General features: G+C 39.3%; 173 protein-coding genes, 6 tRNA genes, 1 other RNA gene and 1 pseudogene. 61 read left to right on the top strand and 120 right to left on the bottom strand.

Annotation, left to right across the window (positions count from 1 at the left end):
• The 4 genes from QT16_RS00005 to QT16_RS00020 form a co-directional block, all read right to left on the bottom strand.
• Positions 1–652, bottom strand: a 652-nt coding sequence (locus QT16_RS00005; RefSeq protein WP_338109678.1) for an IS4 family transposase, incomplete at its 3' end; no start/stop codon positions are given.
• 263 nt (positions 653–915) lie between these two features.
• Positions 916–1,821, bottom strand: a complete 906-nt coding sequence (locus QT16_RS00010) for a peptidylprolyl isomerase (RefSeq protein WP_039484214.1) — start codon at positions 1,819–1,821, stop codon at positions 916–918.
• A 32-nt stretch (positions 1,822–1,853) separates the two neighbouring features.
• Positions 1,854–5,543 carry an autotransporter assembly complex protein TamB gene (gene tamB, locus QT16_RS00015; protein WP_039484222.1) on the bottom strand — a complete coding sequence of 1,230 codons (3,690 nt, stop codon included), beginning with the start codon at positions 5,541–5,543 and terminating at the stop codon, positions 1,854–1,856.
• Complete coding sequence (locus tag QT16_RS00020; protein ID WP_039484224.1) at positions 5,543–7,270, bottom strand: autotransporter assembly complex protein TamA; 1,728 nt, start codon at positions 7,268–7,270, stop codon at positions 5,543–5,545. The genes tamB and QT16_RS00020 overlap by 1 nt, the downstream gene beginning before the upstream one ends.
• Before the next feature lie 214 nt (positions 7,271–7,484).
• Here QT16_RS00020 and QT16_RS00025 point away from each other — a divergent pair, with 214 nt between their 5' ends.
• The gene (locus QT16_RS00025) at positions 7,485–7,820 is read left to right on the top strand and encodes a ribonuclease E inhibitor RraB (RefSeq protein WP_002958248.1); all 336 of its coding nucleotides are present in this window, start codon (positions 7,485–7,487) and stop codon (positions 7,818–7,820) included.
• Between the two features lie 44 nt (positions 7,821–7,864).
• Here QT16_RS00025 and radD read toward each other — a convergent pair whose 3' ends face one another.
• From radD to QT16_RS00060, 7 genes are all read right to left on the bottom strand, one after another.
• A complete protein-coding gene (gene radD, locus QT16_RS00030; RefSeq protein WP_039484227.1) occupies positions 7,865–9,616 on the bottom strand; it encodes a DNA repair helicase RadD in 1,752 nt (583 codons plus the stop codon).
• Between the two features lie 124 nt (positions 9,617–9,740).
• Positions 9,741–10,043, bottom strand: coding sequence for an H-NS histone family protein (locus QT16_RS00035; RefSeq protein WP_002958250.1), 303 nt, complete (start codon positions 10,041–10,043; stop codon positions 9,741–9,743).
• A gap of 474 nt (positions 10,044–10,517) precedes the next feature.
• Positions 10,518–12,476 (bottom strand): TonB-dependent receptor, encoded by a 1,959-nt coding sequence (locus QT16_RS00040; RefSeq protein WP_238719402.1) that lies wholly within the window; start codon positions 12,474–12,476, stop codon positions 10,518–10,520.
• 661 nt (positions 12,477–13,137) lie between these two features.
• The gene (locus QT16_RS00045; protein ID WP_039484232.1) at positions 13,138–16,023 is read right to left on the bottom strand and encodes a TonB-dependent receptor plug domain-containing protein; all 2,886 of its coding nucleotides are present in this window, start codon (positions 16,021–16,023) and stop codon (positions 13,138–13,140) included.
• A 534-nt stretch (positions 16,024–16,557) separates the two neighbouring features.
• Entirely contained in the window at positions 16,558–17,478 is a 921-nt protein-coding gene (locus tag QT16_RS00050) for a class I SAM-dependent methyltransferase (RefSeq protein ID WP_039484235.1), read from the bottom strand.
• A 63-nt stretch (positions 17,479–17,541) separates the two neighbouring features.
• Positions 17,542–20,142 (bottom strand): TonB-dependent receptor, encoded by a 2,601-nt coding sequence (locus tag QT16_RS00055; RefSeq protein ID WP_039484238.1) that lies wholly within the window; start codon positions 20,140–20,142, stop codon positions 17,542–17,544.
• Between the two features lie 246 nt (positions 20,143–20,388).
• Complete coding sequence (locus tag QT16_RS00060; protein ID WP_039484243.1) at positions 20,389–22,731, bottom strand: DNA polymerase II; 2,343 nt, start codon at positions 22,729–22,731, stop codon at positions 20,389–20,391.
• Positions 22,732–22,922: 191 nt separating this feature from the next.
• On the opposite strand from QT16_RS00060, the gene dinG reads away from it, so the two are divergent.
• From dinG to QT16_RS20475, 6 genes are read left to right on the top strand one after another with little or no spacing between them, the layout of a single operon-like run.
• A complete protein-coding gene (gene dinG / locus QT16_RS00065; protein ID WP_039484246.1) occupies positions 22,923–24,998 on the top strand; it encodes an ATP-dependent DNA helicase DinG in 2,076 nt (691 codons plus the stop codon).
• Positions 24,998–25,774, top strand: a complete 777-nt coding sequence (locus tag QT16_RS00070; protein ID WP_002958254.1) for a sulfite exporter TauE/SafE family protein — start codon at positions 24,998–25,000, stop codon at positions 25,772–25,774. The genes dinG and QT16_RS00070 overlap by 1 nt, the downstream gene beginning before the upstream one ends.
• A gap of 1 nt (position 25,775) precedes the next feature.
• Positions 25,776–26,384 (top strand): primosomal replication protein, encoded by a 609-nt coding sequence (locus tag QT16_RS00075; RefSeq protein ID WP_002958255.1) that lies wholly within the window; start codon positions 25,776–25,778, stop codon positions 26,382–26,384.
• Positions 26,385–26,397: 13 nt separating this feature from the next.
• Positions 26,398–27,291, top strand: coding sequence for a histone deacetylase family protein (locus QT16_RS00080; protein WP_039484250.1), 894 nt, complete (start codon positions 26,398–26,400; stop codon positions 27,289–27,291).
• Between the two features lie 51 nt (positions 27,292–27,342).
• On the top strand, positions 27,343–27,624 hold the full coding sequence (locus tag QT16_RS00085) for a late competence development ComFB family protein (RefSeq protein ID WP_039484255.1): 282 nt from the start codon (positions 27,343–27,345) through the stop codon (positions 27,622–27,624).
• A complete protein-coding gene (locus QT16_RS20475; protein WP_076914928.1) occupies positions 27,608–27,760 on the top strand; it encodes a DUF2496 domain-containing protein in 153 nt (50 codons plus the stop codon). Before QT16_RS00085 ends, QT16_RS20475 begins: the two co-directional genes overlap by 17 nt.
• A 2-nt stretch (positions 27,761–27,762) precedes the next feature.
• Here the strand turns inward: QT16_RS20475 and QT16_RS00090 are convergent, their stop codons facing one another.
• The gene (locus QT16_RS00090; RefSeq protein ID WP_039484259.1) at positions 27,763–28,287 is read right to left on the bottom strand and encodes an SEL1-like repeat protein; all 525 of its coding nucleotides are present in this window, start codon (positions 28,285–28,287) and stop codon (positions 27,763–27,765) included.
• 103 nt (positions 28,288–28,390) lie between these two features.
• Here QT16_RS00090 and QT16_RS00095 point away from each other — a divergent pair, with 103 nt between their 5' ends.
• Positions 28,391–29,254 (top strand): DMT family transporter, encoded by an 864-nt coding sequence (locus QT16_RS00095; RefSeq protein WP_039484263.1) that lies wholly within the window; start codon positions 28,391–28,393, stop codon positions 29,252–29,254.
• Positions 29,255–29,305: 51 nt separating this feature from the next.
• Here QT16_RS00095 and QT16_RS00100 read toward each other — a convergent pair whose 3' ends face one another.
• The 3 genes from QT16_RS00100 to QT16_RS00110 are packed head-to-tail and all read right to left on the bottom strand — an operon-like array spanning position 29,306 to position 31,072.
• On the bottom strand, positions 29,306–29,818 hold the full coding sequence (locus QT16_RS00100) for a CC0125/CC1285 family lipoprotein (RefSeq protein WP_039484266.1): 513 nt from the start codon (positions 29,816–29,818) through the stop codon (positions 29,306–29,308).
• A 25-nt stretch (positions 29,819–29,843) separates the two neighbouring features.
• The gene (locus QT16_RS00105) at positions 29,844–30,584 is read right to left on the bottom strand and encodes an anti-sigma factor (RefSeq protein WP_039484268.1); all 741 of its coding nucleotides are present in this window, start codon (positions 30,582–30,584) and stop codon (positions 29,844–29,846) included.
• Positions 30,581–31,072 (bottom strand): RNA polymerase sigma factor, encoded by a 492-nt coding sequence (locus QT16_RS00110; protein WP_039484271.1) that lies wholly within the window; start codon positions 31,070–31,072, stop codon positions 30,581–30,583. The genes QT16_RS00105 and QT16_RS00110 overlap by 4 nt, the downstream gene beginning before the upstream one ends.
• 140 nt (positions 31,073–31,212) lie before the next feature.
• On the opposite strand from QT16_RS00110, the gene QT16_RS00115 reads away from it, so the two are divergent.
• The gene (locus tag QT16_RS00115) at positions 31,213–32,559 is read left to right on the top strand and encodes a S8 family serine peptidase (protein ID WP_039484275.1); all 1,347 of its coding nucleotides are present in this window, start codon (positions 31,213–31,215) and stop codon (positions 32,557–32,559) included.
• On the opposite strand, the gene QT16_RS00120 is transcribed toward QT16_RS00115, so the two are convergent.
• The 3 genes from QT16_RS00120 to QT16_RS00130 form a co-directional block, all read right to left on the bottom strand.
• Positions 32,543–33,496 (bottom strand): surface lipoprotein assembly modifier, encoded by a 954-nt coding sequence (locus tag QT16_RS00120; protein ID WP_039484278.1) that lies wholly within the window; start codon positions 33,494–33,496, stop codon positions 32,543–32,545. The genes QT16_RS00115 and QT16_RS00120 overlap by 17 nt on opposite strands.
• 62 nt (positions 33,497–33,558) lie before the next feature.
• Positions 33,559–34,434, bottom strand: a complete 876-nt coding sequence (locus tag QT16_RS00125; protein WP_039484280.1) for a hypothetical protein — start codon at positions 34,432–34,434, stop codon at positions 33,559–33,561.
• A 135-nt stretch (positions 34,435–34,569) separates the two neighbouring features.
• Positions 34,570–36,771 carry an exonuclease domain-containing protein gene (locus QT16_RS00130; protein WP_039484282.1) on the bottom strand — a complete coding sequence of 734 codons (2,202 nt, stop codon included), beginning with the start codon at positions 36,769–36,771 and terminating at the stop codon, positions 34,570–34,572.
• 89 nt (positions 36,772–36,860) lie between these two features.
• Between QT16_RS00130 and QT16_RS00135 the strand changes: the two genes are divergently transcribed.
• Entirely contained in the window at positions 36,861–37,355 is a 495-nt protein-coding gene (locus tag QT16_RS00135; RefSeq protein ID WP_039484285.1) for a phosphatase domain-containing putative toxin, read from the top strand.
• 455 nt (positions 37,356–37,810) lie between these two features.
• Here the strand turns inward: QT16_RS00135 and QT16_RS00145 are convergent, their stop codons facing one another.
• Entirely contained in the window at positions 37,811–38,332 is a 522-nt protein-coding gene (locus QT16_RS00145; RefSeq protein WP_039484290.1) for a hypothetical protein, read from the bottom strand.
• Positions 38,333–38,662: 330 nt separating this feature from the next.
• Here QT16_RS00145 and QT16_RS00150 point away from each other — a divergent pair, with 330 nt between their 5' ends.
• From QT16_RS00150 to QT16_RS00170, 5 genes are all read left to right on the top strand, one after another.
• Complete coding sequence (locus tag QT16_RS00150) at positions 38,663–40,087, top strand: sugar porter family MFS transporter (RefSeq protein WP_039484294.1); 1,425 nt, start codon at positions 38,663–38,665, stop codon at positions 40,085–40,087.
• A 380-nt stretch (positions 40,088–40,467) separates the two neighbouring features.
• Positions 40,468–41,727 carry an OmpP1/FadL family transporter gene (locus tag QT16_RS00155; RefSeq protein WP_039484298.1) on the top strand — a complete coding sequence of 420 codons (1,260 nt, stop codon included), beginning with the start codon at positions 40,468–40,470 and terminating at the stop codon, positions 41,725–41,727.
• Positions 41,728–41,729: 2 nt separating this feature from the next.
• Positions 41,730–42,143 (top strand): YeeE/YedE family protein, encoded by a 414-nt coding sequence (locus QT16_RS20480; RefSeq protein WP_082007390.1) that lies wholly within the window; start codon positions 41,730–41,732, stop codon positions 42,141–42,143.
• A gap of 3 nt (positions 42,144–42,146) precedes the next feature.
• The gene (locus tag QT16_RS00165; RefSeq protein WP_002958285.1) at positions 42,147–42,548 is read left to right on the top strand and encodes a DUF6691 family protein; all 402 of its coding nucleotides are present in this window, start codon (positions 42,147–42,149) and stop codon (positions 42,546–42,548) included.
• Between the two features lie 97 nt (positions 42,549–42,645).
• A complete protein-coding gene (locus QT16_RS00170) occupies positions 42,646–43,740 on the top strand; it encodes a mechanosensitive ion channel family protein (RefSeq protein WP_002958286.1) in 1,095 nt (364 codons plus the stop codon).
• Positions 43,741–43,772: 32 nt separating this feature from the next.
• Here QT16_RS00170 and QT16_RS00175 read toward each other — a convergent pair whose 3' ends face one another.
• The 5 genes from QT16_RS00175 to QT16_RS00195 form a co-directional block, all read right to left on the bottom strand.
• A complete protein-coding gene (locus tag QT16_RS00175; RefSeq protein WP_039484307.1) occupies positions 43,773–45,908 on the bottom strand; it encodes a TonB-dependent siderophore receptor in 2,136 nt (711 codons plus the stop codon).
• Between the two features lie 220 nt (positions 45,909–46,128).
• Positions 46,129–46,440, bottom strand: a complete 312-nt coding sequence (locus QT16_RS00180) for an EthD family reductase (RefSeq protein WP_002958288.1) — start codon at positions 46,438–46,440, stop codon at positions 46,129–46,131.
• A 587-nt stretch (positions 46,441–47,027) separates the two neighbouring features.
• Positions 47,028–48,554 carry a succinyl-CoA:acetate CoA-transferase ScpC gene (scpC, locus tag QT16_RS00185; protein ID WP_039484311.1) on the bottom strand — a complete coding sequence of 509 codons (1,527 nt, stop codon included), beginning with the start codon at positions 48,552–48,554 and terminating at the stop codon, positions 47,028–47,030.
• 312 nt (positions 48,555–48,866) lie between these two features.
• An RNA gene (gene ffs, locus QT16_RS20490) (signal recognition particle sRNA small type) lies at positions 48,867–48,963 on the bottom strand.
• 139 nt (positions 48,964–49,102) lie between these two features.
• Positions 49,103–49,978 (bottom strand): DUF3014 domain-containing protein, encoded by an 876-nt coding sequence (locus QT16_RS00195; protein ID WP_039484317.1) that lies wholly within the window; start codon positions 49,976–49,978, stop codon positions 49,103–49,105.
• Between the two features lie 239 nt (positions 49,979–50,217).
• Here QT16_RS00195 and QT16_RS00200 point away from each other — a divergent pair, with 239 nt between their 5' ends.
• Positions 50,218–51,363 carry a patatin-like phospholipase family protein gene (locus QT16_RS00200; protein ID WP_039484320.1) on the top strand — a complete coding sequence of 382 codons (1,146 nt, stop codon included), beginning with the start codon at positions 50,218–50,220 and terminating at the stop codon, positions 51,361–51,363.
• A gap of 15 nt (positions 51,364–51,378) precedes the next feature.
• Here QT16_RS00200 and QT16_RS00205 read toward each other — a convergent pair whose 3' ends face one another.
• Positions 51,379–53,352, bottom strand: a complete 1,974-nt coding sequence (locus QT16_RS00205; RefSeq protein ID WP_039484323.1) for a monovalent cation:proton antiporter family protein — start codon at positions 53,350–53,352, stop codon at positions 51,379–51,381.
• 133 nt (positions 53,353–53,485) lie between these two features.
• On the opposite strand from QT16_RS00205, the gene QT16_RS00210 reads away from it, so the two are divergent.
• On the top strand, positions 53,486–54,382 hold the full coding sequence (locus QT16_RS00210; protein ID WP_002958294.1) for a GGDEF domain-containing protein: 897 nt from the start codon (positions 53,486–53,488) through the stop codon (positions 54,380–54,382).
• Between the two features lie 30 nt (positions 54,383–54,412).
• Here the strand turns inward: QT16_RS00210 and QT16_RS00215 are convergent, their stop codons facing one another.
• From QT16_RS00215 to lpxB, 6 genes are all read right to left on the bottom strand, one after another.
• Positions 54,413–54,766, bottom strand: coding sequence for a hypothetical protein (locus tag QT16_RS00215; RefSeq protein ID WP_039484326.1), 354 nt, complete (start codon positions 54,764–54,766; stop codon positions 54,413–54,415).
• Positions 54,767–56,071, bottom strand: coding sequence for a tRNA lysidine(34) synthetase TilS (gene tilS / locus QT16_RS00220; protein ID WP_039484330.1), 1,305 nt, complete (start codon positions 56,069–56,071; stop codon positions 54,767–54,769). It lies immediately after the preceding gene.
• Between the two features lie 82 nt (positions 56,072–56,153).
• Positions 56,154–57,110, bottom strand: coding sequence for an acetyl-CoA carboxylase carboxyl transferase subunit alpha (gene accA, locus QT16_RS00225; RefSeq protein WP_002958297.1), 957 nt, complete (start codon positions 57,108–57,110; stop codon positions 56,154–56,156).
• 16 nt (positions 57,111–57,126) lie between these two features.
• Positions 57,127–60,618: a DNA polymerase III subunit alpha gene (gene dnaE, locus QT16_RS00230; RefSeq protein WP_039484336.1), complete on the bottom strand. Its 3,492-nt coding sequence runs from the start codon at positions 60,616–60,618 to the stop codon at positions 57,127–57,129.
• 2 nt (positions 60,619–60,620) lie between these two features.
• A complete protein-coding gene (rnhB, locus tag QT16_RS00235) occupies positions 60,621–61,223 on the bottom strand; it encodes a ribonuclease HII (RefSeq protein ID WP_039484339.1) in 603 nt (200 codons plus the stop codon).
• On the bottom strand, positions 61,213–62,370 hold the full coding sequence (gene lpxB / locus QT16_RS00240; protein ID WP_039484341.1) for a lipid-A-disaccharide synthase: 1,158 nt from the start codon (positions 62,368–62,370) through the stop codon (positions 61,213–61,215). The genes rnhB and lpxB overlap by 11 nt, the downstream gene beginning before the upstream one ends.
• A gap of 301 nt (positions 62,371–62,671) precedes the next feature.
• Between lpxB and QT16_RS00245 the strand changes: the two genes are divergently transcribed.
• From QT16_RS00245 to cydC, 5 genes are read left to right on the top strand one after another with little or no spacing between them, the layout of a single operon-like run.
• The gene (locus QT16_RS00245; protein WP_002958301.1) at positions 62,672–64,255 is read left to right on the top strand and encodes a cytochrome ubiquinol oxidase subunit I; all 1,584 of its coding nucleotides are present in this window, start codon (positions 62,672–62,674) and stop codon (positions 64,253–64,255) included.
• Entirely contained in the window at positions 64,252–65,391 is a 1,140-nt protein-coding gene (gene cydB, locus QT16_RS00250) for a cytochrome d ubiquinol oxidase subunit II (RefSeq protein ID WP_039484345.1), read from the top strand. Before QT16_RS00245 ends, cydB begins: the two co-directional genes overlap by 4 nt.
• Positions 65,392–65,403: 12 nt before the next feature.
• On the top strand, positions 65,404–65,568 hold the full coding sequence (cydX, locus tag QT16_RS00255; RefSeq protein ID WP_002958303.1) for a cytochrome bd-I oxidase subunit CydX: 165 nt from the start codon (positions 65,404–65,406) through the stop codon (positions 65,566–65,568).
• Positions 65,558–67,351 (top strand): thiol reductant ABC exporter subunit CydD, encoded by a 1,794-nt coding sequence (cydD, locus tag QT16_RS00260; RefSeq protein WP_039484351.1) that lies wholly within the window; start codon positions 65,558–65,560, stop codon positions 67,349–67,351. The genes cydX and cydD overlap by 11 nt, the downstream gene beginning before the upstream one ends.
• Positions 67,344–69,089, top strand: coding sequence for a thiol reductant ABC exporter subunit CydC (cydC, locus tag QT16_RS00265; RefSeq protein WP_039484354.1), 1,746 nt, complete (start codon positions 67,344–67,346; stop codon positions 69,087–69,089). The genes cydD and cydC overlap by 8 nt, the downstream gene beginning before the upstream one ends.
• Here the strand turns inward: cydC and QT16_RS00270 are convergent.
• From QT16_RS00270 to rpsB, 14 genes are all read right to left on the bottom strand, one after another.
• Entirely contained in the window at positions 69,072–69,464 is a 393-nt protein-coding gene (locus QT16_RS00270) for a septal ring lytic transglycosylase RlpA family protein (RefSeq protein ID WP_039484357.1), read from the bottom strand. The two genes, cydC and QT16_RS00270, sit on opposite strands and share 18 nt — an antisense overlap.
• 148 nt (positions 69,465–69,612) lie before the next feature.
• Positions 69,613–70,383, bottom strand: a complete 771-nt coding sequence (gene lpxA, locus QT16_RS00275) for an acyl-ACP--UDP-N-acetylglucosamine O-acyltransferase (protein WP_039484358.1) — start codon at positions 70,381–70,383, stop codon at positions 69,613–69,615.
• A gap of 2 nt (positions 70,384–70,385) precedes the next feature.
• Positions 70,386–70,838, bottom strand: coding sequence for a 3-hydroxyacyl-ACP dehydratase FabZ (gene fabZ / locus QT16_RS00280; RefSeq protein ID WP_002958310.1), 453 nt, complete (start codon positions 70,836–70,838; stop codon positions 70,386–70,388).
• 26 nt (positions 70,839–70,864) lie between these two features.
• A complete protein-coding gene (lpxD, locus tag QT16_RS00285; protein ID WP_039484361.1) occupies positions 70,865–71,887 on the bottom strand; it encodes a UDP-3-O-(3-hydroxymyristoyl)glucosamine N-acyltransferase in 1,023 nt (340 codons plus the stop codon).
• A 7-nt stretch (positions 71,888–71,894) separates the two neighbouring features.
• The gene (locus QT16_RS00290; protein ID WP_002958312.1) at positions 71,895–72,413 is read right to left on the bottom strand and encodes an OmpH/Skp family outer membrane protein; all 519 of its coding nucleotides are present in this window, start codon (positions 72,411–72,413) and stop codon (positions 71,895–71,897) included.
• Positions 72,414–72,424: 11 nt separating this feature from the next.
• Positions 72,425–74,896 carry an outer membrane protein assembly factor BamA gene (gene bamA, locus QT16_RS00295; protein WP_024596248.1) on the bottom strand — a complete coding sequence of 824 codons (2,472 nt, stop codon included), beginning with the start codon at positions 74,894–74,896 and terminating at the stop codon, positions 72,425–72,427.
• Positions 74,897–74,996: 100 nt separating this feature from the next.
• The gene (gene rseP / locus QT16_RS00300; protein ID WP_002958314.1) at positions 74,997–76,349 is read right to left on the bottom strand and encodes a sigma E protease regulator RseP; all 1,353 of its coding nucleotides are present in this window, start codon (positions 76,347–76,349) and stop codon (positions 74,997–74,999) included.
• A 1-nt stretch (position 76,350) separates the two neighbouring features.
• Positions 76,351–77,556, bottom strand: a complete 1,206-nt coding sequence (gene ispC, locus QT16_RS00305) for a 1-deoxy-D-xylulose-5-phosphate reductoisomerase (RefSeq protein WP_039484370.1) — start codon at positions 77,554–77,556, stop codon at positions 76,351–76,353.
• A complete protein-coding gene (locus tag QT16_RS00310; protein WP_039484373.1) occupies positions 77,553–78,419 on the bottom strand; it encodes a phosphatidate cytidylyltransferase in 867 nt (288 codons plus the stop codon). Before QT16_RS00310 ends, ispC begins: the two co-directional genes overlap by 4 nt.
• A 19-nt stretch (positions 78,420–78,438) precedes the next feature.
• The gene (gene uppS, locus QT16_RS00315) at positions 78,439–79,218 is read right to left on the bottom strand and encodes an undecaprenyl pyrophosphate synthase (RefSeq protein ID WP_024596497.1); all 780 of its coding nucleotides are present in this window, start codon (positions 79,216–79,218) and stop codon (positions 78,439–78,441) included.
• Positions 79,219–79,460: 242 nt separating this feature from the next.
• Positions 79,461–79,982, bottom strand: a complete 522-nt coding sequence (gene frr, locus QT16_RS00320) for a ribosome recycling factor (RefSeq protein ID WP_206013162.1) — start codon at positions 79,980–79,982, stop codon at positions 79,461–79,463.
• 49 nt (positions 79,983–80,031) lie between these two features.
• Positions 80,032–80,781 carry a UMP kinase gene (gene pyrH, locus QT16_RS00325; RefSeq protein ID WP_024596498.1) on the bottom strand — a complete coding sequence of 250 codons (750 nt, stop codon included), beginning with the start codon at positions 80,779–80,781 and terminating at the stop codon, positions 80,032–80,034.
• A 158-nt stretch (positions 80,782–80,939) separates the two neighbouring features.
• The gene (gene tsf / locus QT16_RS00330; protein WP_002958320.1) at positions 80,940–81,791 is read right to left on the bottom strand and encodes a translation elongation factor Ts; all 852 of its coding nucleotides are present in this window, start codon (positions 81,789–81,791) and stop codon (positions 80,940–80,942) included.
• Between the two features lie 104 nt (positions 81,792–81,895).
• Positions 81,896–82,624: a 30S ribosomal protein S2 gene (gene rpsB, locus QT16_RS00335; RefSeq protein WP_002958321.1), complete on the bottom strand. Its 729-nt coding sequence runs from the start codon at positions 82,622–82,624 to the stop codon at positions 81,896–81,898.
• Positions 82,625–82,895: 271 nt separating this feature from the next.
• Here rpsB and map point away from each other — a divergent pair, with 271 nt between their 5' ends.
• The 3 genes from map to dapD are packed head-to-tail and all read left to right on the top strand — an operon-like array spanning position 82,896 to position 87,167.
• Positions 82,896–83,681 (top strand): type I methionyl aminopeptidase, encoded by a 786-nt coding sequence (gene map / locus QT16_RS00340; protein WP_002958322.1) that lies wholly within the window; start codon positions 82,896–82,898, stop codon positions 83,679–83,681.
• Between the two features lie 30 nt (positions 83,682–83,711).
• Positions 83,712–86,330: a [protein-PII] uridylyltransferase gene (gene glnD / locus QT16_RS00345; protein ID WP_002958323.1), complete on the top strand. Its 2,619-nt coding sequence runs from the start codon at positions 83,712–83,714 to the stop codon at positions 86,328–86,330.
• Between the two features lie 9 nt (positions 86,331–86,339).
• Complete coding sequence (gene dapD, locus QT16_RS00350) at positions 86,340–87,167, top strand: 2,3,4,5-tetrahydropyridine-2,6-dicarboxylate N-succinyltransferase (RefSeq protein ID WP_039484379.1); 828 nt, start codon at positions 86,340–86,342, stop codon at positions 87,165–87,167.
• A 112-nt stretch (positions 87,168–87,279) separates the two neighbouring features.
• Here the strand turns inward: dapD and QT16_RS00355 are convergent, their stop codons facing one another.
• Positions 87,280–88,278, bottom strand: a complete 999-nt coding sequence (locus QT16_RS00355; RefSeq protein ID WP_039484381.1) for a DUF2971 domain-containing protein — start codon at positions 88,276–88,278, stop codon at positions 87,280–87,282.
• Positions 88,279–88,439: 161 nt separating this feature from the next.
• On the opposite strand from QT16_RS00355, the gene QT16_RS00360 reads away from it, so the two are divergent.
• A complete protein-coding gene (locus tag QT16_RS00360) occupies positions 88,440–90,470 on the top strand; it encodes a BCCT family transporter (RefSeq protein ID WP_039484383.1) in 2,031 nt (676 codons plus the stop codon).
• An 83-nt stretch (positions 90,471–90,553) separates the two neighbouring features.
• Here QT16_RS00360 and QT16_RS00365 read toward each other — a convergent pair whose 3' ends face one another.
• The 8 genes from QT16_RS00365 to pspA all read right to left on the bottom strand — a co-directional run bounded on the left by QT16_RS00365 (position 90,554) and on the right by pspA (position 97,170).
• On the bottom strand, positions 90,554–90,898 hold the full coding sequence (locus tag QT16_RS00365) for a 4a-hydroxytetrahydrobiopterin dehydratase (protein ID WP_002958326.1): 345 nt from the start codon (positions 90,896–90,898) through the stop codon (positions 90,554–90,556).
• A gap of 37 nt (positions 90,899–90,935) precedes the next feature.
• Positions 90,936–91,733, bottom strand: coding sequence for a phenylalanine 4-monooxygenase (gene phhA / locus QT16_RS00370; protein ID WP_010553750.1), 798 nt, complete (start codon positions 91,731–91,733; stop codon positions 90,936–90,938).
• Positions 91,734–91,970: 237 nt separating this feature from the next.
• Positions 91,971–93,152, bottom strand: coding sequence for a methionine gamma-lyase (gene megL / locus QT16_RS00375; RefSeq protein ID WP_039485972.1), 1,182 nt, complete (start codon positions 93,150–93,152; stop codon positions 91,971–91,973).
• Positions 93,153–93,302: 150 nt separating this feature from the next.
• On the bottom strand, positions 93,303–94,328 hold the full coding sequence (locus QT16_RS00380) for a TIGR01620 family protein (protein ID WP_007580966.1): 1,026 nt from the start codon (positions 94,326–94,328) through the stop codon (positions 93,303–93,305).
• On the bottom strand, positions 94,325–95,743 hold the full coding sequence (locus QT16_RS00385) for a YcjX family GTP-binding protein (RefSeq protein ID WP_039484396.1): 1,419 nt from the start codon (positions 95,741–95,743) through the stop codon (positions 94,325–94,327). The genes QT16_RS00380 and QT16_RS00385 overlap by 4 nt, the downstream gene beginning before the upstream one ends.
• Positions 95,744–95,806: 63 nt before the next feature.
• Entirely contained in the window at positions 95,807–96,208 is a 402-nt protein-coding gene (gene pspC, locus QT16_RS00390; RefSeq protein ID WP_024596503.1) for an envelope stress response membrane protein PspC, read from the bottom strand.
• Positions 96,205–96,438 (bottom strand): envelope stress response membrane protein PspB, encoded by a 234-nt coding sequence (gene pspB / locus QT16_RS00395; protein ID WP_024596504.1) that lies wholly within the window; start codon positions 96,436–96,438, stop codon positions 96,205–96,207. The genes pspC and pspB overlap by 4 nt, the downstream gene beginning before the upstream one ends.
• 72 nt (positions 96,439–96,510) lie before the next feature.
• Positions 96,511–97,170 carry a phage shock protein PspA gene (gene pspA / locus QT16_RS00400; RefSeq protein ID WP_007376832.1) on the bottom strand — a complete coding sequence of 220 codons (660 nt, stop codon included), beginning with the start codon at positions 97,168–97,170 and terminating at the stop codon, positions 96,511–96,513.
• 186 nt (positions 97,171–97,356) lie between these two features.
• Here pspA and pspF point away from each other — a divergent pair, with 186 nt between their 5' ends.
• From pspF to QT16_RS00435, 7 genes are all read left to right on the top strand, one after another.
• The gene (gene pspF / locus QT16_RS00405) at positions 97,357–98,421 is read left to right on the top strand and encodes a phage shock protein operon transcriptional activator (protein ID WP_039484403.1); all 1,065 of its coding nucleotides are present in this window, start codon (positions 97,357–97,359) and stop codon (positions 98,419–98,421) included.
• 15 nt (positions 98,422–98,436) lie between these two features.
• Entirely contained in the window at positions 98,437–100,044 is a 1,608-nt protein-coding gene (locus tag QT16_RS00410; RefSeq protein WP_024596506.1) for an ABC transporter substrate-binding protein, read from the top strand.
• Complete coding sequence (locus QT16_RS00415; RefSeq protein ID WP_039484405.1) at positions 100,044–101,078, top strand: ABC transporter permease; 1,035 nt, start codon at positions 100,044–100,046, stop codon at positions 101,076–101,078. Before QT16_RS00410 ends, QT16_RS00415 begins: the two co-directional genes overlap by 1 nt.
• A complete protein-coding gene (locus tag QT16_RS00420; protein ID WP_002958337.1) occupies positions 101,065–101,958 on the top strand; it encodes an ABC transporter permease subunit in 894 nt (297 codons plus the stop codon). The genes QT16_RS00415 and QT16_RS00420 overlap by 14 nt, the downstream gene beginning before the upstream one ends.
• A complete protein-coding gene (locus QT16_RS00425) occupies positions 101,959–102,951 on the top strand; it encodes a peptide ABC transporter ATP-binding protein (protein WP_039484409.1) in 993 nt (330 codons plus the stop codon).
• Positions 102,951–103,712 carry an ATP-binding cassette domain-containing protein gene (locus QT16_RS00430; RefSeq protein WP_039484412.1) on the top strand — a complete coding sequence of 254 codons (762 nt, stop codon included), beginning with the start codon at positions 102,951–102,953 and terminating at the stop codon, positions 103,710–103,712. Before QT16_RS00425 ends, QT16_RS00430 begins: the two co-directional genes overlap by 1 nt.
• 88 nt (positions 103,713–103,800) lie before the next feature.
• On the top strand, positions 103,801–104,286 hold the full coding sequence (locus QT16_RS00435; protein ID WP_039484415.1) for a VOC family protein: 486 nt from the start codon (positions 103,801–103,803) through the stop codon (positions 104,284–104,286).
• A 67-nt stretch (positions 104,287–104,353) separates the two neighbouring features.
• Here QT16_RS00435 and QT16_RS00440 read toward each other — a convergent pair whose 3' ends face one another.
• The 11 genes from QT16_RS00440 to QT16_RS00490 all read right to left on the bottom strand — a co-directional run bounded on the left by QT16_RS00440 (position 104,354) and on the right by QT16_RS00490 (position 113,854).
• Complete coding sequence (locus QT16_RS00440; RefSeq protein WP_039484418.1) at positions 104,354–106,255, bottom strand: SurA N-terminal domain-containing protein; 1,902 nt, start codon at positions 106,253–106,255, stop codon at positions 104,354–104,356.
• 171 nt (positions 106,256–106,426) lie between these two features.
• On the bottom strand, positions 106,427–106,723 hold the full coding sequence (locus tag QT16_RS00445) for an HU family DNA-binding protein (RefSeq protein ID WP_290173982.1): 297 nt from the start codon (positions 106,721–106,723) through the stop codon (positions 106,427–106,429).
• A 177-nt stretch (positions 106,724–106,900) separates the two neighbouring features.
• Positions 106,901–109,270, bottom strand: coding sequence for an endopeptidase La (gene lon / locus QT16_RS00450; protein ID WP_039484422.1), 2,370 nt, complete (start codon positions 109,268–109,270; stop codon positions 106,901–106,903).
• Between the two features lie 151 nt (positions 109,271–109,421).
• Complete coding sequence (clpX, locus tag QT16_RS00455) at positions 109,422–110,705, bottom strand: ATP-dependent protease ATP-binding subunit ClpX (protein ID WP_039484425.1); 1,284 nt, start codon at positions 110,703–110,705, stop codon at positions 109,422–109,424.
• A gap of 135 nt (positions 110,706–110,840) precedes the next feature.
• Complete coding sequence (gene clpP / locus QT16_RS00460; protein ID WP_002958346.1) at positions 110,841–111,458, bottom strand: ATP-dependent Clp endopeptidase proteolytic subunit ClpP; 618 nt, start codon at positions 111,456–111,458, stop codon at positions 110,841–110,843.
• Between the two features lie 164 nt (positions 111,459–111,622).
• Complete coding sequence (gene tig, locus QT16_RS00465) at positions 111,623–112,927, bottom strand: trigger factor (RefSeq protein WP_039484428.1); 1,305 nt, start codon at positions 112,925–112,927, stop codon at positions 111,623–111,625.
• A gap of 378 nt (positions 112,928–113,305) precedes the next feature.
• Positions 113,306–113,382: transfer RNA gene (locus QT16_RS00470), tRNA-Pro, on the bottom strand.
• A gap of 70 nt (positions 113,383–113,452) precedes the next feature.
• A tRNA-Pro gene (locus tag QT16_RS00475) sits at positions 113,453–113,529 on the bottom strand.
• Positions 113,530–113,543: 14 nt separating this feature from the next.
• Positions 113,544–113,619 (bottom strand) — tRNA-His (locus tag QT16_RS00480).
• 23 nt (positions 113,620–113,642) lie between these two features.
• Positions 113,643–113,719 (bottom strand) — tRNA-Arg (locus QT16_RS00485).
• Positions 113,720–113,777: 58 nt separating this feature from the next.
• Positions 113,778–113,854, bottom strand: a tRNA-Pro gene (locus tag QT16_RS00490).
• Between the two features lie 353 nt (positions 113,855–114,207).
• Here QT16_RS00490 and folD point away from each other — a divergent pair.
• The gene (gene folD / locus QT16_RS00495; protein WP_002958348.1) at positions 114,208–115,062 is read left to right on the top strand and encodes a bifunctional methylenetetrahydrofolate dehydrogenase/methenyltetrahydrofolate cyclohydrolase FolD; all 855 of its coding nucleotides are present in this window, start codon (positions 114,208–114,210) and stop codon (positions 115,060–115,062) included.
• A 73-nt stretch (positions 115,063–115,135) separates the two neighbouring features.
• Here the strand turns inward: folD and cysS are convergent, their stop codons facing one another.
• Entirely contained in the window at positions 115,136–116,515 is a 1,380-nt protein-coding gene (gene cysS / locus QT16_RS00500) for a cysteine--tRNA ligase (protein ID WP_039484435.1), read from the bottom strand.
• Positions 116,516–116,670: 155 nt separating this feature from the next.
• On the opposite strand from cysS, the gene QT16_RS00505 reads away from it, so the two are divergent.
• From QT16_RS00505 to QT16_RS00515, 3 genes are all read left to right on the top strand, one after another.
• A complete protein-coding gene (locus QT16_RS00505; protein WP_002958350.1) occupies positions 116,671–117,162 on the top strand; it encodes a peptidylprolyl isomerase in 492 nt (163 codons plus the stop codon).
• Positions 117,163–117,251: 89 nt separating this feature from the next.
• A complete protein-coding gene (locus tag QT16_RS00510) occupies positions 117,252–117,989 on the top strand; it encodes a UDP-2,3-diacylglucosamine diphosphatase (RefSeq protein ID WP_039484437.1) in 738 nt (245 codons plus the stop codon).
• A 54-nt stretch (positions 117,990–118,043) separates the two neighbouring features.
• Positions 118,044–118,829, top strand: coding sequence for a transporter substrate-binding domain-containing protein (locus QT16_RS00515; RefSeq protein ID WP_039484440.1), 786 nt, complete (start codon positions 118,044–118,046; stop codon positions 118,827–118,829).
• 2 nt (positions 118,830–118,831) lie between these two features.
• Here the strand turns inward: QT16_RS00515 and miaE are convergent, their stop codons facing one another.
• Positions 118,832–119,593 carry a tRNA isopentenyl-2-thiomethyl-A-37 hydroxylase MiaE gene (miaE, locus tag QT16_RS00520; RefSeq protein WP_039484442.1) on the bottom strand — a complete coding sequence of 254 codons (762 nt, stop codon included), beginning with the start codon at positions 119,591–119,593 and terminating at the stop codon, positions 118,832–118,834.
• Between the two features lie 205 nt (positions 119,594–119,798).
• Here miaE and QT16_RS00525 point away from each other — a divergent pair, with 205 nt between their 5' ends.
• On the top strand, positions 119,799–120,398 hold the full coding sequence (locus tag QT16_RS00525) for a Yip1 family protein (protein ID WP_002958354.1): 600 nt from the start codon (positions 119,799–119,801) through the stop codon (positions 120,396–120,398).
• 114 nt (positions 120,399–120,512) lie between these two features.
• Here QT16_RS00525 and purF read toward each other — a convergent pair whose 3' ends face one another.
• The 10 genes from purF to QT16_RS00575 all read right to left on the bottom strand — a co-directional run bounded on the left by purF (position 120,513) and on the right by QT16_RS00575 (position 136,110).
• Complete coding sequence (gene purF, locus QT16_RS00530) at positions 120,513–122,039, bottom strand: amidophosphoribosyltransferase (protein WP_024596369.1); 1,527 nt, start codon at positions 122,037–122,039, stop codon at positions 120,513–120,515.
• Between the two features lie 18 nt (positions 122,040–122,057).
• Positions 122,058–122,552: a CvpA family protein gene (locus QT16_RS00535; RefSeq protein ID WP_002958356.1), complete on the bottom strand. Its 495-nt coding sequence runs from the start codon at positions 122,550–122,552 to the stop codon at positions 122,058–122,060.
• A gap of 194 nt (positions 122,553–122,746) precedes the next feature.
• Positions 122,747–123,388, bottom strand: coding sequence for an SPOR domain-containing protein (locus tag QT16_RS00540; RefSeq protein WP_002958357.1), 642 nt, complete (start codon positions 123,386–123,388; stop codon positions 122,747–122,749).
• Positions 123,389–123,399: 11 nt separating this feature from the next.
• Positions 123,400–124,665: a bifunctional tetrahydrofolate synthase/dihydrofolate synthase gene (folC, locus tag QT16_RS00545; protein ID WP_039484450.1), complete on the bottom strand. Its 1,266-nt coding sequence runs from the start codon at positions 124,663–124,665 to the stop codon at positions 123,400–123,402.
• 25 nt (positions 124,666–124,690) lie between these two features.
• Positions 124,691–125,566, bottom strand: a complete 876-nt coding sequence (gene accD, locus QT16_RS00550) for an acetyl-CoA carboxylase, carboxyltransferase subunit beta (protein ID WP_007376856.1) — start codon at positions 125,564–125,566, stop codon at positions 124,691–124,693.
• Between the two features lie 155 nt (positions 125,567–125,721).
• Positions 125,722–126,516: a tRNA pseudouridine(38-40) synthase TruA gene (gene truA / locus QT16_RS00555; protein WP_002958360.1), complete on the bottom strand. Its 795-nt coding sequence runs from the start codon at positions 126,514–126,516 to the stop codon at positions 125,722–125,724.
• Between the two features lie 279 nt (positions 126,517–126,795).
• Entirely contained in the window at positions 126,796–131,091 is a 4,296-nt protein-coding gene (locus QT16_RS00560) for a FimV/HubP family polar landmark protein (RefSeq protein ID WP_039484457.1), read from the bottom strand.
• Positions 131,092–131,445: 354 nt separating this feature from the next.
• The gene (locus QT16_RS00565; RefSeq protein WP_002962779.1) at positions 131,446–132,462 is read right to left on the bottom strand and encodes an aspartate-semialdehyde dehydrogenase; all 1,017 of its coding nucleotides are present in this window, start codon (positions 132,460–132,462) and stop codon (positions 131,446–131,448) included.
• 48 nt (positions 132,463–132,510) lie between these two features.
• Positions 132,511–133,632, bottom strand: coding sequence for a 4-phosphoerythronate dehydrogenase (locus tag QT16_RS00570; RefSeq protein WP_039484462.1), 1,122 nt, complete (start codon positions 133,630–133,632; stop codon positions 132,511–132,513).
• Between the two features lie 255 nt (positions 133,633–133,887).
• A complete protein-coding gene (locus QT16_RS00575; RefSeq protein ID WP_039484465.1) occupies positions 133,888–136,110 on the bottom strand; it encodes a TonB-dependent receptor in 2,223 nt (740 codons plus the stop codon).
• A gap of 409 nt (positions 136,111–136,519) precedes the next feature.
• Here QT16_RS00575 and QT16_RS00580 point away from each other — a divergent pair, with 409 nt between their 5' ends.
• The 3 genes from QT16_RS00580 (at position 136,520) to QT16_RS00590 (ending at position 139,001) form a co-directional block, all read left to right on the top strand.
• Entirely contained in the window at positions 136,520–137,110 is a 591-nt protein-coding gene (locus QT16_RS00580; protein ID WP_039484468.1) for a LuxR C-terminal-related transcriptional regulator, read from the top strand.
• A 322-nt stretch (positions 137,111–137,432) separates the two neighbouring features.
• Positions 137,433–138,581, top strand: a complete 1,149-nt coding sequence (locus tag QT16_RS00585; RefSeq protein WP_039484471.1) for a porin — start codon at positions 137,433–137,435, stop codon at positions 138,579–138,581.
• 12 nt (positions 138,582–138,593) lie between these two features.
• Positions 138,594–139,001 carry a type 2 periplasmic-binding domain-containing protein gene (locus QT16_RS00590; RefSeq protein WP_039484474.1) on the top strand — a complete coding sequence of 136 codons (408 nt, stop codon included), beginning with the start codon at positions 138,594–138,596 and terminating at the stop codon, positions 138,999–139,001.
• Positions 139,002–139,228: 227 nt separating this feature from the next.
• Here QT16_RS00590 and QT16_RS00595 read toward each other — a convergent pair whose 3' ends face one another.
• From QT16_RS00595 to rlmE, 8 genes are all read right to left on the bottom strand, one after another.
• Complete coding sequence (locus QT16_RS00595; protein ID WP_039484478.1) at positions 139,229–140,854, bottom strand: methyl-accepting chemotaxis protein; 1,626 nt, start codon at positions 140,852–140,854, stop codon at positions 139,229–139,231.
• A 209-nt stretch (positions 140,855–141,063) separates the two neighbouring features.
• A tRNA-Leu gene (locus tag QT16_RS00600) sits at positions 141,064–141,148 on the bottom strand.
• An 80-nt stretch (positions 141,149–141,228) separates the two neighbouring features.
• Positions 141,229–141,582, bottom strand: coding sequence for a preprotein translocase subunit SecG (gene secG / locus QT16_RS00605; RefSeq protein ID WP_002962769.1), 354 nt, complete (start codon positions 141,580–141,582; stop codon positions 141,229–141,231).
• Position 141,583: 1 nt separating this feature from the next.
• Complete coding sequence (gene tpiA / locus QT16_RS00610; RefSeq protein WP_039484482.1) at positions 141,584–142,333, bottom strand: triose-phosphate isomerase; 750 nt, start codon at positions 142,331–142,333, stop codon at positions 141,584–141,586.
• A gap of 71 nt (positions 142,334–142,404) precedes the next feature.
• Positions 142,405–143,754, bottom strand: a complete 1,350-nt coding sequence (gene glmM, locus QT16_RS00615) for a phosphoglucosamine mutase (protein ID WP_039484485.1) — start codon at positions 143,752–143,754, stop codon at positions 142,405–142,407.
• Complete coding sequence (folP, locus tag QT16_RS00620; RefSeq protein ID WP_039484489.1) at positions 143,754–144,599, bottom strand: dihydropteroate synthase; 846 nt, start codon at positions 144,597–144,599, stop codon at positions 143,754–143,756. Before folP ends, glmM begins: the two co-directional genes overlap by 1 nt.
• 79 nt (positions 144,600–144,678) lie before the next feature.
• Entirely contained in the window at positions 144,679–146,631 is a 1,953-nt protein-coding gene (ftsH, locus tag QT16_RS00625; RefSeq protein WP_182672334.1) for an ATP-dependent zinc metalloprotease FtsH, read from the bottom strand.
• A 57-nt stretch (positions 146,632–146,688) separates the two neighbouring features.
• Positions 146,689–147,318: a 23S rRNA (uridine(2552)-2'-O)-methyltransferase RlmE gene (rlmE, locus tag QT16_RS00630; protein ID WP_002963155.1), complete on the bottom strand. Its 630-nt coding sequence runs from the start codon at positions 147,316–147,318 to the stop codon at positions 146,689–146,691.
• Between the two features lie 88 nt (positions 147,319–147,406).
• Between rlmE and yhbY the strand changes: the two genes are divergently transcribed.
• Complete coding sequence (gene yhbY, locus QT16_RS00635; protein WP_002963153.1) at positions 147,407–147,703, top strand: ribosome assembly RNA-binding protein YhbY; 297 nt, start codon at positions 147,407–147,409, stop codon at positions 147,701–147,703.
• A gap of 82 nt (positions 147,704–147,785) precedes the next feature.
• Here the strand turns inward: yhbY and QT16_RS00640 are convergent, their stop codons facing one another.
• On the bottom strand, positions 147,786–148,286 hold the full coding sequence (locus QT16_RS00640; RefSeq protein WP_002963152.1) for a SixA phosphatase family protein: 501 nt from the start codon (positions 148,284–148,286) through the stop codon (positions 147,786–147,788).
• Entirely contained in the window at positions 148,283–149,437 is a 1,155-nt protein-coding gene (locus QT16_RS00645) for a serine hydrolase domain-containing protein (protein WP_039484498.1), read from the bottom strand. Before QT16_RS00645 ends, QT16_RS00640 begins: the two co-directional genes overlap by 4 nt.
• A gap of 112 nt (positions 149,438–149,549) precedes the next feature.
• Between QT16_RS00645 and QT16_RS20830 the strand changes: the two genes are divergently transcribed.
• From QT16_RS20830 to QT16_RS00675, 6 genes are all read left to right on the top strand, one after another.
• Positions 149,550–150,353, top strand: a complete 804-nt coding sequence (locus QT16_RS20830) for a hypothetical protein (protein WP_002963149.1) — start codon at positions 149,550–149,552, stop codon at positions 150,351–150,353.
• 403 nt (positions 150,354–150,756) lie between these two features.
• Entirely contained in the window at positions 150,757–151,614 is an 858-nt protein-coding gene (locus tag QT16_RS00655) for a MipA/OmpV family protein (protein WP_039484502.1), read from the top strand.
• Positions 151,604–151,987: a DUF3019 domain-containing protein gene (locus QT16_RS00660; RefSeq protein WP_024597091.1), complete on the top strand. Its 384-nt coding sequence runs from the start codon at positions 151,604–151,606 to the stop codon at positions 151,985–151,987. Before QT16_RS00655 ends, QT16_RS00660 begins: the two co-directional genes overlap by 11 nt.
• 24 nt (positions 151,988–152,011) lie before the next feature.
• Positions 152,012–152,716: a response regulator gene (locus QT16_RS00665; RefSeq protein ID WP_039484510.1), complete on the top strand. Its 705-nt coding sequence runs from the start codon at positions 152,012–152,014 to the stop codon at positions 152,714–152,716.
• A 19-nt stretch (positions 152,717–152,735) separates the two neighbouring features.
• Positions 152,736–154,028: a sensor histidine kinase gene (locus QT16_RS00670; protein WP_004335747.1), complete on the top strand. Its 1,293-nt coding sequence runs from the start codon at positions 152,736–152,738 to the stop codon at positions 154,026–154,028.
• Positions 154,029–154,232: 204 nt separating this feature from the next.
• Positions 154,233–155,588 (top strand): sodium-dependent transporter, encoded by a 1,356-nt coding sequence (locus QT16_RS00675; protein WP_039484518.1) that lies wholly within the window; start codon positions 154,233–154,235, stop codon positions 155,586–155,588.
• 78 nt (positions 155,589–155,666) lie between these two features.
• On the opposite strand, the gene QT16_RS00680 is transcribed toward QT16_RS00675, so the two are convergent.
• Together QT16_RS00680 and QT16_RS00685 are read right to left on the bottom strand one after the other, a co-directional pair.
• The gene (locus tag QT16_RS00680; protein ID WP_039484520.1) at positions 155,667–156,116 is read right to left on the bottom strand and encodes a GNAT family N-acetyltransferase; all 450 of its coding nucleotides are present in this window, start codon (positions 156,114–156,116) and stop codon (positions 155,667–155,669) included.
• Positions 156,117–156,185: 69 nt separating this feature from the next.
• Entirely contained in the window at positions 156,186–156,929 is a 744-nt protein-coding gene (locus QT16_RS00685; protein WP_004335740.1) for a sporulation protein, read from the bottom strand.
• 266 nt (positions 156,930–157,195) lie between these two features.
• On the opposite strand from QT16_RS00685, the gene QT16_RS00690 reads away from it, so the two are divergent.
• Both QT16_RS00690 and QT16_RS00695 read left to right on the top strand, forming a co-directional pair.
• Positions 157,196–158,770, top strand: coding sequence for a cation:proton antiporter domain-containing protein (locus tag QT16_RS00690; protein ID WP_004335737.1), 1,575 nt, complete (start codon positions 157,196–157,198; stop codon positions 158,768–158,770).
• A 350-nt stretch (positions 158,771–159,120) separates the two neighbouring features.
• Positions 159,121–159,342: a DUF3820 family protein gene (locus tag QT16_RS00695; protein WP_024606183.1), complete on the top strand. Its 222-nt coding sequence runs from the start codon at positions 159,121–159,123 to the stop codon at positions 159,340–159,342.
• Between the two features lie 91 nt (positions 159,343–159,433).
• Here the strand turns inward: QT16_RS00695 and QT16_RS00700 are convergent, their stop codons facing one another.
• From QT16_RS00700 to ilvY, 6 genes are all read right to left on the bottom strand, one after another.
• On the bottom strand, positions 159,434–160,681 hold the full coding sequence (locus QT16_RS00700; protein WP_039484527.1) for an ATP-binding protein: 1,248 nt from the start codon (positions 160,679–160,681) through the stop codon (positions 159,434–159,436).
• A 25-nt stretch (positions 160,682–160,706) separates the two neighbouring features.
• Positions 160,707–161,399: a response regulator gene (locus QT16_RS00705; RefSeq protein WP_004335729.1), complete on the bottom strand. Its 693-nt coding sequence runs from the start codon at positions 161,397–161,399 to the stop codon at positions 160,707–160,709.
• 14 nt (positions 161,400–161,413) lie between these two features.
• Positions 161,414–161,794: a DUF3019 domain-containing protein gene (locus QT16_RS00710; protein WP_200886953.1), complete on the bottom strand. Its 381-nt coding sequence runs from the start codon at positions 161,792–161,794 to the stop codon at positions 161,414–161,416.
• A 1-nt stretch (position 161,795) separates the two neighbouring features.
• Positions 161,796–162,608, bottom strand: coding sequence for a MipA/OmpV family protein (locus tag QT16_RS00715; RefSeq protein ID WP_039484530.1), 813 nt, complete (start codon positions 162,606–162,608; stop codon positions 161,796–161,798).
• Between the two features lie 401 nt (positions 162,609–163,009).
• Positions 163,010–164,056, bottom strand: coding sequence for a GGDEF domain-containing protein (locus QT16_RS00720; RefSeq protein WP_175413886.1), 1,047 nt, complete (start codon positions 164,054–164,056; stop codon positions 163,010–163,012).
• A gap of 116 nt (positions 164,057–164,172) precedes the next feature.
• The gene (gene ilvY / locus QT16_RS00725; RefSeq protein ID WP_004335717.1) at positions 164,173–165,078 is read right to left on the bottom strand and encodes an HTH-type transcriptional activator IlvY; all 906 of its coding nucleotides are present in this window, start codon (positions 165,076–165,078) and stop codon (positions 164,173–164,175) included.
• A 138-nt stretch (positions 165,079–165,216) separates the two neighbouring features.
• On the opposite strand from ilvY, the gene ilvC reads away from it, so the two are divergent.
• Together ilvC and QT16_RS00735 are read left to right on the top strand one after the other, a co-directional pair.
• Positions 165,217–166,689, top strand: coding sequence for a ketol-acid reductoisomerase (gene ilvC / locus QT16_RS00730; RefSeq protein WP_004335714.1), 1,473 nt, complete (start codon positions 165,217–165,219; stop codon positions 166,687–166,689).
• Positions 166,690–166,881: 192 nt separating this feature from the next.
• Positions 166,882–168,801, top strand: a complete 1,920-nt coding sequence (locus tag QT16_RS00735; RefSeq protein WP_039484534.1) for a methyl-accepting chemotaxis protein — start codon at positions 166,882–166,884, stop codon at positions 168,799–168,801.
• Positions 168,802–168,895: 94 nt separating this feature from the next.
• Here the strand turns inward: QT16_RS00735 and QT16_RS00740 are convergent, their stop codons facing one another.
• Entirely contained in the window at positions 168,896–169,225 is a 330-nt protein-coding gene (locus tag QT16_RS00740) for a GIY-YIG nuclease family protein (protein WP_004335709.1), read from the bottom strand.
• A 107-nt stretch (positions 169,226–169,332) separates the two neighbouring features.
• Here QT16_RS00740 and QT16_RS00745 point away from each other — a divergent pair, with 107 nt between their 5' ends.
• Positions 169,333–169,692 carry an outer membrane protein assembly factor BamE gene (locus QT16_RS00745; RefSeq protein WP_004335706.1) on the top strand — a complete coding sequence of 120 codons (360 nt, stop codon included), beginning with the start codon at positions 169,333–169,335 and terminating at the stop codon, positions 169,690–169,692.
• A gap of 132 nt (positions 169,693–169,824) precedes the next feature.
• On the opposite strand, the gene QT16_RS00750 is transcribed toward QT16_RS00745, so the two are convergent.
• Both QT16_RS00750 and QT16_RS00755 read right to left on the bottom strand, forming a co-directional pair.
• Positions 169,825–170,148, bottom strand: a complete 324-nt coding sequence (locus QT16_RS00750; RefSeq protein WP_004335703.1) for an RnfH family protein — start codon at positions 170,146–170,148, stop codon at positions 169,825–169,827.
• Positions 170,145–170,585, bottom strand: coding sequence for a type II toxin-antitoxin system RatA family toxin (locus QT16_RS00755; RefSeq protein ID WP_004335701.1), 441 nt, complete (start codon positions 170,583–170,585; stop codon positions 170,145–170,147). Before QT16_RS00755 ends, QT16_RS00750 begins: the two co-directional genes overlap by 4 nt.
• 147 nt (positions 170,586–170,732) lie before the next feature.
• On the opposite strand from QT16_RS00755, the gene smpB reads away from it, so the two are divergent.
• Complete coding sequence (smpB, locus tag QT16_RS00760) at positions 170,733–171,212, top strand: SsrA-binding protein SmpB (protein ID WP_004335699.1); 480 nt, start codon at positions 170,733–170,735, stop codon at positions 171,210–171,212.
• A gap of 429 nt (positions 171,213–171,641) precedes the next feature.
• A complete protein-coding gene (locus QT16_RS00765) occupies positions 171,642–174,233 on the top strand; it encodes a TonB-dependent receptor (protein WP_039484540.1) in 2,592 nt (863 codons plus the stop codon).
• 88 nt (positions 174,234–174,321) lie between these two features.
• On the opposite strand, the gene QT16_RS00770 is transcribed toward QT16_RS00765, so the two are convergent.
• Both QT16_RS00770 and fadR read right to left on the bottom strand, forming a co-directional pair.
• Positions 174,322–174,927 carry a peroxiredoxin gene (locus QT16_RS00770; protein ID WP_039484542.1) on the bottom strand — a complete coding sequence of 202 codons (606 nt, stop codon included), beginning with the start codon at positions 174,925–174,927 and terminating at the stop codon, positions 174,322–174,324.
• A gap of 367 nt (positions 174,928–175,294) precedes the next feature.
• Complete coding sequence (fadR, locus tag QT16_RS00775) at positions 175,295–176,008, bottom strand: fatty acid metabolism transcriptional regulator FadR (RefSeq protein WP_004335692.1); 714 nt, start codon at positions 176,006–176,008, stop codon at positions 175,295–175,297.
• 530 nt (positions 176,009–176,538) lie between these two features.
• Here fadR and dsbB point away from each other — a divergent pair.
• Positions 176,539–177,057 (top strand): disulfide bond formation protein DsbB, encoded by a 519-nt coding sequence (dsbB, locus tag QT16_RS00780; protein WP_039484545.1) that lies wholly within the window; start codon positions 176,539–176,541, stop codon positions 177,055–177,057.
• Between the two features lies 1 nt (position 177,058).
• Positions 177,059–177,361 carry a DUF6170 family protein gene (locus QT16_RS00785; protein ID WP_039484549.1) on the top strand — a complete coding sequence of 101 codons (303 nt, stop codon included), beginning with the start codon at positions 177,059–177,061 and terminating at the stop codon, positions 177,359–177,361.
• 24 nt (positions 177,362–177,385) lie between these two features.
• On the opposite strand, the gene QT16_RS00790 is transcribed toward QT16_RS00785, so the two are convergent.
• The gene (locus tag QT16_RS00790) at positions 177,386–177,682 is read right to left on the bottom strand and encodes a ComEA family DNA-binding protein (RefSeq protein WP_039484552.1); all 297 of its coding nucleotides are present in this window, start codon (positions 177,680–177,682) and stop codon (positions 177,386–177,388) included.
• Between the two features lie 314 nt (positions 177,683–177,996).
• Here QT16_RS00790 and QT16_RS00795 point away from each other — a divergent pair, with 314 nt between their 5' ends.
• Positions 177,997–178,314 carry a YebG family protein gene (locus QT16_RS00795; RefSeq protein ID WP_004335683.1) on the top strand — a complete coding sequence of 106 codons (318 nt, stop codon included), beginning with the start codon at positions 177,997–177,999 and terminating at the stop codon, positions 178,312–178,314.
• Positions 178,315–178,588: 274 nt separating this feature from the next.
• Here QT16_RS00795 and putP read toward each other — a convergent pair.
• A pseudogene (gene putP, locus QT16_RS00800) lies at positions 178,589–180,060 on the bottom strand (sodium/proline symporter PutP).
• Between the two features lie 331 nt (positions 180,061–180,391).
• Here putP and QT16_RS00805 point away from each other — a divergent pair.
• Entirely contained in the window at positions 180,392–181,618 is a 1,227-nt protein-coding gene (locus QT16_RS00805) for an EAL and HDOD domain-containing protein (RefSeq protein ID WP_039484555.1), read from the top strand.
• A 147-nt stretch (positions 181,619–181,765) separates the two neighbouring features.
• Here QT16_RS00805 and QT16_RS00810 read toward each other — a convergent pair whose 3' ends face one another.
• From QT16_RS00810 to ccmA, 10 genes are read right to left on the bottom strand one after another with little or no spacing between them, the layout of a single operon-like run.
• A complete protein-coding gene (locus QT16_RS00810; protein WP_039484557.1) occupies positions 181,766–182,497 on the bottom strand; it encodes an MlaA family lipoprotein in 732 nt (243 codons plus the stop codon).
• 9 nt (positions 182,498–182,506) lie between these two features.
• Complete coding sequence (ccmI, locus tag QT16_RS00815) at positions 182,507–183,760, bottom strand: c-type cytochrome biogenesis protein CcmI (protein ID WP_039484560.1); 1,254 nt, start codon at positions 183,758–183,760, stop codon at positions 182,507–182,509.
• Positions 183,761–184,222 carry a cytochrome c-type biogenesis protein gene (locus QT16_RS00820; RefSeq protein WP_002959280.1) on the bottom strand — a complete coding sequence of 154 codons (462 nt, stop codon included), beginning with the start codon at positions 184,220–184,222 and terminating at the stop codon, positions 183,761–183,763. It lies immediately after the preceding gene.
• Positions 184,222–184,791 (bottom strand): redoxin family protein, encoded by a 570-nt coding sequence (locus QT16_RS00825; protein WP_002959281.1) that lies wholly within the window; start codon positions 184,789–184,791, stop codon positions 184,222–184,224. Before QT16_RS00825 ends, QT16_RS00820 begins: the two co-directional genes overlap by 1 nt.
• A complete protein-coding gene (locus QT16_RS00830; protein ID WP_039484567.1) occupies positions 184,788–186,758 on the bottom strand; it encodes a heme lyase CcmF/NrfE family subunit in 1,971 nt (656 codons plus the stop codon). The genes QT16_RS00825 and QT16_RS00830 overlap by 4 nt, the downstream gene beginning before the upstream one ends.
• A 2-nt stretch (positions 186,759–186,760) precedes the next feature.
• Positions 186,761–187,240, bottom strand: a complete 480-nt coding sequence (gene ccmE / locus QT16_RS00835; RefSeq protein WP_002959283.1) for a cytochrome c maturation protein CcmE — start codon at positions 187,238–187,240, stop codon at positions 186,761–186,763.
• Positions 187,237–187,440, bottom strand: a complete 204-nt coding sequence (ccmD, locus tag QT16_RS00840; protein ID WP_002959284.1) for a heme exporter protein CcmD — start codon at positions 187,438–187,440, stop codon at positions 187,237–187,239. The genes ccmE and ccmD overlap by 4 nt, the downstream gene beginning before the upstream one ends.
• Before the next feature lie 2 nt (positions 187,441–187,442).
• Positions 187,443–188,180, bottom strand: coding sequence for a heme ABC transporter permease (locus QT16_RS00845; RefSeq protein WP_002959285.1), 738 nt, complete (start codon positions 188,178–188,180; stop codon positions 187,443–187,445).
• Positions 188,180–188,866, bottom strand: coding sequence for a heme exporter protein CcmB (ccmB, locus tag QT16_RS00850; protein WP_002959286.1), 687 nt, complete (start codon positions 188,864–188,866; stop codon positions 188,180–188,182). Before ccmB ends, QT16_RS00845 begins: the two co-directional genes overlap by 1 nt.
• Positions 188,866–189,486 (bottom strand): cytochrome c biogenesis heme-transporting ATPase CcmA, encoded by a 621-nt coding sequence (ccmA, locus tag QT16_RS00855; RefSeq protein WP_152609331.1) that lies wholly within the window; start codon positions 189,484–189,486, stop codon positions 188,866–188,868. The genes ccmB and ccmA overlap by 1 nt, the downstream gene beginning before the upstream one ends.
• A gap of 103 nt (positions 189,487–189,589) precedes the next feature.
• Here ccmA and fliK point away from each other — a divergent pair, with 103 nt between their 5' ends.
• On the top strand, positions 189,590–192,043 hold the full coding sequence (gene fliK, locus QT16_RS00860; RefSeq protein ID WP_039484574.1) for a flagellar hook-length control protein FliK: 2,454 nt from the start codon (positions 189,590–189,592) through the stop codon (positions 192,041–192,043).
• Between the two features lie 2 nt (positions 192,044–192,045).
• Entirely contained in the window at positions 192,046–192,354 is a 309-nt protein-coding gene (locus QT16_RS00865) for an EscU/YscU/HrcU family type III secretion system export apparatus switch protein (RefSeq protein ID WP_007377933.1), read from the top strand.
• A 29-nt stretch (positions 192,355–192,383) separates the two neighbouring features.
• Here QT16_RS00865 and QT16_RS00870 read toward each other — a convergent pair whose 3' ends face one another.
• The 8 genes from QT16_RS00870 to QT16_RS00905 all read right to left on the bottom strand — a co-directional run.
• Positions 192,384–192,785 (bottom strand): DUF2802 domain-containing protein, encoded by a 402-nt coding sequence (locus QT16_RS00870; RefSeq protein ID WP_024595394.1) that lies wholly within the window; start codon positions 192,783–192,785, stop codon positions 192,384–192,386.
• A gap of 17 nt (positions 192,786–192,802) precedes the next feature.
• Positions 192,803–193,300, bottom strand: a complete 498-nt coding sequence (locus QT16_RS00875) for a chemotaxis protein CheW (protein ID WP_002959294.1) — start codon at positions 193,298–193,300, stop codon at positions 192,803–192,805.
• Between the two features lie 24 nt (positions 193,301–193,324).
• The gene (locus QT16_RS00880) at positions 193,325–194,116 is read right to left on the bottom strand and encodes a chemotaxis protein CheW (protein WP_039484585.1); all 792 of its coding nucleotides are present in this window, start codon (positions 194,114–194,116) and stop codon (positions 193,325–193,327) included.
• A 3-nt stretch (positions 194,117–194,119) separates the two neighbouring features.
• On the bottom strand, positions 194,120–194,890 hold the full coding sequence (locus QT16_RS00885) for a ParA family protein (RefSeq protein WP_002959298.1): 771 nt from the start codon (positions 194,888–194,890) through the stop codon (positions 194,120–194,122).
• Between the two features lie 12 nt (positions 194,891–194,902).
• On the bottom strand, positions 194,903–195,862 hold the full coding sequence (locus QT16_RS00890; protein WP_039484587.1) for a flagellar motor protein MotB: 960 nt from the start codon (positions 195,860–195,862) through the stop codon (positions 194,903–194,905).
• Position 195,863: 1 nt separating this feature from the next.
• Positions 195,864–196,628: a flagellar motor protein gene (locus tag QT16_RS00895; protein WP_002959300.1), complete on the bottom strand. Its 765-nt coding sequence runs from the start codon at positions 196,626–196,628 to the stop codon at positions 195,864–195,866.
• Positions 196,621–197,784, bottom strand: a complete 1,164-nt coding sequence (locus QT16_RS00900) for a protein-glutamate methylesterase/protein-glutamine glutaminase (protein ID WP_039484590.1) — start codon at positions 197,782–197,784, stop codon at positions 196,621–196,623. Before QT16_RS00900 ends, QT16_RS00895 begins: the two co-directional genes overlap by 8 nt.
• Before the next feature lie 58 nt (positions 197,785–197,842).
• A partial coding sequence (locus tag QT16_RS00905; protein WP_200886954.1) for a chemotaxis protein CheA occupies positions 197,843–198,435 on the bottom strand: 593 nt, incomplete at its 5' end.

Here is a 198,435-nt window from a genome sequence, read left to right on the forward strand (position 1 = left end):
GGTTTAACAGGCCTAAAGAATAATATCCTTTATCAAACATAGTCAGTGAATTATCTGGTGTACGTTCAATTAAACGCTCAGCTAATTTCATCTCGTTGGTTTTATAGTTATCAAACTCGCTACTGAGAAGTTGATGGCTGGTCAATTCCATATGACAGACCATGCGTATTTGAGGAAAGGCTGTATCACCGTATTGGTTGCTACCTGAAGAGAAGGCTTTACGATTATCAGGCGTGTCGGCTGTTCGCCACACAACACCGTCAACAGCTAATAGGTTCAAACCATTCCATGTTTCGAATGACTGTTGCTTATACATTGATTGAGCAGATTTATTGAAAACGTGTTTAACGGAATCATTACCTAACCTTTGTCTCGCCTGTACCATCGCACTTGGAGCAACGAGTTGGTTCTTGCCAGGTAACATGATATCTAGCTTATTAGCGATATTCCAAACTGATTCTTTTCGAAACAATGCCATGCCAATAACTGACCACAAAACGGCTTCAAGCGGTAATCTTCGCTTACGAACGGTTGCAATCCCTGCTTGTTGAAAACCTTGTTCAATGATTTCAGGGTCAAGAATTTCTGATAATTTTTCAAAGGTATGGTATCGGCTGCTTTCTTCAAGTGTTGCTTGCAGTGCTTGTTCTATATTCACAAAAAAATCCGTAGTTAGTTTCCTAACTACGGATTTTGCATGATCGTTTGGATCGGTCAACCGGTCATTTTCTTAACTGATCGGCATTAGCCAAGGCTCCTTTTTTCATTCTTTAATTAATACCAATTCCATTAAGTATGTGCTCTAAATTTTACGCAGAAAAAATAATTCAGTTCTAGGCGTAAATTGATGTAAATGGTTGTTCCCTTTGCGAAATTTACAACAAAGAAATGGGTTGTTTTAGCAAGTAAAATAGATCAGCTATTTATTGGAATTGGTATAACTTCGCGCTTAGTGGGTATGGGCATACCACACACATCAACGTAGTTATGTGCTTTAACAAACCATGGCTCAACACGGTTTTTACGAGCGCTGATTAAGTTTTTAAACACCGATGAGTTTGTTTTCATCACTTTAAATATACTTTTATCGCTTTGTACATCGCCAAGTACTTGTATATTTGTAATTGGGTTAAATGCATTTCCTTCAGTTGGTATGCGCGCTAAACGGTTAAAATGCTCTATACCTTCTAGCACTCGACCAAACACCGTAATATTTTTATCAAGGTAGCGCGGGCCTTGCCCTATTGTTACAAAAAACTCCGTACTCGCACTATTTTTATCGTTGTCGCGCGCCATTGCAAACACGCCACTACAATGCACTTGCCATGTTTGCGTATGGGCTGAATTTTGAGCTACTGCAAAGCCGTTTAAAAAGCCTGTAACTGGTGCATATCCGTCGCCATTTAGCTCAGTAATTAAAAGTGGTTTGTTTGTTGTTAAATAAAACTCAGCAGGGACTGTTTTATCTGCCGTTTTAATTAACTTTTTACCCAAGCTGTCGCCACCTTGCGCTACAAAACCCTCAACAAACCGATAAACGCTGGTATTTTTATAAAACCCTTCTCGTGCTAACTTTTTAATATTTTGAACGTGCTTTGGTGCAAGCTGTTCATTAAGTTCAATATACGCATCGCCCGTTGGCAGCGTTATCTTTAAAATATTTTGGGCGTTCACTACTCGCCAGTCATTATCTGTTGCACTAGCAATTACCTCACTCGCGCTCAATAAAGGTAGCTCTTGTTTAGCAACATCATCACCTAGTTGTTGAGCACAACCGCTCAATAAAACACTAAGCAGAGCTGGCAATATAATTTTTTTCATCGCTTATATCCTTATAATTATTATAGCTTTGGTTATTCCCAGTCAAACTTATATAGCACATCAACATTTTGATATAGGCCGCTCGTTATTTCTATGTATAACTGTGAAAGTAACTGATAACGCACAGCCACTTCACTGAGCGAATCAAATACACCCACGCTATATTTAACTTGTAAGCTGGGTGCTACGTAACCAGATATTTCTACTTTGGTGCTATCACCACTACCTGATGAGCTTAAACTTACATCTGACAACCCAAAGGTTTCACCTACCTTAGAAACAACCCCTTCGCTGCGGCTAACCCCTTGAGAAAGTAATAACTGTGTAAGCATAGCATCGCTTGACGAACTTTCTCCATCGCCTAAAGGTTGGCCATTAAGTAAATATGCGAGTGCTTGTGCTTGATCCATCGCAGGCTCAGAAAATATTTTAAGTGTTGGTTGTTCAACATTACCTGTGAGCGTAACCCCTGCAATCACACCATTTGCAGTCGTATCTGGGTTACGTATTGCTTTAATATTTAAAAATGGTTGTTCAATTGAACCGCTAAAACCTACTTGCCCGGTGCTGATTATTAAATCTTGCCCAAAGGCTAAGTAAGTACCTTCAATTAAGTTAAGCTCACCTGTGGCTATAATTGGCGCACCTTGACTCATTTTTATCGCTAAATCACCCGCAACTTTTGATTCCAAGCCAAACGATTCTACTTTTACATCGTTTTTAACAATCACTTTTAAATCTATGTCGTAATCAAACGGAACTGTTTCTGTGGCCTCGGTTTTTTGATCAACAATAATTTCATCATCGCTAACTTGCACCGCCCCCTCAGGAAGCTCTTCAATCATTATACGACCGTAAGGCACAATTACCTCACCAGCAAGCTTGAGTGCATTATTAGCCAAGCCTATTTTTAAATCCGGCGATACTTTAAAAGTAACCCCTTGCTGCGCGCGTACATAAAACTGCTCGCCAACTACCGCAACATTTACAGCAGGTTGCGCACCTTGCCAATCAACGTCACCGGTGAGATTTATTTTACCGCCCTGATTGTCGTTTAAGTTGCCTTTTATTGTGGCTGTTGTTTTATCAAACAATACGTTTATATTTGATTTTTGCAGCGCTATAGGTAATTGCTCGCCCTCTAAACTAATATCGCTCACATTAAGCTCGCCATTTAATAAAGGATCTTTTAACGTACCAGCTAACGCGACTTTTCCGCTAATATCACCTTTTAACTGCTCGAGGGTTTCAAGAAATGGTTGTAAGTCTGAAAGGAGTATTTTATCAATATTAATAGTGCCGTTAAGCGCTTGCGTATTTTGTATGTCGTCAATATCAATTTGTGTGTTTATTTTACCAAGCACACTTGATTCTAAATTAGCTTCAAGCTTGCCAACTTGAGAGTCCGAAAATGCACTAACAGTTAGAGTTTCGATTGGTAATTTAAAACGATCTTCTTCCGAGGTAAGCACCGCTTCTAAGTCACTAGAATCGATATTTGCGCGTAATGTTTTAAGCGCACCGCTTTGCCAATTAAGTGCAACATCGCCCGCTATATTACCGCGAGTACGAATGCTATTAGGTAAAAAGTGCTTAAGCTCCTCAAGAGCTAAATTGCTTAGTTTAGCATTTAGCTGACCGAGGTTTTTTGACTGCGCTAAGGTGTCTATGCACAATTTACTTTGCTCAGATGCCCAACAATGTGCACTTACATCAAAGTCGCCACTTTGCGTATTAACCATAATGGCAATATTTTTAGTATTACTAAAACTAAGCTTTTTATCGCTGAGCGTTACATTACTAAGCTCGCCATTCCAAGTGGTATTATTAATTTTGCCATTAACTTCAAGCTCTACACTGCCTTGCTCGGCATCTACAGATGCCGTAAGTTGATGATCTGTTTTGTCGCCGCTAATATCAATTTTAACGCTATTAATTTGCTGTTCGGCCACAAGCGCCGAACCAACACTTACCGAAACATCGGTTTGCCAATCGGCTGCGGTATCTAACTGCCCTTTTACTGATAATTTATTAATGTTTATTTCATCAAAAATAAAGCGATCGAGTATTAGTGCTAAATCAACAGAAGGCGTTAACCTCTCCCCTCTCACTTTTAAATTTGCGTTGCCGTCGGCAGTAAATGGAATATTAGCTTTTTCATCACTTTTTAGTGTTACTTTGCCGTCAACCTGCCAAGTGTCATCAACTTGCCCGCTTAGTGCTAATTTATTGGTGCCGCTACTTAAATAAAAACTATCAATATTAGCTTTTAACGTGTTGTCGAGCTTAAAGTTTGAGGCAAATTCTAGTGGCACGTCGTTAAGTAATCCGTTTAACTTTGTATTATTCATTTGTAGCTGCCACTTGTCGTCAGCAGCATTAAACGAGCCTTTAAACTGTCCCGAAATATCACTGGTTGCGGCATCAGTTAAGTACTGCGCTTTTAAGTTAGCAAGCGTGCCATTAAAGTTAGCCTGTATGCCTTTTTGCCAATCAACATTGGCTTTTATAGTTGCACTGCTTTCGTTCGCTTTAATGCTTAGCGCTTGTAAAGTTGCTTTGGTGAGACTGCCTTTTAATTGGGTATTTAAGTCAACAGCTGGGTACGCGCCTAATTGGCTATTCCCCTGTAGGCTCAGCTGATAATCGTCGGCATTACCTTGTGCATTGAGGCTTACATTTCGCACTTTAAGCTCATTACTTTGTGCATCAATAAGCCACTGTTTAATTTTGCCATTTAACTCAAACGGATAGTTTTTTTGCTTTAAATTTGCCGTTGCCGTTAAACTAAGCGGATATTGTCCCTGCGTTTCTAAATTTAGGTTTAGGTTTGATAAGTCTCCATTCAACTGCAAATTAGCTTGGTGCTCATCACTTTGTAAAACAACATCCCCTTTTACGGGCAAATTTCCTGCAAGCTCAGCGTTAAGATGCGTATTAAGCTGCCACTGCTCATACTTTGCTGAGAATGACTCTAAATTAATAACCGCATCTTCCACACTTAATTGCAGCGAGATGTTTTCAATAACATGCTGGGCTTCGTTTTGCTCAATCGTAATGTTAGCAATTTCAAAGTCTTCAACAACTAAATCAAGTGGCGAAGTAAATTCTATATTAGGCAATGCGGGTAGGTGCGTTAAAGGCGCTTGAGTATTTTGCGCCGTTTGTGTTTTCGCATCTTGTTCTTGCTCTTTTAAAGCAACAAGTATGGTGGGAATATTCAGACTTTTAACCGTCAGCTTTGAACCCTCTGCTTTTGCTGAGAGTTTAAAGTTATTAACGCTTACGTTTGCACTTGGGTGCTCTAGAGTAAATTTATTGATCGCAATGTTTTTTACAGCAATATTAAAAGGTAAGCTGATTTTTTCAAGCGGCTCTGCAGCGGCTTCTTCTTGTGACTCTGCAGTTTTTGGTAATGTTAAATTTATAGATTTAGCACTTAAGTTATCTATACAAATTCCATCGCACTGCCACCAAAACAAATCAATTTTCAATTGTTGTGCATTAAAATCCAATCCGTTGCTAGTAAAGCGCACATTAAAGGCATCATTATAAATAAAACGGCCATCTTTAATTTCGATATGTAGTCCATCTACCGCTTTGTTTGCACTATAAGCAATAAATTGATTACCGGGTGCGGTAAATAACAAACAAAATAGTGCGACAACTAACGTGACAAAAATAGCACTTACGGCGGCTGTTATCTTTTTTAATACTGACATTAAATTTCTGGCCCTATGGTAATACTTAAACGTGTGCTTTTACTTTCTTTTGTTAATCCCCAAGCGTGGTCTATACGCACTGGGCCAACGGGTGTTAAATAGCGAAAACCAAAACCAGCACCTACTTCAAAATCATCAGAAAAATCATTCGTCGCAGTACCACCGTCAACAAATAAAGCTGCGCGCCAGTTTTGAGCAAACTGATAGTTGTACTCTATTGTACTGGTTAGTAAGTATTTACCACCGATGAGATCGCCATCATCATTTTCCGGCGATATTGATTGGTACGCAAAACCACGAACACTTTGATCGCCACCTGCGTAAAAACGCAGTGAGTAAGGTACGTTTTCAATATCATCAACAAGCATTGCACCAACATTTGCTTTTAAAAACACTAAATGCTTATCTAAGTATGTACGTAACCACGCATGTTGCATTTGCACCCTAATCAGATTAGTACTCGAAAGCACATCATCTAAACCAAACTCAGCAGATATAAGCCACTGCTCTCCCCAGTATGGAGTCGTGCCGCCTTTTGATTTTTTGCGGGCGTAGCTAATGCCCGGCATTAACATTTCGGTGCTTTCTTCCTCTTCATCACCGATGCGGTAGGTTTCTTGGTCGCGGCGTAAAAATGCTGTACGCACCCACTTATTTTCGGTTAACCATTGGCGCTGAATTTGCCCCGTGAGTATTTCACTGTAGGTATCGTTTGTTAGTTCATCCTCTAATTTATATCCAGCAGAAAAACGCCATAAATCATCATTCGGATCATCAACTGGAATGGTATAAGCCATGGAAATATCTTGCTGCTTTTGCGCCACATTTAAATTAGTTTCGAGATAATGGCCGTCTTCTGTGATCCACGGTTTACTCCATTTAAAACGCACTTTGGGCCCTAAGTCAGTACTAAAACCGCCGCCAATTTCATAGCTATTTGCAGGCTTGTGCAACACATCTACCTTAATAGGGACTTGGCTATTTTTACGCGCAGCAATATCGGCGTAAACGCGCACGCTTGCAAAATAAGGGGTGCTTGATAAATCCAAATTATAGTCAGCAATATGTGTTGATTTATAAGGTTGACCCTGAGTAAAAGGCGCAAGCGAGCGTATGTATTTTTCAGCAGGCGTATTACTAGCTATTTTTATATCACCAAACTGATATCTAACCCCAGTATCAATTACAAAAGTAATAACAGCACTATTTTTATTAAGTGACACTTCTAATTTGCGCGCTGGCCACTTTGCATCAAAATAGCCAAGCTCCAATAGCATAGATTCTATTTTTTTATGAGCAGAGTCATATCTACCATGATTTAAAACATCACCTTGTTTTAAGTTGGTATTTTTAATTAATGCCTGTAATTGAGTATCATTTTGGCCATCGCCGTTTAGCGTAATATTAATTGCTTCTATGCGAGTTGCAGGACCTCGCTCAACTTTAACAATTAACTCGCTATCGTCTTTATCATAAATAACCTCGACGGTCGGGCTATAATAACCAAGTGCTTTAATGCTATTTTGTACTTGCTTTTGGGCATAACGACGAAGTGTACGGGTTGGTTTTTCACCAATTAATTGCTTGAGATAAAGGGCTACGTTATTTTCTAAATCACCACTTAACCCTTTAATTTCGTAATCTTCTATGACTTTTTCTGCCGCATAGCTATTTGTCGCAATTAAAGCGCTCACAACACATATGCAACGTAAAAACTTAATAAACAAGTAAATATCCTTACTTTTAATATCTTACATAAAACTGGCTGATTACGCGCATATTAGCATAGCCATAATGAGCAACACATTAACTTAATGACAATCTAACGCGTAAATTTAACTTTGAATAAGTATCAGCATAATTAAAATTAGTACGCGTTAAGACAATATTTTAGTTACAATAGTGCCTACGAATAAAAAATTAATTTTAAATGAGTTTTTAATGCAATTCCCTGATGATGATAACGGCCAACTTTTAGCCGAAATAGCCGCTGCTGGCATTGATTTAAATAAAATGCACCAAGTCGATTTTTTTATTTTATTTGAACAAGAAGCCGATGCTGAAAAATTTGCTAAAGAAATAGTCTCTGATGCATTAGTTCAAAAGGCTGAGCTTGAAAAATGTAAAGACACTGGCGTTTGGGAAGTAATCACTCAAGTACAAATGGTGCCAGAGCACACCCTTTTAGGCCAAGCTGAGCAATACATTGAAAGCATTGCTAATAGCTTTAATGGATATGGTGACGGCTGGGGATTAATGGACGGTGACGAAGCTTAATTGCCTTTTAATTGTATTAGTCCAATGTACTCTATCAGTTAAGCTTAACGGCTTAACTGATTTGCCTTCCTAAAATTGCCTTTATAGTCAAATAGCTTATCAGCCACTTTCCAGCCATACTTTTTGCTTTTTCGTGCAATAACAAAATCTGGTGGTACTAATTCAAATTGTGCGCTTACTACTTGCGCTGCAGTTTTAAAATTAATAGGTGTTTGTCCAAGTCCTACTCGTAGACCAAATTGCTTATTAAATATAAATTGCCCGCCTTTATTTGCGAGGTTATACACCTCATCGCAACTTGCGCCATCTTCATCAAAATACGTTACTTTAATAAGTTCATCTTTAATTTGAGTTACCGATAACCCACTACATCGAAGCACAAGTGCGTCTTTTAAGTTTAATGCGTTGCGTAACTTATCATCAGGGTCGGCCATTACCGCGCCGCAATCATGGCATTTACGTGCAGCAATATCATTTTGGGCGCCGCACTGCTCACATTCTTTAAACCTAAAACGATAATCGCACTGCTCTTTATGCCCATCATCATCTTCTAACAGGCCTTGGCAACGCCTGCCAAAGTGCTCTATTACTTTGCCAGTGGAGTCTGTTTTACCCCAAAATATATTCGCAAACCCACAGCCTGGGCAAAGTACCTGCACAGGTTCATTATCACTATCGCCTTTTTTATCACCTACTTCTGGGTGAAATAAATTAAAACCATTGCCAGCATAATCTATTACTAAGCAATCCGTTTTCAATTCAGATAACCTTAAACCTCGCCCCACAATTTGTTGATATAAACTAACCGATTCTGTAGGTCTTAAAATAGCTATAAAGTCGACATGTGGCGCATCAAAGCCGGTTGTTAGTACCGATATATTAACTAGATACTTTAATTGCTTAGCTTTAAATTGCTTAATGATTTTATCGCGCTCAGTGTTTGGCGTATCACCTGTGATTAGTGCACTTTGATGAGCTGGTAGGTAGCTTAATATTTCCTGGGCATGCATTACCGTGGCGGCAAAAACCATAACCCCTTCGCGCTCTTCACTGTATTGAATTACTTGCTGTAATATAGCCTGCGTTGCGCGCTCACTGTTTTTTAAAAGCGCATTCATGTCATCAGTCGCATATTGCCCAAATGCATTGCTATCTAAGGACGAAAAATCATAATGGCTAATTGCTGCATCAACTTCGTTAGGCGGCGTTAAATAATTATGTTTGATCATATACCTGAGCGGCAATTCAAAAATACAACTTTTAAACGGACTTTCTTGAGTACCCTTAACAAAACCATGATAATGGTGGTGGTATATCCACCCCATTCCTAACCGATAAGGTGTTGCTGTTAAACCCAATACTTTTAACTGAGGGTTATACTCTTTTAAACTGTTTATTACTTTACCGTACTGACTTTTTTGATCCCCATTTACCCTATGGCATTCATCAATAATAAGTAATGAATAATGCTCATTTAATTTATTTAAATTACGAGAAAGTGATTGCACACTGGCAAAGGTTACTTGATGGTTTAATGATTTTTCTTTTAAGCCTGCTGAAAATATACTCGCCTCTAAACCAAAACTTTTATATTTTTGCGAATTTTGCTCTACCAGCTCTTTTACATGAGCAAGCACTAATATTTTTTGCTTAGCTATACGCGCAAGTTCAGCAATAACCAAACTCTTACCTGCGCCGGTTGGTAGTACAATAACGACAGGATCATTACTCTTTCTAAAGTGTAAAACGGTGCGCTCTACGGCTTCTTGTTGGTAAGGTCTTAGTTTATAGCTCATGGGAAAACAAATAGATTTTAATAAGGGGATTTTAGCAAATTACTGCTATGACATTTAGACTTTAATTATATTTTATTGAGAGGTAAACAAAAAAGAGAAGCCGAAGCTTCTCTTATATTTAGCTTTAAGCTAAAAACTTTTCAAGCTCAACACCTTCAAACGCTTTAGGACGACGGCCACGGCCAGTCCATTCAATAGTCTCACCATTAAGTTCCATGCGGTACTTAGGCTTAACTTTAGTGCGCTTGTCTGATGCTCCATCTTGTAAATCTTCTAGCGTAAGTCCTTTTTCTTTTAAAAGATCCAAAACTTCCTGTTTCGCTTTTTGCTGCTGGGTATATTTTGAAATTGCATCATTGATAAGCTGTTGAGCTTTTTCAAGCTCTGTTAATGATGCTGTTTTAATAAAAGATCGGACTTCTTTCATCTATATCTCGCTAAATTGTGTGATTGGAATTATTTAAATATTCTTTTTTAGTATAAGGGTATTTTACGAAGAAAACTATTCACCTAAAAATAAAGAGTAAAAGAAACCTATCTTTGTATAAAATCTAGCTAATTAAACTTTTTATAAGCCCATAAATGAAATAGCTTCTATATAGCTTCATTTAATTACAACATGCTTCACCCAAGTAAGTACTGTAAATTTATTTCCCCAGCCTTATTTCCGAAAAGTAATTTCCTTTACAGGCTATAATTAGCTGTATTATTGAAGTGTAGGTATCTAGGTTAAAATATCACTAACGGCTTTAGAAGGGATCCTAAAGGGTCCTAGGTATAGCACAATATGGCCTGTAGAGTATTATTCAGTAACAGGCATAAAAAATGCCACTTGATTTTATACAAGTAGCATTATTAAAGTATTAACGGGCTTTTTGAGCCTTCAATTTAGTACTTAGAGTTAAAAGCTCTGAGTATAACGGAAGTACAATAAGCGGCCAATATCAAAACCACCATAATAAGAATAAGCAGAACTAGGACCTGAATACATTAAAGGACCCTGCTTATCAAATACATTGTTTGCACCAACTGATAATGTTGATTCCCACGGTGTATTATAACTCACTTGTAGGTCATTAAACGTAGTTGAACCAACCTTGTTCTTCGGTGTAACAGCGCCATTAGTCCACTCACGTTGGAAATCTGGATTACTACATCTGTCGTCAAAGTAACAATCTTCACGCATTGATGAGAAATAACGTATACCCCAGTTAGCACTAAAGTCACCATATGACCAATTCAGCCCTACACTTGAACGAACTCTGAATACATCTTCATGCCCAACATCTGACTCTACTTTAGCACTTGCCTCATTTGATGATTTTGAATCATACTTAAGTAAATAAGTACTGTCCATTGTAGTTCTAAAATCACCAAATTCAGTTTCAAATGCATAAGCTAAAGCAAGGTCAATACCTGATGTTTCAGTAAAACCTGCATTACGGGTACCATAAGTTAAATCATTTACAATAGAGTTGTTTGCATCACGTGAGAACATAGCACAACGTGACTCGTCTCCACCAATGTAACAATCTTTTAAAATATCATTAGGAGTGTCAGACACAACAGTGTCAGTAATCTTAATACTCCACCAATCAAGAATGATATCTAAGTTTTCAATGTAGCTTGGGTTGTATACAAAACCAATTGTTTTACTAACTGATTCTTCTGGTTGTAAGAACTCATTTGAACCACTATTAAACGGAACAGGTGTTTGAGAGGCTGGCCCCGTAGAAGGAACAAACCCTTGTTGTAATTGACGGTAATCTGCAGGAACGTCTTGTAAACAACGAGCGGAACCTGCAGCAGTACCATAAACAGAATCGCACGGATCTATAAACCCTGTGGTAAACGTTTGAGAGCTACCACCGTATAAATCATTTATTGTAGAAGCACGGAAGCCTTCTGACCAAGTACTACGAACTAATAAATCATCAACTGGTCGCCATTCGATACCCACTTTACTATTTGTTGTATCACCAAAAGTACTGTAGTCAGAATAACGAGTTGCCAAGTTAATGCTTAGCGACTTTGCGCCTACAACATCTGACAGTATTGGAATATTTAATTCACCATATGCTTCGGTTACATCGTATTCACCACCTGTTGGGCCTGAAGCAAGCGTTGTACTTTCGCCTAATTGAGCAAGAGCATCAGGAGTATACTGCCCTGTTTCTTCGCGGTGTTCAGCACCTAAAGCGAAAGTTAAACCACCTGCAGGTAACTCAGTAATTAAACCACTAATGTTAGCAAAATACATTGTTGTTTTAGTTTCACCGCGATAGTTAAGAGTTGGGTACAAAAAGGCTTGTACATTAGGATCCGCTAATGAATTTTCTACCGAACCAGCGCCAAAGCCTGCTAATGGGTTCCAAGCTGTACATTCTGCAGTTGAGATAGGGCTCGCTTCAGTGCCACATTGTACTTGACCTGATGAATTTAAAAACGATGGACCTGTCGCGGCTTCAATTGCTGGCTTATAAAAATCACCATTACTAACTTGAAGCGATGAACTTTTACTATAAACTCCGCCTATATCCCAATCGAAATAACGATCAGCTATTTCAAATGAACCTTCAAGAGCAGCGGTAAAACGTAAAGTATCTTGGTTACTATCTGTTACACGAGGAACTTCCCAACCACGGCGAGTAAATGAAACATCTTCACCAACAGGGTTAAAATGGCTATCTCCACTAAGTACAATACCATCAGCAGCTGACTGGTACGGGTAACCTGCAATTTGTCTAGTGGCTTCACGTTCACTGTAACCAATATCACTACTAAAGTTAATATCATCGGTTAGTGCGTAGTTTGAACTAATGTAAATAGAGCGCGCGCTAATAGGAGTTTCTAAATGCATTTGTTGTTGTGCAACACTTGAACCGTTTTCATATGTCTGAGGCTCGAAATCATCAATAGAAGAAGCATCACCAGGACGCTTGGTAAGTGACGCAAGCTTAATACTTAAACGAAGAAATGAAAGAGTTGCAGTTGTTATGCGTAATGTAATGTGATGCTGATAGCTTTAAAAGTCAAAGATATTAAAGCACCACCATATTCATCAGGTGAGAATATAATAAATTTAGAATAGGCTTTTAAAGGATACGAAGACGTTGTTAACTTAGCTTTGAAGCACGTAACCACTTTATCAATACAGTAATTGCCGTATCAGATATTATCAAGGATGAGGGCTGTACTACCCAAGAATATATCCAATCACCACATTTTCAGCTTAAGTAATGAAAAATAATCTTTCGTTGGTATTCATTATGTTTTTAAACTTCTGAAGAACCGCTAAGCAAATCCAACGATTTCCAGTCTAAAGATACGTAATATCAAATAGATGTAAAAATTTCGCCTAGTTATAGCGAAATTTATTTCTCGTTAAATAGACCCCATATAAGCCGGTTGATATAAACACCTTTCAGGACGAGACACAGAAAACATAAAAAAAGCCTACTGAAATTTCAGTAGGCTTTGATATTAAACAATTTCGTTTATAAACTTATTCACTAAAGATATTAGAAACGTAAGTTTAGTCCTAAGTTGAAACGTCTGCCGTATACGTCGAAAAACTCACCATCATCGTATGTGCCAGGATTTCTAGGAGGTGTAATATCAAATAAGTTTGAAACACCTAATCTTACTTCAAGCATTTCGCTAACAGTATAACGACCGTTTATTGACCATTCTGTATAAGAAGGAACATCATTATAGTTGTTATTTTCAGCAGTCCACTCTCTGTCTAATACTGTTGAATGGCGGTATTTACCAATCATACCTACGTATAAATCATCGTAAGTATAGCCTACCGTTAGGTTACCCTGCCAACGAGGGTATCTTACTTCACCAACTGTAGGTGTTGGTTCATAGCCTTCGCTAGAAACATCTGTATTAAACTCTCTATGCTCAAGGTAACTTGCTAGTAAACGGAAGTTAAATGAACCGTAGCTCGTTTCATACTTGTATGTACCTTCTAAATCAACACCTTTAAGAGAGTAAGATGCTAAGTTATATGGCCCATTACGAACCTCAGAAATATCAAGAGTCGTAGGATCACGGTCAACTAAATCACAAGCACTATTATCTAAACTAGACGCTTCGTAACAATCATCAATAACACGCTGTGCACCTAAAGAGTTAATTGCATCTTCAACGTCAAAACTCCAATAATCTGCAATTAACGTGATATTTTCAGTTGGCGTATAAATTACACCAAATAATGTATCGTCAGACGTTTCTTCTTGAAGGTTTGCATTACCTGAATTCACACTTGGTGGAGTAACACTACGCCAATCATCAGATGGTCTCCAATCTCCAACTGTAGTACCTGGATTTGGAATACCAGCAGCTTGACAGTTAGCAATTAAGTTTGCTTTTTTGCTATCACTCGCTGTAGATATATTAGTTTGGTCACATGGATCGCCATAAGTCGCGAATGACTGAGTACCAGCAGAGTAAAGTTGAGATAATGATGGAGCACGAACCGACTTAGACTTTGTACCACGGAAACGAAGCTCATCGTTCATTGCATAGTTAAAGCCTACCTTCCAAGCTACATTATCGCCCACTGAAGAGTAATCCATGTAACGAGCGGCTAACTCAAGGCTTAATGAATCAACAAATGGTGCATCCACTAATAATGGAACTGACATTTCAACACCAATTTCATCAACTGTAAATTCACCATCCCATGCTTTTACAAAGTTACCAAACACTAGATTATTCTGCATTGCTGCACCAGGTTCATTAGAACCAGTTTCTTTACGATGCTCAGCACTTAAAGCAAAAGAAACACCACCTGCAGGCATATCAAAAGCATACCCTGAAATAACACCACCAATAACTTGCTGCTGTTTAACTTTAGAAATTGATGCTGAGGTGGTAACGTAATCTAAAGCTTCTTGAGATGCACCATTAAGGCCGAACAGGCTCAATGCCTGACAACCATCTAACGCACCAACTAAAGAACCATCTGAATCACGGTCTGCACAACGAATTGCTCCGTCAATTTCTACCGCGTCAATAGCCTTGTTAAAGTTCTCAGTAAGGAATTCACCGTTCCATGTAGTGTCGTTTTTATTGCGACCGTAACTAAAATATACTTCGTAATTGAACTCTTCTAGTAGTAACCCTTGGAAAGAAAGAGTTGTATTAAGTGTTGTACGATCATCTTCATAGGTACGATTACCAAACCCCGAAGCTAGCTTATAAATTGTAACTGAATCTCTACCAGCTTCATCAAGTTGTGCTTTAGCAGCTGGGTCTAAAAATGCATTATCTGAACGAATCGATTCAGCAAGGAAAATTGGGCTACTTTCTGCATAAGCACTTGCTTTTGAGAAAGAAACTTCAAAATTCATTGAATGATCGTCAGCGTAATTATTTACAATGTTTGTAAAAACATTGAAACGATTAAGTGGTGTTGCAAGATCTTGATGTTCAATAAATTTGTAACCATTAGAGAAGCCGTCACCAAAATATCTAAGTTGATTATTCGGCGCAGGTCTTGTTACACCACCAACTATAACTGGACTAAACTCACCATTATCACCAAATACAACATGGCCATCAGGTAAGAATGCATCACCTGCGCGATCGTAATAGCCTAGTGTTTGCAAACCGGCAAACTCACCTGTAGCTAAAATATTCTGTGGAATTCCATCTGTGTCAGAAACATTATCAGGGTTTAACATCCCAGAAACTGGGTTACGAAGAAAGTCACGGTCCTGAGCTTCAAGCTGTTCTGTTTCTGAGTAAGATAAGCTCGTAATAAAACTTATTTTATCGCTTTCACCACCAAACGTGAATGAAAAAGACTCTTCTTCACCACCACTTTGTTCTGTAATAGATTTTTTGTAGTTGAAGTCCATAGTATCTTGAGACTTTTTCAAAATAATATTAACTACACCCGCAATTGCATCTGAACCATATACTGCTGACGCGCCGCCATGAACAATATCCATACGCTCAATCATTTCAGTCGGAATGCCGTTTAAATCTACCGCTGGATTATCTACAGAAGCACCTACGTATCGACGACCGTTTACAAGTACTAAAGTACGGCCTTCTCCAAGCTGACGAAGATCTGTAGTATTTATACCCGCACCAAAAATAGTGTTAGTCGTTGTTGTAGGTGCAGAGCCTACGCCTGATGAAGGCAGCTTTTGTAACAAATCTGAGATGTTTGTGATGCCGGCATTAGATAGCTCTTCGCCAGTAATTGTAGTTACTGGAGTAGGTGAAACCTCTGAAAAACGCTTAATACGTGAGCCTGTAACTTCTATACGTTCTACTTTTTCAACGCCTTCTTCTGCCGCAATTGAATTTGCAGCGAAAACAGCCGTTGATGCTGTACCAAAAGCAATCGCTAAGCGAACTGCCTTTGAAACTTTATTATTTAACATATGATTCTCCCTAGAATACTATTTCTAATTATTTTATTTATTTCAAAATGTTCTGCAATTAATCGCAGTAACTATTTCGGTTTGAATAGTAGTCCTAACTCAACCAAAAGGTCAACACTTGGCTAACCAAATAAACATCTTTATTTACAACATGTTGCGTTAACAAAATTAGGTATTGCTGCCATTTCTGCATTAACCTTTAATTTTTAAAATCGGGATAATTAGCAGGTAGTGCTCAAAAACGAAATAAAACACCAACAGTCATAGATAGGTAAATGTTAATAACGTGCCAGATAAAGTAGTATCAATCTGCTCAATTAGGTCGTCTATTTTGAAAACTTTAACGCAGCTAGCGCGTATTTAACTGCTCAGATTGATTAAATACGATTGCGGTATGGTATGGTATAAGTTACATTCAACTTAATTTACCAAATAAAGAAGTAGATATTGGTTGATTACAATGTCACGATACCAAAGTTGGTATCGTTCAATGCATTGCCTTAAAAGATGTATAGAAGTGGGGAAAATAAACCATTACTTATTTATTGTTACTTTCCAAGAAAATAACGCCTTATCTACATAAAACCTCTCAGTTTTAATACCCTTACTTTTGATTTGAGTAGCTTGTATTTTATTTTTTATCTCTTGTTCTTCAAATGCAACTGATAGCTGATCATCTAGTCTATCAATTTGTTTATTGACTGCATTTTTTAACTCAATCAGAGCAATTACACTCTCCTTCGTTAAGCTAATCATTAGTTTAGAAATTTGTGACATTATGTCCATAAACCAGACTTGCTCCCCGTCATTATGTACCTCAAGAGACTGTATTTTTTGTATAATTTGTTTATTACGTTTATTAAAAGATAAATCTTCTCCACTAAGTTTTAAACTGATAATCGTAGCTAAGTCATCAAATATTTTCTCAGTTAAAAACCAACTTAAAATCTTTTTACCTCCTCGACAGTCATTAGTAATAACTGAATCAGGGTGATGCATCATTAAAATGATTTCCCCATTATCCTTTAGTACTCGCATTGCCTCTGGTAAAGATTCGCTCCACTTTGAATACTCAAAACCAAATTGACTAACAAGTAAATCAAATGAATTACTTGGATATGGCAGCAACTCTAGTGGAGTATTAAATTTAAATTCAACTTTATTTATTGCTTCATTTATTTCATCGGCACTACTAATAATTTTAGCTTTTTTAATATTTGCTAAATCACATCCGCTGACTTTTCCCTTAATATTATTGCGAGTTAAAATGCTTTGTATCCACAATGCTAAAGCACCTTTCCCTGTCCCTAAGTCAAGATAGCTCTTATTTTCTTTTTTATCTTTGACTACACTTTCCCAAAATATTAATACCTCTTCAGGGTATCCTAACGGACTGTTTGAATCACCAAAACTAGATAAAGCTTTCGTAAGGTCCCAGTAATGATCCCAGTGCATTTTATTTTCTCCAAAAAAAAGAGCGACTCAAGAGTCACTCTTTATAATATCTAAACTAAAAACTTAGAAAGACTGTTTAAAGTTTAAGTACATTGTACGACCGAAACCTGAGTATAGGTCGAAGTTGTAGTCACGACCGCCAGAAGCGAAAAGTGGTGGCTGTTTACCGAATGCATTTTGTGCACCGAAGCTCACTTTACCGTTCCAAGGTGTGTTGTATGCAATTTGTAAATCATGCGTTACCCATGAAGGGATATGACCTTCACACTCACCATCTGCAGTGATGTCTTCACACTGGCTATCGATAAGGTTTAGATTCCAAGTAAAGTCAAAATCAGAAACAGAGTAAACGTTAGATAGGTTTAAACGCATTTGCGGTACACCTGGATCATCAACGAAGTTACGACCGCCATCTGTGCTGTAATCTACAATGTGAGATAGGTTGAAGTTAGTTCTTAAAGTACCAGCATCACCAAATTCAAACATTGAGTTAGCTTTAAAGTCGATACCTGAAGTTTCTAAGCTACCATCGTTACCAAAACCACGTACTAACTGAGTAATCGCACCGTTTGGTGAACGAGATACAGTAAACGCATCTGGCACAGAGTCACCACGTAAACGTGCATCAATGATCGATTGAGCAGAGAAAGCACGGATTCGGTTAGTGATTTCAATGTTGTAGTAATCAAGTTCTACAGAAATTGCGTCTGTTACTTGGTAAACAACACCAAGTGAGTACTGGTCAGATTGCTCTGAACCTAACCCTGGGTTAGCAATAACTAGAGCATTGATTTGTGAAGAACAATCTGCAGCTTCACCAATTGCCAAACATGTAGCTTCATCAGAAACTGAATCAGCTGATTCAGAAGGCTGTTGAGTTAAGTCTGGTAATGAAGGAGCGCGGAAACCTTTACCCCATGACGCACGAAGTACTAAATCATCAATTGGGTTGTAGCGAGCTGATACTTTAGGTGAGAAGTCTGAACCGTAATCAGAATAATCATCGTAACGACCAGCAAAGTTAAGTTCAAACTCTTCAGAAACAGGAACTAATGCTTCAAAGAATAAGCCACGTACAGAGCGATCACCGCCGGCACTGCTACCAGAAGAACCACCTACTTGACCTGCAGCAGAAAGTGAATCATAGATGTCAGCGTAATCTTCTGAACGATATTCAAAACCTACGAATGCTTGAATTGCACCAGCATCTGTTTCCATGATGTCAAACGCAGCATTTGCGTAAAACTCTTCTTGGTTAAACTTACCTGTACGTGAAGTAGTTACCGTCATCGCGCCTCTAACGTCTTCAGAAGCACCAAACGGGTCATTTAGCATGTAAGTACCGTCATTAATGTACTGACGTGCAATGCTACGAAGAATATAACCTTCTCCAACATTGTGGCTTTCGTTAATAGTTTTACGAACACCCGCTTCTACAGAAACCTCACCAAACATACCCTTAGCGCCAAAACCAATGTCTTTAAGCTCGGTAGAAAGGTTGTTGTCACGGTTACCTAGAGCAGCAAAACGATGCCAATAATCTAAACCTTGTTGCTCTAAACCAAGTGATGCGTCATAAATTGGGCTGTTAGGGTTAGTAGGGTTGTTAGGACTATCTGCCCCAATAAACACTGTATCACTTGATGCATCATAAGCAGTTGTGTCTAAGCCAGGTGCATAACGACCAAACGATTTAGTTTGAGCAATGTTTATATCAGTAAAAATGCTCCAATCGTCATTTATTTCATATGTGGCTTTAACAAAAGCAGAACGGTTTTTAATTGACGCTTCATCAGCAGATACAGCTGAGAAGTTGAAGCCACAACGGTCGCCTATGCGGTAAAAGTTTTCGTTACCCACGCCTTCACACGTTGCTTCTGGAGAAAAGAAGTCGAAGTTACTAGCTCTTTCGCCTGTTTCAGGATCTGTAGAAAATGTAGTAAAGTTATTTGAATATACCGAACCACCTGGGCTAGACCAAGGGAAGTCACGAGCATAAACAATGTCACGACCACTCCAAGATGCACCAGCAATTACAGACGCATTATCAGAAGAAGCACCGAAAAGTACAGACCCATTTTCACGGTCGCCGCCTTCATGCTCGATACGGCCAGAACCTAAAGTAACTTCTGCACCATTAAAATCTTTACGTAAAATTACGTTAATTACACCGCCAATAGCGTCTGAACCGTAAAGTGCAGAAGCACCGTCTGTAAGGATTTCAACTCGCTCAACTGCTGCCATTGGGATTGAGTTCAAATCTTGGCTTGAACCAGTAAGAGTAGACTTTGGTAAACGACGACCATCGACTAAAACTAAAGAACGGTCAGCACCTAAACCACGTAAACTAACAGTAGTAGCACCTTGAGCAGAGCTACCAGACTGAGGACGGAACGAACCCAGACTGTTAAATGTAGTGTTACGTAATAAATCAGCTACTGAAGTTTCACCGCTTAATTCGATTGCAGCACGGTCGATAACTGTAACTGGTAAGTCTCCAGCCATGTCAACACGTTTAATGCGTGAGCCAGTTACTTCAATTCGTTCTACTTTTTCTACGCTATCTTCTTCTGCAGCAAACGTATTTGCCGAAAATGCAGCAGTAGATACTGCACCAAATGCAATCGCTAAGCGAACTGCCTTTGAAACTTGATTATTTAACATTTGATTCTCCCTAGTGTTACAACTTTATAGAAGCAACTATTATTTAATTATTTTTTATTATCACATGCTATTAACAGTGACTAAAACAAATAGTAAACAAAAAAAGCTAAAAAGCCAACCTTTGTTAATCAAATATTAACCACCAAGAGGTTTTTTAATGATATTTTTAGTGAAATCGGGGCTATCGTACGATTTATAAGCATAAAAGTGGATTATTTAATCAAAAACATCCAATTAAGAAACTAATTAGAATAATAAAAACTGATTCTTCTTCAAATCATTTACATTTTGATTAATTATCGGCTCTACCATATCCAAAAGCGGTACAATCTGTTTTTCTACATAAATTGCATAGTCATAGCTATGAAGGTCTTGATACAGCTCAACTCCAGCGATTGTGTAAACAAATGTAACAAATTCACCTCTATTGACCGTAAATTCGCTATTTTTTTTCTGGTGTTTTTTAACTGCTTGAACATGAGGGGGGATATTTTTCTTATAATCGATTAAGTTTTGACCTAGTCTCTTCTTAAAAACGAGTAAATGATCAAAATCACCTTGGTATAACTTTGTTATATAGTCTTTAACAAGGTCATTTATGCTCAAGTTTCCATCAAAAAGACTAGTAAATAGTTCGAACTGGAACTGTTGAGCAAGTTTAGTCCAATCACTTCTTACTGTTTCTAATCCTTTAAATACTAATTTTGACTCGTTTGGTTTAATTAATTTACCGACATAGCGCTTTTTAGAGCCAACTAGCTTCCCCCTTATGGTTGGCAAAAAGAAAGGGCTATAAAGAGATTCAAATTCTATTTCTAAATGACTTGTTAAGTTGTGCGTTTGTTTAATCTCGTTAACCCAATCTGTAGTTATCTTTTTAGCTAAAAACACGCCAATCTCATTACACTCGTCGTGAGTTAAATCATCGTCCAGCTTAATAAATGTAGAATCGGTATCACCATAAATAACGCTATAGCCAAGCTCTTCTATCCATTTTTTAGTTTGTAGCATTATTTCGTGCCCTCTTAATGTAATAGAGCTGGATAACCTGGGATCGTAAAACCTGCATCCTTTTGAGCCTAAAACACCATATAAGCTATTCATTATTATTTTAATTGCTTGAGAAAGCATTTGATCTTGATTGTCTTTGGCAAGCTGTCTTTGTGAGGCTAAGCTTTTAATTAATAAAGGTAAGTGATGTTTATCGCGCGAGAATAGGGCTTCATTAAAACCCTGCACACTCTGGTTCGGATTTTTTAAACCTTCTATCAGTCCGAGTGGATCAATATAGAAAGTTTGCATAATACTGGGATACAAGCTTTTAAAGTCTAAAACAATGACATTTTTATAAAGCCCAGGAATAGACTCCATTACATAACCGCCAGGACTTTCGAATGTAAGCCCATGATCGCCCATATTAGGAGCAACATAACCGCTGCGATGCAGCATTGGTAAATACATATTGATAAAAGCAGCGACAGAGCCGCCCTTTTTTTCAAGCTCTAATCCTGTGAGCTTTGTTCTTATAATAGAAAAATCGAGTAGCTTTAATTTATCAAAAATTTTATTTACCAAAATACAGTCTTGTCGATTATATTTTGCTAAAGAAAGCTTATCTTCATTAAATTGCCTAATAATTTCCTGCAGACTATTAGCCGTGTCGATTAATTTGGACTCACCCAACACTTGATTTGAAACATTAGCTAAAGAAAAACTCTCAAAGCTATATGTAGCATTTTTTAAAGTGTCTATTCCATCAACCACACATCGCCCAGGGATCGATACTCGAGTAAAGTGTCCTTTGCGAACATATAAAGGTTGATCTCCCCTACCCAGTAATAACTTAATGCCTAGTGCTTCAGCTCTTTCATGAATAACCGAAAAATCGAACTCAATTATATTCCACCCAATTATGACATCAGGATCGCTAAGCTTAATAAAATGCTCTACCCCCCTTAACAGCTCAGCCTCATCTACACACCAAATAATATCAAACTCTAGGTTTTCAGTTTCCCTATCTGGCTCGCCAATCATTAAAACACAATCTAAATTGCAGCCCACAAGTCCAACAGAAAACAAAACGCCACTTTCGTTACATTCAATGTCTAACGAGAGCTTATTAAGAGCTGGGGAATACTCATCATTTGCTTTTAATTTTGCCTCTGTTACTAATGTATAACCATTTTGATAAAAAACATTACCCGTTATCCAAGCTCCTCCTTTTATAAAGCGCTCCATTAAATAACGCTCTATTGGTCGAATGTCTTCTTCAGATAATACAACTCCACGTTGCTTTAAAGCTTTAGCGGCAGAATAAAAATGTTTTAGTGAGTTGAAATAACAAGCCGACATATCTTCTTGCTGAAAGTTTTTTAACTCAAGACTTTTAATATTAAAGATAAGTGATTCAGCTGCTAATATTTCATGCGCTATTTCAGCATCTTTACTTTTGATAAAAAACAGCGCATTTTCGTTAACTGATGTTGTTTTTATAGGCCCTTTATCACTGCAAAACCACGCTTCGTAGCATATGCCGCTTGCAGTATCATACGCATGAGAAGAAACAATAAAACCGTCTGTTAAGTACACTATTACTAAACCTTATATATATATGTAAGTTTTTACTTAATTCAAAATGCTTTAAAGCCATACATCCAACCTAAATAAACACTCAGATACTTTATTTGCTAAATTAATCTCATCACTTCTTGTAGTTACACTCTTATAACTCTAAAATCCATAGCACTGTAATTATATACATACTTTAGGTAAATCATCCCATGCTTTCTGACTCACTAAAAAAAACAATTAGGCAAGTACACCAGCATGTGGCTAGTAACCTAAAAGATTATCGCCCTCGTAGCAGTCAAAATTACCTTGTAGCCGAAATAGCAAAAACACTTGCTGGCGAATACCATAAAAAGCAGCGCATTTGCGTAATTGAAGCAGGCACTGGTACCGGTAAGTCTCTTGCCTATTGTTTAGGCGCGTTGCCTCTTGCCTTAGCACAAAAAAAGAAGCTAGTTATTTCTACCGCAACCGTTGCACTGCAAGAACAATTAATAGCAAAAGAGCTCCCATTTTTTAAAAAGCATTCAGGCCTCGACTTTAAATTTGATTTGGTAAAAGGTCGCCATCGTTATATTTGCGCTCACAAATTACATAATGCTGTAAACGGCGATAGCCAAACACAAATGGACTTTATGCCAACGCTTACTTCACCATTGAGCGCAATGGAAACCAAGTGTTTGAATGAGCTATATAACGCCTATGTGAATAAAAAATGGCAAGGCGATAGAGACAGCTGGGCCGATACTGTACCCGATAGAGTGTGGAACTTAATAGCGTGCGATAAACATTCGTGTCAGCGCCAAATGAAAGCCCATCAAACGTGTCCGTTTCAGCTTGCTCGTAATCAATTGATGCAAATGGATGTACTGGTAATTAATCACTCTTTATTACTTGCTGATTTAGACCTAGGCGGCGGTAAAATTTTACCCGAGCCCGACAACACCATTTATGTAATTGATGAAGCGCACCATTTAGCACATATAACACGCGACTTTTCATCAGCTGCAGCCACAATTAAAGGCACAATAGAATGGCTTGATAAGCTCACCAAGTTTAGCGGGAAAATGGCGAAGGTTTTAGTAGGGCAAAGAGCCATTGGCCAAAACTTTAAACTTTGCGACAGTATTAACGACGCAAATAAAGACTTAAAAGTAGTTCGCGATATTCTTGATAATGCCGACTTTGAATACTCAAAAGACGATACTTATCGCTTTGAGCACGGTGAAATTCCACAATCGCTGCACAGTAAAGCAAAAGACATAAGCGAAGCCACGCAAGATGCGCTGCGCTGTTTAAACAAAATGCACGACACCCTTACCCAAGATGTAAGCGACGGCGACATAAAACCTTACGTTGCCGACCCAATACTAGGCGAAAGCGGTCAATACATAAACCGCTTAGAGCAACTAAACAAACTATGGTTTAGTTACGCAAAAAAAGGCGAAGGTGCTCCCCATGCACGGTGGATAAAACGTCTTGAATATAAAAGCCATCACGATCACTTATTAAGCGACTGCCCTATCGAGGTCGGTTATTACTTAAAAGATAAATTGTGGCGAGAATGCGCGGGCGCTGTTTTGTGCTCTGCTACATTAAGTGCACTGGGCTCGTTTGATCACTTTGCTTACGAAACAGGGCTTGCTAAAGAAGAAGGCGTTAAATTTATTAAAGTACCTTCTCCTTTTGATTACCCAAAACAAGCCACTTTACGTATTCCGGTATCTAAAGTAGAACCTACCGATAAAGACTTTAGTGATCACCTAGCTAAAACTTTACCAGAGTACCTAAATGATAAAAAAGCGAACCTTGTACTATTCGCTTCTTACTGGCAAATGGACCACGTAACAAAGTTTCTTAGAACAAAAGGTTTTAACTTATTAGTACAAGGTGAGATGTCGCGAGAAGCATTGCTTAAATTACACACTAAAAATGTAGACGAAGGCAAAGGCAGTATTTTATTTGGAACACAAAGCCTTTCGGAAGGTCTTGATTTACCTGGTAAATATCTAGAGAACTTAATAATCACTAAAATTCCGTTTGCTGTACCTACTTCGCCGATAGAAGAAGCGCAAGCAGAATTTGTACAAAGCAAAGGTGGTAACCCGTTTTTAACGATTACCGTGCCAGACGCCGCAAAGAAATTGGTACAAAGCTGTGGTAGACTGCTGCGAAAAGAGAGTGATGAAGGCTGTATTACTATTCTCGATAGACGCTTAGTTACTAAGCGATACGGTAAAGCCATGCTCGACACCCTACCACCTTTTAAAAGACAAATAGATTATTAATGTTTGAACTCGCACTCGATCCAACAACCTGGGCTGTTTTATGTGCTGTTGCACTTGCCGCAGGTTTTATAGACGCTATCGCCGGTGGCGGTGGCATGTTAACTGTACCCGCTTTATTAACTGCTGGCTTACCTCCACATTTAACATTAGGCACCAATAAATTAGCGGCTAGCTTTGGCTCGTTAACGGCAAGCTATACATACTATAAAAAGAACTTATTTAGTCCTAAGTTTTGGGCAGCCTCTATAATTGCTACCGCAATAGGTGCATTGATAGGTACTGTTATTGTTGATCATTTAAGTATCGATTTTTTAAACAAACTACTCCCGATTATTATTATTTTAGTTGCTGGCTATAGCTTATTTGGTAATTTAAGCACCACCGAAGGCGATGAACTTCCTAAACTAAACAAAGCGATGAAAATAAAACAATGGCTACAAGGTTTAGCATTAGGCTTTTTTGATGGTTTAGCAGGCCCAGGTACGGGTACATTTTGGACTGCTTCTAATGGCATGCTTTACAAAATGAACCTGCTACTCAACTGTGGTTTAGCGCGTTCAATGAACTTTGTGTCTAACTTTATATCTTTAATTACCTTTGTTGCACTCGGCCATGTAAACTTTTTACTTGGCATAACAATGGGCTTTTTTATTATGCTAGGCGCATGGTTTGGGGCGCATTCAGCAATACGTTTTGGTAGCAAATTTATTCGCCCAGTATTTAATACTATGGTTATACTTTTAGCATTAAAACTAATTTACGAGGCTTACTTTTAATATGCATTCAATGGCTTTAGATAAACTACGTCAACAAGTTGCAACGCTAAAACAACAAGCTGAGCAATTTGATAAAGCTAAACTTTTTTCTAAAAATCGTTACATGCAAGCACAACCTAGCTTGTTTGACCGCGCAGTTTTTAGTACCAAAAGCATGAACCTAGTCGATTACGTGATAGAAATAGAAGATGAAGTTTCAAGGTTACCGCCAAGCGAGCATCGCCATGCTTATACCTACGCGCTTGAACGTATTGCAGCTCAAATACAAGCTGTATTCAATGTTATTAAATCTACCCCTATTTGGGTTAAAGAAAACAAAAGCCATTATAAACCACGCCCTAAGCAAACCGTTTATAAGCAAGCTGTGCAAAAAATAATGCAATCATCCCATGAGCTTTACGACGAATTAAAACAAAACCATGAGTTTGAACGCCGTTTAGTGCTCATGATTGAAGAGCGAAAAATGCAAATGGATAAAGCCTCACCTGCTAAAGCACAAAAGCTTAACCTTGAAATATTAAGCACACACGCTCGATTAGGCCGCTGCAGAAAAGCAATTTCTGCCACCGAAGATAAAATTCAACAAGTAGAAAAACAGCAGCTGCGTTAAGGCGCACTTTACTATGCAGCTTTATTATCATCCATTGTATTCAGACCTTATACTCCCAGAACGTCATCGATTCCCTATTCAAAAGTACAAGTTACTTAAAACCGAAATAGAAAACCTAGGTGTTTCGGCTATTCACTTTCAAGAGCCTAAGAAAGCAACGCCTGCTCAGCTTTCGTTGTGCCATAATCAAACTTATATAAATAACTTTTTAAACGGCACGCTTAGCAATAAAGCCATAAAAAAAATGGGCTTTCCTTATTCAAATGAATTGGTAGAGCGCACATTACTATCAGTTGGGGCAAGCATCCAAAGTAGTGAACACGCGCTAAAACATGGTTTTTCGGCTAATTTAAGTGGTGGCTATCATCATGCATACAGTGATTACGGTAGCGGTTTTTGTATTTTTAACGATCTAGCTATTGCAGCAGCACATTTAATAAATACAGAGCAAGCCGACACTGTTTTAATTTTTGATTGCGACGTACACCAAGGCGATGGCACAGCACAAATCACTCAAAACCATGACCAAATTATTACCTGCTCAATTCATTGTGAACAAAATTTTCCTCGTAATAAGCAAGAGTCTACTTACGATTTTGCATTGCCCGCTAAAACAACCGACGCTGAGTACCTCGCTACATTAGAGCAAGCACTCGATTTTTGCGTGCGCATTCATAACCCCGATATTATTTTGTATAATGCAGGGGCTGATATATACACAAAAGACGAGTTAGGCTTGTTTGATGTATCACTAGATGGCGTATATAAACGCGACTTTTTTACTCTCAACTTTTGTAAGCAACACCAAATCCCACTAATGTGCGGGCTAGGCGGAGGTTATCAGCGTAATTTGAGTTCACTAATTAATGTCCATAAACAACTATTTAAAGCCGCTATCGATTTATAGCAAGCCATAGTATAGACTCAGTTAAACGGATTATTTTAAAGCGGTGGGAATATGCGATTACACGAAGATATACACAATTTTTACGAAAAAATTGTGGTCGAGGAAGTTATCAAACTTAAACTTGATGAAAAATATGATGAAGATGTAATGGCTGACTTTTGTTGTACGGTACTAAATCAGCTCCCGCCACGATATATTCGCTACGATGTAGATATGGCGTTTTATTTACCGCAATCAGAACGCATACATATGGAACAACGTGTACAAACCGCAATAAACGTTGCCATTAGCCAAATATCAAAAAAGAAAGAGTTAAATGACAAGTCCACTTGATCAAGCCCCTACACATATGAAACTTGCAGTAGATTTAATTATGATACTAGAGCAACACGATGTTGCTCCAGAAGAAGTACTTAAAGCACTTGAAATAGTTAAAAGCGACTTTGAAAAGAAGCTAGAAAAGTCATAACTCTATTCTATTATTTGTATGTCGTGCTCGGTAACGCTACCTTCGTGCTTAGTGCAATCAATTTTAACTTCACCAAATGTACGCCTAGGCGAAGTTGAACGACGACAGGTCATATTTTGTGCCTTAACGCCAAATTGCGTTATGTACAATGCTACTGTTTCGTCTATTTGTCGTTTTTGCTGCGTAGTCGCTGCACTGTAAAATGCATCGTATTGCGCAGACCAATTTTCGACCCCCGCTTCCTTTGCAACACCTAGCCACCCCATCCCTAGTTTAGTAGATTGCTCCAAGTATTGGCCTTTTAAAAACATGAATGCCAACGTGTATTGTGCACTTTTATAGCCAAGTGCTGCCGGCTCTTTTAAATCATAAAAAGCTTGCTCGTAGAGCCCCTTTTTATACGCTTTAATACCATTGTATTCTTTTTTCTTCATTGTATTGTCGCTGTATAGGCTAACGGGGGTGGACCCACACCCACCTAATAAACCTACAGCCAAAATTGCTGCAACCGATATACATTTAGCCATAACTAGTCCTTTATTATTTTTTATATGCGAGTACCGAATCTGGCTTACACTCTTTGCAAAGCCTGCTATTGTGTAATCCTGTTTGTATAATTAAAATACTATCATGAGCTTAGCAAGTTTACTTCGGTTATTTTTTCTGGCTGCAATTTGGGGCGCGTCATTTTTATTTATGCGAATGGCAGCTAACAGCTTAGGCCCAGCGGTGTTAATAGAATTTAGAGTTGGCTTTGCCGCTCTCACCCTCTTTATTGTGGCGCTGTACTTAAAACGCCGCTTGGCGTTTACTGAGCACACAAAACACTTTTTTATTATAGGCGCGTTTAATTCTGCTCTGCCGTTTTTATTTTTTGCTTACGCAGCCCAAACTATCAGCGCATCTACACTCTCAATTTTAAATTCTACAACTCCAATATGGGGTGTCGTCGTTGGAATTTTATGGACAAAAACAAAGCCCAATAAAAGTATGGTGATTGGTTTACTGCTGGGTTTAATTGGCGTAGCTATTTTGGTTGGGCAAAATCATTTTGTGTTAAATAGCCAATCAATTTTGGCCATAGTAGCGGCATTAAGCGCATCACTTTGCTATGCCATTGCATCGCATTACACTAAAAACGCGCCTAAACTGCCCCCATTCGATAACGCCCATGGCTCAATGTGGGCTTCAAGCTTTATGGTATTGCCTCTTATCTTATTTATGCCAATGCGTGAAGTTCCAAGCACCAACGTTATGCTTGGTGTACTCGTATTAGGAGTAATGTGTACCGCACTTGCTTATATTTTATTTTTTAAATTAATCGAAGATATAGGCCCTACCTCGGCGTTAACAGTCACGTTTTTAATTCCGCTATTTGGCATTTTTTGGGGGCATTTAATTTTAGATGAGCAAATTGGGCCAAATACGTTACTCGGCGCATTATTTGTTATTGTGGGCACTATGCTGGTTACTGGTTTTTTACCACGAAAATAGCACTTAGCTAAAACAAGCTAAGTGCTTATATCAAGCGCTTTTACCAAACGCTTACTTTTGCGCCTTTTTGCTTAAATTTTCAATTAAGTCTTGGGCGCTAAAACTGTTGTCGCTTGGTTTAATGCCTTTGCCCATTTTAATATCAATCAATGTGTGCACTTCTTTGCGTTTATCATTGTTGCTCACTTGTACGCCTACGCTGCTTGTCGGACGTACGCGTGTTTCGCAGGTTAATAAACCGCAGCTTCGCTCATATTGCTGGCTTTGTGATGCACTAATAGATGACGCGGGCGCTTGCGATTTAGACTCAACAAAGGTTTCTTTGTTGGTGACAACAAACCAATCGTAGCCTTGTGCTTGGGTAAGCTCAGCCGCGCGTAATAATGCATAGTCACCGGCATCGGCTACATTATTTGATACGCTTTTAAACTCGACGCGGTATTGATCGTCGCTAATTTTTTGCTCGCTATAACCTTGTGAGCCATTATTAGCTGGGCGGTAATCGGGTTTAGATGCACAACCCGCCATAAGTAAAATACTGATAATTAAAATAGATGTTTTCATAGTTCACCTCGTTTTATACACATTATTATTTGTTTAACTGCCACTTTGCGCTAATTGCTTGCTGCTCTTGCACTCTATCTAGTGGTGCGCCGCTGATCATGCTATCTATAACAGCATCTAATTCACTGTTATTAGACGCCGTTTGATATTGCGCGCCATTGTTACTTTGCTGCGTGGCTGTTTGCGCTTTAATTTGCCAACCGCTTTGTGTTTTACAAGCAATGCTTGTTTGCGTTGTATTATTTGAGCTTAGTGCATACTGCCTACAAAGCTCACCTTGCTGATTTTTAAAACTTAGCTGCGCGCTAAATAGTGAGCCATCACTTTGCTCAAACACACCACTACTTAGCTGCGTATTAAGGGCCGAGGCTGTATTACTGGCTACTAAATTTTGCGACTCATTGGGTTGTAAATAGCTCGTCATTGCAACACCAAATACCACAGCAACGCTTGCTGCTATTGCTAAACTTTTATTAGTCGATTGCTTAACCTTTTGCCAAGGCGTTAACGTTACTACATTACTGTTTAACGTGTTTTTTGTCGTTGCCATATCAAGCTTTGCAACCATTTTAGCTAATGAGTCACTAAGTGGTGCGTCGTCAATACTTGTTGCGTGCTCTTTTACTCGCATGTCTACTTCGCTTAGCTCTGCAAGTCGCATTACTAGCTCATCATCGGTTTCAAGGGCTTTGCGCACTTGCTCCATTTCGTGCTCGCTTAGTTCTGAGTCTAAAAAGGCGCTAAGTGTTTCGTCGTTAATGTTCATACTTGCTCCTTTTTAAAGTCGGGTTTTATTAAGTTATAAAGTGTACTGCGTGCACGCGATAATTTACTCATTACACTACCTATAGGTATATCTAGCGTATGTGCTACCTCTTTATAGGCCATGCCCTGCACTGCCACCAGCGATACTATGGCGCGTTGCTCTTCGGGTAATTGCCCAAGTGCTGTATTTACATTTTTAAGCATTTGTTTGTTTTCGAGTGTTTGGTGCTCATTACTTGATATTGGCTCTGGTAAAATATCGGCCTGAGCCTTATTTTGCCTTACCTTGCGTGAGCGGTATTCGTCTATCCACACATTACGGCAAATTTTAAATGCCCATTTAGCAGGCTCAACGTCATCCGGAATGCCTTTTACTAATAGTTTTTCAATTGTTATTTGCACTACATCGTCTGCATCTGCTTTACTACCCGTTAGCGAATAGGCAAAACGCCTAAGCATGGGCAATAAGATTTTTAGAGTTTCGTTCATTGATTTTTACCCCTTTTATAAAGAAGACGATTCAAAAAAACATTTATTCCCAAATAATCAAAATAATTTAAATAATGAAATATTTCTATGTGTTAAACGTTAACTAACCAGCATGATAAATTTAATAGAAGTAACCCACTATGAATATTAAAAACACACGCGTTAAACACATAATAGCCGCTTCGCTTTTTATATTTAGCGCAACGAGTTCAGCTAATATAGTAAGAGTCGATCAGGTGCTTGGGCAGCTAAGCCCAATAGAGCAGCGTATTGAACAAACTATAGAGCGAGCACAACGCCTGCCGCTTCCGGTGCCTGTTCCACAAATATCGATTGATGAACTAAAAGCGCAAATAAGTGAGCCAATTAGCAGCTTACCCAATGTGCTTAACATTAATATAAATAGCCAAAACACTGCATTTGTTGAAGTAGAGCTTGAAAACGGCTTTAGAGCAATAGAGCGCCAATGGTTATTAATGGCAAATAGCCAACAACTTAATACCCTAAAGCAGCAAAATGTAACCATTGTATCGGTAAAAAATTACAACGCACTTAACATGAGCTTAGTGCGCTTTAACGTACCCCAAGGTGTTAATTCTAAAAGTGAGTTATTAAAAGCGCTTAACTTAGATGAGTCTGCAATACTTGACCGAAACCACATTTACCAAGCGCAAACAGGCGAGCCTAGCGTGAAAGTAACACAAAATAAGCCTGTTGCTCCTTACTGCACACAAAGCGTAAAAATTGGCATGATCGACAGCGCCATTAATACCAAACACAGTGCTTTTAAAGGCGCCAATATCACCACGCAAAGCTTTTTACCTAAAGGGTTAAGCTCGCCAAATTTACACGGCACCGCCATAGCGGGGTTAATTACAGGTAAAGGAGCAACGCTCAGCCCGCTTTTAAGCAGTGCCAAGCTTTACAGTGCAGAGGTGTTTTATAGGCAATCTGAATATGCGCAAGGAGCTACTTTATTTGCCATAGTAGAAGCACTTAACTGGTTAGTCAGCAATAAAATACCCGTAATAAATATGAGCCTAACGGGGCCAAATAACGCAGTTTTAGAAGCAAGTATTACTGCTGCAATAAAACAAAACGTGTTAATTGTAGCTGCTGCAGGTAACCAAGGGCCAGCGTCGCAGCCGTTATACCCAGGCGCGTATAAAAGCGTGATAGCGGTAAGTGCTATTGATTCAAAAAACCACATTTATAGATGGTCAAATAAAGGCGATTACATAGACTTTGCAGCCCTTGGTGTAAATGTTGTTACAAGCCAAGGCAATGGAAAATTTGGGAGGGAGTCGGGTACGTCAATGGCGGCGCCGCATGTAAGCGCGGCATTAAGTTGTTTATTGTTAAAGCATGGTAATAATAAAACTAAAGCACTTAACGAGCTGACTTCGCTGGCCGTCGATTTAGGCGAGCAAGGCAAAGACACCACCTTTGGTTATGGCGCCATTTACCCACCTAAAAGTGCACTTTAACTGACGCCGATAAAACCGATTGCGTATAGGTATTACTACTAAGCTTTGATTGATAATCGCCATATTCAGCCTCGGCTATTAATGTTACGTGCTCAAATACAGCTAGGTTATAAAACGCATTGACTACATTTCGGTGCTCATCTCGCGACGGTATTTGCTCAAAAAAATCACCCGTTGTTTGCTCATCGTAATCTTTATTTTGATAACGCCAGCCAGCCCCTACTTTGTTAGCCACATTAAAGGCCGTAAATTTGTGCGTAACTTTAGTAGTAAAACCGTAACCGTTAAAGTCGTATTGGTTGTCGTCGGCGTTTTCTTTATCGGCACTTAGCGCTGCCATTAGCATGGTTTGGCCATTATTTATAAAATGATAAAGCGCTACATCGGCACCTACACCATCGGCATTACGTGCTTTTGCAGTAGCAAAACGTTTAGCTTTGGTTTTTATGCTCATACGTAAATACGTATGCGGGTTTAAAAAATGACCATAGTAAGCACTAGCTTGATTAAAATGTAAAAATGTTTCGCCATCTACATTTGCTTTTGCGCCATCGTAACGAACCCCTAGCTCATGGCTATTAAAGCTGTAGCTGCCATCTAAACCATATTGATGAAGGTCTAAATCGTATTGATCAAATTCATCGTAGTCTTGTTGTTCAAACTGATAGCTTGAGGTTAATTTAGCGCCTTTGGTTAATTGCCATTTTGCATTAACACCTGCTGCGGTTTTTATGCCGCTGTCGCTTTGCGACGAAATATCGTCAAGCTCCTGAACAGAGAGCGCCGAATTACTTAAAACCCCAACTTCTGCATCTGCATTTACTTCAAGGCTACTTTTAAAGGGTTTATTTTGCTCAGGTGTTTTAACGTGGTTGGTTTGTGCAAGCACCGCTTGGGCACTAAAAACACACAATGTGGCGGTTATAACTGCTTTCATATTTATTCTCCAACAGGCCGAATAGGTTTCCCTATTCGGCATTTGTGCAAGCACTTGGCGTATTAAAGGCCTAGGTCTAAATCGTTAGTAATGTTGGTTACTACTTCACTTGCGGTGCTAAGTGCTACATCGTTACTAATTTGATCAGTAACCGCTGCACTCACCTGCCCGCTAACACTTTGTTGTACTGTGCTTTGTAAACTACTAACCGTACTGTCTTGCACACTGGCAATTAAAGATTGCTGAACACTACTTACAACTTCATTACTGGTATTAATTGCATCACCTACCTGCAGTGCTGAACTCACTGAGTTTGCAGCCGTATTAGTAATTGCTAATTGGTTTGTAAGCTCACCCGCATTAAGCGCATTTGTTGCATCAGCTTGTGTTACTGAATCTGTAGAGCTACTCACATTTGACAGTAAAGAGGCACTTGTTGGTGTATCAGTAGTATCAGGCTGAGCGGCTTGCTCAGAGCTAACAGAAAGTAATGACGATTGACTCACAGCGGTTGTTAAATTACCCGCCGATGAGGTTAAATGCGCGGTTGCATCAAGTGCTGTATTGACTGTGGTATTGCCTGTGGCATTTAAAGACGATGCGTTCAATGAGTTATTTAAAGACGAGCTGGCAGATGCAACTAATGAACTTGCAGGCTCTGCGGCCTCGCTACTTTCTTGCGCTGAAGTTTGTGTATTATTTGCCGTTGAATCTGTATCTTGCGAGCCATCAGCCGTTACCTGTGTATCGTTAGATACGTCTGACTCGTTGCTACCACTGGCTGTTAAACCATTTGGTGAAAGCGCAATAGATGTAGATGTTTGTTGCTGCGCCGACGTTGACTGAGATATTTCAATATCAGCGGCGTGAACTGCACCTGTAAAAGTACACACACCGCTTAACATCATTACGCTTACAATTTTATTTAATTTAGTCATTGTTTTGTCCTCTAGTTTGTCGGATTGACATAAAGAAGACGATTTACAAAAACACTTTATTCCAAAATAAATTAAAAAATTACAATAAAACCACTTATTACCTAAATTTCAAATACTTAAAGGTAAGTTAATACTCTACTGCGTTAGCGTTTCGCTATTTTGTATCAGCAATAACAGCTCGGCAGTGGCGGTTGCATCGGCCAATGCGCGGTGATGGCTGGTTAAATTTAAATTAAAATGCGCACTAAGGTTACCAAGCGAATACGACTTTAAGCCTTTAAACGCTTTGCGCGATTCAACCACGGTGCACATTTTTGGCATTTTAAAAAAGTGCCCTGCCATCTCGCATTCTTTTTTAATAAAGCCATAGTCAAAATTAACGTTATGGGCTACAAAAATACTGCCTGAGAGTTTATCTAATAGCGGCTTGGCTATATCGGCAAATACAGGCGCGTTGTAAACCATACTGTCGCTAATACCGGTTAATGACGTAATAAAGCCAGGTATATGGCGCTGCGGATTAATAAGTGTAGTCCAAGTATCAATTACTTTACCGTGCTGTACTTTAACTATGCCAATTTCGGTAATTCGGTTGCCGCCTTTTAAGCCGCCCGTGGTTTCTATGTCAACTACGCTGTAAACACGGTTTGGATCTACAAACCACTTAACTGCGGCAATATGTACCGTAAAGCCCACATTTTTTAAATTATCTATGGTGGTAAGTTGGTTGCGCCTAAGCTTATCGCCTGGAGCTTTTACTTCTTCAAAATGTACTTGGCCATTATTAATAACCATTAAATCGGGGTAGCCGTCTTTTAGCTGTAAATAATGTTTACTCATAGCCGTTAAGTGCGCAATTAGTGCCTCAAGTGGGCTGTTTAAAATAAGCGCTTCTAGTGGCTCTAATAAATTGCTGCGCCATCTAAATAAGCCATTGGGCTGATCAAAGTATTGCGCTGCATTTTTGCATACTAAATTAAGTAATGCTTGCGACGTTTTGCACTGAGCTAAGCGCTCGTTTATCTGTGTTTGCTGCGCTTCATAAAAATTACCAAGCCTTAATACTTGCGGATAAATATCAAACTCATTGCACGGCGGATAAGGCGACTCCACAAATAACTCATGCCAAAATACTAAACCAAACAAACTTTGCCAAAGCGTGTTTTCGGTATTAAATACCTGCATACCTTGGCGAGTATAATAATCGTTTACGCCCTGCTCTACTTCACCTCGGTACAGTTCATCTATTTCTAGCACGCATTGGGTGTCGGCAAGCATGGCACTTAAACGCGAACGTGTTTTTTTATTAAACTTACGCATTAAAAAATCGTCAGCAAAATAAAGTAAATCATCAGTAAGTGGGTTTTCGATAATGGCTTCTAATCGAGCTTTTACCCACTCTTTATTGCCAAGCCTGTATTGCTCTCTTATTTGAATTTCTTGTGCTTCGCTATCATCCACGCACCCTTCAAGTAAACTAAAAGCAAGTTCGCTATCAACTGTTTTTAGCTGCCTATAAAGCCTAACTAATAGTTTGTTTTTTAATACAACGGCAATTGCACCATGTGCAGCTTGCACTAAAACCTGCGACGCTAAAGCAACGTAATCGCTCTCATCTGTAATATTTTTAAATGCTAACCGGTAACGGTTTAATAAATAGTTTGATTGTGCTTCGTCAAGTGTTTCAAAGCGCGACAAGCTCTCGCTGTGTCCTTCGCGCGTAGCAGTTAAGCCTAAGTCTCGCATTACAAAACGGTTTTGATGATTCACATCACCACTGCTTAGTTTGCCTGCAAATAAAAACTCAAAATATTCGTAGTAATCACTGCGGTTGTTAATTACATACTGGCTATAAAGTGGCGCAAGCTCTTGTGGGCATGCTTTAAAAAACTCACGCGCAATTTCCACCAGCGCGCCTTTAGCGGCGCTTTTTTTAAAGCTTATTTGCTCACTGTAATTACTTAGCAACTCAACCAAAGAAGGCTTAGTTAAGTGCGCTAAAAGCTGCGAATAATGCTGCTCGTTTGGCTCAAATAAAATACCGGCTTTTTTTAGCGTATAAATAGCCTGATGCGGCGAGGTTATTTCTTCATAATTAAGCGATTGCGCCTGCACTAAATAAGGCTTTCGCGAGTACACACGCGCCAACATGCACTGGCTTTGCTCATCTAGCTGATTAATTTTACTAATAAATTCACTATGTTTGGGCTCAAGCAAATGCATACATTTACTTGTTACAAACTCAATAAGCTCTCTAAAATGCGCTAAATAGTATTTTGCTGGTAATTCTTTTTTCATAATATCGCCACAACTGTATATAAAAACAGTATCTAGCATTTGTGCTTATTATTCAATCTTAAACTTGTAACTAAAACACGCTATAGTGAGCTTATTAAAGCAAATTCATTAAAAATAAAGGACTTACCATGAACGCGCATCCGTACGATGTTTTATCACTCAATAACGGCGCAAATATTATTTTTACGCCTTGCCCAGGCACAAAAACACAAAACTTAGCGGATTCAATCGCCACATTAAAAGCTGCTGGCGCTAACGTGCTGCTGTCGCTTATGCCGCAAAAAGAACTTGAAAAAAACAACGTAGAAACAATTAATAGTGAGTGCAATAAGCACGATATAACCTGGTTTCATTTACCTATAAATGACGACGAAGCACCCAAACAGCCTTTTACATCAAGCTGGAACACCCACAAAACCGACATATTACAGGCCATACAACACAAACAAACCATTGCCATACATTGTAAAGGCGGCACAGGACGTACAGGTTTGGTCGCTGCGCTTATTTTAAATTCGGCAGGTTACACAAAAGAAGAAGTATACAGCCTAGTACAAGGCATTCGCCCTAAAGCACTGACTATAGAGCTGCAAAAAGAGTACTTTGAGAAGTTTGAGAAGTAAGGTACTAGCTGAGTAAGGGAAAACTTCGCATTATGAATATTATTTCAACTCACAGAAATGAGAGGATGCTCAGTAATTATCAAATTGATATTTGACGCTTTTGATTTTTAATTAATGTATATTGAGCGCGTCATTGGGTGTATTCTTATTTATATGGATAAGATTCTGGGCAATGCGTTCATTGAAATTCAATAAAAGCTCATCAACGAAAAGTTTTTTATTAACTTCATCTAAATTGATTATCTGATGTATAAGTGAATAAAAAGCCCTGATTTCTACGACTAAATCACTACTGCTAATCAAAGCATAAGCAATGATATATTTCACATAATAGTCTGGGGAATTCTTAGCCTTCTTCAAGATATGATATAAATCATCATCATTTTCTATTTCATAAAAACTTTGTGCAAAAACATCCCCTAAGGTCAGTGACGATGTGTAGCAATAATCAAATATTATATATGGGATAAAGCATGTTTATCTATCTTCTCAATAGACTTCAATAATGCTTCACTTGAGGTCTTATTTAATTTGAAACTTGCTATTATATTGTTATTCAGCGAATTATACTCAAGTTGGTTGATCCTGTTCGCCAGATCTATATTATTAATAAGCGTACTCATCTTTTGGTTTGTAAATTTCTCGGACAACTCTCTTACCCTTCGTGCAAAAATCTCCAGCTTGTCTTTGAGTTCTTGATTTTTGATGTGCCTTTCATAGTTGTGCCTTTGAGCTATCAACTCTTCTCGCTGATAATCCAGAGCTGTTTTAGAGTCTTTCCAAGTACGGTAAAGTAGTAATATAGATGCAAACAATAAAAGTGGCGAAAAAACACTACTGAAGTAAGTTGCTGTTTTCACCCAGCTATCTAATGAGGCATCTAATGAGAAAGTGAATCGGTTAAAAAATATAAACGTAATAATAGAACAACCTATGACAGCTATTAATATTGATAAAAAACCAAGATTTTTATCCATAAACATTCCCTCAATTAAAGGTTCTTTTTACACTAATCTCAATTAGTTAACAACTAAGTTGCACCGCGTGCCGGATGAATAATAGACTTCCTACCTTCGATAATACCTACTAAAACATCCACCGGTTGCTCTGCTTTTATGGCTCACTTTATAAGTTGCTAATAATTATTACGGTAACATCACAGTACACAGAGGCAACTAGAAAAGGAGCCTATAAAATAATTGTAATTGATCAAAAGGCACTAAATTGGTTCCTGCACAAGCATATTCAACCATAGCGCTTTACGATATTATGCTCCTTTATATTTAATTTAACTTTCAGGGCATATAATGACAACGCACACACCGCCTTCCCTCTCAGCCAACACAGCTGAAAACACTTCTCTTTTTTACGTAATTTTTATATCGGCTGTGGCTGCTATTGGTGGCTTTTTGTTTGGTTTTGACTCGGGCGTTATTAACGGCACGGTATCGGCTCTCGGTAATGCATTTAATTCTAGCAGTGTGGCTACGGGCTTTAATGTAGCGTCTGTGTTACTTGGCTGCGCCTTAGGTGCGCTTGCTGCGGGGCCGCTGGCTGATAAGTTTGGTCGGCGTGCAATTATGATCATCACCGCGATTATTTTTGCCATTAGTGCATTTGGTTCGGGCATTAGCGAAAGCTCTGCGGAGTTTATTTTTTACCGTTTATTTGGTGGTTTAGGTATTGGTGCTGCATCGGTATTAGCGCCAGCTTACATTGCTGAAGTTGCGCCACCAGCACTACGTGGTCGTTTAGCTACATTACAACAACTCGCTATTGTATTGGGTTTATTTGCTGCTTTTTTAAGTAACTACTTAATTGCTGATGCAGCAGGCAGCGCGCAAAATATTTTAATGCTTGATATAGCCGCTTGGCGCTGGATGTTTTGGGCTGAGCTTGTGCCTGCTGTGTTGTTTTTAGTGGGTGTTTTGTTTATTCCTGAGTCGCCTCGTTATTTAGTGGCGCAAGGTAAAGTGGATGATGCAAAATCGGTATTTAGTAAAATATCGAACGACAACGTTGATGCGCAAATAAGCGATGTTAAACGCTCCTTGCATAGCGATACAAAGCCAAGTATTCGTGATTTATTTATTGATGGCAGTAAAAAAGTACACCCAATTGTTTGGGTGGGTGTGGCGCTGAGTGTGTTTCAGCAATTTGTGGGTATTAACGTGGTGTTTTATTACGGCTCTGAGCTTTGGCAGGCCGCTGGGTTTGATGAGTCGCAATCGCTATTTATAAATGTGCTCGCAGGTACTACTAATATTGTATCGACCTTTATTGCCATTGCCCTAGTTGACAAAATTGGCCGTAAACCACTGCTATTAGTAGGCAGTATTGGTATGTTTATTAGCTTAAGCGCGCTTACTTATATATTTGGCAGTGCAGGCCTTGATGACGCAGGCAAACTTGCACTTAGCGATAACATGGGTACGTTTGCACTTATTATGGCTAACTTATTTGTGGTATTTTTTGGCTTAAGTTGGGGCCCTGTTGTATGGGTATTGTTAGGCGAAATGTTTAATAATCGTATTCGTGGTGCAGCGCTTGCTGTTGCAGCTAGCGCACAATGGATTGCTAACTTTGCCATTACCATGACCTTCCCTATTATGCTGGCTAACATTGGCCTTGCCGGTGCTTATGGCTTTTATGCGTTATCGGCGCTTATAAGCATATTTTTTGTTGTTAAATACATAAAAGAAACACGCGGTAAAACGCTCGAATCTATGTAATTTTTTAAAAGCGGTGATATTAATCGCCGCTTTGCTTTTACATACAATGGCGTTATTTAAGAGTGATTGTTTGGATAAGCTCAACGTTAATTAATAAATATATTTTAAACTGCTGTTAATACGTAAACGCTCCTTTTACCAGCAAGCTTTTACTACCAAAGTTTATAGCTACCGATTGCATACTTAAATATCACTACAGCTCAATACGTTAGCGAAACTTTTAACTTAAGCTAAGGCTGAATAGCAATCTACGCTCATTTATTTTAACTTTATAACCATTGCCGCATTACCTTTTATTATAACTAATCTATTTAAATTCCTTTTTAGAATATCAAATATTAGCTATTGTCCGCCCATTCCAACTTTATGTATTTACTAAAATGAAAAAACAGTTAATTTCAGGCTTAGCTTTAACGTGTGCGTTAGGTTCGTTCAGTGCATTTGCTACTAATGGTTATTTTACTCACGGCTATGGCATGACCCACAAAGGCATGGCTGGCGCAGGTGTAGCGCTGTCAGAAGAGTTAATGTCTGGCGCTAATAATCCAGCAACCTTTTTACCTAACGGAACAGAGCTATCACTGGGCTTAGAGCTTTTTTCACCTGAACGAAAATATACTGCATCAAAAGTAGATACTTTTTACCCTGGCGCATTTTATCTTGAAGCAAAAACACAAAAAAGCGACAACACCGTATTTGCAATTCCAGAGTTTGCTATTGGCCATCAATTAAATGAAAAAGTAAATATTGGTTTATTAGTGTATGGCAACGGCGGTATGAATACCGAGTACGGCGCAGAATCCTCTCCTGAGGGGACTTTTTACGCTGGTACAACGGGCGTTGATTTAAAACAACTCTTTATTAGCCCAACAGTAAGCTATAAGTTGAATGAACAAACACGCCTTGGTGTATCCCCTATTTACGTGGTGCAACAGTTTGAAGCGCAAGGGCTTGGAAACTTTGCTCCTTTTTCGCAATCACCCCAAGCGCTTACAAATAATGGCACCGATACAAGCACAGGCTTAGGCATTCAACTAGGTATTAGCCAAGATATAAATTCGTCATTAAGCTGGGGGGCAAGTTACCGCTCATCAGTGTCTATGCAAGAATTTGATAGCTATAAAGGTTTGTTTGCAGAACAAGGCGGATTTGATCTGCCAAGTTCGTTTCAACTTGGTGCAGCTTATAAGCTTACCCCAGCTAATCAGGTTGTATTTGATTGGCAAAAAATAAATTACAGCGAAGTAAAAAGTATTGCAAATCCAATCAGTAACTTGATGTCAGCACCTTTAGGGGCTGATGCAGGAGCTGGGTTTGGCTGGAACGATATGACTATTTATAAGCTTGGCTATCAGTGGCAACGTACATCGCAACAAAAAATTCGTTTTGGGGTATCTTATACCGAGCAACCTATTCCTTCATCAAACGTTTTGCTTAATATTTTAGCCCCGGGTGTTCAAGAGTGGCATTTTACTACTGGCTTTAGCCATTCTTTTACCAACAAGGTACAATTAAACGCTATGGCTTTTTATTCGCCAGCAAAAAAAGTAACGGGTGCTAACTACTTAGCGCCTAATCAACAATTATCAATCGAAATGAAACAAACCGGCTTAGGCGTTTCTATTGTTTGGGAAATTTAAAAATGATAACAGAATTCACCCCAGTATCGGCTGCAATAGGCGGGGCATTAATAGGTATAGCGTGTACGTTATTACTTGTTTTATACGGAAAAATTGCGGGTATATCAGGCATTGTTAAATCTGTATTCGCTAAAGCAAATTCAGACTCTCGTTGGCAGTTATACTTTATTTTAGGGTTATTGTTGGCAGGAGTCGCTGTAAGGGTATTTGCGCCTTCTTTATTAGAAGGCGAATTGCAATTACCGTCTTGGCTTATTGTTGTTGCAGGGCTTTTAGTTGGCGCTGGTACAACGTTAGCTAATGGGTGCACAAGTGGCCATGGTGTGTGCGGCATGTCGCGCTTTTCTACTCGCTCTTGGGTTGCAACATGCACATTTATGCTTGTCGCCTTCATTACAGCAAACCTTGTAGGATAAATAATGAAAGCAATTATGATGGTTGTTATAGGCTTTATATTTGGCTTAGGACTTATTATTAGCGGGATGACAAACCCTGCTAAAGTGATTAACTTTCTTACGTATGGAAACCAATGGGACGCAAGCTTAATTATAGTGATGGCTGTTGCCATGCTAATAATGATGCTTACATGGTTATGGGTTGCAAAAAAAGAGAAGCCACTTCTTTCAGGAACGTTTAATTTAAGTGATTTAAAAAAAATTGATGCGCGCTTAATTATCGGCTCGGTACTTTTTGGTTTAGGCTGGGGTTTAAGTGGTATATGCCCAGGCCCGGGCTTGGTTCAATTAGTATCTCTTAAAATGGAGTTTTTATTGTTTTTTGCAGCCGTGCTAGGCGGTATGTGGTTAGCCAAAAAAGTATAATATTTGCTGCCGACTAAACTCGGCAGCTACTTTTACCCAAACAAAGGTACATAACTTGCTGCAATATATATAAAACTATATTGTACAGGTTTAAGTTATGCTAAATAAAGCGCTGGAATTTTCTAACAACACACCTTGGTTAGGCGCAGCGTCCTCCCTTTTACTTATAGCTATACTACTGTTTTTAATTCGTTTTTTTGTAATGTACTGGCTAAAAAAATGGACTTCAAAAACCAAATTTATATTCGATACTTTACTAATAGAGTCAATATCTAAGCCGCTAACACTATGCACAATTATTGTGCTACTCACCATTTTAGAGCACGACACTTTCATTATTAGTACTTCTATTTCTCAACAGATCCCTTTTAATAGCATTAATATTGTATTAGCGCTGCTTGCACTTATTATGTTTTTAGACCGCTTTATTATTGGCACTATTAATTACTATGGTAAACAATCTGCCGTGGTTTTTAATTCAAAAAGCATAATTAAAGGCGTGATACGCGTTACATTATCGTCAGTGGGATTACTGGTTTTAATGGGCACGTTAGGTATTTCTATTACACCTATTATTGCCTCGTTAGGTATTACATCACTAGCTGTTGCCCTTGCTTTGCAACCTACCCTCGAAAACTTTTTTTCTGGCGTGCAGCTTGTAATAGATAAACCTATAAGGGTGGGTGATTTTATTGAGCTTGAATCTAAGGAGCAAGGCTTTGTTGATCATATAGGTTGGCGATCTACATGGGTTAAAATGCTACCCAACAATATGATTATTATACCTAATAGCCAATTATCTAAGTCGCGTATTATTAATTACTTTTACCCTGAAAAAGAGCTAAGCGTGCCTGTTGATATAAGCGTGCATTACGATTCAGATTTAGAATTTGTTGAACAAGTAACACTTGAAGTGGCTCGTGAAATACTTATTTCACACGAATGGGGCGTTGATGATTACAATACCTTTGTGGTTTTTCATACCTTTGATAGATCAAGCATTAACTTTACGGTAATGCTTAGAGCTAAAGAATACTTTAATCGCTTTTGGGTTAAATCTGCTTTTATAAAAGCCCTGCATAAACGCTATAAAAAAGAAGGTATTGTAATCCCCTTCCCTATTACGGCTATTAACACGACTCAAGAAGCCGCTAAATTTAATAGTGATAAAAAGGTGCAAGGCGACACTTAAAAAAGCGCGAGTAACTCTCGCGCTAATAAGTATTAAAACTTGTAAGTTATTTGCCCAATAATTTCACGAGGGCTGCCAGGAAAGTGGCCGTTTCGTTCACTAAATCCACTAACCGCGTATTCTTTGTCAAACAGGTTATTAATATTCACACTTAGTAATACGTCATCAAAGCGACTCGTCCAGCTCATATCAAATACAGTAAATGGTTTTACTTTTTGGCCACTGGTACTAAGTTGCTCACTTACGTAATTTGCACCAAATGCAATTGATGAGTCAATTGAATCAATAGCGTAGCGAGTCCATAAACCTGCCTGGTGGCGTGGTGCATTAGCAAAGCGCGAACCGTCCCCAAAAGTATTTGAAAGCGTATCACCCGTTACGCCGTCTACCACTTGCGTATCGTTGTATGCGTAGTTAGCCGTTACGGTCCAGTGCGCTGATAAATCACCGACTAAAGTTGTTTCAAATCCTCGGCTTTCTACTTCACCTATATTTAAAAGTGCAGCAATGCCATCCCCCGCTCCCGTATCGTCAGGGTTGCTCATTACCACGTTTTCTTTATTAATTTGGTAAATTGCAAAGGTGCTCATTATTTTGCCGTCGAGCCATTGGTTTTTCATACCCAGCTCGGTTTGCTTGCCGGTTTCTGGTTCTAAATTACCTTCGCCTTCTACATCTTCTTGGTCGGCTGACGATGTAGGGTTAAAGCTCTCTGAGTAGTTAATATATACCGATGTGTTTTCTACTGGCTGATAAGTAACAGCAACGCGCGGCGTTATATCGTTATCTGAGTAACTAAAACCAGTTTCTTGATTAAACTCTTTAAAATGGTCATAGCGTAGGCCTGCAATTATTGTCCACTGCTCGCCTATGCTAATTACGTCTTGCGCGTATACACCAAATCGGTCGGTATCAACGCCATCGCGGTTCATGTCGGTAAGGTTATAAGTACTTGGGTCGGTTTCACCGTAGTTTAAATTAAAAACATTTAAATTAGCGACGCCATCGGCCTCATATCGAGCACGAAAGTAGTCATATTCGGTATCAACGGTGTGGTAATCACCACCAAATAAAAACTGATGGGTTAATTGTCCTTGTCCAAAGTTATAAACAAAGTCGGTGGTTACACTTGCCTCTTTATTGGCACGAAATTGCTTACGGTATTCACGCTTAATCGTTTCGTCATCTATATTGGCAACGCCATCACCATTTACATCTACCCAGCTTTGCGACTCATGGTAGGCTTGGTCTCGCTCGTTATCCATGTAACGAAACGTAGTACTTAACGAAAAATCATCATTAAAATAATGGCTAAGTTCTGCTTGAAGCACCAAAGCTTCCATATTTTGATAATCAAACGACTCATTCGCGTTATAACTTGGGTCAACTAAAAAGTTACCGTTGTCATCTACCGGTACGCCACGTAAGCGGTTTCCGCCTAGGTCTTGTTTAATGTAGTCAACACTTGTGGTTAGGGTTGTTGAATCACTTAAATCAAATAACAATCCACCTGTCAGCTCGGTGTTTTTTGAGTCTGCATTGTTACGAAAGCTGTCTTGCTCTTCATAATAACCACCCAATCTATAAGCCATTGTATCGCTTAAACCACCCGTCATATCGAGTGATGCACCTCGGGTGTTGTAGTTACCCAAAGTAAGCTTTAATTCGCGTTTTTGTGTGTAGCTTGGCTTTTTGGTTACGTAATTAATCATCCCACCAGGTTCGCCACCGCCATACAAAGCAGAGGCAGGCCCTTTTAAAACCTCAACACGTTCAACATTAAATAACTGCGGTACACCAAAGCCCGAATATGGGTCGCCACGTACGCCATCGTAAAATACATTGGCATCGTCTCTAAAACCACGAAAAGTAACGCCTGAGTAACTGTATTCACTCACTCCCGCAATTGAGCGGTATAAATCGGTAATGTCGCGCGCGGCTTGGTCAATAATAAGTTGCTCGGTTAATACCTGAGCCGATTGCGGAAGCTTAATAAGATCTAAATTAGTTTTGGTACCAATTTTAGTTTCTGTTTCTAGGTAAAATTGCTGGGCACGGCCAGTTACTTCTATTTTTTCAATATCGTTATTTTGCTCTGCAAATGCCATATTAGAAAAAGCAGAAAAAGACGCAGCAATACTTAATGCCAAATAATTAGGGTTAAACATGATAATTCCTGGGAGAAGTGTAGATAGCCAACAAGCTAAATGATAACTCTTATCATTTTCATAATCAACACAGAAGCAACTTTAATACATCTAAATATTAGAACTAATATTACTTAAAACAGAGCGCTAGCCCTTTTATTGCAGTTAAAATAAAACCCCTACTGCACTAAATGCGGTAGGGGTTATTAAGTAGTTCTTAAATTAGTATTTAGCGTGTAATTTAACCCGCAATATTACTAATTTGAATTACTGGAGACACGTTAGTAAAGTTAACTAAATCAGCGGCTATTACCTCTTGATGAGGTGCAAAGGCTTGCTGAAAAGATTCTACCGATTCAAACACTAAATGCCCCATAGCAATATAAGTTGGCGCTTCGCCAGGTGCGCCACCTGCTAAACCTGCATCGGCACTACTTGATATAAGCGCTTTACCAACTAACTCTGCAACTAGGGGTAAATGTGTTTTACAGTAGTAGTCCATATCGAAAGTAGCACTTTCATTATTTGGGTATAGTACGCTTACTTTAATCATTACATTCTCTCTTTTATTTACTAAAAAATTTAAAGCGTCTTTTGAAACAGTATGAATCATACATAAGTAAAAAACGCATAAGTGAGCAGTCGCTCAATTATGCGTTATTCATACTCATAGCGCCAGTAATTTGATTACATTGCTTATTTTAATTAAGGTGATACTTCGCTAATTTACTTGAGTGCGGGTCGTTTTTTAAAAGGTTTGGGCAGTAAAGGTTCTACAAAGTTAACGCACGTATTTATTCAATATGCTAAATCAGACTCAAAACCTTCAGGCAAAATATAAACCAAGCCCTTAACTGGTTTTACTGTAAGGTCGCTCTTCTAACCCTCTGTCAAACGCCATTTAAGCATCTCTATTTTTTAATAAACACATTACACACTTAATAACGGTAATAGCACTTAAACCTAAGTAAATAAAATAATAAAAGGTGGCTGGGAAAGGTATGCAAAGAGTAGGTATAAAATTATTTTGGACTTACAGTTTTTATCAAACCGCACTAATCAAAGCTGATTGAGCTGACACTAGTGCGGTTCAAAAGTAAGTATAAAACTTACTAATTCAATTTTAATAAACCAAAATGCTTATGCAGAAAGTTGCACTGGAGCATCTGCTACAGATACTTTTTTCATGCTGCCTTGTTGTTCAAGGCGAATATGCCAACTAAATGCTTCTTCAAGTAAATGAGGGGTATGCCCACCACGCTCACAAGCACGACTGTAGTAATCTAACATATCGTCGCGGTAATCTGGGTGCACGCAGTGCTTAATAACTTGTACAGCACGCTCTCGCGGCGCTAAACCGCGTAAATCAGCTAAGCCTTGCTCGGTTACTAAAATATCAACATCGTGTTCGTTATGATCAACATGGCTCGCCATAGGCACTACGCTTGAAATAGCCCCATTTTTAGCAATCGATTTAGTCACAAATATTGCTAAATGAGCATTACGAGCAAAATCACCAGAGCCACCAATACCATTCATCATTCGTGTGCCACACACATGTGTTGAATTTACGTTGCCATACATATCAAACTCAAGCGCGGTGTTTATTGCAATAATCCCTAAACGGCGCACTATTTCAGGATGGTTAGAAATTTCTTGAGGGCGTAACACTAGCTTGTCTTTGTATTTTTCTAAATTATTGAATACTTGCGCGTTACAACGCTCCGATAAAACAATTGAGCTGCCTGATGCAAAGCTCATCTTACCTGCGTCAATTAGGTCAAATGTCGAATCTTGCAGTACTTCAGAGTACATTGTTAGGTCTTTAAAGTCAGAATCGAGTAGTCCCATCATCACTGCATTAGCAATGTTACCAATGCCTGCTTGTAGTGGACCTAAATTAGCTGGCAATTTATTTTGAGCCACTTCTTCTTTAAAAAAGTTAACTAAATGGCGCGCAATAGATGCGGTGTCTTCATCAGGGTCGGTTACGGTAGAAAACGAGTCGCTTTGGTTAGTAAAAACAATACCAACAATTTTTGCAGGATCGATAGGAATAGCAGTACTACCAATTCTATCATCTACTTTAACTAACGGCATTGGTTGACGAGTAGGACGATACGAAGGAATGTATATATCGTGCAAACCTTCAAGATTCGGGTTATGCAGCATATTAATTTCAACGATGACTTGTTTGGCAAAAATAGCAAAACTGGCTGAGTTACCTACCGATGTCGTTGGCACAATATGCCCTTCTTCGGTAATAGCGACGGCTTCAATAACAGCCACATCAGGCATGGTTAATTGATGATTGCGTAGATGCTCAACTGTTTCAGATAAATGCTGATCAATAAACATAACTTCGCCGTTATTAATCGCTTTACGTAAAGTGCTATCTACTTGAAAAGGCATACGACGCGCTAAAATGCCCGCCTCTGTTAATAGCTTGTCGAGATCATTACCTAATGACGCACCCGTCATTAAATTTATTTTGATTGGATTTTTTTTGACTTGCTCAATTAATGCTCTGGGTACTGCTTTAGCTTCTCCGGCACGAGTGAAACCACTCATCCCTACAGTCATTCCATCTTTAATAAATTGGCTTGCTTGCTCTGCCGGCATTACCTTGTCGTGCAGGTTACTATTGCGAATACGTTCCAAGTGCATACTGAGCTCCTCTCTAAATTTGTCATTATTCTAATCCTAACTTCGTACTACACAATCTAGACTTAAGTCGTATTTTACGAATCGAGGATGAGCAACATGTTTAAAAGGGAGGTTAATTTACTTTTAATTAATATTACCATGTAGTTATTAGTAATATTTTTTACAAAAAAATCACACAACAATCTATAAAGTAATTTATAAAGTAATTTATAAAGTAATCAATAAATAAATAGTATTATTTAATTAGAGGAATTATTTTTGAGGAGATAAATTTATTAGTATAAACACCCAAATGAGGAATTTGGGTGGCAGTCTTACCAGCCACATCTCGGCACACACGTCACAAACTGTGGCTGCTCCCTTCCGGGCCTGACCAGGTTCGCCTGCTAGTGTTGCGAGAGGACCAATAAGACTACCATTGAGGGCCTTGGTTGGCGCGGGAAGGATTATCTCTACTTTTGCTCTGTTATTCAAGGGATAATCTAAAAAGAAAGTGCGATTGCATACTTCATATACAATCGCGACGTATTTAGCTGTTTTAGTGCGTATTAATTGTTCTCTAACTGCGCTTTTATATTACGAAGTGCTGCTTTTACTTTTTTCATGTTTTCTGGACCCATACGTAAAAGCTGTTTTTGCGCAGCAGGTAATTGCTCCCACTCCGAAAACGCATACTGATACGTCACTGAGTCGCGAAGTAACGGCAAGTCACCTTCAGGCTCTGGCGTATCAAGTAATAAATCGATTGCATCGGTTAGCGTTTGATTAAACTCATCATCGCCATAACCAATTTCACTGTATGCATTATTTATAAGTGGCTTGTACTCTTCGTACATACGAACGGCTTGCGCTGCACTCATACTGGTAAATATTTTCACATACGGGGTATAACGCTCGTAGCTATTAGGGTTAATTGTGAGGATATCCCCTTCATTAACGCTAAATTTTTCTTCTGGCTGTACAACAGGCGTGTGCTTTTTAGCTACCTTACCTTTAGCTAGGTTATCTACAAATACAACACCACGGCGAATTACATCGTCGGTCACCATTAGGCTCATTACTGAGTCGCTTAGGTACTCATCCATTTTAGCAACCACAACTGCATCACTTTCGTTAAGTGTTGGTAGTGGCTCTACTTCAGGCTCCGGCTCACTCGGGCTTTGTGCTGGTACTTCAAGCTCGGCTGGTTTTTCTGGCATTACAGATGGCGCGTCTACCACTGGGTCATTCTCGGGTTTAAGCTCCATCATAGGTTGCTCTTTAACTGCGGGCTCTACCTCAGTGCGTGTTTCTTGCTCGTCACTTGGTGTGAGCAATACGAAGGCGGCCGCACATGCTACGACTATTAAAATAATAACGGCGAAAAGAATATTGTTATTAGGTGGACGTTTTTGAACATCTGATGCTTCTGGTTTATCTGACATACGAACTCCATAAAAATTAAAATGCGATATCACTTAGAGTACGCTAAGTGGATTAAATTCATTCTTACACAAATACTATGACATTTTATATTACGGCAACTATAACAAAGTAAGTTACCTACTAGATTGGGTGATTAAATAATGTAATAAGCATTAGGGCAGTTATCCTTTGATTCTTCTAGCTTAAAGACTTACAGTTAATAAATAAAGTAAAGACGTAGAACAGTTTAACCACCAATATGAAAATCAAGCAAGTTGATCCACAAAAACCTAAAACTGCCTTATTACTTACAGGTGGTGGCGCACGAGCTGCTTATCAAGTGGGTGTGCTAAAAGCGCTAGCTCATAGTATGCCTCGTACTGCTCCATTGCCATTTAGAGTAATAAATGGCACCTCCGCTGGCGCTATTAACTCAGCTGCATTGGCATGTTACGCTTCTTGTGCGCATTTGGCTGTACGAAAGCTCGAATCAGTTTGGAAAAACTTTTCAACCTCTATGGTCTATAAAAGTGACTTTTTAAGCGTGTTTGGTCATATTGCTCGCAATATCTTAACGAGCTTTCAGTCAGAGCATATTAACCACCCACCAGCGAGCTTACTAAATAACCGCCCTCTGCGTAGTTTATTAAACGAGATTTTAGATTTACACCGCATTGAGCGCAATTTACACCGTAATTATTTAGATGCGCTGTCTATTACAGCCTCAAGTTATACAACGGGTGACTCTGTTGCATTTTTTCAATCTAATACGCAAACATCTTGGCAACGTGCTAAACGCGAAGGCCGCGCAACTCGTATTAATGTTGAGCACTTAATGGCATCAAGTGCCATTCCTATGGTGTTTCCAAGTGTAAATATTTATAACCATTACTTTGGGGATGGCTCTATACATCAACTTTCTCCGCTGAGTCCGTCGATTCATTTAGGCGCTGAAAAAATATTTATTATTGGAGTAGACCAACCTAAAGAATTACACCCGCCGGGTTATTCGCCACATTATCCTGGACTCTCTGCTGTTGCGGGGCATTTGCTAGACAGTGTATTTACCGACACTATGCAATCGGATTTAGAGCGTTTGGCTCGTGTTAACCGCACATTAGGGCTATTACCCGCTCGCGACAAACATCAAGAACTTAAACAAATAGATACCTTTGTAATTAACCCATCGCAAAACTTTAATGCTATTGCAGCGCAGTATTACGACGATATGCCTTGGGCTATTAAAGTATTGCTACGTACGATAGGCGTTAAAAAACATTCGCAATCGAGCTTAACCAGTTATCTATTGTTTGAAAAACGCTACACCCAGCATTTAATGCAAATTGGTTATGAAGACGGTATGAAAAAATTACCGGAGATACGCACGTTTTTAGAACTAGATTAAGCCCAAACAGAAACGTTATTCTATTCCGTCGAGCAGGTAGTGCTCTACCCGCTCAACACGCCTTGGTTTACCTTGTAACACTAAAACGTCATTAGCCAATAAGATTGTTTGTGCTGATGGCGTGTCTATTTCTGCCCCTTCTCTGCGCAGTGCTTTTACCAGTACCCGACGCTTTTCTAAATTTAAATTTTCGATTTTTTTATTAACTGCATAAGCTTTATCAGGAAGAGCAACCACATGTAAGTACTCTAACCTGTCACTTGATGTATCTTCGTTATCTTTAAAATAGCCTGCATAAAAGCTTTGCATTAACGGATAACGATTACGACGCTCTTTACTTACTCTTCGCACAATACGCGTCATCGGTACTCCCGACATAGACAACACATGCGACACGAGCATTAAGCTTGCCTCTAACGACTCAGGTACTACTTCGGTTACGCCCAACTCTTTTAAATAATCTAGCTGGCTATCGTCACGGGTACGAATGAGTATTTTAACATTGGGTGCTATTTGCTTTATGGCATCAATCACAACTTGTGCATGATCAAACTCTGTAAAAGTAATAATAACCAAGCGAGCTCGCTCTACTCCTGCGCACTTTAAAATATCTTTTTGTTTAACATAGCCAAATATGACAGGCTCACCCGCCGCTTTGCCTTCTTGTACTAAAATTGGGTTACTTTCAATCGCAACATAGTCTATTGCTTCGGGCTTTAAAAAACGCGCTATAGTTTGCCCAACTCGTGAAAAACCACAAATAACAACATGGTCACTATAAAGCGTACTACTTTGTGGCTCACTCTCGAGCGCCAAACTTGGGCGATCGAGTATGCCTAAACGCTTTAAAATAAATGGCGTTTTATCAATCAAAAATGGGGTAAATGCCATTGAAAGCACACCAAGGGCAATTAAAAATGAAGCTTGCTCTGAATTTAATAATTGATGCTGGCCAGCAAGTGCAATAAGTACAAAGCCAAACTCCCCCATTTGCCACAGCATAATGCCACAGGCGAGTGAATCTTGGTTTCGCTCATGCATTAGCCGCGCGCTAAAGGCTACCACTGCAATTTTTAATACCAGTAAACCCAGCAAGGCACCAATAATTATTACGATATGCCCCAGTACAAATAAAATATCTAGCTGCATACCTACAGTAACAAAAAATAGCCCCATTAAAATATCGCGAAATGGGCGTATATCGGCCTCTAACTGATGCCTGTAATGGCTCTCACCTAACATCATTCCGGCTAAAAAAGCACCTAGCGCCATAGACAAGCCAAACATATAGGTTAAAAAGCCTGCAAACAACGCGACTAATATGGTGGTAAGTACAAATAACTCATCGGTTCGTACTTGCGCTATTTCTTTAAACACAATGGGCAATACCCATTTACCAATTGCCCAAAGAAGCACACATACAAATGCGCCTTTACTTAGGGCAAACGCTAAAGCCCAGCCAATACTTTGAGAGTCACTTGATGCAAATAAAGGAAGTATTATTAATAGAGGAACAACAGCAATATCTTGAAAAAGCAGTACACCAACGGCCAATTGCCCACGGCGCTGATTAAGCTCACCCGTTTCCTTTAATAGCTTAACAACCACAGCGGTTGAAGAAAGTGCCATAATTGTGCCGATGGTAAAACTGGTGAGTAATGAAAAGTTTAAGCAATATAGAATAATAATGAAGAGTAAACTGGTTATACCTACTTGTAATGAGCCCAAACCAAATACTAGGTTTCGCATTGCCATTAACCGAGAAATAGAAAATTCTAGCCCTAAACTAAATAACAAAAACACAATACCCAATTCAGCTACAAACTCTATTTCGTGAGATTGTGCAAGCCAGCCAATACCATGACTACCGGCTAAAACCCCCGTTGCTAGGTACGCTAAAATAGGCGGCAAGCCAATGCGCTTAAAAAACCACACAAAAAGAACTGCCGCGACTAATAAGCCAAAAATTTGAGCATTAATACTTTGCAAATGCAGCCTCGCGTTTAAATTAAACTAGTAGCTTGTAAGTAAATATAACAACCATATGTTTTTCATGCAATTTTAAAATATGGCACAAAAATAGCTTAGTTATTGCAAAGTAACACCCTCGGGGGAGAATTTAATGGAAAACGTCCATATTTTGACGCAGCGTGTGTCTGGTCGCGGTGATTTTTTGCCGTTTTCGGCTGAACACTCACCTACAAATGAAATAACTGAAACGCATGAACTCGTCGCAGAGCTACAAACAAGCTTAGTGATCGAGGATGTTCTGGCTATTTACGCTAAATTTGCAAAACAATTGCTCAATTTTTCTGGATTGCAGTTTCAATCAACTTTAGGTACTGCTCAAACATCACAAAGTGATACAAATAGTACACCCTATATTTTTGATTTAGCGATTAATAAAGACCACTTAGGGCAGCTAATTTATTTTAGTAAATTCCCGCTTGGTCAAGCCATTGAGAAAAAGCTACATACTTTGCATACTGCGCTGGTTTATCCACTTCGTAATGCGATGATGTATAGTCGCGTACTAAAGCTTGCCACAAAGGATGCGTTAACCGGTTTAAATAATCGTAGTCAATTTAATGATTTTTTACTTCAAAAGCTTGAAAACTGTCGCCGTTATCAACGTCCATTTAGTTTAATGTTGCTTGATTTAGATAACTTTAAACAAGTTAACGACAACTTCGGCCATAAAATTGGTGACGATACACTTAAAGAATTTTCAAAAGTACTGTGTAGTAGTATACGCGGCACTGATTCGGTATTTAGATTTGGTGGTGATGAGTTTGCTTTACTTATTGAAGACCCTGAGTTTACAACTAATAAAGTAATTGCTGAGCGTATAATGTGCTTAGTAAGAAAATCGCCATTAATGTCTAAGTATAAAGTAACAACTAGTATTGGTTTTACTCTAGCTAACAGCCAAGATTGCGAAACTGAGATATTTGCTCGAGCAGATAAAGGTTTATACAAAGCAAAGGCATCAGGTAGAAACTGCGCAAAAGCATATTAGTTTTTACTTAACTGCATTAAATAAAAAAGCCTAGCTTCCCCCGCTAGGCTTTGCACTTACCAATTTATAAATAAACAACGCAGCACAAAAACCAAAAAAGAACCCGCTAATTAAATTAAGTAATGCAGTAATAGTAGCAAGCGGTGTAAATAATACTAAAAGCAGTGGCAGGCTCACGCCTAAAATAAAAAACAATCCACCTTTACCTAACCAATAAGCTAATAAAAGTACTGCAGATGCAACCCCACCAGCGACTGCATAACCTAACGTAACTATATTTAACTCAAGTAAAACATTAGCGATAACAGCAATAAGCGCTGTTATTAGCATACCCATTGGCGCTTTTTTTACTAACGATAAGCCAACATGCGGCTGTTTACTCATTTATTTACACTCCCAAAAAATACCATTTTCATCAACATGCTTAGCGCTTATAAAACAACCAACCACTTGAACTAACTCATCATTATAAAAAATAAGCGGCACACTGGCGCGTAGCCACGGCGCTATTTTTGCATCTTTAAACCAATGCTTAACTGTATTACTGCCAGGCTTTTTAAGTGGTTTAATACGTGCGCTATTGCAATTAAAGCGCACTATTACTTGCTCATTTGAGTGTGGAGGTCTTACTCCAAAACCAATGCTTTTAATTAATAAGCGCCCGTCTGCAAGTTTTAGCTGTGAATGATTCAGCTCAATATCTATTAATACTTCACTTGGTGTTACAAAATACAAATAACCTTGGTGACGACGTATTTGCCCATCGAGCAAATCAATACGCATTTGTGCGTCGTTTTTTGCGCACATTGCTTGATTAATAATTTGCTCAAGCTGCTTTTGCGATGGCATGACTTGTGTAAATAATGTAAGCCACGCACGTACTATATTTGCAATACGCGCTGAGCTGTATTTGCTTATTTGGCTAATGCACAGTGCTTGGTAATCGTTAATACACTTATTTAAATCAAGCTGAGTATATTCATCAAGTAATGTTTGCTGTTGTTGTAGTAGCTCAATACTTCGTGCTGTACATTGTTCAAACCCAGCAAAACGCTCGGCTAACACAGGTACTATTTTTGAGCGTAAAAAGTTACGGTCAAAACTTTCATCTGTATTTGAGTCATCAGTTATGTGGTCAATACTAAAGCGCGCCGCAAACGCTTCTATATCGCTTCGCTTTACGTTTAACAATGGCCTAAAACATACACGGCCACTTTGCAGCAAACGCGCTTGGTGCATGGCGCCAAGCCCTTTTAAACCCGAGCCACGCTTTAAGCGCAGTAAAAACGTTTCTACTTGGTCGTTTAAATGTTGGCCCAATAAAACAATGCTGCCTTTTGGGCTTAGCTCATCAAGTGCCTTGTAACGTGCATCGCGAGCTTGGGCTTCAAGGCTCGTACGCGACTGCTGCTCAATTACAACTTTTGCGGCTTTAAAAGGCACATCAAGCTCAATACATACGTTTTTGCAAAAGCGTTGCCAGTCATCAGCATACTGGCTCAAGCCATGGTGAACATAAATAGCTGATACATCAATTGCAGGATTATCGGCTCTTAAAGCACGCATTAAATGCAGCAGCACCACAGAATCAACACCACCAGAAAGCGCCACAGTAAAAACAGTGTTACCTTGCTCAATATAGCTATTTAGTGATTTTTTTAATTGCTGATAAATTGCTGTTGTATGCATATGCCGCACTTTTATATAAAAACTCTGAACATTTTAAAGCAAAAAAGCCGCATAAGCGGCTTTTTTTTAACAATTAATGTGTTTAGCAATAACCAAACGACATTAAACGTTTGTAACGTTGATCAAGCATTTCTTCAAGCGTAAGCGCTTGTAAGTCTGCTAGGTCACGCTTAAGGCGTACTTTTAAGTTACGTGCCATAGCATCGTAATTACGATGTGCACCACCTAGAGGCTCATCAACTAAGTTGTTGATTAAGTCTAGCTCTTTAACGCGCTCTGCGGTTACACCCATTGCTTCTGCTGCAAGCGGTGCTTTGTCAGCGCTTTTCCAAAGAATAGACGCACAACCTTCAGGCGAAATTACAGAATAAGTGCTGTATTGCAACATGTTAACTCTGTCGCCAACACCAATTGCTAATGCACCGCCTGAACCGCCTTCACCAATAACCGTACATATTGTCGGCACTTTAAGTGACGCCATTACTTTTAAGTTACGTGCGATTGCTTCAGATTGACCACGTTCTTCAGCGCCAACACCTGGGTATGCACCTGGTGTGTCAATAAAGGTCATGATTGGCATTTTAAAACGCTCAGCCATTTCCATTAAGCGTAATGCTTTACGGTAACCTTCTGGCTTTGGCATACCAAAGTTGCGTTTAATTTTTTCAGCGGTATCACGACCTTTTTGTTGGCCAATAACCATTACTGGTTCGCCATCTAAACGCGCAATGCCACCTAAAATAGCTGGATCGTTAGCAAAAGTACGATCGCCAGCAAACTCGTCAAATTCCGTGAAAATGCGCTCGATATAATCTCGAGTGTAAGGACGCAACGGATGACGTGCTAACTGTGATACTTGCCAAGCGCCTAAATTAGAAAAAATCTCCTGTTTTTGTTTGGCACTTTTTTCTTTTAATTTGCTGACTTCCTCTTCTAACTCAAGGTCTAATTCGCCAGCGCGGCTGATACTTTGTAATTCTTCAATTTTTGCTTCTAATTCTGCAATTGGAAGCTCAAAATCAAGATAATTGAGGCTCATGCTCTAAACTACCTAATTAGTTAAATTCTAGTTCTACATCTTGCGCAGCCATTAGTGATAACTTATGGATTAAGTCGTCACTTGGCGTAACACACCATTCGATCCCAAGAGTTAATTGCGCCAACGCATCTGGACGTTGGTAATAAACCTTGATCGGACACGTTCCCATTTTATAGGGTTCGAGTACTTTTTGTAATTTATCGAAGAAACCTGCCTCGATTTGCACCATGTTCAGCGTCATTTTAATCGCTTTAATACGCTTTTCACGCGCTTGAGCAATGGTGTTTATTTCTCTGGCGGTCATTGTAATACCACCGGAGAAGTTATCAAAGCTGACCTGTCCAGATATTACCAAGATATTGTTAACTTGGAGCATATCTTGGTACTTTTCAAACTCGTCTGAATACAAGCGTACATCAATCCGTGCACTCTTGTCATCTAAAGTTACTAAGGCCCAACGATTTCCTTTTTTATTAATTAATACCCTAGAAGCAATAACTAAACCAGCTGCCGTTGCAAACACATCACGATTAGTTGGCTGTAAATCTACTATTTTTCCGCTAGTGTAATGCCTAAGCTCACGGCGGTACTGATTTATCGGATGCCCAGTTAAATAAAGGCCTAGCGTCTCTTTTTCGCCATCTAACCACTCGTTATCAGTAAGCCCTGTGGCTTTAATAAAAGCTTGTTCAACTTCATCAGGCTCAGTAGCTAATAAACCAAATAAGTCACTTTGTCCTAATTGCTCAGCTTTGTTGTGTTGATCGGCCGCACGCATAGCATCTTTTAAACTGGCTAGTAATGTAGCACGCCCAGATTGGGTTTTCTCTGGTCCTAATTGATCCAAAGCACCTGCGTAAATTAATTTTTCAGTAACACGTTTATTTAAGCGTTTTAAATCAACACGGGCACAAAAATCAAATAAATCTTTAAATGGGCCGCCTTTTGCACGCGCTTCTAAAATTGCTTCAACCGGTGCCTCACCTACGCCTTTTATCGCGCCAATGCCGTAAACAATTTCACCTTCAAGGTTTACTGTAAACTTAAACTCACCTGCATTTACGTCTGGTGGTAATAAGGTGAGCTTCATGTTTTCACATTCATCCACCAAAATAACTATTTTGTCGGTGTTATCCATATCGGCCGACATTACCGCAGCCATAAACTCTGCAGGATGATGCGTTTTCATCCACAATGTTTGATACGATACAAGTGCGTAAGCTGCTGAGTGAGATTTGTTAAAACCGTAACCTGCGAACTTTTCTACCAAGTCGAAGATTTTTATCGCAAGCTCGCCGTCAATGCCGTTATTTCTTGCCCCATCTTCAAACGTTGAACGCTGCTTTGCCATTTCTTCGGGTTTTTTCTTACCCATTGCACGACGCAGCATGTCGGCGCCACCTAGCGTGTAACCTGCTAGTACTTGCGCAATTTGCATTACTTGTTCTTGATACAAAATAATGCCGTAGGTTGGATCAAGTATTGGTTTTAAGCTTTCGTGCTGATACTGCGCATCTGGGTATGAGATTTCTTCTCGGCCCAGTTTTCGGTCGATAAAGTTATCTACCATGCCTGATTGCAGCGGACCTGGGCGGAACAAGGCCACAAGTGCAATCATATCTTCAAAGCAGTCGGGCTTAAGGCGGCGTACTAAGTCTTTCATACCACGCGACTCTAGCTGGAATACAGCAGTCGTTTCGGCTCGAAGTAGCAACTCAATACTTTTTTTATCATCCAGTGGAATGGTGTTTATATCAACGGGGTCTTTACCTTGGCGCTTCATGCGCACATTGGTCATATCGACCGCCCACTGCAATATAGTCAGTGTACGTAAACCCAAGAAATCGAACTTAACTAAGCCGGCTGTTTCTACATCGTTTTTATCAAACTGTGTTACTGGAAACTTACCTTCGTCATCGCAATAAAGCGCAGCGAAGTCGGTAATAGTGGTTGGCGATATTACTACGCCACCCGCATGCTTACCGGCATTACGTGTACACCCTTCAAGGATGCGACACATGTCGATTAAATCTTTTACCTCATTGTCGCCATCGTAGGCTTCTTGCAAGCGTGGTTCTACATCAAACGCTTTGGCAAGTGTCATACCGGGGTCACCCGGAATCAATTTTGAAATTCGATCAACAAACCCGTAAGGATGGCCAAGCACTCGCCCTACATCGCGTATTACCGCTTTTGCAGCCATGGTACCAAAGGTAATAATTTGCGAAACCGCATCTCGACCATACAAAGCCGACACGTGATCAATTACTTCGTCTCGTCTATCCATACAAAAATCGACGTCGAAATCGGGCATTGATACACGTTCAGGGTTTAAGAATCGCTCAAAGAGTAAGTCAAACTCAAGTGGATCAAGGTCGGTAATTTTAAGTGCGTACGCAACTAACGAACCCGCACCTGAACCACGACCAGGTCCAACTGGAATATTATTATCTTTACTCCACTGAATAAACTCCATTACGATTAAGAAGTAACCTGGGAATCCCATTTGGTTGATTACACCGAGTTCAATTGCAAGACGCTCATCGTATTCAACACGTTTTACTTTTCTATCTTCTTCGTCGGGGAATAAAAACTGTAGTCGCTCTTCAAGGCCATCTTCTGACACTTTAACTAAAAAGTCTTCAATTTTAAGCGAGCCGGTTGGGTAATCAGGTAAAAAGTAAGTACCTAATTGCACAGTTACATTACAACGCTTAGCGATTTCTACGGTATTTTGTAGGGCTTCTGGAATATCGCTAAAAAGCTCAGCCATTTGCTCTGGTGTTTTTAGATATTGTTCTTCAGAGAACCGTTTAGGGCGGCGCTTATCATCGAGCGTGTAACCATCAAAAATAGCAACACGAATTTCGTGCGCTTCAAAGTTTTCGGGCTTTAAAAACACCACTTCGTTGGTGGCTACAACCGGTAGTTGCTCTTTAGCAGCAAGCTCTACCGCCATGTGTAAGTAATCTTCTTCAAGCGGTCGATTGGTGCGAACAAGCTCTAGGTAGTAGTTATCGCTAAAATGCTGCTTATAAAAACTAACAACCGATTCAATTACAGTCGGATTATTTTTTAATAACGCTTTACCTAAGTCACCGTCTTTAGCGCCTGAGAGAATAATTAAGCCTGCTTTTAGCTCAACTAACCACTCGCGGTCAATCACAGGGCGATGAAATACATGCCCACGCTGATACGCTTTAGATATTAATAAGGTAATATTTTTATAGCCGTCGTTGTCTTTGGCTAATATGGTTAAGCGGCTTGGCTCATCAGGAAACTCTGGGCTACGAACCCAAAAGTCAGCACCCACTATAGGTTTAATACCTGCATTATGCGTGGCGCCATAAAAACGCACTAAACCACAAAAGTTCATTTGATCAGTAATTGCAATGGCTGGCATTTGCAGCTCTTGCGCTTTTGCGACTATTGGCTTTGTTTTAGCAAGGCCATCAACCATCGAAAAGTCTGAATGAACTCTTAAATGAACAAAATCAGGAGCAGCCATGCTTAGCCCTCACCATTGACTTGCGCCAAAACCCGCTGCACAGGTTTAAAGCTTTTACGATGCTCGTCAATTGCACCGTATTGTTCAAGTGCTGCAAAGTGCGCTTTAGTGGGATACCCTTTGTGCCCTGCAAAACCATATTCTGGGTGGCGTTTATCAAGTTCAAGCATTTCGTCATCGCGTGCTACTTTAGCTAAAATAGACGCCGCTGAAATTTCGGCCACTAAGCTATCACCTTTAACAACAGCTTGTGCTGGCATAGTGAGTTTTGGCAATCGATTACCATCTATAAATACAAATTCAGGTTGTGTGCTTAATGCCTCTACTGCGCGAGACATGGCAAGCATCGTTGCGTGCAGAATATTTAACTCATCAATTTCTGTTGGACTGCAGCGTCCATACGCGTAGCACAATGCTTTTTCTTTTATTTCAATTGCAAGTGCTTGGCGTTTTTTATCCGTTAGTTTTTTAGAATCTGCTAAGCCTGCAATTGGTTTAGTGGGATCTAAAATAACGGCGGCAGTGACTACATCACCAACAAGTGGGCCGCGCCCTACTTCATCTACACCAGCAATTAAGGATACATTGGGTCTATCAATCTGCATTTATTAACTCCGCCACAGCATTGGCTGCTTGTTCACTGGCATTTAATCTAATTTTTCCGTGAATAGCTAAAAAGCGTGCTTTTAGCTCTTTGTTATCTGTGTTGAGCATAGGGGTAAGTGCGTTTGTTAAGTTAGTCACATTACACTCGGTTTGTAAAAACTCAGGCACTAGCTCTTCGTCGGCTAATAAATTAGGCAGCGAAAAGTACTTAATATTAAACGTAAATAAAGTTTTAAAAATCCAATAGCTCAAAGGCTTTATTTTATAGCCCACAACCATTGGCTTTTTATAAAGCATACCTTCAAGTGTTGCAGTGCCCGACGCTAATAAAATAGCATCAGCAGCTTGCATCGCTAATTTAGACTGCCCATCAAGCAGGTTAACATTAAGGTTTGGTGCAGTAGCTTTTAATATATCACTAAACTGCGCTTTGCGTTTTTCGTTAACTAACGGCACCACAATTTTAAGATTGGGGTTTTTAGCTTGCAGCTCTGCGGCTGTTTTAATGTAAGTCTCGCTTAGCAAACCAACTTCAGAGCCTCGACTACCAGGTAGCAGCGCCAGTACTTTGTCATCAAGGCTTAAGCCGAGTTCTTCACGTGCTTTAGTATCGTCGTGCTCAAGCGCTATGTCGTCAGCCAAGGTATGCCCCACAAATGTACATGGCACTTGGTGCTTATCGTAGAACTCTTTTTCAAATGGTAATAATGCTAACACTAAGTTAGTGGCTGCACTTATTGTATGAATGCGCTTTTCGCGCCACGCCCAAACAGACGGACTTACATACTGTACGGTTTTAATGCCCGCATCTTTAAGTGGTTTTTCTACACGTAAGTTAAAATCGGGTGCATCAATACCTATAAATACATCAGGTGGGTTATCTACAAAATGCTGCACGAGTTGTTTACGTATTTTAAGCAAACGTGGTAAACGCCCTAGCACCTCAACAAGCCCCATTACCGAAAGCTCATCCATGTCGTAAAGTGTTTTACAGCCCTGCGCTTGCATTTTAGGTCCTGCTATTCCTTCAAAAATAGCGTCCGGAAAGTGTTTTTTAAGGGCTTTAATTAATCCTTCACCTAAAATATCGCCCGACAGTTCACCTGCCACAATACCAATACGTAGTTGTTTTTTATCTTTATTCATTTGATTTTATTTCACAAGTAAACCAGGCGTTCATGCTTGTTAGTTTACCGTGTTTTACTGTTTGGTTAAACGCTTTAAATAACTGGTTTTTTATTACCTAAGTTAAGGCTTTATGTTGTTTGTTTTTAATACTGATGTAGCATAGGAAATATATATTACGCTTTACTAATATGTATGTTGACAAAGATTGCACAAACGTAAATACTATTACAAACTTTCAGTAATTACTGAAAGTTCATTAAAACTTAACTTTGCCAATAAAATGTTGCCCTGTTAATCCGTCACTCTCAAGGAGCCAATAATGATAGATGAAACCTTTGTGGATCTATCGCGATTACAGTTTGCTGTTACCGCTCTCTTTCATTTCTTATTCGTACCGTTAACGATAGGTATGACCTGGATTTTAGTTATTATGGAATCGGTTTATGTTATGACCGGTCGCGAAATTTATCGTGATATGACTAAGTTTTGGGGAAAATTGTTTGGTATTAACTTTGCTATTGGTGTGGCAACAGGCCTTACCATGGAATTTGAGTTTGGTACTAACTGGTCTTATTACTCCCATTATGTAGGTGATGTTTTTGGGGCTCCCCTGGCTATTGAAGGTTTAATGGCATTCTTTTTAGAATCGACCTTTGTGGGTATGTTCTTTTTAGGCTGGGACAGGCTTTCTAAACGCCAACATTTAGGCGCGACCTTTTTAATGGCCATTGGTACTAACATGTCGGCGCTGTGGATTTTAATTGCCAACGGTTGGATGCAAAACCCAGTAGGCGCTGAATTTAACTATCAAACCATGCGCATGGAAATGACCAGTTTTGCAGAGCTTGTGTTTAACCCTGTAGCCCAAGTTAAGTTTATTCATACTGTATCGGCAGGTTATGTAGCAGCGTCTATGTTTGTGCTTGGTATTAGTAGCTGGTACATATTGAAGGGTCGTGATTTAGCATTTGCTAAACGCTCTTTTTCAGTCGCATCGGGCTTTGGTTTAGCGTCAATTTTGTGTGTAATTTTACTCGGTGACGAATCAGGCTACGAAGTAGGCGAAGTCCAAAAAGTGAAACTTGCCACAATTGAAGCCGAATGGCACACAGAAGAAGCTCCGGCTGCGTTTACCGCATTTGGTTTTCCTGATTCAGAAGAGCAAGTAACACATGCGGCGGTTAAAATACCTTACGCACTTGGGTTAATTGCTACTCGCTCACTTGATGAGCAAGTAACGGGTATTAACGACCTAGAAAAACAACATGAAGTACGTATTCGCAACGGTATGATTGCTTATGAATACCTTACAAAACTCAGAAACGGTGAAGATACGCCAGATAATATTGCCAAATTTAATACTCTAAAAGATGATTTAGGTTATGGCTTGCTACTTAAGCGCTACACACCAGATGTTGTAGATGCTACTGAAGAACAAATTCAAAAAGCAGTTAAAGACTCTTTTCCTAAAGTAGGCCCTATGTTTTGGTCATTTAGGATTATGGTTGCCTGTGGTGTGGCCATGCTAGGTGTATTTATATTGGCATTTTACTACAACGCACACCGTGTTATTGAGCAAAAACGCTGGTTGTTATGGGCTGCCGTATTGAGTATTCCACTACCTTGGATAGCGATTGAATTTGGCTGGATTGTTGCCGAGTATGGTCGCCAACCTTGGGCTATATCTGAAATACTGCCGACCTTTTTAGCCACGTCGTCACTAACAGTAAACGATATTTTAATTAGCTTAACTGGGTTTATTGTTTTCTATACTGGTTTAGCCATTGTGGAAGGCTGGCTGATGATCCGCTTTGTTAAGCAAGGGCCAAGCTCGCTACATACTGGTAAGTATCATTTTGAATTACCAAACAAAGCTGATAAAACTGAAGGAGAGCAATCATGATTTTTGATTATGAAACATTAAAAATGCTTTGGTGGTTGATCATTGGTGTGCTGCTTATTGGTTTTGCTATTACCGATGGTATGGATATGGGCGTTGCTATGTTGCTTCGCCTCGTTGGTAAAACAGATTCAGAGCGCCGCACAGTAATAAACACAATTGGCCCGCATTGGGATGGTAACCAAGTATGGTTTATAACTGCAGGCGGCGCGTTATTTGCGGCGTGGCCTATGGTTTATGCAGCTGCATTTTCGGGCTTTTACTTTGCCATGATGCTAGTACTCTTTGCTTTGTTTTTTAGACCACTTGGATTTGATTACCGCAGTAAAGTAGACTCAAAACGCTGGCGCAATAACTGGGATTGGGGCTTGCTTGCAGGCAGCGCAATTCCAGCATTAGTATTTGGTGTTGCGTTTGGTAATTTATTTTTAGGCGTACCGTTTAATATTGATAACCTTATGCGTGTTAGCTACCAAGGATCATTTTTTGGCTTGCTTAACCCATTTGGATTACTTGCAGGTTTAGTAAGTATTACCATGTTAGTTGCGCATGCGGGTATGTGGTTACAACTTCGAACAGCAAGTGTGGTCGCAGAGCGTTCGGGTCAATATGGCCGCTATTCTCTTATTGTGTTTATCGTGTTATTTGCTGCAGCTGGTTTTTGGGTGGCTAACTTAACGGGTTACCAAGTTGTATCTATGGCTGATACACAAAGTCATGCAGATCCTCTAGCTAAAGTAGTCACTACAGCGCAAGGTGCTTGGCTTAGCAATTACAGCACCCGTCCGTGGACTATGACCTTTCCTATTTTAGCGTTTGTAATGGCATTAAGTGCGCTTGTGTTTTCAAAATTAAATAAACCTGCACTTGGACTTATTTCAACAAGCTTAATGTTAATTGGCGTAATTATGACGGCCGGTGTTTCTCTGTTCCCATTTATTATGCCATCGAGTAACAACCCTAATATTAGCTTAACAATTTGGGATGCGGTATCGAGCCATAAAACGCTCAATATAATGTTTGTTGCAGTGTGTATTTTTGTACCACTAATTTTGTCCTACACCACTTGGTGTTACGTAAAAATGTGGCGCAGAGTAACGGTAGAAGAAATTGAAAACAACACTCATGGTAGCTACTAAGGAGACTAAACAATGTGGTATTTCGCTTGGATTTTAGGTGTACTTTTGGCCTGTACCTTAGGTGTAATAAATGTAATGTGGTACGAATTTCATCAAAATAAAAACAGCATTGCTGATGATGAACAAGCCATGCACGATTTATTAAATGATGCTAACAACACAAAAGATGACGACTAACCCCCGACCAGATCGCGCGCAGCAGCAATCACTGCGCGCTTTTTTAAAGCGTCAAAGTAAACCCGCTGCAGTGTGGTTAAAGTTAAGCATTGCACTGGGTACTTTTAACGCATTACTGATGATTGCAGGTGCTTATTTACTGGCTCAAGCTATTCATAATGTAATGTTTGAAGGTAATAACTTAGCCCAAGTCACTCATTTATTATGGCCCTTAGCAGGCATTATTTTATTGCGCGCGGTGTTTTTAGTGTTAAGTGAACGCTTAAGTGCATTTGCTGCGCTTAAAATAAAATCGGCTATGCGCCAAACACTTCTTCATAAGCTCAGCTTACTTGGGCCTAGTTATATAGAACAACACGGCCAAGGCGCTACATTAAATACCCTGCATAATGGCGTTGAAGCACTTCACGACTATTATGCTAAATACTTGCCAGGTGTTGCTTACAGCGCGCTTATTCCGCTGGCAATATTGGTTGTTATTTTTCCGACAGATTATAAAGCTGGGCTGATATTTTTATTAACCGCCCCACTTATTCCTTTTTTCATGATTTTAGTAGGCTCTAAAGCCGAAGCTTTAAACCAAAAACGCTGGAAGCAACTTGCTGTACTGGGCAATTACTTTTTTGACCGCGTGCAAGGTTTAACTCAGCTAAAACTATTTAATGCAACACGTACCGAGCTTAAACAAATAGCTAAAATTTCAGATGATTTTAGACACGCGACACTCGATGTTTTAAAAATCGCATTTTTATCATCATTTGCACTTGAGTTTTTAGCTACCATTAGCGTGGCACTCGTTGCCGTAATTATTGGTTTTAGACTATTTTTTGGCACTCTTGATTTTGCCACTGGCTTTGTGGTGCTACTTTTAGCGCCTGAATTTTATTTACCACTGCGCCAGCTTGGTAGCCATTACCATGCACGTTTACAAGGTATTAGTGCGGCGGCCGATATGGTTGCGATTTTAAATGCCCCACTGCCAAGTGACGTAAATGCGCCAGTAACTACAAGCGCACCTGAAAACAATTTAACTTTAAATACAATTAATTCAATAAGTATTACCGACCTTAATTTTATATACCCAGGTAGTAACGAAGGGATCAAAAATATAAATTTAACACTGCCAAATAAAGGCTTAATTGCAGTTGTGGGCAGTAGTGGCTCAGGTAAAAGTACGTTGTTTGATTGTCTATTAGGGTTTCACCCTGAAGTGATTAACAACCTATCTGTTAATGGGCAGAGTTTAAGTACAACCGATATTACTTACTTGCAAAATAATATTGCATGGATACCACAAAAAGCGACGCTATTTTACGACACCATTGCTGCCAACATTAAATTGGCCAAACCCACTGCCACACAGCAAGAGCTTAAACACGCGGCAAAACAAGCTGGTGTGCTTGAATTTATTAATACCCTACCCGATGGTTTTAACACGCTGATAGGTGAGCAAGGCGAAGGGCTTTCTGGCGGTCAAAAACAACGTATTGCACTGGCTCGCGCATTTATAAAACAAGCACCAGTCATAGTGCTTGATGAGCCCACTGCGCACCTTGATAGCCAAACAGAGCTGCTTATTCAAGATGCTATTAATGAATATGCTAAAAACAACTTAGTGTTAGTTATTGCCCATAGATTAAATACCGTTAAACATGCCAGCAATATCATTGTGATGCACGATGGAAAAATAGCTGAGCAAGGTGACTTTGAAACACTTGCAGCGCAAAATGGTGCATTTGCTGACTTACTAAAAACGGCTGAACAAGGGGTGGCGCATGCGTAATTTTATTCGCTTATTAAAGCTTTGTGCTCCTCATTACAAAGCTATGCTATTGGGTACATTTTTAGCAACGATTACGGTATTAGCTAATGTGGGCCTATTGGCTATATCTGGCTGGTTTTTAGCATCAATGGCCGCTGCTGGTATTGCGGGCGTACAAATGAATTATTTTACTCCTGCCGGCACGATTCGTTTTTTAGCAATTGTGCGAACAGCATCGCGCTATGGCGAACGCCTAGTTACTCATAACGCCACGTTTTTATTACTAAGTGAAATACGTACCAATGTATTTGCAACGTTAAGCAAGCTTAACAATGTTGATTTAGCAATGAGCCGCAGCGCTGATTTAGTTAACCGATTACAAAACGATGTAGACGCACTCGACAAATTTTATTTAAACGTTTTACTTCCTATGCTGGTCGCTCTTTTAAGTGTGCCAATCATCATGCTGTTTATGTCGGCCTATAATGGCAACGTCGCCCTTATTTGCTTTACTGGCATTATACTTATTGGTGTGGTTATACCTGCCCTACTCAGCGTAAAGCTCACTAAAAACAGCCACAAAGAAACACAACTTAGTGCACAACTTCGCTCTGAGCTTTCAGATACACTTACAGGCCTTAGAGAGCTTAGTATTTATCAAGCCCGTTCGCAGCAGCTTAATAAGTGCGACGAATTAAGCGAGCAGTACAATCAGCAATTATTTATTCGCCACAAAGCACTGGCAAACTCAGATGGGTTAAGCTTGTTGGTTGTTCAATTAGCGATGCTTGCTAGCATAGTAACCATTGTCCCACTGGTTTACGCAAGCAGTATGGTAAATGTAGAACTTGCTATGTTAAGTTTATTTGTACTGGCAAGCTTTGAAAGTGTATTGCTACTACCCAATGCGTTTATAGAGCTTCCGAGTGTTTTAAAAGCAGCAGAGCGATTGTTTACACTTGAAGATAAGGCTGCTAGTTCGCAAATTGAAAGCACACATATAGACGTTGATGAAAACTTTAGCGCGCAAAACCACACATTGCTACTTAACAATATTAGCTACCAGTATGGTGAGCAGACGGCACTAACGAATGTTAATTTTGAACTAAAGCCCCAGCAAAAGGTAGCGATTGTAGGTAGAAGCGGCAGCGGTAAAACGACGCTTGTAAATTTACTTACTGGTTTATGGCCTTTGCAACAAGGCAGCATAACGCTAAACAATCAAAATAGCGTTGTTGACTTACATTCGTTAAATAATGATATACGCGCAAATGTTATAAATATACTCGCCCAGCAGCACCATATTTTTGATGGCACATTAAGTGAAAACTTACGTTATGCCGCGCCAAATGCAACCAAAGAGCAAATGATTGAAGCGCTCGCATTAGCTCAATTGAGCCCATGGTTTAATGAGCTAAAAGAAGGTTTAAAAACACGATTAGGCACTGGCGGGCGTAACGTGTCGCAAGGCCAATCTAGGCGTATAGCCATTGCCCAAGCATTACTTAAAAACCCTGCTATTTTAGTTCTTGATGAACCAACAGAAGGTCTTGATAATCAATCTAAGCAAGGGGTAATGCAAGCAATAATGCACGTTATGAATAACGCCAGCGTGCTCACAATTACGCACGACCCCGCTCTACTTGCTCAAATGGATAATGTTGTATGGTTAGAAGACGGCAAAGTAGTCGCACAAGGCTCTCATAAAGAGCTCAGTAGCACTTATCCCGACTATGTTGCGCTAACTACCCGGTTTTAAAACCGTTACTGATACATCAATAACGCCGACTTTAGGGTCGGCTATCTTTTTAAACATACTCTTTGATAAATCAATAATACGACCTCGCACATACGGGCCTCTATCGTTAATTCTTACCGTGACTGATTTATTATTAGCGAGGTTGGTAACAACGACCTTAGTGCCAAAGTCGCACTCTAAATGGGCTGCTGTGGCGGCTTGTTGGCTAAAGCGCTCTCCGTTGGCAGTTGTTCTCCCGTGATATTTGTCAGCATAAAAAGATGCTTTACCAACTTGAGTAACCTCTCCAATAGATGATTTAACAATAGGTTGGCTACTACAAGCGGCTAAAACTGAAGTAATAAAAAGAGTGACAACTAACTTAGGTAAACGCATAGGATGACTTTTATTATACAAATTGGATGCATACTAACTTGAGCTCGCTGAGTATTAACTGAATTAGGTCTAAACCGTGGGCAATAAAAAACCACCTTCGATTTATCATCTAGGGTGGTTTTTTTATGCTTAAAGCAAAACGCGCGAATTATCTTACAATCCCGCGCTCTGAGCTTTTAACAAAGTCGACCATCAATTTCACAGCAGGGTACTTTGCAGCATCTTCACTAAGCGATTCAATCGCTTCGTCTGCACCTAAGCTTTTACGGTAAAACGCTTTGTATGCACGGCGTACAGCCATAATTTCATCACTTTCGAAACCACGACGTTTCATGCCTTCTTTATTGATAGCAGCAGGACCTGCTGGCATACCAATAGTAGTAACAAAAGGTGGTACATCTTTGTTAACACCTGAATACATACCAATAAAGGCATGTGCACCAATTTTACAAAACTGATGAACTCCCGAATTACCACCTAAGATAACCCAGTCGCCTACATGTACATGGCCAGCCACACTTGCATTGTTAGCAAAAATTACGTTATCGCCAATTACCGCGTCATGTGCAACGTGTGTATAAGCCATAAATAAGTTATTACTACCAATTTTAGTAACGCCTTGGTCTTGAATTGTACCACGGTGAATAGTGGCACATTCACGGATAACATTGTTATCACCCATGATTAATGTGGTTGGCTCGTTGTTGTATTTTTTGTCTTGGCAGGCTTCGCCCACAGACGCAAACTGAAAAATATGATTGCCAGAGCCAATAGTTGATGGCCCTTTAACAACAACATGAGACTCAATAATACAGTTATCACCGATAACAACATCATTGCCAATATAACTATACGGACCAACTGAGACATTGTTGCCTAGTTTAGCGCCAGGTTCGATTATTGCTGTAGAATGGATCACTATTAAAACTCTCTTCTCGCACACATAATTTCGGCACTACACACTACTTTGCCGTCGACTCTAGCTTCTGCTGCAAACTTCCAAATGTTTCGACGTTCTTTTAAAAACTCAACATGAAGATGCATTGTATCACCTGGGATCACTGGCTGTTTAAAACGTGCGTTATCAACAGCAGCAAATAAATATAATTCGTTTTCACTACGATTTTCTACTGTTTTAAAACCTAATAAACCTGTAGCTTGCGCCATTGATTCTAATATTAGCACACCAGGAAAAATTGGCTGATTTGGGAAATGGCCAGTAAATATAGGTTCGTTTATAGAAACATTTTTAATAGCATGTAAAGATTTGCCAGGTGTAAAATCAATAACACGATCAATTAATAGCATCGGGTAACGGTGCGGTAATAAACTTAAAATTTCTTGAATATCAAGGCTATTTAATTCGTTTGCCAAAATAGCATCCTTATTAGTGTTCAACGTTATGACTTAGCCAATGCTTCCAGCGCTTTAAGACGAGATTTCATGTCTGAAAGGTTACGCAAGTGAGCTATTGATTTACGCCATTCTTTGTTTGTTGTATGGGGCATACCAGATGAGTAAATACCTGGTTCGGTGATTGATTTTGTCACCATACTCATGCCGGTAATTATAACACCATCACATACAGACATGTGACCATTAATTGCAACCATGCCACCAATTTGACAGTTTTTGCCAATGGTAACGCTTCCTGCAAGTACGGTGCAGCCCGCGATTGCGGTGCCTGAATTAACTTCAACGTTGTGCGCTATTTGACACTGATTATCGATAATAACATTGCTATGGATAATGGTATTGTCCAGTGCGCCACGATCAATTGTCGTGCTTGCACCAATTTCAACTTTGTTACCTATGATCACAGAGCCAAGCTGAGGTATTTTTACCCATTGCCCGCGTTCGTTCGCATAGCCAAACCCATCACTACCTACAACACTATTTGCTTGAAACAAACAATCTGAACCAATTTCAACATCGTGATAAATAGTCACACTAGACCAAAGCTTAGTGCCAGAGCCTATTTTAACACGTTCTCCGATAAAACTGTTCGGACCAATTTGCGCATTGTCACCTATCACCGCATCAGCTTCAATGACTGCATTAGCACCTATAGCGGCGCTGTCACTAACAATCGCTGTTGAATGAACAGTGGCACTTGGATGTATACCCGTCGGGGCTGAGCGTGGTGTTGTATCCATAAATTGCGCTAATTTTGCGTAACTTACGTACGGATTAGCAACAATAACTTTGCTACCACTAAAGTACTGAGCATCGGCTTGGCTTACTATTACAGCGCTAGCTTGAGTAGTCTCAAGTTGCGAGCGATATTTTGAGTTCGCTAAAAATGCAATATGCCCAGAATGGGCATTTGCAAGTGTCGCTATTTTTTTTATTTCTAAAGCGCCATCACCCTGAAGTTCGGCGCCTAGAAGTTCCGCAATTTGCGAAAGCGTATAATTTTGCATAGAGTGATTATTTCTTACTAACTGCAGCTACAACTTTAGACGAAAGATCAGTTACTTCTTTAGGATTAAAGTAAATTGTTGTGTCTTTTACTTTAACTTCATCGAAGTCGCCGTCTTTAGCAATTTCTTCAATTGTTTTGATGATCACACCTTGAACTTTAGCAAGTTCTTGGTTTTGGCGCGCTTTGATTTCTTGCTCTAAAGGACGACCTTGTTCAGCAAGATTTTTTTGCATGCCTTGGATTTTATCACGTAGTGCATCTTTTTGAGCTTGGCTCATAGTTGTACTTTCGCGTTTGAATTTTTCAGCTTCAAAACGAATATCGCCTTGTAACTTTTCAAGCTCTTGACGACGTTCAGCAAACTCAGTTTGTAAAGACTGTTCAATTTTAGCCATTTGAGGAATTTGCTTGTAGATTTCCTGCATATCAACAATACCTACTTTGTGTGCAAATGCATTCACAGAAGTACCCATCATTAAAGTTGCTAAAACTGCTACAGCTGTTGATTTAAATAATTTTTTCACAAAAAACTCCTTTAGAAAGTGTTACTAATGTTAAAGCTGATGGTTTTCGTATCGTCATCTTCTTCTTTTTGCAATGGATACGCAAAACTGATCAGCATTGGACCCATTGGAGAGATCCATTGTAATGAAAGACCGGTTGAAACCCTAAAGCGCATTGGGTCTGAATAGTCATCTAATTTAGCACGTTCATCAACGCCTAAGTTTTGATAGCGGTCTACGTTAAACTCAGTATCCCATACGTTTGCAGCATCAACAAAGAAGCTAGTACGTACAGAGCTGGTATTTTCTTCATCTAAGAATGGCGTAGGAACAATTAGCTCCATACCTGCCACTGCTTTAGCATTACCACCAATACGGCCTTGTGGCACTAAAATATCAAATTCTGATGCGCCACCAATGCTACCGGTTGTAGTACCGTCTGCACCTGGCGTACCCGGAATAGACTGCGGTATACGCGATACAGCACGTGGTAATATTGTATTACGGTCAAAGCCACGAAGTTCCATTTCTGTTATACGGAAGTACTCTTGGAATGGAAGTGTTTGCTCATACCCGTTTGTAGAACCATAACCATTACCATAACCAAGCGCTGCACGCGTTGAGAATACCCAACGGTGGTCATTTGATATAGGCCAGTAAAAACGCGAATCGTAATTCAGTTTAAAGTACTGAAGATCTGAGTTAGGCGTTGTTGCTGTTAAGTTTAGAGTTTGACGCGAACCCGCTGTTGGGAATAAACCACGGTTAACGGTGATACGCGACCAGCCAACACTCAGCTCATACTTAGTAAAGTCAAAGCCTGCATCTGGGTTATCTGGATCTAAGAATGTTTCACGAAGTACACGCGTTTGCTCGTACTCTGCAATATCCGAAAGCTCTTCTTTAATCCAACGGGCGCCAAAGTTAACACGATTTACAGCATCAATTGGAAAACCAATATTTGTGCCTAAACCATAACTTTTTGATTTGTACTCAACAAGGCTAAATTTACTTGCATCGTAGTTTCTGTAAAAGATGCTACTGCCTTGCGATACACCATCTGGCGTAAAGTATGGGTCTGTGTACGATAAGCTTAAGCTTTCAGAACCTGTAGACGTATTAAGGTTTAAACCAATTTGGTTACCTGTGCCTAAAAAGTTAGATTCTGTTACACCAATATTAAACTGCAGACCTAAGTAAGAACCATAAGCAAGGCCTGCATTAAAGCTACCCGCTGATTGCTCTTTTACAGTAAAGTCTACATCTACTTGGTCATCCACACCTGGTACAGGCACTACGTTAAAATCAACAGTTTCCATATAAGGCAAACGTTGAATTTGTAGTTTTGAACGCTCAAGGTTTTGATTAGATAACCAGGCGCCTTCAAGTTGTGTCATTTCACGGCGAAGTACTTCATCAGCTGTATTTTGGTTACCACCAACAATAATACGACGAACATATACACGCTTACCTGGATTAACCGATAGTGTTAGTTGTACTTCTTGCTTTTCGTCGTCAATTTCTGGAATTGTACGTACTTCAGCATTAGCGTAACCAAAACGTGCTAAGTAGCTTTTAATAAATTCTTCTGACGAAGTAACTACAGAACCGTTATAAAGCTCACCCGCTCTAAGTGGGATAACACTTTTAATTAAGTCTTCACGGCCAAGCAAGTCACCAATAAAGTCAAAGCCTTTAACGGTATATTTTACGCCTTCAGTTAAGTTAGCTGTAACGTAAACTGATTCACGTTCAGGGCTCACTGATACTTGCGTTGAATCGATATTAAAACGTAGGTAACCACGGTCTAAATAATAACTACGAATTTTTTCTAAATCGCCTTCAATGGTTTGCTTTTGGTAGCGATCGCTACCCATAAACTGCCACCAAGGTAAATCTTGCTGTGATTCAGCAAGTTTAAGAAGCTCTTCATTAGAAAAAAGTTCATTACCCACTAAGTTAATTTGTCGGATAGAAGCTGCATCACCCTCATCAAACTCTAATTTAAGTTTAACGCGGTTACGAGGCAACTTAGTAATACTGATATCTACTTTAGCGTTGTATTTACCAATACTGTGGAAAAACTCAACTAAGCCTTTTTCGATACTATCGATAACGGTTTTATCAAGTGGCTCACCTTGGCGAATATCTTGCTGATCAAGAGACTCATTAAGCTGCTCGTCTTTAATGTCTTTATTGCCTTCAAACTCAATGAAGCTGATGGTAGGACGTTCCGTTACTTTAAAAATAACGTTGTTGCCATCACGAAGGGCTTTTATGTTATCAAAGTGCCCAGAACGATAAAGTGACTTTATTGTTTTTGAAATCGTATAGTCATCAACATTATCGCCTACGTTAATAGGAATATGTGTTAGCGCTGCACCAAGTGCTACACGCTGCAAACCTTCAACTTTCAGGTCTTCAACAATAAAGGAGTTTTGGCCTAGGGCTGCAAAACTTGCACCCAATAAACTTGTTACTGCCAAATGTTTTTTTATAGCCATTTTATTATCTTTATCCTTTACAACTGTATTACCGCATAACACCCTACTAAAGTGGTGCTTTACAATCGTGTTCTAATTAGTAATTTGCCACGCTGTAAAACTACAAACGCGATACATCATTGAACAAAGCGAAACATGTTAGAAAAATGAGCAACAAGGCGCCCACTTTAAAACCAAACTCTTGTGTCTTTTCAGAGACCGGCTTTTTACGAAAAAGTTCAATTATGTAATACATTAAGTGTCCACCATCAAGCACTGGTAAGGGTAATAAATTAAATACACCCAAGTTAACGCTTATTAAGGCTAAAAAGCTTAAAAAGGCCACTAACCCATAGCTTACGCTAGTTCCAGCGCCTACTGCAATGCCCACAGGGCCACTTAAATTCTTAACCGAAACCTGGCCTGTAATTAAATTACCAATCATATCAAAACTGAGTGTAATTAAGCGCCACGTTTCTTTTGTGCCTCGCACGATACTATCGAGCGGGCCGTAATGTCTAGTCTCTACATAACCATCAGGCCATTGCTGTACAACAGGAGCAACACCTAAAAAGCCTTGCTCAATACCGTTATTATCAATGCGCCCTTTAGGGGTTACTGTAATGGCTTTTATAGTATCTTGTCTTTTTACACTAAATTGTAAAGATTTGTTAGCTGATTGCGTAATAAGATTAACTAATTGCTGCCAATTGCTTATTGTTTCACCGTTTACAGCCAAAATTGTGTCATTAACTTGTAAATTAGCGTGTTCTGCAGCTGAATCTTTAGTCACGGCGGCAATTGTTAAAGTTGCTTGAGGTCTAAACGGTACAATACCTAACGAGCTTAGTGGAGGTACGTCTTGCTGATCTAGTTTCCACCCCTCTAAATTAAGGGTTTTAACACGTGGTTGAAGGTTTTTATCGCGCACTATCACTTCAACGCTTTCTTCACCTAAATTAGACATAAGTGCAAACGTGGCATCTTGCCATGTCGTTATATCATCATCGCCAATTTTTATAATATGTTGAGAAGGCATAATGCCCGCTTGCTCTGCCCGGCTACCCTCGGTAATGCTACCTACCACAGGCTTTACCGACTGCACACCCACCATATACATTACAGCAAGAGCAAAAATGGCAAACAAAAAGTTGGCCATTGGACCCGCTGCAACTATGGCAATACGTGCTTGTACAGATTTAGCGTTAAACGATAAATGGCGTTGGTTTGCCGGCACGTCATCAACACGCTCATCAAGCATTTTTACATAACCGCCTAATGGAATAGCGGCAATCACGTATTCGGTATTATATTTATCGTGCCATTTTAACAATGGCTTACCAAAGCCAATTGAAAAACGCAGCACTTTAACGCCCATTTTTCGTGCAACCCAAAAATGGCCATATTCGTGTATGGCCACTAAAATACCAAGCGCTAAAATAAATGAGCCAAGATTCCAAAAAAAATCAAACATATTAATGCGCCACTTTTGTTATAAATTCTGAAGCGCTAATACGCGCTAATTTATCGCACTCTAAAATTTCATCTAAGCTTTGTACATTGGTATACGTTGCAGCTTCAAGCGTTTGTGCATTTATTTTGTATATATCAGTAAAACCAATTTTACCGTTTAAGAATGCACTTACTGCTATCTCATTTGCAGCATTAACCGTTGTAGTCGCGCCCTGCCCTGCACTACACGCATCAATCGCTAATTGTAAATTTGGATAGCGAGAAAAGTCAGGCTTGGTGAATGAGAAATCACATATATCAGAGAAGTTTAACTGTTTAACGCCTGCATTAATTCGCTCCGGGTATGCAAGTGCATGGGCAATTGGCGTGCGCATATCAGGGTTACCCATTTGCGCTAAAATAGAACCGTCATGATATTGCACCATTGAGTGAATAATACTTTGTGGATGAATCACTACGTCTATATCACTGGTGTCGCAATTGAATAACCACTTAGCTTCAATAAACTCTAAGCCTTTATTCATCATAGTGGCCGAGTCTACTGATATTTTTTGACCCATCGACCAGTTAGGATGCGCCACGGCTTCACTTACAGTTACATCTTTTAGTGTGTTTATATCGCGCGTTAAAAACGGGCCACCAGAACCGGTTAGCAAAATTTTACTTACGCCATGTTGCTGTAAATTTTGATCGCCTTTGGCATTTTGTAACGAAGAAGGTAGACATTGAAAAATAGCATTATGTTCGCTATCAATTGGCAGCAAGGTCGCTTTATGTTGTTTAACTTTATCAATAAACAACTGACCTGACATAACTAACGATTCTTTATTAGCAAGGAGTACTTTTTTACCTGCTTCTACTGCACTTAATGTTGGCAGTAAACCAGCTGCACCTACAATTGCCGACATCACGACATCAACATCTGGGTGAGCACATAAGTCGCACATTGCTTGCTCGCCGTGCATAACAAGCGTTTGGCATGGTGTATTAGCTAAATAAGCAGATAGCTGCTCAGCGGCTTGCTGGGTAGCCATAATCGCATAAAGTGGTTCGTGTTCAATACACAGTTCAGCCATTTTTTTTGCGTTTTGCCCTGCAGCTAAAACAAAAACATCAAATAACTCTTTATTGCGCGATACAACATCTAGTGTACTTAAACCAATTGAACCTGTTGCGCCTAAAATAACCAGCACTTGCTTTTGGCTCATAAACTAAGAGTCCACGCATAGCACATTACAAACATTGGAGCTGCAGCCGTTAAGCTGTCAATGCGATCTAAAATACCGCCGTGCCCAGGTAAACAACGGCCGCTATCTTTTAAACCGGCTTCACGTTTAAACATGCTTTCCAGTAAATCACCTACCGCAGAGAACAATGCAATAAATGCAGTCATTATCGCGTAGATAGGCCAAACACCTAAATCAACATCGGTAAAGTGACAAAATGCTAAAACAAAAATGATAGAAGCGACTACACCGCCTGCTAACCCTTCAATTGTTTTATTAGGGCTCACTTTTGGCATAAGTTTATGCTTACCAAAGCTCTTACCTGAAAAATAAGCGCCTACGTCTGCACTCCACACAATACCCAATACGACTAAAATAAGTACAGAGCCAAAATGTGTTGATTCAGCATATTGCGCACTGCGCAGCGTATTTAGTGCAAGCCATAACGGCACAAGTGTTAATAAACCTGCAATGCCGCGCATTACTAAACCTTCATTCCACGCTTTAGCCATTTCTGGATAGCGCCAAATTAAATAACTAGCAACAATCCACCAAGCAAACGAAAGCGTAAATAAGTAATTTGCATCACCTACTAGCTTGCCATTTTCCCATAGTGATTCAATAGGCCAATGTAAATTAAGCAGGCCAAGTAAGGCTGCAATCAATACAACAAAAGCACCACGTTTGAGCTTATCGCATAAACCCATAAACGCAGACCATTCCCATGCGCCTAATAATACTATTGCACCGGCAAAGTAACTAAATAACGTAAGCGGTGTATAAAAAACCAAAGCTAATGCCGATGGTGCAAGCACAAGTGAGGTTAAAATTCGTTGTTTTAACAAAATGTGACCCTTATTCTATTTAGGTTTGAGCGAGTAATTGTTTTATTTGTTCGCCCGTACAACCAAAACGTCGCTCTCTGGCAACGTAACACGCTATAGCCTCAGCAAATGCTGCTTCATTAAAATCAGGCCAAAGTGTCTCGGTAAAGTAAAGTTCTGCATAAGCAACTTGCCATAGTAAAAAATTACTAATACGAACATCGCCACCAGTGCGAATAAGTAAATCAGGTTCAGCCTGATCTGCCATGCTCATATGCTGTGCTAAGCGCTCTTCTGTAATATCTTCTGCGTTGAGTGTGCCTTGCGCAACTTGCAAAGCAAGTTGTTTAGCCGCGTTAGCCATATCCCAACGACCACCGTAATTAGCTGCAACATTTAAGCGCAATCCGGTATTATTTTCAGTCAGCTTATGCGCAGCGTCTACCTTGCTACGTAATCCTTCAGAAAATCGTGATAAGTCTCCAATAATGGTCAGTTTTACATTGTTTTTATGAAGCTTTTTAACTTCCTTTGTTAAAACAAATAAGAAAAGCTCCATTAAAGTGTTTACTTCGTCTTCAGGGCGGCGCCAGTTTTCACTACTAAAAGCAAATAAGGTTAACGATTGTATCCCTAATTTAGTACAAAACTGAACAGATTGACGAACTGCGTCTACGCCTTTTTTATGCCCATACACACGAGGTCTATTTCTAGCTTGTGCCCAACGTCCGTTCCCATCCATGATGATAGCAACATGTTTGGGTAAACATTGCTGTGAAATTGTGTCAGCATCTAGAACCATAAATATCGAGTATTCCATAAAAAACGCCGCCTAGTATACCCTAGACGGCGTTTCAAAACTAATAATTTTAATAGGTCCTGTCGACCTTTCAGGATTGTAATTTATTCAATCTAGGCAGAACCCTTTGGGCAGCGCGTTTTTAGATTTTATGCATTGCTATCGCCTAATAATGGGAAATAACCACACTACGCAGGCTCTGCCTTGCCTTAAAACCAAACACACTACTGCAAATTCAACCTCAAAAGATAAACAGGCCCTACTTAGATTTCCATTAACTCTGCTTCTTTAGCAGCTAATAGAGTATCCATTTCTTTGATAAACTTATCTGTAAGTTTTTGGATCGCATCATCTGATTGACGCGCTTCATCTTCAGATATTTCTTTATCTTTTAATAAACCTTTTACATCGCCATTAGCATCACGACGAATGTTACGAATAGCAACACGACCACCTTCAACTTCGCCACGTACAATTTTGATTAGGTCTTTACGACGTTCTTCTGTAAGTGGAGGAAGTGGTACACGAATAACAGTACCTGCCGACATAGGGTTTAAACCTAAGTCAGACGCCATAATTGCTTTTTCAACAGCTTGCGCTAAAGACTTATCAAATACACCAATAGCAAGTGTACGAGAATCTTCAATTGTTACGTTAGCAACTTGGTTTAAAGGCGTTGGTGCACCGTAGTACGACACCATAATGCCATCTAGGATTGCAGGATGTGCACGGCCAGTACGAATTTTAGATAATTGGCTACCTAGTGCAGTTACACTTTTTTGCATGCGCGCTTGCGCGTCTTTTTGAATATCGTTAATCACGGTTTAATCCTAATTATTTGATTATTTCATCTGAGGCTTGTGAAGAAATAAGTGTTCCTTCTTCTTCACCCATAATTACGCGTTTTAGCGCGCCTGATTTATTCATATTAAATACGCTCAATGGCATATTGTGATCGCGGGCTAGAGTAAATGCCGCTAAATCCATAACTTTTAATTCTTTTTCAATGATTTCATTGTAGCTTAAGTGGCTGTAAAGCGTCGCTTCTGGGTTTTTAACAGGATCATCACTGTACACGCCATCCACTTTAGTCGCTTTAATTACTGTATCCGCTTCAATTTCGATACCGCGTAAACACGCTGCAGAATCGGTAGTAAAAAATGGGTTACCAGTGCCCGCTGCAAAAATAACAACGCGGCCAGTTTTCAATAAACTAATTGCTTCAGCCCAGTTATAAGCGTCACATACACCATTTAGCGGAATAGCCGACATTAAACGACAGTTTACAAATGCACGGTGTAGCGCATCACGCATTGCAAGGCCATTCATAACCGTTGCAAGCATACCCATGTGGTCGCCTACTACGCGGTTCATACCTGCTTCTGCAAGTGAACCACCACGTAAAAAGTTACCTCCACCAATAACTAAACCCACTTCTACGTCAAGCTCTACTAGCTCTTTAATTTCTTGTGCCATACGGTCTAAAACTTTAGGGTCGATGCCGAAGCCTTCGTCTCCCATTAAAGCTTCACCACTTAATTTGAGAAGAACACGTCTAAAAATAGGTTTGCGATTGATAGTCATAGTATAGGGGCCAACTTTTATTGAATTATGGATAAAAAATAACCGCGCTTATGTTAAACATAAAAGCGCGGTTATTTTAAAGAATTTCTAGCTGTGAAGCAAAACCAAATAGTACTTTAATTGCATCTAATTTCCTTTTGCATCACAAATAGTTAATCTTACTGACCTTTAGCAGCTGCAATTTGAGCAGCAACTTCAGCAGCAAAATCTTCTTCTTTCTTCTCGATACCTTCACCAACTTCTACACGTACAAAGCCAGTAACTGTTGCGTTTTTCTCTTTAAGAATATCGCCAACAGATTTTTTAGGTTCCATGATGAAAGCTTGACCAGTAAGAGAAACCTCACCAGTGAATTTTTTCATGCGACCAACAACCATCTTCTCAGCGATTTCAGCAGGCTTGCCTTCATTCATCGCGATTTCGATTTGTACTTGCTTTTCTTTTTCTACAACGTCAGCTGGTACGTCTGAAGGAGTTAAGTACTCTGGACGTGAAGCAGCAACGTGCATTGCAACGTGCTTAAGTGTTTCTTCATCAGCAACACCTGCAACAACAACACCGATACGGTCGCCATGACGGTACTCAACTAGGTTTTCACCAGCGATGTACTGCAGACGACGTACGTTGATGTTTTCGCCAATTTTAGTTACTAGCTCAACACGGTCTTCTTCAAACTTAGCTTGTAAGTCTTCGATAGTAAGAGTGTCAGCAATTGCAGCTTCAGCAACTTTATCAGCAAATGCTAAAAAGCTTACGTCTTTTGCAACGAAGTCTGTTTGACAGTTAACTTCTACTAGTACTGCAACGCCAGCGTTTTGCTTGATGATGATAGTACCTTCAGCAGCAATGTTACCTGCTTTTTTAGCAGCTTTAGCAGCGCCACTTTTACGCATGTTTTCAATCGCTAACTCGATGTCGCCATCAGTCTCAGTTAACGCTTTTTTACAATCCATCATGCCAGCGCCTGTGCGCTCGCGTAATTCTTTAACTAGGGCAGTAGTTACAGCCATTAGTAAATCCTCAAATCTGAAATCTGGTTTAGATAAGCGGGTTACCCGCTCTACAAGAATAACAAGTCTTCACCTTAAAAAGATGAAGACTTGATGATAGCTAATTACTCAGCTTCAACGAAATCGTCTTTCTCAGCTTGAGCAACGATGTTATTCTCGCGACCTTCAGTGATAGCAGCTGCAACAGCGCTAGTGTAAAGGCTTACAGCACGGATAGCATCATCGTTACCAGGAACGATGTAATCAACGCCGTCTGGGTTAGAGTTAGTATCAACGATTGCAACAACAGGGATACCTAGGTTGTTTGCTTCACGGATAGCAATGTGCTCGTGGTCAGCATCGATAACGAAAAGCGCGTCTGGAAGACCGCCCATGTTTTTGATACCACCAAGGCTCTTTTCAAGCTTTTCCATTTCGCGGTTAAGCATTAACGTTTCTTTCTTAGTTAATTTCTCGAAAGTACCGTCTTGGCTTTGTGCTTCAAGGTCTTTAAGACGCTTGATTGATTGACGTACAGTTTTCCAGTTAGTCAACATACCACCTAACCAACGGTGATTTACGAAGAACTGATCGCTTTCTAAAGCAGCTGCTTTAACTGCGTCGCTTGCTGCGCGCTTAGTACCAACGAAAAGAACTTTACCTTTGTTTGCTGCAGCACTTGATAAAAACTTAAGTGCGTCGTTGAACATTGGTACAGTTTGCTCAAGGTTGATGATATGTACACGGTTACGTGTGCCGAAGATGAAAGGCTTCATCTTAGGGTTCCAGTAACGTGCTTGGTGACCAAAGTGAACACCAGCTTGAAGCATATCGCGCATTGAAACGTTTGCCATTTTATAGATCCTCTATAGTTGTTTAGGGTTAGGCCTCCACATATCCCATAGCACCAACACCGAAGTAATTAAACTTCAAATGCACCCAAGTGTATGTGACGATACGTGTGTGTGTTAAAATAAAATTGTGTTTGCCTTAAATACAAAAAATCATTTAAGAATTTATTTGTAAAAAGACGGCGCGCTTTATACCATATTAAAATTAAATACTCAACGTCGCGTGCAAAATTTGTTCGGCGATAAATGTTAGAAACTCAACTTTGGAGCCTCAATGAGCGCTATTATCAAGACCCCTGAAGAAATAGAGAAAATGCGCGTAGCTGGGCGCTTAGCGGCCGATGTACTTGAAATGATCGGCCCTCATGTAGTGCCGGGTGTTACCACCGATGAGCTAAATACACTTTGTCATGATTATATTGTTAATGTGCAACAAGCAATCCCTGCTCCGTTAAATTATCATGGCTTTCCAAAATCAGTTTGTACGTCAGTTAATCATGTTATTTGTCACGGAATTCCAAATGACAAAGCATTAAAAGAAGGCGACAGCGTAAATATTGACGTCACTGTCATTAAAGATGGCTACCACGGCGATACTTCTAAAATGTTCCACGTTGGTACACCAAACATCCAAGCTAAGCGTCTTGCAGAAGTAACACAAGAAAGCTTATACCTTGCTATTAAAATGGTAAAACCAGGTGTGCGCTTAGGTGATATTGGTTCTGCTATTCAAAAATATGCAGAAAGTTTTAATTACTCTATTGTTCGTGAATATTGCGGCCACGGTATTGGCGCAGGATTTCATGAAGAACCACAAGTAATGCACTACGGTAAAGCGGGTACTGGCGAAACTTTAAAAGCGGGCATGTGCTTAACAATTGAACCAATGGTTAATGCGGGTAAACGCCAATGTAAGCTACTTAAAGATGATTGGACTGTAGTAACTCGCGACCGCAGCTTGTCTGCACAGTGGGAACATACTTTATTAGTGACTGAAAATGGTGTTGAAATTTTAACGCTACGATCAGATGATACTATCGACAGGATCATAGAACACTAATAATAAATAAGAAATTAGGAGCCAGCCCACGTGGCATTACCCAACAAAGTAAAAAAGTTGCTCAGCGATGCAGAGCAACTTAGTGATTATCGCGATTGTTCTAGCTATTTTTATAAATGGTTACATAACGAATTTTCTAAACAACCGGTTGGGAATTTAATTAATGCCCGGGCTGAGTTTATTGACCGCCTACTAATTAAGCTTTTTCATGTTTACGACTTAGCGCGCGAACCTGATTTAGCATTAATAGCAGTAGGCGGATACGGACGTGGCGAGCTACATCCCTACTCCGACATCGACTTTTTATTGCTTGTAACTAAACCGCCAAGCGAAGAAATATGCGAAAAAATAGGCCAGTTTGTCACCATGCTATGGGATCTCAACTTAGAGATTGGTCACAGCGTGCGCACGATAGAACAAGCCATCGAGCAAAAACGTGAAGACGTTACTTTTGCCACCAGTTTACTCGAAAGCCGCCTTATTTTTGGTAATCATATTGAGTTTGAAAAACTCAAAACGCATATTCTAGAAACACCCGTATGGCGCTCCGGTGAGTTTTTTACTGCCAAAGTTCAAGAACAAAACTTACGTCACAAAAAGTGTCACGGCACCGCGTATAATCTTGAGCCAAACATTAAAGAAAACCCCGGTGGCCTACGCGACTTGCAAACCATTATTTGGGTCGCAAAAAAGCACTTTAGAACCGAAACTCTGCAAGAGTTAATAAGTCACGGCTACTTAACCCATGAAGAGTTTCAAGAACTTTCAGAGTGCCTAGAAAACCTATGGAATATTCGCTTTGCACTGCATCTAGCCGCAGGTCGGGCTGAAAACCGCTTATTGTTTGATCATCAACCACAAGCCGCCGAAATTTTAGGTTTTGGTAGCGACGGTAAAGCCTCTGTTGAGCGTATGATGAAGCGCTTATTTAGAATAATGAGCCGCGTTCGCGAACTTAACCAAATGCTACTTTCATACTTTGAGCAAAGTATCATGCCCGAAAGTAGTGAAAAAACGGTGATAGTACTCGACAGAAACTTTGAGCAAGTGGGCCATCAAATACGCGTAAAAGATCCATCTGTATTTTTTAGACGTGACCAACTTTTTGTATTGTTTGAGCACATAGCAGACAACCCTGCAATAACGCATATTTACCCAAGCACTATTCGTACAATTCGCCAAGTACGCCGTCGTTTATTGGGGGATTTACAAGATTACGCAGCCTGTCGTGAAGCCTTTTTACGCTTAGTTAAACACCCTAATGGCATGGGCCGCGCATTTACGCTTATGCACAAGCACGGCATGCTTGCCGCCTACTTACCGCAGTGGCGTAACATATTTGGGCAAATGCAGTTCGATTTATTTCACGCTTACACCGTAGATGAGCATACTCACAAATTAATCAAAAATATTTACGAATACTTTGATAAAACAGGCATTAGCGAGTTTCCTATTTGTAGTGAAATAGTCACTCGAATGGACAAACCAGAGCTACTTTATTTAGCCGGTATATTTCACGACATTGCTAAAGGCCGAGGGGGAGATCACTCAGAACTTGGCGCTGTTGATGCTATAGCCTTTGCTAAATTACATGGTTTTTCATCCTCTGATGCAAAATTAGTAGCATGGCTTGTAAGTAACCATTTACTTATGTCGGTTACCGCGCAGCGTAAAGATATTAACGACCCTGCTGTAATAAAAGACTTTGCAACACGTATTAAAACAGAGCGCCAACTCGACTATTTATATTGTTTAACCGTTGCCGATATCCGTGCAACCAACGACAACTTATGGAACGATTGGAAAAACACCCTACTGCGTGAATTGTACTTGCACACGCAACGCGCGTTGCGCTTAGGGCTTGAAAACCCAATGGATCAGCGCGACCAAATTCGCGATAAAAAGCACCAAGCTAAACAACGTCTACTCAACTTAGGTTACCCTGAGAATAAAATTGATTTAATTTGGAGTCGCTTTAAAGCCAATTACTTTACCGCCTTTAGCGAACAGCAAATATCGTGGCAAAGTGAGCATTTATTAACTAGCACCGATTTAAGCCAACCCAGTGTAATTGTATCTAACAAAGCCATGCATGGTGGTACACAAGTATTTGTATACAGCCCTTACTCTGGTGCACTATTTGCGAGATTAGTGAGTGTAATCGGCTCTAAAAAAGCACAAATACAGCACGCGCAAGTACTGACCACCAAAGACGGTTACGTCCTGTTTAGCTTTGTAATACTTGAAGTAAGTGGCGACCCTATAGCGAGCGGTCGAGCGCAATCAATTAAACGCGGGCTTGAGCAAGCACTTAGCGATCCACGTAAAAAAATTCGCTTTAAAAAGAGCCGCTCTCAACGCTTTAAAGATTTTAATATTAAACCTAAAATTGTGTTGCGCCCACATGCACGCAAAGACCGTAGCTTAATAGAAATTCAAGCCGTCGATATACAAGGTTTACTAACCAAAATAGCCGAAGTTTTCCAAGCGCATTTACTACACATTCACGCTGCCCGTATTACAACGGTAGGTGAACGTGCCGAGGATTTCTTTGTTGTATCTAATAACGAATACCAAGCGCTGACTGATGAAGAGCAAGCAAAAATTCATCAGGCATTACGTAAAAAATTCAACGCCGAAACAGAATAGAGGACACACATGTCAGATTTAAAAACGATGATCGAAAACGCATGGGACAACCGCGATAGCATTAGCCCAAGCACAGTATCAAGCGACGTAAAGCAAGCCATTATCGACGCACTTGATTTACTTGATAGCGGCGCAGCACGCGTTGCCGAAAAAATATCAGGTGAATGGGTTGTACACCAGTGGCTTAAAAAAGCAGTATTACTGTCGTTTCGTATTCGCGACAACCAACCAATGAACGACGGCGTAAACCAATTTTACGACAAAGTACCACTTAAATTTAGCGACTACACGCCAGAGCAATTTCAACAAGGTGGTATGCGCGTAGTACCAAACGCAGTAGCACGTAAAGGCAGCTTTGTAGGTAAAAGCGTCGTACTCATGCCATCGTACGTAAACATTGGCGCATACGTTGACGACGGCACCATGGTTGATACATGGGCAACTGTAGGCTCGTGTGCACAAATAGGTAAGAACGTACATTTATCAGGTGGCGTAGGCATAGGCGGCGTTTTAGAGCCTCTACAAGCTAATCCAACTATCATCGAAGACAACTGTTTTATTGGCGCACGTTCTGAAATTGTTGAAGGCGTAATTGTTGAAGAAGGCGCAGTAATTTCAATGGGCGTTTACATCAGCCAAAGCACCCGTATTTACGACCGCGAAACCGGCGAAATTCACTACGGCCGCGTACCAGCAGGCGCAGTAGTTGTACCAGGCGCACTACCGTCAAAAGATGGCACCCACAGCCTTTACGCTGCAATCATCGTTAAAAAAGTAGACAAACAAACACGTGAAAAAGTAGGCATCAACGCCCTACTACGCTCAATTGATGAGTAACACGTAGGTTAAGTTGAGTGAAACGAAACCCATCGATACGTTGAAGTAAAGTGTTTTAGCTAAACTTTAATTGTATATAGAAAAGCTCTAAGCCCTTTGGGTCTAGAGCTTTTTAAATTCTTCTAAATGAAGTTTGAGTCCTGGACACCTCTACATTAAAATTCAATGAACTCAAAAAAGACTTTAAGCCTTTAACAGCTAACTCATTATTTTCTGATGGTCCTATTATAATTTCTTCAATTGAATTTTTAGGAAAAGGTATCGCTCTATATGGGGCTATAATGCCAGACTTTAGGGTTCTGTAGCATAAAGGAAAAAACTCTTTCACTCCATTTTCAAGCTTTATAAAATCAATATTAGAGGAGTCTATAAAATCAAAATAACCCTTTTCAGTATTTTCATTTAATGAGACTAAACCAGGGTAAAAAAGAGTAAAACGATACTCTTCTTCATATTCGAACGCTTGATCTTTTATGCTAGCAATCTTAAAAATCGCTTCATTAAAAATTTCAATTGCAGCAATAGCACATTTTTCATTTAGATCATTTCCATTTAAATTTGGATCTAACACATAACTTAAAACCTCAGGCAGATAGTGTTCTTCAATTAAAGAATGAAGCATTTCCTCAGTTGGTTGGTAATCAACATCATCATAGCCACTCAAAAGTTTTCTTTGCCTAAAGTACTCATCATCAAATAGATTTTCTTTATTAAACTTTATGCAATATGAAGTTTGCTCTGACCCGTAAGTTAGCCAGTGGTTTAGGCTATCACGCTTAGTTGTAAATGAAGTGGTATAAATTTCATCAATGGTATTATTATCAATTATATTCCATAGAAAATTTAAAAAACGATTTGCGAGATGCACGTCCTTACTTCGTATTTCTTTTTGGGTAACATCTAAAGGTATATTTTTGTGTTTGGCATAAATTTCTTCGAGTTTGATTTGTGAAAACTCAGACAAACTCCCTCTGAGTGATTTTATTCTATCAATACCTTGCTTTATTTCTCTAAAATCATTTAGATATTCTGCGTTAGTAGCCCATAAACTTTTGCTCTCTAAAATCCCCTTTAAACCATCTGCAGAAGTGTAGTGATAAACGTATTCCATATTTAAAATCCCAAGTAATGTTAATCTTTAGTTTAACCTTGATAAGTAGCAACAATAAAATTTGATAATCTTAAACAAGAGACTGAATTAGCCAACGCACCCAAGATATAATAAGGTAGTAAAGCATAATTGAAAGTTAGCAATCAATATTAAGGATTAATATGACAAAAACTGCTTTACGCTCAACTATTTTACTACCTGTATTTTTGCCTGCAGTGTTTATTATTCTGCTCTTGGTAATTGGTACAAGTAGCAATCCTGAACTTGCAGGGCAAGCATTTAGTATCACCCTCAAGTGGATAACAGAAACCTTTGGCTGGTTTTATATGTTATCAGTCGCGATTTTCTTAGTTTTCATCGTTTGTGTTGCAGTCTCAAGTTGGGGAAATATTAAGCTGGGCCCTGATCATGCGCAGCCACAATACAGCTTCGCCGAATGGTTTGCCATGCTATTTTCGGCCGGCTACGGAGTCGCATTACTATATTTTGGTGTAGCAGAGCCCGTACTCCATTATGCATCTCCGCCCGCGGGCGCAGCAGAAACCGTCGATGCTGCCAAGCAAGCTATGCAAATTGCATTTTTTCATTGGGGTTTTCACATATGGGCAATCTATGGGATTGTCGGCTTAGTCCTTGCTTATTTTGCATTTCGCCATGGCCTTCCACTGTCGATTCGCTCAGCGTTGTATCCACTTATTGGTGATAAAATATATGGCCCTATTGGTCACACTGTTGATGTTTTTGCCATATTAGGCACGCTCTTTGGTATTGCTACAACACTAGGACTTTCCGTTACCCAAATTAATGCAGGGCTGCATTATTTATGGCCAAGTATTCCTATTAATACCACTGTACAAATTACTGCTATTGCCATTATTACCGCAGCGGCTACTTTCTCTGTAGTGGCTGGTATGGATAAAGGTGTAAAGCGCTTATCTATTGTAAACATGACACTTGCAGTGTCATTAATGGCCTTTGTATTTTTTATTGGCCCTACTATTCATATCCTTGAATCGTTTTTACAAAATACCGGCAGCTACCTAAGCGGTATTGTTGAGCGTACTTTTAATTTACAAGCATATAGCCGTAGTGATTGGATTGGTAACTGGACACTATTTATATTTGGTTGGACTATTGCTTGGGCGCCATTTGTTGGCATGTTTATCGCCAAAATTAGCCGCGGCAGAACCATCAGGCAATTTGTTGTAGGAGTGATGTTAGTTCCGACTATTTTTACCTTTCTGTGGTTTTCTGTGTTTGGTGATACCGCGTTAAATCTAATAATGAATGAAGGGTTCAATACTTTAATTACTGATGTTCAAGCCAACCAAGCTGTTGCATTGTTTCAGTTATTTGAGGTGCTACCGCTATCATTTATTATTTCGCTACTCACCGTTATTCTAATCATTACCTTTTTTGTAACCTCGTCTGACTCAGGATCATTAGTTATTGATTCCCTCGCCTCTGGCGGTAATATTAATACGCCCGCATGGCAACGCGTGTTTTGGGCTGTGCTAGAGGGCGCTGTGGCTGCTGTTTTATTAGTGGCAGGAGGGTTAAGTGCGCTACAAACTATGACTATAGCCAGTGCCTTACCCTTTGCGATTATTATGCTTATTGCAACCGCTGGGCTTTGGCGAGCACTCATTATTGAAGGCCATCGCGATACTAGTTTACAAGCACATGCGCTCAATGGCCGTAATATCAACTTATCTCATTGGAAGCGCCGTTTAGCCGCCATGGTTAATTACCCCAATAAAGAAAAAGTACACACCTTCATTAGTAGTGTGGTGGTACAAGCAATGCAAGCCGTTCAGGCTGAATTAAAAGCTCGACAATGGCATGCAGAGGTTGATTTTGATACCGACTTAGGCCGTGCTCATTTAACTGTGCTACGCCATGAGCATGTTGATTTTGTATATGACATTCGTCTAACCGAACACCCAATGCCAAGCTTTGCCTATTCAGAGCTAAAGCCCAATATTGATAACACCGAAATGCATTACAAGGCTGATGTTTTCTTACGTCGTGGTGGACAATCTTACGATGTGTATGGTTACAGTGAAGATGATATTGTGAAGGATATTCTTGATCAATTTGAGAGTTACTTACACTTTTTAGATAACAGCCCAGGTGAGCTACCTTGGGATATGGCCGAGCACGATGACATGTTAAATAGCGATAAATCTTAAATAAGCATCGTATTTAATACACAATTAATGCAATAAAAAAGGCACTGAAAAGTGCCTTTTTAGTTTGCTCAATTAATTTTTAATTACAGCGCGTTAAATACGTCGTCTGTTTTAGCTGCGCAAATAAAATCGTTTTTGTGTAGGCCTTTAATTGAATGGCTCCACCATGTAACGGTTACTTTGCCCCACTCGGTTAATAAACCTGGGTGGTGGCCTTCGTCTTCTGCCATGTCGCCTACTTTGTTAGTAAATGCGATAGCTTGTTTAAAGTTTTTAAATTTATAAACACGCTCAAGCTGCATAATGCCGTCACGTACTTCTGGTACCCAGTCTGGGATTTTAGTAATTAATTGTGCTAACTCTTCGTCAGATACTTTTGGCGCATCTACATGACAGGCTTCGCATTTTTGTGCACTTAATGAAGACATTCTAAATCCTTACTTTTAGCTTTTTTAGCATTAATATTTAACTGGCTAATTTTTCTTTTGGTGGAAATTTTGGGTCGTGCAAACCAAGCTCTTTAGCTCGCTCAACCAAAGTCATAATATCCATTTGCGATATATCAAACAGATCATGAATCGAATTTATGGTGTAGTACTGTGGTTGCATAATATCAATACGGTACGGCGTACGCAGTACATCAAGCACATTCATTGGGCTGATTTCTGGCGTGTTTGAGTATACGTACTGAGTCTCCCCTGGGCTTGATAAAATACCGCCGCCGTAAATACGCAGACCGTCTTCGGTTTGCATTAAACCAAATTCAACCGTAAACCAGTATATACGCGCAAGGTATACACGGTCCTTTTTCTGCGCTGCGTAACCTAATTGCCCGTACTTATGCGTAAACTCGGCAAAGTCAGGGTTAGTTAGCATGGCGCAATGGCCAAATATTTCATGAAAAATATCTGGCTCTTGTAGGTAGTCAAATTCTTCGCGGCTACGAATAAATGTAGCTACCGGAAACTGCTTGTTTGCTAGTAATCTAAAAAACTCATCAAAGTCGATAAGCGCAGGTACTGGTGCAACTTGCCAACCGGTAGTGGCTAGTAACACTTCGTTTAGCTCGCTTAACTGCGGAATACGGTCGTGCGGCAGGTTAATCTTTTTTAACCCTTGCATGTACTCATCGCAGGCTTTGCCTTCAATGCATGCAAGTTGGCGTGCTACAAGCTCAGACCAAATTTTATTTTCTTCATCACTCCAGTGTATAACACCATTTTCGTCTGGTGTTTTGGATGTGTATTTACTTGCTTTAGCCATAAGTACCTTCTTGGGTGTGAGCCCTAAATCGGTGTCAGTGTGATACTCAAACCTATTGAATATCGAATGACCCCATACTATGCAAAAGTGAAGAAAAGTTTAATAGATAGGCTAACATCAGTATTTAGCGCGATCACCTAGATCGTAAAGTTAAAATTACACTCATGGCAAATTAAAAATACAGACCTTTAAATAAAGGCCTGCAGCTTGTTTTTATGTGTATACAATTAAATACATCTAATCAATTTTAGTAAAAGCTTGGTCTAAATCACTAATAATGTCGTTAACATCTTCAAGCCCAACCGAGAGCCTGATCAACCCATCACTTATACCAGCGGCGGCCCGCTCCTCTGGCGTATAAGGCGAGTGAGTCATAGATGCAGGATGCTGAATTAGTGTTTCAGCGTCGCCGAGGCTTACTGCAAGTGTACAAAGTTTCATACTATCAATAAATTGAGCGCCATCTTGTAGCGTGCCTTTTATTTCAAACGCAATAACACCACCAGCGGCTTTCATTTGATTACCAATAAACTTATAACCTGGGTGCGATTTAAGCCCCGGGTAATATACGGTGCTTACTTGTGGGTGAGCTTCTAGATATTGCGCTATTGTTTGTGCGCTTTGACAATGGCGTTCTATTCTAATAGCGAGTGTTTTTAGGCCTCGATTAATTAGCCATGCATCGTGTGGGCTTATGGTTGCACCAATATCTTTTAATACGGTCATTTTAATGTGTGTTATGTGCTCAAGCGATCCACATACAATACCCGCTACTACGTCTCCGTGGCCGTTTAAGTACTTGGTCGCACTGTGCATTATAATGTCGATGCCGTATTTTTTAGGCGATTGCAGTAGCGGCGTTAAAAAGGTGTTGTCGACTACACTAATTAAACTGTGCTCTTTAGCAACTGCGCCAATGAGTGCCAAATCAATAACCGCCATAGTGGGGTTGATTGGCGTTTCTACAAATATCATTTTTGAATTAGGTTTGATGGCAGCGCGTAGTTCGTCCTCATTGGTCATATCAACAAAGGTGACTTCGATTCCCCAGCGCGGCAACATGTGCGAGAAAAACGCAAAGGTACAACCATACAAAGCACTTGAGGCAACAAGGTGATCTCCTTGCGATAAAAAGCTCAGTACTGAGGCAGATACGGCCCCCATACCTGTTGCGGTTGCAGCAGCTGCTTCACAGCTCTCTAGTTGAGCAACTTTTTGTTCAAGCTCTGTGGTTGTAGGGTTTCCTAAGCGCGTATAAATATAGCCAGGTTCGTCGCCTGCAAAACGCGCAGCACCTTGTGCGGCATTTTCAAAATGAAAGGTAGAGGTTTGATACAAAGGAGAAGTGAGTGCGCCGTGCGGGTCGTTTGCTTTTTGTGGTCCGTGAATACACTGGGTGTTTATATGATGCTTGCTCATTGTAGGCTCATTTTTTTGATTATTATGTTTTTGCGATTCAACAATCAAAACGTATGCGCTTACAAACAGCAAGCATGCCGGATGCTCAGATGGCTATTTGTGTAAAAACCGTGCAGCGCACGTTTGTACACAAATATTGCCACTGCTAATCTAGTGTGTTGGTTCAGCCTTTTTACGGCTCATAATTTTACCTGCGATGCTTTGCACAGTGCCTTTTAGTAAGCTGCGTTTGTTTTCAAGCCGTGGTAATGGGCGACTAAGCTCCATTGCTTTGTAACCAATACGCGCTGTAAAAATACCGGCGCTGACCCCTTGCGCTGCCCGCCCCGAAAGCTTACCTAAAAGCTCAGCACTTAGTGCAGTTGCAGCAAGGTCAGATACAAGCTCAGCACTGCCTACAAACATAACTTGTTTTATCAACATACGGTAAAGCTTAATGCGGCTCGCGTAACCAAAACCAATGCCGTAAATTTTACCAATTTGTTCTATTAACTTAGTACCGCGCCAAAGCACAGCCATCATATCCACCAGCGCAAGTGGGCTTAGGGCAACTAGCAGTGCAGATTCAGTCGCAAAACGATTTATAAGCTTTTTAGCTTTGGTGTCTTGGGTTATTAATAAACTGTTGGCGTACAGCGTCATTATTTCTTTGTCGCTGTGATGCGTCGCTACTTGGTTTTTAAAGGTTTCAAAGTTATCAAGCTCTTGATGTTTGTTAAGCTTTTCGAGCCAAGGTAATGCACCGCCTACTTGCTCGCTGTTTAAAAGCCTATCGGCTTCAACTCGGTGCAGTTGGTTACGCTTTAAACTGCGCAGCATTCGGTACTCTCGCCACAATAAGCGCCCAATTAGCAGCACGCCACTTACAACTGCGGTTAAATAAACACTGCCTAAAATAATTGACTGCTCGAAAGCAAATAATAACGAATATGCAAACTCTAAAAGCACCAGTACTATAAAACTAATGGCAAAAACACCTTTGAGCGTTTGCCACTTTGACTTTTTGTATACAGGCTCCAGATCTATTTCTGGCTCTAGTGCTTCATCTTCAAGTTCTTCGTAATCACTTTGTCCGTGCTGAATAATTTTTGCAGGTGCTAAAACGGGTTCGTTTTGCTCAATGCTTTGCGTATCTATACGACGCCCTGCTTGAAATGGTTGGTTTGACTCACTCATGTTAATTTGTCTCCTAGCAGGTACTGCATGACATGATCTAATCGAATATGTTTTAGTTGTTTATCGGGGCTCGGCATTGGAGAAAACGATAAAAACTCAAATCCCTGTGCTGGCCACTCATTTTTATTAAGCATTCGCGAGGGAGGTTGCGGCGGTAAATACGTAAGCCAATCTGGCTCGTTTAGCGGTTTACCATAAATACAGTCAAGCGTTTGACCTTTGTCGGTAATCTGGCGCGGCTGCGTTGCTGTAATTGACGACATAGCCATGGTTTCTATTTTTACACCATCAAACTTTAAATGATTACTTTGCTCATGCACGAGCGAATCAAGTAGTAGTGCTAAATCTTTATGGTGTTTTGCACTTATGTGATCTGATTTATTAGCTGCAAATAATATTTTGTCTATGTTGGGCTTAAATAAACGTTTAAAAAAGCCCGACTCACCATAGTTAAAGTGTGCGAGTAATTGGTTTATTACACTGCTTTGCTCTTGGAGTGTTTCGTGCCCTTCGTTTAACGCACTAAGTACATCTACAAGTACAATTTGGCGATCAAAGTGCCTAAAATGCTCATTATAAAATGGTTTTACAACTTCTTTTATATAGGCGTTAAAACGCTTAATTAAATGCGCTAAATTAGAACCCGCAACGACATCGTCACTGTTTATTTCACCCGATACCGGAAAAAACAATAACAATGGCGCGCCTTGTAGGTCGCCAGGCATAAGCATGCGCCCAGGTTGCAACATGGCAAGTTTGGTGTCTTTTTTAAGCTCGACTAACATGCTTTGATAAAGCTGAGCAATATGAGCAAGTGCGTTTTCATCAACGGGAGCGTTTAAGTCAAGTTGCTCAACGGCCATTAAAAAATCACTTGATGTGTTTACGCGCGAAGGCTGAGTTAATAACGGATATTGCTGCTCGCACCATTGAGCATAACTTTGCTCAAGCATAGGTAAATCAAGGAGCCATTCACCCGGGTAGTCAATAATATCTAAATAAAGCGTTGATTGCGGCGAAAAGTGCCCACGCAGCCCTGCATTACTTTGATACTTTATTGCCAAGCGTAGCGTATTAATCCGCTCGGTAGATGCAGGCCATGTAGGCATCCCATCGCTTGGTAATAATGAATTTAGTGCGCGCGTATAATTAAACGTAGGAACTTTTAACGCCTCTTGCGGCACAACTTTAGTGGCCACATGGCGGTGCTCGCGCATTACATCAAAAAAAGGTAAGTTTTTATCGTCCGCTTGGGTTGTTAAGTGTTTAACAAGCGCGGTAATAAAGGCAGTTTTACCACTACCACTTAGGCCAGTTACGGCAAGCTTTACGTGTTGGTCTAAACTGCGATGTAGGGCTTTTTGTGCTTTGCCTTTAATGCTTTTAAAGGTCTTTTTTGCAAATGATTGGCTCATAAAGTGTCTTGCACCTAATTTGCCGTAATTTATCACGCTGCAAATAAGGTGCTATTAAATCCTTTAAAGTTTGTTAATTTCACGGCTCACCGTAAACTCGCTTGAAGTTACATGGCGCTCCATATCTTGAAGGCGAGTATCTACACGCGTTAAACGCTCTTTTAAGTCTTGCAATGCGCGGCGCGGCGGCTCGCCTTTTTGCCATACTTTAAATTTTACTTCTAGCGGATCGTCAGTTTTAGTTGAGCTTTTTGTTTGCGCTGTTGCGGGCTCTTTTTTATCTAAAATGAACCAGGCTGCAATATACGCTACCACAAATAATGGGCCACCCGTTAGCAGTACCGCACTAACAAATATAATGCGAACTAACCATAACTCCATATTAAAGTAGTCACTTAATCCCGCACATACTCCGGCTATTTTACCGCGTTGTGGGTCTCTTAATAATTCGCGTTTGGCACTCATACTTTGCGTCTCCATTGTGGTGACTCTTGATCAAGCAATGCTTCAAGTGTTTCTAATCGATCAGCCATTTTTTCAGCTTTGTGTGCAAGCTCAAGTAATTGGCGATGTTCGTGCTCACTTAAACCTTGGCTTACTTGTTTCTTGCTACGGTAGTGCAAAATTAGCCACAGCGGAGCAACAAAAATCATAAACAAGATAAATGGTGCAACTAATATCTCTGGATCAAACATAATCCTCTCCTGACAATCCGTTTTGATGTTTTTAAGCTGGGGCACATGGGCCCCATATATTTTTATATGTAATTATTTATCAGCTAACTTCTTTTTAAGTTCGGCTAGCTCATCATCTATCTTTTCATTTTTTTGTAGATTAGCAATTTCATCCGCTAACGTCTTTTTACCTAAATCGTACGACTCAATTTGAGATTCTAGTCCATCAATTTTGGTTTCGTAACGTTCAAAGCGGTTAAGTGCTTCTTCTACTTTTGAGCTATCAAGTGTCTTTTTCACTTCAAGGCGCGACTCAGCCGAACGTTGGCGAAGTATAATTGCTTTTTGACGAGATTTAGCATCTGCTAGCTTTTCTTGTAGCGTCGTTACTTCTTGCTGTAATTTCTCAATATGAGACTCTACATGTTCAAGCTCACTCGCTACTGAAGCAACTGCATCTGCCGACTTTTGCTTTTCAAGTAAGGCTGAACGCGCTAAATCGTCGCGGTCTTTACTTAAAGCCAGTTCGGCTTTATCTTGCCAATCACTTACCTGCGCTTTAAGTGTATCTAAGCGGCGTACAATTTCTTTTTTCTCAGCCAATGTTTTAGCTGATGTAGAACGTACTTCAACAAGCGTATCTTCCATTTCTTGAATAATCAGACGAACCATTTTTTCTGGGTCTTCTGCTTTATCTAAAATGGCGTTGATATTAGAATTAACAATATCTGCAAAACGTGAAAAAATTCCCATAACATTTACCTCTGTAATTAAAACTTAGTTAGTCTGCTATAACTAGTATCAATATGCTTGCCAACTTTTTAAAAGTTAAAATACACTTTATTTTCATTACGTTAAACTAAATATACAAATTTCTTTAGTTATCCCTAATTATGAAATACACTAACTGTTAGTAAAAATGACCAAGAGTTAGGAAATATGAGCCAATATCGCCAACAGGATAATTTACTCGGCCAATCAGATAGCTTTCTGTCTGTATTAGATCAGGTATCGCAACTGGCTAATTTAGATAAACCGGTACTTATTATTGGTGAACGCGGCACAGGTAAAGAGCTAATAGCAGCACGCTTACACTTTTTATCAAAACGCTGGGATCAAAACTACGTAAAGCTTAACTGTGCAGCGCTTAACGAAAACCTACTCGAAAGTGAGTTATTTGGCCACGAAAGCGGTGCTTTTACGGGGGCAAGTAAACGTCACGAAGGTCGTTTTGAACGCGCTAACAGCGGCACACTGTTTTTAGATGAATTAGCTAATACCTCAGCTATGGTACAAGAAAAACTGCTGCGCGTTATAGAATACGGTGAGTTTGAACGTGTTGGCGGCAAACAAACTGTAAAAGTAGATACCCGCTTAGTGTGTGCGACAAACGAAGATCTTCCTTATTTGGCCGAGCAAGGTGAATTTAGAAGTGATTTACTCGATCGCCTTGCCTTTGATGTAATTACCCTGCCACCACTGCGCGAACGCCAAGACGATATTATGCTTCTTGCTGAGCAGTTTGCGATGAATATGGCGCGCGATTTAGAGTGGGAACTGTTTAGCGGTTTTACCCGAAGCGCAACAGAAACACTGCTTAGTTATGATTGGCCTGGTAATATTCGTGAACTTAAAAATGTGGTTGAACGCAGTTTGTATCGCCACGGTAGTGAACATATTCCCGTTCACCAGATTATTTTAGACCCATTCGATAGCCCATTTAGACCAAAAGCGCGTATTAAAGCACCTGTAGCGGCTCAAACGGTTAATGCAGAGCCTATTGTTGCTGCGCCGCCGATTACTCAAACAAGCAATGATTCAGCCGTTGATATTCAATTTCCGTGCAGCTTAAAAGAGCGTTCAAACGACTTTGAAATAAACATGATTAATAAAGCACTCGAACATAGCCAATTTAATCAAAAGAAAACTGCAGAAGTACTTGGTTTAACGTATCATCAATTACGTGGTTATCTTAAAAAATACAACTTGTTGGATCAACAATAGTCAGAGGTTATGCGGGTGCATAAATTATTACTTGTTTTGCTTACCACCACTTTAGTTGGTTGCCTTGATAGCAAAGAAGAAATCATAGAAGAAAAAAACCAAGGCTTAGTTTATTGCGCTGAAGCTAACCCTGTGTCGTTTAATCCGCAAGTCACGACCACCGGTTCAACTATTGATATAATTGCTAACCAATTATACGACCGCTTAATTAGCATTGATCCTGTTACGGCAGAGTTTCAAAGTGAGCTGGCGACCGATTGGAAAATTAGCAAAGATGGTAAATCGGTTACCTTTACCCTGCGTAAAGATGTAAAGTTTCATACAACTTCTTATTTTACCCCATCGCGAGACTTTAACGCCGACGACGTTATATTCACCTTTAGCCGATTATTCGATGTATATAATCCATATCACTTTGTGGGCGATGCCGATTACCCGTATTTTCAAAGTGTAGGAATTGATCAACTTATTCGCAAAATTGTGCGCGTGTCTGACTACCAAGTCCGTTTTGAATTGTTTAATCCTGAAAGTAGTTTTTTAGCTAATATGGCTACCGACTTTGCCGTGGTGCTTTCAGAAGAATACGCCATGAAACTTAAGAAAAATAATCAAAAGAACTTATTTGATCAGTACCCTATTGGCACCGGCCCGTATATTTATAAAGAATACCGCCGAGATCATCTTGTGCGCTTTTACCGTAACCCACTTTATTGGAAGCATGACGTTGCACTTGAGCAATTGGTTTACGATATAACCCCTAACGGCACTACGCGCATAGCAAAAATGCTGACTAAAGAGTGCGATGTAACGGCTCATCCAAGTAGTGCGCAATTGAGCATTTTAGCGCAACGCGATGATATAAACGTCGAAAAAGAAACAAACTTAAACATAGGTTATTGGGCATTTAATACAGAGCGTGCCCCGTTTGACGACTTACGCGTACGCCAAGCGCTTGCGCACGCAATAGATGTAGATAAAATAATGCAGGCGGTTTATTACGGTAACGGTACTCGCGCACAATCTATTTTGCCACCAACCTCTTGGGCATTTGAGCCACAAGAAGATATACCTACGTTTGATCCAGAACTTGCTAAAAAGTTACTTATTGAAGCAGGGTTGCCTAATGGCTTTGATATGACGATATGGGCTATGCCTGTGAGTCGTATTTATAATCCCAACGCACGTAAAATGGCTGAGCTTATGCAAAGTGATTTACGCAAAGTAGGCGTTAACGTCAGTATTGTAGAATATGAGTGGAATACGTTTATTCAACGTATTGGCGAGCATCGACACGACAGTGTATTACTTGGTTGGGCCGCAGATACACCCGACCCTGATAACTTTTTTAGCCCGCTGCTGAGTTGCACCGCTACTTTTAGTGGTAAAAACCCTGCAAACTGGTGTAATCCCCAATTTGATTTATTGCTTACTAAAGCACTAGACACCACTGATTTAAACAAACGTAAAAAATACTACGAAGATGCACAAAGCTTAATTATTAAAGAGTTGCCGTTATTACCTATTGCTCATGGCTTGCGCTTTCAAGCAAGTAGCGCTGATGTGGAAGGCATAACACTTGGCCCGTTTGGTGCTATTTCGCTTGCTAATGCGAGGAAAAAATAATGATCGTAGATTATATTTTACGTCGCCTTGGCTTGTTCTTTTTTATGATACTAATGCTCAGCGTATTTACGTTTTCACTGGCGTATTTATTTCCCGGTGATCCGCTAAGTAATTTAAGTGGCATACCAAGTGGTAACTTTGCACAGCATAGTGAGCTTGAAGATAAATATTTATACAACAGCAATTACTTTATGCAATACATTGCCTTTTTAGGGAGAATATTTCAAGGCGATTGGGGGCTTTCATTTGCCTCTGGTAACAGCGTGTTTAGCCATATTATTGACTTACTACCGGCTACTTTAGAGCTAAGCGTATATGCATTAATTGTATCGGTTGTTATTGGTGTACCTACTGGCATTTTAGGCTCTGGCTATCATAAACGCTGGCCCGACAAACTTATAAACTCTGTCACTATGGTAGGTTATTCAATGCCTGTGTTTTGGCTAGCATTGTTGTTAATAATGGTTTTTTCATTAAAGCTTGGCTGGTTTCCTATGTCGGGCAGAATGGGCCTCCTTTACGAAATACCCGCCAGTACAGGGTTTATATTAATTGATATTGCTCTAGCTGGATTTCCATATAAAGGAATGGCTTTTGTTGATGCGCTGCGCCATTTAACACTCCCTACTATTGTACTGGCCATGTATCCAACCACGGTATTAGTGCGCTTTACTCGCGAGTCTATGCTTAAAGTAATGGATCAAAACTTTATTAAAACAGCTAGGGCAAAAGGCCTTAACCGCCGTCAACTTATCATGCACCATGCACTGCGTAATGCACTACTACCGGTAATTAAGCAAATTGGTTTGCAATTTAGCACCTTGATAACACTTGCCATGATAACCGAGGTTATTTTTTCTTGGCCGGGTATTGGCCGATGGTTAATCGATAGTATTTATCAGCGCGACTTTCCTGCAATTCAAGGCGGATTAATGGCGGTGTCTTTATTTGTTATTTTGGCCTCTATTACAGCTGAGCTTACTTACACTTTATTCGATCCACTCTCGCGGAATCAGGCCCATGGCAAAGTTTAATTTATTTTCTGAAGAGTCGAATAAATCGCCACTTGCGCGATTTTGGCGCAAATTTAAAAACAATCACCCAGCTTTGGTTGGTTTATGGATATTTATGGCGTTTGCATTATTGGCCGCCACCGCTCCTTTTTTAGCGCCCTATGGTGTAAACCAACAGCATAGTGATGCACTACTCATACCGCCCTCATGGCGAGAAATGGGCGATGTACGCTTTATTTTAGGCACCGATGATTTAGGCCGTGATGTACTCTCGCGCTTAATGAATGGTGCAACATATACGTTTGGACTTTCTGTTGTAGCAGCCCTGATCACGACTCTGTTTGGTGTATTAGTGGGGACTTTTGCAGGGATTAGTAAAGGGTTGCGTTCAAGCTTTTTAAATCATTTACTTGATATAACACTTTCTATTCCTTCTTTGTTATTGGCCATAATAATAATCGCCATACTTGGCCCTGGTTTAATGAATACCGTATGGGCAATTATTTTAGCGTTACTACCGCAGTTTATTCACTCGGTGCGCAACCTAATTGTTGATGAATTAAGTAAAGATTACATTACTGCGTTTAGACTCGATGGCGCGTCTAACTGGCATATTATATCGCGCGGTATTTTCCCTAATATTTATGAGCATATTGTGGTTATATTCACGATGGCGCTTTCTACTGCGATATTAGATATTTCAGCACTGGGATTTTTAAAATTAGGGGCTCAACCACCAACGACCGAATGGGGCGCAATATTAGCCGAAAATCTAGGCCTTATTTATTTAGCGCCGTGGACTGTAGCGCTACCTGGTGTACTGTTATTTTTAGCCGTGTTATCTACTAATTTAGTAGGTGATGGCCTGCGACAAGTGCTAAAAGCACGTAAGGCTGATTAAATGCAATTACTCGATGTTCGTAACTTAACTATTGAACTACGTACCTCTGAAACTGTAATTAGAGCCGTAGACAGAGTGAGCTTTAGCTTAAAAGAAGGCGAAGTACATGCGCTTGTAGGCGAGTCTGGCTCTGGTAAAAGCCTAATAGCAAAAGCGATTATTGGTGTATTGAACGAACGCTGGGATATTACTGCCGACCGTATTCATTGGCGCGGCGTAGACTTAATGCGTTTAAGCCCAGAGAAACGCCGTAAAATAGTAAGCCAAGATATAGCGATGATCTATCAAGACCCAAGTCGCTGTCTTGACCCAACCGCTAAAATATTTGACCAAATAGCCGAAACACTCCCAGAGGTAGCGGCTAAAGGTTTCTTTTTAAAACGCAACCGAGAGAGAAAAGACAGAGTAAAAGCGCTTATTCACAAAGTGGGTATTAAAAACCACGAAGCGGTACTAAGTAGTTACCCTCATGAGCTCTCTGAAGGCGTATGTCAAAAAGTAATGATTGCGATGGCCATCGCTCGCACGCCTAAATTATTAATAGCTGATGAGCCAACTACAGCGCTTGAAAGCACCACCCGCGCGCAAGTATTTAGGTTACTAAAAAGCTTAAACCAACTTAAAAACATGTCTATTTTAATGATCTCTCATGAACTGGAAGAGATTGCACATTGGTCGCATGGCATTCATGTTTTATATTGCGGGCAAATGGTTGAAGCAGGCCCAACCCATGAAATATTTAAACAGCCTCGCCATCCATACACGCAAGCATTACTAAAAAGCCTACCAGACTACGAACAAGGCTTAGCACATAAAGAACCTTTTTATGCGCTTAAAGGGACTATCCCTACTCTGCAACATTTGCCTATTGGCTGTCGCCTTGGACCGCGTTGCCCACAAGCGCAAAAAGCCTGTGTGGTTACACCAGCCCTGACTAAGCATCATGGGCATAGTTATGCGTGTCACTTTCCGTTAATTAAGGACATGAAGTAATGCAGCCACTGTTAAAAGTACAAGCGCTTAGTAAAACCTTTAATGTGCGAGCTGGGCTTTTTTCACGTAAAAAGTTTGAAGTTCTTAAAAACATTTCATTTTGCGTAGGTAGAGGTGAAAGCATTGCCATAATTGGCGAAACAGGCGCAGGTAAAAGTACGTTGGCAAAACTACTTTCAGGAGCTGATAGCGCCGATAGCGGGCAAATTTTACTCGAGAATAATATTATCGAAGATAATGGCGTACGTGATAATCAATGTCGCCATATTCGTATGATTTTTCAAGATTCAGCTGCATCGCTCAACCCGGGATTAACCATTGGCGAAATGCTTGATGATTGCCTGCAATATAATACTGAGCTTGATGCTAGTGAACGCACTGAAAAGATTGATGCAACGCTTTCTAAGGTGGGTTTGCTAATCGATCATAAACACTACTACCCGCATATGTTTAGTGTGGGGCAGCTACAGCGTGTAGCGTTTTCTCGTGCATTAATTTTAGATCCTAAGGTGATTGTACTTGATGAAGCTGTTTCGTCTTTAGATCCATCTATAAGGGCGCAAATAGTAAATTTGTTACTTAAACTTCAGCGCGATACAGGCCTTACGTATGTGATGATCACTCATCATTTAAGTTTAGTACGCCACATTAGTGATTTTGTTGTTGTACTTGATAAAGGCGAAGTGGTTGAATACGGTCCTACTGAAGATGTTTTTCAAAACCCTCAATCAAAAGTAACGCAGCGTTTATTAAGCTGCTAAAACAGATTATAAATACCTAACTTTTTTGTAAGGTAACCGTATTTAGATGGGTCTTCTTATTAATTGTATTTAATTAATAAGAGATCTCATGCTTAAACAAAAGTTACTACTTAGCCTTTCCCCCCTACTCTTTCTATCAGCTTCAGCTATTGCTGATACACCAAAAAAGATTAAAAACTGGGTTGGTGGTGTTGATCATTTAGGTTTAACTGTATCAAACTTAGATGCATCCAAAGCATTTTTTACTGATGTACTTGGCTTTAAAACGCTAGGAAATGACCCTGCCTATCCTGCTTATTTTTTATCAAACAATAAAATAACCATTACATTATGGCGCGTGAAAAACGATGCAAAACGTGTGGAGTTTAATCGAGCAGAAAATGTGGGCTTACATCATTTAGCACTCAGTGTTGAAAGTATCAAAAATTTAAGCGAGCTACATGAACACTTAAAAATGCAAAATAATATTATTATAGAGTTTGCACCCGAAAACTTAGGTAGCGGCCCAACCCAACATATGATGATAAGAGAGCCTAGCGGCAATCGAATTGAGTTTATTGCCAGAGGTAATTAATAACAACTTTATTTAAGACAATAAAAAAGGCGCTTTAAAAGCGCCTTTCTTTATGAGCTACAATTAATTATTCAACAGTTTGTGTAGCCGCTGGTAAGTTAAGCTCAGCATTGGCTTTAAGCGCTTCAATAAATACCATGTAGTTTTTATTAGCTTGCGCCATAGTAATACTTTGTTTTGCTTGAGGGTCAATATTAGCTGCAACTTGTGCATCTGTTACCGACTTAAGCGCAACAATTGCTGCATCACCATTATTTAAATTAACGAGGTCGACTACCGCAGAATCAGCTGGGTGAGCCATTTTAAAAGCTTGAGTCACAATAGCAGGTGAAACAGTATAGCTTTGACGTGTTAACTTAGCTTCTTGGCGAAGTGTTAAGCTTTGCTCGTTAGCAACATCGTTTAAGCTCTTACCTGCTTGTACTTCTGCAAATAAGCTACGTGCCTTTTCTTTAGCAAGCTCAGATGATTTTTCATTAACTAAACGCGCTTTAATTTCCTCGCTTACTTCGTCTAACGGCTTAGTAGCAGCAGCTTTGTGCTCGTTAATACGAACAATGATTGCATGCTCATCGCCCAGCTCAATAACTTCAGAATTTACTTTATCTTCAAGTAAATCAACTGATGTTAATGCTGTAACAACTGCAGGGCTGTTTAACGGCTCTGGTAGAGCATTAAGTGCTAAAAGAGGTGTAGATTTAACTTCCACTTCAGCAACTTCTGCAGCATCATCTAAGCGGTCTGAAATTTCAAATGCAAGTGCACCCATTTCAGTTTGCTTTTCGTAAAATGCATCAATTTTTTCAGCTTGTTCTAATTCAGCACGTAAGTCAGCTTTAACATCGTCATACGCTTTAACTTGTTGTGGTTGAATATCAGTAAGTTTAATTATGTGATAACCAAACTCAGATGTAACAACGTCAGAAATATCACCTTTATTTTCAAGCGCGAAAGCCGCGTCTTCAAATGCAGGGTCCATTACGTCACGCTCAATCCACTCAAGATCGCCGCCCATTTCACCACTAACGATATCGTCAGACGATGACTCAGCAAGCTCTGCAAAATCTGCACCTTGCTCAAGTTGAGCGTGTAGCGCGTTAGCTTTTTCTTTAGCTGTATCGTCGTCTTCACTGTTATCAATTAAGATATGCGATACGCGACGCTTTTCTGGCTCAACGTATTGTGCTTTGTTTTGCTCATAATACGCTTTAACGTCATCCTCGGTTACCGATTCAACATTGATATCTGCTGCTTTAAGCTCAATGTAACTTACTGAGATAAGCTCTGGAGATGAAAATTGAGATGCGTTTAGGTCGTAGTAATCAGATACTTCTTGATCTGATACTTCAACATTCGCGGCAAGCGCTTCTTTGTTTACAACTACGTAATCAATACTACGAGTTTGCTGCTGAAGAGCCATTGCGCTTTTCAGCTCGCTCTCTAGGGCAAAGTCTGTACCGGCAACAGCAGATACTACCTGGCTACGTGTCATATCTTTACGTAAATATTCACGAAAAGCATCTGGTTGAAAATTCATTTGACGAATTACTTGTAGGTAACGGTCGTTATTGAATTTTTCACCAATTTGAAAGTACGGTAATTCTAAAATTGTTTTACGTACACTTTCGTCGCTTACGCGAAGGCCTAAATCAGCCGCTAGCTGTGATTGCAATTCTTGTTGTACTAAGCGGTCAATTACACCTTGACGAATTTGTGCCATGTAATTTGGATCAGCTGCAATTTGTGTAAAGTATTCACCAAATTGTTGCTCTAAACGGCTACGTTCATTTTGGTAAGCACGGTTAAAATCGGTTTGACTAATTTTAATTCCATTTACTTCAGCAACGGGTTGTTCTGTGGTTTGACCTAAGTAACTACCGATCCCTGCTAAGGCAAAAGATAAAATCACCGCGCCTAAAATTATTTTGGCTACAGGTCCTTGCGAACCTTCTCTGATTTTCTCAAGCATTTGTTTATCTCTTTTTGATCAAGGTATTTTACCTTGTCACATGTAAAAAAAGCGTATCTTACCAGATACGCTTTTTCACTTGAAGTAACTGGCGGAAAAGTTACTTAACTCATCTGTTGAAGTGAATCAGTAACTTTACACTCGCCATAACTAATGTGTTTAAAACAGTGATTAGTTTACTGCGTCTTTAAGCGCTTTACCGGCTTTGAAAGCTGGAATAGTTGCAGCAGCAATTTGGATAGTTTCACCAGTTTGCGGGTTACGGCCTGAACGTGCAGCACGTTCACGTACTGAGAAAGTACCAAAACCTACAAGTGCAACTGAGTCGCCATCTTTTAGCGCGCCAGAAACAGATTCGATGAATGAATCTAGTGCACGACCTGCAGCCGCTTTAGAAATGTCAGCATCAGCTGCGATTTGATCGATTAATTGAGATTTATTCACAATATCATCCTCTTTCATTGTTATTATCAAGAGCGATGGTTTTTTAAACTAACATCACTTTTTTGAAAATTTTAGAGCAAACTTTTAATGCCCACATGATTATATTTTTCTTAAGCCTAGGCCCCATAAGGGCTAGGCTTGAAAACCAGTGCTTAACTTATCATACCGTTTAGATTTGAAAAGCCCTAAAAAGCACTTTTTTTATGTTTTTTCATGGTTTTTAGGTGTTTCGACCGAAAAACTCTCAACAGGGTGTACTAAAGCAAGCTTTAACACCTCGTCAATCCAAGTAACTGGGTGAATATCAAGACCTGCCAGCACGTTGTCTGGTATCTCTTTTAAGTCACGCTCGTTAATTTTTGGAATGATCACTGTTTTAATTCCACCACGATGCGCCGCTAATAACTTCTCTTTTAAACCACCAATAGGAAGTACTTCACCGCGTAGCGTAATTTCACCAGTCATAGCAACATCTGCTCGAACAGGATTACCCGTTAAGCTAGATACAAGACCCGTTACCATAGCTGCGCCCGCACTTGGACCATCTTTTGGTGTTGCGCCTTCAGGTACATGTACGTGAATATCACGTTTTTCGTAAAAGTCGCTGTTAATACGGAAAGTATCAGCGCGATTACGCACAACCGTCATTGCCGCTTGAATCGACTCTTGCATTACATCGCCAAGAGAACCGGTGTAACTTAACTTGCCTTTACCTGGCACTGCCGCACATTCAATTGTTAGCAAATCGCCACCTACTTCTGTCCACGCTAAACCTGTAACTTGACCAATACGGTCGCCATCTTCAGCTTTACCATAATCAAAGCGCTGCACACCTAAAAAGTCCTCTAGGTTATCTTGATTGATAGTCACTATTTTAGTGTCTTTTTCAAGTAAGATATTTTTAACTGCTTTACGACATAGTTTCGAAATTTCGCGCTCTAAGTTACGTACACCCGCTTCACGTGTGTAATAACGAATAATGCCAATAATTGCGCTGTCTTCGATAACTATTTCAGACTCTTTTAAGCCGTTACGTTTAACTTGTTTAGTAATTAAGTGCTCTTTTGCAATGTTTAGCTTTTCATCTTCGGTGTAACCCGATAAGCGAATAACTTCCATACGGTCCAACAATGGACCAGGAATGTTAAAGCTGTTTGATGTTGCTACAAACATAACGTCAGATAAATCATAATCTACTTCAAGATAGTGATCGGCAAAATGACTGTTTTGCTCGGGATCAAGCACCTCTAACAATGCTGATGCTGGGTCGCCGCGCATGTCTGATGACATCTTATCAATTTCGTCTAACAAGAATAATGGGTTTTTAACGCCCACTTTAGACATGTTTTGAATTAGCTTGCCTGGCATAGAACCAATGTAAGTACGACGATGACCGCGAATCTCAGCCTCATCACGAACGCCGCCAAGTGCCATACGCACATATTTACGACCAGTAGAACGCGCTATAGATTGCCCAAGTGATGTTTTACCAACACCAGGTGGTCCAACTAAACATAAAATTGGCCCTTTGAGCTTATTAGTACGCTGTTGCACCGCGAGGTACTCAATAATGCGTTCTTTTACTTTATCTAAGCCGTGGTGATCGCTATCAAGAATTTTTTGTGCGCCTGCTAAGTCTTTTTTCACTTTAGAGCGTTTTTTCCATGGCACATTAATTAATGTGTCTATGTATGAACGCACTACAGTCGCTTCGGCAGACATTGGCGACATCATTTTAAGCTTATTGAGCTCTGTAGTTGCCTTTTCTTTAGCTTCATCAGGCATGCCAGAATCTTCAATACGCTTTTTAAGCGCTTCAAATTCGTCAGGCACATCATCAAGCTCACCAAGCTCTTTTTGAATAGCTTTCATTTGCTCATTGAGGTAATACTCGCGCTGAGATTTTTCCATCTGCTTTTTAACACGGGTACGAATTTTCTTCTCAACTTGCAGTAAGTCTATTTCACCTTCCATTAGTGCCATTAAATATTCAAGACGTTCTGTGACACTTGAAATTTCGAGCACTTTTTGTTTTTCAGGTACTTTAAGTGGCATATGCGCTGCCATTGTGTCGGCAAGGCGTGCTGGCTCATCAATACCTGAAACCGAAGTTAGTACTTCAGGTGGAATTTTTTTATTTAGCTTTACATAGCCTTCAAACTGGCTAATTGCGCTTCGGATAAAAATATCTTGCTCTTGTTCATCTACAGAATCAGATTCAATAAATTGAGCATTAGCGACAAAAAAGTCATCGTTATCTACGAATTCTTCAATTTGTGCGCGCTGTGTACCTTCAACTAAAACTTTAACTGTACCATCTGGTAATTTTAATAACTGAAGTACAGTGGCAATAGTACCGATACGATAAATATCATCTTGCTCTGGTTCATCCACAGTTGCATCTTTTTGTGCAACCAAGAAAATTTGTTTGTCTTTGTCCATTGCCGCTTCTAGGCATTTTATTGATTTTTCACGGCCAACAAAAAGCGGGATCACCATGTGCGGATATACCACAACATCGCGCAGTGCAAGGACTGGGATTTCGACTCGGTCGGTTCTCTCAAGCGTCATTATAGTTTCTCTTCGCACTTCATTTATTTTAAAGATTACTCAAGTATATGGGGATAACCTAATTAAAGTTCAACAATTTTCCCTAACTCGATTAAATTAATTATAAAAAAAGGAGCCTAAGGCTCCTTTTTCCATTCAAATAGCTTAAAAACTATTCTGATGAAGCTTTATCTTGCTTATTATTTTCATAAATCAAGATTGGGTCTGACTCACCTTTAATAACGGTTTCATCAATAACCACTTTGCTTACATCATCCATTGAAGGAAGTTCATACATAGTATCAAGTAACACGCCTTCAACAATTGAACGAAGACCACGTGCACCTGTTTTACGCTCCATTGCTTTGTGAGCAATTGCAGCTAAGGCATCATCGCGAAACTCGAGTTCAACATCTTCCATACCAAACAATACTGAAAACTGTTTAGTAATCGCGTTTTTAGGTTCACTTAATATTTGCACAAGAGCTGCTTCATCAAGCTCTGTTAATGTAGCCACTACCGGCAAACGACCTATAAACTCAGGAATTAAGCCATATTTAACTAAATCTTCTGGTTCTACGTCTTTAAATGTTTCACTTAAAGAACGACTCGCCGCAGACTCTTTTACGCTAACGCCAAAACCGATACCGGTGTTTTTATGGCTACGTTGCTCAATTACTTTATCTAGGCCTGAAAATGCACCACCACAAATAAACAAGATTTTAGATGTATCTACTTGTAAAAACTCTTGCTGTGGATGTTTACGACCACCTTGCGGTGGAACAGAAGCAACGGTGCCTTCAATCAGTTTAAGTAGCGCCTGTTGAACGCCCTCGCCTGATACATCACGCGTAATTGAAGGATTATCAGATTTACGAGAAATCTTGTCAATTTCATCGATGTAGACAATACCGCGCTGTGCTTTTTCGACATCGTAATCGCACTTTTGTAAAAGCTTTTGAATGATGTTTTCAACATCTTCACCTACATAACCTGCTTCGGTTAATGTAGTGGCATCGGCCATAGTAAACGGCACATCAAGTAGGCGCGCTAATGTTTCTGCAAGTAATGTTTTACCACTACCTGTTGGGCCAATAAGCAAAATATTACTTTTACTTAATTCAATGTCTTGCTTAGTCGATTGGTTACGTAAGCGTTTATAATGGTTATAAACGGCAACAGACAATACTTTTTTAGCATGATCTTGACCAATAACATAATCGTCTAAGTGGTTACGAATTTCTTTTGGTACAGGTAGTTTGTCAGACGTATCATGCTTAGGAGCAATGTCTTTAATCTCTTCCCTGATAATATCGTTACACAACTCTACACATTCATCACAAACGTATACTGAAGGGCCTGCAATTAATTTACGCACTTCATGTTGGCTTTTGCCACAAAAAGAGCAGTATAACAATTTATTACTTTTGTCGCCGTCTGTAGGAGTGTCAGACATTCAGCTACCTCATTTTATTACGTTGGCCACCAAACCTGTTGGCGGCTATTTCAATACGCTTTAACTATACCAAAATTTATTGGTTTTCGCATAGTAACTCAAAGTGGCAAACAGGCAGTCCTGCTTACCAAGCGCTTACTTTTTGTCGCGATTTGTAAATACAGAGTCTACCAAGCCGTAATCTACAGCTTGCGAAGCACTCATGAAGTTATCACGATCTGTGTCTTTAGAGATAATATCCAATGGTTGGCCTGTATGCTCAGCCATTAAGCGGTTAAGCTTATCTTTAATAGACAGAATTTCTTTAGCGTGTATTTCAAAGTCAGATGCTTGACCTTGGAAACCACCTAATGGTTGGTGAATCATCACACGTGAGTTTGGTAGGCAAAAACGCTTACCTTTAGCACCAGCAGTAAGTAAAAAAGCACCCATGCTTGCAGCTTGACCTACACATATTGTACTTACATCTGGTTTAATGAAGTTCATTGTGTCGTAAATAGCCATACCCGCAGTTACTGAACCACCTGGTGAGTTGATATATAAAAAGATATCTTTATCAGGGTTTTCTGATTCTAAAAATAGCATTTGCGCTAAGATCAGATTTGCCATGTTGTCTTCAACTTGACCTGTTAAAAAGATAATACGCTCTTTTAATAATCTCGAATAAATATCATACGAGCGCTCGCCTTTCGGTGTTTGTTCAACAACCATTGGGACCAATGCATTTAGGGGATCTGTAATACCAGTATTCATACTTATTTAATTCCTTATGCGCTTATACTTATCCTTATTATAAGGAAGCATAGTTATCGTTTTTCGCAAATTTAGAGCCAAAAACTAAAATGGCCCGGGCACGCTGTATAAACAGAGTAACACGAGCCATTTAATCGTTAGCGAGAGCTTAAGTCAATGACTTATTAAGCACCTTGCTGTGGATTCATGATGTCATCAAATGCTTTTTCAACATCAGTAACAACTGCTTTAGCTAAAATAGCTTCAACAGCTTGCTCTTCCATTGCTACATTACGCATTTGCTGCATAAGTTGATCATTACCTTTGTAGTATTCTACTACTTCAGTTGGATCTTCGTATGCAGAAGCTACTGTTGCAATTAATGCTTCAACTTTAGCGTCATCAACTTTGATGTCGTTAGCTTTAATCACTTCACCTAATAAAAGGCCAGTTTTTACACGTGTTACAGCTTGCTCGTGGAACAATTCAGCTGGAAGCTCTGGCATGTTTTGAGCGTCGCCGCCAAAACGTTGAGCTGCTTGCTGACGTAGTGCGTCAACTTCTTGATCAACAAGTGCTTTTGGCACTTCAATTTCGTTGTTTTCTAAAAGACCTTTAATTGCTTGGTCTTTAACGCTTGCTTTAACCGCTTGGTCAAGCTCACGTGTCATGTTCTTTTTAACTTCTTCTTTAAGCGCGTCTACGCCGCCTTCGGTAACACCGAATTTAGTTGCAAACTCTTCGCTTAATTCAGGTAACTCTTGCGCTTCAACTTTTTTCACTGTGATAGTGAATTGAGCCGCTTTACCTTTTAAGTTTTCAGCGTGGTAATCTTCAGGGAAAGTTACATCAGCAACTACTTCTTCGCCTGCTTTTTTACCTACGATGTTATCTTCAAAACCTGGGATCATACGACCTTGGCCAAGTTCTAATGGGAAGTCTTCAGCTTTGCCGCCTTCAAATACTTCACCGTCGATAGTACCTACGAAATCAACAGTTACACGGTCGTTTTCGCCAGCAGCTGCATCAACATCAGTCCACTCTGCGTGTTGCTTACGAAGTGTTTCTAGCATGTTAGCTAAATCTTCGTCAGTTACTGTTACTGCTGGTTTTTCAACAGTAATTTTATCTAAACCTTGAACTTCAACTTCAGGGTAAACTTCAAACGTTGCCGAGAATTCTAAATCTTTACCTGCTTCAAGTGATTTAGGAGCGAATGTAGGCGCGCCAGCTGGATTGATTTTTTCAGAAACGATTGCTTCAATGTAATTACGTTGCATTACTTCGCCAGCAACTTCTTGACGAACTGCAGGGCCAAAACGCTTGTTAATTACAGATACTGGAACTTTACCAGCACGGAAACCATCTATACGCTGTGTTTTTGACAGTTGTTGTAGGCGTTTTTTTACTTCGGTCTCAACGTTCTCTGAAGGAACGGTGATAGTTATACGGCGCTCAAGGCCTTGGGTCGTCTCAACAGAAACTTGCATGATTTACCTCAATATTCAATTTTGGCGACTGTTCGCCTTCCTTTACAAACAAAGTGTTCTGCATGAGTCTTGATAAAGTTTAAGCGGTTTTTCACACTTAAAAGCATCCGTCGCTACCATGAGACACCATTGCTGCTTTGCCCTTCGGGCACTATGTTAAACAATAGACGCGGCATTATAACCTAATATTTATGATAGTCGAGTATAGGGGGCAATTATTTGGACTAGATAAGGGACTATAAAGACTAACTGAATAAAAAACAGGCTAACTACGGACTAAATAGAATAAAATAGAAATTATTTAATAGAATTATAGGCTAACAGATTTAGATTTATAACTTAGAGGAATTTATTTATTGTTCTTATTAGATAAGAAAATGGTCGGCGATGCAGGATTTGAACCTGCGACCCCTTGGACCCAAACCAAGTGCGCTACCAAACTGCGCTAATCGCCGACATTGAAGAATTAACTTCTTTTTTCATACTGAACACTTAAACTGAGAGTTTAAGACCATTTTAAGAAAATGGTCGGCGATGCAGGATTTGAACCTGCGACCCCTTGGACCCAAACCAAGTGCGCTACCAAACTGCGCTAATCGCCGATATTCGTTGTAAATGGGGTGACTGATGGGGCTCGAACCCACGACAACCGGAATCACAATCCGGGGCTCTACCAACTGAGCTACAATCACCGCTATATTTACATGTTTTCAAATGGTGCACCCAGAAGGATTCGAACCTTCGACCGACGCCTTAGAAGGGCGTTGCTCTATCCAGCTGAGCTATGGGCGCATCGAAAACTTCATAGTTTACCAATAAGCTATTCGATTATAAAAAAATTATAAAAAAATGGTCGGCGATGCAGGATTTGAACCTGCGACCCCTTGGACCCAAACCAAGTGCGCTACCAAACTGCGCTAATCGCCGAAACTTATTATTGCTAGCGAGTGACCTCGTTGACAACGGGGTGCATAATAGTGATTTGACGGGGTTAGGTCAAACGTTTTTTTAAGAAAACCAATCAAGTGCTCATTTTTAGTGCACAATGGTTAAATATTACAATAGTCGGCTGAATTTTAAACTATTTAACAGCTCAAACGTTATATACCTTAAAAGCAACTTGGCGCTGCTATGCTTTTCTGCGAAAATAGTAGGCACATTATAAAACGAGTTAAATAAAGAGCGTATTTTTCTTTATTAGCATTTTTACCCCTATTTTATTATGCATTCGTTTTTAGAGTATCGGTATCTAGTTAATTAACCCCAATTAAAGGTCACCCATGACGGCAAACATCATTGATGGTAAGGCAATCGCAAAACAAGTACGTAGCGCTGTAGCAGAACGCGTAAGTGAACGTGTAGCAAATGGTTTACGTGCACCAGGACTTGCAGTAGTACTTGTAGGACTTGATCCAGCAAGCCAAGTTTATGTTGGTTCAAAACGTAAAGCCTGTGAAGAAGTCGGTTTTATCTCTAAATCATTTGATTTACCAGCAGACACACAAGAGCAAACTCTTTTAGATTTAATTGACGAGCTAAATAATGATGCCGAAGTTGATGGAATTTTAGTGCAGTTACCACTGCCAAAAGGTCTTGATGCTGAAAAGATTTTAGAACGTATTACCCCACATAAAGATGTTGATGGATTTCATCCATATAACATTGGTCGATTAGCACAGCGTATGCCTGCCCTTCGCCCATGTACGCCTAAAGGTATTATTACATTACTTGATTCAACGGGTGTACGTTATAAAGGGATGCATGCAGTTGTCGTTGGCGCGTCAAATATTGTTGGTCGTCCAATGTCGTTAGAGCTTTTATTAGCAGGTTGTACTACCACTGTATGTCATAAGTTTACTCAAGACTTAGAAACACATGTTCGCCGCGCTGACTTATTAGTTGTGGCTGTCGGTAAACCTGAATTTATACCGGGAGATTGGATAAAAGAAGGCGCTATTGTTATCGATGTGGGCATTAACCGCTTAGATACGGGTAAATTAGTCGGTGATGTTCAATACAGTGTGGCCGAACAAAAAGCGCATTTTATTACACCTGTACCAGGTGGCGTTGGCCCGATGACTGTCGCAAGCTTAATTGAAAACACACTTGAAGCGTGTGAAAAGTATCACAGCTAAGCTGTTTAAAAAATCAAAAAAGGGTTGCCATTTGGCAACCCTTTTTTAGTTTGACCTGAATTACTTTAAACGCTTACGCTTTACGCCACGTTGTTTTACCAGCTGAATCTTCAAGTATTACACCTAATGCATTAAGTGCATCGCGAGCTTCATCAGCAGCAGCCCAGTCCTTACTAGCACGTGCTTCATTACGTTTTACAATTAATGCTTCAATTGTCGCAACTTCGTCGTCATCTTGCCCACCTTGTAAAAAAGCTTCCGGTGCTTGTTGAGCAACGCCTAACACTTCACCAAGGCTACGCAGTATAAACGCTAACTTGCCAGCTTGACCTGCGTCACTTTCTTTTACGCGGTTTAATTCTTTAGCAAGTTCGAACAACACAGGTAGTGCTTCTGGTGTATTAAAGTCGTCATTCATTGCTTTTCTAAATTTAGCAACAAACTCATTGCCTTCTAAATCGCATTCTACCGGTACGACATCACGAAGCGCTGTATAAATGCGTTCAAGTGATGAACGCGCTTGGTCTAAATTCTCTTGCGAGTAATTTAATTGGCTGCGGTAATGCCCTGAAATTAAAAAGTAACGAACAGATTCGGCATCGTATGCTTTTAAAACTTCACGCACAGTAAAAAAGTTATCTAACGACTTAGACATTTTTTCTTTATTTACTTGCACCATGCCAGTATGTATCCATGTATTTACATACTTGCCGTTGTTTGCACAGCACGACTGGGCAATTTCGTTTTCATGATGTGGAAACTGTAAATCAGACCCCCCACCGTGAATATCAAAATGCTCTCCTAAGTGTTTTGAGCTCATTGCCGAACATTCAATATGCCAACCAGGACGCCCTTCACCCCACGGTGATGACCATGATGGCTCACCTGCTTTGGCTTTTTTCCATAACACAAAATCAAGTGGATCGTCTTTATCTTGAGCCACTTCTACGCGAGAGCCCGATTGCAACATAGTTAGATCTTGCTGAGAAAGCGCACCATATTGCTCAAACGTTGATACATCAAACAAAACATCGCCATCAGCTGCAACATAGGCATGGCCTTTTTCAATCAAGCGCTTAACCATAGCGATGATTTCATCCATATGGCTTGTAACTGTTGGTTCAATATCTGGGCGTAGCATATTTAGGCTATCAAAATCTTCATGCATCGCTTTAGTCATGCGCACAGTTAAGTCGTTTATTGACTCACCATTTTCATTTGCGCGTTTAATTATTTTATCGTCGATATCTGTAATGTTACGTACATACTTTAAATCGTAACCAATATGACGTAAATAGCGCACAATAACGTCAAAACCAACAAAAGTACGAGCGTGTCCAATATGGCAGTAATCATAAATGGTGATACCACACACATACATGTCGATTTTGCCTTCGACCATAGGTTTAAATTGCTCTTTTTGTCGCGTGAGTGTGTTGTATATATTTACCATTTACTTTGAGTCCTTGACTATTTACTTGAACAGTTATGTTACCACTTGAAAAGCCCCTGCTCTAGCGCTTTATAACAAACCAAACATCTACTTTGTTAATCTTAGCCAACTACGATAAAATAGCGCCAATATTTAAACCAGATATAGGAAAACACATGGTTGTTCTACACACCAATTTTGGTGACATCACCATTAAAATGTTTGAGCAAGAAGCTCCAAACACAGTTAAAAACTTTTTAGAGTATGCAAATGCTGATTTTTTCAACGGCACTATCTTTCATCGTGTAATCGATGGTTTTATGGTTCAAGGCGGTGGTTTTGTACCAGGTATGGAACAAAAAGAAGTTAACGACCCAATTAAAAATGAAGCTAATAATGGCCTATCTAACAAGATAGGTACTTTAGCAATGGCGCGTACGCCTGATCCTCATTCAGCTACAGCGCAGTTTTTCATTAACGTGAACAACAATGACTTTTTAAACCACAGCAGCGAAACATCGCAAGGCTGGGGTTACTGTGTTTTTGCTGAAGTAGTAGAAGGCATGGACGTAGTAAATAAAATAAAAGGCGTAGCAACAGGTAGTACTGGTTTTCACCAAGACGTGCCTCTTGAAGATGTGATCATCGAAAGCGTTACTGTTAGCTAATAGTAAGTTTACCCACGTAATGTGGAGTATCAGCGGGCATTTACGCAATGTGTATACGCCCGCTTTATTTATATCGAAAAGACTGACCTATGACTCGCCAAACTTACTTTATTGCAGATTTACACCTAAGCGAAAACCGCCCCGACATTAGCGCTGCATTTTTTGACTTTTTAAATACGCATATACTAAATAAAGATGTAGATGCACTTTATATTTTGGGTGATTTTTTTGAAGTATGGGTTGGAGATGACTACATTACAGCGCTGAGTGCCGATGTAGCAAAGCATTTAAGCGCCGTTAATGATGGTGGGACACCTGTTTATTTTATACATGGCAACCGTGATTTCATCATGCGCAAGCAATATGCAGACATGGCCGCAATGACTTTACTCGATGAACAAACAGTCATTGATTTATATGGTACGCCTACCGTTATTTTACATGGCGACGAAATGTGTACTCAAGATACTGAGTATCAAAAATTTCGTAAAAAAAGCCGTGGTTGGTGGTGGCCAAAATTAATGCTTGCAATGCCACTTTGGTATCGTAAAAAAATAGCGCGTAATGCCCGTGAAAAAAGTAAGTTGAGCCAAGCTGATAAACCTATCGAAATTTTAGACGTTGTAGATGAAGCCGTGCTTGCCACCTTTGCTAAACATAACGTTACTAATATGATTCATGGTCATACTCACCGCCCTAATGTTCATACCTATAAAGTTGATGAACAAACGCTTACTCGTACAGTGCTAGGTGACTGGTATACCCAAGGCTCTTATCTAGTCGTTACCCCTCAATCACAAGAATTAATTAGCACGCCTTTCGCATAATTTAAAATCCTGACTATTATTTAACTATATATTTGAATAATAGTGAGAGGTTTAATGATTAAGCTGTTAATTTTCATCGTAGTAATTGCCATTCCTACCAAAGTATTTAGCGAGCAAACATGGCAAATTGTTACTGAAAACTACCCTCCCTATTTTAGCGAAAACCTTCCTGATAACGGTTGGTTATACGAAATCACTCAATCAGCCCTTAAAACTCAAGGCATTAATAGCGAAGCCGAGTTTACGACATGGGACCGCGCCCTAAAGCTATTAGAAAAAAAGAGAAAAACAGCTATTTTAGGCGCTTTTTACTCATTAAAAAGAAATGAAGTTTTTTACTACTCTCGCCCACTTGCAGTTGCTCATTCAGGAATTTTTAAACGCAAAGAGAGTGCTATTAATTTCGATGGTACAGTCCAATCATTAACACCTTATAGTATTGGTACAGAAGATAATGCCTTTGTAAGCCAAGAGTTTACTAGAAATACTGAGCTGGCAATAACGTCTACTAAAAGCCTTCCTACAAGTTTATACCTGCTACAACAAGGTCGTATTGATTTGGTCGCAGGCACTAAAGAAGTAGGGAAGTATTGGCTTGAGCACAATAACGAAGTTGATTTAGATAAGAATAAAATTGAGTACTTATTGCCAGATCTTGCTTCTCATAAACTATATTTAGTTGTCTCTAAATCAAATTACAGAGCAAAAGAGTACTTACAAAAATTTAATAGAGGGATTGATATAATAATTGAAAACGGAAGCATTGCTGAAATCATGAAAAAACACAATTTCAGCAATCGAAAAACAGCTGAATACATTAATTTTTTAAAAGAAAATTAGCTTTATGCTATTGGCAGGCCACTATGAAACTTAAAATCTTCATCCTGTGATGAAATTAATTCGGCTTCAATCTCGCCAAATTCTTTAACTCGTTCGGTAATATCAAAATCAGCAATTTCTTGCGCTAAAGTTAGATAATCTTGGTAATGACGGGCTTCAGAGCGCAGCAGCGAAATATAAAAATCACCTAAACGTTTGTCAACATGCGGCGCAAGCTTTGCGAAACGCTCACACGAACGCGCCTCAATGTAAGCGCCTACAATTAATTTATCAACAAGGGCGTTTGGCTCAAACGTTTTAACATGACGAAGCATGCCTTTTGCATAACGACATGGTGTAATGCTTTGGTACTCTACACCGTACTCGTCCATAATTTCGAGCACTTGGTAAAAATGATGCAACTCTTCTTTTATCAACAATACCATTTTATCAATTAAATCTTGTCCATATGGCGAATTAGATTTAGGAATTATTGATTTAGTTAGCTTATTTTTAGCCACGAGATCACGCCAATTTCCTTCACGCTTATAAATAAGCGTTTCAAATGGCTTTAGCCACTCGAGTAAGGCATCACTACCCTCTTTATCAACAGCGTATTTACGTATTAAAAACATCGCACTTTGAGCCGCTTTTAACTCACAAATTAAGTGATCGATTAAGATGACTGATAAGTTCTCTTTTTTAATTGCCTGCTCCACCCACTGCTGCGGGGTTGTACACACTAAAAAGTTATTGATCGGCTCTAAAAGTTGGCTATGTGGCACGTTGACTGCTCATTACTAAATAAATTTGATAGAGCGTTATTTTAACACGAAATTTTGTTTGGGATAAATCAAAGCCCTAACCTGTGCAAAATGTTAATAGTGAGTTAACTTGACTTTGCAAAATAAGTGAACCATAACTGTACATAGACTGTATAAAAATAAACCAACCAAAACAGTAATACGTTCCTTTTATGGAGTAAGCACTATGATACTAAATCATCTCTGGGGCATTTATGCTCACCCACTTGAAGAATGGCAAACAATAGATAATCGCCATGAAAGTTTAACCTATAGTTTGTCGCATATTTTACTGATTGCTTTGTTTCCTTCAATAATGGGTTATTACTCATCTGTTTATTTAGGATGGAGTATAGGCGCAGGCGATCCTGTATTTTTAACGCACGATAGTGCGCTGTTAATTGCAGTTGCAATGTATTTTGCTTTAATAGCGGGTGTTTTTGCATTGGCGTATTTGGCTCATTGGATGGCCGTTACATTTGGCTCTAAGCCTACATTTACACAAACACTTGAACTTGCAGCTTATACTGCAACACCTGTGTTTATGTCGGCGCTTGCCGCCTTTTGGCCTGTTCTTTGGTTTGTAGTGTGTATTGGAATTATTGCACTAGCTTACTCGGTCTACTTACTTTATACCGGCGTACCAATACTTATGCATATTCCACAAGAGCGTGGCTTTATTTATGCCAGCTCGGTTGTAACGTGTGGATTAATATTACTGGTTATTATTTTAGCTGTAACAGCTATGCTTTGGACAAATGGGATTGTTAGTCCAATGTTTACTTAATAAAGTTTAGCTAAAAAAGAGTCGTGTTTGATAGAAATGTTCCCTTTCTTTCCTTCGCAAAAAAGGAGCTAATTAGCTCCTTTTTTTATGTAACGACTTTTTATTAACTAATAATTAATCAGCTTCGTTTTCGTCTTGGTTGTGAATCTCTAAACTTGAAGACATCGCACTTTCGCGGGTACTTTTTGCTGAATCGTTACGTAGCTCATCAATACGGTTTAAATAGTTTTGATCAATGTCGCCTGTAATATATTGCCCATCAAATACTGAGGTTTCGAACTTAGTAATTTCAGGATTTTCTTGGCTAACCGCAGCTATTAAATCTTTTAACGATTGAAAGATTAAACCGTCAGAACCAATACTTGCATTAATATCTTCAACTTCACGTCCGTGAGCAATAAGCTCAGCTGCTGAAGGCATATCAATACCGTACACATTAGGGAAGCGTATTTCAGGCGCTGCGGATGCAAAGTAAACATTTTTAGCACCAGACTCTCGAGCCATTTCAACAATTTGTGCTGATGTTGTACCACGAACAATTGAGTCATCAACCAATAATACGTTTTTACCTTTAAACTCGCGATCAATTGCGTTTAGCTTTTGACGCACTGATTTTTTACGCATCTCTTGGCCAGGCATGATAAATGTACGACCAATATAACGGTTTTTAACAAAACCTTGGCGATACGGTAAATCAAGCACACGTGCAATTTCCAGTGCTACATCGCATGAAGTTTCTGGGATTGGAATAACTACATCAATGTCTTTATCAGCCCATTCGCGTGCAATTTTTTCGCCTAGTTTTGTGCCCATGTTTACGCGTGTTGCATAAACAGACATACGGTCTATTGTTGAATCAGGTCGAGCAAAATAAACAAATTCAAAAATACACGGCGAGTAAGATGCTTTATCTGCACAACTAAGTGAATGAAATTCACCTTCTTCTGTAACATATATAGCTTCACCAGGGGCAACATCACGTACAAACTCAAAGCCGTCCGGTTTTAACGCAACGCTTTCAGAGGCGAACATGTACTCAGTGCCTTTTGCAGTCTCACGTTTACCAAATACAAGTGGACGGATACCATTCGGGTCGCGAAAAGCAACAATACCGTGACCAATAATCATAGCAATTGTTGCATAACCACCGCTTACTTTATTATTTACCTCGGTTACCGCAGTAAATATATCTTCAGGGTCTAAATGCAACTTATCAGATTTACTTAGTTCATGTGCCATGATGTTGAGTAAGATTTCTGAATCAGATGTTGTATTTACATGACGACGTGCTTCTGAGAATAACTGCTCTTTTAAAGCTTCTGCATTAGTAAGGTTACCATTATGGGCAAGCGCTATACCAAACGGTGAGTTAACATAAAAAGGCTGTGCTTCAGATGAGCTTGAAGACCCTGCTGTAGGATAGCGCACATGGCCAAGACCAATCGTACCTTGTAGTCGTTTCATATGACGAGTGTGAAAGGCATCTTTCACTAAGCCATTTGCTTTGCGTAAGCTGAACGTATTATTCTCAATGGTAATGATACCCGCGGCATCTTGACCACGGTGCTGCAAAACAGTTAAGCCATCATAAATCGCCTGATTGACAGGGGATGTTCCGACTATTCCAACGATACCACACATGTAATTTATCCTCGCCGATTAACGGTTTACTGAATTTAAAAAGCTCGAGTTGTTTTCTAGGTACGAAAAGAACCATTCAACAACAAAGCCAAATTCTGGAATCAAAATAGAATTGCCCCACCAGTGCGTATTGGGTGCACCAGTAAAAGCATCAAGAAAGAAGAGTAACGCGCTCACGACCAACACGCCTCGTAGAGCACCAAACACTATGCCAAAGACACGGTCGGTACCCGATAAACCAGTACGATGTACGAGCTCACCTAAAATGTAGTTTAGTAAACCGCCTAACAGTAGCGTCGCAAAGAATAATATGGCTATGGCCGCCGCATTTCTTAAAAGGGGTTCAGAAATGGTTGTTAGGAAGGAAGCTAAATATTGGTAAAATAAGCTAGAGATGATAAAGGCGCCAGCCCATACCGCTAATGACATTGCTTCTTTTACAAAGCCGCGTATTAAACCGATGATGGTAGACAATACAATGATGCCAATAATGGCGTAATCAACCCAGATCATAAGAACCAATTAGTCGCTAATTTGGGGCGCATTCTATACCCAAACATCGTTAGTATGCAAGTTTAAACGGGAGATTACTGGGTTGTAGTTAATACAAAAAATTAACATTCTAGTCTAGGTATTGTGAGATAAAGATAATGATAAAAAAAATATAAATAAATAAAAAAAGGCTTGTTATACAAGCCTTTTTAAAATTATTTTGTTACTTCGTACTGCGTAACTTTACCATTTAATTTAGTAAGCTCTTTGAGCTGGGGGAGCTGCTTTTGTAATTCACTTTTATCAAGCGAAGGACCAACAAATACTTTGGTTAGTGTCCCATTTGGGGTTTTAATCGGTTTAGTAAACGTTTTAAACCCTTCAGCCTTTAATTTAGCCTGTAATGCTTTAACGTTTGCAACATGTGAAAAACTACCTAATTGAATAACATAGGCCATACTCGTTAGGTTTTCATCACTTTTACGTGGTGCAATTGGCTCTGGCTTAGCTTGAACAGGCGCTTTTGTAATTGGTGTAGCTTTGGGTTCTATAGTTGCTTCAACAACTTTATCTTCCACAGCGTAATCACTCTCATCCATCGCGCTTTGCTGCTCAAAAGCTTCATCGTCAGCTTGAATGTCTTCAATTTCATCTTGCTTTAGTGGCTCAGCATTAGCCATATTTTCATCAATTGACTCTTGAAGATCGATTGTTTTGAACTCAGGGCGGTCTGGGATCGCTTTAAAGCCTTCTTTATAATGCACTTTTTCGCCATCGAGTATATTAGGGATAAACACAATTGCTGCGATCACCACTATACTTGTTCCGACTAAGCGATTAATAAAACTTGAGTTCACCGACATCCTCTCTATTTTTTAAAGTAATTAATAGCGCCAGCAACTGTAAAAAATGAACCAAATATAATCAACATAGTATCACTTTGTTGTTCTGGTAAAATTACATTCAGTGCTTGTGCCACACTATCATAGCTATTAATAGTATTATGATGAGACAATTCGTGCAGTGCATTTTGTAAATTACTTGCAGTGTCGCCTCGCGGGCCACTTAAGCTCGCTAATGACCACTCATCGACCAAGTGACTTACTTCTTTAAATACACCCGCTTTATCTTTATCAGCAAGCATAGCGGCTAATGCATGAATTTTAAAGCCTTTATCTTTATAGCTTGATAACTTATTGGCTAAATAACGCGCCGACTCAGGGTTGTGTGCTACGTCGGTAAAGACTAAAGGCTCAACACTTAACTGTTGAAAGCGCCCTTCGACAACTAAATTAGCTAAACAACTTCGTATAATTGATTCACTAGGTAATAAGTTTAAAACACTTAGCGTAGTTAATGCGGTAGCTGCATTTTGACACGGTATTGCAGGCTTATCTATTTCAAGATTATGTTCTTTATATTGCCAATTAAAGCTCTCAGCATTTTCTTTAAAAATAAAGTCACTGCCCGACAGCGTCATGTTGGCATTAATTTCTTTGCCGTAATCAGTCATTGTGTGAGGAATATTTAAATCCCCTATAATAGCGGGCGTATTTTCACGAAAAATACCGGCTTTATCATAAGCCACTAACTCACGGGTATCACCTAAGTACTCTTTATGGTCTAAGTCTATAGTGGTGATCACGCTTGCAAAGGGATTGACTATATTTGTGGCGTCAAAGCGCCCACCTAAACCAACCTCTAGTAATACATAATCGACGTTACAGCTTTTAAAAATTGCCAACGCCCCCAAAGTACCATATTCAAAATAAGTCAGAGCAGTGTCTTTACGGCCTTGCTCAAGCTGGTGAAAAGCATCTATATGAAATTGGTCTGCCAATTCTTCCCCATTAACTCGTACACGCTCGTTATAACGAATTAAATGTGGAGATGCGTAAGTACCCACACTGAAACCTTGCGCTAGCAATAGCGACTCTAAGCAGCGTGCTGTGGTGCCCTTACCGTTTGTACCGGCAATAAGAATAATTTTACTTGGAGTGTTTAACAGGCCAATATTGTTAGCAACATTAGCAACTCGCTCTAAGCCCATAGCAATGTTAGCTGGGTGAACACTTTCTAAATAAAAAAGCCAATCATCAAGGCTTGATGATTGGCTAGGAATTTTTTTTGTCATAGCGTGTAATCAGTAAAGCTGAAATTTACGCTACTCTATGCTCTTGTTCCGTAGAAGGCAAGTTCATAAATTTAGCTAAAATGCGTGCAAGGGTATCGCGCATTTCACGGCGGTCAATAATCATGTCAATTGCACCGTGTTCAAGCAAAAATTCACTACGCTGAAAGCCTTCAGGTAATGTTTCGCGAACTGTTTGCTCAATAACACGAGGACCCGCAAAGCCAATTAACGCTTTAGGTTCTGCAACGTTAATATCGCCCAGCATAGCAAGTGATGCAGATACACCACCCATAGTTGGGTCAGTCATGACTGAAATAAACGGAAGACCTTTTTCAGTCATTTTTGCAAGTGCAGCACTTGTTTTAGCCATTTGCATAAGCGACATAAGCGCTTCTTGCATGCGTGCACCGCCTGATGCAGAAAAACAAATAAGCGGCATGTTATGCTCTAAACATTGATCAACAGCATCAACAAAGCGAGCGCCAACAACAGAAGCCATTGAGCCACCCATAAATGAGAACTCAAATGCTACTGCTGCAACTGGAATGCCTTTTAATCGGCCTTTCATAGCTACAAGTGCATCTTTTTCACCACTTGCTTTTTGGGCTGCACTGATACGATCAGAGTATTTTTTAGAATCTTTAAACTTAAGAATGTCTTTAGGCTCATGTTGTGTGCCAAGCTCTTGACGGTCACCTTCATCTAAAAAGTGCTCCAGGCGCTTACGGCCACTAACACGCATGTGGTGGTCACACTTAGGACATACGTTTAATGACTTTTCTAATTCAGCTTTATATAAAATTGAATCACACGATGTGCACTTAGCCCAAACACCTTCTGGGATTTCTTTACGACCTGATGATTTTGTCGTTTTAGGTAAGATTTTTTCTAGCCAACTCATTTGCAACTCTCTTAATGCTGTTCTGTGTCGCGAGCCTGCCAATAGCAATTAGCAGACAAATTTTTTCAATTAAAACATGAATTACACTAACGCGGTATAAAAAACTGGTCTTAGTAGTTAAAAGTGTTCATAAAAAGTACTAACGACAACCATAACTAAATTTCAGCGTCAGGTAAAAACAATGGACCTAAAGGCATTTTAGGAATATTAAACTCTTCAGGATAATCGACATCAACTAAGTATAAACCTGCAGCTTTAGCTGTAGCACTTGCTTTAGCACGCTCTTTACAATCAAGTAATTCTTTCAACCAAATAGGCTGTTGCTTATGTATGCCAATATCCATCAAGCTCCCCGTTATATTACGTACCATGTGATGTAAGAACGCATTCGCCTTAATATCAATAATAACGTAACACCCTTGCCGCTGTACCGATAAATGATGAATAGTGCGAGTCGGTGTATTCGCTTGACAATGGATCGCTCGAAAAGATGTAAAATCGTGTGTCCCGATCAAATACTGACAGGCTTCCTGCATTTTAACTTCATCTAATGGGTGATGAAAATGCGTAACCCCTTCGCTTAACACTGCTCCTCGAAAAGGAGAGTTATAAATAATATAGCGGTATCGGCGAGCGGTTGCACTAAAACGAGCATGAAAATCGACAGCAACTGGTTGTGCAAAGCGAATAGCAATATCTTTAGGCAATAAGGTATTCATACCCATTGTAAATGCGACCATGTCACGCGAAGCTTCAGTTTCAAAATGTATTATTTGACCTGTACCGTGCACACCCGCATCAGTTCGCCCCGCACATACTACTTCAACTGGGTGATTACAAATACGCGACAATGCCTTTTCTACTTCTTGTTGTACGCTATTTACATGTGATTGACGTTGCCACCCACTATAGCGTACGCCGTTGTATTCAACTCCAAGTGCTACTCGCATAATTACTGCTTTACCTACTGTGCTAATGAACACGGCATTTTATGCTATCTCTCGACGCAATAAAAGGAGGTGTGCGGTAATACCCTTTTTATTAAAAACATGATCATTTTAATGAATCAAATAACTTAATAATCACGATGTAAATTATTCTTTTATAACAATTACATACTATAAAATTCGCTTCATTAATGCGTTGCTTTTCCTTGTTATAATTAAACTAACTTCCATAAAAAAACCCTTAATTAGAATAACCAATTAAGGGTTTTTTAAAACAATTTGTTATTTTAGTTTCGCTTTTAAACTAAGTGCCTCTTCTTGAACTTCTTCTGGGCCTTTGTTGATGACATCCTCAATGACCTTGAGCGCAGAATCAAAATCATCAATTTCAATATAAGCACGCGCTAAATCTAGTTTAGCTGAGTAGCCACCACTTTCAGCATCAACATCGGTTGGGTTATCACCAGCAAGTAATGCATCAAACTCACTCAAACCGACATCCATATTAACGTCGGTGTAAGGTTCGTGTTCAAGTTCAGCCTCTTCACTTTCTTCTAATAATGAATCTATATCTACAAATTCATCATTATCAAGTTGCTCAATATCACTACTTTCAACAAGTGGCTCTTTTGTAGTTAATGAGTCATCTTCCTCTAAGTCTTCTTTTAGCAAGCTGTCAAAGTCGACATCAAATTCACTGCTATCCTCAGCACTTAATTCTTCAGGCTCCGCTAACTCACTAAGTAATGAATCAAAATCAGTTTGCGTCAAATTTGACATAAACTCTTCATCAAGTTCATCGTCAGAGCTAATATCAGTGCTACCTGCTTCATCTGAGTTTGTTAACTGTGCTTCGCGCTCTGCATTTGTTTGCTCTTGCTGCTCGTCTGATAACTCATCAGTTAGCGCTTGCTCTAAAGTATCTTCGTCAAACTCAACATCTAAGTCAGAAAAATCGTCTTCAATTAAAATTTCATCATCAAAATCGTCTTCTAAACTATCTAAATCAGTATTTTCAGAAAGCGCATTTGATAAGTCCTGCTCAGCTTGGCTGGAAGCGACTCCCTGCGCATCACCGTCTAAATCATCACCTTGTAATTCTTCGGGGGTAAATGGCAACTCACTTTCTAGTGTTTCTTGAACTTCATCAAGGTTAAGAGGTTTGGTATCCTCTTCTATACTAACTGGTTCAACAGAATCAATTCCGTCATTAATTTCTTGCAGTAAATCATCATCAAACGACTCGTCTTCAACCTTAGCTTCTGATTCAGAGAAGTCATTATCAATTAATAGTTCATCATCAAAATCATCTTCTAAGCTATCTAAGTTAGCATTTTCAGAAAGCGCATTTGCGAGATCTTTCTCTGTTTGACTAAGTGCTACTGCATTTTCTTCACTCGGTGCATTTTCTTTAGGTTCTTGCGGCTCAAACGAAGGTTCATTATCCAATAATGAATGATCATCATCTAATTCAAGTTCAGGATATTCATCTAACTCTTCACTTGGCGTTATAAGATCGCTATCAAGCTGCTCTTCAACTTTTGTAAGATCTGAGTCATCGTCGCCCGCTAACGGATCGTCACCAAGATCTACTTCTATTTCTTCAAGATCGTCGTCAAGCTCATCTAATGACCAATCTGGTGTTTCTATATAGTCATCATCCGTCGCTTGTTGTAGCTCATTTAAAAGCTCATCAACGCTCTTTAAAGTATCATCTGTATATTCTTCAAGCGCATCTTCTGGATCAAGAAGCGACTCTGATGTATCTGAAAAATCATCAACCGTTACATCTATAAGTTCAGGTTCTTCTTTTAGCTCAGGTTCTTCTTGAAGCTCAGGTTCTTCTACAAGCTCAGGTTCTTCTACAAGCTCGGGTTCTTCTTCAAGTTCAGGCTCATCGTAAAGCTCAGGCTCTTCTTCAAGCTCAGGTTCTTCTTCAAGCTCAGGTTCTTCTACAAGCTCAGGCTCTTCTTCAAGCTCAGGTTCTTCTACAAGCTCAGGTTCTTCTTCAAGCTCAGGTTCATCGTCAAGCTCAGGGGCTTCTTCAAGCGCAGGGGCTTCTTCAAGCTCAGGTTCTTCTACAAGCTCGGGTTCTTCTACAAGCTCGGGTTCTTCTACAAGCTCTGGTTCTTCTTCAAGTTCAGGTTCTTCTTCAAGTTCAGGTTCTTCTTCAAGCTCAGGCTCATCGTAAAGCGCAGGCTCTTCTTCAAGCTCAGGCTCTTCTTCAAGCTCAGGCTCATCGTAAAGCTCAGGTTCTTCTGCAAGTTCAGGCTCATCGTCAAGCTCAGGCTCTTCATTTAATGATGAAGCAAGCGACTCAATATCATCAACATTTAATTCTTCTTGAGCATCTGCTAAATCCTCAACTGAGTCTGCCAATGCATTATCAATTTCTGAATCTCTTACATCTGAATTTTTTACTTCATCATCAATTAAGTTATCTATGTCGTCTAAATCAAAATCATCGCTTTGTTCAACTAATGAATCATCTACAGTATCTACTGCAGCCTCATCAATTAAGCTATCTATGTCGTCTAAATCAAAGTCGTCACTTTCCTCAACTAATGAATCATTTGCAGTATCAACTGCTGCCTCATCAATTAAGCTATCTATATCGTCTAAATCAAAGTCGTCACTTTCCTCAACTAATGAATCATTTGCAGTATCAACCGCAGTCTCATCAATTAAGCTATCTATGTCGCCTAAATCAAAGTCGTCACTTTCCTCAACTAAAGAGTCATTCTCAGTATCAACCGCAGTCTCATCAATTAAGCTATCTATGTCGTCTAAATCAAAGTCGTCACTTTCCTCAACTAATGAATCATTTGCAGTATCAACTGCTGTCTCATCAATTAAACTATCTATATCGTCTAAATCAAAGTCTTCACTTTCCTCAACTAATGAGTCATCTGCAGTATCGACTGCAGCCTCATCAATTAAGCTATCTATGTCATCTAAATCAAAGTCGTCGCTTTCTTCTAGAAGTTCATCTTCGTCGAGTAACTCTGCATTAAGTGAGTCATCTACCACATCACTTTTTGGGTCATTCGCTTCATCAATTAAGCTATCTATATCGTCTAAATCAAAATCGTCGCTTGTATCAAGTTCAGCTGAAGTGCTATTTGAGGTATCTAATTCTGTTGATGTTTGATCTAATAATTCATCTATATCAAAATTATCTTCCTCTGCAAGCTCTTCACTTAAAGCCGCCATTTCATCATGAGATTCTAAGCTGTCATCCTCTAAAGCTTCGCTTGTTTGCGGTGCATCAAATTCAGGTAGACTATCGTCTTCATCAAACAAGCTATCTAAATCGTCATTAGTTAGGATTTCATCATTGTTAATTGAGTCATCAGATAAGTCTAAATCTATATCTTCAGCGTTTTCATCTGAAGGTTGATCAAACCCTTGCTGCATAAAAATATCGAGCTCATCATCGTCATCGGTATTTTCATCATCAAAAACAATGTCATCGCTTAGTAAGCTTTCGAGCTCATCCTGATCAAGTAAATTTTCGTCGCCAGAAAAATCATCTAAGCCGTCGTCTAAATCATCATTAGGCAACATATCACTTTCGAGACTATCATCTAATTGAACACTCAAGTCATCTAAAGGGTCAGGTACAATTGGATCGTCATTTAAGCTTGGGCCTAAATCATCATCGCCAGTATAGGTTGGGGTTTGTGGTAAAAAGTCATCATCGTTTTGCGGCTCTTCTTGATTACTTGCTCGTTTGCGTAAAAACATAACGATTGCAAAAATAATCAGTAACCCAGGAATAAACATTAACAAGCCCAGTACTATGGGGTTTGAAAATAATGAGCCAAAATCAAATGACTCTTTTGGTATTACTTCTTGTTTTTTTTGTTGGGCAATAATCTCGTTTTGTTTAACAATGAGTTCTTTTAACTGATTTTGAATTTCGCTGTCTTGTCCTAATTGCAAACGTAAGTTTTCGAGCTCTTTTGATATTCCTGATAACTGTTTTTTAAGATTATTATTTTCAACTAAAATCTCTTCTACATTACTAACTGAGCTTTTAAACTGTTGTTGTAACTCAACAAGCTTAGTTCCTTGCTCTGTTTTTATTTCATTTAATTCTTTCTGTATCTCTTTTTTAGCATCGTCTACATCAATTTTACGCGCTTGAGTTACTTTTGTTTGCGCTGAGTTAATTTCGCTTTGTGTAAGCGTGCCATTTTTTTTCTTTTCCCATAATGCATCATCTTGCTCAGAGCGTTGCTTTGCGAGCTGCGTATTTACAGCTTTTATTTCGGCTAAGGTAGGGATTTTTAAATAGGCACCATTTTGAATGTGGTTAAGATTTTGTTCTAAAAATGAATCGGGATTTTTGTTATACAAAGCCTGCATAACTTGATAAATACTGACAGAATTGTCTGGGCGCACTTTAGCTGCTATACGCCAAAGCGTATCAGTTGGTTTAATTGGCCCAATTGATCGCCCTTGCGCACCATAGTCAACGCCTTTAGGCCCCTTTAATTGGGTACTGTCCTGAGAGTAAACTGGCGTTACTATCAATGCAGACGCTAATATAATAAGTGTAGCTAAACCGCGCATGCTGATCCTTTAATATTTAAATATTAATAAAACACCTAAAACTTAAGTGCATAAATATTGTTTATTATTGCTATTATCAGCCAAATGACTGACTCGCATTTATTATTACAATCTATTTTTATTGCAAGCTCTATTCCAATTACAAACTATAAACCAGTTAGAGCGTAATATCCATCGCAACACCTTGAAAATAAATGCCTTAAAACATCTTTATAAATATTAATTTATTGAGTGTTATCAATCAGTTTTTGTATTTTTAAAATTAAACGGCAAAAATTTGACAAGCCATATAAACAAAAAGCGGCAAACAACTACTGTTTACCGCTTTAAAAGCATGTTTAGCGCAATTAACTATTACATGTAATTGGCAATAAGCTCTTCTGCAATTTGAATGCTATTAGTTGCAGCACCTTTACGAGTGTTGTCACTTACAACCCACATGTTTAGTCCATGAGGATGAGAAATATCAGCACGTAATCGACCTATATACACAGTATCGTTACCACTAGCGTCAGACACTGCTGTTGGGTAGTCACCTTCATCATCAATTAGCTCGACACCAGGCGCATCTTTTAAAAGTTGCTTAACGTGTTCAAAGTCATAAGGCATGCGCGTTTCAATATTAATTGATTCTGAGTGCCCAAAAAATACGGGAACACGTACACACGTTGGGTTCACTGCAATAGTGGTATCACCCAAAATTTTATGAGTCTCGTTTACCATTTTCATTTCTTCGCGCGTATAGCCATTATCTTCAAAGCTATCAATTTGAGGAATAACGTTAAATGCAATTTGCTTTGGAAATACTTTATTATCCATAGGGCGTGCATTCATCAAATTAGCTGTTTGCTTTGCAAGTTCATCAACCGCGTCTTTACCTGCACCCGATACAGCTTGGTATGTAGATACGTTAATACGGTCTATTCCGTAAGCATCATAAATTGGTTTAAGTGCTAACATCATCTGAATAGTTGAACAGTTAGGGTTAGCAATAATATTACGATTTCTAAAATCAGCTAGGCTTGAAGCATTAACTTCTGGCACCACGAGTGGGATTTCAAAATCATTTCTAAAGTGCGATGTATTATCGATTACAATACAGCCGGCATCAGCAGCAATAGGAGCATATTTTTCAGATACACTGCCACCAGCAGAAAACAAACCTATATGCGCTTGGCTAAAGTCAAAGCCTTCAACGTCAAGTACTTCAATGGTCTCACCACGAAACTTTATATCTTCACCTGCGCTGCGGCTGCTAGCAAGTAAAAAAAGCTGATCAACAGGAAACTTACGATCTGCTAGCGTTTCAATGATTTGACGGCCTACTAAACCAGTAGCGCCAAGTACGGCAACGTTATATTTTTGCGACATATTTCTTCCTCTATAAACGACATTAAAACAACATCGTTAGTTAAATAATTATTCAGCTATGCTAAAGCCAAGCTGGCTAAGTGCTGCTAGTTGTGGGCTATCACCTTGTAGAAATAAGGTGCTAAATTCTCGCCTTATAGGATAGTTTTTACGTAAACTATCAAAGCCGTCGCTCTCTAGGCGGCGAAGTAATATTCCGTCATCGCGGCGAACGTCATAAATTAAATGCACTAAACGAGCAATATCTTGCTCATTAAGGCTTTGCGTAACAGTTGCATTTGTAACGGCTGGTGTTGGTAAAAAATCATCCAACGATTTAATCGCCTCAACACCTTTGAGCTGACACAGTTTTTGATACAACATTTGTGTACCACGAGCTTTCCCCTCAAGTGTATGCCCTGCAATATGCACACTAGCGTAACGAACATGCTCTAGTAATTCAGTTAAAATATTGGGTTCTTTCTCCCATACATCAAGTACTAAATCTAAATCAGCCCCAGCTTCCATTACCTCAAGCAATGCTTGGTTATCAATTACATCGCCACGGCTTGCATTAATTAGCGTGGTTCCTGGCTTAAGTGCTTTTAAACGCTCTTTACCCATCATGTGCAGTGTTTTATGCTCGCCACTTTTAACAAGGGGAACGTGAAAAGTAACAGCATCTGACTGCGCTAATAACTCATCAAGCGCTACATGCTCTTGTAATAAGCCTTGTTCGTGCTTAATCGGATCGCACAGCAGTACAACTACGTTTAATGCTTTTAATTTTTGCGCCAAACATGTACCAATGTTGCCCATCCCTACAATACCAATTGTTTGAGCACACAATGGACGCGCATTTTCTTGGCTTAATGCAAATAAGCTACTAATTACATATTCAGCTACAGCAACAGCATTACAACCAGGTGCACTTGTAAAAGCAATATTTCTATCATGCAGTAATTGCGTATCAATATGGTCAATGCCGATTGTGGCAGTACCTACAAAGCTCAACTTGTTAGCTTGTACCAAAAGTTCATGATTAACATTTGTCACCGAACGAGTAAGAAGAACATCTACATCTATTAATTGTTCAGGCGTTAATTTACGACCATCAAAACGCTCAACCTCACCAAAGTCTGCAAAGTACTGCTCAACTAAAGGCATATTTTGATCGGCAAGAATTTTCATTACAGAGTCCGTTTGGCAATTAAGAGGCGCCATTGTAGCGAACAACCTAGCCTTTACACAAACTAAAAAGGCGCATTTTAGTTAATACAAAGACTCAAAAATGGGGATGTGGATTGTTTTAAATCAGCAATTAAAATTAGGAATTTAAACGATGCAAATAATAACCTTACTATTGAATACACAAAGGCCGAATCACAGCATGATTCGGCCTTTATTATGCAAAATAAACTTCAATTACATTTACTTGATTTTTGTTTATAGCTCAAAATCTTTTTTGAATTTCAAACCAAATTCACTTCGATCATTACTGCGCATTACGCCAACAAAACCTGATTGTTGTAGACGACCAACATCGTAAACTTCGTTTAGAACGTTTTCACCATACAGTGTAACTTCCATATCGCCATATGGATTAGTGTAGGAAATATTAAAACCAACTAGTTCACGAGAGTCAATGGTCTCACTTTGGTTATAAACTGATTGCCCTTGCATTTCGCTTCGGTACGAATAATTAGCATTAAACGCAAGTGTTGCGCCGCTCTCTAAATCCATAAAGTAAGAAGGTGCAACCATGACAGTCCAGCGTGGTGTAAGTGCTGGTGAATCGCCTTTACCTATACCTTGTACACCCTCAGCCACTTCTGTTATTTCAGAATCTAAATAACCAACTGCACTGCGAATAGTAAAATCATCAGTAATAGCGACGGTTGTTTCAAGCTCAATACCTTGTGCTTTAGACTGACCCGCATTTTCTACAATTGTTACGAAACCGCCACCTGCTGTTGGGTCTGAAAACGGTAATGCTAAATCAGTGTAATCAGTCACAAATACCGCAAGCATCATAGATACATTTTCGTGTACTTGGCCTTTTAGACCCATTTCGTAGTTAACCGCTTTCGTTTCGTCAAATGATACAAACTGGTCTGGTCCACCAAATGGGCGCGGTGGAAAACCACCTGTTTGGTAGCCTTTTTGAATTTGGCCATACACATTCATATTATTGCTAAGCTGATAAGATGCATTTACATCCCACGTAACTGCATCAAAATCTGCACTTACATACTTACGAGTAGGAAATGATGGGAATATAGCATTTGCATCTTTTTCATCTTTTGAATAACGAAGGCCACCACCTACCGTTAAATCGTCAGTTAAATCGTAGCTTGCATTAAAGTAGGCTGCGTAAGAATTAGTTTCTTGGTTAATTTCAAAATCGCCGTAACCACCAAATGATTCTGTTACTCCGTCATTCAATAAGCCATTGGGTGTATTAAATGGGCTGAATACAAATGGGCCTGAACGTGTAAAGCCATCTTCATTAAAAAAGTAAAGGCCTGACACAAAGTCCATATTATCAAATGTTGCATTTAGTTGAATTTCAAACGAGTACTGATCAGCTCCGCCCTCTTCTGGAAACTCAGATAAGTTTAAAGGTGATGCATCGTCATCTAGGCCACCTTCATACTCAGATGTACGGTAGCTTGAGATAAACTTGGTAGTATAAGTATCGTTAATTGCCCAATCAGCCGAGAACGATGTGCCCCAACCTGAGTAAGAAGTTGATTCAATACCAGCAACGGTTGTGCCTAAATCATCAGGGTCTGATGGAATTAAATCTTGAGTCAATAATGGGAAGTCGCCATTAAACACATCGTTTGCATCTAGCGGGTCAGTTAATTCAATTGTGTAAGGCGATTGACCTGACTCGTTATCAACTCCATCTAAAGCAAAAGTGAATGCTAAATCGCTGTTCGCTTGCCATTTAAGGGCTACACGACCACTAAATTCTTCTTCCTCACCAATTTCTTTCTCTGGATTTGCTAAATTAACAGCTTCACCAACACCATCACGTGTTTTGTAAGATGCACTCGCAGACATGCTTAGTTCATCGTTTAGTGAGTTATTAAAATAAACATCACCAGCAATACGTCCACGACTTCCCAGCTTAGCTGAAGTAGTTACAATACCTTCATCACCAGGTTGCTTTGTAATTACATTTACAGCGCCACCTAACGTATTACGGCCATATAAAGTACCTTGTGGACCACGAAGCACTTCAACACGCTCAACATTAGGTAATGATAAATTAGAACCCATTTGACGACCTAAATAAACGCCATCTAAGTATACGCCTACACCTGGATCAGTAGTTATTATGTGATCTTGCAGACCAATACCACGAATGAACACAGACGCATGTGCTGCATTACCAACACCGTAACGGGTGATGTTTAAGTTTGGAACATATTTACCAATATCTTCAAGATTACTCATATTGGCTTTATCAATTAGGTTCGCCCCAATTGATGTGATAGCGGTTGGAGATTCAAATAAGCTCTCTGTACGTTTACGAGCTGTGACCTCGATTTTTTCAAACGCGTCTTGTTTTGCTGTTGTTTTGGCTTCTTCAGCATTTACTGAGGTAGATAGTGCAGCGACAATTGCTAGGCTTAACTGTGAGAGTGTGCGTAGTTTCAAAATATTCTCCAAAGGATACCGTGTGATTTTTGTTATGCTTTTATATTGATAATATAAATTTTAGGCATAAAAAAAGACGCTAAATAGCATCTTTCCTCTGGACAGGTATTATATGACATTATTGTGAATAAATGTATAAAATTATTTAAATAAATTCATAGAAAATGACAGTAATTTAAGCATTGTTAGCTTTAAATGAATTATCATAAATAAACCCCTTTGATATTTACCTCAGTAATAAACTGTTTTAAAACAAAAAATCGCATAAATACCATTTTAAAAAGCGCATAAAATATACTTATACATGTACTTAAGTGTATAAAAAAAGAGCTAAAACACATTCAGCAATCATTGAAATTAACTAAAAATAAGAATATAGTGCTAAAATGTAGTCTATGGATAGAATATTATGAATATTGAAAATACAGCCAATAAAAGCCCCACATGCTTCACCAGCCCAAATTACACGTCACTTTTTTGTGTTGCAGCTGACTTCAACGTCCTACTTGTTAATTATCAAGCTTTAAATGTTATTACAAACCATGAACTTATAAATCAGTTTATGCTAAAAAACGGTCATCAAGGCCTCGTTATTTTTGACGTGCCCAAAGACGGTGATGTTTTGGCATTAAAAGAGTGGCCTAATTTAAAAGGTTTGTTTTATGAAGGCACTGACGAAGTACTACTGCAGCAAGGATTAGAAGCAATAGAACAAGGAAAACTTTGGTTTCCACGTGCGGTAACTGATGGTTGGATGAGACAAATGCTAGCGAGTGAACAACAAACTACGCTGCAATCAAATAACTTAACCTGCAAAGAAATGAAAGTATTAAACTTATTATTTTCTGGCTTACATTCAAGCGCAATTGCAGACACTTTATTTATCAGTGAAGCTACAGTTCGTGTACATTTACACAAGGTGTATCAAAAAATCGCTGTAAAAAACAAGCAACAAGCATTGCTTTGGTGTCAAAAAAACTTAAATAAGATTAATAGTTAAAAACCGATTAAGCAAACTTGATAATAGCCATTGTAATTACCAGCAACATTCGTTCTAACTCCTTAACCAAAGAACGTAAAAAGAAAATTTAGTTATAATATTCCCGCCACTTTAAAAAAGCCTTATTAACTAGATTTAAAATTTATTCTAATAAAATCATACTATTCTGCTTTTAATACATACATAAAATATATATGTTACAAAATTAAAAAGCCGTTACTAAATTTATTTTTATTAACTCCCTAAATTTATTAGATAAAAAACACTATCACTTCTATAATCCTATTGAAATCAACATCTAAATAACAAATAGGAAATACATATGAAAAAGCTATCTGTAGCAGTAGCTGTATGTGCTGTACTTGCATCTAGCTATGCAAGCGCTGAAGTACGTATTAATGGTTTTGCATCTATCGTGGGTGGTAAAAGCCTAGACAGTGATCAAACCTTATACGGATATGACGACGATATCTCATTTAAAAATGAGAGTAAGTTCGCTTTACAACTATCTGCTGATCTTCAAGAGAAGCTAACGGCTACGGCTCAAATTATTGCGCGTGGAGAGGACGACTTTGACGCCACATTCGAATGGGCATATGTTACTTATGAATACAGCGATGAACTGCAATTTAGCGCTGGTAAAATGCGTGTTCCCTTCTATAAATACTCAGATTTCTTGGATGTTGGCTATGCTTATCGCTGGGTACGTCCACCTCGCTCAGTATACGGTATCCCATTTTCGACTTATGAAGGCTTGAGTGTTGTTTACAACAATCAATTAGGAGATTGGGACTCTACTTTGCAAGGGTTTTACGGCGCTTTTGATGGCGATATAGATGTATTTGGAGATAGCTTACCTGCTGAGTTAAATAATTTAGGCGGTATAAACTGGAGCCTATCATACGACTGGTTCAGTGCACGAGCTGCATATATTGTGGCCGACACTAGCATTTCTATTGATAGCAGTGACTCAAGTAACTTAAGTGCCTTAAATGGAATTATTGATGTACTCAATACTAACGGTTTAACCAGTACAGTAAATGATCTGATTACTGACGAAGATGAAACAACTTTTGTTGGTATTGGCTTCTCTATTGACTATGATAACTTCTTATTTGATGCTGAATATACACAGTTTGAAGTAGAGGGAAGTATTTTGGCTGAACAATCACAATACTATGCCTCTGCGGGTTATCGTATAGATGATGTTATTGTTCACTTCACCTATGAAAAAAATGATGATAAGCATGATTCGTCACGTTTTAATACTCTTGAATCAATTCCTTTATTAAATACTACTGTGAACTTTGCGCTCGAGAGCATGCGTGCAGAGAGTAACGTATACACAATTGGCGCACGTTATGACTTCCACCCTTCAGCTGCATTTAAAATTGACTTCAGTCGATTTGATGATGACATCACTGACACTGAAACGGATATAGTCGCCGTTGGTGTTGATTTAGTATTTTAATTGGAGCGGAATATGAAAAAATTAATCCTAGCTAGTGCGCTTTCATTATGTTCTTTCGGTGCTTTGGCTGAAGTTGCAGTAATTGTAAATCCTAGTAATGCAAATGCACTTGATGCAGAGACTATTAAGAAAATTTACTTAGGAAAGGCCAAGTCGTTTGATAACGGCAATAAGGTCAACCCAGCAACTCAAAACGGTACCGCTATTGCTGATGAATTCAATTCTAAAGTGGTAGGCAAATCGAGCAGCCAATTAAATGCCTATTGGTCAAAACTTGTTTTTACAGGTAAAGGAACACCGCCTGAAAAGTTTGATTCAGATCAAGCTGTCATTGACTTTGTTGCCGCTAATGGTGATTCAATCGGCTATATAGATAGCAGTAAAGCAACTGATAAAGTTAAAGTGATTGCTACCTTTTAATTGCTATTATTAAATAAAAAAAAACCACCTAATCGGTGGTTTTTTTATAACTTAACTTTAATAACAATTCGCTCAATTAAGTGAGATATTTTGAAGGAGAAAAACGGTGTCGATAGCAAGGCAAAAAATTTCTTATTTAGTATTCTAAATAAGAAATTTTAACGCAGCTAGCGTCTGACCTGCCCTCTCAAAATGAATAAGCATTACTGCGAATTGGTGTAATTACATTACTCAATTTTAAATTTAGCTGTGGCATCTAATAGGTTATCTGAAAGGTAATGAAGGTTTTTAGCTACATCCCTCACAGCTGTTAGCGAGTCCATTGTATCTTCAAATGATACGTGCATGTTTGTCACGTTTTCTACAACCATAGCAGCAACTGATGTTTGCTCTTCTGTGGCAGCAGCAATTTGTGAGTTCATTCCATTTATTTCTAACATTTGTTCTGCAATTTTCTCTATAGAAATACCTGTTTTTTCTGCTGCAGTTGCATTATCTGTAGCCATATCTCTTGCAGTCGTCATTGCAGTAACTGATTCGTTAGCCGCTTCAGTTAAAGTAGTCAACAGCTCTCTAATCTCATTTGTAGAGTGAGCAGTTCGCGATGCAAGCTCTCTAACTTCATCAGCAACAACAGCAAAGCCTCGGCCATGCTCGCCAGCACGGGCAGCCTCAATGGCAGCGTTAAGTGCTAGTAAATTTGTTTGCTCCGCTATTGATGTAATAACATTTAATATTTGCGACACATTTTTTGTATCGTCTGCTAATTTATTGATAGTTGTAGCAGCGTGATTAATCTCATCACTTAACGTACGAGAAGCGGTTACTGATGTTTGTACTTGAGTTCGACTTTGCTCAACTTCTTTCTCAGCCGTTTGCGCTGCATGAGAAGCACTTGCAGCTGATTGAGATATATCTCCTACACTCTGTTTCATCTCTTCCATCGATTGCTTTACAATCTCAGCATCAGTGGTTTGTTTAGTCGTTGCACGCTCCGCTTGTTCCATCCCTTGCACTAAGCGAGTAGAGTTTTCCATTAACGGTTCGCAAACCGCGATAATTTCTAACACCGTTTTTTTCAATATGCCAATAAAAGAGTTGAAGTTTATAGATACTTGACCTATTTCATCTTCAGAGTTAACTGTCAATTTAGTGCTTAGCGAGCCTTTACCGCTTGCTAATAAGCTTAAATTATTTGCCGCATCACTTGCCGAAGAAGCAATTCGCTTAGCTATCCAAATAGCCATAAAGAGCAATAAAATAAGCGATACAATAGAAACAACTAACATTAACGTAAGGGCGTAATCAGAGCGGTCCTTTGTGCTTGCAACAAGTTCAAAAAAACGATCGTCAGCTTTGACTTGTGCTGCCTTAAACTTTTCTAAGACATCGTTATAAAGCGCTGTTTTCCTCTGTGCTTGTTGTTGAATTTTACTAAAATCTGCTGTTCCATTTACCATGCCATTTGCGATAGTCGCTGATATTTTTTCGTAATTTGCGAGCTGCTCTTTAGTGTCACTGTGAATGTAAGAGGCATTTATTTTTTCTATCGCAATAATATTCAATTCAAGTTGCTTGTATGTGTCAGATGCTTTCTCGACTAAATCTTGCTCACCAAATGTTACTGCTTGGGTGTAAAGTTCGTCCAGTTTTTCTAAAATGCCAACATTAGCTGATGTTAACTTAACAACTTTGTAGGATGAATTTTCCATTTCATCAAGTGCAATTCTATTATCATTCATAGCAAAATAGTTGTTCAGAACAATCACTAAAAATGCAACGACAGCAATACTCGTAATCGCATGTATTTTTTTACTTATGCTGAGATTTTGAAAAGAGAAGCCTGAAGCCATTGTGAATACCTTATTTTATTGTCTAAATCTATTATCGGCTTATTACTCATAAGTGTTAACTAAATTTGTAATATTTCTAGTTTTTTTTACAAATAATTAAAAATTCTACATAACTAATTGCCCTTTAAAAAAAGAAAGTACAAATAACATTCAATTTAAATCACAGGCACAAAAAAACCAGTAACATTTCTGTTACTGGTTTCTAAATTTGGTGCGGATGGGGGGACTTGAACCCCCACGCCCGAAAGCACCACCCCCTCAAGGTGGCGTGTCTACCAATTCCACCACATCCGCATTTTTAAGCTTTCGCTTATTTGTTAAACATATGATTTATTTGAGGAGTATAAATCGTTTAACGATAACATTACGCTAAATTAGTTCGGTACGTCAGAGCTTTGCTCTTTCGTAGATGTTACCGGAACATCTTCTTCAACAGGAACTACAGTTTCCACTGCAGGAGCTGCTTCTAGGTTTTCCCACTCGTCAGTCTTTTTAATTTGACCTGCAGTTAGGTTACCTAGCACAATGCTTAAAACAAAAAATACTGTTGCTAAGCTTGTGGTTGTTTTTGTCATAAAGTTACCAGCACCTGACGAACCAAAAACCGTGCCTGATGCACCAGCGCCAAATGAAGAACCCATATCTGCGCCTTTACCTTGTTGAATTAAAACCATTCCAACTAGAGCTAAAGCCACAACTAAATAAACTACTAATAAAATTTCGTACATCTTATACAGTCCCTTTTGCACTGTTACAGATTGCAGTAAAAGATTCTGCTTTTAGACTTGCGCCGCCAATTAAGCCGCCATCTATATCTGTTTGTGCAAATAATAATTCGCTATTTTTTTCATTAACGCTACCACCATATAAGATGGAAAGCCCTTGTGCTAAAGTGCTATCAAGTGCAGCAATTTTATCACGGATAAATTTATGAACAGTTTGTGCCTGCTCTGGCGATGCAGTCTTACCTGTGCCTATGGCCCAAACGGGCTCGTATGCTATCACAGAATCTTTCAGTGCTGCTACACCTAATTTTTCAATTACTGCATCAATTTGTGCAGCAACTACTTGTTCGGTTTGACCGTTTTCTTGCTCACTTTCACTTTCGCCAACACATAAAATTGGTGTTAACCCAACTTCTTGTGCTCTAGCAAACTTTTCAGCGACAGTTTCATTACTTTCGTTATAAATACTGCGGCGTTCAGAGTGACCAACGAGTACGTAAGTTGCACCTAAATCTTTTAGAAGCTGTCCATCTACTTCACCGGTAAACGCACCAGGTGTATTTTCAGAAACAGTTTGAGCGCCTGTAGAAACACCACTAGCTATCATCGCTGGTACAAGTGGGAATGGAGGAAATAAAACAATGTCCATCTCTTGTGATTTTACATCGTTAATAGCATCAGACATTTGTTTAACTAGCTCTAACGAACCATTCATTTTCCAGTTGCCTGCGACCATCGCCTTGCGTATTGCCATTTTCCACTCCACATTAGAAAGCGGGCGAGATATTAACTTTTCTCGCCCAAAGTTACAAGAGGTTATTGTTATTAATCAGTCTGTTTGCTCATAGATTCTACAACAGCTGCAATTTTTTGAGCGCTGTCTATTACAATTTTTTCTTGCTCGGCTTCAACCATAACACGAACCACAGGTTCAGTACCTGATTTGCGAAGTAAAACTCGGCCTTTGTCGCCTAAAGCAAGCTCAACTTCTGCTACAGCTGAAAGTACCTCTGCCGCTTTTGTCGGATCTGTTCCAGCGGTATAGCGCACGTTAATCATTTTCATTGGATATTTAGTAAAACCAGCACCCAAATCTTGTAGTGTACGGTTTTGTGCAACCATAGCTGCAAGTACTTGCAAACTTGATATAATGCCATCACCCGTGCTAATTAAATCTAAATTTAATACATGGCCTGAGCTTTCACCGCCAATTTTCCAGCCTTTTTGCTGTAGTAATTCCATTACATAGCGGTCACCCACTTTACTGCGAGCAAACTCGATACCTTTCGCTTTTAAAGCATTTTCAAGACCCATGTTAGACATTACAGTGCCAACTACACCTCCACCCAACATATCATCTTCGGCAGCTTGGCAAGCAATAATATAAACTAAATCGTCACCATCAAATACACGACCATTATGATCAACCATCATTACACGATCGCCATCCCCATCGTATGCAATACCTACGTCAGCTTTAAATTCAAGCACTTTGCGTTTAAGAGTATCTACATGAGTAGCGCCACATTCATGATTTATATTAACGCCATTAGGCTCACATGCATGGGTTATAACTTCAGCGCCAAGTTCGCGCATGACAGAAGGAGCTATATGGTATGTAGCGCCATTTGCGCAATCGACAACAATTTTAAGCCCTTCTAAAGACAAACCTTGGGGGAACTGGCTCTTACAAAACTCTATATAACGGCCGTCTGCACTAACTAAACGCGAAGCTTTACCTAATTTATCTGAAGCAACACAGGTCATTTGCTCATCAAGCATCGCTTCAATTTGAAGCTCTACTTCATCGTCAAGCTTTAGACCCTGCCCATTGAAAAACTTAATACCGTTATCATAATAAGGGTTATGTGAGGCACTAATTACTATGCCTGCCTCTGCACGAAATGTTTGCGCTAAATACGCAACTGCAGGTGTCGGCATTGGACCCAGTAATACAACATCAATACCAGCGGCAATTAAACCAGCCTCAAGTGCGGTTTCAAGCATGTAGCCAGAAATACGCGTATCTTTACCTATAATGACTTTTTTAGTACCACTTTGAGATAATACGCGTCCTGCTGCCCAACCCAACTTCATTGCAAACTCAGGATTGATAGGAGCTGTACCTACTAAACCACGTACGCCATCAGTACCAAAATATTTTCTTTCTTTCATTATGCAATTCCTTTCTCGCAGGCTTGATATACACCAAGTACGTCTGCGGTTTCTTTAACGTCATGTACACGAATAATTTTTGCGCCATTTTGCGCCGCGATTAACGCACCCGCTAAGCTGCCCGCTAATCGCTCATTTGTTTCTCTATTTAATAGATTACCTATCATCGACTTACGAGATAATCCGGCCAATAATGGCAAACCTAACTTATTAAAATCATCAAACTTAGCCAATATTTGATAGTTATGGCTAAGTGTTTTTCCAAATCCAAAACCAGGGTCTAGAATAAGTCGCTCAAACTTAATCCCTGCTGTTTCACATGCTTTAATACGTTCACTAAAAAACATATTTATATCTGCAAACAGATTGTCGTAATGAGGTGCGCACTGCATGCTGCGAGGTTGCCCTTGCATATGCATTAAACAAATTGCTACATCTTCATACTGCGCAACCGTTTCTAAGGCGTTTATTTCTTGTAGAGCTCTTACATCATTGACTATATCTGCCCCAGCGAGTATTGCTTGCTCCATAACTTGCGCTTTACTAGTATCAATTGAAATAACGCAATCACTGTACTCACGTATCGCTTTAATAGCAGGAATTACTCGGGCAAGTTCATCTTTTAAACTCACATCTGGCGCGCCGGGGCGGGTAGACTCCCCCCCAATATCTAAAATTTGCGCACCATCCTCTAACAATTGCATTGCGCGCTTTAGCGCTATTTTGGGGTCTAAAAACTGCCCGCCGTCAGAAAATGAGTCAGGCGTTACATTCAATATTCCCATAATAACAGGCTTTTCAATATTGAGCGTACGTCCTCTGGGAAGCTTTAATATATTAGTCATTGCCAACCTTTATTCTTTTTCTAAATAGCTGATACAAAAAAGCCCCGAAGTTCGGGGCTTTGACTAGCTATTTTAACGATTATTCAGCTTTATCATCAAGGTTTGTTTCATCTTTTTTTGATGAATCATCCGCTTTTTGACTTTCATCAAGCACTGGCTCTTGAGGCTCTTGCTCTTTTACCGGCTTAGCTTCATGGCGGTCATGTGCATCACGCGGCTCACGCACTGGTTGGCGCGCCATTAAATCATCAATTTGCTTAGCGTCGATTGTTTCGTATTTCATTAACGCGTCTTTCATTGAGTGAAGAATATCAATATTTTCTTTTAATATTTCTTCTGCTCTTTGGTAGTTACGATCTGAAAACAAGCGTACTTCAGCATCAATTACTTTAGCAGTATCATCCGACATACTAGATGCACGGCTTCCGCCACCACCCATATACATCTCGTTTTGATCTTCAGCGTAAAGCAATGGACCTAGCTTTTCACTTAAACCCCAATGTGTAACCATTTTACGTGCAATATCGGTTGCGCGCTCAATATCGTTACTTGCACCCGTTGTTACTTTGTCAGCACCATAAATAAGCGCTTCAGCAATACGGCCACCATAAAGGCTTGAAATCATTGATTCTAAAAGCTCTTTTGAATGACTAACACGGTCTTGTTCAGGCAAGTACATTGTTACACCTAGCGCACGGCCACGTGGAATAATAGATACTTTGTAAACTGGATCATGCTCAGGAACCATACGGCCCACAATTGCGTGGCCTGCTTCGTGATATGCTGTCATTTCTTTTTCTTGCTCGCTCATCACCATGGTTTTGCGCTCTGCGCCCATCATGATTTTATCTTTAGCAGCATCAAATTCAGCCATGCTTACAACACGTTTATTACCACGTGCAGCATAAAGTGCAGCTTCGTTTACTAAGTTCGCTAAATCAGCGCCAGAAAAACCAGGTGTTCCACGTGCTATAAGAGCCGCTTCTACGTTATCGCCTAATGGCACTTTACGCATGTGTACTTTAAGTATTTGCTCACGACCACGTATATCAGGTAAACCAACTTCTACTTGGCGGTCAAAACGACCTGGACGAAGTAATGCAGGATCTAGAACATCTGGTCGGTTAGTTGCCGCAATAACGATAATACCTTCGTTACCACCAAAACCATCCATTTCTACTAGCATTTGGTTAAGTGTTTGCTCTCGTTCATCGTTACCGCCGCCCATACCTGCGCCACGTTTACGACCAACCGCATCAATCTCATCTATAAAGATAATACAAGGTGCCGCTTTTTTAGCTTGTTCAAACATATCACGTACACGTGACGCACCCACACCGACAAACATTTCAACAAAATCTGAACCAGAAATTGTAAAAAACGGTACTTTCGCTTCACCCGCAACAGCCTTTGCAAGTAACGTTTTACCAGTACCAGGAGGACCAACCATTAGTACGCCTTTAGGAATACTACCGCCAAGCTTTTGAAACTTAGAAGGGTCACGTAAAAAGTCTACCAATTCGGTAACATCTTCTTTCGCTTCATCACAACCAGCAACATCTGCAAACGTTGTTTTAATTTGATCTTCACTCATTAAGCGAGCTTTACTCTTACCAAATGACATAGCGCCTTTACCGCCGCCGCCTTGCATTTGACGCATGAAGAATATCCATACACCTATAAGCAGTATCATCGGGAACCAAGAAATAAATATACTTGCTAAGAATGATTGTTCTTCAGGTTGTACACCCTTCACATTTACATCATTTTTAAGTAAATCATTTATTAAGTCTTCATCGTACATTGGCATCGTTGTTTGAAAACGCTCACCACTGCTCTTAGTACCAGTAATATTTCCTGTACCGCGGTCGATAATAACTTCTTGTAAAGAGCCACTGCGGACATCTTTAACAAATTGAGTGTAACTTGTTTGACGATCAACTTGCTCGCCACCATTAAAGCTCTGAAAGACTGACATCAGCACAACTGCAATCACCAGCCATAGTATTAAATTTTTCGCCATATCGCTCAAGGGGTTAACCTCTTGTATCCAATTAATTTAAATTCAACTAAACGCCAAGCAACTGTACTACAGTTTGTATCCAGTCGCTACTATATATACTTCCCGAGAACGGGCACGTGAGGCATCAGGTTTGCGTATTTTCACTGCTTTAAAACTATTACGTACATCTTGCAAGTATTGATCAAAGCCTTCACCTTGGAAAACCTTAACAATAAATGCGCCATTTTTCTTTAGTACTTGACTACACATATCCAGCGCAAGTTCTACCAAATACATACTACCCGCTTGATCTACTGAGTTATTACCACTCATATTTGGTGCCATGTCAGAGAGTACCACATCAACATTTTTACCATCAATACGTTTTAGCAACGCATTTAACACAGCTTCTTCACGAAAGTCGCCTTGTAAAAAGTCAACACCCGCAAGTGAGTCCATAGGTAATATGTCACAGGCAATTACTTGACCTTTGTCACCTACTTTTTCTGCCAAATATTGTGACCAGCTTCCTGGAGCTGCTCCTAAATCAACAACGGTCATACCAGGGCGAAGTAACTTATCTCTATTTTGTACTTCATCTAATTTAAAAACCGCTCGGGAACGCCAGCCTTTTTTTTGCGCTTCTTGAACATATTTATCATCAAAATGTTCTTTCAGCCATCGCTGTGAACTGGCTGACTGTTTTTTATTTGTCATAAATTAACACGCAACTAATTAGTAATATTCTCTAGATGGCGTTAGAATACCCTTAATTCAAGCCATATTCAGCAAAATTTGTATAAACATGACATTATCAAACAAACAAAAGCAGTTTTTAAAAGGTCAGGCACATAGCCTCAAGCCTGTAGTTTTACTAGGTTCTAACGGTTTAACCGAAGGCGTAGTAGTCGAAATTCAAAGTGCATTAGAAATTCACGAATTAATCAAAGTTAAAGTTCCAACTGATGATCGTGAAACAAAAGCACTTATTTTTGAAGCAATCGTACGTGAAACTGGTGCGACTAAGCTACAAACGATAGGTCACACTATTGTGCTTTATCGTCAAAGTGTTGAGAAAAAAATACATTTACCACGTAACTAATTAATCCTATTTAAAGGATTTAGTACGTTTAAATTAAAAAACCAGCTTAATGCTGGTTTTTTGTTATATAACACTTTTTAATTTAAAAGCTCATTGTATGGTGCGTTACATCATAATCAGTGCCATTACTTCTGGGCTTATTATGCAATATAAAATACTGAGTAAATTGTGTCTCACTCATAGCTGGCACTTTTTCATTGGAGAGTAGTTCAGCCAGTTGCGGCGTCGTATTACTGTGCCCAATAACAACAACTACACCCTTTAGTTTGAGTAACTCATTTTTTAAATCACCTAGCTCACCTGCGTTATACACATTTAATTTGGTATTAAAATGTGCCTGCAAAGGTGCGGCTGTTTGCAACGTGCGTTTATAGTTGCTGCTAAAAAGATGTATATTTTGATGTTCTTTAAACAAAGTAACTAAATTATTTGCACGTGCCTTCCCCTCTTCTGAGAGCGCTGGGTTTTTCCCCGTTAACTTTTCGCTATGACGAAACAAATATACCTCGTCAGGTGCGGCAAATGCCAAACTACAATTAAATGACAAGGCTAAAAAAGTGATTGCTAATATTATTTTATTCATATTTTTTTACCTCGTTTGTATTCTAATAGCCTGTCGATAAATTCAGTTGTTAATTCATTTATTACGCCGGTTTCAGCATTAACGATTAAACTAAAACCAACATTTAAGTGGGGAAACACAACCACATCGCTTCTATATCCTTGCACCCAGCCACTATGATAGTAAAGCGTTTCATCAGCGTAATTATAAACCCGCCAACCTAGTCCGTAATAAGCCTCATTAAGGTGTTTTTTCCACACCCTGCGATGCATTTCTTTTTTTGTATGTGTATAAGGACGCGTTTGCTTTGCTAGAGTATCCAATGACAAAACATCTGGGTATTGCCCTAGCTGGGCTTTTAACCAAATGGCCATGTCACTTGCACTTGCGTTTACACCCGCTGCAGGTCCCACTTTATAATAATTTTTTTTAAGCTTAGCGCTATACCAACGTTTTGTACCGCGCACGTGTGGTAATGCGTAATTTTCATCCTGAACCATAGATTCAAAACCTAAGCTGGCATCACTCATTTTTAAAGGCGCAAAAATAGTTTCTCGTAACCACTGCGCGTAACTTTTACCGCTGCTTTGTAATATCACATTACCTATAAGGCTAAACATAACATTTTGATAACCATAACATTCGCCTGGTTTGCAAATAGGTTTAACACTAAGTAATTTTTCAACAATACTGGGGTAATCCATACGAGACTCTATCAAATTATCGTACGCATTAGGCACTAACCCACTTGCATGACTTAGAAGGTGAAATACTTTTAAATCATCTTGATAAACAGTCCCTTTGAACTCAGTTATGTAATCGCTAACAGCTTTATCTAATTTAAGTAAACCCTCATTGGCTAATTTAGCAGATAACGAGCCTGCAAATGTTTTAGAAACAGACGCGAGCCTAAACCGGGTATGCTTATTTACTTTTTGTCCATTTCGGGTTTTAGTTACACCCATAGTATGTATGTAGTCTGAGTTATTTGTACTTACAATCGAAAGTGCAGCGCCTGGTATACCTTTATTTTTCAGTTTTTTTTGCGCATAACGGCCGTACTTTTTTACAAATGCGTCCCAATCAGGATCTGCTTTTGCTGCAAAACTCACAGAGCTAAACAACAAACACAAAGCAGGTAGGCTATACAATAAAGATTTGAGATACTTCATTTTTATAAATTTTATCTTTTTAACTACATCTATGTAGATAATATCATGAAGTTTTGTTTGGACTAACGTACAATACGACGATTATTTGGTTTTAAGCGAGTGTTTAGTACTTATGCGTTTTTTAGTTGTGTCACTTTTTGTTATATTATCAACTGGTTGTACTCTTACAAAGCAGCCGGCCGAGCCACTGGCTATGCCATTAAAGCCAACATTAAAAAGTCAGACCTACCAGCTTGAGTACACCACAGAACACTCATCCCCAAAAGTTAAATCCGTTCAACTTCCTGCACATAAGGTAGTTAGAAACCAAACAGTAAAAATTATTACCGATAAGGCAAGTGTCACCGATAAACTTTTATCGCAAATTAGCCAAGCACTTAACGATAAACAGCTAAAAGTAACCACTAAAAATAACAGCGACTACACACTAACTATTCAGCAACTTGATTTAACTTTCACTGACGATGTTAAGTACGCAATAAAGCAACCTGAGAACCCTTTTACATTATATTCAGATATTGCTCAGCAATACCCAACTCAGGAATGTGCTGCAATATTTGCACAAGTAAGTATGCGCCTCACACACAAAGCATCGGGTGATGTTGTTTGGTTTGCTAAATCTTCTATTGATAGTGCAAGTTTTCATCGTGAGCCGCTAGTTTATAGTTTCACCGAAGAGCAAAAAATAACTAATGAGCTTGAGGTTGTCGCTTTTGTCCATCAGCAAAATACTGATGAAGCCCGCATGGAAAGACTTGGAAAAGACATTCAAATTCCTCAGTACAAAACGTTGTCAAAGTTATCTAGCCTTGCCAAGCTTAGTGGTCCATGTAACAGAACAGAAGTAAGCGCATTAACGCCTATGATGCAGTTTTACTTAAGCAGTATATTAATCGATAAAATTAAAGTTCAGTAAATTAGGGTCTGTTGATCTTTACGGATTAAAATTTGTTCAAACTAGGGGCTATTTAATCGCGGCGCGAGGTTTGTAACCTAGTGGGCTCGGTAACGGCTCCTGCGTTACCCTACTGGCTTACATCCATGTAAGAATAAGTAAAAACCGAGCAACAAAGAGTAAATAGCCCCTAGGAAGAACCCTTTGGGCAGCGCCTGTTTGGCATTAATGCTACGTTATCGCCCATTTATGGGGAATAGCCACACTGCATAGGCTCTGCCTTGCCTAAATACCAAACAGACTGCTGCAAATTTAACCTTGAAAGTTCAACAGACCTAACACTTACTACATTTTTTTACAGATTAAAGGAACGAATTAACAATATACTACGCTTAATAACAAATAATAATTAGGCCCTATAGGGATGAGAAACACTTTGCTTAACCATACTTTAGTGAGCATAACATTGCTTTTTTGCTTTATTTTTAGCACCACAAGTATGGCAAGTAATCGCTATTATGCAGACAATACGTTAGAACCAACCCAAGGCTTTGCCTGGGACTGGAGTGCTGGTGCGGGCTTTTATATTGAAGATTCCTACCTAATCGGTATCGAATCTTACGATAAAGGCGTTGAGCTTGATTTAAGTCTTGCTGTTTCTTACGATAAATTTTATCTTGATTTTGACCACAATCAACTCAGCGGTGGCCTTGTAATTGGTTACAGTCTTATAGATAAATTTGATTGGGGCTTAGATATACTTGGCACAAATACTCAAGCCGGGTTTGACGAAAAAGGCCTCGGGTTTTATAACCACGGTGTTATAAAAGAACTCCAAGGTATTAAAAAACGTAATTACGATTTTGATGTTGGTCTTAGGCTCTCGCGCCGATTTGAAAACTCACAATTCTCCTTTGAATATCTTCATGACGTATCTGGTGCCCATAATGGCTGGGTTATAAATAGCTTTTTTAGCCACATTTTGCCATGGCGAAACTGGGAGTTTAGATCTGGTGTTGGTTTAAGCGCCTACTCTGCTGACTTTACCAATTATTACTTTGGCATTGATAGCGATGAAGCCACCAGCCTTCGCCCGATTTATAGCAGCAATGCCAGTACTAGTATCATCTTTGAGTTCCATGCTGAATATCCAATAAGCCAAGATTGGGTGTTTTTATCCGGTTGGCTTACTACATGGTTTTCAAAAGAAATTGACGACAGTCCAATTATTTCCCAAGGATATCAACATAAAGCCAAGGTAGGCCTACGTTATGTATTTTAGATGGATCTGGGTATTACTGATCTTTCCCAGTACCTTTACTGTTAAAGCGCAGGACCCCCCTGAAGCACTCATAGCACTACCCGACACTTGCGTTGCACTGCGCGAAGGGCGTAATTGCTATGCCGATGTTACACTTACGTGGGAGCAGCCTATCATTGGTAATTACTGCCTACGCGATGCAACTTCAAAGTACATTATGCAATGTTGGCTAAAGCAACAAAGTGGTACTTTTAATTATGCTTTTGACTCACAGCAAAGCATTTCATTTGAACTATTTGATAGCAATACATCCAAAGTCATCAGTACAGCAGAAGTAAAACTACAGTGGGTTTATCAAAACAGACAAAAAAAACGCCGCTGGCGACTATTTTAATACCAATTGCATTAGGGATATTTTATGGATAACTACGGCACTATTTTACTTGTTGAAGACGATGCATCACTAGCGCAATGGGTTGCTGAATATTTAACAGAGCAAGGCTATACAACGCATGTTTGTCATCGTGGTGACGAAGTTGTTAGCAAGGTCAAAACGTTAAACCCAAATATTGTGCTCCTTGATATTATGCTCCCGGGGCAAGATGGTATCAGCGTATGTAGAGAGCTTCGTAGCTTTTATAATTCGCCTATTATAATGCTCACCGCACGCGATGAAGAGATGGATGAAGTTATTGGTTTAGAAGTTGGCGCAAGCGACTACATAATGAAACCGGTGCGTCCGCGTGCATTGCTAGCGCGCATAAAAGCAGCACTGCGTCAAAACAATGAGCCAAATAAGCCACAGGTTAGCCAAAGCGTTATTCAAGTTGGTGCACTTAGTATTAATACCGAATCTAGAAATGTGACCCTTAACGAGCAAGATATAAACATATCAAGCGCCGAATATCTATTATTACACTACCTAGCGAGCAATGCAGGTCAAGTTGTCTCACGCGATGCCGTATTTAAAGCGACGAAAGGTAGAGAGTACGACGGGCTTGATAGAAGTGTTGATGTACTTATTTCTGCACTTCGTAAAAAATTTAATGATGATCCACAAAACCCCGAAAAAATTAAAACTATTTGGGGCCGTGGATATTTACTTGTTTCTACCGCGTGGTAATAGAGCGATGAATAAATAAATGAAAAAGTTTTATATATCGCTTCTAGGCAGTGCACTTTTATCTATTGTGGTATTGGGCTGGCTTATTGATGCTTTTAGTCAACAAGCGCATACCCCACAAGATGAGTTTAGTCAGCAAAGTAAAATGATCATGGGTTTTAATAAGCAGTTAGCTAACATACCTACATCTGAGCGCAGCGATTATGTAAAACAACTAGCCCGAGAGTTTGATGTTTTAATTGACTACAAGCCAAATGAGTCACTCGCTTTACCACCTTCTTTATTATTACAAATGCACACGCCAGGTGGGCTGATTTTAGAGGATCAGCAAGGCTTTTATATGCTTTATAGTAGCGACGTTTTAAATCCTTTTCACTTATCAATGCGTTTAGATAAAATTTTTGATAGCGAGCAGCATAACGACATTATATTAACTCTACTATTTTACGCAGGCCTATGTGTATTTATGGGGTTTATTATCGCGCCCTTAGCTAAACGGCTAACTGTCTTAAATGAAGCCGCTAAAAAGTTTGCCTCTGGTAATGTTCAAGCCCGAATAAAGGTATCGCACTTTACCTATATAAAAGATGTAGAACTTACTTTTAACCGCATGGCTAGCCAAATAGAGAAACTTGTCGCCGAAAACAAACTAATGGCCTCAAGCTTGTCTCACGACATCCGCACCCCTATCGCGTGCCTGCGATTTGGTTTAGATGCGGCATTAGATAGCCATGATGAGCAAAAAGTAAAACAGTATTTAACTCGTATGGAGAACGATTTAGATCATATGGAATCGATGCTTAGTAGCTATTTAGCATTTGCTACATTAGAGCAAAACGCGAATAAACTAACCTATTCATCAACCAATATTAAATCCTACCTTGAAGATATTTTAGTTCAACTTGCACCAAAACTTGAAATGCAAATGCTCAACGTACAACTCAATAGTACAGATAAAATAATCAATGCAGATCTTCACTGGCTGGCTCGTGCAATTACTAACTTATTAACTAACGCATGTGATTTTGCAAACCAACATATTTACCTCAGTGCAAAGTTACACGAGCAACAGCTTATAATAACGGTAGAAGATGACGGCCCTGGTATCGCACAAGAAAACTTTAATAACGTATTTAGCCCATTTTTTAGAGAGGAAGATCACCGTAACAGAGCCGATAAGAGTTATGGCCTTGGCTTAGCCATTGTTACCAAAGTAGCTGATTGGCATCATGGCAGCGTTAAAGTAAGTAAAAGCACCCAGTTAGGTGGTGCGTGCTTTACTCTCACTATTGCACAGCACCATAATCCGTAAAGCAATAGTTACAGACTGTAATTAACAATTATTAAACAAAATCAACTCGTTATTTTAAACGACTTAATAACAACAATTAAAATCGATGGTTATAACATACACTTTACTTATTAATTTGTGCTAGATCAGCAAATAAGCACTTTTTATTTTTTTACATTTCCAGTAGATTGTCACCGCCGTCACACAATAGAGAAGTACAATAATATGAGCGCAGTTAGAGGCGAGTTTAGCTCTCGCTTTGGTTTTATTATGGCCGCCGCGGGTTCTGCCGTTGGTTTGGGCAATATTTGGGGATTCCCTACACAAACAGCAAGTAATGGCGGTGCTGCATTTTTAGTCGCATATTTAGTCCTTGCGTTCTTTTTAGCCTACCCCGCTTTAATGGCTGAACTTATGATTGGACGTCATGGCCAAGCAAACGCAGTGTCATCACTTAAAAAAATATCTAATAAGCCATGGCAAAAACACTTTGCCTTTGCTGTTGGTTTTGGCGGTATTTTATGCGCTGGCTTTATACTAAGCTTTTACGCCATTGTTGCCGGTTGGATGCTCAGCGCCACAGCTGAACCCATAGCCACTTTAGTTGGTGCCAACACAGCATCTACATGGTTAAGCGAGCAATCACTTACTCGAAATATTATATTCACTATGATCTTTATCGTACTAACTGTCGCTATTATAAGTAGAGGCGTTGAAAACGGTATTGAGAAGTGGTCTAAGCGTTTAATGCCTGCACTTTTAGGCATTTTATTTGCACTTATTGCTTATGTGATGACGCAAGATGGTGCTATGGAAGGCTTAAAAGCCTACTTAGTTCCTGACTTTTCATCTATTTTTGACGCAAAACTATTAGTAAGTGCACTAGGGCAAGCTTTCTTCTCTTTATCGCTTGGCACTAGCGTAATGATTATTTACGGCTCGTACATTAGTAAAAAAGAAAACCTCGTTTCTTTAGGTGCCTATGTGACCCTTATTGATGTATTTATAGCCTTTGTTGCAGGTTTACTGATTATTCCGGCTATGTACGTAGCACAAGCTCAAGGCGTTGAAATATTCTCGGCCACAACGGGTAAGCTACTCTCTGAAGATACATTAGTGTTTCAGGTACTCCCCGCTTTATTTGATGGAATGGGCGAAGTTGGCTTATTTGTGGGTTTTTCATTTTTTGCGTTAATGAGTATTGCCGCTTTAACATCATCTATTTCAATGTTAGAGGCGCCAGTATCATACACCGTAGAGCGCTTTGGGATGAAACGCGTTCAAGCAACGTGGTTAATTGGGGCGCTAATCGCTGTCGTCAGCATTACAATTGTGTGTAACCTTAGCAGCTTATTTGGCTTAGTAATCACTCTCACTACAAAAGTAGCTCAGCCTTTACTTGGTCTTATGTGTTGTATATTTGTAGGCTGGATTTGGTATAGAGGCTCATTACTAAAAGCAATTCAAGAGGGTAACCCTGAAGTTCACAATACATTGTTTTGGAAAATATGGCCTTGGTATACTAAGTTTGTATGTCCACTGGCTATTGGCATGGTGTTTTTACATTCACTATTGAGCTAAATGATACCTTAGCCTTAAAATAGTTTTAAATAAAATAGCCCACATTAGTGGGCTTTTTTATAGCTGCTTCAATTGGATTCATTGAGTGAGTTTTAAAATCATATCTTGATGAGGTATACCGTCTTCTAGATATTCACTTTTGTAATCTTCAAAGCCAAAGGAGCGGTAAAAATCAAGTAAATAGGTTTGTGCGCCAATATAAATATCTCGTTCAGGCCACCGCTCTTTACAGCACTCTATAGCTTTACTTACAAGTAAAGTGGCGTCGCCTTTGCCACGCGCACTTTTACTTACCAGCACGCGCCCTATTGCGCTGTATTGCTCATTTTTTTCGTAGCATCGCGCATAAGTGTGTAGCCGCCCATTGTCTAATGTATATAAATGCTGTGTATTTAAATCAATATCTACATCATCAAGTTCAGGGTAAGGACACGCCTGCTCTACAACAAATACGTCTACACGTCCTCGCATAATAGTAAAAAGAGTATGCGCATCTAAAGCTTTAAACTGATCACATTTAAATTGCATTTTAAATCCTATAAACAATAAACCCAGCCTAGGCCGGGTTTAATAAAATTATTCACTTGTTAGTTTATATTAAGCAAACAAGCGCTCTAGTTGGTCGCACAACTGCGATAAATTCACGTGGTCATGCTCTATGGTCAAATCTACATAACCATCGCCTCTAAAGGCCCTGTCTAGCTCTATAAGCACATGTGTTTTATGTGCCTCTGGTACAAATGACAACTCAATCTCTTGAATGCCAAATAAACTACGGCTATTTGGCTTATATTCAAGTTCCTGATAACAGCCCGATAACGATTGAAATGTTGAAGCGCGCAAATGGCCTTTTTCTACATCAGCCTTCATTAAGCTAAAACCTAGCTTTTCCATCGCCTGCATGCACGTTTTAACAGCTTCATTAGGGTAAATATGTAAATGGTCTTTATCGCTCGGATCAAGTGCTAAATCAATATCCAAACCGGTTTCAAGCCACACATGAGATTGATTGTAACCTGCATTAATTTCTGTAATAGGTGTTTCAGAATGAAGACGTGCTTCAAAAGGGATACTTTTAACTTCGCCCGGCTCAATTGTACCTATATCTGTAATTCGCCATTGGTCAATCACATGATTGGTAAAATAATCGCCATCATCACCTGCCACTTTAACACGGGTCATAAGTAATAAATCTAAGCCAGCAATATCTTGGCTAACATCACCTGCGGTAATGACTATTTGTGCATTAAAAAGCTGACCAGGTTGTAGGTGTTCAGTCTCTAAAACAGTATCTACTTTTGCAGCACCAATACCTACCGACGCTAAAATCTTTTTAAACATATATTTCTCCTTAAGCTGAGCGGTTCTATTATTTGCTCTCGCTTAAACTTCTTCGTTATCGCATCTTAACCATATTTAAAAGCCAATGTCAGTGAAAAAATGTTATTTACATACTATTTACGATTAAATATATGTTTGATGCGCATTTTTTATACACAGCTAGGCAAGTATTTGATTAGACGCGTTCATTTTTAGGTCTATTTTTATTTTCAATGGTATAAATTTTTCGTTACACTGCAACCCCAAATGAAGTGATATTAAGAATTATGGAACTAATCTATTTTGCCGCCGCGTTTGTGTGTGGCTTTGCTGTTTATCAGTTAAAGCTGCCTCCTCTTATTGGATTTTTATTAGCAGGTTTTGCTTTAAATTTATCGGGTTATAAAAGTACGGAGTTGCTCGATACAATAGCAGCACTTGGCGTAACCCTTCTTCTTTTTAGTATTGGTTTAAAGCTAAAGGTAAACAGTTTAATTAAACCCCAAGTGTGGGCGCCTGCAACATTGCATATTATTTTTAGCAGCGCGCTTTTTAGTGGCTTTATGTTATTGCTTGGTGTTTTCGCTATTCCACTGTTTATTGATTTAAGTTGGCAAAGTGCTTTATTAGTTGGGTTTGCGCTTAGTTTTTCAAGTACTGTATTTGCAGTAAAAGTGCTTGAAGAACGCGGAGAAATGGCAAGCCTTCACGGTAAAATAGCCATTGGAATACTAGTCATGCAAGATATCTTTGCTGTTATCTTTTTAGCGATTAGTACAGGTAAAATTCCAAATGTATGGGCAATTGCATTAATAATTGCTCTGCCTTTATTACGACCTGTCATGTATGGCGTATTAAATCGCTCTAAACATGGTGAACTATTACCATTATTTGGTTTTTTCTTTGCTTTAGTTGCTGGTTATCATGCATTTGAATTTGCAGGATTAAAAGGCGACCTAGGCGCACTGATAATTGGGATGATGTTTGCACCACATAAAAAAGCAGGAGAACTATCAAAATCTCTGCTTAATTTAAAAGACATATTACTAGTCGGTTTTTTCTTAAGTATTGGCTTAAGCGCAGAGCTAACCACTAGCTCATTAATCGTTGCTATTATACTTGTTTTAGTTTTACCTATTAAAATAGCGCTTTATTACGTGTTCACAAATATATTCAAACTACGCGCGCGTACATCATTACTTACCGCCTTTAGTTTATCTAACTACAGTGAATTTGGGTTAATTGTATGTGCAGTAGCGGCTAGCACAGGCATGATCACTTCTGAGTGGCTGGCCGTAATGGCAATTGCTGTTTCTATTACCTTTGTAATTGCCTCGCCGTTAAATAAGCGCTCAAACGAGCTATACGTAAAAATAGAGCACTGGCTATTAAAGTTTGAAAGCAAAACTCGTTTAGCTGAAGAGCTACCCGTTAACCTAAACGATACTAAGATAGTCATTTTTGGTATGGGACGTATTGGTACTGGTGCTTATGAAACAATCAACGCGACTCACCCAAATGTTGTTGCAGGCATAGATATAAAACCTGAAGTGGTAGATAAACACGTTAACAGAGGCCGCAACGTCTTAATTGCTGATGCAACAGATCCTGACTTTTGGCAACGAGTAAATCATTCGCAAGTAGAAATGGTCATGCTTGCAATGCCAAAGCATATGCAAAATATTTTTGCGCTAGAGCAACTACAAGCCTCAGGTTATAAAGGCCAAGTAACAGCTATTGCAAACTACCCTGATCAACAAAAAGAGCTAGAAGAAATGGGTGTTCATTCTACTTATAACTTTTACTTAGAAGCAGGTAGTGGTTTTGCAGAGCACGTTAAACAAGAGCTATTTAACGAATAATCACTTTTTATAACGTCTATAAATAACAAAGCCTTAAAATCATTAAGGCTTTGTTATTAGTTTTTAAATGAAAAGCAATTCTATTTACATTCCTTTACAAGCCATTTCACCACGACCATAAAAAACAGGTAGACTATACATGTTGGTTAAATAAAAACCCATGTTCTAATAATAACTTAATTAGATCCCAGCTAATTAAAGTTCAACTAGGTTTATATTAATCAACAAAAAATTATTAAATCAGAGGGCCTACTCCCTCGCAAAATAGGCTGTTTCTTGCCCGTCACAGCCTATTTTATATTTCTAAAATCCCTTACACTTACGCAGACTTTAAAACCTAAGTAACTCTTATGGATCCAAAACAATTAAAAATAGCTGTAAATACAACGATGCCTTTTGGGAAATATGCTGGGCGCCCTTTATTACTACTACCAGAACCTTATTTGGTGTGGTTCAAACAGCAGGGATTTCCTGACTCAAAACTTGGTAGCCAACTAGCGATGATGTATGAGGTTAAACTAAATGGCCTTGAGCAAATGTTAATGCCATTACTTGAAAAAAATAAAAAATAATTGAGAACTTTTTTAAATACTTGCGGTCTATTATATTGCTACTTGTTGATTTTGGTTTTTAACCGCAAAAAAAGCGCCTTAGGCGCTTTTTTTATGTCTTAAATTTGAGAGGTAAATATACAATAAATTTAGCACCACCTAAGCTTGAGCTTTCTGCTTTACACTCTCCTTGGTGCCACGACACAATTTTAGCCACTATAGCAAGCCCTAAACCAAAGCCACCAGTGTCCTTGCCTCTACTTTTATCTAATCGAGTAAAAGGCTTAAATACGTTTTCTCGCTCAACGGGGTCAATCCCTTCACCATCATCTTCAACAATCAATACTATGTGAGTTGCCTCTTGTAGCAATGAAATTTTGACTTGCTGATGAGTATATTTGAGCGCATTGCCAATTAAATTTTGAAATACTCGCGCCATAAAATGGCTATCACAGTAGTAATTTAAATGCTCAGGGAGGTTTATAGAGAGTGTTGTTCTAGCTTCAAAATTTAGCTTTTCAACAGTGGTTTTTACCAGCCCAGCTAAATCGCAGTTTATTGGCTGTAAACTTGGTTGTTGAGAGTCTAATCGCGCGTATTCAAGCATTTCAGAGACTAGTGACTCAAGCTCGCTAATGTCTGTTTGCATATTGGTTAGGTATTTTTCGCCTTTTTCATCAAGCATTTGATCTTGTAACATTACAATTGCAAACTTTAAACGTGCTAATGGCGTTCTAAACTCATGCGATACCGATGAGGTAAGTTCTTGCTGTGCACTAAGCAAAAACTCAATACGTTGCTGCATTACTTTTAGTGTATCAGTTATAGGTAAAAAGAAAGACTTAGAAGAGTCATTTAGTTGAAAGTCTTGCAAACCCTCTACCGCTTCACACGCTTTACGTAGCTTTGCAAAGTCACGCCAGAGTAAAAAGCTCCATAGCCCAACTGGTATACCTACAATAATAAGTAGTAATAAATACGGCCAAACGGAAGATGATTGCTGCGTTAATACACCTACCGGTCCTACTTGAAGTAATGAATCATTACCGAGATCTACATACCAAACAATGCGTTGTTGCTTATCATACAAATATAAGTAGTGGTTTTTATTTAGCTGCGATTGTTGTTTTTGAGGGAGTATTAAATCCCGTCGTTCAATCACTTTACTTTCAAAGTTATGCTTTAGCTTTTTAAGACCATTTGGGGTTTGCGAAAGCAACCAGAGTGATTGCCCAAACTCATCGTCTAAGAAGACCTGCTGCTGTGACTCTTCATAGGGCCACAGCTGCTCAATAACACCACTTACAACAAATAATGAAACAATGATATATAAGTATAAGCTGGTAAACAGTTTTCCCATTACAGCCGATTAACCTTAAATAGTTCTAGAGATCCCACGCATCAGAAACAAATAAATAGCCTTGTCCCCATACGGTTTTTATACGATACGGCTTATCGCTGTTGTCGCCTAATTTTTTACGAATTCGTGATACGCGTACATCCACAGTTCTATCAAGTCCGTCGTATTGGCGGCCAATCATATGTTGGTGCACATGCTCTCTGCTTAGTACTTCACCCGCATTTGACGCTAATAACCATAGTAACTCAAACTCGTGCGAAGTTAATACAATCTCTGAATCACTTAGTTTTACAATACGGCTTGTTTTATCGATGACTAAATCACCAAACTGCAGTTCTTCACTAGATTTTACTATTGGTTGCCCACGTCGAAGTAATGCATTGATCCGCGCTAGTAATACACGTGGCTCTGCTGGTTTTATTACATAATCATCAGCACCAAGTTCTAAACCAAGCACTTGGTCGAAGTCTTCACCTTTAGCAGTCAACATTAAAATTGGTAGAGTAAATTTATCTCTTACTTGGCGGCAAACGCTAAAGCCATCTTTACCTGGCAGCATAACGTCTAGAATCATTAAATCGGGTGTATTGTTTTCTAGGTAATTAAACACTTCGTCACCACGGTCTAGTACTTCGACTTCAAGGCCATTATGTTCAAGGTAATCTTTTGTTAGCTGTTGTAAACCGAGATCATCTTCAACAAGTAAAATTTTTGGCATTAGTTGCTCCTAAATTAAAAAAAGCTCCACGGAGAGCGAAGCCTACGCCTATTTTTTTTAGCATGGGCGCTTTGTACTTCAACCTGTGTTTTTGCTATTAACACACCCGTATGAGGATTGATTAAGGAGTATATGGTCTCCACCTGAACACGCGCTTTATAATTAAATTGCCCAGAACGCTGCTGCTGCCAGCATTGAAGTAGTTGTTCTTGTTGATACAAACAGACATCACTATAGGTGTTTAATAGCCATTTAAACTGTAAATCAAGATCGCAAAAATCCTGCTGTTCGGAAACCACGCAGACTTTTGGAGAAACACTAAAAATAGGGGTTTGTGCCACACTAAAACCACTAAAAAAAGTGGTAATAAACACAACTAATATTGAATACTTCATATTAAAAAGTACGATCGAATCCTATAAATGCAGTCATTGAATAAGTACGTTCAAAGAGCGGACTGCCATCCATAGCCGAATAGTCGTAATATGCTACATGAAAACGAAGAGAGTCAGCCTTACTCAGTGGCCAACGGGCGTCGATTTTAGCATAAGGTTGCCAACTACTACCAACGTCTATTTTGCCAAATTGAGTTTCACCCTCATTAAGTCCATAAAAATAGCTATTTAGTTCCGCAGATTTATAGTTTATTCCAAGTGTTGGCTTTATTTTAAGCTTTCCTAGCACAGTATGATATTGCCACTGCAATGCACCGCGTACACCTCGATAAACATCGGTTATATCATGCAGAGCCTGAACTGAAAAAACATGGTCTTCATTTACATAGTGATATGCAATACCCGCATCCAAGGCAATTTGCCGTTTATGCAAATTATCAATATCAGCGTAGCGAGAGGACGAGGCTTCATTTTGCATTGCAAACTGATTATTAAGTGCACTACTTTGCAATGCAAATACATTTTTAGGGTGCCAGTCTATAAAAAAGCGAGATTCAGAGTTGAGTTCACTAACTAGATTAAAGTGATGCTTTGGGGATTGTGAAAATGAATAGCCAAGGCGGCCATTATCAAAAAACCATTGCTCTGCATAAAACGCAATTTGTGGAATAAGCACAAGGGGAATATTATCTCCACCATGCAAAGGGTTGGTTATAACTCCAACCCCAACGCTTAAACTCAAATGCAGACGATCGGTTGTTATATCTTGCTCTGTATAATCGTCAGCATGCTTGCTTGCCTGTGTTGCTTGCACCGAAAGGCAAGCACACAAAGTGCTAAAACATAGAGCAGTTAATAAGGAGAAGGAATACCGCATCAGCGTACATCAAAGAATTAAATTAAGTAAGTTCCCCATACTAGCAAGGTCTTTTTAAACTAGCTCTAGCTGGTTACAATTATTCACAATTTGTATACACAAATGTTAACTTTTATGTTTTTAAAGTGACAAACCCTTCAAATTAGTTATGTGCGTTGGCTAAGCTAGTAGTGCTTTGAGAAACTTTGGAAATGAGGGATAACCTGGCAAATGCTTTAATTCAAATAAAATCTGCAGGAAGCCAACTCTAACAACTTTATTTTATTAACCTTACAGCCTACTAGGTTACCAAAGTTAATAGCGGCTTTAGCCGTAATAAATCAAGCATCTGATGCTTATTAAATATCAGGGGCTATTTCTATTCGGTTTCGTCCATGTGTTTTGGCAATGTATAAGGCTCTATCTGCACGCTCAACTAAAACTGAGCTATTAGTAAATGGACGTAAAATAGCTAAACCAAAACTTGCAGAAATAGCACGTTTAGCTGTTACATCATGCTTTTTACGAATCGCTAATTTCGCAATAGCTAAACGTATACAATCGGCAAACGCTATTATATCGTTAATAGTGTCAAAATAAGCTGTTATACAAAACTCTTCGCCACCGTATCTATATATATTTGCTGTTTCAGTTGTATTCTCTCTCACTTTTTTGGCAACTAACCTCAATACTTCATCACCCTTTTGATGACCAAAGTCATCGTTAAAACGTTTAAAGTGATCAATATCAAACATAATTAGTACGGCAAGAGAATCTTCCTGTGCTTTCTCTGAGTATTCAAAACAAAATTTTACGATATCTGAATCAAACTTACCTCGGTTATAAAACCCCGTAAGCGTGTCGGTATCCGCTGCTTCTTTTGAAATATTAAGTGCTTCTTTTAAATCTTTTATTTCGTTGTAAGCAACAGCTAACTTAGTTTGAAATTCTCTAGCATAATCCTGCATAGCAATAGAATCGTCGGTTAAGCGCTCTACACAACCTAATATTTCATTATAAGAATTTACATCAGCAAGCATATTTAATTCATTTTGTGAATCAACTAAACTTGTTGTAAAGCTTTTGGAATGCTCAAGCGTGGTGCTTATATCTTGCTGGACTTGCTCCATGGTTGTATGGAACTTTTCAGTCATTTCTTGAAAAAAAGCCAGATCGTCTTGCGTTAAATGCTTATCAAAAATTTCTTTTGCTTTGTCTTGTGAGCATGTTTGTTGCTCAGCAATAACATGGTCTAATTCAGCATTTAATGAAGGGTTACTCCCTTGAATGTAACAGTACCAAATTGCATAGTTGATAGGCGTAACCGGCATGCGGTATTTTACCATCAAAGGAATCGCCTTTTTAAGGCATTGAGCAGAATGAGCAAGTGATACGGCGTGGTTCATAAATAAACTCTCAAGCGTCATTGTTTTTATTATTAGCACTCAATGTTAAGTAATAGTAAACTCATACGCAACCTATATTAATACTATTTAACTAATTTGCTTGCTCTGTGTGCATATTAAATTGCTTTTGCTTCTAAAGTTTGCGCTATATTCCACAACGCACTGATTGCAGGGTCATTTAACTCTTTTCTTAATACCGCCAAACCGATATCAAACCCTTCAGGTGCTTGCATTTTTGGTGTTAGGATTTGTACCTTATCTTGCAGCGGGCTGTTATCTAGCACTATTTTAGGGACCATAGCGACACCTAACCCTAAGCTCACCATAGATACCATTGCTTCATGTCCTGCAACTTGGGCGTAGATTTTTCCGTGAATATTATTTTTGCGCCACCAGTGCTCTAACCTTTGGCGAGAAAAACCTTGTTCTGGGACAATAAACTCTAAATCAGACCAATTAATACCATCACTATTTTGTGTAAGCTTTTGTGTGATCGGACATTGAATTTTTGGGCCAATTAATAAAAGTGGTGAGTGCCCAATATCAACAAAGGCAATTTGCGACGGTAATTTATTAGGCTTAGCTGCAATTGCCATTAATTCGTGGCCATCTAGGACACGATTTATAGCAAGTGCTGGGTCGCCTGTATTTAATGTTATCTCTATGTACTGATGCTGCGCACGAAGTTGTTCTAATATTTGATGTAAAAAACTATAAGATGCAGTTACAGAACAATAAATACTTACTTTGCCGTAAATATGCTGTTGTGGGTCTTTTACATTCGTTTTAAAACGTTGCCAATTAGCAAGCGTTGCCGTTGCGTAATCAATAAAGGACTCCCCCTCACGCGTTAATTTAACACTTCGGTTATCGCGGATAAACAATGCCACTCCAACTTCTTCTTCCAAATGTTTTATATTTCGGCTCAAAGTGGGTGCGCTTATGTGGCAAAGCTCACTTGCGCGCCCAAAGTGAAGTGTTTTAGCCAACGCTAAAAAGTAGTTTAAGTGCTTATGTTCCATCCAACCCCCTGTATTTCATATTATGAAACACTTTAATTCAAATATATCATTTTACGCAAGCAACGATTTTACATATGGTGTTTGTAAGCGCAGTAAACATTGCGCATCTAACAAACATGACTTTATAGGACACTAACAATGGCGAATTATTTCAATACCTTACCTTTACGCGAGCAATTAGCGCAATTAGCGCAATGTGAATTTATGGACGCAGGCGAATTTGCCGATGGCGTTGATGCACTTAAAGGTAAAAAACTAGTTATTGTAGGCTGTGGCGCACAAGGTTTAAACCAAGGCTTAAACTTACGTGACTCTGGTTTAGATGTTTCTTACACATTACGCGCATCAGCTATTTCTGAGCGTCGCCAATCATTTTTGAACGCATCTGAAAACGGCTTTACTGTTGGCACTTACGAAGAACTAATCCCAACAGCTGATGTAGTACTTAATTTAACACCAGATAAGCAACATACTGCTGTAGTAAGTGCAATTATGCCGCTTATGAAAAAAGGCTCTACACTTGCCTACTCTCATGGCTTTAATATTGTTGAAGAAGGCATGCAAGTACGTGAAGACATTACTGTAATCATGGTTGCGCCTAAGTGTCCTGGTTCTGAAGTACGTGAAGAATACAAACGCGGTTTTGGTGTACCAACTCTAATTGCTGTTCACCCAGAAAATGACCCTCAAGGTCATGGTTTAGCACAAGCTAAAGCGTATGCAGCAGGGACTGGCGGACACCGTGCTGGTGTACTTAAATCATCATTTATTGCTGAAGTTAAGTCAGACCTAATGGGCGAGCAAACCATTTTATGTGGCATGTTACAAACTGGCTCTATTTTATGTTTTGATAAAATGATAGAAAAAGGCGTTGATGCGGGTTATGCATCAAAGCTAATTCAATACGGCTGGGAAGTAATTACCGAGGCACTTAAGTACGGCGGCGTTACAAACATGCTTGACCGCCTTTCAAACCCTGCAAAAGTAAAAGCGTTTGAACTAAGCGAAGAGCTAAAACTAATTATGCGCCCGCTTTATAATAAGCATCAAGATGACATCATCGACGGCACTTTCTCACGCACTATGATGGAAGACTGGAATAACGATGACGTAAACTTACTTAAATGGCGCGCTGAAACAGCAGAGACTAACTTTGAAAAGACCCCTGCTGGCGATGTAGAAATCTCAGAACAGGAATTTTTTGATAACGGTATTTTAATGGTAGCAATGGTAAAAGCAGGTGTTGAACTTGCTTTTGAAACCATGACAGCAGCCGGTATTATTGAAGAGTCAGCTTACTACGAGTCTTTACATGAAACGCCATTAATTGCTAATACTATTGCACGCAAAAAGCTTTTTGAAATGAACCGTACAATTTCTGACACTGCAGAGTATGGATGTTACCTATATAACCATGCATGTTTGCCATTACTTGCAGATTTTATGAAAAAAATTGATACAGATGTTATTGGTAAAGGCCTTGGCGAGCACAGTAACCAAGTTGATAACCAAACATTAATTCAAATTAACGCCGCCCTTCGTGAACACCCAGTTGAAAAAGTAGGTGCTAAATTACGTGGCTACATGTCAGCAATGAAAAAGATTGTTTAACCCTAAACGATAAATGTTTCGCTTGTTAGAAACCAAGCCCATATGCTTTGCTTATGGGCTTTTTTATGCATATTCATAAAACTTTAACCATAACACGCTACCTTCTATTCATTTCACAGTAGGCAATATCTAGCTCTAAATAAATAATGTGCTAGTATAGTCCTCTACTCAGTTGTAAAATTAATTAATATCATGACGATACAAAACCTTTCTATTACTCAAAAAATCACAGCTTTAGGCAGTGTTATTGCTATATGCGTAGCGGCACTGATTGGCTTGACCTCTTTATACAGCTCTAAAGACATAATTGAGCAACGTATGATCGAGTCAGAGCTACCTAGTAAACTGCAAACAATCAGCAATCACATAGGCGGTGAAATCAACGAGTTACTTGGTGCTGCTCAGCAACTATCATCAAACGAATTTGTTTTACAATGGGCTCAATCAAACAACCAAGACGATACATTACTATTAAAAGAATTAAATCGTGTTGCCCAGCAATACGATTTAGCAACAGCATCTTGGGCAAATAGAGACACTGCACAGTATTGGAACCAAAATGGTTTTTTGCGTGTGTTAAAAAATGATGCAGCCGATGGCTGGTTCTTTGCTTTTAAGCAATCAAAACAACCTTATTCTATCAGTATTTATCAAGAGTCAGCCAATGATGTGAAAATGTTTGTAAATCATCAGCAGGCTAATGGTACTGGTTTAGCAGGTCTTGCAAAAAGCATCACTGATATGCAAAAGCTATTACAGCAATTTAAAATTGAGCAAACAGGTTTTGTATTTATTGCAGATAAAAATGGATTAATTCAACTTCATAAAGATGCCAATAAAGTAGCAAAAGCAAATATTGACGATTTATATACTGCAAATATTCACAGCCAACTATTTAATAGTAATGGCTTTGCACTAGAAGAAATTAACTTAAATGGCGAACCTACTCTTATAGCTGCAACCCCAATTAAAAACACTGACTTATATGTTGTAGCTCAAGTACCAAAAAGTGAAGTATTCGCAAGTGTAAACACCCTACAATGGCAAATATTTACTTTTACAGTAATTACCGCGTTAGTTGCTAGCTTGATTAGTTACTTACTTGCTCGCTCTCTTTCGTCTCCACTTTCTAAAATGGCTGAGTTATTTTCACGCTTAGGCTCTGGCGATGCAAATTTAGCGTACCGCTTACCAGAATCAAGCCAACCAGAGCTCAACAATCTAAGTAATGGCTTTAACCAGTTTATAAATAAAATAGAAACAGCGATTACTCAAGTTGCCAGTGAAAGCCACGATATTCGCCAAAGTTCTGATCATGTATTTGAACAGGCAAAACGAAACTCGCAAGCAATTGATAATCAAAAAGAGCAAACAATATCTGTCGCAGCAGCTATCAACGAAATGGGCGCTACAGTGCAAGAAATAGCACAAAGCGCAGCGAATACAGCTAAGTTAACCGATAACAGCCGTGAGAACACCATTCAAAGCCACAAACAAGTATTACAAAGCCAGGCAACTATCTCAGCCCTAGCTAGCGATATTGATGGCATAACAGAGCAAGTTACTTTGCTTTCTAAAAAAACGGTTGATATAGCAAGTATTGTGGATTCAATTAGAGGGATATCGGATCAGACTAATCTACTTGCTTTAAACGCGGCAATTGAATCCGCTCGCGCAGGTGAGCACGGCCGAGGCTTTGCTGTTGTTGCTGATGAAGTACGCGCTCTGGCAAACCGTACATCGCAATCAACCACCGAAATTCAGTCTATGATTGAAGAGCTTACAAGAATATCTGATGATGTAGTTAACGATATTAGCCAATCAAAAGATAAAGCGCAGCAAAGCGTTGGAGCCATGCAAAGCTCAGTAGAATTACTCGATGCGATAGCCGAAACAGCTAATCAAATAAACGATATGGCTACGCTTATTGCAACTGCAACTGAGCAGCAAAGTAATGTGGTTGCTGATGTAGGTCGTAACATAGAGCAAATAAGTGAAATTAGCGATAAAGCAATGAGCGAGCAAATCAATACAGAGCAAGCTATTCGTGACTTGGCAAACAGCGCTCAAACACTCGATGCACTTGTCGCTACCTTTGAAAAACATCGCTAAGCAGCTATAACTGCTATATTTCCTTTGTGAGCAAAAGCTATATTAAAAGCTAGCTTTTGCCCACAGCGAATACGGTTTAATCTAAGTAAATTAACTAAATGATTTTAGTGTCGCCGGTATTAAATGCTAAAACGTATGCTTCTTTTTTGGCTCTAGAAAGCTTTTTTAATTGATACTCAAGTTTACTTGCTTCACTTTTATTACCAACTTGTTGTTGATGGATAAGTAAAAGCGGCCCTTTCCCTCTAAGGTTTTTGGCCCCTTTGCCGGCTTGATGAGTTGCAAAGCGTTTTTCAACATTAGTCGTGATCCCTGTGTACCAATGACCAAATCGTGTCTCAACTATGTATAAAAACCAAGTAGACTCCGTTTTTAAAATATTCGTTTCGATGTGCTGTAAACTTTTTTCATTATTAATGGTCAAAACATTACCTTAACGCCCTTAACATAAAACAATTGCTTAAAAGGGTTTTACCTTCAGTGACTAATCGGTATCATGCAGATTATAAAAAATAAGGATCACAACTAACAATGCAGTCGTTAAAAACTTTTTCTCTTTGGCTTATCGTTGCTTTAACACTTAGCTCAGCAGCAGGTTGCTCTAGCTGGGTATACCGAATTAACATCCCCCAAGGCAATTTTTTAGAGCAATCGGATGTTGAAAAACTTCGTGTAAATATGACTCGAGAGCAAGTTGTTTACGTATTAGGCAGACCTATTGCCGAGGACGCCTTTGATAACAATACTTGGCGTTATATTTACAGCTTTAATAAGGGCCGTAAAAACGAGCAAAATAAAGAGTTAGTAATTAACTTTGAAAATGAAAAGTTAGTTTCAATCTCAGGTGATTATGACCAACCTGAAAACTTTACTACACCGCTCGAGCAATAAATTTCTCAAGTGGTAAAAAAAGGTGAGCATGGCTCACCTTTTTTATTGGTTTATTTAAAAGCTTTTACCATTTTAAACAACGTTAGCGTGTGATTTAATCCGTTAAATTTTCCACGTTTATACCGATCTTCGTTACTTTTCGAGTGGGCGGCCACCCGTTATTTTATTTGCACGCCCCTCTTCTTTAGCTTTTTCTGCACGCTTTCTACGCGCATCTTTAGGGTCTGCAATTAATGGACGATATATTTCTATACGGTCACCGTCTTTTAACTCATAGTTAGCTTTTACAGTTCGATTCCACACACCTAACGTTAGCGATGTAGCATCTATCTCAGGGCACTTTTGTATAATACCTGACTGAATAACAGCCTGTTCTACTGTAGTCCCTTGTGGCACTTCAATTGATAAACACGTTGCCGTGGTTGGTAACGCAAATACCACCTCAACATTAATCATGCTCTCGCTCCATAAACCTGTTTTGCACGTTGAGTAAATGCACTCACCATATTTTTTGCAACATCGTTAAAAATCTTACCAAAGGCAAGCTCTATTAACTTACTTGAAAATTCAAATTCTAGTTGCAAGTGAACTTTACATGCTTTGGCGTCAAGCTCTTGAAAGTGCCAGCGCCCTTTTAACGTCTTAAATGGTCCATCAACAAGGCTTAGCAACACTGTTTGCTCATCAACAAAGGTGTTTTCGGTGGTAAACCACTTTTTTATACCCGCCTTAGATATTTCTAAACTCGCGGTCATGTTATTATCATGCTGTGAAACAATTTTTGAGTCTGAGCAATTTGGTAAAAACTGCGAATAAGCTTCTACATCATTAACTAGATCAAACATCTCTTTAGTGCTGTACATAACCAGCGCACTTTTTTCTATTTGTGGCATACTCACTCCCAACTGTGTGGGCGAATTTTAGCAAGCTTTGCGCGTTTCCCCAAATTTTCATGCTGCTTAAATTAAAGCTTAATTTTTAAAAGCATTATTAAAAAAATCGATGTAAAACATCTCACATTACGTATATTATAGGGCACTATGGCTAAGAAAAATTCATCAAAATCGACAAGTAATACCATCGCGCTAAACAAAAAAGCGCGACATGAGTATTTTTTACACGATAAGTTTGAAGCAGGTGTTGAACTACAAGGCTGGGAAGTAAAAAGTATCCGAGCAGGTAAGGTAAACATCACCGAAACTTATATTCATCTTAAAAATGGCGAAGCATTCTTGCTTGGCGCGCAAATCCAGCCACTTAATAGTGCATCAACCCATGTAATTTGCGATCCGTTGCGTTATCGTAAGTTACTATTAAGCAGACGCGAACTTGACCGTCTACTCGGTGCAACAGAGCGAGATGGCTATTCATTAATAGCTACAGCTATGTACTGGAAAAAATGTTGGGTGAAACTTGAATTTCATCTAGCAAAAGGTAAAAAGTTGCACGATAAACGTGACGACGGGAAAAATAAAGATTGGTCTCGCGAAAAAGAACGTTTAATGAAACACAAAGTATAAGCACAACGCCTAACTAACAAGTTAGGCGTTTTTTTTTATTAAAAAAAAACAACTATTATTTGTTTTATTAATATACAACAAGATTACTATTCATTCAGAATATACATGTAAATAATTTATTACAATTTTATTGTGAATTAATTAATTTAATTATTACTCGCATTTAGGCTGTATTTGTTATTTCCAAAATAAAGCATGTGCGCCTATTTCAACCTCCTTCAGCGCATAACATCTGCTTTAAAATCATCCAAAAACATACAAAAAACCATACTAAAATCACATTTCAGTCTAATTGCTAACACTTAAGTTACATGATATTAATGTCGTCGCTTGTTATATCAATCCGCTTAAATATGGGATTTATTTAACAATTTAAAAAGGATTGGTATAGAGCAACTAAATTTATAACATATCAACAAGGACTTAAGGATGAAGCAATCAATTGCATTTACACCTAGCTTAATTGCAGGTGCTACAATCGCACTTTCAGCAGGTTTTACAACAACAACTTACGCTGCTGAAGAAGCTAAAAAAGTAGAGCGCATTGAAGTAACTGGCTCACGAATCAAACGTTCAGACATCGAAGGACCTTCTCCGGTTCAATCAATCGCAAGAGCTGATATTGAGAACATGGGTTATGACAACCTACAACAACTCCTCGAAAGAATGCCTGTCGCGGGTAGCGGTACTTTCTCAACACGTGGTAACAACCAAGATTCAACTGCAAATGGTTCTGCTGCTGTTAGTTTACGTGGCTTAGGTGCTGATGCTACGCTCGTACTCATCAATGGCCGTCGTGTATCTATTAGTGCATTTGCCGAAGGTATCACAAACTCATTTGTAGATATTAACAGTATCCCAGTTTCTGCCATTGAGCGAATCGATATACTAAAAGATGGTGCTTCAGCTATCTACGGCTCAGACGCAGTAGCGGGTGTTGTAAACGTTATCTTGAAAAAAGACATTGACGGTGTTGAAGTTAATTTGGGCTACGGTGGTACTGATGGCCCTAGCTATGAAGAAACAACAGCAAGTTTAGTATGGGGTACTACTAGCGAGAAAAGTAGCGCGTCAGTTATTATCGATTACTTCAAAAATACATCTCTTTCTTCTGATGAAATGGGCAGCTTAGGTACAGCAAATCAATCACCTTATGGTGGTGAAGATTTTCGCTCATCTCGTGGCTTCCCTGGATATTTTTATGTAGACGGTGTTAAAACAATTGATCCGGCTTGTCCTGCTGAAAATGCAACTTCAAGCGGCAGTTGTTTATTTGATTACGGCCCTTACGGTTATATCGCACCAGCGTCTGAACGCGTGGGTGCTATTTCTCAATTTGAATATAACTTTGATAATGGCATTACGGGCTTTTTAGAAATGGCAGTACAGCACAATACGTCTGTTGCAGCCGGAGCCCCTACTCCACTTGATGAAGATGCAGGCTTAACTGTCCCAGCTAGCCACCCTAACAATCCATTTGGTGAAGACATTCAAATTGGTCGTTACCGTACAGTTGATGCTGGCGCACGCCAATGGGATATTGAATCAGATACTCTTCGCTTTGTTGCAGGGCTTAGAGGTGAGTTTAATGACTGGAGCTGGGAAACCGCTGTACAAAAAGGCCGAAGTAAATCTCTGCAAACAGGTGATAGAACACAAGGTTGGGTGCGTACTGATTTCTTACAACAAGAAATTGATGCAGGAAACTACAATCCATTTGGTGGCACATACAACGACCCTGCTGTAATTGATCGTATTACAACAAGCTTAGTGCGTCGTGGTGAGTCTCACATGACTTCCTTTGATGCAAACATTACAGGCGAAGCATTTAGTTTTGGCGATGATGTAGTAATGATGGCTGCAGGTATTGAGTACCGTGAAGAAGACGTTAATGACATTCCTGATGATCAATTTCAACGTGGTTTAATATTTGGCACAGAGTCTGTATCTGCATCTGCAGATCGTGAACAATACGCAGCCTATGTCGAGTTTTCTATCCCTCTTGCTGATAATTTAGAGCTACAACTTGCTGGCCGTTACGATGACTACAGTGACTTCGGTACAACAACAAACCCTAAAGTAGCTCTTCGCTGGGCGCCTACTGATGAAATCACAGTGCGTGGCTCTTGGGCACAAGGCTTTAGAGCGCCTTCTTTGGCACAAGTTGGTTTAGGTCCATCTCAAGAAAGCCAATTCTTTGTAGATACATACCGATGTGAAGCAACGGGCCTTGATTGTGATGCACTTGATTACAACATTGAATTTGCTGGTAACCCTGACCTTGAAGCTGAAGAATCAGAATCATGGAATGTCGGCTTTATTTGGGCGCCTTCTGCTGAGTTTGGTTTAAGTGTCGATGTGTGGAGCATCACTCAAGATAACAAAATTGATGAGCAAGAGTTTGGTCCAATTTATAACTCTGAGTGTAATAACCAAGATAGTACTGTATGTGTACGCTTAACACCTACAGGTGGCGATAGCTTAGGAACAATTCAAAAAATTTACAGCACATTTGAAAACGTTTCTTCGCAAGAAGTATCTGGGGTTGATGTTTCAGCTAACTATAATCACTCACTTGATGACTTAGGTTTATTGAAATTTAATTTAGAATGGGCATACCAAGATAAATTTGAAAAAGATGGCCGCGATTACACCGGTGAGTATGGCTATCCAGAGCACCGCTGGATTTTCTCTACAAACTGGGAAATTGGCGAGTTTAATACAAACGTAAACATCAGTTATGTAGGTGAGTTTGAAGATACCCCAGATATTGATTTTGACGGTAATTTAGACTTTGATAGCAATACATCACGTATGGTTGATTCGCAAACATTGGTAGATTTACAAACATCTTATCGTGTTACTGACTCAACTAAAGTATCGTTAGGTGTAAATAACTTATTTGATGAAGAGCCACCATTTGCAATTGGTGATGGCGACGCTGATCTATACGGTTATGCTTCAGGTGTACACAACCCTAGAGGCCGATACTTCTACACTAAAGTTAGTTTCTCGTTTTAACTTTACGAGCTTATTTTAAAGTGAGCTAACGCTACAAATAAAAAAACCGCCAATTGGCGGTTTTTTTTATTTAAAACTAAGGGCTAAATTATAGCTCGCCTTCGTTTTCAGATAAGAACTTAGCAACGCCTTCAGGGCTTGCGTCCATACCTTTTTTACCTTCAGACCAACCAGCAGGACATACTTCACCGTGCTCAGTGTGGAACGCTAGCGCGTCAACCATGCGAAGCATTTCGTCGATGTTACGACCTAGTGGTAAATCGTTCACTACTTGATGACGTACGTTACCTTCTTCATCAATTAAGAAAGAACCACGGAACGCAACACCCGCTTCTGGATGCTCAACGTCGTATGCTTTACAAATTTCGTGTTTAACATCTGCAACTAGTGCGTATTGAACTTTACCAATACCGCCGTCTGCAACAGCAGTGTTACGCCATGCGTTATGTGAGAATTGTGAATCGATAGAAACACCAATTACTTCTACGCCACGCTTTTGAAACTCTTCAAAACGCTTATCAAATGCAATAAGTTCAGAAGGACATACAAACGTGAAATCTAGTGGGTAAAAGAAGATAACTGCTTTTTTACCTTTAATTGTTTCATGAAGGTTATAGCTATCTACAATTTCACCGTTACCAAGAACAGCTGCAGCGGTAAAGTCTGGTGCCTGGCGGCCTACTAATACACCCATTTTATTCTCCAAATATTTTGAGTTTGTTTTCAATTGCTTTCGCAATGCTGGTACTTATATGGGCGCTAAAAATTAAAAACCAATAGCGCATACATATAATTAATTGGAATTCTAAAGTTATTCACCACAAAAGAACAATCGCATTTAACGATGTGAGCAATCGAAAATAACGAACACTTGCAACTTGCACTAATCTGCTTAAATAATAGGTCTATTTTAAAGGGTAAGTTGCGTTGTAACTAAGTAGAAATTTTAAAAATATCGAAGTGGTTTATACATTAAACTTTTTAGAATTTCATATACGGTGACGCTAAATTTTACAGATATAAAAAAACCTGCAAATGCAGGTTTCTCGCTTAGACTAGACTTAGTCCATTATATCTGAGGGCATATCACCACGGATTTTTTGCCAAATCTCACCCGTTTGATGACCATATTTACGCATCATAGAAATAGCACCATCATGCTCTTTATTTTCTGCCAAAATGGTTAAATCTTTATAAAACTGACGAGCAAGTTCACGAGTTCCGGCATCAGAGAAGTAATGACAACCAATCTTTGAATAAAAGCCTCTAAAACCATTAAGTATTAATACATAAATACGGTTATTACCCGCAACGGCTAATTCGTGATGCACTTTATAATCATAGTCAGCAAATGCTTGAGCGGTGTCTTCTAGCTCATGGCTTTGTGATAAAATTTCAATCACGCGTTCAGGATTTAACTTAATTGCAGCACGTGTATAAATAGCACTAATATTAGTACGTGCAGATAAGAGCTGATCTGTCAGCTCTGGCATCTTGTCTTCATCTAAGCGCGCTAATGTTTCAAGAATGTTTAAGCCAGACGTTTCCCAAAAGTTATTTACTTTTGTCGGTTTACCATGCTGAATTGTTAGCCAACCATCACGTGCTAAACGCTGTAATACTTCTCTCAAGGTTGTTCTTGTAACACCAATTAACTCTGAAAGTTCTCGCTCGGCAGGTAAAATTGAACCTGGAGGGAAATCGCCGTTCCAAATGGACTCAACTATATATTCTTCAGCAAATCCTGCTGGGCTTTTCGCTTTAAAAATTCTCATCCAGTTCCCACTCGAATTAATCAACACTCATCGTTTTACACGAATAACTGACTGATTGTACCAGACGAAGCACAACTAACAAGTAAAGTAATATATATTAATAAAGCAAATGGGTAGAAATTTAAAATTAATAAATAATTAAATTTGGGTTTCTCTAATTTAGCTACAATGCATGAATATCTAGAGTAATATTCATTGTAGGTACATTGTTATTATGGAGATATTTTTATTTACGCAGCGCCCGAGCTTAATTAACTTATCCCGCACTTGCCATAAGAAAAAGTACAAAAAAGTGCAACCATAAAAAATTCTTTATATGATGCATCACCTTGGTATAAGTAAGCAATATAACTGAGCTTATGTATCGATGGGGAAATAATAGAACGTCATTTAACCTTTGCTAAGGCTGAATTGAGTAGTCATTAATTTCATCTTATAAAAAGCGACTTCGGTAGCTTTTTTTTCCTTTTTGTTGCTGCATACTTTATCCTACGTCATAATCTAACGTCCTATTAAAACGCGGAATTTTTATGAACTGGCTTGCACAATTACCTACCCAACGAACCCCGTGGCTTTTATTTACAGCTATCGTTTTTTTGCTTGAAGTTACCGCTCTTTTCTTTCAATACAAAATGGGGTTAGCGCCTTGCATAATGTGTATATATCAACGCACAGCAGTATTGGGTTTGTTAGGCGCAGGGATTCTAGGCTCGAGTAAACCACAAAGTAAAACTGTGCGTATGATAGCGTATGTTATTTGGGGGATATCGAGTGTTTGGGGATACTTAATTGCTCGCGAACATATTGATATGCAAACCACCACAGACCCTTTTGCATTTAGCTGCGAGTTTGAACCAAATTTCCCATCATTTATGCCACTACATGAATGGATACCTAGCTTTTTTCAAGCTACCGGAGATTGTGGGAATATAGATTGGCAGTTTGTTGGCATGAGCATGCCTGCTTGGATGGAAGTGATATTTGGGATTTTCTCACTAACGCTATTTATTATAATTATTGCCCGTTTATTAATTAAAAAGTCGATTTGATATGTTTACATTTTTTTCAAGCCAATTAGACCAGCTTAAGCATTTAAAAGTACGCCAGCGTCAAGACGTAATTGCGCTTGCATTAAGCAAGCTATCGCCAACTGATAAAGTTCTATTGCGTATTATAAAGTTGCTATTACTTAGCCCACTATTTTTAATATTCACTGTATTTAAAGGTTGGATATTAATACCATTTTTGATACTTGGCGGATTGTGCTATCCACTATTAACTACACCTATTGAAATTAACTTTGCTAAAAAGCACTTAAGCGATGCACTAAAACAATTTAATCAGGGCGCCTAGCACCCTGATTACTATTTAGAAATATTAAAGTGAAAGTTTCCCCTCTAGTTTAGCTAAAAGTTTTTTGCCAATCCCTTTAACTTGCGATAAATCACTAACGCTTTTAAATTCGCCATTTTCTTCACGATAATCCACAATTGCCTGCGCTTTTTTCTTACCTATACCTGGTAACTTAGCAAGCATCTCTGTATCAGCATTATTTATACTAATTGCCTCAGCTTGAGGCATTTGCTTAGTTACTTCTGATAATTGTGCGTACGCGGTAGTCGCGGGTAGTAAACATAATAAACTTATGATGAGTAAATTTTTTAACGTTTTCATTAAACTTGCCCTTATTCTTCTTTTCTTAATTTTGAGTATTGCTCAGGAAATCAATAAATAAGGAACTGTAAAGTTCATCACTTAAAGTGTACCTAAACGCATTATCACTATAATCCGAAATCCTGAAAATGCAGCTGGTACAACAAAGTGATTGCTTAACTAAAGTAAAGTTACCGTTTTTTGTCAAATTTAAGACACCTAAAAATTAATACTTCGCGCTTGCAAATTTACTTACAAACCATTACTGTACATAAAAACAGTAATCTAATGGTTTTTTAAAAACCACGGTGCCAAGCAATTTTGCAGGAGAAATCATGGCTGTTGTTGTTAAATATGTTGTAGAACGAAACGGAGTCGAGCGTATGACGTTTACTACCAAAAAAGAAGCGGATGCTTATGACAAGATGCTCGATATAGCAGAATCACTTGAGCTGATGCTAGAAAAGGTAGACGTACCGCTTAGTGAGCAACAAATTGAATCACTTGCTTTAGAAATAGCGAAAAGCAAAGATGATTTTATGACCATATTAAAAGGTGGCAAAGATCCAGCTGTTACCAAAGCGCCAGCAAAAAGTAAAAAGTCAGATAACGTTGCATCAATTGAAGATAACAACGATAAAAAAGTAAGTTAATTCATAGAATGTTCCCTCCTCGGACGGGACAAACTAAATAAAAAAGGGAGCAACTAAGTTGCTCCCTTTTTTTATTATACCAATTCGCTTAATTAAGTGATCTCTTTGAGGGTGAAAAAACGTGTTGGTAGCTAGGCAAAAATTCGATATTTAGTTATTCTAAATGAGAATTTTTTAACACCGATAGCAACACGTTTAGCCCCGCAAAATGATTAAGTATTATTGCGGATTGGTATTAATTACTACTCATTTTAAAATAAATAGTAATTGCTAATTAAAGCTCTTTTTCTACTTCATCAAATAAAGCAGTGATGTTTTGCTCAGGCTCTTTTGTTACTAAGCTAACAACAACAATTGCAATACTTGCTAAAATAAAGCCAGGTACTATTTCGTACATAAAGCTACTTAAGCTTTCACCATTGATAGTAAATGGTCCATATATCCAAATTAGCACAGTAAATGCGCCTACTAACATACCAGCTAACGCACCAGCAAAGTTCATGCGTTTCCAATAAAGGCTAAACAATACAAGTGGTCCAAACGCAGCACCAAAGCCAGCCCACGCATTACTTACTAGGTCTAAAATAGAGCTATCTCTGTCGTAAGCTAAATAAATAGCGAACATAGCAACTACGGCAACACTTATACGGCCAACAGCAACTAGCTCTTTATCACTGGCATCTTTACGTAAGAATGTTTTATAGAAATCTTCTGTTAATGAACTTGAACTAACCAATAATTGAGATGAGATAGTACTCATAATCGCAGCCAAAATTGCAGCAAGTAAAAAGCCAGCAATAAGTGGGTGGAACAGCAATTCAGAAAGAATTAAGAAAATTGTTTCAGGGTCTTCAACTACAATGTTGTTCTCATAAGTATAAGCTGCACCAAATATACCAGTACCAACAGCACCAATGGCAGCAACAATCATCCATGTCATACCAATACGGCGTGCTTTAGGCATATCTTTAACACTACGTACCGACATAAAACGAACAATGATATGTGGTTGGCCAAAATAACCTAAACCCCAAGCCATTGCAGAAATAATACCTAATGCAGAACCTGCACCAATCCAGTTAAGCATATCTGGATTTACGCTATGTAAAGTTGATTCTAAAGGTTGTTCAAGCAAAGAGTATGCAACCGTTGGTACTAGAATAAGTGCAATGAACATAATACAACCTTGCACAAAGTCAGTTAAGCTTACAGCTAAAAAACCACCAAACAAGGTATATAAAACAACTACGCCCGTTGTAATGTATAAACCCATCTCATAAGTTAAACCAAATGAGCTTTCAAACAATTTACCACCAGCGACAACACCAGATGAAGTATAAAGAGTAAAGAAAACAATAATTACCACAGCTGATACAACACGCAATAAGTTGGATTTATCATTGAAGCGATTTGAAAAGTAATCTGGGATGGTTATAGAGTCATTTGCTTTTTCAGTGTAAACACGTAATCTCGGTGCAACTAACAGATAGTTTAACCAAGCACCAAGCCAATTGCTATCCATGTACTACTAAAACCAGTAACAAACATCGCACCAGGTAGGCCCATTAAAATCCAGCCACTCATATCAGATGCACCTGCAGACAGTGCAGCTACACTTGGAGATAGATTTCGTCCACCTAACATGTAACCAGATACATCGTCAGTAGATTGCTTATATGCATATAGTCCGATACCTAACATTACAATAAAATATAATGCTAGTGAAATAATCATTCCTGTTTCCAAATTAGCCTCCGCATAATTATTAATAATAGGCTTTAATCCAAATAATGACTCTTAAAATTTTATAGTTAAGACACTATTGGGGTAAAAACCATTCTCGCTGACTATATCATGCTTGATAATAAAATCTCCAACTTGTTGCCCTCACCTGATACAAAAATACTCATGTTGAATAATTTTAAAGCGAATTGGTGAAATATAATAAATTAAATACAAGAAACACCTTAATTTTTAATGATAATTTATTAATCTAGCAAATATACGTAATGCTATTTTGAGTCTTTTGCCATATATTATTACAATACCTAATTAGATTACTCTTACGGAACTGTTTATGTATTTTTACGCTGCACGCCAACCTATTTTAGACAGAGATAAAAAGCTCATCGGATATGAACTTTTATTTCGCGATGGCGTTGATAACGTATTTCCCGATATAGACGGTGACGAGGCAACTACACGACTAATTGAAGGTAGTCAGTTTAATTTCGGCTTAGAAGATTTAACCGACAATAAACCCGCCTATATAAATTTCACCCTAGAAACGCTATTAAAGGGCTACCCAACACTACTGGGCAAAGATACTGTAGTTGTAGAAATCCTTGAAACTGTGCAACCTGGGAAGCGATTATTAGCCATAGTGAAAGATCTAAAAGATAAAGGTTACACTATTGCTCTTGATGACTATATTCATCAGCCTGTTTGGCGCCACTTTTATCCATTTATTGATATTATTAAAATAGACTTTTTAGCATCTGATATAGATACAATAAAAACGGTTCTTAATGATTTAAAACTGCACTCGCATATTAAGTTACTTGCCGAAAAAGTAGAAACCTATGAAATTTACCAACAAGCCCTAGAGCTTGGTTTTGATTATTTCCAAGGATTTTTCTTCTCCAAACCGGAAATGGTACAGAGTAAGGCTCTACCGCCTTCAGAAATGGCATTAGCTGAATTACTTTACGAAACATCAAGCGTTGATATGGATCTTAAAAAAATCACTGATGTGTTTGAGCGTGATGTAAACCTATCTTACAAATTACTTAGGTATTCAAATTCTGCTGCCTTTGCAAGGCGTGCTGAAATAAGTACCATTAAGCAAGCCCTTATAGTGCTTGGCGCTAACGAAATTAAAAAACTATTATCATTATTATTTGCAGCGCAAGTATCAGCAGATAAACCTGTAGAGCTAATTAGGCTATCGCTTACGCGCGCTCGTTTTGGTGAGTTACTCGCTATATCCCATGGACAATTTAAAGATACCGGCATGGCATTTTTAACCGGTATGATGTCTCTTATGGATGCTATTTTAGATGAGAGTATGGAAAGCGTTATGAAAAAGCTTCCACTTTCGAATGACATAAAAGCAGCGTTATTAAACGATGAGGGGTTGCTGGCAAAATATTTAAACTTAGTTAAGTATTATGAACAAGCTAACTGGTCAGCCGCAAACGAATTAACGAAAGAGCTAAACCTAGGTGAAAAAGTTCCTGATGCCTATCATGAAGCACTCACTTGGGTTAATGAGCAAATGCAGTTAATAGTTAACGAAAAATAAGTAACCCGAACTCTGGTTAAGGTATTTACTAATATATTGAATCATAATGATACTTAAGTTTATTTTTCTCTAGCCAAAGTTCAGGTTCTATATAAACAGTAAATAAAAACGCCAGCATATAGCTGGCGTTTTTATCAGTGGCTTCAATTATAAACTTTCTAAAAAGTCTTCATCAAAATCAGTTGGCTCTTCTTTTATAGGTGGATTGCCATCGTACAGCTCATAAATTTGACGCTGGAAGTAAATATCTTTTACAAATAAGTACGGATCAAGTGAATCATTTAATAGCCCTTCTTGTGGGATTAATGATGCACGCGCCTCAACTGCTTTTAAAACAAATACTAAAATAGTTTGTGGAGTCGTTAGCGCAACTTCAGGTAATACAAAATTGTCGACTACATCACCGGTCAGGTTACGTGCTGTTGTTGGCCCCATACCTGGTAGCATTAAATAGGCGCCATCACCTACGCCCCATACACCCAACGTTTGTCCAAAGTCTTCATCGACTATTTCAAGACCTAGTGAGCTTGCAACATCAAAGATACCAAACAGACCGACAGTAGAGTTAACTAAAAAGCGTGCTAAGCTCACACTTGCATTACCCGGTTTACCTTGCAAACCCGCATTGATCATATCTACTGGTGCAGTGATATTACCTGTAAAATTAACAATACCGTTTCTTACCGGTACAGGCGTTACTTCAACATAACCTACAGCAACTGGGCGCAACAAATAAGCATCCAGTACATCCATATTAAAGTCATATAATGGACGATTAATACTTTGCAGCGGATCTCTGTCATCTACTTTGCTTTGAGGTACTTGAGCACAGCCGGCTAGTATCAATAAACATAAAAAAGTAAAACTGTGTTTTAACATCTAACGTCCTTAAGGTATTAATGTATCAATTTGAAGTTGGTAGTCACTTACACTTTCACGCTTTAACGCCTGTGAATGACCTTCTAGCTCACCAGAGCTTGGCATAACAGAGTCATCGATAGAAATACGCGCCGAAATAATAATATTTTCTGCACTAGATAAGTTAAGCCCTGCAACCATTGCACTACTATCACTCAACTCAACTGTAATTGGAAATGAATATTTAGTCAGCTTAACAGCAGCCAATGGCATAGGTGAGCCAGTTGCAGCTTTTGCAAATATAAACAAAATACCGTCTTTTGGCTGTTTATCAATAAGCTCTTTTGCAATGTCGACTGTAACTGCAATAGCACCCGTTGTAGTAGTAACTGGCATAACTGAGCCTTCACTTTGCATTTGCTGCTCAATATCAGCAATACGTTCTGAGATCATGTTATAACGTGAATCATTTTTTTCCATGCTCGCCAATAAAACTTCAAATGCAGTTTTAGCTTGCGGCCAATCTTTACGCTCATACGCTATCAGCGCTAGTAACGAAATAGCATCTAAATTAGTAGGCTCAACGTTTAGCACTTTTGAAAGCATACCTGCCGCGCGAGTCATATTAGCTTCGCTACCTTCAAGTAATAAAACCTGACTGTAACTAATAAGAACCTGCATATTATCAGGGTTCATACGTAGTGCTTTATCAAATGACTGCTGCGCCATGTCAAGTTCATTAAGCGACATAGCCACTCGACCAAGTAGCATCCAAGCAACTTCATCATCGCCAGAGCGGCTAAGTTTAGTACGGAGCGCCAATGCAAAAGCCTGCAGCTCATTTTGACTAAGCGGCTCACCTTTTTGCATTACAGCACGCTCGCCATAATCAGCTAAATTATCCATTGCGTCATGCCAAGCCGAAATTTGCTGCTGACTGCCTGTAAAACTATAAAAAATCCCTGTAAGTGCAAGAACAAATGCACCGCCTGTTAAAGCAAAAATACGGTTATTACCTTTGCTGTTAAGTGATTTCTCTGGTGATAGCTCGTTCAATAAGCGACGTTTTAATTCAACAATTGATTCTGCGTGATTTACGCTATCAATCCGTTGATTATCTAAATCAGTTTGCAAATCGACTAAACGCTGCTCATAAATACTAATTAATTCAGCATTGGCGTTATGAGTAATCGTTTGAACACGCTCTTTTTTTAAAAAAGGTATCATAACAAAGCTAAGAGCAACCAGTGTGAGTAAGGCAAAACACGCCCACATTAAAATCATTTAGCTTTGCTCCTGACGTTTATTTTGTTCAATTAGCTTCGCTAGCAGCATTTCATCGTCGCTGCTCCATGTTTGTTTTACTGATGCTTTTCGTTGGCGAATAACAATAAAACCAAAGCCAACAATTACAATTAATACCGGTAGTACCCACAGCACTAAAGTCGCTGGTGTAACAGGTGGGTCGTAATGAACAAAATAGCCAAAGCGGTCAATCATATAATCAATCACTTCGTCTTTGCTTTTACCTTCTTTAACCAATACGAGCACTTTATCGCGCAAGTCTTTAGCAACAACAGCGTCGGAGTCCGCAATGTTTTGATTTTGACACTTAGGGCAACGTAGCTCTTTGGTTAACTCTTCAAACAATATTGCTTGTTTGTTGTTATCAAATTGATAGCGATCTTGCTGTGCAAACGCCCCCATGCTTACAAAAAGGCTAAGCGTAAGTAGTAACCACTTCATTATTTAAGCTCCTGCATAATTGGCGCAAATTTAGCTCGCCATACTCGCGGATTTATATCACCGGTGTGATGTAACAAAATAGTGCCGTTCTTATCGACTAAAAAAGTTTCTGGCGCACCCGACACGCCTAAATCCAACGACAAAGTACGGTGTAAATCTAAAATATTAAATTGGTAAGGGTCACCTGCACGTTGCAGCATATCAGTGACTTCGCTGCGAAGTGATTGCATATCAAACGGGCCATCAAAATCAGCGTCGTAACCTTGTACGTAATATAGTCCAATAATTTTAACGCCTTGCTCACGTAACTTAGTTAAATAACCAAGCTCGACTAAACATGTTGGGCACCACGTACCCCATACATTTAATAAGTAAACTTCACCTTTTAACGACTCGTTGGTCCACTGCTTATTGTCTTGCATTAAATCAGGTAGATTAAATGCTGGCATTTCTTGACCTAACCGCCCTGTTTGAATTTCACGAGGGTTGGCAAAAAGACCTTGGTATAAAAATACACACACAAAAGCAAACACTAAAAGCGGCGCAATAGCTAAAATTTTACGGTTCATAAAACACTCTCCGGTACATCTTTACGGGCTTTTTTAGCTGATGTACGGTAACGTTTATCAAACAAAATCATGAAACCTGCAAATGACATAAGCACGCCACCAATCCATATCCAGCGTACAAATGGTTTATGATAAATGCGAAGTGACCATGCATCACCACTTAATTGCTCACCTAATGCTAAATATAAATCACGTTTAAAACCGGCATCTATTGCCGCCTCAGTCATAAACTGCATACCAATGTCATATTTACGTTTTTCGGCGTGTAAACGTGTTACTAGCTCATTATTTTTAAGCACAGATACAACGCCCGCATGACCGCTGTAGTTTGGCCCACGAATAGTTTTAACGCCATCAAAGCGATATTCATACTCATTAAGCTGTGCTATTTCACCCGGTTTCATCGATACATCACGCTCTACTGAATAAGCAGAGGTAAGTGTTACGCCCGCAATAATAAATGCAATACCAATATGCCCAAGTACCATAGCCCAGTAACTTACAGTAAAGCGTTTTAAGCCTTCTTTTAAGCTCCCGTGCACAGCTGCTTTGGTGTAAATATCAATCCCTGTTGATATTGCAATCCAAACCGCCAGTGTTGTCGCTAATAACGTAAGTGGTTTTACTAAATCGTAACTTGAGAACAACCAAGCGCAGGTAATCACAACACTTGCTAATACGCCCATTAATATTTTGTTTTGCAAAAAAGCCCATTTGTTTTGCTTCCAACGTAAAAGTGGTCCTATACCCATCAAAATAGCAAACGGTACTAAAATTATTGCAAACATCTTATTAAAAAACGGTTCGCCAATAGAAATGCTACCTAAGCCCATTTCTTTATGAACCATTGGCAACAATGTACCTAACATAACAATTAATGTAGCAACAACTAAAAATATATTATTGAGCCATAACGCCACTTCGCGCGATACCAGCTTGTATCGTCCTTCACTGTGAACTTGTGACACACGCATTGCATATAACGCCAATCCACCACCGACAACTATGCCTAAAAAGGCGAGTATAAATAAGCCTCTATCAGGGTCTGTAGCAAACGCATGTACCGATACAATAATACCCGAGCGTACAATAAACGTACCTAGCAAACTTAAAGAGAATGCTGCAATTGCGAGTAATACTGTCCATGATTTAAATATACCGCGCTTTTCTGTCACACTTAATGAATGCAGTAATGCGGTTGCAACAAGCCAAGGCATAAGCGCTGCGTTTTCTACTGGATCCCAAAACCACCAGCCGCCCCAGCCTAGTTCTGAATACGCCCACCAGCTACCAATAGTAAGACCTAAACCTAAGAAACCCCATGCAGTCATCGTCCACGGGCGTGACCATTTAGCCCATGTGTTATCAAGTTTACCAGTTAACAATGCAGCTATAGCAAAAGAGAAAGCAACCGACAGCCCCACATAACCCATGTACAGTAATGGTGGATGAATAATCATACCTGGATCTTGAAGCAGCGGATTCAAATCACGCCCTTCTACCGGAAAATAAGGAAGTAGGCGCTCAAACGGGCTTGAAAGCAGTAAGGTGTACATCATAAAACCTACACCTAAAAAACCAAGTACACCCAGTACGCGAGCACGTAATACCCAAGGTAATGATTTAGAACGCGCTGCTACAGCAGCAGTCCAACCCGCTTGCATTACTAACCACAATAAAATAGCTCCTTCATGACCGCCCCACGTAGAGGTAATTTTATAGTACCAAGGCAGCGTACTACTTGAATGATACGCTACGTAAGATACGGTAAAGTCGTCTGTTAAACTTGCATAAATAAGTGCAGCAAATGAGATGAGTACAAAAGCAAACTGGCCTATTGCTAAAGATGGAGCCGCACGCATTAATCGAAGATTACCGGTATGCGCGCCCCAAAGAGGAAAAATACACAGTAAAACGCTTAGCACCATGGCAAGCGTTAAAGAAAAATAACCAATTTCTGGGATCATAGCTAATTACCACTATCTAAGTTGTATTTTGGTTTTTCGTGCTTAATACCTTTAACTGCCTCTGCAACTTCTGCTGGCATATATTCTTCGTCATGCTTTGCAAGCACTTCAAATGCTTCAATAACATTAGGCTCGACTAATACGCCCTGCGCTACAATGCCTTGCCCCTCACGAAACAAGTCTGGCAATATGCCTTGATAACGCACAGTCACTAATGGGCCTGTATCTATCAACTTAAAGCTTACTTGTAAGCTTTGTTCATTACGCTCAACCGTTCCTGGCACAACCATGCCGCCAATACGTAACTTTTGACCTATATGTGGTTTTTCTTTGTTAGGGCCTTTGCCATCAATTAATTCGCTTGGCGTATAAAAAAGATTAATATTTTCTTGCAGTGCATAAAGCACTAAACCAATTGACCCACCAATACCAAACAGTACGGCAATGATTACCAATAGGCGCTTTTTACGTCTTGGATTCATGAGATTTGTTCCTGCTTAGCTTTTTTAATTCGCGCTTCACGTATTATTTGTTGCTCAACTGAAGCCATAATACGTTTGGTGTCTCTCAAAGAGTTCACTAAAATACCGAGTAAAATAAGTGCGCATGTACCAAAAGAAAGCCAGACATAAAATCCATAACCTCCCATTGCAATAAAATCAGAAAAAGAGTCAAACTGCATAATTACCCCTTATTTAACAACGAGCGCACCCACGGTCGGTGCTTTTCTCGTTGTAAAATTTCATTTTTAAGACGAATTAAAGTCACTGTTCCAACAAAAGCAGCAAAGGCTAAAATATTAACCATAAGAGGCCAAAACATACTTGGATCTATTGCTTTTGTGTCTAGCTTTGTAATGCTTGCACCTTGGTGTAATGTATTCCACCACTCAACAGAGTAATGAATAATAGGTAAATTAATTACGCCAACAATTGCTAAAATAGAAGCCGCACGCCCTGCTGACTTCTTATCTTCAAATGCATGGTAAAGCGAAAGCACGCCAAGATATAAAAATAATAAAATAAGCTCAGACGTTAAACGTGCATCCCATACCCACCAAGCACCCCACATAGGTTTGCCCCAAGCAGCGCCAGTAATTAGCGCTATAGCAGTAATACATGCACCAACAGGCGCAATAGCAATAACAGCAAGCTCGGCATTTCGTAGCTGCCATACAAGTGCAACAATGGCGGCAATAGCCATTGAGGAATAGGCGCCCATAGATAAAATGGCAGAAGGCACATGAATAAAAATGATACGGTAGCTGTCTTTTTGTTGGTAATCGGCAGGTGCAAAACCAAGCCCCCATACCCATCCAACAATCATACTAACTACGGTAACTACGGCAAAATAAGGCAGTAACGTATTGCATAACTGGTATGCACGCTCTGCTTTAGCATAGGGATGTAACCACTTCCACATTAACTTACACTCACTTTTAAAGCTGACGATATGGCAATTGGTGCGCTAATAATAGCAATAAGTAACATTGCACCAAGGATGGCAAGCTGCCCACTATAATCCAGCGACATGGTGCTGGTATCGATAGCCGACGTTGCAAAAATCAAAACAGGAATATACAAAGGCAGTACGAGTAAACTCATCAAAATACCCCCTTTTTGTAATCCCACAGTAAGCCCTGCGCCTATTGCGCCAATAAAGCTCAATAATGGTGTGCCTAATAATAATGTTAAAACGGTTGCTGTTAACGCCGTACTTTCTAGGTTTAACAACAATGCAAATAGCGGTGTCATTAATACAAGCGGTAAACCTGTTACCACCCAATGAGCAGCCACTTTAGCAAGTACGGTTAGCGATAATGGATAAGAGGATGCAATTAACTGCTCCAACGAGCCATCGTTAAAATCATCCCTAAACAACTTATCTAAACCCAACATGGTAGAGAGTAATGCGGCAACCCAAATAATACCTGGCGCCATTCTCGCAAGTAGACCGGGCTCAGGCCCTATTGCTAACGGAAATAATGAAATTACAATTAAGAAGAATAAAATAGGATTTACAATTTCGGCGCGCTGGCGAAACGCAAGTTTTACATCTTTGGTAAATACCGCACTAAATAGCAACCAATAAGAGTGTTGACGAGTCATTAGTGGCGATACTCCAATGTAACCGTTTGTAAGTTACTAAAGTGGGTCGTTAAGTCTTGGTGGGTCGTTAATAAAATGGCACCACCGCTTTGTAAGTGTTCAGTAAATCGCTGCTGTAAAAAGGCGACACCGCTTTTATCAAGCGCGGTAAATGGCTCATCAAGTACCCATAATTTAGCATCACTTAACCAAAGCCTAACTAGCGCTACACGTCGTTGTTGTCCAGCAGATAGCATTCTAACGGGTACATCTTCAAGTCCAACAAGGCCAAGTTGCGCTAAAATAGGATATAAATCAGGCTCATTTATGTAGCCATTGATTTGTAACCAGTGGCGAACATTTTCAACTGCACTAAGCTGAGTACTTACACCTGTTTTATGCCCTATAAAAAGCAGCTCTCTGGCATACTCTTCATAGTACTTAGATATAGGTTGATCTTGGAACAGAACAGACCCTTCATCAGGCACAGAAAAGCCAGCAATAATACGCAATAGCGATGTTTTACCAGCCCCATTAGGACCCGCTAATTGCATGATTTGACCGCTATTAAGGCTAAAATTAAGATCCGCAAACAAACAACGATCTTGCTTGATGCAGGTGACGGACTTAATGTGTAACAAGATGACGATTCTCTCTGCCAAAAATTAGGCGTTAGTCTACCATAATGATAGGGTAATACGAATATTGCTTTATAATCGATTAACAAAAACTTGATTTAAAATAATGAATACACCAACGCAAATAACATTATCTAACTCATTGGTTATCAATCAATCTGCTCACAGCCAGACCAATGAGTTACCACAGTTACCTAGTGAGGTACTTGCGGCTAAAAACATCCAATTTTCGAAAGACTCGATTACGCTTGATGTATTTATTGATAAGCATTGGCAAACATTAAGGCTTGGCACTACAAGCACACCACAAAACCTGCAAAAAATAGTCAGTGCTAACATACAAATCAGCCCTGATGGTAAGCAGCTCAACATATCGCCAAACAGTACAACCCTTACTTTAAATCAGCCGGTACAATTGCAGCGTTTGTTAAATTATGTAAGCACGGGCACTGAGGTACAAAGCCAACCAATGGATGTAAAAGTTGCTGTATCCCCTTCTCCCAAGTTAGTTATTGATAAACTCAACGCAAGTATTGCCATAAATAAAGACGTAGCCCAGTTACTTACAACAGAACAGCCTTTAAAAGTAGTTGTTAGTACGACTAATAAAGGCGCACAGATTAATGTTATTAACCGCTTTGCAGATACGGTTCACTCGCAACCACTTAGCCAAACTAAACTTACTAATTTACTCGCGGCCTTGTTACCCAGTGCACAGCTTCAAGTAACACCAAAACTGGCTATTTTAACTCATCCTCAAAAGTCAGGTTCATTTACAACACCTATCACTAATCAACAACTTGCCGAACTACCGAATACACCTATTAAAGTAAATTTAGTGAACCAGGCAGATAAATTATTTATTAAAACCGATACAAACAATATAAAAGTAACGCTTAACAACTCATTCTCAAAACCATTCAACGAGTTACTTTTAGCGCAAAAAAGCAATGCACCTGAAGTAGCCGTTTCTGCAAGTAATGTAAAAGTAAATCCATTATTGACCCTAAATAGTCCAATAAAATCGTGGCTACAAAGTAGTTTTAGTGATTTAAAAACGCGAATTAATGATGCGGTTAAATATTTTGAAAATAAGCCTTTTGCTACAATAAGTAAATCTGAGTTAACGCAGCTATCAACTTCGCCCGCGCAACAAAAAACGTCTTTAGCTATACAACTGAGTGAATCACCGCTAAATAGAGTTAACATTACTCAAAGTGTGAGTACTGCGTTAAATAACAATACGAGCAATATTTTGCCAGAGCACTTTTCAAGGCTCCCGCCGATTGTACAATTAACGCAACTAGTAAAAGGAAGTGTTAGTGTTTGGCAAACACCTGCAAACACAGCAACAACCTACACGCCAATAACAAATAATACTACCCCAGGTGAAGTGGCGAGCGCTAAGCTAAGTGATTTAAAAGCAAGCCAATTAAAACCCCTTATTACTAGTGAAAACAGTAAACCGAACGCCTTGGTTAACCTTACCAATGAAGTAGTCACTAAGGGACTTACCACCTCCTCAGCACAGCTTGCAATAAACGATAATAATCAAAACAACACAAGCACAGTGAACACTAAAAGCATTACCTTGTTAACTGAGCCGTTATCTAATGCGCCCTCTCGTAGTCAAATGCTACAACCAATAGAAGCAAAACTATTAAGTACATTATTAAAGCTTCCTGATGCCACAACCCCTACAGATAGGCTGGCTTACAATAAACAACTTTTAAGCAGTCAAATTACTGATATTACAGATAAGGCAACAAAAGACACCCCTGATTTAACTCGCTTAATTAATCAGGCATTTAACCGTATGGTTTCAAGTAATAACATAAACCCTGCAACCATACAGCGTGAGATACTTGCTACTTTACAGCCCACTCAACTAGCGGGTGATATGCTGCAAAGTAGTTTCACTAAAGGGCTTGAACAGGTGGCTGTGAGTATTTTAGCTGCGCCTCTGATTAGCCAATCAGTAACGCCTATCAGTTTTAATAATCAAACTGGCTTAGATGCTCTCTTACAAGTACTTATACCTACTTTTAAAATGGGTAACACGGGAGCAAAAATGCTTGAACAGCTTCAACAAGCTCAAGTACAAACTTTGGCCAGCGAAATCGTACACGTTAAAAACACACTTACCCAAGTAAGTGTCTCAACACCAAATCAACAGCCAGACACAAACCCGCTTGCACAATTTTTATTACCGATGAGATTACCTCCAGAAGCAGCCCAAACAGAAATAACACTTGGACAGTATAAAAAGCCAAGCGCCGGTAAATTAGAAGATAAAAATGTATGGTTTGTCAGATTAAACTTTGATTATGCCCAACTTGGGCAGCTACAAATTACTGCAGAGTTAATGGATAAAGCACTCGATTGCCAGCTATTAGCCTCGAGCCAAGAAGTAAGTGCAATTGCTCACCCTCACTTAGATAATTTAAGATCAAAACTAGCTAAACATGGCTTACAAGTTGGCGAGCTCAACTTAAAGAGAGGCGATGCCAACAATCAGGCATTCTATAAATCTCACGCAATTATTAATATTAAGGTTTAGCTATGAGTGATACACCTATTAATAAGTCAGCCATTGGGCTTTTGTACGAAGCTGGTAACACACCGACTGTAAGTGTTAAGGGGTTTGGTGAATTAGCTGATGAAATAATAGCAGCGGCTAAACTAAAAGGAATTATGATCCACGAAGATGCAGCACTTGCTAAAACGTTGTCGCATTTAGAGTTAGGAGAAGAAATTCCTAAAGAGCTTTATTATGTTATTGCAGAGCTTATTGCGTTTTCGTATGTATTAAGAGGTCAATTTCCGCCAGGTTGGCAGGATTTTCAAGGTAAGTTAAATATTAAGGCTTGAGCCAATTTATCCGCACATAAAAAAAGGCGCTAAGCACCTTTTTGTTTATGTAATGAAAATAGTAATTCGGCTTCTGCTCGTGGTAGTTCGCACTCGCGTATTACTTCATCAAGGTCTGCACCTAACTCAACCATTTTTACAGCACGAGAGTAAATTTTAGCATCAGGGTCATCGTATTTTTGCGCCGCTTGCTGTTGCATTAAATCTTGGTTTTGTTGTTCAACTTCAAGCACTCGCTTACCAATACTTAAGAGCCCGGTTCTAATCTCCGAAATTTCACTGCGCAAAATATGAGTCTGCTCTGAGCTATCTTTAAGCTGCTGCGATACAGCATTAATTTCATTCGCGTGTTTATTTTTTAATGCAATAATTAACGCCAGCGATATAAGTCCTACCGCTAACGCTGATATAGCTATACTAAGTAACACCATAATTTATTTGGTAAAGCTTATATATCGCTTAACTCATCCCATTCGTCATCACTGAGTAACTTATTTAAATCAACCAAAATCAGTAATTCATTATCGCGGTTACAAACCCCCTGAATAAACTTAGCGCTTTCTTCAGTACCAACATTTGGCGCACTGTCGATTTCAGAGCTACGCAAGTAAACCACTTCCGATACGCTATCGGCTAAAATACCAATAACTTGCTCTTCTGCTTCAATAATTAAGATGCGAGAGTTGTCAGTTGCATCAGCAGCTAGCAAACCAAAACGTGCGCGAGTATCAATAACGGTAACAACGTTGCCGCGTAAGTTAATAATACCAATCACATATGAAGGTGCACCTGGTACAGGAGCTATCTCTGTATAACGAAGTATTTCTTGTACTTGCATTACATTTACGCCGTAGGTTTCTTCCTCTAGCTTAAACGTAACCCACTGTAAAATTTCATCGTTATTATCTGCGTTTTTATTTGCTGACAGTAATTTATCTTGATTCATGCTATTACCCCGTAATGGTCATTACTACTGACGGCTATCTAAGCCTTTCTCTAATAATATATTTAAATTATCTACGTCTATCAAAGCACACATTTTTTCTTTTATAACGCCAGCAAGCCATGGGCGCTTGCTTTTATTTGTACGCCATTTTACATCTTCTTTACTCAATGTAATGTTATTTATCAACTTTTCAGCTAATAAACCCCACTGGCTATCACCTAGTGTAATCAAATATTGATAATCTAAAGATGCCTCTAATTTATCATCATATTTTTCTGGCATAACCCAACGCGCAGTATCAACAACATTAAGCTTTTCTTCTCTGTTGAGCATAACGCCTTTAAACCATTTCGGCTTACCAAACAAATGATTTACTTCACCTAATTGATGTATTCCACCAAGTGCTTTTAATGGCACAGCCAAGGTCAAGCCAGCAACTTCAAAAAACAGTGCCTGAAATTCACCATCAAAATAGTCTGATTGGTTAGTAGTTACAATCTCCAGCTCTGGCTTTTCTATAGTAGTAATTGCAGGTGCTATTACTTCCTCGTCAACCACTTCATTAACTTTTTCAGTTTCAAACGCTGGCTCAGCTATTGGCTCAATTTCAACATTGAGCAAGTCATTATCAAATGTACTCTCTGCTGCTTTTAATTGTTCTTTAGGTTTTGAATGAATATGCTGTTGTGAATCATCTGGGATTTGCTCAAGTAATTTTGCAACTGGCTCAAGGTTATCTACAGGTTCATCTTCACATAACAAAGCCCCGAGGTATTGTTTCATTACTTTTTCATTAGCAAACAATTGCTTACTCATTCATTAACCTTGTTCAATTAAATATTCTAGCAGTGCTTTGTATGCGTATACACCGCGCGAGCGAGGACAATACTCTACAGGTACTTTTTGTGCAAAGCTTGCATCTCTAAATTTGGTATCCACCGGTATCACACCTGGCCAAACTTTATCACCATATGTACTTTGCAATGTTTTGTATGCTTCTAACGATGCTTTGGTACGTTTGTCGTACATGGTAGGAATTATAGTATATTGATAATCTTTTGCTTGAGAGGATTGCATCAAATCCATAGTACGCATCATTCTATCAAGCCCTTTGAGTGCTAAAAACTCCGTTTGCACTGGCACTAAAATTCGCTCACTTGCTGCAAGCGCATTGACCATTAACACCCCTAAAACTGGAGGGCAATCTAAAATGGCATAATCGTAATGTTCGCTAATTTTTGCAAGCGCTTTTTTTAGTATTAACCCCATCCCTGTTTTATTACCCATACTTCGATCAAGTGTAGCTATTGCCATAGTCGCAGGTAAAATATCCAGGTTTTGAAGTGTTGATGGACATAAAGCTTGGAGTATCTCTTCACTTTGCATACTTGTACCACGGGCAAAAATATCGTACACACTGACTTCTAAATCCTCTGAATCAATGCCAAAGTAATAAGTGAGTGACGCATGAGGGTCTGTATCTATAAGCAATACACGTTTACCTTGTAATGCCAAAATACCGGCAAGGCTCACTGCGGTTGTTGTTTTACCAACCCCTCCTTTTTGATTAGCGACAGTCCAAATCTTCACATTACATCCTAATTACTGTTCATTGCGCGTTGTTATGCGAATACCGCCATGAGGCAAACGAATTATTTTTATTGTATCGTCATCTGAAGGAAGTTCAATTTCAGGTTCAATCATTGCAGGCTCATCAGCTTGCCCGTCACTTTTAACCTCTTGTTTTGGCGGTAATCCATACTTAGAAAGTGCGATAACAACTTTACGATTTTCTGCGCGCCCTTGTTCTGTATCGTTACTTGCAAAAGGTGAATATTGGCCATAACCTTCTATCGCCATTCTAGCTGAATTAATGCCTAGTGCTTCCAGCTCTACTAAAATTGACGTGGCTCTAGCTACCGACAGTTCCCAGTTCGAACGAAATATCTCATTACGAATACTTTCATCATCAGTATAACCTCGTACTCTTACATAGTTATCTACTGGTGCAATAATATCTTTAACAATCTTGACGACCTGTTTTGCTCGAGAGTGTGCAACTGAACTACCACTTGAAAATAACATACCTGAGCTTAGCTCTATAATCAGCCAATCTTGGTTAAGCTCTAAACTGGCTTCTCCATCACGGATTTCATCAATAAGCGCTGACTGTAATTTAATTAGTAAACTATCAAGAGGTTTGCCTAAATACTTTTGCTGGATGTTGCTTGTATCACTTTGGCCGTCGAGTAGCTCAGGACCTTGCTCTTCTTTTAATATACTTTCGCCATAAAGAACTTCTTGTTCAGGTGTCACTCTATCTGTCAATATTCCATTACCGTTGACACCTTCACCTTGCTGGGAGTATTGGCGAGCTGACTTATCAAAAACCTGTTCAAGGGAATCTGACAATATTTGGAATTGTTCTTCTTTATTAATCGCTATCGCATACAGAACCACAAAAAAAGCAAACATAATAGTCATGTAATCGGCATACGATACAAGCCAACGTTCGGTATGTTGACTTTTAGCAGCAGAGTGACGAAGTCGTCGGCGTAACATGTTATTCGTCCACTAAATTAGGGCGCTCTACACGATAGGCTTCAAGCTTTAATTCTATATTTACTGGGCTTTCACCTATGCTTATTGCAATAACGCCTTCAGCAAGCATTTCATGGTAAAGCATTTTTTGCTCTACACGCTGTTTTAACTTATTTGCCATAGGTAAAAACAATAAATTAGCTAAGCCAACACCATAAATGGTCGCAATAAATGCCGTTGCAACGCCGGCGCCAAGCATTTGTGGATCGGTAATAAACGACATTGCCTGTATTAAGCCAAGCACCGCACCTAAAATACCTATGGTAGGGCTGTAACCCCCCATTGCTTCATAAACACGCGCGGCTTCAAGCAAACGATCGCGCTCTAGCAGTAAATCAATTTCAAGCGTGTCACGTAGTTTTTGCTCTGAGCAGCCATCGACAAGTAAGCTTAAACCTTTTGCTGCATACGCATCTGGGTGAGCTAAAGCTTCATTCTCAAGCGCTAAGTAACCTTCTTGACGTGCTTTATGAGACCATCGTTTAACTTGCTCTATTGCGTCTTCAATATCGTATTGTGGTGCAACAAAAACCCACGAGCTCATATTTATCATTTTTTTGAATGTGCTAGCAGAGGTTTGCAACATAACAGCGCCAAGCGTGCCACCTAGTACAATAATAAGCGCAGGGCCATTAAATAAAGCTGAAACAACACCGCCTTCTAAAGAATAACCTAGACCTATTGCACTGAGTGCTACCAATAGTCCAAATATTGAGAGTTTATCCACAACCTAACTCTCTCATTATACGCGCTGCAACATCGCTCAATGCTAAGCTTTCACTTGAAAGCCCCGCATTAGCAATTGCTTGGGGCATTCCATAAACGACACAGCTTTTCTCATCCTGTGCCCAAATAGTTGCCCCCGTTTGTTTTAACATTCTTGCACCATCACGACCATCAGCGCCCATACCTGTTAAAACAATAGCAAGTACATCACCTTGGTACGCTTTAGCTGCACTAGCAAACGTTACATCTACGCTTGGTTTATAACTTATTCTCTCGCTATGATCTTCAAATACGCGCAGCGTTCTATTTGCTCCACGCCCCTCTACCATCATCTGCTGTCCACCAGGCGCTAAATAAGCAATTCCTGGTTGTAAGCGATCGCCCTGTTGTGCTTCTTTCACTTTTATTTGGCACAAACCATTTAAGCGCGCTGCAAACGCGGGTGTAAATGCAGCTGGCATGTGCTGAATAAGTAAAATAGGGTGAGGAAAATTAGCAGGCAATTGAGTCAATATAGTTTGCAAAGCAACAGGACCACCTGTAGAAGTACCAATAGCTAAAAGTTGATATTGTTTTCCACTTGCTCGCATTGAGGCAACATTTGAACTTGTCGATGCAGCAGGCGCAGCTCTTTGAAAGCTTCTATCAGGCTGCTTGATTTGAGTTGTTGATGTGCTTGCTCTTTGCGAAAGTGAACTTGTTGGTTTAGTTGAAATGGATGGTTTAACTGGTGTTGCCGCTCTAAATGTTCGCGGTAAACGTCTTCGCCCTATATCTTTTACTTTACTTTGCAAAAGCTTAATTGCATCTTCATTATTGCGTGCAATATCTTCAAATTTTTTCGGTAAAAAATCCATTGCGCCAGCATCTAACGCATCAAACGTTGCTGTTGCACCATCACGTGTAAGTGATGAAAACATTAAGATAGGAGTTGGGTTACTCGCCATTATCTCTTTAACTGCGCTAATACCATCAAGCACAGGCATTTCGACATCCATGGTGATCATGTCAGGACGCAATTGAGCTGCTTTCTCAACAGCCTCTCTGCCATTAACAGCAAAGCCTATAACTTGTATATCGCTATCTTGCTCAAGGATTTCGCTTACTCTACGGCGAAAAAAGCTTGAATCATCAACAACTAAAACTTTAACGGCCATTTAGCTCTCTTATTAAATTTATGCGTAGGTATATATTAAATATATACCTACTTTATTATTAGCCTGCGTAATGTTTTAACATGTTTGGAACGTCTAAAATCAGTGCAATGCCGCCATCTGAAGTTATTGTAGCCCCTGCCATACCTGGCGTTCCTTGAAGTAACGCATCAAGCGGCTTAATCACTACTTCTTCTTGGCCAATTAATGAGTCAACAACAAAACCAATTTGTTGCGTACCAATTTGTACAATAACGACGTGACCTTTAGATTTTCGCTGAGAACGATCTGAGCCTTTTACTAACCAATGCTCAAGGTAAAATAACGGTATCGCCTTTTTACGCACAATAATTGTTAATTGCCCATCAACTACATTCGTCTTCGTTAAATCTAAATTAAATATCTCACTAACACCAGCCAGTGGTAACGCAAATGTTTGTGCGCCAACAACGACCATTAATGTCGGTAATATAGCCAAGGTAAGTGGTACTTTTATTTCTAAAATAGTACCAACACCAAGTTCAGACTGAATGCTTACTGAGCCATTAAGTTGCGTGATCTTAGTTTTAACTACGTCCATTCCTACACCACGGCCTGAAATATCAGATATTTCTTCTTTTGTAGAAAAGCCAGGTGCAAAAATCAGGTTATATG

Source organism: Pseudoalteromonas distincta (assembly GCF_000814675.1).
Lineage (GTDB): Bacteria > Pseudomonadota > Gammaproteobacteria > Enterobacterales > Alteromonadaceae > Pseudoalteromonas > Pseudoalteromonas distincta.

Coding starts and splice junctions, on each gene's coding strand:
- QT16_RS00200 (WP_039484320.1), top strand. CDS start 50,218: ATGAAAATCAAGCAAGTTGATCCACAAAAACCTAAAACTGCCTTATTA.
- QT16_RS00090 (WP_039484259.1), bottom strand. CDS start 28,287: ATGGCTAAATGTATATCGGTTGCAGCAATTTTGGCTGTAGGTTTATTA.
- QT16_RS00865 (WP_007377933.1), top strand. CDS start 192,046: ATGAGTGATACACCTATTAATAAGTCAGCCATTGGGCTTTTGTACGAA.
- QT16_RS00165 (WP_002958285.1), top strand. CDS start 42,147: ATGAAAGCAATTATGATGGTTGTTATAGGCTTTATATTTGGCTTAGGA.
- QT16_RS20480 (WP_082007390.1), top strand. CDS start 41,730: ATGATAACAGAATTCACCCCAGTATCGGCTGCAATAGGCGGGGCATTA.
- QT16_RS00655 (WP_039484502.1), top strand. CDS start 150,757: ATGAGAAACACTTTGCTTAACCATACTTTAGTGAGCATAACATTGCTT.
- pspF (WP_039484403.1), top strand. CDS start 97,357: ATGAGCCAATATCGCCAACAGGATAATTTACTCGGCCAATCAGATAGC.
- rseP (WP_002958314.1), bottom strand. CDS start 76,349: ATGTTTGATTTTTTTTGGAATCTTGGCTCATTTATTTTAGCGCTTGGT.
- QT16_RS00745 (WP_004335706.1), top strand. CDS start 169,333: ATGCAGTCGTTAAAAACTTTTTCTCTTTGGCTTATCGTTGCTTTAACA.
- truA (WP_002958360.1), bottom strand. CDS start 126,516: ATGCGAGTAGCACTTGGAGTTGAATACAACGGCGTACGCTATAGTGGG.
- QT16_RS00415 (WP_039484405.1), top strand. CDS start 100,044: ATGATCGTAGATTATATTTTACGTCGCCTTGGCTTGTTCTTTTTTATG.
- uppS (WP_024596497.1), bottom strand. CDS start 79,218: ATGGAATACTCGATATTTATGGTTCTAGATGCTGACACAATTTCACAG.
- bamA (WP_024596248.1), bottom strand. CDS start 74,896: ATGGCTATAAAAAAACATTTGGCAGTAACAAGTTTATTGGGTGCAAGT.
- QT16_RS00590 (WP_039484474.1), top strand. CDS start 138,594: ATGAAAAAATTAATCCTAGCTAGTGCGCTTTCATTATGTTCTTTCGGT.
- QT16_RS00105 (WP_039484268.1), bottom strand. CDS start 30,584: ATGAACATTAACGACGAAACACTTAGCGCCTTTTTAGACTCAGAACTA.
- QT16_RS00700 (WP_039484527.1), bottom strand. CDS start 160,681: ATGGGAAAACTGTTTACCAGCTTATACTTATATATCATTGTTTCATTA.
- cydC (WP_039484354.1), top strand. CDS start 67,344: ATGCGTAATTTTATTCGCTTATTAAAGCTTTGTGCTCCTCATTACAAA.
- QT16_RS00750 (WP_004335703.1), bottom strand. CDS start 170,148: ATGATTAATGTTGAGGTGGTATTTGCGTTACCAACCACGGCAACGTGT.
- QT16_RS00510 (WP_039484437.1), top strand. CDS start 117,252: ATGACTCGCCAAACTTACTTTATTGCAGATTTACACCTAAGCGAAAAC.
- tsf (WP_002958320.1), bottom strand. CDS start 81,791: ATGGCTGTAACTACTGCCCTAGTTAAAGAATTACGCGAGCGCACAGGC.
- QT16_RS00010 (WP_039484214.1), bottom strand. CDS start 1,821: ATGAAAAAAATTATATTGCCAGCTCTGCTTAGTGTTTTATTGAGCGGT.
- QT16_RS00845 (WP_002959285.1), bottom strand. CDS start 188,180: ATGTGGAAGTGGTTACATCCCTATGCTAAAGCAGAGCGTGCATACCAG.
- tig (WP_039484428.1), bottom strand. CDS start 112,927: ATGCAAGTTTCTGTTGAGACGACCCAAGGCCTTGAGCGCCGTATAACT.
- QT16_RS00795 (WP_004335683.1), top strand. CDS start 177,997: ATGGCTGTTGTTGTTAAATATGTTGTAGAACGAAACGGAGTCGAGCGT.
- accD (WP_007376856.1), bottom strand. CDS start 125,566: ATGAGTTGGCTAGAAAAAATCTTACCTAAAACGACAAAATCATCAGGT.
- QT16_RS00130 (WP_039484282.1), bottom strand. CDS start 36,771: ATGCTAGATACTGTTTTTATATACAGTTGTGGCGATATTATGAAAAAA.
- tamB (WP_039484222.1), bottom strand. CDS start 5,543: ATGTCAGTATTAAAAAAGATAACAGCCGCCGTAAGTGCTATTTTTGTC.
- folP (WP_039484489.1), bottom strand. CDS start 144,599: ATGACTAATATATTAAAGCTTCCCAGAGGACGTACGCTCAATATTGAA.
- purF (WP_024596369.1), bottom strand. CDS start 122,039: ATGTGTGGTATCGTTGGAATAGTCGGAACATCCCCTGTCAATCAGGCG.
- QT16_RS00735 (WP_039484534.1), top strand. CDS start 166,882: ATGACGATACAAAACCTTTCTATTACTCAAAAAATCACAGCTTTAGGC.
- QT16_RS00770 (WP_039484542.1), bottom strand. CDS start 174,927: ATGGGTGTATTAGTAGGCCGCCAGGCACCAGACTTTACCGCTGCAGCT.
- QT16_RS00680 (WP_039484520.1), bottom strand. CDS start 156,116: ATGCAATTTAAATGTGATCAGTTTAAAGCTTTAGATGCGCATACTCTT.
- QT16_RS00355 (WP_039484381.1), bottom strand. CDS start 88,278: ATGGAATACGTTTATCACTACACTTCTGCAGATGGTTTAAAGGGGATT.
- QT16_RS00045 (WP_039484232.1), bottom strand. CDS start 16,023: ATGTTAAATAATAAAGTTTCAAAGGCAGTTCGCTTAGCGATTGCTTTT.
- lon (WP_039484422.1), bottom strand. CDS start 109,270: ATGACGCTTGAGAGAACCGACCGAGTCGAAATCCCAGTCCTTGCACTG.
- ilvY (WP_004335717.1), bottom strand. CDS start 165,078: ATGGAACATAAGCACTTAAACTACTTTTTAGCGTTGGCTAAAACACTT.
- dapD (WP_039484379.1), top strand. CDS start 86,340: ATGTCAGATTTAAAAACGATGATCGAAAACGCATGGGACAACCGCGAT.
- clpP (WP_002958346.1), bottom strand. CDS start 111,458: ATGAATACTGGTATTACAGATCCCCTAAATGCATTGGTCCCAATGGTT.
- ispC (WP_039484370.1), bottom strand. CDS start 77,556: ATGAGCCAAAAGCAAGTGCTGGTTATTTTAGGCGCAACAGGTTCAATT.
- QT16_RS00695 (WP_024606183.1), top strand. CDS start 159,121: ATGGATCCAAAACAATTAAAAATAGCTGTAAATACAACGATGCCTTTT.
- ccmD (WP_002959284.1), bottom strand. CDS start 187,440: ATGCAGTTTGACTCTTTTTCTGATTTTATTGCAATGGGAGGTTATGGA.
- QT16_RS00425 (WP_039484409.1), top strand. CDS start 101,959: ATGCAATTACTCGATGTTCGTAACTTAACTATTGAACTACGTACCTCT.
- frr (WP_206013162.1), bottom strand. CDS start 79,982: ATGCAAAAAAGTGTAACTGCACTAGGTAGCCAATTATCTAAAATTCGT.
- QT16_RS00070 (WP_002958254.1), top strand. CDS start 24,998: ATGTTTGAACTCGCACTCGATCCAACAACCTGGGCTGTTTTATGTGCT.
- QT16_RS00175 (WP_039484307.1), bottom strand. CDS start 45,908: ATGTTTAACCCTAATTATTTGGCATTAAGTATTGCTGCGTCTTTTTCT.
- QT16_RS00560 (WP_039484457.1), bottom strand. CDS start 131,091: ATGCGCGGTTTAGCTACACTTATTATATTAGCGTCTGCATTGATAGTA.
- QT16_RS00825 (WP_002959281.1), bottom strand. CDS start 184,791: ATGAACCGTAAAATTTTAGCTATTGCGCCGCTTTTAGTGTTTGCTTTT.
- QT16_RS00875 (WP_002959294.1), bottom strand. CDS start 193,300: ATGAATCAAGATAAATTACTGTCAGCAAATAAAAACGCAGATAATAAC.
- QT16_RS00640 (WP_002963152.1), bottom strand. CDS start 148,286: ATGAATAAAATAATATTAGCAATCACTTTTTTAGCCTTGTCATTTAAT.
- accA (WP_002958297.1), bottom strand. CDS start 57,110: ATGAGCCTCAATTATCTTGATTTTGAGCTTCCAATTGCAGAATTAGAA.
- QT16_RS00120 (WP_039484278.1), bottom strand. CDS start 33,496: ATGAAAGCAGTTATAACCGCCACATTGTGTGTTTTTAGTGCCCAAGCG.
- pspA (WP_007376832.1), bottom strand. CDS start 97,170: ATGGGAATTTTTTCACGTTTTGCAGATATTGTTAATTCTAATATCAAC.
- QT16_RS00050 (WP_039484235.1), bottom strand. CDS start 17,478: ATGCACTGGGATCATTACTGGGACCTTACGAAAGCTTTATCTAGTTTT.
- QT16_RS00810 (WP_039484557.1), bottom strand. CDS start 182,497: ATGTTAAAACACAGTTTTACTTTTTTATGTTTATTGATACTAGCCGGC.
- QT16_RS00585 (WP_039484471.1), top strand. CDS start 137,433: ATGAAAAAGCTATCTGTAGCAGTAGCTGTATGTGCTGTACTTGCATCT.
- QT16_RS00095 (WP_039484263.1), top strand. CDS start 28,391: ATGAGCTTAGCAAGTTTACTTCGGTTATTTTTTCTGGCTGCAATTTGG.
- phhA (WP_010553750.1), bottom strand. CDS start 91,733: ATGGCTAAAGCAAGTAAATACACATCCAAAACACCAGACGAAAATGGT.
- QT16_RS00195 (WP_039484317.1), bottom strand. CDS start 49,978: ATGTCAGATAAACCAGAAGCATCAGATGTTCAAAAACGTCCACCTAAT.
- QT16_RS00830 (WP_039484567.1), bottom strand. CDS start 186,758: ATGATCCCAGAAATTGGTTATTTTTCTTTAACGCTTGCCATGGTGCTA.
- lpxD (WP_039484361.1), bottom strand. CDS start 71,887: ATGCAAAATTATACGCTTTCGCAAATTGCGGAACTTCTAGGCGCCGAA.
- folD (WP_002958348.1), top strand. CDS start 114,208: ATGACGGCAAACATCATTGATGGTAAGGCAATCGCAAAACAAGTACGT.
- QT16_RS00870 (WP_024595394.1), bottom strand. CDS start 192,785: ATGGTGTTACTTAGTATAGCTATATCAGCGTTAGCGGTAGGACTTATA.
- ccmI (WP_039484560.1), bottom strand. CDS start 183,760: ATGATTTTAATGTGGGCGTGTTTTGCCTTACTCACACTGGTTGCTCTT.
- QT16_RS00880 (WP_039484585.1), bottom strand. CDS start 194,116: ATGAGTAAGCAATTGTTTGCTAATGAAAAAGTAATGAAACAATACCTC.
- smpB (WP_004335699.1), top strand. CDS start 170,733: ATGGCTAAGAAAAATTCATCAAAATCGACAAGTAATACCATCGCGCTA.
- rlmE (WP_002963155.1), bottom strand. CDS start 147,318: ATGACAAATAAAAAACAGTCAGCCAGTTCACAGCGATGGCTGAAAGAA.
- rpsB (WP_002958321.1), bottom strand. CDS start 82,624: ATGGCAAACGTTTCAATGCGCGATATGCTTCAAGCTGGTGTTCACTTT.
- pspB (WP_024596504.1), bottom strand. CDS start 96,438: ATGTTTGATCCAGAGATATTAGTTGCACCATTTATCTTGTTTATGATT.
- pyrH (WP_024596498.1), bottom strand. CDS start 80,781: ATGACTATCAATCGCAAACCTATTTTTAGACGTGTTCTTCTCAAATTA.
- radD (WP_039484227.1), bottom strand. CDS start 9,616: ATGAGCTATAAACTAAGACCTTACCAACAAGAAGCCGTAGAGCGCACC.
- QT16_RS00535 (WP_002958356.1), bottom strand. CDS start 122,552: ATGATCTGGGTTGATTACGCCATTATTGGCATCATTGTATTGTCTACC.
- QT16_RS00705 (WP_004335729.1), bottom strand. CDS start 161,399: ATGCCAAAAATTTTACTTGTTGAAGATGATCTCGGTTTACAACAGCTA.
- cydD (WP_039484351.1), top strand. CDS start 65,558: ATGACGACTAACCCCCGACCAGATCGCGCGCAGCAGCAATCACTGCGC.
- QT16_RS00155 (WP_039484298.1), top strand. CDS start 40,468: ATGAAAAAACAGTTAATTTCAGGCTTAGCTTTAACGTGTGCGTTAGGT.
- QT16_RS00125 (WP_039484280.1), bottom strand. CDS start 34,434: ATGACTAAATTAAATAAAATTGTAAGCGTAATGATGTTAAGCGGTGTG.
- QT16_RS00270 (WP_039484357.1), bottom strand. CDS start 69,464: ATGCGTTTACCTAAGTTAGTTGTCACTCTTTTTATTACTTCAGTTTTA.
- QT16_RS00670 (WP_004335747.1), top strand. CDS start 152,736: ATGAAAAAGTTTTATATATCGCTTCTAGGCAGTGCACTTTTATCTATT.
- QT16_RS00420 (WP_002958337.1), top strand. CDS start 101,065: ATGGCAAAGTTTAATTTATTTTCTGAAGAGTCGAATAAATCGCCACTT.
- tilS (WP_039484330.1), bottom strand. CDS start 56,071: ATGCATACAACAGCAATTTATCAGCAATTAAAAAAATCACTAAATAGC.
- QT16_RS00690 (WP_004335737.1), top strand. CDS start 157,196: ATGGAACTAATCTATTTTGCCGCCGCGTTTGTGTGTGGCTTTGCTGTT.
- QT16_RS00805 (WP_039484555.1), top strand. CDS start 180,392: ATGTATTTTTACGCTGCACGCCAACCTATTTTAGACAGAGATAAAAAG.
- QT16_RS00085 (WP_039484255.1), top strand. CDS start 27,343: ATGCGATTACACGAAGATATACACAATTTTTACGAAAAAATTGTGGTC.
- pspC (WP_024596503.1), bottom strand. CDS start 96,208: ATGAGTGCCAAACGCGAATTATTAAGAGACCCACAACGCGGTAAAATA.
- rnhB (WP_039484339.1), bottom strand. CDS start 61,223: ATGCAGATTGATAGACCCAATGTATCCTTAATTGCTGGTGTAGATGAA.
- fliK (WP_039484574.1), top strand. CDS start 189,590: ATGAATACACCAACGCAAATAACATTATCTAACTCATTGGTTATCAAT.
- QT16_RS00595 (WP_039484478.1), bottom strand. CDS start 140,854: ATGGCTTCAGGCTTCTCTTTTCAAAATCTCAGCATAAGTAAAAAAATA.
- QT16_RS00100 (WP_039484266.1), bottom strand. CDS start 29,818: ATGAAAACATCTATTTTAATTATCAGTATTTTACTTATGGCGGGTTGT.
- QT16_RS00675 (WP_039484518.1), top strand. CDS start 154,233: ATGAGCGCAGTTAGAGGCGAGTTTAGCTCTCGCTTTGGTTTTATTATG.
- QT16_RS00720 (WP_175413886.1), bottom strand. CDS start 164,056: ATGAACCACGCCGTATCACTTGCTCATTCTGCTCAATGCCTTAAAAAG.
- QT16_RS00570 (WP_039484462.1), bottom strand. CDS start 133,632: ATGAAAATTCTTGCCGATCAAAATATGCCTTTAGTTGAGCAGTACTTT.
- QT16_RS00115 (WP_039484275.1), top strand. CDS start 31,213: ATGAATATTAAAAACACACGCGTTAAACACATAATAGCCGCTTCGCTT.
- QT16_RS00135 (WP_039484285.1), top strand. CDS start 36,861: ATGAACGCGCATCCGTACGATGTTTTATCACTCAATAACGGCGCAAAT.
- QT16_RS00820 (WP_002959280.1), bottom strand. CDS start 184,222: ATGAAGTGGTTACTACTTACGCTTAGCCTTTTTGTAAGCATGGGGGCG.
- megL (WP_039485972.1), bottom strand. CDS start 93,152: ATGAGCAAGCATCATATAAACACCCAGTGTATTCACGGACCACAAAAA.
- yhbY (WP_002963153.1), top strand. CDS start 147,407: ATGACATTATCAAACAAACAAAAGCAGTTTTTAAAAGGTCAGGCACAT.
- map (WP_002958322.1), top strand. CDS start 82,896: ATGAGCGCTATTATCAAGACCCCTGAAGAAATAGAGAAAATGCGCGTA.
- QT16_RS00075 (WP_002958255.1), top strand. CDS start 25,776: ATGCATTCAATGGCTTTAGATAAACTACGTCAACAAGTTGCAACGCTA.
- QT16_RS00365 (WP_002958326.1), bottom strand. CDS start 90,898: ATGTCTTCATTAAGTGCACAAAAATGCGAAGCCTGTCATGTAGATGCG.
- QT16_RS00505 (WP_002958350.1), top strand. CDS start 116,671: ATGGTTGTTCTACACACCAATTTTGGTGACATCACCATTAAAATGTTT.
- QT16_RS00110 (WP_039484271.1), bottom strand. CDS start 31,072: ATGAACGAAACTCTAAAAATCTTATTGCCCATGCTTAGGCGTTTTGCC.
- QT16_RS20830 (WP_002963149.1), top strand. CDS start 149,550: ATGCGTTTTTTAGTTGTGTCACTTTTTGTTATATTATCAACTGGTTGT.
- QT16_RS00790 (WP_039484552.1), bottom strand. CDS start 177,682: ATGAAAACGTTAAAAAATTTACTCATCATAAGTTTATTATGTTTACTA.
- QT16_RS00040 (WP_238719402.1), bottom strand. CDS start 12,476: ATGCATTTAGAAACTCCTATTAGCGCGCGCTCTATTTACATTAGTTCA.
- QT16_RS00755 (WP_004335701.1), bottom strand. CDS start 170,585: ATGCCACAAATAGAAAAAAGTGCGCTGGTTATGTACAGCACTAAAGAG.
- QT16_RS00245 (WP_002958301.1), top strand. CDS start 62,672: ATGATAGATGAAACCTTTGTGGATCTATCGCGATTACAGTTTGCTGTT.
- cysS (WP_039484435.1), bottom strand. CDS start 116,515: ATGGTAAATATATACAACACACTCACGCGACAAAAAGAGCAATTTAAA.
- QT16_RS00515 (WP_039484440.1), top strand. CDS start 118,044: ATGATTAAGCTGTTAATTTTCATCGTAGTAATTGCCATTCCTACCAAA.
- QT16_RS00565 (WP_002962779.1), bottom strand. CDS start 132,462: ATGTCGCAAAAATATAACGTTGCCGTACTTGGCGCTACTGGTTTAGTA.
- QT16_RS00380 (WP_007580966.1), bottom strand. CDS start 94,328: ATGAGTGAGTCAAACCAACCATTTCAAGCAGGGCGTCGTATAGATACG.
- QT16_RS00440 (WP_039484418.1), bottom strand. CDS start 106,255: ATGCTTGAGAAAATCAGAGAAGGTTCGCAAGGACCTGTAGCCAAAATA.
- QT16_RS00180 (WP_002958288.1), bottom strand. CDS start 46,440: ATGATTAAAGTAAGCGTACTATACCCAAATAATGAAAGTGCTACTTTC.
- QT16_RS00785 (WP_039484549.1), top strand. CDS start 177,059: ATGTTTACATTTTTTTCAAGCCAATTAGACCAGCTTAAGCATTTAAAA.
- QT16_RS00385 (WP_039484396.1), bottom strand. CDS start 95,743: ATGAGCCAATCATTTGCAAAAAAGACCTTTAAAAGCATTAAAGGCAAA.
- cydX (WP_002958303.1), top strand. CDS start 65,404: ATGTGGTATTTCGCTTGGATTTTAGGTGTACTTTTGGCCTGTACCTTA.
- QT16_RS00145 (WP_039484290.1), bottom strand. CDS start 38,332: ATGGATAAAAATCTTGGTTTTTTATCAATATTAATAGCTGTCATAGGT.
- QT16_RS20475 (WP_076914928.1), top strand. CDS start 27,608: ATGACAAGTCCACTTGATCAAGCCCCTACACATATGAAACTTGCAGTA.
- QT16_RS00685 (WP_004335740.1), bottom strand. CDS start 156,929: ATGTTTAAAAAGATTTTAGCGTCGGTAGGTATTGGTGCTGCAAAAGTA.
- QT16_RS00660 (WP_024597091.1), top strand. CDS start 151,604: ATGTATTTTAGATGGATCTGGGTATTACTGATCTTTCCCAGTACCTTT.
- QT16_RS00665 (WP_039484510.1), top strand. CDS start 152,012: ATGGATAACTACGGCACTATTTTACTTGTTGAAGACGATGCATCACTA.
- QT16_RS00150 (WP_039484294.1), top strand. CDS start 38,663: ATGACAACGCACACACCGCCTTCCCTCTCAGCCAACACAGCTGAAAAC.
- QT16_RS00035 (WP_002958250.1), bottom strand. CDS start 10,043: ATGAAAGAAGTCCGATCTTTTATTAAAACAGCATCATTAACAGAGCTT.
- secG (WP_002962769.1), bottom strand. CDS start 141,582: ATGTACGAAATTTTATTAGTAGTTTATTTAGTTGTGGCTTTAGCTCTA.
- QT16_RS00900 (WP_039484590.1), bottom strand. CDS start 197,784: ATGGCCGTTAAAGTTTTAGTTGTTGATGATTCAAGCTTTTTTCGCCGT.
- dnaE (WP_039484336.1), bottom strand. CDS start 60,618: ATGGCTGCTCCTGATTTTGTTCATTTAAGAGTTCATTCAGACTTTTCG.
- QT16_RS00170 (WP_002958286.1), top strand. CDS start 42,646: ATGCTAAATAAAGCGCTGGAATTTTCTAACAACACACCTTGGTTAGGC.
- QT16_RS00710 (WP_200886953.1), bottom strand. CDS start 161,794: ATGAAGTATTCAATATTAGTTGTGTTTATTACCACTTTTTTTAGTGGT.
- dinG (WP_039484246.1), top strand. CDS start 22,923: ATGCTTTCTGACTCACTAAAAAAAACAATTAGGCAAGTACACCAGCAT.
- QT16_RS00890 (WP_039484587.1), bottom strand. CDS start 195,862: ATGTTACGCCGACGACTTCGTCACTCTGCTGCTAAAAGTCAACATACC.
- clpX (WP_039484425.1), bottom strand. CDS start 110,705: ATGTCTGACACTCCTACAGACGGCGACAAAAGTAATAAATTGTTATAC.
- QT16_RS00525 (WP_002958354.1), top strand. CDS start 119,799: ATGATACTAAATCATCTCTGGGGCATTTATGCTCACCCACTTGAAGAA.
- QT16_RS00210 (WP_002958294.1), top strand. CDS start 53,486: ATGGAAAACGTCCATATTTTGACGCAGCGTGTGTCTGGTCGCGGTGAT.
- QT16_RS00215 (WP_039484326.1), bottom strand. CDS start 54,766: ATGAGTAAACAGCCGCATGTTGGCTTATCGTTAGTAAAAAAAGCGCCA.
- ilvC (WP_004335714.1), top strand. CDS start 165,217: ATGGCGAATTATTTCAATACCTTACCTTTACGCGAGCAATTAGCGCAA.
- tpiA (WP_039484482.1), bottom strand. CDS start 142,333: ATGGCAATACGCAAGGCGATGGTCGCAGGCAACTGGAAAATGAATGGT.
- QT16_RS00580 (WP_039484468.1), top strand. CDS start 136,520: ATGAATATTGAAAATACAGCCAATAAAAGCCCCACATGCTTCACCAGC.
- scpC (WP_039484311.1), bottom strand. CDS start 48,554: ATGCACTTGGAACGTATTCGCAATAGTAACCTGCACGACAAGGTAATG.
- QT16_RS00025 (WP_002958248.1), top strand. CDS start 7,485: ATGCAATTCCCTGATGATGATAACGGCCAACTTTTAGCCGAAATAGCC.
- glmM (WP_039484485.1), bottom strand. CDS start 143,754: ATGAAAGAAAGAAAATATTTTGGTACTGATGGCGTACGTGGTTTAGTA.
- QT16_RS00080 (WP_039484250.1), top strand. CDS start 26,398: ATGCAGCTTTATTATCATCCATTGTATTCAGACCTTATACTCCCAGAA.
- QT16_RS00430 (WP_039484412.1), top strand. CDS start 102,951: ATGCAGCCACTGTTAAAAGTACAAGCGCTTAGTAAAACCTTTAATGTG.
- cydB (WP_039484345.1), top strand. CDS start 64,252: ATGATTTTTGATTATGAAACATTAAAAATGCTTTGGTGGTTGATCATT.
- QT16_RS00645 (WP_039484498.1), bottom strand. CDS start 149,437: ATGAAGTATCTCAAATCTTTATTGTATAGCCTACCTGCTTTGTGTTTG.
- QT16_RS00765 (WP_039484540.1), top strand. CDS start 171,642: ATGAAGCAATCAATTGCATTTACACCTAGCTTAATTGCAGGTGCTACA.
- folC (WP_039484450.1), bottom strand. CDS start 124,665: ATGACAAAAAAAATTCCTAGCCAATCATCAAGCCTTGATGATTGGCTT.
- fadR (WP_004335692.1), bottom strand. CDS start 176,008: ATGAGAATTTTTAAAGCGAAAAGCCCAGCAGGATTTGCTGAAGAATAT.
- QT16_RS00055 (WP_039484238.1), bottom strand. CDS start 20,142: ATGTTAAATAATCAAGTTTCAAAGGCAGTTCGCTTAGCGATTGCATTT.
- lpxB (WP_039484341.1), bottom strand. CDS start 62,370: ATGAATAAAGATAAAAAACAACTACGTATTGGTATTGTGGCAGGTGAA.
- ccmE (WP_002959283.1), bottom strand. CDS start 187,240: ATGAATCCAAGACGTAAAAAGCGCCTATTGGTAATCATTGCCGTACTG.
- ccmB (WP_002959286.1), bottom strand. CDS start 188,866: ATGACTCGTCAACACTCTTATTGGTTGCTATTTAGTGCGGTATTTACC.
- QT16_RS00360 (WP_039484383.1), top strand. CDS start 88,440: ATGACAAAAACTGCTTTACGCTCAACTATTTTACTACCTGTATTTTTG.
- dsbB (WP_039484545.1), top strand. CDS start 176,539: ATGAACTGGCTTGCACAATTACCTACCCAACGAACCCCGTGGCTTTTA.
- QT16_RS00435 (WP_039484415.1), top strand. CDS start 103,801: ATGCTTAAACAAAAGTTACTACTTAGCCTTTCCCCCCTACTCTTTCTA.